General features: G+C 47.4%; 199 protein-coding genes, 1 tRNA gene and 1 pseudogene (2 of these 201 cut by a window edge). 90 read left to right on the top strand and 111 right to left on the bottom strand.

Annotated elements, in window-relative coordinates:
• From LL912_RS22030 to LL912_RS22020, 3 genes are all read left to right on the top strand, one after another.
• On the top strand, nucleotides 1–1,733 hold the 3' portion of the coding sequence (locus LL912_RS22030; RefSeq protein ID WP_235555774.1) for a SusC/RagA family TonB-linked outer membrane protein. The gene continues 1,417 nt to the left of window position 1, outside the view; the window shows 1,733 of its 3,150 coding nt (coding positions 1,418–3,150); the start codon falls outside the window, past its left edge; it ends in the stop codon at nucleotides 1,731–1,733.
• A 10-nt stretch (nucleotides 1,734–1,743) separates the two neighbouring features.
• Entirely contained in the window at nucleotides 1,744–3,612 is a 1,869-nt protein-coding gene (locus LL912_RS22025; protein ID WP_235555773.1) for a RagB/SusD family nutrient uptake outer membrane protein, read from the top strand.
• A gap of 209 nt (nucleotides 3,613–3,821) precedes the next feature.
• On the top strand, nucleotides 3,822–4,361 hold the full coding sequence (locus LL912_RS22020; RefSeq protein ID WP_235555772.1) for a GNAT family N-acetyltransferase: 540 nt from the start codon (nucleotides 3,822–3,824) through the stop codon (nucleotides 4,359–4,361).
• Nucleotides 4,362–4,424: 63 nt separating this feature from the next.
• On the opposite strand, the gene LL912_RS22015 is transcribed toward LL912_RS22020, so the two are convergent.
• The gene (locus tag LL912_RS22015) at nucleotides 4,425–5,120 is read right to left on the bottom strand and encodes a basic secretory family protein (protein ID WP_235555771.1); all 696 of its coding nucleotides are present in this window, start codon (nucleotides 5,118–5,120) and stop codon (nucleotides 4,425–4,427) included.
• A gap of 281 nt (nucleotides 5,121–5,401) precedes the next feature.
• On the opposite strand from LL912_RS22015, the gene LL912_RS22010 reads away from it, so the two are divergent.
• From LL912_RS22010 to LL912_RS21980, 7 genes are all read left to right on the top strand, one after another.
• Nucleotides 5,402–6,727, top strand: coding sequence for a DUF4271 domain-containing protein (locus LL912_RS22010; protein ID WP_235555770.1), 1,326 nt, complete (start codon nucleotides 5,402–5,404; stop codon nucleotides 6,725–6,727).
• 37 nt (nucleotides 6,728–6,764) lie between these two features.
• A complete protein-coding gene (locus tag LL912_RS22005; protein ID WP_235555769.1) occupies nucleotides 6,765–7,541 on the top strand; it encodes a uroporphyrinogen-III synthase in 777 nt (258 codons plus the stop codon).
• 100 nt (nucleotides 7,542–7,641) lie between these two features.
• Nucleotides 7,642–8,460: an outer membrane protein assembly factor BamD gene (locus LL912_RS22000; RefSeq protein ID WP_235555768.1), complete on the top strand. Its 819-nt coding sequence runs from the start codon at nucleotides 7,642–7,644 to the stop codon at nucleotides 8,458–8,460.
• Nucleotides 8,435–8,776, top strand: coding sequence for a DNA-directed RNA polymerase subunit omega (locus LL912_RS21995; protein WP_090393568.1), 342 nt, complete (start codon nucleotides 8,435–8,437; stop codon nucleotides 8,774–8,776). Before LL912_RS22000 ends, LL912_RS21995 begins: the two co-directional genes overlap by 26 nt.
• A 163-nt stretch (nucleotides 8,777–8,939) precedes the next feature.
• On the top strand, nucleotides 8,940–10,151 hold the full coding sequence (gene coaBC / locus LL912_RS21990; RefSeq protein WP_235555767.1) for a bifunctional phosphopantothenoylcysteine decarboxylase/phosphopantothenate--cysteine ligase CoaBC: 1,212 nt from the start codon (nucleotides 8,940–8,942) through the stop codon (nucleotides 10,149–10,151).
• A complete protein-coding gene (locus LL912_RS21985) occupies nucleotides 10,148–10,564 on the top strand; it encodes a DUF4296 domain-containing protein (RefSeq protein WP_235555766.1) in 417 nt (138 codons plus the stop codon). The genes coaBC and LL912_RS21985 overlap by 4 nt, the downstream gene beginning before the upstream one ends.
• A 27-nt stretch (nucleotides 10,565–10,591) precedes the next feature.
• A complete protein-coding gene (locus LL912_RS21980) occupies nucleotides 10,592–11,413 on the top strand; it encodes an aminotransferase class IV (RefSeq protein WP_235555765.1) in 822 nt (273 codons plus the stop codon).
• Nucleotides 11,414–11,417: 4 nt separating this feature from the next.
• On the opposite strand, the gene LL912_RS21975 is transcribed toward LL912_RS21980, so the two are convergent.
• The gene (locus LL912_RS21975) at nucleotides 11,418–12,227 is read right to left on the bottom strand and encodes a 1,4-dihydroxy-6-naphthoate synthase (RefSeq protein WP_235555764.1); all 810 of its coding nucleotides are present in this window, start codon (nucleotides 12,225–12,227) and stop codon (nucleotides 11,418–11,420) included.
• A 45-nt stretch (nucleotides 12,228–12,272) separates the two neighbouring features.
• Nucleotides 12,273–12,926: a futalosine hydrolase gene (mqnB, locus tag LL912_RS21970; protein WP_235555763.1), complete on the bottom strand. Its 654-nt coding sequence runs from the start codon at nucleotides 12,924–12,926 to the stop codon at nucleotides 12,273–12,275.
• Between the two features lie 203 nt (nucleotides 12,927–13,129).
• On the opposite strand from mqnB, the gene LL912_RS21965 reads away from it, so the two are divergent.
• The 7 genes from LL912_RS21965 to LL912_RS21935 all read left to right on the top strand — a co-directional run bounded on the left by LL912_RS21965 (nucleotide 13,130) and on the right by LL912_RS21935 (nucleotide 18,786).
• A complete protein-coding gene (locus LL912_RS21965; protein WP_235555762.1) occupies nucleotides 13,130–13,537 on the top strand; it encodes a 6-pyruvoyl trahydropterin synthase family protein in 408 nt (135 codons plus the stop codon).
• 24 nt (nucleotides 13,538–13,561) lie between these two features.
• Entirely contained in the window at nucleotides 13,562–13,972 is a 411-nt protein-coding gene (locus LL912_RS21960; protein ID WP_235555761.1) for a 6-pyruvoyl trahydropterin synthase family protein, read from the top strand.
• 13 nt (nucleotides 13,973–13,985) lie between these two features.
• Nucleotides 13,986–14,582: a GTP cyclohydrolase I FolE gene (gene folE / locus LL912_RS21955; RefSeq protein WP_235555760.1), complete on the top strand. Its 597-nt coding sequence runs from the start codon at nucleotides 13,986–13,988 to the stop codon at nucleotides 14,580–14,582.
• Between the two features lie 29 nt (nucleotides 14,583–14,611).
• The gene (gene fabD / locus LL912_RS21950) at nucleotides 14,612–15,502 is read left to right on the top strand and encodes an ACP S-malonyltransferase (protein ID WP_235555759.1); all 891 of its coding nucleotides are present in this window, start codon (nucleotides 14,612–14,614) and stop codon (nucleotides 15,500–15,502) included.
• Between the two features lie 104 nt (nucleotides 15,503–15,606).
• Entirely contained in the window at nucleotides 15,607–16,443 is an 837-nt protein-coding gene (locus tag LL912_RS21945) for a sulfite exporter TauE/SafE family protein (protein ID WP_235555758.1), read from the top strand.
• Between the two features lie 4 nt (nucleotides 16,444–16,447).
• Nucleotides 16,448–16,840 carry a DUF1634 domain-containing protein gene (locus LL912_RS21940; protein ID WP_235555757.1) on the top strand — a complete coding sequence of 131 codons (393 nt, stop codon included), beginning with the start codon at nucleotides 16,448–16,450 and terminating at the stop codon, nucleotides 16,838–16,840.
• A 194-nt stretch (nucleotides 16,841–17,034) separates the two neighbouring features.
• Nucleotides 17,035–18,786 (top strand): ArnT family glycosyltransferase, encoded by a 1,752-nt coding sequence (locus LL912_RS21935; protein WP_235555756.1) that lies wholly within the window; start codon nucleotides 17,035–17,037, stop codon nucleotides 18,784–18,786.
• Nucleotides 18,787–19,243: 457 nt separating this feature from the next.
• Here the strand turns inward: LL912_RS21935 and LL912_RS21930 are convergent, their stop codons facing one another.
• Together LL912_RS21930 and LL912_RS21925 are read right to left on the bottom strand one after the other, a co-directional pair.
• On the bottom strand, nucleotides 19,244–21,196 hold the full coding sequence (locus LL912_RS21930) for an LTA synthase family protein (protein ID WP_235555755.1): 1,953 nt from the start codon (nucleotides 21,194–21,196) through the stop codon (nucleotides 19,244–19,246).
• Between the two features lie 10 nt (nucleotides 21,197–21,206).
• Nucleotides 21,207–22,112, bottom strand: a complete 906-nt coding sequence (locus LL912_RS21925) for a lysylphosphatidylglycerol synthase transmembrane domain-containing protein (RefSeq protein WP_235555754.1) — start codon at nucleotides 22,110–22,112, stop codon at nucleotides 21,207–21,209.
• Nucleotides 22,113–22,276: 164 nt separating this feature from the next.
• On the opposite strand from LL912_RS21925, the gene LL912_RS21920 reads away from it, so the two are divergent.
• Nucleotides 22,277–23,683, top strand: coding sequence for a S8 family peptidase (locus LL912_RS21920; protein WP_235555753.1), 1,407 nt, complete (start codon nucleotides 22,277–22,279; stop codon nucleotides 23,681–23,683).
• Here LL912_RS21920 and LL912_RS21915 read toward each other — a convergent pair.
• Nucleotides 23,663–23,860, bottom strand: coding sequence for a hypothetical protein (locus LL912_RS21915; protein ID WP_235555752.1), 198 nt, complete (start codon nucleotides 23,858–23,860; stop codon nucleotides 23,663–23,665). The two genes, LL912_RS21920 and LL912_RS21915, sit on opposite strands and share 21 nt — an antisense overlap.
• Before the next feature lie 111 nt (nucleotides 23,861–23,971).
• Between LL912_RS21915 and LL912_RS21910 the strand changes: the two genes are divergently transcribed.
• Both LL912_RS21910 and LL912_RS21905 read left to right on the top strand, forming a co-directional pair.
• Nucleotides 23,972–24,913, top strand: a complete 942-nt coding sequence (locus tag LL912_RS21910; protein ID WP_235555751.1) for an NAD(P)H-dependent flavin oxidoreductase — start codon at nucleotides 23,972–23,974, stop codon at nucleotides 24,911–24,913.
• Nucleotides 24,914–24,941: 28 nt separating this feature from the next.
• Nucleotides 24,942–27,734, top strand: coding sequence for a hypothetical protein (locus LL912_RS21905; protein ID WP_235555750.1), 2,793 nt, complete (start codon nucleotides 24,942–24,944; stop codon nucleotides 27,732–27,734).
• Between the two features lie 83 nt (nucleotides 27,735–27,817).
• Here the strand turns inward: LL912_RS21905 and LL912_RS21900 are convergent, their stop codons facing one another.
• The 3 genes from LL912_RS21900 to uvrA form a co-directional block, all read right to left on the bottom strand.
• On the bottom strand, nucleotides 27,818–28,309 hold the full coding sequence (locus tag LL912_RS21900; RefSeq protein WP_235555749.1) for a hypothetical protein: 492 nt from the start codon (nucleotides 28,307–28,309) through the stop codon (nucleotides 27,818–27,820).
• A 120-nt stretch (nucleotides 28,310–28,429) separates the two neighbouring features.
• Nucleotides 28,430–29,392, bottom strand: coding sequence for a hypothetical protein (locus LL912_RS21895; RefSeq protein ID WP_235555748.1), 963 nt, complete (start codon nucleotides 29,390–29,392; stop codon nucleotides 28,430–28,432).
• Nucleotides 29,393–29,716: 324 nt separating this feature from the next.
• Nucleotides 29,717–32,578 carry an excinuclease ABC subunit UvrA gene (gene uvrA / locus LL912_RS21890; protein ID WP_235555747.1) on the bottom strand — a complete coding sequence of 954 codons (2,862 nt, stop codon included), beginning with the start codon at nucleotides 32,576–32,578 and terminating at the stop codon, nucleotides 29,717–29,719.
• A 340-nt stretch (nucleotides 32,579–32,918) separates the two neighbouring features.
• Here uvrA and LL912_RS21885 point away from each other — a divergent pair, with 340 nt between their 5' ends.
• From LL912_RS21885 to LL912_RS21860, 6 genes are all read left to right on the top strand, one after another.
• Nucleotides 32,919–33,518: an RNA polymerase sigma factor gene (locus LL912_RS21885; RefSeq protein ID WP_235555746.1), complete on the top strand. Its 600-nt coding sequence runs from the start codon at nucleotides 32,919–32,921 to the stop codon at nucleotides 33,516–33,518.
• Nucleotides 33,519–33,860: 342 nt separating this feature from the next.
• Nucleotides 33,861–35,285, top strand: a complete 1,425-nt coding sequence (locus LL912_RS21880; RefSeq protein ID WP_235555745.1) for a Gfo/Idh/MocA family protein — start codon at nucleotides 33,861–33,863, stop codon at nucleotides 35,283–35,285.
• Nucleotides 35,286–36,680 (top strand): putative oxidoreductase C-terminal domain-containing protein, encoded by a 1,395-nt coding sequence (locus LL912_RS21875; protein ID WP_235555744.1) that lies wholly within the window; start codon nucleotides 35,286–35,288, stop codon nucleotides 36,678–36,680.
• A 4-nt stretch (nucleotides 36,681–36,684) separates the two neighbouring features.
• Nucleotides 36,685–37,929 carry a DUF6807 domain-containing protein gene (locus LL912_RS21870; RefSeq protein WP_235555743.1) on the top strand — a complete coding sequence of 415 codons (1,245 nt, stop codon included), beginning with the start codon at nucleotides 36,685–36,687 and terminating at the stop codon, nucleotides 37,927–37,929.
• Nucleotides 37,930–37,936: 7 nt separating this feature from the next.
• Nucleotides 37,937–38,779 carry a ThuA domain-containing protein gene (locus tag LL912_RS21865; RefSeq protein ID WP_235555742.1) on the top strand — a complete coding sequence of 281 codons (843 nt, stop codon included), beginning with the start codon at nucleotides 37,937–37,939 and terminating at the stop codon, nucleotides 38,777–38,779.
• Between the two features lie 683 nt (nucleotides 38,780–39,462).
• Nucleotides 39,463–41,856, top strand: coding sequence for a TonB-dependent receptor (locus tag LL912_RS21860; RefSeq protein ID WP_235555741.1), 2,394 nt, complete (start codon nucleotides 39,463–39,465; stop codon nucleotides 41,854–41,856).
• Nucleotides 41,857–41,928: 72 nt separating this feature from the next.
• Here the strand turns inward: LL912_RS21860 and pncA are convergent, their stop codons facing one another.
• On the bottom strand, nucleotides 41,929–42,528 hold the full coding sequence (gene pncA / locus LL912_RS21855) for a bifunctional nicotinamidase/pyrazinamidase (RefSeq protein ID WP_235555740.1): 600 nt from the start codon (nucleotides 42,526–42,528) through the stop codon (nucleotides 41,929–41,931).
• Nucleotides 42,529–43,093: 565 nt separating this feature from the next.
• On the opposite strand from pncA, the gene eno reads away from it, so the two are divergent.
• From eno to LL912_RS21825, 6 genes are all read left to right on the top strand, one after another.
• Entirely contained in the window at nucleotides 43,094–44,386 is a 1,293-nt protein-coding gene (gene eno, locus LL912_RS21850) for a phosphopyruvate hydratase (protein ID WP_235555739.1), read from the top strand.
• A gap of 111 nt (nucleotides 44,387–44,497) precedes the next feature.
• Nucleotides 44,498–44,881 (top strand): FtsB family cell division protein, encoded by a 384-nt coding sequence (locus LL912_RS21845; protein WP_235555738.1) that lies wholly within the window; start codon nucleotides 44,498–44,500, stop codon nucleotides 44,879–44,881.
• A gap of 322 nt (nucleotides 44,882–45,203) precedes the next feature.
• Nucleotides 45,204–46,919, top strand: a complete 1,716-nt coding sequence (locus LL912_RS21840; protein WP_235555737.1) for a tetratricopeptide repeat protein — start codon at nucleotides 45,204–45,206, stop codon at nucleotides 46,917–46,919.
• A gap of 169 nt (nucleotides 46,920–47,088) precedes the next feature.
• On the top strand, nucleotides 47,089–47,613 hold the full coding sequence (locus tag LL912_RS21835; RefSeq protein ID WP_235555736.1) for a hypothetical protein: 525 nt from the start codon (nucleotides 47,089–47,091) through the stop codon (nucleotides 47,611–47,613).
• A gap of 46 nt (nucleotides 47,614–47,659) precedes the next feature.
• A complete protein-coding gene (locus tag LL912_RS21830) occupies nucleotides 47,660–48,181 on the top strand; it encodes a phage tail protein (protein ID WP_235555735.1) in 522 nt (173 codons plus the stop codon).
• Between the two features lie 202 nt (nucleotides 48,182–48,383).
• Nucleotides 48,384–49,190 (top strand): hypothetical protein, encoded by an 807-nt coding sequence (locus tag LL912_RS21825; protein WP_235555734.1) that lies wholly within the window; start codon nucleotides 48,384–48,386, stop codon nucleotides 49,188–49,190.
• Nucleotides 49,191–49,221: 31 nt separating this feature from the next.
• On the opposite strand, the gene LL912_RS21820 is transcribed toward LL912_RS21825, so the two are convergent.
• Nucleotides 49,222–50,046, bottom strand: coding sequence for a phosphatase PAP2 family protein (locus LL912_RS21820; RefSeq protein ID WP_235555733.1), 825 nt, complete (start codon nucleotides 50,044–50,046; stop codon nucleotides 49,222–49,224).
• 220 nt (nucleotides 50,047–50,266) lie between these two features.
• Complete coding sequence (locus tag LL912_RS21815; RefSeq protein WP_235555732.1) at nucleotides 50,267–51,361, bottom strand: adenylate/guanylate cyclase domain-containing protein; 1,095 nt, start codon at nucleotides 51,359–51,361, stop codon at nucleotides 50,267–50,269.
• Nucleotides 51,362–51,743: 382 nt separating this feature from the next.
• Here LL912_RS21815 and LL912_RS21810 point away from each other — a divergent pair, with 382 nt between their 5' ends.
• From LL912_RS21810 to LL912_RS21785, 6 genes are read left to right on the top strand one after another with little or no spacing between them, the layout of a single operon-like run.
• The gene (locus LL912_RS21810; RefSeq protein ID WP_235555731.1) at nucleotides 51,744–52,244 is read left to right on the top strand and encodes a hypothetical protein; all 501 of its coding nucleotides are present in this window, start codon (nucleotides 51,744–51,746) and stop codon (nucleotides 52,242–52,244) included.
• A 40-nt stretch (nucleotides 52,245–52,284) separates the two neighbouring features.
• Nucleotides 52,285–52,803, top strand: a complete 519-nt coding sequence (locus LL912_RS21805) for a phage tail protein (RefSeq protein ID WP_235555730.1) — start codon at nucleotides 52,285–52,287, stop codon at nucleotides 52,801–52,803.
• A gap of 48 nt (nucleotides 52,804–52,851) precedes the next feature.
• Nucleotides 52,852–53,376 carry a phage tail protein gene (locus LL912_RS21800; RefSeq protein WP_235555729.1) on the top strand — a complete coding sequence of 175 codons (525 nt, stop codon included), beginning with the start codon at nucleotides 52,852–52,854 and terminating at the stop codon, nucleotides 53,374–53,376.
• A 59-nt stretch (nucleotides 53,377–53,435) separates the two neighbouring features.
• A complete protein-coding gene (locus LL912_RS21795; RefSeq protein ID WP_235555728.1) occupies nucleotides 53,436–53,957 on the top strand; it encodes a phage tail protein in 522 nt (173 codons plus the stop codon).
• A gap of 15 nt (nucleotides 53,958–53,972) precedes the next feature.
• Nucleotides 53,973–54,548: a leucine-rich repeat domain-containing protein gene (locus tag LL912_RS21790; RefSeq protein WP_235555727.1), complete on the top strand. Its 576-nt coding sequence runs from the start codon at nucleotides 53,973–53,975 to the stop codon at nucleotides 54,546–54,548.
• Nucleotides 54,549–54,605: 57 nt separating this feature from the next.
• Nucleotides 54,606–55,424, top strand: coding sequence for a glycoside hydrolase family protein (locus LL912_RS21785; RefSeq protein WP_235555726.1), 819 nt, complete (start codon nucleotides 54,606–54,608; stop codon nucleotides 55,422–55,424).
• Nucleotides 55,425–55,786: 362 nt separating this feature from the next.
• Here the strand turns inward: LL912_RS21785 and LL912_RS21780 are convergent, their stop codons facing one another.
• On the bottom strand, nucleotides 55,787–58,144 hold the full coding sequence (locus LL912_RS21780) for a 3-hydroxyacyl-CoA dehydrogenase/enoyl-CoA hydratase family protein (RefSeq protein ID WP_235555725.1): 2,358 nt from the start codon (nucleotides 58,142–58,144) through the stop codon (nucleotides 55,787–55,789).
• A gap of 393 nt (nucleotides 58,145–58,537) precedes the next feature.
• Between LL912_RS21780 and LL912_RS21775 the strand changes: the two genes are divergently transcribed.
• Both LL912_RS21775 and LL912_RS21770 read left to right on the top strand, forming a co-directional pair.
• The gene (locus tag LL912_RS21775; RefSeq protein WP_235555724.1) at nucleotides 58,538–59,452 is read left to right on the top strand and encodes an ABC transporter ATP-binding protein; all 915 of its coding nucleotides are present in this window, start codon (nucleotides 58,538–58,540) and stop codon (nucleotides 59,450–59,452) included.
• A gap of 38 nt (nucleotides 59,453–59,490) precedes the next feature.
• Entirely contained in the window at nucleotides 59,491–60,309 is an 819-nt protein-coding gene (locus tag LL912_RS21770) for an ABC transporter permease (RefSeq protein WP_235555723.1), read from the top strand.
• On the opposite strand, the gene LL912_RS21765 is transcribed toward LL912_RS21770, so the two are convergent.
• The 26 genes from LL912_RS21765 to LL912_RS21640 form a co-directional block, all read right to left on the bottom strand.
• Entirely contained in the window at nucleotides 60,298–61,236 is a 939-nt protein-coding gene (locus LL912_RS21765) for a TIGR01777 family oxidoreductase (RefSeq protein WP_235555722.1), read from the bottom strand. The genes LL912_RS21770 and LL912_RS21765 overlap by 12 nt on opposite strands.
• Before the next feature lie 58 nt (nucleotides 61,237–61,294).
• A complete protein-coding gene (locus LL912_RS21760) occupies nucleotides 61,295–62,155 on the bottom strand; it encodes a hypothetical protein (protein ID WP_235555721.1) in 861 nt (286 codons plus the stop codon).
• 131 nt (nucleotides 62,156–62,286) lie between these two features.
• Nucleotides 62,287–63,117: an energy transducer TonB gene (locus LL912_RS21755; RefSeq protein WP_235555720.1), complete on the bottom strand. Its 831-nt coding sequence runs from the start codon at nucleotides 63,115–63,117 to the stop codon at nucleotides 62,287–62,289.
• A 56-nt stretch (nucleotides 63,118–63,173) separates the two neighbouring features.
• Nucleotides 63,174–63,815 carry an ExbD/TolR family protein gene (locus tag LL912_RS21750; RefSeq protein ID WP_235555719.1) on the bottom strand — a complete coding sequence of 214 codons (642 nt, stop codon included), beginning with the start codon at nucleotides 63,813–63,815 and terminating at the stop codon, nucleotides 63,174–63,176.
• A 37-nt stretch (nucleotides 63,816–63,852) separates the two neighbouring features.
• Nucleotides 63,853–64,506 carry an ExbD/TolR family protein gene (locus LL912_RS21745; protein ID WP_235555718.1) on the bottom strand — a complete coding sequence of 218 codons (654 nt, stop codon included), beginning with the start codon at nucleotides 64,504–64,506 and terminating at the stop codon, nucleotides 63,853–63,855.
• A gap of 69 nt (nucleotides 64,507–64,575) precedes the next feature.
• A complete protein-coding gene (locus LL912_RS21740; RefSeq protein WP_235555717.1) occupies nucleotides 64,576–65,430 on the bottom strand; it encodes a MotA/TolQ/ExbB proton channel family protein in 855 nt (284 codons plus the stop codon).
• A 229-nt stretch (nucleotides 65,431–65,659) separates the two neighbouring features.
• Complete coding sequence (locus LL912_RS21735; RefSeq protein WP_235555716.1) at nucleotides 65,660–66,940, bottom strand: ABC transporter permease; 1,281 nt, start codon at nucleotides 66,938–66,940, stop codon at nucleotides 65,660–65,662.
• Between the two features lie 260 nt (nucleotides 66,941–67,200).
• Nucleotides 67,201–68,574 carry an NADH-quinone oxidoreductase subunit N gene (locus LL912_RS21730; protein ID WP_235555715.1) on the bottom strand — a complete coding sequence of 458 codons (1,374 nt, stop codon included), beginning with the start codon at nucleotides 68,572–68,574 and terminating at the stop codon, nucleotides 67,201–67,203.
• Between the two features lie 10 nt (nucleotides 68,575–68,584).
• Nucleotides 68,585–70,069 (bottom strand): complex I subunit 4 family protein, encoded by a 1,485-nt coding sequence (locus LL912_RS21725; RefSeq protein ID WP_235555714.1) that lies wholly within the window; start codon nucleotides 70,067–70,069, stop codon nucleotides 68,585–68,587.
• A gap of 58 nt (nucleotides 70,070–70,127) precedes the next feature.
• Nucleotides 70,128–72,035: an NADH-quinone oxidoreductase subunit L gene (nuoL, locus tag LL912_RS21720; RefSeq protein WP_235555713.1), complete on the bottom strand. Its 1,908-nt coding sequence runs from the start codon at nucleotides 72,033–72,035 to the stop codon at nucleotides 70,128–70,130.
• A gap of 22 nt (nucleotides 72,036–72,057) precedes the next feature.
• On the bottom strand, nucleotides 72,058–72,384 hold the full coding sequence (gene nuoK / locus LL912_RS21715) for an NADH-quinone oxidoreductase subunit NuoK (protein WP_235555712.1): 327 nt from the start codon (nucleotides 72,382–72,384) through the stop codon (nucleotides 72,058–72,060).
• A gap of 68 nt (nucleotides 72,385–72,452) precedes the next feature.
• Nucleotides 72,453–72,953, bottom strand: coding sequence for an NADH-quinone oxidoreductase subunit J family protein (locus tag LL912_RS21710; protein ID WP_235555711.1), 501 nt, complete (start codon nucleotides 72,951–72,953; stop codon nucleotides 72,453–72,455).
• Between the two features lie 19 nt (nucleotides 72,954–72,972).
• Nucleotides 72,973–73,530, bottom strand: coding sequence for an NADH-quinone oxidoreductase subunit NuoI (gene nuoI, locus LL912_RS21705; protein WP_235555710.1), 558 nt, complete (start codon nucleotides 73,528–73,530; stop codon nucleotides 72,973–72,975).
• A 147-nt stretch (nucleotides 73,531–73,677) separates the two neighbouring features.
• Nucleotides 73,678–74,733, bottom strand: coding sequence for an NADH-quinone oxidoreductase subunit NuoH (gene nuoH / locus LL912_RS21700; RefSeq protein ID WP_235555709.1), 1,056 nt, complete (start codon nucleotides 74,731–74,733; stop codon nucleotides 73,678–73,680).
• Nucleotides 74,734–74,751: 18 nt separating this feature from the next.
• Complete coding sequence (locus tag LL912_RS21695; protein WP_235555708.1) at nucleotides 74,752–75,897, bottom strand: 2Fe-2S iron-sulfur cluster-binding protein; 1,146 nt, start codon at nucleotides 75,895–75,897, stop codon at nucleotides 74,752–74,754.
• A 43-nt stretch (nucleotides 75,898–75,940) separates the two neighbouring features.
• Nucleotides 75,941–76,321, bottom strand: a complete 381-nt coding sequence (locus LL912_RS21690; RefSeq protein WP_235555707.1) for a GxxExxY protein — start codon at nucleotides 76,319–76,321, stop codon at nucleotides 75,941–75,943.
• A 57-nt stretch (nucleotides 76,322–76,378) separates the two neighbouring features.
• Nucleotides 76,379–77,740: an NADH-quinone oxidoreductase subunit NuoF gene (gene nuoF, locus LL912_RS21685; RefSeq protein WP_235555706.1), complete on the bottom strand. Its 1,362-nt coding sequence runs from the start codon at nucleotides 77,738–77,740 to the stop codon at nucleotides 76,379–76,381.
• Between the two features lie 36 nt (nucleotides 77,741–77,776).
• Nucleotides 77,777–78,199 carry a VOC family protein gene (locus tag LL912_RS21680; protein WP_235555705.1) on the bottom strand — a complete coding sequence of 141 codons (423 nt, stop codon included), beginning with the start codon at nucleotides 78,197–78,199 and terminating at the stop codon, nucleotides 77,777–77,779.
• A gap of 7 nt (nucleotides 78,200–78,206) precedes the next feature.
• Nucleotides 78,207–78,704, bottom strand: coding sequence for an NADH-quinone oxidoreductase subunit NuoE family protein (locus tag LL912_RS21675; RefSeq protein ID WP_235555704.1), 498 nt, complete (start codon nucleotides 78,702–78,704; stop codon nucleotides 78,207–78,209).
• 27 nt (nucleotides 78,705–78,731) lie between these two features.
• Nucleotides 78,732–79,952 carry an NADH-quinone oxidoreductase subunit D gene (locus tag LL912_RS21670; protein ID WP_235555703.1) on the bottom strand — a complete coding sequence of 407 codons (1,221 nt, stop codon included), beginning with the start codon at nucleotides 79,950–79,952 and terminating at the stop codon, nucleotides 78,732–78,734.
• Between the two features lie 67 nt (nucleotides 79,953–80,019).
• The gene (locus tag LL912_RS21665) at nucleotides 80,020–80,523 is read right to left on the bottom strand and encodes an NADH-quinone oxidoreductase subunit C (RefSeq protein ID WP_235555702.1); all 504 of its coding nucleotides are present in this window, start codon (nucleotides 80,521–80,523) and stop codon (nucleotides 80,020–80,022) included.
• A 185-nt stretch (nucleotides 80,524–80,708) separates the two neighbouring features.
• On the bottom strand, nucleotides 80,709–81,290 hold the full coding sequence (locus tag LL912_RS21660) for an NADH-quinone oxidoreductase subunit B (protein WP_231004821.1): 582 nt from the start codon (nucleotides 81,288–81,290) through the stop codon (nucleotides 80,709–80,711).
• A 70-nt stretch (nucleotides 81,291–81,360) separates the two neighbouring features.
• Nucleotides 81,361–81,753, bottom strand: coding sequence for an NADH-quinone oxidoreductase subunit A (locus tag LL912_RS21655; RefSeq protein WP_235555701.1), 393 nt, complete (start codon nucleotides 81,751–81,753; stop codon nucleotides 81,361–81,363).
• 117 nt (nucleotides 81,754–81,870) lie between these two features.
• The gene (locus tag LL912_RS21650; protein WP_235555700.1) at nucleotides 81,871–83,631 is read right to left on the bottom strand and encodes a tetratricopeptide repeat protein; all 1,761 of its coding nucleotides are present in this window, start codon (nucleotides 83,629–83,631) and stop codon (nucleotides 81,871–81,873) included.
• Nucleotides 83,632–83,690: 59 nt separating this feature from the next.
• The gene (locus LL912_RS21645; RefSeq protein ID WP_235555699.1) at nucleotides 83,691–84,611 is read right to left on the bottom strand and encodes a PstS family phosphate ABC transporter substrate-binding protein; all 921 of its coding nucleotides are present in this window, start codon (nucleotides 84,609–84,611) and stop codon (nucleotides 83,691–83,693) included.
• A gap of 4 nt (nucleotides 84,612–84,615) precedes the next feature.
• Nucleotides 84,616–84,918 (bottom strand): hypothetical protein, encoded by a 303-nt coding sequence (locus tag LL912_RS21640; RefSeq protein ID WP_235555698.1) that lies wholly within the window; start codon nucleotides 84,916–84,918, stop codon nucleotides 84,616–84,618.
• Between the two features lie 38 nt (nucleotides 84,919–84,956).
• Here LL912_RS21640 and LL912_RS21635 point away from each other — a divergent pair, with 38 nt between their 5' ends.
• The 3 genes from LL912_RS21635 to LL912_RS21625 all read left to right on the top strand — a co-directional run bounded on the left by LL912_RS21635 (nucleotide 84,957) and on the right by LL912_RS21625 (nucleotide 86,688).
• A complete protein-coding gene (locus tag LL912_RS21635; RefSeq protein ID WP_235555697.1) occupies nucleotides 84,957–85,646 on the top strand; it encodes a polysaccharide deacetylase family protein in 690 nt (229 codons plus the stop codon).
• Between the two features lie 142 nt (nucleotides 85,647–85,788).
• On the top strand, nucleotides 85,789–86,553 hold the full coding sequence (locus tag LL912_RS21630) for a TatD family hydrolase (RefSeq protein WP_235555696.1): 765 nt from the start codon (nucleotides 85,789–85,791) through the stop codon (nucleotides 86,551–86,553).
• Between the two features lie 48 nt (nucleotides 86,554–86,601).
• Nucleotides 86,602–86,688 (top strand) — tRNA-Ser (locus LL912_RS21625).
• 224 nt (nucleotides 86,689–86,912) lie between these two features.
• Here LL912_RS21625 and LL912_RS21620 read toward each other — a convergent pair.
• Nucleotides 86,913–87,482 (bottom strand): hypothetical protein, encoded by a 570-nt coding sequence (locus tag LL912_RS21620; protein ID WP_235555695.1) that lies wholly within the window; start codon nucleotides 87,480–87,482, stop codon nucleotides 86,913–86,915.
• 307 nt (nucleotides 87,483–87,789) lie between these two features.
• On the opposite strand from LL912_RS21620, the gene LL912_RS21615 reads away from it, so the two are divergent.
• A complete protein-coding gene (locus LL912_RS21615; RefSeq protein WP_235555694.1) occupies nucleotides 87,790–88,578 on the top strand; it encodes a sulfite exporter TauE/SafE family protein in 789 nt (262 codons plus the stop codon).
• A gap of 443 nt (nucleotides 88,579–89,021) precedes the next feature.
• On the opposite strand, the gene tssD (LL912_RS21610) is transcribed toward LL912_RS21615, so the two are convergent.
• The 6 genes from tssD (LL912_RS21610) to LL912_RS21585 all read right to left on the bottom strand — a co-directional run bounded on the left by tssD (LL912_RS21610) (nucleotide 89,022) and on the right by LL912_RS21585 (nucleotide 95,750).
• A complete protein-coding gene (tssD, locus tag LL912_RS21610; RefSeq protein ID WP_235555693.1) occupies nucleotides 89,022–89,417 on the bottom strand; it encodes a type VI secretion system tube protein TssD in 396 nt (131 codons plus the stop codon).
• A 96-nt stretch (nucleotides 89,418–89,513) separates the two neighbouring features.
• On the bottom strand, nucleotides 89,514–89,903 hold the full coding sequence (tssD, locus tag LL912_RS21605; protein ID WP_235555692.1) for a type VI secretion system tube protein TssD: 390 nt from the start codon (nucleotides 89,901–89,903) through the stop codon (nucleotides 89,514–89,516).
• A gap of 145 nt (nucleotides 89,904–90,048) precedes the next feature.
• The gene (locus tag LL912_RS21600; protein WP_235555691.1) at nucleotides 90,049–91,443 is read right to left on the bottom strand and encodes a DUF5458 family protein; all 1,395 of its coding nucleotides are present in this window, start codon (nucleotides 91,441–91,443) and stop codon (nucleotides 90,049–90,051) included.
• A 31-nt stretch (nucleotides 91,444–91,474) separates the two neighbouring features.
• Complete coding sequence (locus tag LL912_RS21595) at nucleotides 91,475–91,927, bottom strand: hypothetical protein (RefSeq protein ID WP_235555690.1); 453 nt, start codon at nucleotides 91,925–91,927, stop codon at nucleotides 91,475–91,477.
• A 250-nt stretch (nucleotides 91,928–92,177) separates the two neighbouring features.
• A complete protein-coding gene (locus tag LL912_RS21590; protein WP_235555689.1) occupies nucleotides 92,178–94,655 on the bottom strand; it encodes an ATP-dependent Clp protease ATP-binding subunit in 2,478 nt (825 codons plus the stop codon).
• 21 nt (nucleotides 94,656–94,676) lie between these two features.
• Nucleotides 94,677–95,750: a PKD domain-containing protein gene (locus tag LL912_RS21585; RefSeq protein ID WP_235555688.1), complete on the bottom strand. Its 1,074-nt coding sequence runs from the start codon at nucleotides 95,748–95,750 to the stop codon at nucleotides 94,677–94,679.
• Nucleotides 95,751–95,819: 69 nt separating this feature from the next.
• Between LL912_RS21585 and LL912_RS21580 the strand changes: the two genes are divergently transcribed.
• The gene (locus LL912_RS21580; RefSeq protein ID WP_235555687.1) at nucleotides 95,820–96,467 is read left to right on the top strand and encodes a C40 family peptidase; all 648 of its coding nucleotides are present in this window, start codon (nucleotides 95,820–95,822) and stop codon (nucleotides 96,465–96,467) included.
• Between the two features lie 19 nt (nucleotides 96,468–96,486).
• On the opposite strand, the gene tssO is transcribed toward LL912_RS21580, so the two are convergent.
• From tssO to LL912_RS21540, 8 genes are all read right to left on the bottom strand, one after another.
• Nucleotides 96,487–96,999: a type VI secretion system TssO gene (tssO, locus tag LL912_RS21575; protein WP_235555686.1), complete on the bottom strand. Its 513-nt coding sequence runs from the start codon at nucleotides 96,997–96,999 to the stop codon at nucleotides 96,487–96,489.
• Nucleotides 97,000–97,039: 40 nt separating this feature from the next.
• Nucleotides 97,040–98,215, bottom strand: a complete 1,176-nt coding sequence (locus tag LL912_RS21570; protein ID WP_235555685.1) for a hypothetical protein — start codon at nucleotides 98,213–98,215, stop codon at nucleotides 97,040–97,042.
• A gap of 14 nt (nucleotides 98,216–98,229) precedes the next feature.
• Nucleotides 98,230–99,099, bottom strand: coding sequence for a TssN family type VI secretion system protein (locus tag LL912_RS21565; protein WP_235555684.1), 870 nt, complete (start codon nucleotides 99,097–99,099; stop codon nucleotides 98,230–98,232).
• Nucleotides 99,100–99,135: 36 nt separating this feature from the next.
• The gene (locus LL912_RS21560) at nucleotides 99,136–100,095 is read right to left on the bottom strand and encodes a hypothetical protein (protein ID WP_235555683.1); all 960 of its coding nucleotides are present in this window, start codon (nucleotides 100,093–100,095) and stop codon (nucleotides 99,136–99,138) included.
• Between the two features lies 1 nt (nucleotide 100,096).
• Complete coding sequence (locus tag LL912_RS21555) at nucleotides 100,097–101,971, bottom strand: hypothetical protein (protein WP_235555682.1); 1,875 nt, start codon at nucleotides 101,969–101,971, stop codon at nucleotides 100,097–100,099.
• A 9-nt stretch (nucleotides 101,972–101,980) separates the two neighbouring features.
• Nucleotides 101,981–102,367 carry a GPW/gp25 family protein gene (locus tag LL912_RS21550; RefSeq protein WP_235555681.1) on the bottom strand — a complete coding sequence of 129 codons (387 nt, stop codon included), beginning with the start codon at nucleotides 102,365–102,367 and terminating at the stop codon, nucleotides 101,981–101,983.
• 264 nt (nucleotides 102,368–102,631) lie between these two features.
• On the bottom strand, nucleotides 102,632–103,459 hold the full coding sequence (locus LL912_RS26125) for a J domain-containing protein (protein ID WP_319941337.1): 828 nt from the start codon (nucleotides 103,457–103,459) through the stop codon (nucleotides 102,632–102,634).
• Between the two features lies 1 nt (nucleotide 103,460).
• The gene (locus LL912_RS21540) at nucleotides 103,461–103,865 is read right to left on the bottom strand and encodes a hypothetical protein (RefSeq protein ID WP_235555680.1); all 405 of its coding nucleotides are present in this window, start codon (nucleotides 103,863–103,865) and stop codon (nucleotides 103,461–103,463) included.
• Between the two features lie 149 nt (nucleotides 103,866–104,014).
• On the opposite strand from LL912_RS21540, the gene LL912_RS21535 reads away from it, so the two are divergent.
• Nucleotides 104,015–104,764, top strand: coding sequence for an XRE family transcriptional regulator (locus LL912_RS21535; protein ID WP_235555679.1), 750 nt, complete (start codon nucleotides 104,015–104,017; stop codon nucleotides 104,762–104,764).
• Nucleotides 104,765–104,988: 224 nt separating this feature from the next.
• On the opposite strand, the pseudogene arfB reads toward LL912_RS21535, so the two are convergent.
• A pseudogene (gene arfB / locus LL912_RS21530) lies at nucleotides 104,989–105,393 on the bottom strand (alternative ribosome rescue aminoacyl-tRNA hydrolase ArfB); the annotation flags it as partial.
• A gap of 214 nt (nucleotides 105,394–105,607) precedes the next feature.
• Between arfB and dtd the strand changes: the two are divergent.
• From dtd to LL912_RS21515, 3 genes are read left to right on the top strand one after another with little or no spacing between them, the layout of a single operon-like run.
• Nucleotides 105,608–106,060, top strand: coding sequence for a D-aminoacyl-tRNA deacylase (dtd, locus tag LL912_RS21525; protein WP_235555677.1), 453 nt, complete (start codon nucleotides 105,608–105,610; stop codon nucleotides 106,058–106,060).
• Between the two features lie 14 nt (nucleotides 106,061–106,074).
• Nucleotides 106,075–106,410: a nucleotide pyrophosphohydrolase gene (locus LL912_RS21520; protein ID WP_235555676.1), complete on the top strand. Its 336-nt coding sequence runs from the start codon at nucleotides 106,075–106,077 to the stop codon at nucleotides 106,408–106,410.
• A gap of 3 nt (nucleotides 106,411–106,413) precedes the next feature.
• Nucleotides 106,414–107,448, top strand: coding sequence for a YihY/virulence factor BrkB family protein (locus LL912_RS21515; protein WP_235555675.1), 1,035 nt, complete (start codon nucleotides 106,414–106,416; stop codon nucleotides 107,446–107,448).
• A gap of 72 nt (nucleotides 107,449–107,520) precedes the next feature.
• Here the strand turns inward: LL912_RS21515 and LL912_RS21510 are convergent, their stop codons facing one another.
• The 4 genes from LL912_RS21510 to LL912_RS21495 form a co-directional block, all read right to left on the bottom strand.
• The gene (locus tag LL912_RS21510; protein WP_235555674.1) at nucleotides 107,521–108,204 is read right to left on the bottom strand and encodes a hypothetical protein; all 684 of its coding nucleotides are present in this window, start codon (nucleotides 108,202–108,204) and stop codon (nucleotides 107,521–107,523) included.
• A 30-nt stretch (nucleotides 108,205–108,234) separates the two neighbouring features.
• A complete protein-coding gene (locus LL912_RS21505; protein WP_235555673.1) occupies nucleotides 108,235–109,653 on the bottom strand; it encodes an FAD-binding oxidoreductase in 1,419 nt (472 codons plus the stop codon).
• 254 nt (nucleotides 109,654–109,907) lie between these two features.
• Nucleotides 109,908–112,037 (bottom strand): ATP-dependent DNA helicase RecG, encoded by a 2,130-nt coding sequence (gene recG / locus LL912_RS21500; protein ID WP_255785807.1) that lies wholly within the window; start codon nucleotides 112,035–112,037, stop codon nucleotides 109,908–109,910.
• Nucleotides 112,038–112,098: 61 nt separating this feature from the next.
• Nucleotides 112,099–113,607 carry a lipopolysaccharide biosynthesis protein gene (locus LL912_RS21495; RefSeq protein ID WP_406603618.1) on the bottom strand — a complete coding sequence of 503 codons (1,509 nt, stop codon included), beginning with the start codon at nucleotides 113,605–113,607 and terminating at the stop codon, nucleotides 112,099–112,101.
• 126 nt (nucleotides 113,608–113,733) lie between these two features.
• Here LL912_RS21495 and LL912_RS21490 point away from each other — a divergent pair, with 126 nt between their 5' ends.
• On the top strand, nucleotides 113,734–114,339 hold the full coding sequence (locus LL912_RS21490) for a hypothetical protein (RefSeq protein ID WP_235555671.1): 606 nt from the start codon (nucleotides 113,734–113,736) through the stop codon (nucleotides 114,337–114,339).
• A 13-nt stretch (nucleotides 114,340–114,352) separates the two neighbouring features.
• On the opposite strand, the gene LL912_RS21485 is transcribed toward LL912_RS21490, so the two are convergent.
• Entirely contained in the window at nucleotides 114,353–115,516 is a 1,164-nt protein-coding gene (locus tag LL912_RS21485) for a type 1 periplasmic-binding domain-containing protein (protein ID WP_235555670.1), read from the bottom strand.
• An 81-nt stretch (nucleotides 115,517–115,597) separates the two neighbouring features.
• Nucleotides 115,598–117,133, bottom strand: a complete 1,536-nt coding sequence (gene guaA, locus LL912_RS21480) for a glutamine-hydrolyzing GMP synthase (protein ID WP_235555669.1) — start codon at nucleotides 117,131–117,133, stop codon at nucleotides 115,598–115,600.
• A gap of 175 nt (nucleotides 117,134–117,308) precedes the next feature.
• Here guaA and LL912_RS21475 point away from each other — a divergent pair, with 175 nt between their 5' ends.
• A complete protein-coding gene (locus LL912_RS21475) occupies nucleotides 117,309–118,031 on the top strand; it encodes a head GIN domain-containing protein (RefSeq protein ID WP_235555668.1) in 723 nt (240 codons plus the stop codon).
• Nucleotides 118,032–118,371: 340 nt separating this feature from the next.
• Here the strand turns inward: LL912_RS21475 and LL912_RS21470 are convergent, their stop codons facing one another.
• Nucleotides 118,372–118,926 carry a hypothetical protein gene (locus LL912_RS21470; protein WP_235555667.1) on the bottom strand — a complete coding sequence of 185 codons (555 nt, stop codon included), beginning with the start codon at nucleotides 118,924–118,926 and terminating at the stop codon, nucleotides 118,372–118,374.
• Nucleotides 118,927–119,062: 136 nt separating this feature from the next.
• Nucleotides 119,063–120,559 carry an IMP dehydrogenase gene (guaB, locus tag LL912_RS21465; protein ID WP_235555666.1) on the bottom strand — a complete coding sequence of 499 codons (1,497 nt, stop codon included), beginning with the start codon at nucleotides 120,557–120,559 and terminating at the stop codon, nucleotides 119,063–119,065.
• Nucleotides 120,560–120,843: 284 nt separating this feature from the next.
• Between guaB and zwf the strand changes: the two genes are divergently transcribed.
• The 3 genes from zwf (at nucleotide 120,844) to LL912_RS21450 (ending at nucleotide 127,421) form a co-directional block, all read left to right on the top strand.
• Nucleotides 120,844–122,370, top strand: a complete 1,527-nt coding sequence (zwf, locus tag LL912_RS21460) for a glucose-6-phosphate dehydrogenase (protein WP_235555665.1) — start codon at nucleotides 120,844–120,846, stop codon at nucleotides 122,368–122,370.
• 177 nt (nucleotides 122,371–122,547) lie between these two features.
• The gene (locus tag LL912_RS21455) at nucleotides 122,548–125,040 is read left to right on the top strand and encodes a DUF5686 and carboxypeptidase regulatory-like domain-containing protein (protein WP_235555664.1); all 2,493 of its coding nucleotides are present in this window, start codon (nucleotides 122,548–122,550) and stop codon (nucleotides 125,038–125,040) included.
• A gap of 104 nt (nucleotides 125,041–125,144) precedes the next feature.
• Nucleotides 125,145–127,421 (top strand): S41 family peptidase, encoded by a 2,277-nt coding sequence (locus tag LL912_RS21450; protein ID WP_235555663.1) that lies wholly within the window; start codon nucleotides 125,145–125,147, stop codon nucleotides 127,419–127,421.
• Nucleotides 127,422–127,436: 15 nt separating this feature from the next.
• On the opposite strand, the gene dprA is transcribed toward LL912_RS21450, so the two are convergent.
• Together dprA and LL912_RS21440 are read right to left on the bottom strand one after the other, a co-directional pair.
• Entirely contained in the window at nucleotides 127,437–128,534 is a 1,098-nt protein-coding gene (dprA, locus tag LL912_RS21445) for a DNA-processing protein DprA (protein WP_235555662.1), read from the bottom strand.
• Between the two features lie 262 nt (nucleotides 128,535–128,796).
• Entirely contained in the window at nucleotides 128,797–129,237 is a 441-nt protein-coding gene (locus tag LL912_RS21440; protein WP_235555661.1) for a GNAT family N-acetyltransferase, read from the bottom strand.
• Between the two features lie 91 nt (nucleotides 129,238–129,328).
• On the opposite strand from LL912_RS21440, the gene LL912_RS21435 reads away from it, so the two are divergent.
• Nucleotides 129,329–130,744, top strand: coding sequence for an aminotransferase-like domain-containing protein (locus LL912_RS21435; protein ID WP_235555660.1), 1,416 nt, complete (start codon nucleotides 129,329–129,331; stop codon nucleotides 130,742–130,744).
• On the opposite strand, the gene LL912_RS21430 is transcribed toward LL912_RS21435, so the two are convergent.
• The 5 genes from LL912_RS21430 to LL912_RS21410 form a co-directional block, all read right to left on the bottom strand.
• On the bottom strand, nucleotides 130,739–132,025 hold the full coding sequence (locus LL912_RS21430; protein ID WP_235555659.1) for an MFS transporter: 1,287 nt from the start codon (nucleotides 132,023–132,025) through the stop codon (nucleotides 130,739–130,741). The genes LL912_RS21435 and LL912_RS21430 overlap by 6 nt on opposite strands.
• A gap of 166 nt (nucleotides 132,026–132,191) precedes the next feature.
• The gene (locus LL912_RS21425; RefSeq protein ID WP_235555658.1) at nucleotides 132,192–132,800 is read right to left on the bottom strand and encodes an ankyrin repeat domain-containing protein; all 609 of its coding nucleotides are present in this window, start codon (nucleotides 132,798–132,800) and stop codon (nucleotides 132,192–132,194) included.
• Nucleotides 132,801–132,888: 88 nt separating this feature from the next.
• Nucleotides 132,889–134,217, bottom strand: a complete 1,329-nt coding sequence (locus LL912_RS21420) for an amidohydrolase (RefSeq protein WP_235555657.1) — start codon at nucleotides 134,215–134,217, stop codon at nucleotides 132,889–132,891.
• A gap of 76 nt (nucleotides 134,218–134,293) precedes the next feature.
• Nucleotides 134,294–135,142 (bottom strand): helix-turn-helix domain-containing protein, encoded by an 849-nt coding sequence (locus LL912_RS21415; RefSeq protein WP_235555656.1) that lies wholly within the window; start codon nucleotides 135,140–135,142, stop codon nucleotides 134,294–134,296.
• Nucleotides 135,143–135,341: 199 nt separating this feature from the next.
• Nucleotides 135,342–136,238 (bottom strand): LysR family transcriptional regulator, encoded by an 897-nt coding sequence (locus LL912_RS21410; RefSeq protein ID WP_235555655.1) that lies wholly within the window; start codon nucleotides 136,236–136,238, stop codon nucleotides 135,342–135,344.
• Nucleotides 136,239–136,322: 84 nt separating this feature from the next.
• On the opposite strand from LL912_RS21410, the gene LL912_RS21405 reads away from it, so the two are divergent.
• Together LL912_RS21405 and LL912_RS21400 are read left to right on the top strand one after the other, a co-directional pair.
• A complete protein-coding gene (locus tag LL912_RS21405; RefSeq protein ID WP_235555654.1) occupies nucleotides 136,323–137,039 on the top strand; it encodes a class I SAM-dependent methyltransferase in 717 nt (238 codons plus the stop codon).
• Nucleotides 137,040–137,168: 129 nt separating this feature from the next.
• The gene (locus tag LL912_RS21400; protein WP_235555653.1) at nucleotides 137,169–138,542 is read left to right on the top strand and encodes an aldehyde dehydrogenase; all 1,374 of its coding nucleotides are present in this window, start codon (nucleotides 137,169–137,171) and stop codon (nucleotides 138,540–138,542) included.
• Nucleotides 138,543–138,762: 220 nt separating this feature from the next.
• Here the strand turns inward: LL912_RS21400 and LL912_RS21395 are convergent, their stop codons facing one another.
• The 5 genes from LL912_RS21395 to ade all read right to left on the bottom strand — a co-directional run bounded on the left by LL912_RS21395 (nucleotide 138,763) and on the right by ade (nucleotide 143,929).
• Nucleotides 138,763–139,098 carry a YegP family protein gene (locus LL912_RS21395; RefSeq protein WP_235555652.1) on the bottom strand — a complete coding sequence of 112 codons (336 nt, stop codon included), beginning with the start codon at nucleotides 139,096–139,098 and terminating at the stop codon, nucleotides 138,763–138,765.
• A gap of 257 nt (nucleotides 139,099–139,355) precedes the next feature.
• Nucleotides 139,356–140,090: a LytR/AlgR family response regulator transcription factor gene (locus tag LL912_RS21390; protein WP_235555651.1), complete on the bottom strand. Its 735-nt coding sequence runs from the start codon at nucleotides 140,088–140,090 to the stop codon at nucleotides 139,356–139,358.
• Nucleotides 140,087–141,133 carry a sensor histidine kinase gene (locus LL912_RS21385; protein WP_235555650.1) on the bottom strand — a complete coding sequence of 349 codons (1,047 nt, stop codon included), beginning with the start codon at nucleotides 141,131–141,133 and terminating at the stop codon, nucleotides 140,087–140,089. The genes LL912_RS21390 and LL912_RS21385 overlap by 4 nt, the downstream gene beginning before the upstream one ends.
• Before the next feature lie 169 nt (nucleotides 141,134–141,302).
• The gene (locus LL912_RS21380; protein ID WP_235555649.1) at nucleotides 141,303–142,124 is read right to left on the bottom strand and encodes a LiaF transmembrane domain-containing protein; all 822 of its coding nucleotides are present in this window, start codon (nucleotides 142,122–142,124) and stop codon (nucleotides 141,303–141,305) included.
• 149 nt (nucleotides 142,125–142,273) lie between these two features.
• Entirely contained in the window at nucleotides 142,274–143,929 is a 1,656-nt protein-coding gene (gene ade / locus LL912_RS21375; RefSeq protein WP_235555648.1) for an adenine deaminase, read from the bottom strand.
• A gap of 107 nt (nucleotides 143,930–144,036) precedes the next feature.
• Here ade and LL912_RS21370 point away from each other — a divergent pair, with 107 nt between their 5' ends.
• Entirely contained in the window at nucleotides 144,037–147,438 is a 3,402-nt protein-coding gene (locus LL912_RS21370; RefSeq protein WP_235555647.1) for a glycosyltransferase, read from the top strand.
• Nucleotides 147,439–147,459: 21 nt separating this feature from the next.
• Here LL912_RS21370 and LL912_RS21365 read toward each other — a convergent pair whose 3' ends face one another.
• Complete coding sequence (locus tag LL912_RS21365; protein ID WP_235555646.1) at nucleotides 147,460–148,458, bottom strand: HEPN domain-containing protein; 999 nt, start codon at nucleotides 148,456–148,458, stop codon at nucleotides 147,460–147,462.
• Between the two features lie 143 nt (nucleotides 148,459–148,601).
• A complete protein-coding gene (locus tag LL912_RS21360) occupies nucleotides 148,602–149,267 on the bottom strand; it encodes a hypothetical protein (protein ID WP_235555645.1) in 666 nt (221 codons plus the stop codon).
• A gap of 62 nt (nucleotides 149,268–149,329) precedes the next feature.
• Between LL912_RS21360 and LL912_RS21355 the strand changes: the two genes are divergently transcribed.
• On the top strand, nucleotides 149,330–149,743 hold the full coding sequence (locus LL912_RS21355; RefSeq protein ID WP_235555644.1) for a hypothetical protein: 414 nt from the start codon (nucleotides 149,330–149,332) through the stop codon (nucleotides 149,741–149,743).
• A gap of 31 nt (nucleotides 149,744–149,774) precedes the next feature.
• On the opposite strand, the gene LL912_RS21350 is transcribed toward LL912_RS21355, so the two are convergent.
• A complete protein-coding gene (locus LL912_RS21350; protein WP_235555643.1) occupies nucleotides 149,775–150,356 on the bottom strand; it encodes a tetratricopeptide repeat protein in 582 nt (193 codons plus the stop codon).
• 229 nt (nucleotides 150,357–150,585) lie between these two features.
• Between LL912_RS21350 and LL912_RS21345 the strand changes: the two genes are divergently transcribed.
• Complete coding sequence (locus LL912_RS21345; protein ID WP_235555642.1) at nucleotides 150,586–150,858, top strand: DUF4242 domain-containing protein; 273 nt, start codon at nucleotides 150,586–150,588, stop codon at nucleotides 150,856–150,858.
• A 39-nt stretch (nucleotides 150,859–150,897) separates the two neighbouring features.
• On the opposite strand, the gene trmD is transcribed toward LL912_RS21345, so the two are convergent.
• The 3 genes from trmD to LL912_RS21330 form a co-directional block, all read right to left on the bottom strand.
• Nucleotides 150,898–151,575: a tRNA (guanosine(37)-N1)-methyltransferase TrmD gene (trmD, locus tag LL912_RS21340; RefSeq protein ID WP_235555641.1), complete on the bottom strand. Its 678-nt coding sequence runs from the start codon at nucleotides 151,573–151,575 to the stop codon at nucleotides 150,898–150,900.
• An 82-nt stretch (nucleotides 151,576–151,657) separates the two neighbouring features.
• A complete protein-coding gene (locus tag LL912_RS21335) occupies nucleotides 151,658–152,047 on the bottom strand; it encodes an RNA-binding S4 domain-containing protein (RefSeq protein WP_235555640.1) in 390 nt (129 codons plus the stop codon).
• Nucleotides 152,048–152,289: 242 nt separating this feature from the next.
• Nucleotides 152,290–153,654, bottom strand: a complete 1,365-nt coding sequence (locus tag LL912_RS21330; RefSeq protein WP_235555639.1) for a dipeptidase — start codon at nucleotides 153,652–153,654, stop codon at nucleotides 152,290–152,292.
• 219 nt (nucleotides 153,655–153,873) lie between these two features.
• On the opposite strand from LL912_RS21330, the gene LL912_RS21325 reads away from it, so the two are divergent.
• Nucleotides 153,874–154,314 (top strand): hypothetical protein, encoded by a 441-nt coding sequence (locus LL912_RS21325; protein ID WP_235555638.1) that lies wholly within the window; start codon nucleotides 153,874–153,876, stop codon nucleotides 154,312–154,314.
• Nucleotides 154,315–154,319: 5 nt separating this feature from the next.
• Here the strand turns inward: LL912_RS21325 and LL912_RS21320 are convergent, their stop codons facing one another.
• The 7 genes from LL912_RS21320 to LL912_RS21290 all read right to left on the bottom strand — a co-directional run bounded on the left by LL912_RS21320 (nucleotide 154,320) and on the right by LL912_RS21290 (nucleotide 164,138).
• Nucleotides 154,320–155,432, bottom strand: a complete 1,113-nt coding sequence (locus LL912_RS21320) for an efflux RND transporter periplasmic adaptor subunit (RefSeq protein ID WP_235555637.1) — start codon at nucleotides 155,430–155,432, stop codon at nucleotides 154,320–154,322.
• 30 nt (nucleotides 155,433–155,462) lie between these two features.
• Nucleotides 155,463–158,741, bottom strand: coding sequence for an efflux RND transporter permease subunit (locus tag LL912_RS21315; protein WP_235555636.1), 3,279 nt, complete (start codon nucleotides 158,739–158,741; stop codon nucleotides 155,463–155,465).
• A 38-nt stretch (nucleotides 158,742–158,779) separates the two neighbouring features.
• Nucleotides 158,780–160,165, bottom strand: coding sequence for a TolC family protein (locus LL912_RS21310; RefSeq protein WP_235555635.1), 1,386 nt, complete (start codon nucleotides 160,163–160,165; stop codon nucleotides 158,780–158,782).
• Nucleotides 160,166–160,267: 102 nt separating this feature from the next.
• Complete coding sequence (locus LL912_RS21305) at nucleotides 160,268–161,596, bottom strand: sensor histidine kinase (RefSeq protein ID WP_235555634.1); 1,329 nt, start codon at nucleotides 161,594–161,596, stop codon at nucleotides 160,268–160,270.
• A gap of 3 nt (nucleotides 161,597–161,599) precedes the next feature.
• Nucleotides 161,600–162,274 (bottom strand): response regulator transcription factor, encoded by a 675-nt coding sequence (locus LL912_RS21300; RefSeq protein WP_235555633.1) that lies wholly within the window; start codon nucleotides 162,272–162,274, stop codon nucleotides 161,600–161,602.
• Nucleotides 162,275–162,462: 188 nt separating this feature from the next.
• Complete coding sequence (locus LL912_RS21295) at nucleotides 162,463–163,305, bottom strand: sugar phosphate isomerase/epimerase family protein (RefSeq protein ID WP_235555632.1); 843 nt, start codon at nucleotides 163,303–163,305, stop codon at nucleotides 162,463–162,465.
• 560 nt (nucleotides 163,306–163,865) lie between these two features.
• Entirely contained in the window at nucleotides 163,866–164,138 is a 273-nt protein-coding gene (locus tag LL912_RS21290) for a hypothetical protein (RefSeq protein ID WP_235555631.1), read from the bottom strand.
• A 101-nt stretch (nucleotides 164,139–164,239) separates the two neighbouring features.
• Here LL912_RS21290 and LL912_RS21285 point away from each other — a divergent pair, with 101 nt between their 5' ends.
• The 8 genes from LL912_RS21285 (at nucleotide 164,240) to LL912_RS21250 (ending at nucleotide 173,557) form a co-directional block, all read left to right on the top strand.
• A complete protein-coding gene (locus LL912_RS21285) occupies nucleotides 164,240–164,815 on the top strand; it encodes a plasmid pRiA4b ORF-3 family protein (RefSeq protein WP_235555630.1) in 576 nt (191 codons plus the stop codon).
• 119 nt (nucleotides 164,816–164,934) lie between these two features.
• Entirely contained in the window at nucleotides 164,935–165,846 is a 912-nt protein-coding gene (gene miaA / locus LL912_RS21280) for a tRNA (adenosine(37)-N6)-dimethylallyltransferase MiaA (protein ID WP_235555629.1), read from the top strand.
• Nucleotides 165,847–165,994: 148 nt separating this feature from the next.
• Nucleotides 165,995–166,456, top strand: a complete 462-nt coding sequence (locus LL912_RS21275; protein WP_235555628.1) for a GbsR/MarR family transcriptional regulator — start codon at nucleotides 165,995–165,997, stop codon at nucleotides 166,454–166,456.
• A 16-nt stretch (nucleotides 166,457–166,472) separates the two neighbouring features.
• Nucleotides 166,473–167,669 carry an efflux RND transporter periplasmic adaptor subunit gene (locus LL912_RS21270; RefSeq protein ID WP_235555627.1) on the top strand — a complete coding sequence of 399 codons (1,197 nt, stop codon included), beginning with the start codon at nucleotides 166,473–166,475 and terminating at the stop codon, nucleotides 167,667–167,669.
• A 3-nt stretch (nucleotides 167,670–167,672) separates the two neighbouring features.
• Nucleotides 167,673–170,822 carry an efflux RND transporter permease subunit gene (locus LL912_RS21265; protein ID WP_235555626.1) on the top strand — a complete coding sequence of 1,050 codons (3,150 nt, stop codon included), beginning with the start codon at nucleotides 167,673–167,675 and terminating at the stop codon, nucleotides 170,820–170,822.
• 97 nt (nucleotides 170,823–170,919) lie between these two features.
• On the top strand, nucleotides 170,920–172,344 hold the full coding sequence (locus tag LL912_RS21260) for an efflux transporter outer membrane subunit (protein ID WP_235555625.1): 1,425 nt from the start codon (nucleotides 170,920–170,922) through the stop codon (nucleotides 172,342–172,344).
• A gap of 338 nt (nucleotides 172,345–172,682) precedes the next feature.
• Nucleotides 172,683–173,108 carry a hypothetical protein gene (locus LL912_RS21255; protein ID WP_235555624.1) on the top strand — a complete coding sequence of 142 codons (426 nt, stop codon included), beginning with the start codon at nucleotides 172,683–172,685 and terminating at the stop codon, nucleotides 173,106–173,108.
• On the top strand, nucleotides 173,105–173,557 hold the full coding sequence (locus LL912_RS21250; RefSeq protein WP_235555623.1) for a hypothetical protein: 453 nt from the start codon (nucleotides 173,105–173,107) through the stop codon (nucleotides 173,555–173,557). Before LL912_RS21255 ends, LL912_RS21250 begins: the two co-directional genes overlap by 4 nt.
• Here the strand turns inward: LL912_RS21250 and LL912_RS21245 are convergent.
• Nucleotides 173,554–174,381: an RDD family protein gene (locus LL912_RS21245; protein WP_235555622.1), complete on the bottom strand. Its 828-nt coding sequence runs from the start codon at nucleotides 174,379–174,381 to the stop codon at nucleotides 173,554–173,556. The two genes, LL912_RS21250 and LL912_RS21245, sit on opposite strands and share 4 nt — an antisense overlap.
• A gap of 114 nt (nucleotides 174,382–174,495) precedes the next feature.
• On the opposite strand from LL912_RS21245, the gene LL912_RS21240 reads away from it, so the two are divergent.
• From LL912_RS21240 to LL912_RS21220, 5 genes are all read left to right on the top strand, one after another.
• Nucleotides 174,496–175,473 (top strand): stage II sporulation protein M, encoded by a 978-nt coding sequence (locus LL912_RS21240; protein WP_235555621.1) that lies wholly within the window; start codon nucleotides 174,496–174,498, stop codon nucleotides 175,471–175,473.
• Between the two features lie 61 nt (nucleotides 175,474–175,534).
• A complete protein-coding gene (locus tag LL912_RS21235) occupies nucleotides 175,535–176,257 on the top strand; it encodes a hypothetical protein (protein WP_235555620.1) in 723 nt (240 codons plus the stop codon).
• Between the two features lie 14 nt (nucleotides 176,258–176,271).
• Complete coding sequence (locus LL912_RS21230; RefSeq protein WP_235555619.1) at nucleotides 176,272–177,492, top strand: DUF4350 domain-containing protein; 1,221 nt, start codon at nucleotides 176,272–176,274, stop codon at nucleotides 177,490–177,492.
• A gap of 10 nt (nucleotides 177,493–177,502) precedes the next feature.
• The gene (locus LL912_RS21225; RefSeq protein WP_235555618.1) at nucleotides 177,503–178,480 is read left to right on the top strand and encodes an AAA family ATPase; all 978 of its coding nucleotides are present in this window, start codon (nucleotides 177,503–177,505) and stop codon (nucleotides 178,478–178,480) included.
• A gap of 104 nt (nucleotides 178,481–178,584) precedes the next feature.
• Complete coding sequence (locus LL912_RS21220; RefSeq protein WP_235555617.1) at nucleotides 178,585–179,907, top strand: DUF58 domain-containing protein; 1,323 nt, start codon at nucleotides 178,585–178,587, stop codon at nucleotides 179,905–179,907.
• A gap of 175 nt (nucleotides 179,908–180,082) precedes the next feature.
• Here the strand turns inward: LL912_RS21220 and LL912_RS21215 are convergent, their stop codons facing one another.
• The 3 genes from LL912_RS21215 to LL912_RS21205 form a co-directional block, all read right to left on the bottom strand.
• Nucleotides 180,083–180,427, bottom strand: coding sequence for a nuclear transport factor 2 family protein (locus tag LL912_RS21215; RefSeq protein WP_235555616.1), 345 nt, complete (start codon nucleotides 180,425–180,427; stop codon nucleotides 180,083–180,085).
• Nucleotides 180,428–180,516: 89 nt separating this feature from the next.
• Nucleotides 180,517–181,380 carry a phosphatidate cytidylyltransferase gene (locus LL912_RS21210; RefSeq protein WP_235555615.1) on the bottom strand — a complete coding sequence of 288 codons (864 nt, stop codon included), beginning with the start codon at nucleotides 181,378–181,380 and terminating at the stop codon, nucleotides 180,517–180,519.
• On the bottom strand, nucleotides 181,370–182,284 hold the full coding sequence (locus tag LL912_RS21205; RefSeq protein ID WP_235555614.1) for a CPBP family intramembrane glutamic endopeptidase: 915 nt from the start codon (nucleotides 182,282–182,284) through the stop codon (nucleotides 181,370–181,372). The genes LL912_RS21210 and LL912_RS21205 overlap by 11 nt, the downstream gene beginning before the upstream one ends.
• 115 nt (nucleotides 182,285–182,399) lie before the next feature.
• Between LL912_RS21205 and dusB the strand changes: the two genes are divergently transcribed.
• The 4 genes from dusB (at nucleotide 182,400) to LL912_RS21190 (ending at nucleotide 186,072) form a co-directional block, all read left to right on the top strand.
• Nucleotides 182,400–183,440 carry a tRNA dihydrouridine synthase DusB gene (gene dusB, locus LL912_RS21200; protein ID WP_235555613.1) on the top strand — a complete coding sequence of 347 codons (1,041 nt, stop codon included), beginning with the start codon at nucleotides 182,400–182,402 and terminating at the stop codon, nucleotides 183,438–183,440.
• A gap of 148 nt (nucleotides 183,441–183,588) precedes the next feature.
• A complete protein-coding gene (locus LL912_RS26010) occupies nucleotides 183,589–183,912 on the top strand; it encodes a Uma2 family endonuclease (protein WP_255785802.1) in 324 nt (107 codons plus the stop codon).
• A gap of 11 nt (nucleotides 183,913–183,923) precedes the next feature.
• Nucleotides 183,924–184,223, top strand: coding sequence for a Uma2 family endonuclease (locus LL912_RS26005; protein WP_319941349.1), 300 nt, complete (start codon nucleotides 183,924–183,926; stop codon nucleotides 184,221–184,223).
• 61 nt (nucleotides 184,224–184,284) lie between these two features.
• On the top strand, nucleotides 184,285–186,072 hold the full coding sequence (locus LL912_RS21190; RefSeq protein WP_235555612.1) for a MutS-related protein: 1,788 nt from the start codon (nucleotides 184,285–184,287) through the stop codon (nucleotides 186,070–186,072).
• Here LL912_RS21190 and LL912_RS21185 read toward each other — a convergent pair.
• The gene (locus tag LL912_RS21185) at nucleotides 186,066–187,889 is read right to left on the bottom strand and encodes a hypothetical protein (RefSeq protein WP_235555611.1); all 1,824 of its coding nucleotides are present in this window, start codon (nucleotides 187,887–187,889) and stop codon (nucleotides 186,066–186,068) included. The genes LL912_RS21190 and LL912_RS21185 overlap by 7 nt on opposite strands.
• A 193-nt stretch (nucleotides 187,890–188,082) precedes the next feature.
• Here LL912_RS21185 and LL912_RS21180 point away from each other — a divergent pair, with 193 nt between their 5' ends.
• The 6 genes from LL912_RS21180 (at nucleotide 188,083) to LL912_RS21155 (ending at nucleotide 193,904) form a co-directional block, all read left to right on the top strand.
• Nucleotides 188,083–188,706 (top strand): DUF2975 domain-containing protein, encoded by a 624-nt coding sequence (locus tag LL912_RS21180; RefSeq protein ID WP_235555610.1) that lies wholly within the window; start codon nucleotides 188,083–188,085, stop codon nucleotides 188,704–188,706.
• Nucleotides 188,707–188,793: 87 nt separating this feature from the next.
• Nucleotides 188,794–189,537 (top strand): CPBP family intramembrane glutamic endopeptidase, encoded by a 744-nt coding sequence (locus LL912_RS21175; protein WP_235555609.1) that lies wholly within the window; start codon nucleotides 188,794–188,796, stop codon nucleotides 189,535–189,537.
• A 7-nt stretch (nucleotides 189,538–189,544) separates the two neighbouring features.
• Nucleotides 189,545–190,084: a hypothetical protein gene (locus tag LL912_RS21170; RefSeq protein WP_235555608.1), complete on the top strand. Its 540-nt coding sequence runs from the start codon at nucleotides 189,545–189,547 to the stop codon at nucleotides 190,082–190,084.
• 2 nt (nucleotides 190,085–190,086) lie between these two features.
• On the top strand, nucleotides 190,087–190,299 hold the full coding sequence (locus LL912_RS21165) for a helix-turn-helix domain-containing protein (protein ID WP_235555607.1): 213 nt from the start codon (nucleotides 190,087–190,089) through the stop codon (nucleotides 190,297–190,299).
• An 83-nt stretch (nucleotides 190,300–190,382) separates the two neighbouring features.
• Nucleotides 190,383–193,115 carry a TonB-dependent receptor gene (locus LL912_RS21160; protein WP_235555606.1) on the top strand — a complete coding sequence of 911 codons (2,733 nt, stop codon included), beginning with the start codon at nucleotides 190,383–190,385 and terminating at the stop codon, nucleotides 193,113–193,115.
• A 6-nt stretch (nucleotides 193,116–193,121) separates the two neighbouring features.
• Nucleotides 193,122–193,904, top strand: coding sequence for a GLPGLI family protein (locus tag LL912_RS21155; RefSeq protein ID WP_235555605.1), 783 nt, complete (start codon nucleotides 193,122–193,124; stop codon nucleotides 193,902–193,904).
• 425 nt (nucleotides 193,905–194,329) lie between these two features.
• Here LL912_RS21155 and purD read toward each other — a convergent pair whose 3' ends face one another.
• On the bottom strand, nucleotides 194,330–195,604 hold the full coding sequence (purD, locus tag LL912_RS21150; protein WP_235555604.1) for a phosphoribosylamine--glycine ligase: 1,275 nt from the start codon (nucleotides 195,602–195,604) through the stop codon (nucleotides 194,330–194,332).
• 108 nt (nucleotides 195,605–195,712) lie between these two features.
• Between purD and LL912_RS21145 the strand changes: the two genes are divergently transcribed.
• From LL912_RS21145 to LL912_RS21130, 4 genes are all read left to right on the top strand, one after another.
• On the top strand, nucleotides 195,713–197,434 hold the full coding sequence (locus LL912_RS21145; protein WP_235555603.1) for a peptide MFS transporter: 1,722 nt from the start codon (nucleotides 195,713–195,715) through the stop codon (nucleotides 197,432–197,434).
• Nucleotides 197,435–197,545: 111 nt separating this feature from the next.
• Nucleotides 197,546–199,189: a peptide MFS transporter gene (locus tag LL912_RS21140; RefSeq protein WP_235555602.1), complete on the top strand. Its 1,644-nt coding sequence runs from the start codon at nucleotides 197,546–197,548 to the stop codon at nucleotides 199,187–199,189.
• A 60-nt stretch (nucleotides 199,190–199,249) separates the two neighbouring features.
• Nucleotides 199,250–201,295 carry an OPT family oligopeptide transporter gene (locus LL912_RS21135; protein WP_235555601.1) on the top strand — a complete coding sequence of 682 codons (2,046 nt, stop codon included), beginning with the start codon at nucleotides 199,250–199,252 and terminating at the stop codon, nucleotides 201,293–201,295.
• Nucleotides 201,296–201,478: 183 nt separating this feature from the next.
• On the top strand, nucleotides 201,479–202,102 hold the full coding sequence (locus tag LL912_RS21130; RefSeq protein WP_235555600.1) for a GyrI-like domain-containing protein: 624 nt from the start codon (nucleotides 201,479–201,481) through the stop codon (nucleotides 202,100–202,102).
• Nucleotides 202,103–202,108: 6 nt separating this feature from the next.
• Here LL912_RS21130 and LL912_RS21125 read toward each other — a convergent pair whose 3' ends face one another.
• Together LL912_RS21125 and LL912_RS21120 are read right to left on the bottom strand one after the other, a co-directional pair.
• Nucleotides 202,109–202,936 (bottom strand): alpha/beta hydrolase, encoded by an 828-nt coding sequence (locus tag LL912_RS21125; protein ID WP_235555599.1) that lies wholly within the window; start codon nucleotides 202,934–202,936, stop codon nucleotides 202,109–202,111.
• 52 nt (nucleotides 202,937–202,988) lie between these two features.
• Complete coding sequence (locus tag LL912_RS21120; protein WP_235555598.1) at nucleotides 202,989–203,903, bottom strand: hydroxypyruvate isomerase family protein; 915 nt, start codon at nucleotides 203,901–203,903, stop codon at nucleotides 202,989–202,991.
• A gap of 130 nt (nucleotides 203,904–204,033) precedes the next feature.
• On the opposite strand from LL912_RS21120, the gene LL912_RS21115 reads away from it, so the two are divergent.
• Both LL912_RS21115 and LL912_RS21110 read left to right on the top strand, forming a co-directional pair.
• Nucleotides 204,034–204,984 carry a formylglycine-generating enzyme family protein gene (locus LL912_RS21115; RefSeq protein WP_235555597.1) on the top strand — a complete coding sequence of 317 codons (951 nt, stop codon included), beginning with the start codon at nucleotides 204,034–204,036 and terminating at the stop codon, nucleotides 204,982–204,984.
• Nucleotides 204,985–205,008: 24 nt separating this feature from the next.
• The gene (locus LL912_RS21110; protein WP_235555596.1) at nucleotides 205,009–206,319 is read left to right on the top strand and encodes a Gfo/Idh/MocA family protein; all 1,311 of its coding nucleotides are present in this window, start codon (nucleotides 205,009–205,011) and stop codon (nucleotides 206,317–206,319) included.
• A gap of 74 nt (nucleotides 206,320–206,393) precedes the next feature.
• Here LL912_RS21110 and LL912_RS21105 read toward each other — a convergent pair whose 3' ends face one another.
• The 15 genes from LL912_RS21105 to LL912_RS21035 form a co-directional block, all read right to left on the bottom strand.
• Complete coding sequence (locus LL912_RS21105) at nucleotides 206,394–208,772, bottom strand: alpha-L-rhamnosidase-related protein (protein WP_235555595.1); 2,379 nt, start codon at nucleotides 208,770–208,772, stop codon at nucleotides 206,394–206,396.
• 18 nt (nucleotides 208,773–208,790) lie between these two features.
• Nucleotides 208,791–210,854, bottom strand: a complete 2,064-nt coding sequence (locus tag LL912_RS21100; protein ID WP_235555594.1) for a sialate O-acetylesterase — start codon at nucleotides 210,852–210,854, stop codon at nucleotides 208,791–208,793.
• A gap of 9 nt (nucleotides 210,855–210,863) precedes the next feature.
• Nucleotides 210,864–211,886 carry a hypothetical protein gene (locus LL912_RS21095; RefSeq protein WP_235555593.1) on the bottom strand — a complete coding sequence of 341 codons (1,023 nt, stop codon included), beginning with the start codon at nucleotides 211,884–211,886 and terminating at the stop codon, nucleotides 210,864–210,866.
• A 366-nt stretch (nucleotides 211,887–212,252) separates the two neighbouring features.
• On the bottom strand, nucleotides 212,253–213,281 hold the full coding sequence (locus tag LL912_RS21090; protein WP_235555592.1) for a hypothetical protein: 1,029 nt from the start codon (nucleotides 213,279–213,281) through the stop codon (nucleotides 212,253–212,255).
• 35 nt (nucleotides 213,282–213,316) lie between these two features.
• Entirely contained in the window at nucleotides 213,317–214,306 is a 990-nt protein-coding gene (locus LL912_RS21085) for a hypothetical protein (protein WP_235555591.1), read from the bottom strand.
• A 179-nt stretch (nucleotides 214,307–214,485) separates the two neighbouring features.
• A complete protein-coding gene (locus LL912_RS21080) occupies nucleotides 214,486–215,451 on the bottom strand; it encodes an IPT/TIG domain-containing protein (protein WP_235555590.1) in 966 nt (321 codons plus the stop codon).
• 81 nt (nucleotides 215,452–215,532) lie between these two features.
• Nucleotides 215,533–217,293, bottom strand: a complete 1,761-nt coding sequence (locus LL912_RS21075) for a RagB/SusD family nutrient uptake outer membrane protein (protein ID WP_235555589.1) — start codon at nucleotides 217,291–217,293, stop codon at nucleotides 215,533–215,535.
• Nucleotides 217,294–217,315: 22 nt separating this feature from the next.
• Nucleotides 217,316–220,681, bottom strand: a complete 3,366-nt coding sequence (locus tag LL912_RS21070; RefSeq protein ID WP_235555588.1) for a TonB-dependent receptor — start codon at nucleotides 220,679–220,681, stop codon at nucleotides 217,316–217,318.
• 221 nt (nucleotides 220,682–220,902) lie between these two features.
• On the bottom strand, nucleotides 220,903–222,063 hold the full coding sequence (locus tag LL912_RS21065) for a FecR family protein (RefSeq protein WP_235555587.1): 1,161 nt from the start codon (nucleotides 222,061–222,063) through the stop codon (nucleotides 220,903–220,905).
• 67 nt (nucleotides 222,064–222,130) lie between these two features.
• Nucleotides 222,131–222,706 carry an RNA polymerase sigma factor gene (locus LL912_RS21060; RefSeq protein ID WP_235555586.1) on the bottom strand — a complete coding sequence of 192 codons (576 nt, stop codon included), beginning with the start codon at nucleotides 222,704–222,706 and terminating at the stop codon, nucleotides 222,131–222,133.
• A 235-nt stretch (nucleotides 222,707–222,941) separates the two neighbouring features.
• Nucleotides 222,942–223,922, bottom strand: a complete 981-nt coding sequence (locus LL912_RS21055) for a hypothetical protein (protein ID WP_235555585.1) — start codon at nucleotides 223,920–223,922, stop codon at nucleotides 222,942–222,944.
• Nucleotides 223,923–223,963: 41 nt separating this feature from the next.
• Entirely contained in the window at nucleotides 223,964–225,847 is a 1,884-nt protein-coding gene (locus LL912_RS21050) for a family 20 glycosylhydrolase (RefSeq protein ID WP_235555584.1), read from the bottom strand.
• A 36-nt stretch (nucleotides 225,848–225,883) separates the two neighbouring features.
• Nucleotides 225,884–226,813: a DUF1735 domain-containing protein gene (locus tag LL912_RS21045; RefSeq protein ID WP_235555583.1), complete on the bottom strand. Its 930-nt coding sequence runs from the start codon at nucleotides 226,811–226,813 to the stop codon at nucleotides 225,884–225,886.
• Nucleotides 226,814–226,832: 19 nt separating this feature from the next.
• Nucleotides 226,833–228,671: a RagB/SusD family nutrient uptake outer membrane protein gene (locus LL912_RS21040; protein ID WP_235555582.1), complete on the bottom strand. Its 1,839-nt coding sequence runs from the start codon at nucleotides 228,669–228,671 to the stop codon at nucleotides 226,833–226,835.
• 8 nt (nucleotides 228,672–228,679) lie between these two features.
• Nucleotides 228,680–230,686: the 3' portion of a TonB-dependent receptor gene (locus LL912_RS21035; protein ID WP_235555581.1), read on the bottom strand. 1,344 nt of this gene lie beyond the right edge of the window; 2,007 of the gene's 3,351 nt are visible here — the last part of the coding sequence; the start codon falls outside the window, past its right edge — the gene reads right to left on this strand; its stop codon occupies nucleotides 228,680–228,682.

The following is a 230,686-nucleotide window of genomic DNA, read 5'->3' as shown; positions in this document are numbered from 1 at the left end:
GCATCTATGGCATTGTGACTCTCCCCTTTGGTTTTGAATTCCAATCCAACTATACACCTTCCTTTTCCTGGGATGAATATTACAATCATGAATCCTCATTAAGCCAGCAATGGAATGCAAAGGGAGGGGAAAGTGAACGTCGCTTTGAAAAAACCTTCAACTGGCAGATCGATAATGTACTGCGATGGAAGCGACGTTTTGATATCCATAATTTTGAGGTAACGTTACTGCAAAATGCGGAAAAGGGCCAATACTGGATGACCAAGGCAACGGCATCCGGTTACAGCCCCAGCGATATTCTTGGCTATCACCGCATACAGGCAGGAACCGTGCCACTCAATGAAAGCAATGATACTTATAGAACCGGAGACGCCTTGATGGCCCGCCTGTTCTATTCGTTAAAAGACCGGTATATGCTGACGGCTTCGGTACGCAGAGACGGTTATTCTGCATTTAGTGTACAAAACCCAAGGGCAACCTTCCCGGCCCTGGCCCTTGCCTGGGATCTTTCCGAGGAAAATTTCATGAAAAAGACTTCCTCCTGGCTGGACTTTGCCAAACTGCGGCTTTCATGGGGAAAGAACGGCAACCGGGACATCGGGCAGTATGACGCCCTTTCGGATATGACCTCCGGACTCCATCCGTATATTGATCAGAAAGGAAACGTATATGTAGGATCCCAGCTTTATGTAAATCGCATGCCCAGCGTAAACCTGCGGTGGGAAAGTAAAGCTTCCTACAACTTCGGTCTCGACTTCTCAATGTTTAAGAGCAGGTTGAGCGGAACCTTTGATGTTTATACCGCTACAACAAATGACCTGCTGGTAGATCGTGCCCTGCCAGAGATCATCGGCTTCAACAGCGTGGCGGCAAACCTGGGCCAGCTGAACAATAAGGGCTTTGAAGTAAGCCTGAATGGCATCATCGTCCGGAAGAAAGACTTCGACTGGAACAGTGGCTTTATCTTTATGCTGAACCGCAGGAAGATCGTGCATTTGTATGGAGATATGATCGATGTCAAGGATGCCAATGGAAATGTGATCGGCCAAAAAGAGGCTGATGATATAAAGAACCGTTGGTTCATTGGCCAGGATCCGGATCGGTACTGGGCTTATGAACGTGTAGGTGTATGGCAAACCGATGAGTTGGCCGCTGCTAAAAAATACGGAAACCAGCCGGGGGATTTTAAATACAAGGACCAGAATGGCGACAGTGTAATGACGGATGCAGACCGGATCTTTCAGGGATATAAAAGTCCGCGGTTCAGATGGACCTGGAGAAACGATTTCAACTATAAACGCTTTAGCCTTTCTGTTTTTATCTATTCCAGCTGGGGCCAGAAAGAACAGTTTAACCGGGCAGCCAACAGCAATAGTTTTCCCGACAGAGCCACCGATTATGTGCAGCCAAGATGGACTCCCGAAAATCCGATCAATGATTACGCCCGCATCGGCTCCAAGAATATTGGAACCAACTATGTGGAGCGATCTTTCATAAGGCTCGATAATCTCTCCTTATCCTATGCCGTTCCCCAAACTTGGTTGAACGTTATAAAGGCGCAAAGCTTACGCATTTCTGCTGCAGTAAGAAATGTAGCATTCTGGGCCCCCCACTGGAAGTTTGGCGATCCAGAGTCTGGCGGATATAGAACCCGGAACAGCGATGGAAATGAATACACGCCGGGTCAGCCCACGCCCCGTACTTATAATTTAAGCCTTAATCTGACACTTTAAATTTTAGACCATGAATCGAATCATCATATATAAAGGCATATTGCCCATTTCGCTAATGGCAATTTCGCTGATGGCCTGTAAAAAAGACTGGTTGAAGCCGAAACCCCTCTCTTTTTATGAGCCGGGTGTGGCCCTCTCTGACGCAAGGGGTTTGTACTCCACATTAACGGCATGTGAACGGAATATGCGGCATGAATATTTTGGAGATGCAGCGCCCATCCTTACGGAGATCATCCAATCTGAGGTAGCTGTAGAGGGCACTACCGATAAGGCCGGACCGCAGATGGACATGGATATTGCATTAATGCCCGACGCCGACTTAAACAACACGAACACAACAAAAGTTGGATGGTACTGGTATGAAGGGTATAAAGGTGTTAAATATGCCAACACGGTTGTATCCTGGATCGATAAAGCTACGTTTAAGGATGACAACGAAAAAAATGCCATCCTGGGCGCCGCATATTTTCAACGCGCCTACCGCTATTTTAAGCTGGTGCACCAGTTTGGCGATGTTCCCTTTATCGATCACGAAATCATTGAGCCCAAATATGACTTTTATTCATCCGACAGATGGAGCATACTGGAACGCATAAAAAAGGATCTGGAATTTGCTTATCAATGGGTTCCGGACAATGTAGACCGCGGGCGCACTTCAAAATCGGCCTGTGGTGTGCTCCTGATGAAAGTATGCATGGCACTTACGGATTTTGACCGTGCCATAGAAGTGGGTAAGGAAATTGTAGCCGCCCACCCGTTGATGAAAGAGCGGTTTACCTCCAATAAAAAAAACGAAAATGGCAACCTGATGACGGATCTTCACAGCGTAGAAGCCAAACTGGACATGACCAATACAGAAGGTCTGATGTATGTGGTTTCTTATCCCGAAGTAGACGGTTCAGACCGTATTCAAACAATGCGCAATGCCGTTCCATACTGGAACAGCGGCAATATAAAAACACCCGATGGAAAAACAGGAACCATCTCCCCTTCTCCTGCAGATACGCCGGACAGCCTTGACCTGAACGAGCTGTACGGAAGGGGAATTGGGCGTTTGCGCCCCACCTGGTACTATACCAATGAAATATGGCGCGCCGACAAAGAAGCCAATGATACAAGAGGCATTTATAATCACAACAGCTGGAAGCGGATGGAAGACCTCCGATACAACGAGCCCAAGCTTAAAAGCAGTAATAATCCCTGGTACGGTAAGAATTTCGTAAAACCTGCTGCCATGAGCGTTGAAGATACGATCCGTCTGTGGTTCCCCTGGCCGCATTACAAGGTATTTGTTCCCGACCCACTCCAAACGACCTGGGCCGGTGGCGAAACCCCCTGGTATATTTACCGCTCCGCAGAAGTGTATTTGATGCTGGCAGAATGTTATTACTGGAAAAATGATCCGGGGTCCGCTGCCACAGCAATGAATGCAGTGCGTACCCGGGCTGGCGCTACCCCTTTAACAGCCGCCGATATCAATATCGGTGAGATCCTGGACGAACGAGCCCGCGAACTTTATTATGAAGAGAACCGGCATATCGAGCTGGTGCGGATCGCCTACACGTATGCAAAAACCGGAAAGCCCTGCGAAATATTTGGCGGACATGTTTACAAACTGGAGAATATCAGCGGTCCCGGCGGTGTTAATTCCAATGTAAAGCAAATGGGCATTAATTTCTGGTACGACCGCGTGGTATCCAGGAGTAATTTCTATAACAAGGGGGTAAAGCACAAATGGGCAGAGTACAAAGTAAGCGTACACCATATATTGTGGCCCGTACCCGCCAATGTTATTAATACCAACTTAAAGGGGATCATTAACCAAAATATCGGCTATCCCGGTGCGGAAAGGAATGTAAAACCATTACCGGTCGAATAAATGTTCTCATCTATACAATAATGGAGCATTAATTACAGGCACATTTACTTTGGGTATCAAAGGCCGTTCGTTTCAGAACGGCCTTTGTCTTTAACCCGATCATGCACCATTACCGGACGATCCATTCAAAAAGGGTTGCGCATAAGCGCATCTCTGAAATACCAAAGTCAGGTCATTTTATTTATCTTCACCTTTAAAACATCCGCATCATGAACGCTCTGTCTTCAATTGCCCCGTTTTCCCTGCAGCCTGAGCTGGAAGATGAGCGCATACGCCTTGTTCCGCTAAAAGCGGAAGATTTCGAAAAGTTATTTGTTGTGGCATCCGATCCCGCCATCTGGCAGATGCATCCCAATAAGAACCGGTATCAGCGGGAGGTGTTCAGCACCTTCTTTGAGGGCGCTTTACAAAGCGGAGGTGCTTTTCTTTGCCTGGCCATGCCCTCGGGGGAACTGGCAGGAAGCACACGCTTCTACAATTATGATCCGCAGGAGCACAGCATCTTCATCGGTTATACCTTTTACGCAACCAGGTTCTGGGGCACCGGTCTTAATACACACGCAAAGCAACTCATGCTCCACTATATTTTCCGGTTTGTAAACACCGTTTATTTCCACATAGGCGCCGAAAACTACCGCTCACAAACCGCCATCGAAAAGCTGGGAGCAGTTAAATTAAAAGAAGAATGGGTGGCTTATCACGGAGAACCAGACCGGCTTAATTTTGTTTACAGGATCCACAAGCAGTAAAAAGTATTTGCTGCAGCAAGTCTGTAGCCGGCAACGGATGTCCCGGACGATTATTTCAGCGGCTTACAAAACAGGATCTTTTGAATACGCCTTCCATAAATCATCCAGGGTGTTACCGGTTATCTCTTTCCAGCTGTCTGCCGTATACGTGTGATTGCGTAGGGCCTTGTCCAGTGCTTTTACAGTACCGCTTTTTACCCGGGCGTCGATCCAGGCCAGGAACCGCGCCGTTACCCTGTATCCATCCGAATATTTCTGACGCTCCGAATACGCTGGAAGCTTCCAGCCGGCACCATTATTATCAACACCATATTTGAACCGTACATAATCAGCAATCCCTTCGGTGATCCACCAGGGGCCAACACTATTGCCGTAATCCTGCACAATATGCATGACTTCGTGGGTCACCACATCAACATCGCCGGGATGTTTCGCAAACCAAACGGGGTCATAGACCACTTTTCCACCACCGGTGGCAGCCACACCATGATAGGCGGTATCTACCTTAAAATAGACTTCCTTTGCCGCACCGCTGTTAAAATCCTTCACCAATATCGGATACACCGTAAAAAAAGCGTCTACCATCTTTTTTTTAACAGCTTCATTAAAATTGGTTTCATTCGATGTAAAATACAATACAAACCCTCCTTTTTCAAAGCGGCTGCTTCCATAATTAAAGGCTGAATCGCCAGGGCTGATAGCCGATGCATTAGAATGGCTTCCGATAAAAATTCCCGCTAATAATAACCAGTATTTCATAAACGATCTTTAATACGCCTGCCCATCACTGGAAACCGATATAAAACCGACCGGGCAGACCGGCATTGAACCAGAAAAATATTAAAATTCCGTTAATTGAGCAAATCCATATGCTTTTGGCTTACGCGTCGCTTTAAAAGACCGAACGGCACCGCATTACAGCACCAACGCCGACATTCATCTTTTTCCATAATATTGAGGGCAGCTTGTTATTTTTGCGTTTCAAAGAAGCCTTTATTTTGATCCGCATATTCATCATATTTTTTCTGACTGTTTTTTGTTTGAGCCATCTGGCAGCTCAAAAAAAAGACAGTATAAAAGAACCGCCACAGGCAACAAAGCCCGCGGCGAAGCCGGGCGCCCGCAAAACAACTACCAGCCGGACGACGCCTAAAAAACCAGCCGTTACAAAACCTGTACAGCCGGCGGCACAGCCCGTAGTTACAGGAAAAAAAACAGCAACAGGCCGTCCGACGCAAAAAAATTCCGTTAATCAAACCAAAATAACGCAACCTGCCCCGCTTTCCGCGAACCGTAAAACCACCGTTCGAAAAGATACCAGCAGCAAAAAAAATACTACGGCAAAAGCGCCGGTTCAAACGGTTGTCAAAAAAGATACCGCAACGGCAAAAAAAACAGTACACCGCCTTCAAACGGGTGTGCAGCGCGATTCTGTACGAAAGGTAGCGGTTGCTGTGCCGGCAAAAAAAGATACCGCGAAGACGGCTACCGCCTTACCTCTTCCGCCTCCGGCAGCTATCGATTCAACCCGGCAGAAAGCAGCCCTTGCAGATAGTCTTAAAAAAGAAGCGCAATTTGCCGCCAAGGACCGGATGTTTCGTCTTACCCGCCAAATCCTTGACGGGCACCCGTATTACGCCTACTCCAAAGCACCGGTAATCAGTCCTTACAGCAAACGGGTTAAACAACCGGGAGAAGAAATTTATTTTTACACCCTGGCCGGGATTATGCTGCTATTTGCCGGGTTTAAGACCGCATTTTCCAAATATTTTGACGATCTGACCACCTTATTTTTCCGGCGTACACTAAAACAGCGCCAGCTGCAACAACAACTTAGTCAGAACACGCTCCCTTCTTTTCTTTTTAACATTTTGTTTGTATTCGTTGCGGGATACTACCTGGCACTGATGGCAACCCAACTTACTGCAGGTAAAATACCCTATCCTTTTTGGCAGTTGTTTGCCTTTGCGGTGGTTGTTGTATCGGTCGCATATCTTGCTAAATTTTTCCTGCTGAAACTATTTGGCTGGCTATTTAAGTTGCAGCATCTTACTGACGCCTACATCTTCCTCATATTCCTGGTGAGCAAGATCCTGGTATTGTTCCTGCTTCCTGTAATCGTTATCACATCCCTGGGAGGTACAGGAATCAAAACCATTATCTGGACGCTTAGCTGGCTGATCATTGGTGCACTTTTCCTCTACCGTTTTACAGTCGCACTGCAATTGGTACAGAAAAGCAATAAGGTCAGTCTCTTTCATTTCTTCATCTATATTATTGCGTTTGAGCTGTTACCGGCCTTTGTAATCTATAAGTTTATTTTACATTTTTTAACGGGGAATAGCGTACCTTTGCACCCAATTTAGGTGAATTTTAATGTCAAGTAACGTAGCAACAAAACCCATGGCGAAGCCTGAAGCTGGAAAAGTGCAGCATATACTCATCAGCCAGCCAAGACCAAAGAGCGAAAAATCCCCCTATTTCGACCTTGAAAAAAAACATGGTGTTACCCTGGATTTTGAGACACTGATCATGCTGGAGCCCATTTCAGGGAAAGATTTCAGACGTCAAAAGATCAGCATCCCTACCTATTCGGGAGTTATCTTTACCAGCCGCAATGCCATTGATCACTTTTTCAGAACCTGTGAGGAAATGAAGATCAATGTATCGCAGGACACTAAATATTTCTGTATTACAGAGGCGGTAGCGCTCTACCTGCAAAAATTCATCCTCTACCGTAAAAGAAAGGTATTTTATGGCACGGACGGCAGTAACAAAAGCCTGCTGGATGTGATCAATAAACATAAAGAAAATCTCAACTTTTTGTATGTATGCTCTGAAAATCAGCAGGATAATGAAATTATCAGCTGGCTTAAGCAGCACGATTGTTCTTTTGACCTGGCTTTTATGTACCGCACCAAGAGCAATGATGTAAAAAAATCGCTGGGGAACAAGAAATTTGATGTACTCTGTTTCTTTACTCCCAGTGGTGTGAAGAGTTGGTTTGACAATTTTCCAGACTTCCGGCAAAACAATACCGTGATTGGTACTTTTGGCGACAACACCCGGGAAGCAGCCATCAAGGCGGGTTTAAAACCGCAAATTGTGGCTCCTTTACCCAAAACACCCAGCATGATCACAGCCCTGGATCAGTTTTTAGCCGGGTCTAATGGCAAATAAGCCAACAAACTTCTCTTTATCAAAAACTTAACGACTCATTTTTTGGGTAGCTAAGGTTTTTATGAATATTTGCATGGTTATAGTTAACTTTGCAAACTTTATGAGGTTTTTCGTCATCATTTCCGCCTTGTTTTTAATGTCGTCCTGCGGGCCGGGCATGAATAAGATTTTAAAAAGCAAGGATGCTGCCTATAAATTGAAAATGGCAGATGCGTTTTACGCCAAAAAGAAGTATAATAAGGCGCAATTGATCTATGAGGACATTCTGCCTTATTATAAAACAACGCCTCAATTCCAGGATATTTACTATAAATACGCATATACAGCTTATTACCAGCGGGATTATGCCATGGCTGAAAACTACTTTAAAACATTCATGGAAAGTTTTCCCAACAGCCCCAAATTTGAGGAAATGGAATATATGCGGGCTTATAACTTTTATAAGCAATCGCCCAAACCCGAGCTGGATCAAAGTAATACCTTTAAGGCCATTGGCGCCATGCAGACCTTTATCAATACCCATCCCAGTTCTGTACGGCTGCCCGAGGCCAACCGGATTCTGGATGAGCTGAGAAGCAAGCTCGAGATCAAGGACTATAAAAGCGCAAAGCTATACTATGATATGGGCTTTTACCGGGCCGCGGGTGTAAGCTTTGCCGCTCTGCTGGAGAATTTTCCAGAGTCCCAGCTTGCGGATGAGTATAAGATGATGTCGGTAAAATCCTATTATCTTTTTGCCGAAAACAGCATCATTGATAAGAAACCTGAACGTTTCAGAGAAGTGATGGGTGAATGCAAGGAGTTTATCGATCGTTTTCCGGAAAGTAAATATAAAGCCGATATTGAAAAATATATGGCGATGTCACAATCTCAAATTCAAAAATTTAGTAATAATGAGCAAATTAAGAAGGCATCTTAGTGTTGGTACTCCCAGTAGCGTAGAAACCAAAAGCCTGCAGGAGATAAAAAATAAAACCGGCAATATTTATGAATCTATTGCCATTGTTAGCAAAAGAGCCAACCAGATCAATATTTCTATAAAGGAAGAACTGCACAACAAACTGGATGAATTTGCCAGCCATACTGATACGCTGGAAGAGATTCATGAAAATAAAGAGCAGATCGAGATCTCAAAGGCATATGAAAGAATGCCGAACCCTGCCCTGCTGGCTACACAGGAGTTTCTTGATGATAAAATTTATTACCGCAAGGCTGAAGACGAATTGTTCAGCTAGGCCTGCATGTTTTTAATACCAGCCACAGCTGACGAGAAGTCGGTTGTGGCTTTTTTTTGCCCGCTGTACCGGCATCTGCCAACCTGCTCAACCTTTGAATGCAAAAATCACTCTTATCATTTTATTACATCTGTATTCCAAGCCGATGACTTATTTTTGATACATGTTAGAAGGGAAGAAAATAGCCATCGGGGTCAGCGGCAGCATTGCTGCATACAAGATCGTTCACCTGGTGCGCCTGCTGGTAAAACAAAAGGCTGTTGTAAAAGTGATGATGACGCCCGCCGCCCGCGATTTCGTATCTCCGCTTACGCTTTCTACCCTTTCAAAAAACGAGGTACTCATCGACATAGCATCCGGCAATACCTGGGCCAACCATGTGGAGCTGGGGCGATGGGCCGACCTTTTGCTGATAGCACCGCTGAGTTGCAATACGCTGGCAAAAATGGCACAGGGACACTGCGACAACCTGTTGCTTTCCGTATACCTGTCGGCCACCTGCCCGGTAATGGTATCTCCTGCAATGGACGAGGATATGTGGCATCACCCTGCAACTCAGAAAAACATCGAACAGTTGAAAGCGTTCGGACATATTGTGCTCACTCCTGGCTACGGCGAATTGGCCAGTGGACTGATCGGAGACGGGCGCATGGAAGAGCCGGAAACCATCCTCCGGCAAATAGAAGCTTTTTTTGAAAATATGCCCGGCAAAGACCTGAAAGGCAAAAAAGTGCTGGTAACAGCAGGGCCTACACAGGAGGCACTCGATCCGGTGCGCTTTATCGGCAATCACTCTTCAGGAAAAATGGGCTATGCCCTGGCAAAGGAATGCCGGCAGCGTGGTGCCCATGTGGTACTGGTACTGGGCCCGGCCCCTGCTGTTATGCAGCAGGATCTTTCGGGAATTACCCTTATTAAAGTGGTGTCTGCAGAAGAAATGTACCGGGCCTGCATGGATCATTTTCCTTCGGCCGATATAGCCCTGATGGCTGCAGCAGTTGCGGATTACCGGCCTGCAACGGTAAGTGATACCAAGATAAAAAAACAGGAAAATGACCTGGAGCTCACCCTGGTAAAAACCCGGGATATCCTGGCCGCTCTGGGCGCTGTAAAAAACAGTCGCCAGGTACTCCTGGGCTTTGCCCTCGAAACGAATAACGAGGAAGTGCATGCGCTTGAAAAGCTGCATAAAAAAAATGCGGACTATATCGTGCTGAATTCGCTAAACGACGGCGCCGCCTTTGGCGCAGATACGAATAAAATAACCATCTATTCAAAAACAGGTGAAAAAACCGGCTTTGCATCCAAGTCAAAACAGGCCGTGGCAAAGGATATCATCGATACGATTCTAAAAACGGGCACAACAACGATATGAACAAATTATTACCCTTACTGCTCTGGTGCTTGATGTTTGCCGCCTGCGGATTGGGACGGCCAAAAGACGTTTTACCGCAGGATAAAATGCAGGCTGTATTATGGGATATTGCCCAGGGCGGCGAATTTGTAAACGGTTATGTATATTACCGCCACCCGGATCTGAACCGCGCCGTGGTAAATCAGCAGGTGTTGAAACAAATCTTCTCTTTGCATAAGATTACCAAAAAAGAGTTTGAGAAAAGTCTCGAATATTACCAACGTAAGCCCGATGTATTTGTGGCGATGCTAGACTCAATCAATGCGCAGCAAAAACGGGCCAAACAGGCAGAAACACTTCCTGCCACTGATACCGCCCGCACCCAATCTCCGGCATCGGAACCAGGCTCGCGAAGCGCTTCCACTCCCAGATAATATACAATCCATACTCCGGTTTTTTATATGATGACGCGTTATATATGTTTTAACGGTGTTTTTGCAGATGCAGCGTTCCCAGCAATTGATGCGGCCAATAAAAGCTACCGTTACGGAGACGGCTTCTTTGAAACGCTTCGGGTACATCATGGGCAGATACCGCTCTGGGACCTTCACCGGGACAGAATCCTGCGGAGTATGTCGCTATTGGGATACGCCTTTGCAGAAGGTATTACAATCGAAGGGCTTTATGCCCAGCTGTTGGAACTCTGTGTACGCAATCAATGCGCTGCGCAGGCCCGGGTGCGCCTGTCATTCTCAAACGGGAACGGTGGGCTTTTTGATCAATCCTGTGTATACTACCTGGCAGAGGCACATCCGTTTACGACACCGGATGCTGATGAAGGAATATCGCTTGGGGTTTATGACGAACTACAGAAGGACGCCCATCGCTTTTCGGCATTAAAACTTTCCAGCGGCTTTATTTACAGTCGCGCTGCACAATTTTGTAAACGGCAGGGCTGGGATGATTGTGTAATTCAAAATAAAGCAGGCTCCATCATCGAAACCGTCATCTCCAATCTGTTCTGGATCAAAAACGGGTCGATATTTACGCCACCTGTTGCCGATGGCTGCGTAGAGGGGGTATTCCGGTCGTACCTGTTGGCGGCAGAACCGCAGATCACTGAGCGCTCCTGTACACGTGAGCTGCTGGAAGAGGCCGACGAGCTATTTCTCACCAATGCGCTCCGGGGTATCCGGAAAGTACGTGCGTTTAATGGTAAGACATATACCAGCGATCAAACGGTGGCCTTACTTTCCCGGCATCAGCAGCTGCGTTTAGAATAAGTGTTCAGGCGTTTGTATGCAGCCGGCTATAAACTTCCGATAAGGTATCTACCGCAGCCCGGCCCTCGCTGCCCAGATCTAAACTATAGTCATTTACATACAGGTCGATATGCTTACGCATTACCTCCTCGCTCATCGCCTGTGCATGTTCTTTTACATAAGCAGATACTTCCGGATACCGGTCAAATGCATATTGGAGGCTTTTTCGGATCAGCGTATCCACCTGATTGAAAACGGCATCGCCCAGAGACTTCTTTATCACAATCCCTCCCAGGGGAATGGGTACATTCATCGCCTGCTCCCAGTATTCACCCAGGTCGGTTACTTTTACCAGGCCTTTGTCCTGATAGGTAAACCGGTTCTCGTGAATGATCACACCCAGCTCGGCCCGGCCCTCTACCACCGCATCTTCTATTTCGTGAAATACGCCAAATGATTTATGAGGTGCGTTTGGATAAGCAAAACTAAAAAGCAAATGCGCCGTTGTATTTACACCAGGCAACACCACCGTGGCATTATTGATGGCAGCCTCCGAAAAAGGCTGTCGGCGTCCGCTTATCAGCAGGGGCCCCACTCCCTTTCCCAAAGCGCTCCCGGAGTTTAATAAGGCATACTGATCTTTTGTTTTAAAATAAGCGGGAAAGCTAAGCTTGGTCACATCCAGCTTTTCCTCAAGTGCCCAGCGGTTCAGTGTCTCCACATCTTCCAGCACGGCGTCAAATTCAATACCTTTGGTGTCAATCTTCCCGTTTACCAGTGCATCAAAAATAAACGTGTCATTCGGACAGGGCGAAAACCCCAGTTTGAGTTTCATATATATTTCTTATTCATTCTTAAAACAGGAAGTTGCAAAAAAGGTTCAGGGCAGCGTAGTAAACAGTTTTAAAAGCCGTTCGGTATGTTCCGCCAAATTTGAAACAGACGCTTTCAACGCCCATTTTGCCTTATCCCGCTCCCCTACATAATTAGACACGGCCCTTACCTGGAGAAAAGGCACCTGCTCCATAATTGCTACATAATGCAATGCTGCGCCCTCCATCGATTCTATCTCTGCCCCCAGTTGGTCTTTAAAATACCGGACGGTATCTGCTGCAGTTGTAATTTCATTGATCGTAACGCCGCTTACAGGCGCCAATCCAGTAAGCTCCATCAACCGGCGGTGCGGGTTTTGAAGCCTTCCCCCGGTAAATGGAGGCGCATCTTCACTGGCCAGTTGCAGGTCAAAAACCGATTTACGGCAGCCGGCTTCCACCACGCCCAGGTCTCCAAAACACTCGTTTTGAACCACCACAACGGTTCCCGGAGCATGACTGTTCACAAAGCTGCCGCTAATGCCGGCCTGTAACACAAGTGCATAGCGCTCCCGGGCCAATTGCCGCGTGAGCCAATATGCGGTACTTGCGCTGCCAATACCTGCGATGAGTACGTCAATGTTCCGCTGTTCTTTTAGAAAAGAATTTAACGGCTTTATTTCCAGTTCGGTGGCGGCCACCAATAATATTTTTTCCTGCATATTCCGTTTCACTATAGCGTCAGTGCCCGGTTTTAACCGTTCTGACAACTGAATCTTGGTAAAAATGTTCTGCCCGCGAAGTTCGGCATTTTTATAATTGGGGGAAATGTTACCTTTGCAGTCTGTTTTTTTGAAGGTGGCATCTTTTTTACCGGATAACCAGCTTCAAAAGCCGGAGGAAACCGGCTTACTTATTTTTGATTATGGTATATCTCACAAGAATTGAACACTTTAATGCCGCTCATAAGCTTTTTAATCCCGCCTGGACAGAAGCGCAGAATGAGCAGGTTTTTGGCAAATGTGCGAATAAGAACTGGCACGGGCATAACTACGAATTATACATTACCGTAAAAGGCGAGCCTGATCCGGACACCGGCTTTGTATATGACGTAAAAAAATTGAGCGAGATCATTAAAGATCATATTATTGAAAAACTGGATCACCGCAATCTGAATGAGGATGTTGATTTTATGAAAGGGAAATTATGCAGTACAGAAAATCTGGCTATTGCAATCTGGAATGAACTGACCCCTCATTTGCCGCAGGGCGTACTCCTCCACTGCATAAAACTGTATGAGACCCCCAGGATTTATGTGGAGTATTTTGGTTAAGTTTGTACACACCATTCGTCCAGTATGAAAGTATCCGTATTCAGGAAGGAGCATTTTAACGCGGCGCACCGGCTCTTTAATCCGGCCTGGGATGATGCTACCAATGAACGCGTTTTCGGGAAGTGTTCGCTACCGCATTACCACGGTCATAACTACGAGCTGGAAATAAAGGTAACCGGAGAAGTGGATCCTCAAACCGGCTTTGTGATCGATCTGAAGGTGTTGAGCGAGCTGGTAGCAAAAAATGTGATTGAGAAGTTTGACCACCGGAATCTGAACCTGGACACTGATGAATTTAAGCATACAAACCCTACTGCAGAGAACATTGCAATTGTAATTTACAATATCCTGCGGCCCCATATCCAAAGCGATCATGACCTGATGATCCGCCTGTATGAAACGCCGAGGAATTTTGTAGAGTACCCATCATCTTAAATTGCCGGCAACTATGGCTTATAAAAAAGAAGATATATATGATGAATCTGTAACCGATGCACTCGTTCATCATTACAAACAAGCGATCACGCAACTTGGGGAGGACCCGGAGCGGGAAGGCCTCTTAAAAACGCCTGAGCGTGTAGCCAAGGCTATGCAGGTTTTAACACAGGGCTACCATTTGGATGCGCATGAGATCATCAATTCTGCGAAATTTCATGAAGATGTAAGCGAAATGATCATTGTAAAGGATATTGAACTGTACAGCCTTTGTGAACACCACATGCTTCCTTTCTTTGGAAGAGCACATGTAGCCTACATCCCCAATGGCTGGATCACCGGCCTGAGCAAAATAGCGCGGGTCGTAGATGTATATTCGCGCCGCCTGCAGGTACAGGAACGCCTTACGGTACAGATCATGAACGCTATTAAGGAAACATTAAATCCGCTGGGGGTGGCGGTAGTAATTGAAGCAAAGCACCTTTGCATGATGATGCGGGGCGTTCAAAAGCAGAATTCGGAAACCACCACTTCTGCATTTGACGGCGAGTTTCAGAAGAACTCTACGCGGAGCGAATTTTTAAAGCTCATCAGTGCACGATTAAGTTAAAGAAAACGAACCAAAATAAATAAGTGAATATGAAACAGGCAGTGGTTTTTCCCGGACAGGGATCGCAATTTACCGGGATGGGAAAAGAGCATTATGAAAACAATGCGTTCGCGAAGAAATTGTTTGAACAAGGCAATGAAATCTTAGGGTTCCGTCTTTCCGACATCATGTTTACAGGAACTGCAGAAGAACTGAAGGAAACAAAAGTGACGCAACCGGCGGTGTTTTTACATTCCATTGTAGCCTATAAGGTAATGGAGAACAACCGGCCCGATATGGTTGCGGGACACTCCCTCGGTGAATTTTCGGCATTGGTAGCCAACAATGTGCTGGCATTCGAAGATGCGCTGCAACTGGTAGCCGTACGGGCCAACGCCATGCAGCATGCCTGCGAGCTGCAGCCTTCCACGATGGCTGCTGTATTGAACCTGCCAGATGAAAAAGTTGAGGAGATCTGTAAAGCGATCCAGGACGAAACCGGGGAAATCGTTGTGGCTGCAAACTACAACTGCCCGGGCCAGCTGGTGATTAGCGGAACGATTAAAGGTATTGAAATAGCAGTTGAACGCATGAAGGCAGCCGGAGCCAAGCGGGCCTTGGTGTTGCCTGTGGGCGGCGCTTTTCACTCTCCCCTGATGGAGCCGGCACGGAAAGAGCTGCAGGAAGCTATAGAAAAAACAGCTTTTCATCAGCCGGTTTGCCCTATCTACCAGAACGTAGTCGCCAAACCGGTAATGGATAAAGAAGAAATCAAAGAAAACCTGATTGCCCAGCTTACCGGTGCAGTGCGGTGGACACAGAGTATACAGTCGATGATCGCCAACGGCGCTACCCGGTTTACGGAAGCCGGACCTGGTAAAGTATTACAGGGCCTGATCCAGAAGATCAATAAAGAAGTTGAGGTAAATGGGGTTAGTTAACCCCATTTTTTTTTGCCGGCAGCCATCCGCCGTTTATCAATCGGGTACAGGTCCTTAACGATTTCTTCCTACCTTCGAAATATTCGCTCACCGATTTTTTACAAATGACCATACTCGCATTTACATGCATCATGTTGCTGGGCGCCTTTGTGGCCGGATTGATCGGCTCCTTATCCGGTCTGGGAGGCGGTATTATCATCATTCCGTTGCTTACGATCGGCCTGGGGGTCGACATTCATTATGCCGTTGGTGCCGCGCTGGTTTCTGTGATCGCCACATCTTCCGGATCGGCCGCCGCCTATGTACGGGAAGGCATTACCAATATGCGGCTGGGCATCTTCCTTGAAATTGCCACCACCACCGGCGCTGTTTGCGGAGCCCTCATTTCTACTATTGCACCCGGTTCATTCATCGCTGTACTGTTCGGACTCACTCTGATCTTTTCCTCAATCAACTCCCTGCGAAAAAAGGAAGAACAGGTTTTAACACAAAGCAGTCCGCTTGCCCGGAAACTAAGACTGGATGGCAGTTATCCTGACGCCGGTGGCCGGCAGATCCGGTATGGCACCAGGAATGTATTGGGAGGCTTTGGAATGATGGGGATTGCAGGCATGATGTCGGGCCTGTTGGGTATCGGATCCGGCGCTTTCAAGGTAATTGCAATGGATAACATCATGCGCATCCCGTTTAAGGTATCTACCACCACCAGCAATTTTATGATGGGCGTAACGGCCATTGCCAGCACAGTGATCTATTTACAAAAAGGATATGTGCAGCCGGGTATTTGCATGCCCACGATGATCGGAGTGCTCTTCGGCTCCATCTCCGGGTCCAGGATCCTGATCCGGTCTAACCCCAAAAAGCTCCGGTTGTTTTTTGCTGTGATCATCCTGGTATTGGCCCTTAATATGATTTATCACGGCATCGCCGGAAAAATTTAAACCCATGATGCAGAGAAACCGTTTCTCCGATAAAACATTGCAGACCATTGTAGGCAACCTGCTCCGTTACGGCGTATGGCTGGCCCTGAGCGTTGGTGCAGTCGGTGGCATCATCTACCTGTTGCGACATGGCCATGAGCCCGCTCAATACAGCAGCTTCATCGAAAACGACAGGCATATCGGGCAACTGATCAAGGAAATCATCACCGGCATTAAAGTGGGCAGCGGCAGGGCCATTATATTTTCAGGAATCATCCTGCTTTTTCTGACACCTGCAGCACGCCTGGTATTGTCATTTTTCTCGTTCATGATTGAAAAAGATTACCTATATGTGACGATCACCCTAATTGTTATGATGATCATCGGCATCAGTATTTCGCTGGGATATGGTCATTAAAAGAAGCCGCAAAGCCTAAAGGACACAAAGCATACAGAAAGACAAGGCAACAAGCATTTTTCTTCCTGTCTTTCATCCCATGCTTCATGGTATTTAGAACCACACCATTTTGTTACCCCGCACAACAACATAACATAACCATAAGAAGTGCTTCAGTCTTATTTAGTATTTTCGCAAAAACAGACATCCCTATTATGCCTGCACATACAGACATAGCTTCTTCCCTTTCTTCCGGCAGCGCGGAATTCACCCAAACAAGAACCAGCGAAAGCCGGTTGCTCGCGGGTTTTATGATCCTGTGGTTTATTATCAACAGCCTGCAGGCTGCTTTCCTGGGTATCGACGGAGATGAGGCCTATTACTGGATGTTATCACAACACCTGCAATGGGGTTACTTCGACCACCCGCCGATGGTTACGCTTTTTATACGGCTGGGAGAATCCCTGGGACATGGCCCGTTCTTTACCCGCCTTGGAACCATTCTATTATCCACCTTTTCTATTCCGCTTATTTACAGAGGGCTTCCGAACTACCTGCAAAAGGTCCGGTGGTTTATCCTGCTTTATGCAGCTACCCTGGTATTGAATGTATATGCATTTATCACTACGCCCGATGCCGCGCTTTTCTTTTTCGCTGCTCTGTTCTTTTTGAAATACAAACATTTTCTGAATCATAACAATTTCCGTAACAGCCTCTGGCTGGCCCTCGCCATCACCGGAATGTTTTACAGTAAATACCACGGCATTCTCCTCGTTGGATTTGTAGTACTATCGAATTTAAAATTATTGGGCAATAAATATTTCTGGCTGATTGTGCTACTGGTATCCCTGTTCTTCCTGCCACATCTTTATTGGCAATATATGAACGACTGGCCCACCGTGCGTTTCCATCTGATTGAACGCATCGCCAAAAAGTACCGGATCAACTATACCACCGATTATTTGTTGGGGCAGATCCTGATCTGGGGTCCGCTGATCTCCCTGTTGTTCTATGCTTCTATTTTCAAACTGAAGATCCGGGGCGCATTGATGCGTGCCCATCTTTTTATGTTTGCAGGTACACTTGGCTTCTTCCTTTTCTCTTCCTTCAAAAACACGGTAGAGCCGCACTGGACGATGATCGCCGGCATCTCGTATATAGCATTGTTCTTATCATTGGTAGATAACAGGAGTGAAAAATTCAGGCGGCTGTTTTTAAAAATCGCCTGGTGCAATATCGGGCTCATCTTACTGGCCCGGATTCTGTTCCTGATCCCCAACGGACCTGCCAACCACATCAAACATTTCCGGTCCTTTTCTTATGCCCGGTTATGGGCGGATACTGTTTATCAAAAAGCAAACGGCAGGCCTGTCGTATTTTCCAATTCCTATGCGTTGCCTTCGCTGTATAAATTTTATCATCCGGATGTGCAAACAACCGGCTATAATGACAAGGGCTACCGCAAAACCAATTTCAACATTACGGATGACCAGTTCTTAAATGGCAGGGACGTATATTATTACACACAGAGCCCGGATCTGCAACCGGGAGCCGGCATTGAGGTTTCAACAGCTTATAATACAGGCAGATTATTGCCGCTGCTGAAATATCATAGTCTGAACGGGCTGCGCATCTCCGTACCGAATCCCACCAAAGAAATGAAAGCCGGGAGTCTGCAACAGATACCCCTAACCATTACCAATAAAAGCAGCCAGGCCCAGGAGCTGGAACCAAAGCTGCGAGTGGACTATGCTTTCCTGATCGAGAAATACAATTTCATCAATTCAGATTCCAGCTTTGCACTGCCACCGCGTACCCTTCAGCCGGGAGAAAGCCTGCAGTTAAGCATCCTTGTTAAGGCCCCGCAGCAGGGCGGCAAATACCGGTTGCTGTTTTCATTTGTAAATGATTATATCACGGGAAATTTTGCCAGCAATTTTTACGAGATCAAGGTTAATGGAGAATAATTTAAGAATTGGAAATATGAGGCTGTGCGAATGACGATCCGTTCCTGCTCCGTGAATTTCCTTTCGATCGATATTCTATAGACGTTGGACGATAGATCTTTGACATCTTATATCAGATATAAAAACGGATCCAACTCACCACAGCGGGCACGTGTGGAACGTTAAACTTAAACAGCTTTTAGCATTCAGCCTTGGGCATCGGTTATCAGGTTTTCAGTCTTCAGTTGACACAACTAGGATTGGAGATAGGGTATCAGGTATGGACCCGGAGCCCAACTTTAACCGTTGAAGTTGAACGTTAAACTTGAAACAGCATTTAGCGTTCAGCTTTTTCGTCTTCAGCTATCAGTTCCCTCCAGTCTGCATGTTCTCCCAGGCAAGGGCAATAGTGTATAGTGATAGATCATCAAGCATAAAAACGGAACCCAACCTGAAACTTTGAACCTGAAACAAAAACCTACCCCCCCGGCGCAATCAGCTGGTTCCGGATCAGCCGGTTATTGTATTGCTGTATAAATGCTTTAACCCGCTGCTCCATGGCCGCCGCCCGCTTTACAGAATCCTGCAACAGATCGGTCTTCATCAGCCGGTCCGTTTTAAAATCATACAGACCGGTCGGTTTTTTCCCATCAAAAAATAATAATTGATTGCCTTCGATCCATCGGTATCCGCCGGAATATTGAAAGGCAAAACCCGGCCCCTGCCGCTGCAATACATTTTCACCGAACGCCAGGTACGGCTTCTTATAGTGCAGGTATCCCAGTACAGTCGGCATAATATCCAACTGCTGGATCACCCCCGAATCAATGCCACGGAAACTGCTGTCGCCCGGCGCATATAAAAGAATGGGAATGGCAATATCGCCCCAGGCATTCTGATATTCGGCGTGATACGAAACCGTAGCATGGTCTGCTGCGATTACGAAAAGCGTGTTTTTAAACCAGGGCTGCTGTTGCGCTTTGCCAAAAAACTTCCGCAACGCCAGGTCGGTATAACTGATACATTCCATAACCGGCAAGGGACCTTTTTTAAATTGGCCTTCATATTGTTTGGGCACTTTAAACGGATGGTGTGAGGATACCGAAAAAATCCCGGAGAAGAACGGCTGCGGGAAACCGGCCAGCTTTTGCGCAAAAAACTGGAAAAACGGCTCATCCCAGATGCCCCAGATACCATCAAAATCTGCGTCATTGTTATACTCCGTTTTGCCAAAATAATGCTCGATGCCGATCATCTTCGTATAGGATAAGAAGCCCATCGATCCGTTGGGTGCGCCATGGAAAAAAGAAGTGTGATACCCTTCCTGCGCCAGCAGTTTGGGTAAGCTTCTGGTACTGTCCGAAACATAGGGCGTTAATACAAAGGGATCGAGCCCGCTGGGAATACTGGAAAAGATCGAGGGGATCGCATCAATCGACTTACGGCCATTGGCAAAAGAATTCCAGTAGATCTTGCTTACCGAAGCCAGTGAATCCAGGAAGGGTGTAAACCCGGTATAAGTGCCCTTATCAAGATCCTTATTATAAAATCCTACCGACTCTTTACCAAAGCTTTCAAGAATGATGATGACCACATTCTTCTTTGCAAAAGGAACCGTATCTGCTGACGGGGCGTGCAGCGGCGAATAGAGCTGCGCCACCTCTTTATCTGAAAAATAATGTACTTCGCGCAATGGTTTTACCCCCATGGTTCGGATAAATACAAATGGTGTATTTAATACCAGGTATACCTCATGCGAGCGCTTTACATAGGCGCCGGCATCGCCCACCGTAATGGGGCGCGTACTGTGCCGAAACCCGCCACGGATGCCGCCGATGGCCAGTACCACACTCAACACAAAGATCAATGCGGCTTTTGTAAAATAGACCGCTTTCCGTACCGGGCCCTGTTGTTCCCTGATTGCAACCCGGCGGTAGAGGAACACCATTAAGCCGATCAGCCCGATATAGATCAGTACTACGTACCAGTAGTCGATCAAAAAATTAAACGCAAGCCCTGATTTATTCTGCTCGTGTGAAAATTCGCTAAAAACGCTGGTTGTGGTTCGCCTTAACGTAAAACGGTAATAGATAAAATCGATACAGTTCAGCAATAATGCGATCCCGTTTGTAATATAAAATACCCATTGCAACACCCGCTGAAACCGTTTATGGGTGCGCAAACCATATGGCAATGGCAATGTCATTAAGAAAATCAGCAGGCCATTAAAGTAAAGCATGGCGGCTACATCAAACCGCAAACCGCCGGTAAGAATCATGATCCAATCCTGTAACCCGATCCCCGGGAACAAGGACGTATTCAGCAAATAAAACAGGAAGCGACAGATAAAAAACAACACCAATACCAGCAGGAGGCGGTATAAAAATGCGCCATAGTAACTCAACTCCCAGGTTCTTTTCCTCCTGTTCATATAATCCAGATTAATGTGAATGCTCATTTGCCTCGTTCGTAACCACCGGTGGGGATGATTTTTTCCGTTCCCGTCCAAACAAAATAAAAATCGCCGATAGCGCCATTGCCATCGTGATGAGGTAAAAACTTAAGCTTACGGATACAGCCAGGTCTTTGTCGAGTCCAAAAGTACCTGCCCCCCATACAATGGCTACTTCCCGGGCCCCCAATCCGCCGATACTAAACGGGAATAAAGAGGCCAGCGACGATAAAAGAAAAATAGCAAAATAAGGCCAGTAGCTGGTTTTACAACCCAATGCCGCCAGGATGAAGGCCACGGTTGCCAGCTGGAGCGACTGGGTACAGATACCCAGCAGGTGCGTGGTGATAAAGTGCCGGCTGATGCGGCTAAAATACCGGCGCAGTACCCAATAATAAATCAGGGAACCTAGTCCGAAAGCCACCAGGATCCAGAGACTATACTGCCTTACTTCCGGCATGGCCAGGCTAAAACAGGAAACCAGGAACCCCAGCCCCCATAACCCCGCCAGCCGGTCGAAAAACACGGCAGAAAAAACCTCCTTGTGCGTCGTGTCATACCGCTGTTTTAATACGATGATCTTATATCCGTCTCCTCCCAAACCGCTGGGAAGAAACAGGTTGTAGAACATCCCCAGCAGGAATAAACGCAGGTTGGATGCCGCAGAAATGGGCAACCCGATATTCCTGAAAAAATAAAGAAGGCGGAAGGAGGTTATAACCTGGCAGGTAATAAAGGCTGCCACAGCGGGAATCAGCCACCGGCTATCCGCCTCTTTCCACAGTCGCTGTACCGCAGTCAGATCCACCTTGGTATACACCAGCCACAAGGCCAGAACAGTAAAGATTACTTTTAGTACCGGTTTTAAAATATTCCAGACCTTTTTTTTATCCATATTTCGAGTGCAAACTTCGGCTAAAATGTTAAATCACCTGCTGATTTTTTTCCCGGAGATCGCTAAAAATGGCGACGCTCTCTTTAAAATAAATCAAGATATATAATGTAAATTCGATATGGGTCTTTTAATCAACCAATTTTCTAAACGCAAAATAATCTCCCATGAAACCGATCTTTTCATTTGTTGCTGTTTTAGCAACGCTGGGCATCCTCTTCTGCGGCTGCCAGAAAAATAGCGCGCTCAACCCTGAGGTGCCGTTATCAGCACAAAGCCAGGGCGATCTGCAGAAATTAGCCTTAAGCACAGGTTCTGACTACGAGCCCAACGAAGTACTGGTAAAATTTAAAGAAAACATCCTTCCCGAAAAAAAGACAGCAATCCTGAATAAGATCAACGGGCATTTAAAAGAAAAAATCATTACCAAACTGATGGCAAGACTGGGCGACCAGGAGGGGCTTTCGCTCCTGGAAGCTACGGCGGGAACGATGGCTACGATTGAAAAATTAAAGGCGATGCCCGAGGTGGAATATGCAGAGCCCAATTATATCTATCAGCATTTTGCAACATCCAACGATCCTTACTTTTTAAACGGGTCACTGTGGGGAATGTACGGTTCCACCACTACGCCCGCCAATAATTATGGCAGCCAGGCAGCAGCCGCATGGGCCTCCGGCAATACCGGGTCCGCCACGGTATACGTCGGCATCATCGACGAAGGATATATGTACATGCACGAAGACCTTCAGGCGAATGCTGGCGTAAACCCAGGTGAAATTCCCGGCAATGGCGTGGATGACGATCACAACGGGTATGTTGATGACGTGTATGGCTGGGACTTTGTAAGCAATAATAATTCCGTATTTGACGGTACCAGCGATGATCATGGCACGCATGTGGCAGGAACGATTGGAGCTGTGGGCGGCAACGGCAAAGGTGTTGCCGGAATGTGCTGGAACGTTAAACTACTCAGCGGCAAGTTCCTGGGCACCAATGGCGGCACCACGGCCAATGCTATAAAAGCGATCGATTACTTTACCAACTTAAAATTGAGCCAGGGCCTTAATATAGTAGCTACCAATAATTCCTGGGGCGGCGGCGGTTTTTCACAGGCCTTACAGGACGCTATCGAACGTGCCAATAATGCGGGCATTCTGTTTGTAGCAGCCGCCGGAAATTCAACTAATAATAACGACGCCAATCCCAGCTACCCCGCGAGTTATCCCAATGCCAATATCATTGCGGTTGCCGCTATAACCAACTCCGGAGCATTGGCTAGTTTTTCTAACTATGGCAGTACAACCGTAGACTTAGGCGCTCCCGGGGCCTCCATTTACTCAACCGTGCCCGTAAATCTCAAAAGGAACAAAATCGGATCGGGTTATGCTTCATACAGCGGCACCTCCATGGCTACCCCGCATGTTACTGGAGCTGTTGCGCTGTACGCTTCCACCCATCCCGGCGCCACAGCTGCAGCTGTCAAAAATGCGATTCTTACTACTACCACGCCAACCGCTTCCCTGGCCGGCAAATGCGCCACCGGAGGGCGACTAAATGTCAGTTCCTTCTAGGCGCAGTAAGGGGGCAATATTATCTTTTAAAAAAATACCGGCTGATGCAGCATCCTGATTTTTTGCTGCCAGCCGATTCTTTCTATTGCTGTAAAATCTGCGGCCAGCCATTTTCATACGATGGCGAAGTTTCATGTACTTTTTATCAGTGGCATACCCACTAAAGGTTTCGCTCATTTTTATAAATCCGTCGAAAGCGAAAGAATATCTTCGTATCTTCATCAGCATGAAGCAGTAAGCCCCGGGCTTTTGCTTTACGATCAGGCCTTAACTCGTAAATGACCACCGTTGTTTCAGAACCGCATCACAGAACTATTCCACATTACCTATCCCATTATCCAGGCCGGCATGGTATGGACCAGTGGCTGGCGACTGGCCAGCGCGGTGAGTAATGCCGGAGGCCTTGGATTGATCGGTGCCGGTTCCATGTACCCGGATGTATTAAAAGTGCATATACAAAAATGCAGAGCCGCTGCCAAGCATCCATTTGGCGTTAACCTGCCTTTACTGTATCCCGACCTTGAAGCACATATCCGGATCATTATCGAAGAAGCGGTTCCGGTTGTTTTTACCAGCGCCGGTAATCCCAAAACCTGGACGGGCATTTTAAAAGAAGCAGGCATCACGGTCGTACATGTGGTCAGCAGCAGCAAATTTGCGCTAAAGGCACAGGACGCGGGTTGCGATGCAGTAGTAGCTGAAGGTTTTGAAGCAGGGGGGCATAACGGCCGGGAGGAAACCACTTCCATGGTACTGGTGCCGCTGGTAGCGGATGCTGTAGAAATACCGGTGATTGCAGCAGGCGGCATTGCAACGGGTAAACAGATGTTGGCTGCCTTTGCGCTCGGTGCCGAAGGCGTGCAGGTAGGAAGCCGGTTTGCAGCCAGTGAAGAAGCATCCTGCCATGCCGATTTTAAAAAAATGATCGTCAGTTCCAACGAAGGCGATACCGCGCTCTCGCTAAAGCAGCTCACCCCCGTGCGATTATTAAAAAACGATTTTTACCAGCAGGTAAAAGCGCTGGAACTTGCAGGCGCTACACCGGCAGCATTGTTGGAACTATTGGGCCGCGGCCGGGCTAAAAAGGGCATGTTTGAGGGCGACCTTGAAAATGGCGAACTGGAAATCGGACAGGTAGCTGCAGTGATCCGGTCGGTTCAACCGGCAGCCGAAATTGTACAGGAGCTATGGACCGGGTTTCAAAACCGCCTGGCTGAGCTCCATACCTGATGCCACGTTATTCAGACTATTCTTACACATGTATACATTGAACGATTTGAAAAACCAGCACTTCTGCCTGTACTGCAACAGAAAATGGCTGTTGCTTATTTGCCTGATCCTTGGCCTGTCTGTAACCGGCCTCGGCCAGCCGTTTGCATCCCTGAGCAAAAAGATAGCGGCCAATGACTCCGTCAATAACTATATGCCCCGGGAAAAATTATTTGTACACTACGACCGCCCTTTTTACAAGGTAAAGGATACCGTATGGATGAAGGGCTATATACTGGCAGCCAGCGATTATACCATCACGGACAGTACCGGCATCGCGTATATCGAAATTATCAACGCCGCTAATGAAGTCGTTAAAAGAACAGCGGCCCCCTGTTACTGGGGACGCTTTCAAAGCAGCATTCCCCTGAAGGAAGATGATTTTCCACAGGGAAGTTATCGGCTTCGTGCCTATACCAACTGGATGCGTAATTTCGGAGACTCGCTGTTTTATGAAAGCCGCTTCACGGTAATTAACCCCATCGCCGGGGAATGGAATGCGCGTATCCATGAAGCCACATATTCCGGTAACCGTATTTCACTTTCTGCGGCGCTTACCACCAATAGTCTGAGCCCGATTGCCCGCAAAAAAGTATTGGTGCGGGTACGGTCTAAAAACCGGAACCTGCTCCGGTTACAAGCCCAGACGGACGGAGAAGGAAACCTGTATGTCGACACCTTACTTAAAGGAGTATTGGAGAACCGGGACCTGATTGTGGAAATCGCAGACAACGAGGACCTGAAATTACAGATACCGGTTAAAACCACCGGTTCAGCTACGATCGACCTTCAGTTTCTGCCGGAAGGCGGCAGCTTTATTGCCGGTAAGCCCCAGTTACTGGGATTTAAAGCACTGAATGTGTATGGGAAAGGAAAGGATGTAAAAGGGGTGATCCGGAACGAGCAGGGACAACAAATAGCCACCTTTGCCTCTATCCACAAAGGAATGGGCATTGTAGCGTTTACGCCCCAGCCAGGCGGCCATTATACCGCTTTCCCCGAACACGGGCAACCGGTAAAACTTCCGGACCCACAGTCATCGGGCACCTTACTGCAGGTAACCAATAATCCTTTGTCGGACAGTTTCCGGGTGATCATCAGCAGTACGCCGGATCTTTACGGCCGGAAATATTTTTTTGCCGCCACCTCCGGAGGACTTTGCTTTGCCAAAGGTCCGCTTACGCTTTCTGAAGGACCACACCGTCTTTCCATTGCTAAAAGCATGCCGCCATCCGGCATTACCCGTCTGGTACTTTATGATAGCCTGATGCGCCCCGTAAACGAGCGGGCCGTTTTTATCTGGCATAAGGACCCTCTGCAACTTGCACTTACACCCGATAAGTCGCTATACAATACAAAGGACAGCGTGTCGCTGCTCCTTACTGTAAACAACGGGAAGCAACCGGTTCCGGGTAGCTTTTCCCTTGCCGTGATCGACACCAGCCAGGTTCAGATGAACAGACTGTCGGAGAATATCATCAGTTATATGCTGCTGAGTGCTGATCTCAAAGGAACAATAGAAGAGCCCTATTATTATTTTCAGGATCCCCTGCCGGGAGCAGTAGACGCATTAATGCTCACCCAGGGCTGGGTGCGTTATGAATGGCCGTCGCAGAACTTCAGATTTATACGGGAGCACGACTTCAGGATCACGGGGAAGGCCACTAATATTTTTAATAAACCGTTCAGTAATACCAAGATAACCGCTTTTGGTACCATCGGGAAAACAAGCATGTTTGCGATGGACACCGTCACCAACCAAAACGGGGTATTTACCCTGGATCATTTCCCTTATTTTAACAACGACAGCGTAAGTATGGTGATCAAAGGCCTTAACAAAAAAGGCAAGGCCTTTAATATAGGTATCGAAGTTGACGAGCCGGTTTTTCCTGCTTACACGAGTGCACCATTGGCATTTGATCATCAGAATATCTTACTCGACACCGCAACGGTTCAGTTTGTAAACAAGCAGGTGGCTATCCGGAAGCTGATCAAAAAGAACGGGGACTACCTGGATGAGGTGGTGGTAAAAACCAATGCCGGCATTACCGGGTCTAAAAACCTCAATAAAAACGGTGGCGCCGATCAGGTAATCAATGAAAGGATCCTGGATAAAACCCCCAAGATCACCCTGCTGGATGTGCTTTACAAACAGGTAAAGGGGTTCCGGCAGGGCTCCCCCCCAAAAAGCATCCGTCAAATGTATATGGTCAACAGCAACATTGCCCGGTTTATTATCGATGGAATGGATCTGAATTTCTTTTACCAAAACAGCGGTGCCGGCCCCAATGATTACCTGCTTTTTCTCGATTCGTATCTGAAATATTTTTCAGCAGAAGATGTACGGGGTATTGAGGTAATGAACAATCCCCGCTACAATTCATCTTACCGGTCCCACTATTTGAGTACGGCAGAATTGATGAACTCCGGGCCCGCCAGCATTGACTACTCGTTTATTGAAATTACCACCCGCACGGGATCGGGGCCGTTTCTAAAGAAAACACCTGGTATGTACTTGTACAAACCGGTAGTACCCGTTATTGCCCGACAATTTTACAGTCCGCGCTATACTTCACCGGATGAGAAAACCATCCTCCCCGATATGCGTACCACGGTTTACTGGAACCCCGAGATCATTACGGATAAGGATGGGCAGGCAAGGGTTTCATTTTACACCTCGGAAAGCAAGGGAAATTATATAATCCTGGTGCAGGGTACAAATCTGACAGGAGGCATGGGCGTATTGTATCAGCCGTTGAAGATCCGCGAACCAGAAAACTAAATCATTCGCGGAACGCACAGTGTAATTATATAACCGTTCGTTCCGGCAAACAGATTGTTGTTGGCGATACCGCACCGGTATTATTACTCACCGCAGGGCACCTTGTGCAACTGGATGCCTTCATTAAAGTGAATGCTATCGCGGTTGCTAAACAACAGCTTTCCGTCTTTTTCTTCCATAGCACCATGCCCCTCTATTGCTATGCTGTCTTTAAGCAGGAAGGCCACCTGGCGCATGGAGGTTTTTCCTTCCGAAACAAAGGTATAATCGGCTATCAGCGTATCTCCTTTTAATACACCTTCTATCGTTCCCTCGTTTTTATCCTTCTCATGAAAACGATATGTAAGCTTACCCGTTACTACATTGGGGAAGACCTCCGCCTTAAGAAAGAAGGAATCACGACCACTTTGGCCGGCATAACAACCGCCTGCAGGTATCATAATATGGTTTTCCGTTTTACCGGCCGAATCTTCCGCTGCAGCTATAGGTTTGGCCTCCTGCTGCGGATTGTTGCAGGCAAGGCCAAGCATGAACAGCAGGGCCCATTTTCTGGATGAAACATTTATCTTTTTCATACGATTTTTAATACGAAGCGTTATAATCATTGTCACTTACAGGCTAACGACCGGAGTGATATGTAGCTGGTCATTTACGTTCTCAAGCATTCCGTCAGCCCTCCTTCGCGGCCCCCCGCGTTACTGGTTTCCGCCCTGGAACCCGCCGTTGTTTCCACCCTGGCTTCCCCCATTGTTGCCACCCTGAAATCCGCCACCGCTGATATTACCTGTTGTAATTTTATCATTCCAGCCATATGGCACCAGGTCGGCCACACTTGAAGTAAATGTGCGTGAACGATTGTTACGGTCATACACCCGAACCGTTTTGCCCCGGGGGATATAGATAGACGATGCCTGACCCGAAAGGAAGCCCAGGTCTGAAGGACCGAAATTCCCATCAGGAAGCTCCCGATACATCCCCGAGTATTTTGCATCCTTATAAAGAATCACCCGGTTTCCCTGGGGTGGTTGTCCGCTGTTTCCACCGCTGATATTACCCGTTGTAATTTTATCATTCCAGCCATATGGTACCAGGTCCGCCACGCTTGAAGTAAACGTACGCGAATGATTGTTACGGTCATACACCCGTATCGTTTTGCCCCGGGGGATATAGATAGACGATGCCTGCCCGGATAAAAAGCCCAGATCCGAAGGGCTAAAATTCCCATCGGCAAGTGCTCTTGCCATCCCCGAGTATTTTGCGTCCCTGTAAACAATCACCCGGTTGCCTTGTGGGGGCAGGTTATTGCCGGAATCATTGCCAGGGTTGCCCGGCCCCTGCCCGCGCCATACTTTTACAGATGACACCCTGTTCCTCCAGGAGGCCGGTAAACAGCTTACGGAGCTTGTGAACGTTACCGACCGGCCGCCCAAACGGTCGTTCTCAAACAACTGAATACTCCATCCCTGGGGAATGCGAAAAGATGAGAGCCGGTTATTCCCGATCCCTAATTGCGCCGTCCGGTACGAGCCAGGCCCCAGGTAACTTTTGCGGCCCAGATACAAACATCCCTCAGATAAGATAACAGCATTGTTGTTTTGCGCGATGGCAACAGCAGCAGCTACAACTAAAAGAAATACGGATAGGTATGCCTTTTTCATATAAGAATGATTGGTTTTGTTTTAAAGTACCTGCCAAACAGGCGTAGAGGGCCTCAACAGAATGCCTATTTAAAATTACGAACTTTAAACAGATTTACTAGAAAAGATTGGGCATCATCCGGCTGGTGGTATTATCAAATAGTTTTCTGCTTTGTTGAACCGGTACCAATTGCTGCAACTTCATCCACCGATGGTTGCTTCTGTGTTTACATACCAGCGTAATAAGGAAAGGAAGCCATGGCAACCCGGATTATGCCGGTAAACGTAATTGTTTGCCTGGTAACGATACCGCAACGCCACCGGCATCGCCTGGGCCGGTCCGGTTTACAAATACATTCCTGTATAACTGTTTTTTACCTTCCTGATCCCTGAGGGTACACCTTCATATACCAGTTCCCCGCCGCCATCACCGGCTTCGGGTCCCAGCTCGATCAGCCAGTCGGCACTTTTGATCACGTCAATATTGTGCTCGATCACCAACACGGTATGTCCCTGCTCGATCAATGCATTGAACGAGGCCAGCAGCTTTTTTATATCATGAAAATGCAAGCCGGTGGTGGGCTCATCAAAAATGAAAAGGACCTTGTGATTGTTTTTTCCTTTTCCCAGGAAGGAGGCTAGCTTTACCCGCTGCGCTTCCCCGCCGGAAAGAGTATCAGAGGATTGCCCCAATTTTATATAACCCAGGCCCACATCACTCAGCGGCTGTATGGCCTCCTTTATTTTTTTCTCATCTTTAAAGAATTCCAGGGATGCATCCACACTCAACTCCAGTATATCATGAATGCTTTTATCCTTGTAGGTTACTTCCAGCACTTCTTCCTTAAAGCGCTTGCCGCCGCAGCTTTCGCAAATCAGGTGCACATCCGCCAGGAACTGCATTTCGACTACCTGTTCGCCCTCACCCTTGCAGGTATCGCAACGGCCACCGTCTACGTTAAAAGAAAAATGCTTAGGCTGAAATCCCCGCATTTTACTGAGCGGTTGTTTGGCAAACAGGTCGCGTATTTCATCATAGGCTTTTATATAGGTTACCGGGTTGCTGCGCGATGATTTGCCAATGGGATTCTGGTCTACCATTTCGATCTGCTGCACGCTTTCCACATCACCGGTAATGGCTTTATGAAATCCAATTTTATCGCCGGAAACCACCGGTTCTCCTTTCATCTTTTGCAATGCCGGATACAGGATCTGCTTGACCAATGTGGTCTTTCCGCTACCACTAACTCCGCTTACCACAGCCAGTACATTTAACGGGAAGGTTACAGTTATATCTTTCAGGTTGTGATGCCGGGCCCCTTCTACTTTTATAAAGCGCGTCCATTTACGGGTAGTAGCCGGCGGCTCAATAGAAAAAGTGCCGCTCAGGTATTTACCGGTAAGGCTGTGCGGGTCTTTCAGCAATTCTTTATACGTTCCTGCCGCCACCACTTCACCGCCCAGGTGTGCCGCCAACGGTCCCATATCGATGATATGATCTGCATGCCGCATTACCATATCATCATGTTCCACCACCACCACTGTATTGTTCAGATCACGCAGCTCTTTCAGTACTTTAATAAGATTATCGGTGTCGCGCGAGTGCAGCCCGATTGACGGCTCATCCAGTATATACAACGAGTTGGTAAGATTACTCCCCAGGCTCCGGGTAAGCTGGATCCGCTGGCTCTCGCCCCCGCTCAGTGTATTGGCTACGCGGCTCATGGTTAAATAACCCAGGCCTACTTTCAAAAGTGTATCCAGGCGGTTGGATATTTCCAGCAGGATCCGTTTGGCAATGGCGGCTTTATGCGCCGGTAGCTTCAGCTTGTCGAACCATGCTTTCAGATCCCTGGCCGGCATTTCCCCCAGTTCGCCGATATGCTTGTCGCTTATTTTTACATAGAGCGCTTCCTTGCGCAAGCGGTACCCGTTACAATCGGGGCAGGTGGTACGTCCGCGGTAGCGGCTCAGCAATACCCGGTATTGTACTTTATACAGGTTTTGCTCTACTTCTTTAAAAAAGTCGTTGATGCCATACACAGAACTGTTTCCCTTCCACAACAGTTCGTATTGTTCTTTGGTAAGATCGGCCACCGGCTTGTGAATCGGGAAATCATATTTGGCTGAAGCCCTTATAAACCGGTCTTTCCATTTGCCCAGTTTTTCACCTTTCCAGGGTGCTACGGCACCTTCAAACACACTTAGCCGTTTATCAGGAATCACCAGGTCTGCATCGATGCCCAGTACCAGGCTAAAGCCTTCACAGGTAGGACAAGCGCCCAGCGGGTTATTAAATGAAAACAAATTGGGGTTGGGCTCTTCAAATACGATCCCGTCCAGCTCAAAGCGGTTATTAAAATCATGGAGCTGCGTCTTGCCATCAGGGGCAATGGTCTGTACATAAACAGCACCTTCCCCTTCGTAGAAGGCCGTACCGATGGAATCGCTCAACCGGTGCCGGTCGTCTTCATCCAGTTCTCTTGCAATGATCCGGTCGATCAGTATAAATACCTGTGGAGCGGATTTGGTTTTTATTTCGTTTTTTGATATTCCCAGCAATTGCGAAATAGCCCCATCCTCCTGCTCCAGCAGGTCTTCAATATCCAGCACATCCAGTTCGGCTCCACGTGTGCCTCCACCTGCCGCAACCCGGGTAAATCCTTTTTGCAGCAGGATATTCAGTTCCTCGCGCACATTCCGGTTCGAGTGTAATTTAAACGCCACCAATACAAACACTTTCGTTCCCGTTTCCTGCTTTTCAATAGCAGCGATCACATCGGCTACGTCATCTTTTTTTACCTCCTTGCCAGAAACGGGCGAAATCGTGGTACCGGCCCTTGCAAAAAGCAGCCGGAGATAATCATAGATCTCCGTCATGGTACCTACGGTACTCCGTGGTGTACGGGTGATCACTTTCTGCTCAATGGCAATGGCCGGGCAGAGATTTCGGATATAGTCCACGTCCGGCTTGTTCATCCGGTTCAGGAACTGGCGGGCATAAGCGCTCAGGCTTTCTGCATAACGCCGCTGCCCCTCCGCATAAAGGGTATCGATGGTGAGCGAAGATTTGCCCGATCCCGACACGCCGGTTACCACAATCAATTTATTCCTGGGAAAACCAACCGTTACATTTTTCAGGTTATGTACCCGGGCGCCTTTCACAAAGATTTCATCCTTCTTTTCCACGGTTTTTGCCTTCGCCATTCCAATTACATTTTTAAGAGGGCACAAATTTAGCTTTTAAATACCTGAAAAAGCTGCCCGATTAAAATCAGGCACTGTTATTTTAACAGACCGGATAAAGGCGTCTGACCAGCGCAACAACCTGTTCAATTAATTAATATTCAAATATTTATAAATAATGTTAAAAAATTTTAACATTATTTTGAAGATTTTGGGGGCAAAATCTGGATACAAAGCGCCGGCAATAAACGTTGAAACTCCTATTTTCGCAACACTCGTTTACCCGGGAAAGAGAAAATGCGTGAAAGATGGGGTAAATTCGGAGGTTATTGAACTAAGTTTTAATCTAAAAAAGGTGGAAATGAAAATTTCCGCGTTAATTGAACAACGGATGATAACTTACTTAAAGAAGACTGATAACGAGCTCATAAATCTATTTTCAAAAGGACATACTTCTGCATTGGATTCTCTGTTGAATCGGTACCAGGAGAAATTGTTCAGTACGGTACTGTTTCTGGTAAAGGATAAATATCATGCGGAAGACATCTGCCAGGATGTTTTTATAAAGATCATCGAAACTTTAAAAAACGGCAAGTACAAGGAAGAAGGTAAGTTTTTGCCCTGGGCAATGCGTATTGCCCACAATCTTTGTGTGGATTATTTCAGAAAACTGAAACGGATTCCGTTTGCTAAAAACAGTGTAGATCACGAGGTATTGGATACCATTAATTCCTCGGAGCAAAATGTTGAAGAAAAAATCATCACCGTCCAGAATATCGGTAAGGCCCAGGATATGCTGGAGCAATTACCGGAGGAGCAGCGCGAGGTGATCATCCTGCGCCACTTTGCCAACCTGAGCTTTAAGGAAATAGCAGACATGACCGGATGCAGTATCAACACGGCACTGGGACGGATGCGCTATGGTCTGCTGAACCTCAGGAAAATGATGACGGGTAAATAAAGAGCATGTCATCTTGTAACTCCTGATGGAAAAAGAAATTCAGTAATGAATTTATTTGCCGAATACCATCCGGTTGTTACAAGATGACGACTAATTGAGCCGCTCCGGTAAAGAACCGGGGCGGTTTTTTTTATGCGTTGCCGTACCGGTTCAAAAGAATAGCAGGTTCTTTTTATTTCAAACGTTGTAGTAAAAAATGACGCTTCCATTTCCGCAACCTGTGCCTGAAAGTTACTATTTTAGTTTCCCGTAATAACGATAGGTGCCTGCAGGATTGCTTTACAGAACACGGTTGCTTCAGGCATTACCATCCGCTTCAATACCTGTTTTAATTTTAAGAACATGCCGAATTTAAAAAGCAGAAGAAATTTTATCCGGAGCTCCGCTACCCTTTCAGCGGGAGCCTTCCTGTTACCCCGGGTACCCATGATTGTACCTTCATCTTTTTTTACCAAGGACGCTCCCAGTAACAAGGTCCAGATCGCCCAGATCGGCTGCGGCCGTATTGCGATGACCCATGATCTTGTAGAAACGTTTAAACATGAGTCTGCACGGATCGTAGCCATGGCCGATGTAGACCGTTACCGTCTGGAAGCCGGTAAAAAAAGAGTGGAAGAATGGTACGCCAAAAAAACCGGCAAGGCCAGTTATATTGACATTAAGATGCACGACGACTACCACGAGTTGCTCGTTAATAAAGACATCGACGCAGTCATCATCAGTACTCCCGACCACTGGCATGCACAGCCGGCGATGGAAGCCGCGCTTGCCGGCAAACATATTTACCTGCAAAAGCCCACATCCCTCACCATTGAAGAAGGGCGCTCCATGAGCGACACCGTACGTAAATCGGGGGTGGTTTTCCAGTTGGGGAGCCAGCAGCGGTCGATGCATCCCTGGCCGCAATTTAAAAAAGCCTGCGAGCTGGTACGTAACGGCCGTATTGGCCAACTGCATACGGTGCATGTAGGTTTACCGGCCGACCCTCCGGGAGGCAATACCACAGAGATGCCCATACCGGAAGGATTTAATTATGATATGTGGCTGGGGTCCACGCCCTATATTTATTATACACAAGACCGGGTGCACAATCAAAAAGATATTGAGTCACGGGGCGGCTGGCTGCGGATGGAACAGTTTGGCGCCGGTATGATCACGGGTTGGGGAGTGCATCATATCGACATTGCACACTGGGGAATGGACACCGAATTAACCGGACCCATTGAAGTGGAAGGCAGTGCCCAATTTCCGAAAACCGGCTTGTGGAACGTGCACGGCGACTATGAGGTAAAAGCCAAATATGCCAACGGAATTACCATGCTTATTAACAGCAAGAACCCAAATGGTGTTAAATTTGAAGGCAGTAACGGATGGATCTTTGTATCCCGGGGAAATGTGGGTGTAACCGCCTCCGACCCGGGTGCCGGTTCCGGGGGGCAGAACAAGGCCTTCAATGCCAGCGATCCAAAGATCCTTACTTCGGTTATTGGTCCGAATGAGGTGCACTTGTATGAGAGCAGGGAACAACACCTGAACTGGGTAGATGGCATCATCAATAAAAAACCCACCATCAGTCCGGCAGAAGTTGCCCACCGCTCCTGCAGCGCCTGCCTGGTAGCACATGCGGCCATGAAGCTGGGAACGAAATTATACTGGGATCCCAAAAAAGAGCTGTTCAAAGACAATATCGAAGCCAATAAGTTATTGTCCAGACCGCAACGGTATCCTTATGGAACCAATTATGTATTGAACAAACAAAAAAAATAAATGAAGAAAATTGTATTGCCCGTGGCACTGCTCGCATTGATGGTATCCTGTAAAAACAATGAATCAGGCAGCGCTGCAACAACCGACTCCACCTCCCGCATCACCCTGATTACGCTGGATCCGGGGCATTTTCATGCAGCCCTGGTGCAAAAAGAAATGTATCCCGATGTGGACAGCAACGTATACGTGTACGCTCCCGAAGGGCAGGATGTAGACCTGCACTTAAAAAGGATCGAATCCTATAATACCCGTGCAGAAAATCCAACGCATTGGAAGGAGAACATTTACACCGGAGCAGATTTCTTCCAGAAAATGATCGCGGACAAAAAGGGCAATGTAGTGGTGATGAGCGGCAACAACCAGAAAAAAGCCGAGTATGTGCTCAATACAGTAACTGCCGGACTGAATGTGCTGGCAGATAAACCCATGGCCATTGACAAGACCGGCTTTGAGCTGGTAAAAAATGCATTTGCAAAAGCAGCAGAAAAGAACGTGCTCCTTTATGATATCATGACCGAGCGCTTTGAGATCAACACCCTGCTGCAACGGGAGTTTTCGCAGGTTAAGGAAGTATTTGGCGATCTGGAGAAAGGTACGCCGGAGCACCCGGCTGTTACCAAGGAAAGCGTGCACTACCTTTATAAATTTGTTTCTGGATCCGTGCTGCAACGTCCGTCCTGGTTCCTGGATGTAACCCAGCAGGGGGAAGGCATTGTGGATGTAACCACGCATCTGGTTGACTTGGTGCAATGGGAATGTTTCCCGGAGCAGGTGATCGATTATCAGAAAGATATTGAAATGGTTTCGGCTAAACGATGGACCACACCCATTACCCTTAGCCAGTTTTCGGAAATTACCAAGCAACCATCCTTTCCGGATTATCTCAAAAAAGATGTCAAAAATGATTCCGTGCTGAGCATCTATTGCAACGGAGCCTTCAATTACAAGCTGCGGGGTGTAAATGCAAAAGTTTCCGTAACCTGGGGCTACAAAGCACCCGAAGGCACAGGTGATACTCACTACTCCATCATGCGCGGCACCCGCGCCAACCTGGTCATCCGCCAGGGTGCGGAACAAAAATACAAGCCGGTGTTATACATCGAACCGGTTAAAAAATCCGATGCCGGTTTTGAAAAAGATCTTACTGCGGCATTGGCCGGAATACAGGCCAAATATCCCGGTGTGGAGCTTGCAAAAACAGCAGCGGGATGGCAGGTGGTGGTACCCGAAAAATACAATACCGGGCATGAAGCACATTTCGGTCAGGTGATGCAGCGTTACCTTCAGTTCCTGAAAGAAAAAAAGATGCCTGCCTGGGAAGTGCCCAATATGATTGCCAAGTATTATACCACAACCTCGGCATTGGAACTGGCCAAAAAATCAGCAACAAAATAGTATCATGACAAAAAAGATCCTTTACCTGCTGGCCTTTACTGTATGGGCCGGGGGAAGCCCGCTTCATGCACAACGCATCAGCAGCTGGCAGGTAAAAACATCCGGTAATGAAACCTTTTCCATCCCGGTAAGTGTTGACCTGGATGCGATTACAACCGAAGCCGGCAGCAACCTGCAGCTTTTGGAAACCACCAGTGGTAAAAAAACAGCTGTCCCCTTTCAGGTAGCACCCGGCAATGGACGCCGGCTGTACTGGATGCTGGAACCCGGCAGGCAAAAACTGCGTTCCTTTGAATTGGTAAAAACTACGGAATCCCAATCCGCGGCGGGCAGCCTGCAAACCGACCTGGAAAATGGTGCCGTTACCATCCGTTACGGAAATAAAAACTTCCTGCGGTATCATTCAGAAACCGTGTATCCGCCTAAGGGCATCGACACCGCTTACAAACGCAGCGGCTTCATTCACCCGTTATGGACGCCCAACGGGGAGGAACTGACACGGATCAATGCCCCCGATCATTACCATCACTGGGGGATGTGGAATCCGTGGACGCATGTATTGTTTGAAAAAGATACTGTTGATTTCTGGAACCTGCGGGACCGGAAAGGGACTGTTCGGTTTGCAGGTTTTGGTGCCCTCGTTAACGGACCGGTTTATTCCGGGTACGAGGCCCTGCATCAGCACATCGTGTTTAAAAAGGATGGCACAGAAAAAAATGCCCTCAACGAATTACAAACGGTAAGGATCTACCGGCCGGATGACCGAAATAACAATTACTATATAATGGATGTGACCGTACAGTTAAGTTGTGCCGGCGCCAGCCCGGTAAAACTGCTCGAATACCGGTACGGCGGATTGGGCATTCGTGCCACGGCTGAATGGAACAAGGACAACAGCGTTATTTTTACCTCCGAAGGTAAGGACCGTAAAGCAGCCGACGGCAGTACGGCACGCTGGTGTGTGGCGCAGGGACAACTGCATCAGCAATATGGCGGATTGGAGATGATGAGCCACCCGGCCAATTACAATTACCCTGAACCGCTGCGGGTATGGCCCGAAAATATGAATAACCGGGGCGATGTATTTTTAAACCTCTCGCCTACCAAAAATAAAGACTGGCTGCTGGAGCCCGGCAAAGAATACCTGCTGCGATACCGCTTCCTGGTATTTAATAACCGGCTTCCAAAGGAACAGGCAGAAGAAGCCTGGCAGGCCTTTGCACATCCTCCAAAAATCACATTTAAATAAAATTCTGATGAAAAAATACACAGCGGTACTGGTTTTAGCAGCAGCATTGTTTGGGGTAACCGGCCTCCATGCGCAAAACGCTCCCAACTGGAAAAAGGTGCGGGTATTGGTATATACCAAAAACGGCAAAGGATATGTACATGATAATATTCCGTTTGCAGTAAAGGCCATCCAGCAGTTGGGTACCGTTCAGGGGTTTAAAGTAGACACCAGTTCCCGCCCGGAGGTGATGACGGAATCCAATCTGAAACAGTATACCCTGCTGATTTTTCCCAGCACCAATAATGATGTATTTGATACCGATGCCCAGCGGCTTGCTTTCCGGCGCTATATTGAAGCCGGGGGTGGTTTTGTGGGTTTGCATTCCGTAACAGGTACCGAGCGCAACTGGCGGTGGTTTAAAATGATGCTGGGTGGTACCTTCTCCTGGCACGCTAAATTCCAGCCCTTTACGGTAAGGGTTATAGATACCCGCCATCCTTCTATGAAAGGCGTACCCGCCGTTTGGGAGAAGGGCGATGAGTGCTATTTTGCCAAGGAAATGTACCCCGGCCCGCGGGTGCTGATGGTACACGACCTCCGCACTATTGATACAACCAGCATCCAGCAAAAAGAAATGCTTCAGAAAAACCGCGGCAATTACGGCGACTTTTACCCCACCGCCTGGGAATATGCCTTTGATGGCGGCCATACCTGGGTCACCACCCTGGGGCACGACAAAAAAGACTACAGCGACCCGGTGTACCTGAATCATATCCTGGGAGGAATCCGGTTTATCGCCGGCCAGGTAAAAACCATCGATTTTATGAAAGCCTATGCACAGCACCGGGATGATGAAGTAAGGTTTTAAATGAGGACCGGTCAGATTTCAGCTATCAGATTTTGAGATTCGAGACTTGAGACTTGAGATTTAAGAGTCGGGATTGAGATCTGGTCCCCCTTAAAAAAAGAGCGGCTGGTCATGGCTGCTTCCGTGCCTTTGTTCGGTATCAGCAGTAGCGGGCAATAGCCGAGCGGGGTTTGTTTTGCTTCAGGCTCAAAAATTGCAGGTCAGATCCCGCTCACAGCGATCTTTTTTATCCGTCAGCCCATCCTCAAAATTCGTAATCAGATCGAAAAAACAGAAAATGTGGATTACAAATCTGTATTCAAGTCAATCGTAATCAAACCATCCGATTACAAATTTTCTGATTACAAAATGACTCGCCCCGGTTCGTGTCGTCCTGGTTCGTGTCCCTACAAACCAGCATAGTCCTCACAACGACAGACGGCCCGCCACTTTTTCCCGATTTCGTAAATAATTTGTCTTGGTTCGTGCCCCCACGAACCAGCGTTACCTTCGACAACAACGGACTCCCCATCCAATTTTCCCGTTCTCGTAAATGTCCGTCCCGGTTCGTGTCCCTACAAACCAGCATAGTCCTCACAACGACAGACGCCCCGCCACTTTTTCCCGATTTCGTAAATGAATTTCCGCATTTAGAAAATGAAAGACCGGGAAAGAAGCGTCCTTTGCGGCGAAAATTAGAGTAAATGAGAAGATTTCTGCTGTTTTTAGTGACGTTAATGGCGCTTTTGAACGTGCATGCGCAAACCCATACCGGTAATATCGAGGGAGTGATCACCACCCCTGAGGGCAATCCGGTTCCAAATGTGAATATAACGATCAAGGGAAAGAAAAAACACGCTGTTACCAATGAGAAAGGCTATTTTGAATTTACGGAAATCCCCTATGGAGATTATATACTGATCTATTCATTCGAAGGCGAAACCAGCCAGGAAGTTCCGGTAACCGTTCCCCCGGTAAGCAGCGAAGCTTCTAAATACAATCTTTCTTTAAATGCGAGAGAGTTAAAAGAAGTGATCGTACGCATTGGCGGCAGCATTAACCAGGGTACGGCCCGGATCGGGAAATCCAATATCCCCATCATGGACCTGCCGCAGGCGGTTACCATCATCGGGCAATCGACGATTGAGAACCAGCAGGCACAGCGGCTGAGCGATGTTATAAAAAATGTAAACGGTATGTACCTGGGCACAACCAGGGGCAACACCCAGGAAACATTTTATGCGCGGGGATATAACCTGGGCAGCACCAACACCTTTAAGAACGGGTTCCGGGTAAACAGCGGTGCCATGCCCGAAATGAGCGCTATTGAAAGCGTGGAAGTATTAAAAGGCGGCACCGCGCTGTTATATGGTAATGTGGCTCCCGGTGGTATTGTAAACATGGTTACCAAAAAGCCCCGCTTCAATTTTGGTGGCGAAGTAAATATGCGGGTGGGTAGCTACGACTTGTACAAACCTTCTATCGATATCTATGGTCCGGTCAGCAAGTCCGTGGCCTACCGCCTGAACGGCACTTATGAAAAAGCCAATAGCTATCGCGACGGGGTACATTCCGAGCGTTACTATGTAAACCCCTCTTTACTGTTCAAATTGAGCGAAAAAACCAAACTGCTGGTGCAGGGCGATTACCTGCAGCACGAGTTCATCCCGGATTTCGGGATTGGCACCCTTACAGATAAAGCCAATGTATTTACCGATGGAAAAACAATTGCCCCTGTAGGCCGCAATGCATTTTTTGGTGCGCCCTGGCAATACGCCAAAACCAACCAGGCCACCGCATCGGCAGAGCTCAGCCATACATTCAATGACAACTGGCAGCTGAGCGCCCTGGCCGGTTATCAAAACTACGAAAGAGACTATTTTTCGCTGGAGCGCGTACAGGCCGACGTAAACGGCAAATGGAGAAGACCATTGGGCAAAACCAACAACAAGCAGGACTATTTTACAGGGCAGGTTAATGTGAACGGGCAATTCCAAACCGGCTCCATCGGGCACAAGGTATTGATTGGCATGGATGGCGAAAGGGACATCACCACTAACCTGGCTTCTACCTACACCGCCAGCAGCTTTTATGATACCATCAGCCTTACTGATCCTGCGGCCTATGTAGCCCGCACGGATATGCCCACAGATTGGAAATGGAGAACATCTGTTAAAAATCCCGTGTCCCGCTTTGGAGCATATCTGCAAGACCTGGTAACACTGTCCGATAAGTTCAAATTACTGGCCGGTGTCCGCTGGTCGTTGCAGCAAATAGATGCGCCGGTTACCGACTCCCTCTTAAACGGCAAGACGGCTAAGGGCAGATCACAGGTGGACCGCGCCTTTTCGCCAAGAGTGGGCCTGGTATACCAACCCACCATGCACACTTCGGTGTTTGCCAGCTACTCCAGTTCATTTACCCCCAACTCAGGACAGGATATCGATGGCAAAACCTTAAAACCTTCATTCATCGATCAATACGAATTGGGAGTGAAAAACGACTTCTTTGAAGGATTGCTGAGTGCCAACCTCACCCTCTACCGCATTGTCAACAGCAACCTTTCGCAACCTTCACAGGTCAACCCGCAGGCAAGGGAACTCACCGGACAAACCACCAGCGACGGTATTGAAGTAGATCTGAAAAGCCAGCCGATAAAAGGATGGGATATCCTGGCTGGGTATAGCTACAATAATATGCGCTATACAAGCACTTCGGGTAAATCCGGAAGCTATGTAGAAGGCCAGCGCCTGGTAAACACGCCTGCGCACACCGCCAATGCCACCACCTTTTATACCTTCCCCAAAGGACCGGTTAAAGGTCTGAAACTCGGCGCCGGTGTTTATTATACCGGCGAGCGGAACGCGGGATGGAATAACGATTATAAAGATGACAACGGCTCCATCAGAGACCGGCTGTTTACCGTAAAAGGGTTTGTAACCGCCGACCTGTCTGCGGGCTATACTTACCGGCAATGGTCCTTACTGGCGAAATTGTCCAACATCTCCAACACCTTTAACTATTATGTGCACGAAAACTACAGCGTAAACCCCATTCCTCCGCGGAGCTTTGTGGTAACCGCAGCCTTTAAGTTCTGATGATCTTTTTAAAATAAGCGAGCCCTGCAATGTATGTTGCGGGGCTTTTTTATGAGAAGGAGAATCGAAAGATCAGTTTTTAGCTTTCAGTTCTCCGCCCCATTCAACGAACTGCTGTTTCGTTCTTGCATACGCCACTGCATCGATGGGGAGCGTGGCATGGTCTACGATCACGGATTTCAGCCCCAGCTCCAACGCATCCAGCGCTGTAAAATAGACACAAAAATCAGCCGCCAGTCCGCATACATGCACTTCTTCAACGCCCCTTCCCTTCAGGTAATCGCCGAGGCCGGTCGATTTCAGATGGCCATTGTCAAAAAAACCACTGTAACTGTCAATCTCCGCGTCCATGCCCTTCCGGAAGATCGCCTCAATCTTCCGCTGATCAATATCCCGGTGCAGGTCCGCTCCGGGCTTGCCCTGCACGCAATGGTCTGGCCAAAGCGTTTGCGGGGCGCCCTTCCATTCGGTCACATCGAACGGACTTTTACCTTTGTGCTGCGATGCAAAACTTTTATGATCCGCCGGATGCCAGTCCTGGGTAGCTACCACCAGCTCATAATCCGCCTGCAAGCGGTTGATCACCGGAATGAGGGTATCACCTCCTGCCACCGGCAAGGCGCCGCCCGGTAAAAAATCATATTGCATGTCTACAATGATCAGGCTTTTCATAATGCATTGTTTTAGAAGGAAAGATAGGATATAGATGTGAGAATCGAGAGGCTGGAATTGAGATTTGAGCATTCAGCCTTCAGCATAATCTCCGGTTACCAGCGGACCCAACCTGGAACTTTAAACATTAAACGTGAAACTCCCCTCCGGAAATGTAAAATAACCAATGTAAAATATTAAATGTAAACGTGATGATCCCGTTCCTGCTCCCTCAACCTTCTTCGGCCAATATCCTGTAGACGTTAGACGCTAAATGTTAGACAACAGACATTTAGCAGCTGGTGTCTTACATGAAACACCAAACGGCCCCAACCTGGACCTTGAAAGATCAAACCTGAAACTTTACATTTCACATTTAACGAACCGATTGCTCACAGGAGATTTCTTCTCCATCCAGGATGCTCAACGCTGAATACTCAATTCTGAAATCTGTAATCTGAATTCCAAAACTCTCAACCGTTCGTTACCGAATCTTAATTTTTTATCCATAGTGTTTCCTGTACGCAAACGATTCGTTAACTTGCGGCCACAAATCAAATTTTAAAAAATTTTTCAATTTTTTCCAATGAGTTACATTTCAGAGGTATTTGCCAGACAAATTTTGGACAGCCGCGGTAATCCTACTATCGAGGTGGATGTACTAACAGACGAAGGGGCCCTTGGTCGCGCCGCCGTTCCAAGCGGAGCCAGCACCGGGATCCACGAAGCCGTGGAACTGCGCGACGGCGACAAGAAAAAATACCTGGGAAAGGGAACATTAAAAGCCGTTAAAAACGTAAATAATACCATCGCTCCTGCTTTGTTGGGATACGACGTAGCAGACCAAACCGGCATCGACCAGCTGATGATTGAGCTGGATGGTACGCCCAATAAAGGAAAATTAGGTGCCAACGCATTGCTGGCCGTAAGTATGGCGGCTGCCAAGGCTGCTGCAGAAGAAGCCGGACTGCCCCTGTACCGTTATGTGGGCGGTACCAATGCCAAAACCCTGCCCATCCCTATGATGAACATCCTCAACGGTGGTGCGCATGCTGATAACAAGATCGACTTCCAGGAATTTATGGTAATGCCCATAGGCGCTTCTACCTTCAGCGAAGGATTGCGCTGGGGTGTGGAAATCTTCCATGCCCTAAAATCGGTACTGAAGAAAAAAGGCTTTAGCACCAACGTGGGTGATGAAGGCGGTTTTGCACCCAATATTCAAAGCAACGAAGAAGCCATCGAAACCGTATTGGCGGCTATCGATGCTGCTGGTTATAAAGCCGGTTCACAAATCACCATCGCTATGGATGCCGCCAATAGCGAGCTCTGGGATGCCAAAAAGAAAAAATATGTGTTCCATAAAAGCAGCGGCAAGGCATTAAGCAGCGATGAGCTGGTAAAATTCTGGGAAAGCTGGGTTAAACAATACCCCATTGTAAGCATTGAAGACGGTATGGCTGAAGACGACTGGAAAGGATGGGCAGCCTTAACCCAGGCAGTAGGCGATAAATGCCAGCTGGTGGGCGACGACCTGTTTGTAACCAACGTAACCCGCCTGCAGCAAGGTATTGATAAAAGCATTGCCAATGGCCTGCTGGTAAAAGTAAACCAGATCGGTACCATTACGGAAACCATCAATGCGGTAACCCTGGCGCAGCACAACGGCTATAACACCATCATGAGCCACAGAAGCGGTGAAACCGAGGATACTACCATCGCCGACCTGGCCGTAGCCCTGAATTGCGGACAGATCAAAACCGGTTCTGCAAGCCGTACCGACCGGATCGCCAAATACAACCAGCTGATCCGCATCGAAGAACAATTGGGTGAAAGCGCGGTTTATCCAAAAGGAACCATTAAATTTGGTAAGAAATAATTTTTAGGTCATCGTTAGTGCATATGGCACCGGTCTTGCGTCGCACACTTCAACTGCGTGCATCAATCGACTGATTTCATTAGCACATTTTCAAATCAGCACATTAGTAGCATGGAAACATTTGTTGACTTTGTTCCGGAAAAAGAACCCGCGCAGGAAGCAGCTCCGCAAAAGCCGCGCAAGGCGCTCAGCAAAATTTCACGGTTCCTGACCAATAAATTTTTCCTGGCTACTGTAGGCTTTTTGGCCATCATGCTGTTCCTTGACAAGAACGACCTGTTCTCCATTATGGAACGTCGCAAGGAACTCAATGACCTGGAACTGAGCAAAGAGCATTACAATAAAGAGCTGATTGAGCTGCATAAGATCAAAAATGACCTGGAAACGGATCCGGCCACCATCGAAAAGCTGGCCCGGGAAAAATACCTGATGAAACGGAACAATGAGGACATTTTTCTTACTGAGGATCAAACCAAATTAAAACAGGCTGAATAATTTTACAGATTGTATATAAACACCCGGAGCCAGCGCTTTGGGTGTTTTTTTATGGGGGTACCTGCCAGGGACAGCTTGGACCGGGGCGGCTTGTACTTTTCGAAGGTCAGGGTTGCAAATGCCTCACAAAATTGCTACTGGCCCCATTATCCCTGTGCCTCCCGTCATCCACGTCCAAGCTGCCCCCCAACAATGCCCCTCACTATTTTTGGCTATCTGCTGTCTTTTTCACTTTTGTAACTTTACTACGGGCAATGTGTTTTCCCGCTTACATGTGCACCAACGCTTTGCCATTCTTTCAACAGCTTCCAAAATTACCCGCATGAATCATTTTGCAATTCTGTCGGCCATATGCCTCTTAACCGCCGGCTGCAAGGTATCCCCCAAAAAAGCAGAGCAGGCATCCGTTGTCACAAAAAAAGAAACGGTCGGGTGCGCTCCGGCCACTACTGATCAGGCATGGTATGCGTCAGGCACCAAGGCTCCCCTGTTTAAAGGGTTGGACGGTATCCGGTTTAAAATTTCCACTTCCAGCAAGGAAGCCCAGGATTATTTCAACCAGGGTATGATGTTGGCCTATGGCTTTAATCATGCAGAGGCGGCCCGTTCTTTTTTTGAAGCTACACGGCTCGATTCCAGTTGTGCCATGGCCTACTGGGGCTTTGCCTACGTGCTGGGCCCCAATTACAATGCAGGCATGGAAGATGACAATTATCAGCGGGCCTGGCAGGCGGCTCAAAAAGCACTTTCCCTGGCCGGCAGTTGTACGCCAAAAGAAAAAGCGCTGATCAGGGCCCTGGGCGTCCGGTATACAGCGCAGGCTCCAAAAAGCCGGGGGCATCTCGACAGCGCTTTTGCCGGGGCTATGAAAACCGTATATGATGCATACCCCAATGACCCAGACGTGAGCGCGCTGTATGCAGAATCATTAATGGATCTCCACCCCTGGGATCTGTATGATAAAAAAACAAAGGCGCCCAAACCCTGGACGCCTGAAATTGTAACGATACTTGAAAAGCTGATCCGTCAATACCCCGAACATCCCGGTGCACCGCATTTCTACATCCACGCCGTGGAAGCGTCCAAAACACCGGAAAAGGGATTAGCCAGTGCGCAGCTGCTGATGCAGCTGGTACCCGGCTCCGGGCACTTGCTGCATATGCCCTCGCATATCTATATCTGGACGGGGGATTATCACCTGGGCTCCCTTGCCAACCTCAACGCCATCAGGGCCGACAGCATCTATGTAACCACCTGTCATGCACAGGGTGCCTATCCCCTGGCCTACTACTTGCATAATTACCATTACCTGGCCGCCACAGCCACCTTTGAAGGGAACACAAAGCTGGCATGGATGGCTGCTAAACAGCTGCGGGAGAAAACGGCAACGAATGTAATGACGCAGCCCGGGTGGGGCACGCTTCAACACTATTATACCATCCCTTATTTTGTAGCCGTAAAATTGGCGCTATGGGACAGTATCCTGGCAATAAAGCAGGAGCGAAAAGACCTTGTTTACCCCCGCGCCATACAGCATTATGCGAAAGGTATGTCACTGTTGGCAAAAAAGGAGATTGCCGGAGCACAGAAGGAACTGACCTTACTCAATGAACTGGCTGCCGACACTGTATTAAAAGCAATGACCATCTGGAATATCAATAGCATGAACGACATTGTACAGATCGCAGTGCATATGCTTACAGCAGAAATGCACCTGAATAAAAAGGAATACGATAGCGCTGTTGCGTCTTTCAACATGGCCGTTGCTATTGAAGACAACCTGAATTATAACGAGCCTCCTGACTGGTTTTTTTCTGTGCGGCACCATCTGGGGGCTGCACTGCTACAGGCCGGGAAATACAGCCAGGCGGAAAAAATATACCGCGAGGACCTGGAAACCTGGAAAGAGAACGGATGGGCTCTGGCAGGGTTGCAGCAAGCCCTGGAAAAACAGGGAAAAGAGCAAGAAGCCCGGCATACCGGCGAGCGATTGGTCAGGGCCTGGCAGTATGCAGATGTGAATCTGGCTTCTTATTAAAATCCTGACTTTATCGCCAGATTTAGCGATTCCCACCCGCTTATTTCTTTCTTATTTTTATCTTTTGTAGCCGTTCAACAACTTGTAAATAAGAGCGCACCGGAAAAATGAAAGGAAAACATTCAGTAGTCCGGCTCTCTAAACAGTCAGCATATCAAAACTGAAACGAATGCAAACAGTCCAATCAGGCCGAAGAATCTTTTTAAGCAACCTGGCCTTATTAACAGCAGGCACATTATGGGGCGGAACGGTTTCCCCGCTCTTTTCAGACAACGGGGTTATTGCAGGGCCTGAGTCCACCTGGGAAGCCCTTTGCCGCCGGTATAAAGGAGCTCCGGACAACAGGGTGCTAAGAACGAAAAAAGAATCCCCCTCCTGTCAGGGACATACACACCGGGAAGGGCCGCTCATGCATTTTCCTGAAGAAAACATATGGGCACAACCGGTTTGGATCTACTGGGCAAACAATAAAGGTCCATCAGACCTTATTGTGCATTTTTACCAGCGCGATAATTCGGTGATTACCCTGAACCAGTACGAACTGCAGGCTTTATTAAAACGGGGGAATGAGCCCTCAAAAAATGAGACCGGTTTGTTAGCGCCATTTTTAAAGATAAACGACAATGGCCTGCGCGCGCCGGTTGTTCAAACCACGGTGTATCGCAATAAAATCAAAACAGCATATATATCCTAGTTTTCCTCATCTATCATATTTCCTCACCTCTTCTAAATATTCAATTATGGACCCCTTTTTAAGTATGATCGTATTGTTTGGTTGCAATTTCGCTCCACGCGGATGGGCTTTCTGCCAGGGCCAGCTATTATCCATTGCCCAGAATACAGCGCTGTTTTCCTTGCTGGGAACTACCTATGGCGGCAATGGACAAACCACTTTTGCACTACCCGATCTGCGGGGAAGGGTGCCCATCGGGTTCGGACAGGGGCCCGGGCTTTCTTCATATGCCCTCGGACAACAGGGCGGCGCAGAGACGGTGACATTGCTGTTGAGCCAGATGCCGGCACATACCCATGCCTTTATGGCTACTGCAGAGGCAGGAGACACCTCCGACCCTACCGGTGCATTCCCGGCCAATACAGGAACGCTCGATAAAGAATATAAGCAATCTCCGGTCAATAAGGTGGCTATGAATGCAGCAGCGGTGGAAACCAAGGGCGGCAGCCAGCCGCATACAAATATACAGCCCTACCTGGCGCTGAACTATTGTATTGCACTTGAAGGCATTTTCCCGTCGCGCAATTAATATTAAAAGCGGCATATGATCGGTTTAAGTTGGTGGATCAACCGAAACTGCAGTAACAATACATTTCCAATGACTGTTTTCCGGCAGCCGGCCCCAGCTTATATTGATGTTGAAGAGTTTTAAACAGCTCCAGTTAACACACATTGCAGCCCGACGGAGGCGCAATGTGCTTTATATAAGTTTCCTCTAAAAAGGCCGAAAAATGAAAAAGATTTTTTTATTATTTGTCACGCTGGCCGTTTTTCTGTCAACGGCCGCACAAATCATACAGGTTTCCGGAGGCTGCGTAGACATTCCCGTTGCCCTGGCACAGGTTGGTACGGTTAATGGCAAACCCGCCTATTCGGGAACCGGAACCGTTGCAGGGCAAATCGGTACGGTGATCAATGTATACTGGCTGGGCCCACCGGATAACGTTTGGGTGGTGGATTACGACGGGCAGCCCTATTTCTCCTGTTCAAAAGATACACCACTTCCTCCCGGTACCAGCGCCTTTCCATGGACAGCTGTAACCCCGGCCCCCTGTCCCAGTCCTGCCCCGTTACAAGTAACGGGCGATGTGGCGTTATGGGTGGCCTTTGGTGCTATTTCGGCAGACATCAAAAAGAATGTGCTTTCTGTACACTGGGAGTCGCTTACCGAAGTAGACAATGATCATTTTGAAATAGAAGCATCAAGGGACGGGGTTATGTTTATTCCCATCGCAACTGTAGTATCCAAGGCCGAAAACGGGAACAGCAGTGCCACCATCGGTTATGACTGGAACTCGGGAGGTATGGTTTCGTTGGCAGCTCTAGGCGGCATGGCTCTGGTAGTGTTATTGTGGATGTGTTCAAGACGCAGCCGGGTTGCATTGGCCGGTCTGTGCATCATCCTGCTGTGCACGCCCGGCTGTACTAAAACAAAGGACATTGATGCCAAAGACAAACCCAATTATATCCGCATTGCCCATGTTGGAAAAGATGGTGTTAAGCTCTATTCCAGGATCGTAAAAATTGTGGAAGAATAGCATATCCGGGTGCATTTCAGAAAAACGATGGCTAACGCCATACGAACTCCAGACCCGTGCGTTTCTTTACCCGGTTGTTTTTAAATACGGACCGGGTTACAAAATAACCAAGGCTGGCCCCGATCCAAACATCGCTGGACCAGTGCCGGTTATGATAGATACGGGAAACACCGGTAAGCCCGGCAATGCTGTAGGCTACCCAGGGTATCCACCGGTGCTGTTTGCCATAGGCTTCGGAAACGGCGGTAGCCAGCGTCATCACTGTTAAGGTATGACCGGAAGGAAATGAGGTATGGTATCGGTCGCCGGAGAAAGGCGGATAAAAATCGAGGTTGTGATCGGTATAAGCAGGCCGGTTCCGGCGGATCATCGACTTTGTCAGGAGGTACAGCGAGGTAGAAATGGCATAGGATTTAAAGGTGAGCAGTGCCGTGTTTTTAAGTTCCCGGTTCTTAATAACGGCACCAGCTACATACATGCCCGCCATAATATAAGGCGAATAGCGATTGCCGAAGGGCTCAACAATATTGGCCACGCTGTTAACAAAGGGGTGCTGATTTTGCTGAGCGAACCATTTGATTTCTTTATCCGCCAGCAGCAGCGCGCCCGCTGTTCCCATCACAATACCCAGGTTCCGCAGATCGCGGCCCTGCCAATGCACCGGCCGTGTAACCACATATGTTGCATCTGAAAAAATGCTTTTCAAAAAAGCACCGTTCAGCCGGTATCTGATCAGGCTGTCTTCTTCCACACTATCTTTCAGAAGCGCTGTTGCAGAAGCCGTCTCCCGGATGCCGCTGTCCCGAACCGCTTTTTCTATCGTAATATTACTCGTGTCTTTATTGGGAACGTTCAACGAGGTTTGTGCTCCGCAAAAATGAGACAGCGCTAAAAACAGCCAGCAGTATAGAATGTATATTACAGGATACAGAGGAAATTTGTTTCTTACAAAAATAGGGGAATGTGTTTCAATAGAGCACATCCTCTGGGCGCTTCAGTTTATTTCGGACAGCGGGGCAACGGCGCAATACAATTCAACGCTTTCCGGCGTGCCGAGAACCGTTACCGTCCCGAGATCACTCAAACTCCAGCGAAAAAAGCGGTTCCTTCTCCAGCCTTCCTTTCAACTCCATTTCCCCGATGCTGGTAATTCTATACGCAAACGGCTGGTAAAAATCCTGCATAAACCCTCCCGATAAAATAAAAGATTGCTGCAGTTCATGACATTTACCCCGCAGTCTTGCAGCCGTGTTCAGCGTATCGCCGCTATACACCAGGTCTTTTTTTATAATGCCTACAAAGCCCGATGTAACTTCACCGCTATGGATGCCCGCCTTGAATGTTGGAGCTACGGTGTATTGCCCAGTATAATATTTCTCCCTTCGTTTTAAAATATAGAAGGCCTGCCGGATAAACCGCAGTGCATAGATTTTATGCTCCGGTGACTCTTTCCAGGAAAGCACCACCTCATCCCCCACATACTGGTAAATTTCCCCGCCATTGGCCAGCACCGGGTTGGTGATATCTGAAAAGAAGTCTTTCAGCAGTAAAAAATATTGTTCATGGCCGATCCTTTCAGCAATGGTGGTGGCATTATTAATGTCCAGGAAAATAAAGATCCGTCTTTCTTTCTTCGGCCGGTGATATTCTCCCCGCATCATGCTCCAGAATCCGCCGGGCCCGTACTTGTCGGTTACCTCCAGCAATACCAGCGAAATAAGCGTCAGCAATCCCAGATCTGTCATCAGGATCAGGAACCCCCTCGTAAAAAAAATATCCTCAAAAAACCGTGTAGTAAATCCGGAAAGGCTTCCATGATAACTAAAAACAAAATACCCCGCCAGCATGCAAAAGGCCACCACTACAAACAAGCCAAAAGCCAGCGCCAGCTTCAACAGGAATGCAATCCATAAAGGGTGCCTGCGGAAAGCCGTTTTTAAATAAAAAATCAGCGCCGAAGAAATCACCAGACCAATGAGAGCAAACGCAATGCAAAAAATGAACGGCGACCGGTTACTCAGTAACTGCCTTTCAATTTCAAGGATGTTAAACAGAAAAAGGAATCCAAACAGGATCCAGATCACGGAAAGGATCAGCAGCATTTTCAACCTGAAATATAGGATACGTTTGGAAAGCATAGTCGTTACAGCATCTGAATGCAAAATTAACATCGAAATGATATACCGCAATATATCCCGTCCGGGCCGAACCGGATTTTGTTCAAACCAAACGCCCATATATGGCCCGCCAACGGTCGTTTTACGTCCGGCATCGGCAGTATCAAACAAAAAAATTTAAATACGCGGGCTCATGTTAGATCAAAAAACTCTACCTTCACGCTATAAAACCAACCGTTTAACAGAGATGACCTTTCGACTGCTGCTGCTATACGTTTAGTTTTATTGTGGATATCTATTTTCGTTAATACATGACAGATAGTTGCGTATTCCTGTAGCAGGTCTATAATGAGCAAACAATACGATGCTCGCTGCTCCTGACTGCAGTATTTTAAAAAAGCGGCTTTTGCTGTGTTTAGATTAAAAAGATCATTAAATGCCTTCTAACCGACGCGTTTTTTTAAGTAGCCTGGCTGCGCTTGCGGCCGGTGCAGCACTGGGTCAAAACTGTATTGCCCCACCCCCTGCTCCTGCTTCAGATCTCGAATTGCTTTGGAAAGCCCTGTGCAGAAAGTATCAGGTAGTGCCCCATAACTGCCAGCCGGAACAAAAAAAGAAACTGGCTCCCTGCAAAGGGCACACGTACAAAGAAGCAGCCCCTGTTTTTTTTCCAAACGAGCGGATCATTGCGCAGCCCGTCTGGATTTACTGGGATTGTAATCCTGCTAAGCCTTCTGATGTGGTGATCCATTGCTACCAGGCTGGTAACGCTGTTGCCAGTTTGAACCAGTTTGAATTAAAATTAATGGCGACAGCAGACACGGATACCTCTCCGAAGCTGACACAGTACCTGCAGCGTAATGCCCATGCACAGCGCATTTCCCCGGCCAGGACCCTTGTTTACCAAAGAAACAAAACCACCACCGTTTACGTATAGTTTTTTTTAACCCTTTCGATTATTTTTTAATTATTAGCATATGGAACCCCTTTTAGGTTTTATTGCCATGTTTGGTTTCAATTTTGCGCCCAGGGGATGGGCCTTCTGCCAGGGGCAGACTATGTCCATAGCCCAGAACCAGGCATTGTTTGCATTGTTAGGCACGTATTATGGAGGCAATGGCGTCAACACATTCAATCTGCCCGATTTAAGAGGAAGAGTACCCATTCATAGCGGTATGTCCAACTATGGCCCTTCATATAACCTGGGGCAAATGGGTGGAAGCGAAAGCACACAGTTACGTATAAACCATTTGCCCAGTCACACACACGAAATCAGTGCCGTTTCCGAAACGGGAGACACCGAATTGCCCACCGGTGCATACCTGGCCAATACCGGGCCGCTGAACTACGGGTATAAAGCAAGCGGCACCAAAACACAAATGAATGCGGGAATGATGGGCAGCAGCGGTAATAATGAACCGGTCAGTAATATGCAGCCCTTCCTGGTACTTAATTTCTGTATTGCACTGAACGGCGTTTTTCCATCAAGAAATTAAAACAACTTCGTATTGCCACTCCTTGGTATAACATAAAATCACTTTAACATGAATGAACCTTTTCTTGGTATGATTGGGATGTTCGGTTTTGATTTTGCTCCCCGGAACTGGGCCTCCTGTAACGGGCAAATCATTGCATTAAGATCAAACACAGCGCTTTTTGCACTGCTGGGCACTACCTACGGAGGCGATGGTGTTAATACATTTGCCTTACCGAATTTAGCAGGCAGGGCACCCGTGGGTGCTACCGGGCAGGGACCGGGCTTAAGCAATTATATAATGGGGCAGCAGGCGGGAGTCCCAAACATATCATTGACATTCCAACATCTGCCCGCTCATAATCATACCATTAATGCATTTACCGATGCCGGCAATACCGAAAACCCGGCAGGAGCCAACCCTGCCAATACCGGGAAACTGGATAAGGAATACCGTTCTTCCGGAACCATGGTTAAAATGCAACCGGGGATGGTAGGCGCTGTTGGCAGCAACACTCCCTTTTCTATACAACAGCCCTTCCTGGTTGTTAATTATTGCATTGCACTGACCGGCATTTTCCCGGCAAGATCCTGATCGTGGAAAAGGACAACGAAAATAACTTTTACAACAATGAACATTCAAAATAACAGCAGATGGAACCTTTTCTTGGCATGATAGCACTCTTCGGATTTAACTTTGCTCCCCTGGGGTGGACATACTGTAACGGCCAGCTTTTGCCGATTGCGCAAAATGACGCATTGTTTGCGTTACTGGGAACCACATTTGGCGGTGATGGCATCACTACGTTTGCCCTACCCGACCTAAGGGGGAGGGTACCCATCGGGATGGGAGCGAGCACACCAAACACAAGCAATCGCAACATAGGAGAAAATGGAGGAACTGAAACTGCGACCCTTACAACAGCCAATCTTCCGGCCCATAATCACCCGGTTTTTGCGGTTGCAGAAGCGGGTGATGCATCGGCTCCTGCGGGTGCGTACCTGGCCAACACGGGTACGCCGGATAAAGAATACCGAACAACCGGCACTGCCGTTACAATGCATGCCAACATGGTGCAGCCGGCGGGATTGCAACAGCCTTACGCTGTTATTCAGCCCGTTCTCGGGTTAAACTTCTGTATCAGTACAGAGGGCATCTTTCCTTCACGAGGTTAATAAAACGACATCATCATGAGCAGCTTAAATTGGTGGAACAACCTGGAGCAACAGTGGAAACAGGCATTCGAAGTAACCTTTTTTCGCAGTACGGCTACACCGTCTATTTCGGATCTTGAGCAATTGCAAAATACAACCGTTTTAAGACTTGTAGGACCAAGGGCCCCTTATCCCAATATGGATTTTGAGCTTACGAACCTCTCTGGCATCGCGGCCCTGCAACAGTTGGAAATCCTGGTTGTTACGCACCAGCAAATCAAAGACCTTCAACTGCTGGCATCCCTTAAAAATCTCAAATCTCTGTTTTTATTTAACAACCAGATCGAAAGCCTGGAAGGAATTGAAGGGCTCACGGACCTCGAACAACTATACATACAATTCAATAACATCGCTTCTTTAACGCCGCTGCAACAGTTGACACAGTTAAAAGAGGTATATATCCACCACAATGCGCTTACATCCCTGGATGGCTTAACAGAAACCCATTCCGACAACCTGGCGACCTTCTTTTGTCTGCCGAACAGCGGATTGAAGCAAAAAGAAATCATCCGTGCGGAAAATCATCTGGGTATTCGCTGCAGAAGTGTTTAGCCGGTGTTTCTTAACAAAAACGCGTTTTCACCCATTATATACCCTCAAAACTTTTATATGAAAAAGATAATTTCCTTATTGCTCTTTCTTTTTTGCTGCTGCGGCCTGTACGCACAAAACATACTGGTTACCGGGGGCTGCATGGCCAGCACATATACGCTTACTCCCTCCGGCACCTATAATGGGAAAACCTATTATGAAACAACCGGTACCGTAGCAGGGAATACCGGTGTTGCTATTGCTGTTTTCTGGATGGGGGCGCCCGACAATGTTTGGGTACTGGCTTACGATGGCCAACCCTACTATTCCAGCAACAAGGATACCCCCAAACCGCCTGGCACTACTGCATTTACCTGGACCGCTACCCAACCCGCACCCTGTCCCTCCCCGGGCCCCTTGTCCGTTACAGGCGATGTGGCACTGTGGGTAACATTTGGTGCGGTTTCTGCTCATACCACAAACAGCAGTCTGTATGTAAACTGGCAAACAGTTACCGAAAAGAATAATGATCATTTTGAGATCGAGGCTTCAGCAGACGGAGAACATTTTGTGTCCCTTGCCACGATTCGCTCAAAAGCCGGCAACGGAAACAGCAATGAGCCCATCAGTTATGAATGGAATATCGGTATCAATGCGCTTTCTCAAATGATGCTACCAGTTGCTGCCGCGGCGCTCTTTCTTTTAATGGCATGCTATCGCAGGAAAAATGCATTCCTGCTCCTATCCCTCTTTACGATTATTACAGGCACGGCTGTGGGCTGCAAAAAGAACCACAGCGAAATTACGGGCAACACGCCTTCATTTATCCGTATTGCACAGATAGATACAGACGGCACAAAAACTTATTCTAAAATCGTAAAGGTTGTGCAGGAATAAGCAGGATTCAAAAGGTTCTGTACAATAAAAAAATGCATCCGGCAGTTATGCTTCATTTATCGCCCTGGCCGCTTCCGGGATGGTTTGTTTGAGATCTTTATTGGTACTGATCAGCGGCAGCAGCTTGCACTCCTTTTGCTGCCGGGCGTTTTAAAAATGAATTGTATTCAAAGGCGCTTAAACCAGTTCATGATGCCCCCGGCTTTTCTTGGTTGCCATTTGTACTGCAGCACAAGCGAGCGTGGCAAGAAAGCTGATAGCAGCACTCAGCTGATCCAATTATTAATCGTATTGTTTTCTTAAGCGATTTTTTATAATTGCTGCAGGCACACAGTTTGTACCTGCAGCAATTATATACGGGTTTAATTCCGCACCGGCTTACCGGTCTTGATCACACTCTGCAGCCGCTCCAATGTTTTACGTTCTCCACAGAGGGATAAAAAGTGCTGCCGTTCCAGGTCGAGCAGGTATTGTTCGGATACCAGGGTAGGTTCGCTGAGATCGCCGCCGCACATAACATAGGCCAGTTTTTTGGCTACCAGTGCATCATGGTCGGTTGCATAATTCCCCTTCTGCATCGCATTGATGCCAGCCAGCAAGGCCCCAAGCACGCCACGCCCCTGCACCTTAATATCCATTCTGGGAACCGGTGCTACATATCCGCTATCATACAGTTCGATTACACTCCGCTTTGCTGCTGCAATACGCCGGTCCTGGTTAGCCACCACTTCATCAAGCCCCCTGCGGTAAATGCCCAGTTCAAAAGCTTCAGCCGCCGAAGTGCTTACTTTTGCCGTGGCGATGGTCAGGAACCGGTTCTGAAGCGGAATATTTTCCGGCTCACCGTTCTGCACTTCATCTGCTGCCCGCAGCGCAAATTCCTTGGTACCGCCTCCGCCCGGGATCAGCCCCACACCCAATTCTACCAGTCCGGTATAGGTTTCAGCTGCGGCACATACCTTGTCTGCATGCAGGCTCAGCTCACAGCCACCGCCCAATGCCAGGCCATGAGGTGCCACAATTACCGGCACCGATGCATAACGGGCCCGCATCGTTGTATTCTGGAAAAGCCGCACGGCCATATCCAGTTCGTCATATTCCTGCTCTACTGCCAGCATAAAGATCATTCCTACATTGGCTCCTGCGGAAAAATTAGCACCTTCATTGGCAATCACCAGGCCTTTAAAATCTTTCTCTGCCTTTTCTATCGATGTTTGAATGCCGCTGAGCACATCACCGCCGATAGTGCCCATCTTAGTGTTCCATTGCAGGGCCAGCACTTCATCGCCGATATCATACAACCGGCAGCTATTATTCTTCCATACGAGCTGATCACGATAATTGCTTAAAATAATAAAGGCATCGCTTCCGGGCAGGAATTTATAGGTCTTCGTTCCGGGATCATACGCCTTCCGTTTCCCGTTCTCTACGATATAAAATGTCTGGTGGCCTGCTGCCAGCATTTCCTCTACCCAGACCGCTACTGAAACACCGGCCGCTTTCATCGCGGCTACCGATCCGGCCACACCTACCGCATCCCAGCTTTCAAACGGACCGATCTCCCAGCCAAATCCGGCCTTCATGGCATCATCAATCCGGTACAGTTCATCGCTGATCTCCGGTATCCGGTGGCTCACATAGGCAAACAGCAGTTGGTGAAATTTCCGGTAAAACTCGCCCGCCTTGTCCTGCCCACCTATGAGCATTTTCAGTTTCGCAGGCAGCGCTTCAACCAGCTTCGCCGCCTCCAGGCTGGCAAACTTTGGCTTTACACGAGGCCCGTATTCAAAGGTTTTCAGATCCAGCGTAAGGATTTCCGAAGCGCCTTTATCGTTTTTGATCTTCTTAAAAAATCCCTGCCCGGTTTTATCACCCAGCCACTTATTCGCAACCATTTTTTCCAGCCATGCCGGGATCACGAATAACTGTTTGGCCTCATCCTCCGGACAATTTTCAAATACACCGTTGGCTACTTTTACCAGGGTATCAATACCCACTACATCCGCCGTGCGGAAGGTAGCCGACTTGGGACGACCGATTACCGGCCCGGTAAGGGCCTCTATTTCATCAATGCCCAGCCCCAGCTGATCCATCAGGGAAAAGATGGCCATAATGCTGAATACACCTACCCGGTTGGCAATAAATGCCGGTGTGTCTTTACAAAGCACCGTTGTTTTACCCAGGATGCGATCCCCGAATTCCATCAGGAAACCGGTCACTTCCGGATCGGTGTCAGGGGTTGGAATGATTTCCAGCAACCGGAGATAGCGCGGAGGATTAAAGAAATGCGTACCGCAGAAATGCTTCTTAAAATCATCACTGCGCCCCTGGGTCATCAGGTGAATCGGAATCCCCGAGGTGTTGGAGGTAATAAGCGTTCCCGGTTTCCGGTATTGCTCTACCCTTTCAAACAATTGTTGTTTAATATCCAGACGTTCAATCACCACCTCAATCACCCAGTCGCACCCGGCGATCTTATTCAGATCGTCCTCAAAATTCCCGGTGGCAATTTTTTGCACTACATCCTTTGTATATACCGGTGATGGGCTGCTTTTAACAGCTGCTGCCAACGCGTCCTTTACGATCTTGTTTTTATCTGCTCCTTCAGCGGCCATATCCAGCAATAATACCGGTATACCCACTCCTGCAAAATGACAGGCAATGCGTGATCCCATGACCCCGCTTCCAAGAACGGCAACACTCTTTATGATCCTTTTCATATACATATGTTTAACATTGAACCGGGTCTGCAACAGCCGTCCGCATCCTTTAATCAGTAAAACAGGTGCTTTGCTGCTATCGTCACCCGGTAACTCTTTTCATTGATTCCGGTACAAACAACAATTAGTTAGATAAACAACTATCTACTGTGAAGTTAAGGAGAAAAACAGCAACATTCAAAAAACAACAGCGGGAAGAAGGACTTGTTTACCCGCCTCAACACCCACCGCTCTTTTGTTTTTAGCATCGTGATCCCCGCCAATTCCGGGTTCCGGCGGCATTGCCGGAAGATGGCACTGTGTGTTTACCTGGCCAGGATGTGACTTTGCCGATTTTATTTCTTGTGCAGGATCAATTAGTGATACATTTGAACCTGTTAAACGCAATGAGGTATGCATGTATTATCTACCGACAACCTTTCAAAAAACTACGGTGCCGTACAGGCATTAAACCAGGTAAATATCGAAGTGCCCAGGGGAGCCGTATATGGCATCCTGGGGCCCAACGGCAGCGGTAAAACCACCTTGCTGGGTATTGTGATGAACGTACTGGAAGCCAGCTCCGGCCGTTATTTATGGAACGGGCAACCCGGCAATGAAAACCAGCGGAAACGCATCGGCACCCTGTTGGAGACGCCCAATTTTTATCCCTACCTGAGCGCAGAGCGGAACCTGGAAGTGGCCGCCTCCATCAAGGGTTATAGCACCGCCGATATCCCCCGGGTGTTGAAAATTGTAAACCTGTTTGAGCGCCGCCAGTCGGCCTTCAGTACCTATTCCCTTGGGATGAAGCAGCGTCTGGCCATTGCATCGGCCCTGCTGGGAGACCCGGATGTGCTGGTGCTGGATGAGCCTACCAATGGGCTGGATCCGGCCGGAATTGCAGAGATCCGGCAACTGATCCAGCAACTGCATACATCCGGCAAAACCATTATTATGGCCAGTCATATATTGGATGAGGTAGAAAAAGTATGTACGCATGTAACCATTATCCAAAAAGGAAATGTAAAAGCAAGCGGTACTGTTCATGAAGTATTGCATACCGGTGGGCCTGCGCCTGAAATGATTATTGAGATCGCCACGGAAGACCTGCTGCTGCTGCAGGAGGCCATGGCCGGGTTAGAACAGGTTAAAGAAGTGATTGTAAAACCGGCGCTGCTCCAGCTTACCGGCACGTCTGATATGACCCCGCAACTGGTGAACCGGTATTGCTTCGAAAAAGGCATTACATTAAGCCATCTGGCATTAAAAAAGAAAAGCCTGGAAACCCGCTTCCTGGAAATCACCGGTTCCAGCAGCGACCAGTAAAAAAACGGGCATCCTCATCACTCATATAACTCCTCCATATGCTACAACTTTTTAAAACTGAATGGCTGAAAATAAAAAACTACCGCACATTCTGGATCCTGTTTGGCTCCTTTTTTATCTTTCTTCCATCGATGTTCCTGTTGACGGCGCATCAATTCATGCGCCAGTTTGAGCAGATCGCAGGTAAAAGTATTGAAGCCGCGATGTTGAAACGGATGTTCAGTTCCCCCTTTGTATTTCCCAATACCTGGCATGGCGCTGCATGGTTTGGCGGTATGTTCTTTGTCATTATCGGCATGCTTTTTATCCTGCTGATCACCAATGAAGTACAATACAGAACCCACCGGCAGAATATTATTGATGGCTGGAGCCGGATGGATTACATTAAAGCTAAAATAACCATACTGCTCTTTTTTGTAGCAACCACTACCGTTATGGTGTTTCTGTGCGGATTGATTTGCGGATTGATGTTTACACCAGATCTATCTTCAGTATCGATTTTTGAAAATGTGCACTATGTAGGCTATTATGCCTTGATGGCAACCCTGTATCTGTTGGTGGCCTTCCTGGTCGCCATACTCGTCAAACGCACCGGGCTGGCAATTGTTCTCTATTTCGGCTATGTATTTGTTATAGACAACCTGTTGTGGCTGGCGCTTACATTCCGGAAAGGGCAGGCTGGTTATTTTCTTCCATTAGAGAGCACTGATTCATTGGTGCCGAATCCTTTTAAACCTTCTGTAATAGAACTTCGTTCCGTTTCAGATCTCAGCCTGCTGATCACCGCTGCAATCTACGGTGTTATAATCATCTATAGCATCATCAGGTACTATAAACGTGCCGACCTAAAAACCTGACCCGGTCATCAGTGCCGGGGCTGCAGCCTGTATATGCGGGTAGCGGAACTCAAATCCATAAGCAAGCAGCCGCTGTGCGCTCACGGTGCAGCTTTTAAGCGCTTCGGCTCCCCGTTCACCCAGTGTCCATTTCATTGCAATAGCGGGTATATGAACGGTTATAAAGGCAGTTCCATAACGTGCAGCAGCCAACGCCTGCACCAGTTGGTCGTTAGAAACGGGATATGGTGCTACTGCATTCAACGGGCCTTTATATGCTTCCTGCGTAATAGCCGCTTGATACAGGTTGACCAGATCATCCAGATGGATCCAGCTGATCACCTGCCGGCCGCTACCGGGTATGACTGCAAGTCGCCAGTTAAGCGCCCGCTTTAAGGCAGATAACACGCCACCGCCTGGCCCCAGTACAATCCCCGTTCTCAGGTATACTACGCGAATGCCGGCGCCGATCAGGCTCCGGGTACTTTCCTCCCATTCCCTGCAGCAAGTACCCAGGAAATCCCCTGCAGCCTGTTGCGTTTCTGTAAAAGGTACCGGGTTCGGAACTTCCGGGTCTGCTCCATACCACCCGATAGCCGCAGCGCTAATCAACACCTTTAACCGGCCCGGGCCGCTCCGAAGCGTGTCAGAAAGCAGTTTTCCGCTCAGCACACGACTGTCAACGATTTCTTTTTTACGCTTTGCGGACCAGGGGCGGTCCATAACACCGGCACCTGCCAGATGGATGATGGCATCAGCTTCCAGTACTGCCTCCCGGTCTATTTGCCTTGCAGGTACATTCCAGTAACAGTAAGACAATGCGCCTTCCATACGGCCATGCAATTCTTTTTTGCGCGTAAACAATATTACCTGGTATCCGCTTTCCATAAGGCTGCCTGCAAGAGCCTTTCCAATCATTCCGGTTCCCCCGGTTATAATTACTTTCATTGCTTGTTAATAAAAATAAACCCGCCGTTACAGCGGGTTTTGACAGATTGTCGTTTCGTTATTTCTTCCTGGAGCCGCCTAATGGCTTTTTGGGCAAAGGAATATTCATTCCCTTACCAGGCATAGGATCATTGGGGCCATGCAAGGGATCTTGTGGCTTTTCCTTAAATGCATCCGGAACAGGATCCGTTCGTTTTGCTTCCGGTTCCCATGATCCGGAGCCCTCATCCTCTGGCAGGAGCTCATCAATCACTTCCTTGTTAATATCTGCTACCTCGCTCAACTCGGATGGTTCCATAAGTGGTGCTGCAATGATCGGCTCTTCCAGCTCTGGTAAGCTTATCGGCTCCTTGTTTACAGGTCTGGTGGTTTTTCTTGCTTTTTCAGAACTGCTCTTTTTAGCTACAGGTTTTGTTACATGCTTTTTAACAGGGGCTTTTTTTGCAGCTGCTTTGGTCTTCGGAGCCGTGGTTGTTGTTTTGTTTTTAGGCGGCGCTTTTTTCGTGGCCGTTGAGGATTTTGTCAACGCTTTTTTTGCAGGAGCCTTTTTACCGGCAACCTTTGTTGCTGCTTTGCCGCCTGCTTTTGAAGCAGCTGTTCCCCCGGATACGGTGCCCCAGGATGCAGCTGCCACTGGAGCGGGTGCTGAACGGGCCGCCTTTTTAGCAGCTTTTTTCTTTTCTTTTTTTATCGCCTTTTTTAGTTCCTTGCTTTTTTGTTTCAGTTTGCTGACTACTTCTTTCTTTGCCTTTTTATCGGCCTTTTTAGAAGACTTCTCCTTTTTCTTTTTTGAATCCGGATTTTTTGCAGTTAACTTTTTTAGCTCCATTTTTCCTGGGGTAGCACGGGCTTTCGCTTTCTTTTTGGAGTCCTTACCGGAGGATGCTCCTTTTTTTGCCGTTTTTTTTTCCTTTGCCATCCTGTTTGTTTTAAATAATGAACAATAAAGAAACCAGAGAAAAAATAATAAACCTTAACCTCAACAATTATACCATTAAAAAATCCCCATTTTTACAAATGAGGATTTTAAATTCAATATGATTTGGGATCTTATCCTTCTGTTACCTGGAAGGTGATCGGCTGTTTCCGGTAAGCCTTTACTTCCCGTCCGTTCTGGATAGCGGGTTTCCATTTACCGGATTTTTTGATTACACGTACAGCTTCGGCACCCATTCCAAATCCGGGATCCTTGATAACCTTAACGTCGCTCACGTTACCCTGCACATCCACAACAAACTGAACAATTACCTGGTAGTTACCGGGTGATGCTCCGTTCTCCACGGGCACTTCCCCTCTCAGGTTGGTAGTCAGGTAGCGCGACCAGTCGCCCGGGTATTGCGCATCTTTTTCCACCTTGGTAAAGATCTCAGGTTCCTTTTCAACAGGTTTTGTTTCCACAATCCCTTTACCACCATCCACACCGGCAGGTGGTACCACAATACCCAGATCTTTAACACCCTCCTGGTTAATGGTACCAATCTTGGTATCCTTTAACTCCTCCTGAACGGGTGGCGGCTCTTTTACTTCCTCATCCTTTACAATTTTGGGAGGAGTAAATGCCTTGGTTTCAATTTTGGGAGGTGGCTCCTGTTTTGGAGGCGGCGGTGGCGGCGGCGGTGGCGGCTCATCCTTTTTTTCCTCTTGTTTAATTTCCTGAATGGTTACTTCCTCCATCTTCACTTTTTCCTGGACCGGGGATTTCATCTGGCTTTTCAGCACCACCAGACCAGCAATAACCACGGCGGCTATAACTGTTATACCCAGCGCTTTCCAGACGCGTTTGTTGTAGGTGCGGCGGAGCTCATATGCCCCGTATTCCTTGTTCCGCCCTTCAAACACGATATCCAGAAGATCAGAGGATAAAATTTTATTGGCTTCCATTATCTAATTACGTTTTAAATATGATGCATGTTTCTAAAAATTCCATACGGAATTTTCTATTTAGCCGGTGGAGTTGTCGCCGGGGCAGCAGTTCCACCACCTCCGCCAGACAAACGAACAGCGTCCAATTCTGTATCGAAGGGTTTTACCAATGCATAGCGGGAAACTTTATTGATCGTCATCTCATCCAGTATGTCTACTACGTTTTTATAGGTAGCGTCATCCGTGGGTTTAATCACTACGAAAAAGTCCTTCTGCTTACAATCGTCGATCGATTTCCCTTTTGACCGGGCCTCATTTTCGCAGGCAGGATCGGTAACATACCGGGAAATCACTTCTCTTTTTTTACGGATGATTTCATTCCGGATGTCTTTATACGTTGCGCTTTTAAAATTTGCCCCGGTGGGATCCAGGTCGCCTTCGTAGTAGAAGACTTTGTTATCCTTGGCCAGGATCACCGACAGAGAGCCTGATTGTTTGATCTTGGTTTCCTCATCCTTCTTATCTGTATCCTTCGGCATGTTCAGGTCCATTGTGGTAGGATTGCTCATTGTAGCCGTAAAAATAAAGAAGGTAATCAGCAGGAAGCCCAGATCCACCATCGGGGTCATATCCACCCGGGTGCTTTGCTTTTTGGCCTTCTTGACCCCGGGGCCTTTCTTATGCCCGTCATCACCGCCAGTATCTAAACTTGCCATAATTTTTTCTTTTTACTGGTTATGTAAGTAATTGAATTTATTTTCCTTTTAGCCGCTCCTGGTACAACTCGGTACCAGCAGGTGCATCCTGCGGCATAGTTACCAGGTTGTATTTCTGCTCATCGTTACGCTTCATCGCATCGATAATTGCACCAAAAGTTGGATACTTCGAAGAGTTATCCCCTTTTACAAGGTACTTCAGCTGTTCTCCGGCGAAAACATATTTAGCAGCTCCGATCCAGTTCACCAGCTCGCTGGTTGCAGAATCCTTTACAGGAATCCCGTCCTGGGCCACTTTTGCCCGCTGGGCCGGAGGAAGTGCCAGGAACCCTTTTATTTTGTTGAAAGGCATCCCGATCATTTCTCCATCCTGGTATTGGCTCAGATCCGCATCGGAGAGGGTTACCCCTGCTCTTTTGGCCGCTTCCTTAATGATCTCTTTCCCTTTTTGAATATCGGATTTGGACATGATCGAAAAATAAACCTTGTTATCCTTATCAATACTCATCATAACAGCATTGTTATCGGGCATTACCTGGGATGCAACAGAATTCGGCGTTTCGATGGGCACCGGCTCTGACGGCTTGAATTTTGTAGCCATGATAAAGAAGGACAGGATCAGGAACGCCACATCCACGAAAGGCGTCATATCTGTATCCGTCGACTTCTTCTGTATTTTTGCTTTTGCCATTATTGACTCAATTTTGATATAAGACGAAAAATCTGCTTTATTCCATAAAAATCTTTACTCCGGTGTACCTTATTTGTACAGGGAAGCAAAGGATTGAGTCAGGGTAAAACCAGATTCGTCAATACCATAGGTAATGCTGTCAATACGGGTTGTAAGCATGTTATAGATAATCAACGCCAGGGCTGAGGTACCAATACCCAATGCCGTGTTATACAGGGCCTCAGAGATACCGATCGCCAGTTCTGCTGCGTTACCGCCGCCGCCTTCACCCAGGTTAGAGAAGGATTTGATCATCCCCATTACTGTACCCAATAACGCGATCAGCGTACCGGTAGATACGATGGTTGAAAGGAACACCAGGTTTTTCTGTAACATGGGAAGTTCCAGAGCAGTAGCTTCTTCCACTTCTTTTTGAATGGCTGCAATTTTTTGCTCGGTTTCCAGACCAGATTCGCTGATCATTTCTTTGTAACGACGCAGACCTGCTTTCATTACATTACCCACAGAACCTTTTTGCTTGTCGCACTCAGCAATGGCAGCATCTACATTTTTATTCGCCAGGTGATACTGAACTTTGCGGATAAAATTGCTGATATTTCCTTTACCCAGGGCTTTTGCGATGGTCAGGAACCTTTCAATTGCAAACACAATTACCATTAACAACATACCGATCAGCAGCGGTACGATGATACCACCCTCATAAATACGGTGAAATGCACCTTTGGGGCCTTTGTGGTTAGGCCAGAAGCCTCCTGCTTTGTCAGGCTGGTCAAACCCAGTATCTGCGCCAATCACAAAGCGCCAGATGCAATACCCGGCAACAATACACAAAATGGGCGCCACCCACGAAATCAAATTACTGCTTTTTTTAGGTTGAACAGAAGTAGTAGCCGTTACGGGCTTCGCTTGATTTGTCTCAGCCATGATCTTAGTTTTTTTAGTTTTTTAAATATTGAACAAGTTTGTTTGAGTGTACAATTCTAACAAAAAAAATCTAACAACAAAATTTTTCGTCATTATTTTTTTTTAACTGTTTGAAGTTAAACTTTTTTTACAAAAACGCAAAAAAATCAAAAAAGTATTGATGGAAATTTATTTAACCCCGTCATTCATTTTACGACATTCAAAAAAATAGCCTCTGTATTGTGTTTTCTTATTCATAGCGCAATGCCTCTATCGGGTTCAATCTGCCCGCTTTTACCGCCGGGTAAATCCCTGCTGCCAACCCCACAATTGTACAAATGACAATTCCGTATGCCACCCAATCCCAGGGTACCACAAAACCGGTTTGCAATACCAATGAAAACAGGTTTCCAACGATGATACCCAGCAGAATACCTAACAGGGCTCCCAGTACGCTGATGATGATCGCCTCCAGCAGGAACTGGGTCTTTACCGACTGTTTCTTTCCCCCGATGGCCTTTATCAGCCCAACTTCCTTGGTTCGTTCGGAAACAGAAACCAGCATAATATTCATCAGCCCGATCGCCGCCCCCAGGAGTGTAATTACACCGATTACGATGGCCGCCCACCGGATGTACCGCAACACGTTCATGGCTGTTTGCACGGCACTGTCGCTTCGGTCCATGGCAAAATTACTGGCCTCTGTAATGCCGTTTTTTCTTATAGGCCGAAAAAGGCTTTCAGCTTCGCCCATAGCGGCATCCAGCTGCCTCAGATCATTCACTTTTACGGCAATTACATAAGAAGCACCGGAATTGCCAAAGTTGCGGGCCCAGTTCGGGTACCCCGTCACCACCATATTGTCCCTGCTGAACCCAAAAGTAGAGCCCTTTCCTTCAAGGATTCCCAATACCCGGTATGGAATATTATTGATGCGTACTGTGGTGTTTACGCCCTTATCGATCGCTTCACCGAAAAAGTTCTTGGCCACGTCAAACCCCAGCACACAAAGATTTTGCCCGCCTCTAACCTCACCGGCGGTAAAATTGCGGCCGTATAAAACCTTGTACGCATTCAGGTTCAGGTAATTTTCATCCCCAGCCATCAGCACGACATTCGGACTGGTTTTTTTTTCATTAAACGACAGGATATTGCTTCGCCCCCCAAACACCGAGATGCCGGAAACTGCTCCTGGGAAATGGTAGTGGTTAGTGAAATATTCAGCCTGTTCGCGGGTAATGACTTTATTGAGATTGGATTGTTTTTCTTTTTTTCCTTTTTTTGAAACGGCAAGATCATCGCCTCTGCCCCCACCGAAATTCATGTTGCGCTCTTTAAAACGAATGGTAAACCCATTGGCTCCCATAGAGGAAAAACTCTCGGAAAATTTTTGATTCATGGCCTTAATGGCGGTAATAATGCCCACCAGTGCCATGATGCCAAACGCAATAATGGTTACTGTAAGGCCGGTACGTAGCCGGTTACTTTTAACAGTCCGGAATGCCAGCAGCAAGGTGTCGATAAATTTCACCCCGCTAAGTTACAGGGAATAGAGGAAGTTCAACGTTTCACGTTCAAGGTTCCAGGTTGGATTCTCTGGTGATCGGAGATGCTACTGAAACCGGAAGACCGAAAACTGCCCATTCCAAGTTTATGGTTAAGTATGCCAAGGACTAAAGCCGAGCGCTAAACGCCTATCTCAGGGTTAATTCGATTTAACATTCAATGCAAAAGGACAAATCTTCCCCCCGCCATGTAATCGACCGGTATCTGATAGCAGACAGCTCAAATTTAAAAATACAGCCAGCCAAAGATCACATTGGGAAACAGCCCGGTAAAGATGATCAGTACACAAATACCCACCAGCACATATTTCTCAAAAGTGCTGATCCCGGAAAAATGATTCGGTCCCTGCTTAAAGTACATGGCCTGTATTACCCTGAAATAATAATAAGCGCTAACCGCAGCCATCAATACGCCAAAGATCACCAGCCACAAATAATCGCCCGACTGGATCACGGCTTTCAGCATATAGAACTTGGCCAGGAACCCCGCCGACAGTGGTATACCGGCTAACGACAGCATAAAAATAGTAACACATAAGGCTACCAGCGGCTGATGTGTGGCAAGGCCGTTAAACCCGTCAAACGAATAATCGGTCATCTTGGCGATTATCCCAAAAATACCAATGGTTGCCAGACTGTACGCAATAGCATAAAGCAGCAGGCCTTCATGAGCGGTTTCATTAAGCGCCACCAGGGCAAACAGCATAAAGCCGGCCTGAGCAATACTGGAGTAAGCCAGCATGCGTTTTACGCTCTGCTGGAACACAGCGGTAATATTTCCCACGAACAGCGTTAGTGCCGCCAGAATGGCCAGCCAAAACTTCCACTGGAGGGTCACTTTATCAAATGCACTGTAAAACAGGTGCAGGAATCCTGCAAAAATACCCACCTTAACAATGGTCGCCATAAAGGAAGTGAACACATTCGGCGCTCCGTCATACACATCCGGCGTCCAGAAATGAAAAGGCGCCACAGATACTTTAAAGCACATCGAAAAGAGCAGCAGCAGCATACCTGTAGTAAGCAGGTTGGATTTCATTAGCCCTGCGATATTCATTTTCCCGATCTCAAAGGTTCCGGTAGCACCATAAATGAATGCAATCCCAAGCAGCATGATTCCCGTTGAAAAAGCGCCCATCAACAGGTATTTCAAAGCAGCCTCATTGCTTTTCAGATCTTTTTTTGCCGAACCCGTAAGAATGTACAATGGAATGGAAATGATCTCGATGCCCAGGAAGAGCATCAGCAGGTTGGTAAAAGAGGTAACCAGGAAAATACCAGTAAGGATAAAAAAGATCAGCGCAAAATATTCGGCGTAATGATTGCCCACCTGTTGCATATCCTTCGAGGAAATGAGAAAATAAACCAGGGTACAGGCAATGGCGATCGTATTAAAAAATAATGCGTAGCTGCTAAAAGAAAGAAACCTGGTCGTATCCAAATGAAAAAGCCGGAGACCTTTCGATTCCAGGATATTGGCAACCAGCAACAACACGATGCCCAAAATAGCCAGCACGCGCACCGGGGCCTTTGTCCTGAACAAAAAGCTGGCGAACATCATCACAACACCTAATAAGCCTGATAGTAATACTGCGTTCATATCGTTTCTCTTAATGCTTCTGCTTCATCAACATCGGAAGCACGTCTGAATTTTTTAAAATGGATTGACTGGTCTGATCTACTGCGTTTAAAAAAGGCTGCGGGTAGATGCCCACAATTAATATGGCACCGATAATAATAGCAAGGATGGCCTTTTCCTGGAATGAAATATCAGTCGCTTTTTCGGTGAGCGCGTTGGTTTCACCAAAGAATACCTTACGCCCCATCCGAAGGGTGTAAACCGCCCCTAAAATAACGCCTACACCTGCCGTGGCCATAATCAGCACCCCGTTCTGCGAAACTTTTGATCCCAGGATGCCTTTGAACATCAGGAACTCACCAATAAAGGCATTGGTCAGCGGCAGGGCAATATTGGCAAAGGCAATGATCACAAAGAAAAAGGTAAGTGCCGGGGCTTTTTGCGCAATACCCCCCAGGGCTGATATTTTAACGGTACCGAATTTGCGTTCAATAATCGCTACCACCATCCACATTCCCAGAATATTGATCCCATGGGAAAACATCTGGATCATGGTGCCCTGCAGGGCGCTTTTATCTTCTGCAAAAACCGCTACACACATCAGTCCGATATGTGCAATGGATGAATATGCAACCAGCCTTTTCATATCGTCCTGCCGCATGGCGATCAGCGATGCATAAATGATTCCTGTAACCGCCAGCAGGGAAATGGTATCCCCGTTCAGATAGGAGGCTATCGGAAATACCGGCAACAGCCAGCGCAACAATCCCAACACCCCCATCTTAACCATTAAGGCACTCAGTACCATCGTGGCAGCCGTGGGGGATTGCTGATAGGTATCGGGCTGCCAGGTATGGAAGGGGAATATGGGCATTTTTACGGCAAATGCTACAAAAAACAGCCAAAATAGCCAGGTCTGCTCTTTAGCAGAAAGGCCGGATTTATAAAACGCTTCGATATCAAAAGAATGACCCGGTGTATGGGCATACACATACAGTATTCCCACCAGCATTAACAAAGAACCGATAAACGTATATATAAAGAACTTAAAGGTAACAGCGATGCGCTTTTCTCCTCCCCATTGGGAACAAATAAAATAAACCGGAATCAGGGCCAGCTCCCAGAAGAAATAAAACAACAGGGCATCCATCGCCAGGAATACCCCCATAAGGCCCGCCTGTGCCAACAGCATCAGCCCAAAAAAGTTATTGACTTTTTTATAAGCAGTGGTCCAGGTAGAAAGAAAAATAACGGGATAGCAGAGTGCCGTTAGCATACACAGCATAATTCCCATACCGTCGCCTCTTAGGGAAAAACTGCTGTTCAGCAATCCCATCCATGCTGCCCTGAACGTCCAGTTGCCGGGCGCAGCAAATACCGCCACACCAAGTATGGCAATGATAAAGGTACTAATGGCTGCCAGTAACGACCAGGTTCGCACCTGCTCCTCCTTTTTTATTAAAAAAGTAGCCAACCCACTCACTAAAGGCACCAGTATCAACAACAATGCGATCATATATCAAATTTCAAATTCCAAATTCTAAATTTCAGGGATCCCGGCTCCGGATCTCAGGTTATTTTCTCAAAAAGAACTGTACAATAAAAATCAGTACCATGCCCAGAACCATCATTAAAATATAGGAGCCGGTTTGACCGCTTTGGAGCCAGCGCAACTGGCGGCTGCCATACCGCACCAACCGCCCTACTCCATTTACCGCTCCGTCCACAATGCGCTTATCCACTACATTACCCAGGAATAAGCCCAGGTTATTAAGCGGTTTTACAATTACAGCATTGTACAGTTCATCTACATACCATTTGTTTTCCAGTACTTTTCCAAAACCGGAAGCGGGCTCCAGATCGGGCTTTTTGGAGAACCGGATCCAGGCGATGATTACGGTAACAATAATCAGTACGGAAGATAGTCCGGCCAGTCCCCACTCGGTGCTATGATCCGCTTCATGAGCAGGCAGCAGGGCGTAGGAATCTTTAAAGATCGGATGCAGGAAGTCTGACAGCGTATGCGCTCCATGAGCCATAAATTCCGGCACGCCCACATATCCCCCAACAACCGAAAGAATGGCCAGGATCACCAGTGGGATGGTAATCGCCGCGGGGCTCTCGTGCAGGTGGTGTTCCTGCTCATGTGTACCGCGGAAGCTTCCTTTAAAGGTAGTTGCATATAACCGGAACATATAAAATGCAGTTAACAATGCGCCCAGCAAACCTAGCGCATATAATACAGGAGATTTGGCAAAAGCTCCGGCCAGGATCTCATCTTTTGAAAAGAAGCCGGAGAAACCGGGGATACCTGCAATAGCCAGGCAACCCAGTAAAAAAGTAAGATTGGTTATTTTCATGTACTTCGACAGACCGCCCATTTTACGCATATCCTGTTCACCGCCCATGGCATGGATCACACTGCCGCTGCCGAGGAACAACAGTGCTTTAAAGAAAGCATGCGTCATTACATGGAACACGGCTGCCACATATGCGCCACTTCCCAATGCCAGGAACATGTAACCCAGCTGGCTTACTGTGGAATAGGCCAGCACTTTTTTGATATCATTCTGTTTCAGGGCAATGGTGGCGGCCAGCAGCGCGGTGGCAATACCGATGATGGCAATAATATTTAAAGTGGCCGGGGCCATTGAAAACAGCAGGTTCGCCCTTGCGATCATATAGATGCCCGCAGTAACCATCGTTGCGGCATGGATCAGCGCCGATACCGGGGTTGGACCCGCCATCGCATCAGGTAACCAGGTATACAAAGGAATCTGGGCACTTTTACCCGTAGCGCCCACAAATAACAATAACGTAATAGCACCAATTTCCTTGCCGGATAGTTTCTCAAGCGACGCCTTGGTAAAGATCTCGCTAAAAGTGGTGGTACCCAGTTTATTGATGAGCATAAACAATGCGATCAAAAAGGCCAGATCACCCACCCGGTTCATGATAAAGGCCTTGTTGGCCGCTTTGCTGTATTCCTTTTTCTTAAACCAGAAGCCAATCAGCAGGTAGGAGCAAAGCCCCACACCTTCCCAGCCAATGAACATGATGACGAAGTTGGCGCCCATTACCAGCAGCAGCATTGAAAAAACGAAAAGGTTCAGATAGGCAAAATACCGCCCGAAATGCTCTGGCCTTTCATCGTGCATATAAGAAGTGGAATATACGTGGATCAGGAAGCCGATACCAGTAATGATCAGCAGCCAGATGGCTGATAACTGATCGATCTGGAAGGCAAAGGGAATCTTCAGGTTTCCTACATTGATGAAGGGAAAATATTCGGCGGTATGCACATTGCCTCCACGTACCTGGAAAAATACCCAGAGGCTGAGTACAAAAGAGGCCAGGATCACACCGCTGCCGATGAACCCAACCGCTCCTTTTGATAAACTTTTTCTTCCCAGTCCGTTTATGATACAGCCCAGTAATGGTAACAGCGGGATCCAATAAACGATATCTAACACATTATTCATAATAAAAAGAATGCCGGCGCAATTAATGTTTCAGCCTGTTTAAGAAATTAATATTGATCGAATGCACATTCCGGTACATCATTACAATGATTGCCAGTCCCACACTTACTTCGGCCGCGGCCACCACCATGATAAAAAATACAAACAGCTGTCCATCGGACCCCGCGGTAGCAGCTGCCCCCTTAGCGATGTGGTGCATTTTGGAAAAAGCCACCAGCAACAGGTTCACAGAATTCAGCATCAATTCGATGCACATAAACACAATAATGGCGTTCCTGCGCGTTAACACTCCTACCACTCCAATGGCAAACAAACAAAGAGCAAGAGTAATGTAATAATTTATTGGCATTTGAGATTTGAGTTTTGAGTTTTCAGATTCGAGACTTCAGATTCCGGATTTGAGATTAGAATTTCCCCTTATTCTTTCTTACCGATCACTACAGAACCGATCATAGCGCTCAGAAACAGCACGCTGCTGATCTCAAAAGGGATCACAAAGGTGGTAAACAGTTCCCGCCCCAGGCTTTTTACCAGCCCGATATCACCGGTGCCCATTTCCACCAGGTTCTTCTTCACTTCCGTATTTTTTAAAGCTGCAATCAGCACCAGGAACAGGCAGCTGCCGGCAATGGCACCTACGATCTGCAGCCATTTGTTTTTAAGCGTTTCGGTGGCCCGACTCAGGTTCATCAGCATGATCACAAACAGAAACAGGACCATAATGGCCCCGGCGTAGACAATGATATTTACAATGGCCAGAAACTGCGCATTCATTAATATATAGTGCCCCGAGATGGCAAAAAATGTAACAATCAATCCCAATACACTGTAAACAGGATTTTTGCTGGTCACAATCATCAGCGCGCTGCCTATGGCAATCACCGTTAGTATCCAGAATAGTAGTTGCGTAATATTCATTTCGTTTCTTAATTAACCCTTAAACTCCTTCTTTTTCCCTGCTGATGGTTCCCAGCGCCTTTTGATAGCCTTCCGGGTCTGTAACCGGATTGGGGATCAGCAGATCTTCTTTTTTATAAATAAATCCTTTACGCTGGTAGTTGGCCGGAGTAAATGTCTGCGACAGGTAGATGGCATCTTTAGGACAAGCTTCCTCGCAATACCCGCAGAAGATGCAGCGCAGCATATTGATCTCATATTTTGCGGCATATTTCTCCTCGCGATACAGGTGCTCTTCGCCCTCCTGGCGTTCTGCGGCCTCCATGGTAATGGCTTCAGCCGGACAGGCTACGGCACAAAGTCCGCAGGCCGTGCACCGTTCACGGCCTTCCTCATCCCGGTTCAGGATCTGCAGCCCGCGAAATACCTTACTAAAAGGCCTGGTTTCCTCGGGGTATTTTATAGTGGCCTTCTTTTTAAAGAAATGCTTTAATGTAATGGCCATTCCTTTAAAAATATTGATCAGGTATAAACGCTCTACCCAGTTCATCGGCCTGCGATCAACCGGCTTGCTTCTGTTTGTTAATTGTACATTCATGTTTCTTTATACAGCGCTTTACTTTTTTATTTTTTGTTTGTCAACACCGGTGCAAGGTTCAACATTCTTGCGTCGCACTCTTGTACGCCAGTACAGCTATCATCATTCCTACATTTTCAATTCTCCACATTCCCACATTTTCAAATTCTATTTCTTCAGCCACAGAATCACTACCGCCGTGATGATCATATTGGCCAGCGCCAGTGGTATCAGGCGTTTCCATCCCAGATGCATCAGTTGGTCGAAGCGGAAACGCGGGATGGTCCAGCGGATCCACATAAATACAAATACAAAGAACAGGGCCTTGGCCATCAGGGTAAGAAAGGTAAGCAGTGCTACCCAGTTTTCCCCGATGCGCTGGGCCAGGTTGGCTTCATTTACAAACGGGATATCATAACCGCCGAAATACAGGGTGGCCATGATCACGCCGCTGATGAACATATTAATGTATTCTGCAAACAGGTAGAAACCCAGTTTCATGCTGGAATACTCCTGGTGATACCCGAAGTTCAGTTCATTCTCTGCTTCCGGAAGGTCAAAAGGCGTACGGTTTGTTTCTGCCAGCGCACAGATAAAAAAGATAATAAAACCAATGGGCTGGTAAACGATATTCCATACAGAATTATATTGTTCACCCACAATGACGCTCATCTGTAAGGACCCTGTAAGCATCAGTACCGCGATCAGTGACAAACCCATTGCCAACTCGTAGGACACCATTTGCGAAGCACCCCGGATGGCCGCCAGCAAAGAGAACTTATTGTTGGATGCCCAGCCCCCCAGCATAATACCATATACGCCTAAACTTACCACTCCAAATACATACAGGATACCGATGTTTACATCGGCCACCTGTAAGGGAACGGCCCGGTTACCGATGGTCATGGAGCTACCCCAGGGAATCACGGCGCTGGTCAGTAAGGCCGTAACCATAGCCAGCAAGGGCCCCAGGATGAACAAGAATTTTGAGGAAGCCAGCGGTATAATCTCCTCTTTAAAAAAGAGCTTACCGCCATCGGCCAGTGGCTGCAGCAATCCCAGGGGGCCTGCCCTGTTGGGACCAATCCGGTCCTGTATAAAGGCCGCCACCTTCCGCTCTCCGTAGGTAGCATACATGGCCACTACCATCGACAAGGTAACAATGGCTGCGATCAGCACCAGTTTCTCAATAATAAAAATCCAATCAATAGCCAGTAAGTACATGTTTAAAAGTATAGCTTGTTAATCTTTCTTTTCTTCGATCATTGTTTTCCCGTTAAAGACCGCACCTGTTGCCGGCCCGGGGATCTTGCTCAGATCTACAGTCGGGTCGTTTACATCGCTCACGCTGTGAATGTCCATTAACAGTTTTGGCGCACGCCCTCCCATCACCTCACTGATCGTTTCTTTTGGCCGGTCCAGCACTTCATAGTGGTTGGTACCAATCACGGAATGCCGGGCCACTTTCGTGGGGCCTTCAATTACCCAGTCTTTAATATCTTTCTTTTCAAAACGGCATTCGTTACAGATCCAGCCGGTTTTGCCGTCATCTGCCGGCAAGATTTCACCCCATTGATCCTTGCGCGCCGTTACCCGCAGTACCTCGTTGCCCCGCTCCCATAGCGTTACCTTGCCGCAGCAATTCGGACAATCGCGGTGTGCGTCCACCGGCTTGGTAAACCATACCCGGTTCTTAAAACGGAAGGTCCTGTCGGTTAATGCGCCCACGGGACATACATCGATCACGTTCCCGATAAATTCATTGTCCAGTGATTTTTCAATATAAGTAGCAATCTCCGCATGATCGCCCCGGTCCAGCACCCCGTGCTGCCGTTTATTGGTCAGCTGGTCTGCCGTAAATACACAGCGGTAGCAAAGAATGCAGCGTGTCATATGCAGCTGGATGTATTTACCCAGGTTGTGTTTTTTAAACGTGCGGCGCTTAAATTCATAGCGGGTACCAGCCTTGCCGTGCTCATAGCTCAGGTCCTGCAGATGGCATTCACCTGCCTGGTCGCAAACCGGGCAATCCAACGGGTGATTGATCAGCAGGAACTCCACCACGCTGTTGCGCGCATTGATCACCCGCTCGCTGGTAATGCTTTTTACCTCCATGCCATCCATAACAGTCGTACGGCAACTGGCCACCAGCTTGGGCATGGGACGCGGATCTTTTTCCGAACCCTTGCTTACCTCTACCAGGCAGGTGCGGCATTTACCACCGCTTCCTTTCAGGGGCGTGTAAAAGCACATGGCCGGGGGGGTAACATCTCCTCCTATTAATCTTGCAGCCTGCAAAATGGTAGTACCGGGTGGCACTTCCAGAGTAACATTGTCGATCGTTACCTTAAAATTTGCAGGTGGTTCTTGTTTTATTTCGTCTGCCATATTTATTCCTCGCAGCGAACGCAGCGGAGCAGCGACGCAGCTTTTATAGTTTATTTGCAACTCTTTTTATCCCATCTTTCAACAGGCTTACATTAAAATTGACCATCACGCCAAGTCTGAGGTCGGTCAGTTTCAAATATGTAAGGACCTGCTTGTAATGTATATTAGCAAAGGCCCCAATACTCTTCAATTCAAACAACACTTTCTCCTCCACGATCAGATCTGCACGGAACCCGATCTCCATTCGCACCGCTTCATGAACCACCGGTATGCCTATTTGCCTCTTAAACGAGATACCTGCTTTTTCCAATTCATAGCACAATATCTCTTCATACACAATTTCAAATAGTCCCGGTCCGTATAACCGGTGGACTTTAAAACAAAGATCTAATACCCTGGTTGCTATTTCATTTTCGGTTAACATCTGATTACTTCCGACACACTGCGCCGCCGCATCACCGCGTACGCCGCGAGAAACCGCTTACACCGCCGCGGGCTCCGGTACGGGCAACGGATCTGCATAATGCGCCAATCCGAAGTTCCGGGTCTGCGCCTCTGCAGCATTGGTGATATGCCATTCAAACTCATCCCGGAAATGACGGATCGCCGCGGCAACGGGCCATGCGGCCGCATCACCCAACGGGCAGATCGTATTTCCTTCGATCTTGCTTTGAATGTCCCACAACAGGTCTATGTCACTCATTTTTCCCTGTCCCTGATCCAGGCGCAGCAACAATTTTTCCATCCAGCCGGTTCCTTCCCGGCAGGGAGAACATTGTCCGCAGCTTTCATGACGATAGAAACGGGCCAGGGTGTAGGTATGTTTTACTACGCACTGGTCTTCATCCAGTACAATAAAACCACCGCTTCCCATCATGGTACCGGTGGCAAATCCGCCGTCGGAAAGGCTTTCATAGTTCATGATCCGCTGCTCGCCCTTTGCCGTTTTCAACAAAAGATTCGCCGGCAGAATAGGAACCGATGATCCTCCCGGGATGCAGGCCTTCAGGCGCTTCCCGTTTTTGATTCCCCCGCACCATTCGTCACTATAAATAAATTCCTCAACGGAAATCGTCATGTCGATTTCATAGACCCCCGGCTTATTAATATTGCCGCAGGCGGAGATCAGTTTGGTTCCGGTGGAACGGCCAACTCCGATCTTTGCGTATTCCTCACCCCCCATGTTAATAATGGGCACTACTGCCGCCAGGGTTTCTACATTGTTTACTACTGTAGGACGGTCCCAGGCACCTTTTACGGCAGGGAACGGAGGCTTGATCCGCGGATTACCCCGTTTGCCTTCCAGGGATTCGATCAGCGCGGTCTCTTCGCCGCAGATATAGGCACCAGCTCCGCGCTGCACATAGATCTCGCAATCGAAGCCGGAGTTTAAAATATTTTTTCCAAGGAACCCATTTGCCCGGGCTTCCTCAATCGCCTGCTCCAGGATATCGGGGATCCAGGCATATTCTCCCCGGATATAGATATAGGTCACATTCGATCCCAGCGCATAGCTCGAAACGATCAATCCTTCAATCAACAGATGCGGAAGAAACTCCATCAGGTAACGGTCCTTAAAGGTACCCGGCTCACTTTCATCAGCATTGCATACCAGGTGGCGGGGCACGCCTTCCGGTTTGGCAATAAAGCTCCATTTCATTCCTGTAGGAAACCCTGCACCACCACGGCCTCTTAAACCGCTTTTCTTTACCTCCTCCACTACTTCATCCGGCGCCATTTTCAGTGCCTTTTCCACACTGCGGTATCCACCGTTTTTACGGTAGGCATCATAATAGCGGATGCCTTCGATATGCGCGTTCTCTAAAAGTAATTTTATTCCCATTGCTCCTTTTTCCTGTTCAAATAATTTGTTTGCCGCTTAATCTTTCGGCTTGTCGTAGTTAAACATCCAGCTGATGCCAAACCGGTCGGTGATCATCCCGAATTTCGCCCCCCAAAAGGTATCCTGCAAAGGCATGGTAATCGTTCCGCCGGCAGCCATAGCATTAAATGTGTTAACAATGGTTTCTTCATCCGTAAAGTTCAGTGCCAGGCTCATGTTGGAGCCGGCGGTAACCGAAACTCCCGGAGGACAATCGCTCACCATAAAGTTCAGTTCTCCGGCATTGAATAAGGCATGCATAATTTTATCCTGATGCGACTCCGGGCTTGGATAATCAGCTTGTGTATCACCAAAGGTTTGCCGGTGCACCACCTGTCCGCCCAGTGCCTGCGTATAAAAATCCAGCGCCGCTGCTGCATCACCGTTAAAATTCAGATATGGAGTTATTGCCTGCATCATTTGTTATTTATTGATTTACCAATGCCTGACTTCTACACTCGGCGATGATCGCATCCACTTTTTCTTTGGTCAGGTGCTCCTTGTAAAATTTTCCCACCTGCATCATCGGCGCGTAGCCACAGGCACCCAGACATTCTGCGGTTTTTAATGTAAACAAACCATCGGCCGTGGTTTCACCGGGTTTGATGCTTAGCTTCTCACCGATATAGGCAATGATATCATCACTTCCCTGGATCATGCAAGGACCCGTCTGGCATACCTCAAAAACGTATTTACCAACTGGTTTCAGGTTGTACATCGTATAAAAGGTTGCCACTTCGTATACTTCGATCGGTTCTATATTCAAAAGAGTGGCCACATAATCCATGGTTTCGGTACTCAGCCAGCCAAACACTTCCTGTGCCAGGTGCAGCACCGGCAGCAACGCGCTTTTTTGCTTGCCCTCCGGGTACCGGGCTATGATCTGGTTCACTTTATCCAATTGTTCCTGAGAAAACTGTATCATTCTTTTGCTCTATTATTAATTTCCGTTTTAGGCATCCATCTCTCCCGCGATTAGGTTCATGGATGACATGACCACAATGGCATCGCTCAGCATGGCTCCCTTTACCATTTCCGCATAGGCCTGGTAATAAATAAAACAGGGTCTTCTGAAATGCAGGCGGTAAGGAGAGCGCCCGCCATCGCTGATAAAATAAAAGCCCAGTTCGCCATTGGCACCTTCTACGGCATTGTATACTTCACCAGCCGGCATATTGATCTCGCCCATAATGATCTTAAAATGCCAGATCAGGGCTTCCATTTTTGTATATACATCTTTTTTGGGAGGCAGGTAGTATTCAGGAACATCCGCATGGTAAACGGTAGCTTCCTCCCCCTTCAGATCGTTCAGCTTTCGCAGTGCCTGTTCGATAATGCGCAGACTTTGCCACATTTCCCCGTTGCGTACCAGGAACCGGTCATAGGAATCGCCGGTTGAACCAACGGGCACTTCAAAGTCGAACTCCTCATAACGGCTGTACGGCGACACCACACGTACATCGTAATCTACACCCGCAGCCCGCAGATTAGGACCGGTAAACCCGTAGTTCAATGCCCGTTCAGCACTGATGGGGCCTGCGCCGATGGCCCGTTCCATAAAGATCCGGTTACGGGTAAACAGATCTTCAAATTCTTTTAGCACGGCGGGATATTCCCTTAAAAACCGCTCGATTTTTTCGAAAGCTGTATTGGTAAAATCGCGTTCAAAACCGCCGATGCGGCCGATATTGGTGGTGAGACGGGAACCGCAGATCTCTTCGTAGATCTCATAAACCAGTTCCCGGTATTGCATTACATATAAAAAACCGGTATAGGCCCCGCTATCTACCCCCATAATGGAGTTGCAGATGAGGTGGTCTGTGATCCGCGCCAGTTCCATGATGATCACGCGGAGATAATCGACCCGTTTGGGTACCTGTACCTTTAATAATTTTTCGCAGGTGAGGTGCCAGCCCATATTATTGATGGGAGCAGAGCAATAATTTAAGCGATCGGTAAGCGGCGTGATCTGATATAAAGAGCGGCGCTCGGCAATTTTTTCGAACGCCCTGTGAATATAGCCTACCGTAGAATCAGCGGCAACGATCTTTTCACCATCCAGCTCGATAATGTTCTGAAAAACCCCGTGGGTGGCCGGGTGCGTGGGCCCCAGATTTAATGTAGTTGTTTGCTTCTCAATACTACCACTCGGTAATAATACATTGTCGCTCATAATCTATATTCGATATAACCGTTCAAAGTTGCAGGTTCCGGCCGTCAACTTCGAGCTTTAAACTTTTTTACCTTCCAAACATCTCGTCGTCCTTATCGATACGGCTTTGGTCTTCCAGCGGATATTCTTTCCGCATGGGAAAATAGTCCATTTCCTCCACATTCAGGATCCGCTTCAGGTTAGGGTGCCCGATGAAATTGACCCCATAAAAATCGTAGGTTTCCCGTTCCATCCAGTTGGCACCTGCAAAAATTCCGGTGGCGGTATATACTTCCGGCTTGGCAATACTGGTAAATACTTTATAACGGATCCGTACGTTTTCCCGCATATTATGCAGGTGGTATACCACGGCGATCTCCTGTCCTTTATTATCCGGATAATGTACGCCGCAGAGATCGGTCAGAAATCCAAACTGCAGGCTTTCTTCTTCTACCAGGAAGTTCAGCACTTTCAGGTTGATCTCCTTGTCAGACCGGAAGGTCAGCAGGCTATATGGCTCTTCAAACCCCGTAACCTGGTCGCCAAATTTCTCAATCAGCTTCTCTTTTATGTACTCGTTGCTTAACGCCATGTTAATATGAAAATATAAAATATGAGAATGTGAAAACGCGTGTCATCGAACTTTCAAATTATCAATATTAATTATAACCTCTTCTCCCATTTAAACTACCCCAAAAACCACCTCTAAACTAATTCCCTCAACAGAACAATCAATTATTCATGCACACATTCAACTCCCCCATTTTCACATTGGAACTATTGTATGCCATAACTTTCCAATAATGCTTTATACTGCTCACTGTTCCTTCTTCTGAGGCTTTCTTTGCCTACCAAATCCTGGATGCGCATTAACCCGTCCAGGATCGCTTCCGGCCTGGGAGGGCATCCGGGTACATATACATCCACCGGCACTACCTGGTCAATTCCCTGCAATACGCTATAGGTATCGAAAATGCCGCCACTGCTGGCACAGGCGCCTACCGCAATCACCCAGCGGGGTTCTGCCATTTGAAGGTATACCTGTTTTACCACCGGGCCCATTTTTTTGGCGATGGTGCCCATTACCATCAGCAGGTCGCACTGGCGGGGTGAAAAACCCACCCGCTCACTGCCAAAACGGGCAATATCGTAGGTAGCCCCCATGGTGGCCATAAATTCTATCCCGCAACAGGAAGTGGCAAAAGGCAGGGGCCATAAGGAATTCTTACGGGCCAGCCCGATGACATTATCCAGCGTGGTTGCAAAAAAACCCTGTCCCTGGTGGCCTTCCGGCATATCGACCATGCTGATATCTGCCTCCAGTGGTTTTTTCTTAATATTATATGATACTGGTCTCATTTGAGTTTTGAGATTTGAGATTTGGGATTCGAAACCGGGGTTCAAACCACAAATCAGGAATTAGAAATATTTAATCCTCCCACTTCAGGGCCCCGCGGCGGATGATATAAATAAAGCCACAGAGGAAAAATGCCACAAACATCAGCACTGCGTAGAAACCACTCCAACCCAATTCTTTAAAATTCACCGCATAGGGGTAAAAAAAGATTACTTCCACATCAAACAACACAAAAAGAATGGCCGTAAGAAAATATTTGATCGCTATGGGCTGACGTGCCTCCCCGTGCGATTCGATACCACTGGCAAAGTTTTGCAGCTTATCGGAAGTGCGCCTTTTGGGTCCCAGCAGGTGAGTAACGCCCATCAGGGTAACAATCATTCCCGCCGCAAATAACAGTTGTAAACCAATGGGCAGGTAGGAGCCCGATGTGTCTAAATTCGTCTGTATAGCTAAATTTACCATCTCAATTATGCAATAAGCAAAAATAAGGTAACCATTTAACAAATCCTTTTTTTGAATGCTAAAAAGCAAACAGCCCCGAAAAATTCCGGAGCTGTTTTTATCTTATAAAATTCTGGACTACTTCTGCCCGCCAGTGCTGTCCTTTCGGGGTGTTGTACTTGTGGTGTCTTTAGCTCCTGCAGCGTTTCCTCCTGTCTGACTTTTTGAGGAACTGGCCGGTTTGCTATTCATTTTGTTCACCTGGTCAATTAAGCCCTGTACCTGCTGTTTCACATTATCGTTCGGTGCATTTTCCAGTGCAACGTTCAAATATTTCAACCCGTTTTCCTTATCGCCCTTTTCATTCACAAAATAAGGGAACAGCACGGCAGCCGCACTAAAAGCGTTGGCTTTTGCATCCCTTGCCGTATCCTTTTGTGAAAAAGCTACCAGTTTTTCTGCATCAGGAATCAGGATGTTCTTTGCGTTGGTAGAATCGAAAACGCGGCTATTATTAAATGTCCACAGATATCCATAGTTCACATCGGGGAATTTAGTCCGCATAGCATCAAACACCTTCCAGGATTTTTCGTATTCCTTACCCTGATAGTAAGCCCGGTAACCCGCATCAAAAAAGTCGTTAATTGTGGGATTGGGTTTGATCTCCAGGATTTTGCTCAGCAGGTCACCCTGTAAAGCATATTGTTTCTTATCTGCGAAAAATTTCGCACCTTCCTGCAACATTTTAATCCTTCCGGCAATGGTTGTATCTGCTTTCAAGCCATCTTCATACGCTTTCATTACTTCATTTTCCTTGCCTGGTGTAGCAGCATACACGGTAGCTTTCAGGTTGAAATCCAGCGGATCCATATCTTCTTTATCGGCATTCGCGAAATATTTTTCCATATAAGGCAGCGCCGATTTTGCATCGCCTTTATCTACATAGCTCCATGCCAGTAATTTGTACAGCTTGGGCTTGGCCAGGTCACCCATCTTTTGCAGGATGCCGGTACCGGATGCGATGGCCTGGTCATATTTTTTTTCCAGATAGAATGTTTGCGCTTTATAATAGTCATTCCAGGGGCTGGGATCAGAATTGGCAATGATCTTATCTGCTACGGTATTGGCTCCGGCGTAATCCCCGGTACCGATTTTGTATTCGTACAACGCATCATAGGCAGGTACATAGGCGGGGTTTGCCGCAATCGCCTTATCTATATTCTGCAGGTAAAGATCATAATTCCGCTGCGATTTAAAGATCAATCCGTTTCTCAGGTACGCTTTTGCAAAGCTGGGTTCTGCGCTTACCGCGTCACTGTAGGCTGTAAAGGCCGCTGTACCATCGCCCGGTTTTGCTTTACGGTAAGCATCGCCCAGGTTGGTAAGAATATCAGCCTTTAACCAGCTGTCTTTTGACTTTTCGGTTTCAGCCTTTGCTTCTTCCAGTTTCTGAACCGCGTAATTGATATCGCCGATCTTGTCGATATTATTATACTCTTTTGTAATGGCAGCCCCTACCGCATTCAGAATTTCGGGGTCATTTCCTTTACGGCCCTTGCTGGCGGTTAAAGCGGCTTCAAAACTTTGTTTAGCTTCGTTTGCTTTGCCATCCATCAGTTGCAGCTGGCCTTTTGCCACCAGCAGCCAGGCATCATTCGGTTTTGCTGCCAGTGCTTTGTCTAGGGCTTGCTGAGCACCGGCTTTATCCTGATTATCGATATCTGCACGAACCAGCCAGTAGGTAGCTTCCGGTTTATCGCCTTGTTTTTCAAAAATTGATTTTGCTCCCAGCACTTTTCCCGAGTACAATGCTTTTACACCATCCTGTATGGATTGAGCATTTACTGCTACCCCCAGGATTACTGTAAGTGCTAAAAGCCCGATTTTTTTGTTGATCATTTTTCTAATTTTATTTTACCAGTAAATAATAGAATTGTAAATATACCCTTTTTTAAATTTTATTCTTTTGTTTGTGCCGGCCGAACGATGAAGTTTCGCCGCCCCGGCATTAAATACGCTCTTTTAAAAATCAACTGCCCGATTTCACCTGCGATAAACTCTGCAAACCCTGTGCCTAACCCCCGGTGCCCTTCCTTTACAATATAAACCAGGTCCCTCGTCATCGGATACCGTTTCGTGTAGATATTGGCCTGCACCGGTAAGACATATTTTCCCGGCTTGTCGCTGCTTTCCACCTGCACAATTTTAACCTTTTTTAAAAAACTTAACTGTTGTGCGTCGTCCTGGTTCCCGATCCAGCTCACCCCGATAAATCCAATGGCGTTGGGATTATTCGCCACAAACTGAATCACCGAGTCACTGGTACTGGCTCCCATCGCTTTGGAGGTTATCTTTTGACCTTGTAATACGCTGTCTAACAGGAACCGCACCGTGCTCGTGGCAGATAGTCCGTCAAAAACCGGTGTCAGCGGTTTGATATAATTCCCCGTCAGCACCGACCGGATCTCTCCCATCGTCATTAAAGTGTCGCTGGAAGACGGATTTACAATCACAGCAACCGCGTCACGGGCTACCGGCAATTGTTTTACCACCACATGCAGCGAATCTACAACCGACCGTATCTGCTCCTCCGATAATTTTACGGTAGCGATCACCATCCGGATGCTGTCGTTGAACAAATCGGCCATACATTCGGCTTCGGGCTTGTATTGTACATGGATCTTTGCGCTGTCATTATTGGATTCATATACCTGTATCAACGCATCCACGATGGGCCGGAATGATTCATCGGCACTGATCGTGATCGCGCCCTTTTTAGGAGTATCCGTAAATGCACGAGCCTGGTTGTCGCCGGATGCGCAGGAATACAATAGGATCCATAACACACTGCCCAATAATACAAGGCGCAATATTTTCATTTCTCTATTTAAAATAATTTTTTTTGTACCCCCGGTAAATACGCCATCCACCGTAGATAACAAACAACGCTCCCAGCAGGATATCTATTGTGTCTGGCGGAAATCGTTTGTTCAATGCCAGATCAAACTGATGCCGCAGGAGCAAAAACACTCCTACAAAAATGATGACTCCCCCCATTGCATAATCCAATACCGATCGCATCCCGGCAACCCGTTTGTTCCGTTGCCTTTCGTAATCTTCCTTTGATTTTACAGTCATATCGTTGATGAGGAGCGGCAATTTATTGATTTTTCTAATTAGATACAAAATTTTAAAATTCCATAATACGCAGACCAGCCGGGGGGGTGAAGTATCTGTTAAAATCGCCGGTGTTTGAATTAAATGCTATTTTTATTGATCGTATGTATTTTGTAAAAACTCCCCGGTTGTTGAAAATGGTCTACGCCCGCTATCTGTGGAACCTGCCGGCATCTGAAAAAAAGATTTTTTTAACATTCGACGACGGCCCACATCCGGTAGCCACTCCATTTGTGCTGGAGCAACTGCGATTCTGGAATGCAAAAGCTACTTTTTTTTGCGTAGGAAAGAATGTAGCCGCCGAAAAAACGCTTTACCAAACCCTTCAAACTGAAGGACACCGTGTTGGAAATCATACGCATAACCATCTAAATGGCTGGAAAACAGACACTCATACTTATTTAGAGAATATACAACTGGCCGCGGGCTTTATCGACTCGGAGCTCTTCAGACCCCCATATGGACGTATCAAAAAAAACCAGGGGCGACTATTGCAGAACGGTGCTTTAGGACGAAGGTTCCGGGTGATTATGTGGGACGTTTTAAGCGGCGATTTTGACCGCAGCCTGACACCGGAAAAATGCCTGGATCATGTTGTGAAACATACCCGTAACGGATCGATCGTGGTTTTTCACGACAGCGAAAAAGCTTTTAAAAATCTTGCTTTCGCCCTGCCCCGGATGCTTGAATTTTTTTCCAAAAAGGGGTTCACATTTGAAGCGTTGCCAGCAAACTGATGGTAAAAACAGGGCCCGGGTGAATACCCAAGCCCGATTTTTAATCCGTACCCTATGAAAACTTAGAGGTGAAGGTAGATTGTTTTCAACACTTTGTCAAAAAAATATTGGTTAATATTGCCATTTTAACAACCCCTGAATCATGCTGATAGATACGCATGCCCATATTTACAGTAAAGAATTTGATTCCTGCCGGTCCGAAATGATCCAGCGTGCCTTTGATGCCACCGTTTCGGCGATCCTGATGCCGGCCATCGACAGCGAAACCCACGCTTCTATGTTGGCGGTGGAAGCGGCATATCCCGGAAAATGCCTGAGTATGATTGGGTTGCACCCGGTTTCTGTAAAAGAACACTTTAAAGAAGAACTTCAAAAAATCGAACTCCTGTTAAAAGAACGGTCCTTTATCGCCATTGGCGAAACGGGGCTCGACTTTTATTGGGACCTGAGCTTTAAACGGCAACAGGAAGCCGCACTGGAACAGCAGATCGAATGGGCACTGGAATACAGGCTTCCCCTGGTCATTCATAGCAGGGAATCTACAGATGCCTGCCTGGAAATCATCAAAAAACATACACCAAGAGGGCTGCGGGGGGTGTTTCATTGTTTTGGAGGCAGCCTGAGCCAGGCCAGAGCGATCATTGATGAAGGCTTTTACCTGGGAATCGGTGGGGTGCTGACCTTTAAAAAAGCCGGGCTGGACCAGGTTTTAAAGGAGTTACCGCTAGACCATATTGTTTTAGAAACTGATGCTCCCTACCTGGCCCCGGTGCCATACCGAGGAAAACGGAATGAACCGGCTTTTCTGCCGCTGATTGCGCAAAAGCTGGCCGAAGTAACCGGAAAAGGCGTTGAAGAAATTGCGCAGATCACTACCGCCAATGCAAAAAAATTATTCGCTTTATAGCAACGGATCCCGTATTTTTGCAGCCCTTCCGATGGATACCGGGAATTTGGAGACGTGTCCGAGTGGTTGAAGGAGCACGCCTGGAAAGTGTGTATACGGGAAACTGTATCGCGAGTTCGAATCTCGCCGTCTCCGCAAATCGCATTGAATAATCAATGCGATTTTTTTTATTGCGGTTGCTCCTGGCCGGGCAGTCAGGACACTGTCCGAGGGGTGGGTCAAGGTTTGTGTGGACCTGGCAACGATTCAAAATACGTTAATCCGGAATTCTACTGCAGCCACAGTTTTTTTGAGTATTGGGAATTTCGCCCCTGCAATGGCAGATATCTACTTAGCGCTTCCAATACCCGAAGTTTGTTTTAATGTATTTGACGGAGGTTATCTCCCAACAACTCGCCTAGTTTTAATTTTTCAATTTGGCTTAGGGATGTCGTATTAATATATTCGAAATTCCCAACCGTGCTACTCATACCAAATAAAATTACATAGTCGCCGGAAATCACAAAACTATCAAATCCCCTCCAGACAATTCTTCTACACGAGATTTTGTTTTCATAAAGATAATATTCATTGTTAACTGTGACTTTATAAATTCCATCTAATTTATTTAACTGTGACTGTAATCTCTTTTGCATTTTTTTTCTCTTCCTTAGCTGAATAAAGAGAATATATAGCGCCACCAAAATCATAGCGCAGCCTAACCCAATCCAGAAACTAAAATTGTAATTATTGACAACTTGTGCGTCATTTTGCAGCGATTTTAGGTCGTAGCCGCTTCTAAGTCCCATGGTTAAAAACATGATACCTAAAAGTCCAAAACCTATTATAAATCTAATAATACTTCTGAAGCTTCTGCTCCAGGCAATATTGTTTACGTATAACAAGTTTTCTTTGTCATTAGTACCCGAAACAATAATATCCAAATCCATTCAGAAAAAGTTATAAAAGCAAAAGTAAATAATTGCTAAAATGAATCCGCCGATCTCTTTTTGTATACCATTCAATTCACCATTGCTTCAAATCCTCATTCTATGTCTGCCCTGGCCCTTATTCCGTAAGTTATTCAGACCAATTTTATCAAAACCTGAGCCCCACAAGTTCCGCTCTGCTACGCTTGGAAAACAATGGGTACCCATTTATAATAACATCCTTGGAAGAGAAATCAACCTACCTCACCGGTAGGCTGCTTTTCCAAACCGCCGATTCTTCCGATATTGAGGAAATTATCTGAAGCTGTTGGAAGTAATCGGTTATATCTGTTCCTTGTTGATCGGTGTGTCGCTAGGGCTTATTGGCAGCGGCGGCTCTATTTTAGCCATCCCCATACTGGTCTATTTTTTCGCGCTTACGCCGGAGCATGCTACTACGCATTCCTTGTTTATCGTGGGCATTACGTCGGCTATAGCCGTTCGGAAACATTACCGGTTTGGAAATCTTAAGATCCGGGAAGCCCTTTACTTTGTCGTTCCTTCCATTATCAGCCTCCTGGTTTCCCGAAAATATCTCTTACCCGCAGTTCCGGAAGTAATTTTTGACCGTGGCTTTATTGTTACCAAACACCTGGTAATGATGGTGCTGTTTGCCCTGCTCATGATGGGCGCCTCGTTTTCCATGATCCGGAAACCCATCCCTCCAACGGCTCCGGGCCATATTTCGGTGAGCCGCCTGGTATTGCTGGGGTTGCTGATCGGTGTCGTAACCGGTTTTCTGGGCGCCGGCGGTGGCTTCCTGATTGTGCCCGTTCTGGTTTTTTATGCGGGTATGCGCCTGCGACATGCTATTGCCACCTCGCTCCTCATCATCACCGTTAACTCGCTCAGCGGGTTTATCGGCGACCTGGTAAACCATGTGGTGTTTGACAAGCAGATTTTGGTAACGGTGTCGGCCACGGCAATAGCTGGTATGTTTGGGGGATTGTATTTGTCAAACCGGATCGATACCCATAAACTGAAACCGATCTTCGGGTGGTTCGTCTTCCTGATGGGCCTTTTTATACTTGCCAAAGAGCTGTTCTTTAGCCGGTAAAGATCGCTTCTCCGGAAGCTGTTTTATTTAATGAAACCGGTTCTTCAGCCCTAAAGATCCCGCGGTTATATATGCATTTCCAAATCAACGCTGTGCCTGTAGAGGCCAACCGGAACAGTAGCAATGGTTCTAATCATCCTTCAGGGGCTGATCTTCTTGAGGCTGTCTTGGCATTATTTTATCCCTACGGGATTTTCTGCGCTGGCATCACACCCGGAGGATATAAAAAAAGTACCGCCTGAAAACCATTCATCCGGTACTTTATAAAAGGGATTAAATTCGTTACATTTCATCAGGCCGGCATCTTATTGGTGGGATTGATTATTTACTTCTTCCCCTCGGATCTTTTTGCGCATGTATTACCAGATCCACATCCTGAGGATATAAAAAAGCCTGCTGAAATTTATTCAGTCTGGTACTTTTATAAAGGGGTTCATACCTGGTTACACTTCGTCCGGCCAGTTATTTTTGTATGTAGAATCGTTTAGTTTGATTTCCTTGGCACTTAGCTGCATGGAAATCTGCATGGGGTATTCTCCATTGTGATTGTATTCTTCCTGGTAGTCGATACAATGCGCATCGCTGAACTTTAGTGTTTTCAGTTTGCTCATGCTATCCCGCCTGTAGAATACAACTTCCCCGCTTTTTGTTTGTGTGGAGCTGATCATCCAGTCGAACAGGTTGGTATTGCCGTTACTTTCAATGGTAATATCAATAACCCCGCCCATTGGAATAGAGGTAGGCCGGTTGGTGCGGTCGGTTTCCTGCGAGAACCGGAAACGGCAATTAAGCACCGTAAGCTCCTCGCCATCGGCTGTAAATTTTGCTAGAAATGACATAGATAACAGTTTAAATAACCCGATCCGTTAGCCAGACCGGGTTATGATTCGATTAGAGATAAAAGCTGATCCAGCTTGAGGCATCCAGGGCCGGTATTAAACCGCCCATTGGTTTACATGAGAAGCATTACCCATTGAAATTTCTTTCGCAGAAATGGTAAATGTTTCTGTAATGGGATTATCACTGGTAGAATTAAAGTTCTCCCGATACTGCACAAGATAGCCTTCCTTGAAGTTGAGCTCTTTCATGGTGGCATCTGAGTCTCTTTTAGTGAACACGATCTTACCATCTTTTCTTTCGAAATTGTTGCACATCCATTCGAAGAAGTTGGTTTCACCGGTTGATTCAACGGTGAGGGTGATTTTTCCACCACGGGTGATCGAAGACGGACGACCCGTTGCGTCGGTTTCTTGGTTCAGCGCATAGTTCATGTCGAGGATGTTGACCTTTTTGCCAGCAACCTCTAATTGTGCTTTAAATGACATAACTGTACATTTTAGGTTAAAAAATAAAAAGTATAAAAACTATAAATAAAAAAAACGTGCTCAGGGCATACAATAACGCGCCGCCGCTGCATTGCTGGTTGCATGCCGGTACTGTTCCTTATGTTAGCGCCTCAAAATCGCAGATTTACTTTCCCTCCTGTTCGTATTTCGACATCCATTCTACACCATCCGGGTCATCTCCCTTCTGGCCCTCCAGCTTTATAAGGAACGTCTTAGCCGGAAAATAGGGTTTTAAGTGTATATCTAAATGGATCCGGTCTTTTTGAACCGGGTCCTGTTCAAATCGTTTAATGGTAAAGTTCTCAATGAGCTTGCTGGGACCTGTAATTCCATCCAGGAATTTTACAATTTGGGAATTGAGCTCCTTACGGGTATTGGCATTGAAGTTTTCGAATGCCCGCCTGTTCAGGAAGTCCATCATAACCTTTGCCACATAATCAAAGACCCGAACCACGGAATACGTTTGCAAACCGATATTGTCACCGTTGAAAAGTGTTTTGGCAGAAAAAGCCATTACTTTTCCATATTCTTTGGCCATGGGAACCAGACCCAGTTTTTCCAGTGAAGCGATCTCGCTCTTTTTCAGATCAAATTTTACACCGTCCACTTCGTTCATACTTCCGTATTTCTTACCGGCTGTTACCTGCGACATTAATGTGTAATAGATCTTTCCTGCCAGGGAACTGGATGGAGGTACATACAGGTGATCCTCTTCTCCCACGACATCCACCTTGCCCCGGCCAACCAGCCAGTTACAGGCCATGATCACATTTGAGCGGTAGGGATCGCCACCAGTAAGGTTGGCGGCTTCAAACAATTCCATCACATCATCTGGCGTATCGAGGTTCTCAAAATCCGTTACCAGCATCACTTTATTTTCATGCGCGATCTTGGCCCATTTTTCCACCACTTTGTTTGATCCCAGGTAACCCGGCAATACCAGGATGCCATAGTTATTCCGAAGATCCAGCCGGTCGTAGTTGTTTACCAACTCAGCCTGAACATAATCGATAAAACGGGTATTATCCAGATCTTTCAACTGATCCAGCTCCGCGTTCATAATGGATACATTCTTTACTTTCTGGCTTTCGGTATTTTTATAAAACAAAGCCACGGAGCGGTACGAACGTTCCAGGTCCTGGGTACGGTCCAAGGCCTTACGGAGATTTGCTTTTAATGTATTTTCAGCAGATGCCGCCTTTTGCTCACAGTCGTTCACCATCTCGCTGAGGTCGTCTGTCTTGCCCAATACGTCGACCCACCATTCCAGTGTTTTTTTCAGTTCTGCACGATCCGCTTTTTTCGAGGATTCTTCAAGGAAGATCTTTTTCCGCGCTTTGCGTTCGGGATTCAGGTTTTGCACGTTATCGATCGCAGATTCCAGCAGGTCAAATCCTCCCAGCCGAGCCAGAGCCTGCAGGTATGAATCAAGCGATCCGAGCTCCCGGGCCTCCGGTTGTTTATATTCTTTCTGTACGCCTTGTTCTTCCGGGGTCAGGTTATTTTGAGCAGTTGCCATATATTATTCAAAAAATAAGTCAAGAAAATCTTTATTTAGAGCCATCCAGTTCCTGGATCAAGACCTGCAATGCTGCCAGCAGGTTTTGTTTGGTATCCCGGTCGGCCAACGCCTGTTTCAACAATTTATTTGTTTTTAACTGCTTTACAATTTTCTGGTATTGCTGACGTTTCATATCCAGTTCGCTTAAATAAGCGCTCTGGCTGGTAACACCACTGGCTCCAAAATCGCTCAGCCCTTTAAAATGCAGGTCCTCCTTTTTAGTAGCGCCTTCTTCGGTCTCAAAGTCCATTGAAACTGTTGGTGCAAAATGATTAAAGACCGCATCAATATTGGTAAGCCCCTGTACAATTTCAGGTTTAACGGGCGGAAGATCGGTCAGCTTTTCAGCTAATAAAACACGGTTCTGGGGAATATCTGCAAAAGCTTCAAACGCATCTGTTTTTACTTCCGTACCACCAATACCATAAGGTTCTAAAGGCATAGCTATTAATTTTACAGGTCTAAAAAATTGATTCTTTTCCGTCAAGCACCTTTCAAAATATCTTAAGTCGGTTTTGAGACCCCATTCGACGTATTTCTATTTTTCAAGGTCAGCTTCTTCCAAAAATAAAAATAAATTTCAAAACAAATCTAAAAAATATATACAATCCTATAATAAATAATTATTAAATATACCCTGAAATAGCGATATCTCTGGATATCGCATTTAAGGATTCAACGACCTCCGGCATTCATTCCGGCACATTTTCCCAAACCAGCTCTTCCTGCTCCAGCCTTAACCGGGCTTTCCCCCCTGGTTGCAGCTCCCCTGAAATGATTTTCTTCGACAGCGGTCTCCGGATCTGCGACCGGATAACACCATGCAGCGGGCGGGCTCCATATTCGGGCGTAAAACCCATAAGCGCCAGCTTCTTTTTGGCCTCGGAAGTAATTTCAATGCCCACCTGTTGCTTTTCGAGTGCGGCGTATAATGATTTCAGATGAATGTCCAGGATCCGTTCTACCATCTGTTCTTTCATCGGAGCAAAGGGTACAATTTCGGTAAGACGGCCCAGGAATTCCGGGCGGAAATGATTGCTCATAATATTGAGCAAACTTACCGGATCCGGCGGGGCCTGGGTATTGTTAAATGACTCCACCACGTGCTTACTGCCAATATTGGAGGTAAAGATCACCAGGGAATTGGAGAAGTCGCCCTCCTTACCCAGTTTGTCATGAATCTTTCCTTCATCCATCAGTTGCAGGAAGATATCGAACACCGATTGGTGGGCTTTTTCGATCTCGTCAAATAATACCACCGAATAGGGTTGCTGCCGGATTTTGTTTACCAGCAGGCCGCCCTCTTCATAACCTACGTATCCCGGAGGGGCACCGTATAACAAGGCCGCGGAATGTTCCTCTTTAAACTCCGACATATCGAAGCGGATGATGTTGGTTTCGTCCTGGAACAGGAAGTCGGCCAGCGATTTTGCCAGTTCCGTTTTTCCGGTACCGGTCGGCCCTAAAAAGAAAAAACATCCGATGGGTTGCCCGGGTTTGCCCAGACCTGAGCGGGATTCTAAAATAGATTCGCTGATGATCTTAACTGCATGATCCTGTCCTACCACCCGCTGCTGCAGGATCTCCTCGATATTTAGCAGCCGTTCCTTTTCCTGAGCCTGTATCTTACCCAGCGGGATACCGGTTTTATCCGCAACAATGGAAATTACATCATTTTTATCCAGCTCTGTACGGTCTTGCTCTACCAGGGGTTTCAAGGTTTCATAAACGGCATCCAGGTATTTTATTACTTCTTCCCGGGTTTTCATTTGCATCGGATCTTCCGATGTAGGCACCGCGCTCCAGATCACCGGGCTCATCCCGCTTTTTAACTGCTGGTAATGCCATTGATACTCGGTTATTTCCGTTGGCGTTTCGCCATTATTTTTCAGGGCTTCATATTCGGTTTTACGGCTTTCCAGCAGGCTGGCTCCCGTATCTTTTACCAGGCGCAGCGCCGCCATGGAGCGGTCCGCAAGATCGATTGCCGCATCCGGAAGGCGCCGGTCCTTGATATACCGTTTTGCCAGTCGGATGGATTCATGCAGGGTTTCATCCGGTGCTGCGATCTTGTGGTGGGATTCGTAAAGCGGCATTACCGTTTTCATCATCCGGAAAGCCGCTATCGGACCGGGTTCTTCAACCGTAAGGGTTTCAAACCGGCGCGCGAAAGCTTCATCCCGTTCAAAATGCTTCCGGTATTCATCAATAGTGGTGGCCCCGATGATCGTAATGGCGCCCTTGGCGAGCTCGGGTTTCAGCAGGTTGGCAGCACCGGCAAAAGGCCCGTTCTTGTCGAGCAATACATGAATTTCATCAATAAAAAGGATGCCTTTTTCAAATTGTTTGATTTCATTGAGCACGGACTTCAGCCGCTCCTCCGTTTCTCCTTTGTAGGAAGCGCCTGCGGCCATGGCTCCGTTATTCAGCTCAAACACCCGGGCATTCTTCAGGAATGCAGGTACCTGTCCTTCCCGGATGGCAATGGCAAACCCATCCACCAATGCGGTTTTACCCACACCCGGCTCGCCAATCAGCAATACATTGGGTTTGGTACGCCGGCTCAGGATTTCGGCCATCATCCGGATTTCCTGTTCCCTGCCGATAATGGGATCCAGCTTCCCTTCTGCAGCCATCAGCGTTTTGTCGATCGCATATTTTTGCAGGGCTTGTTTGCCGGCACCCGTATTCTCTGCGGCCGCGCCCTGTGTTGCATTTTTTACCTCGTTAAGCAGCCGGGCTCCTTCATCGGATACAGACGCCAGAGCAATCAGCTGCTGCCGTTGCGCCGGGAATGTTTTTAACTGGTCGAAGGAAAAAGCTACCCCAGGAGTGCTGATAGAAGCTAATACATGAACCGGCTCTATTTCTTCAGCGCCCGTTTGTAAGCGGATATGATCGGCGTCGTCCAGCACAGCAGCAACATCATCCGCTGCCGGAATCTCATCTTTAAGTGCTGTGGATCTGGGAAGCGCCTCAATGCGCACATCGGCCCAGTCTGCCAGGTAATACACATCCATATCTGCCTGTACCAGTACCGGATCCAGCTCTACGTCCTTATGCAGTAAGGCTTTCAGCAAATGTGCGGACGAGTAGCTGCCATGCATGTTTTCTTTGGCAATCGCTTTGGCTATATGTATTGCTTTTTCGAGCGTTTTTGAGAATTGCATTTTGGTCTGTTAATTTGATGGTTAAAGATCTCTCCAGGACATCCCCAGCATTCCCGTTTTCACTTTTCCGATTATATCAATTTTGTTTACACAATTGTTCTGCTTGCTTTTATACAATGTGGTTGTTAATGACAGTTTATCGCCTTTTTTTACAGCCGCTACTTTTTCGAAAAACTGCTGAAAGGTAGTTGCTTTTCCGTTCAGAATAACGGTTGTGTTCAGATTCCCATCACAAAAATATTTACTAAAGGTGGAAATTGGCCGTTTTCCGCCAGCAGAATTCCGGAGCATCTGGTTAAAATCGGCCGCCGCCACGTCCGGGTACGTTACGGTTGGCTCCGGCGCCTGGGGTTGCTGCTGCTGTTGCTGGGGTGCCGGATTCAGCTGGTCGGGCAGGGGCGCCGTATGCGGGTCGTCATTTACACGGGGGCGAATGACCGGCCCGGGCGCACCGGCCGTTGCCCTGGGCAATTCTGCAGCAGCTTTGGGATTTACAAATATTTTTCGCACCAGCGGCGTTTTTATATTTCCGTTAATTACTACAGAAATGGTTTTCCAGCCGGGTGTTTTATAGGTATAATACTGGTTTCTCAGGGTTCCATCTACATTGGCTGTTTCGCCAAACCTCCACTCCCAAACGGTAGCCCTGGCAGATGTATCGGTAAAGAGCACCGGAACATCCACCGTGGCCGTTGCGGGCATCACCACTTTTGCAACCAGCGTGGAATCAATGATTTCGGGGGCCTCATAAACCGTAATGGTTTTGTATTCCGAGCATTTGCCATCCGCTATCAGCATAATGGTGTAATTACCCGGGGCATCAAAGGAATGCATGGCCGATGCCACTTCGGTAACACTCTGCTGGTTATCGCCAAAATCCCAGTGCAGCCGTTTAAAATTGCGCACATCCGTTTCAAACCGGACGATGGTACCTACCCGCAGGCTGGAGCCCACGGTTTTGATCGAAAAATCCGAGCAGGGTTTATAATTTTTAAACCGCACCACAAATGCCAGAGAGGCCAGGATGCATACCGCCAGGAGTGTGATGATCACATTATCATCCAAACGAAAAACCATAAATTGTTTTTTCTGCATAAAGATGGTTTTGCGATTTTCAATAGTTTTTTTATAAATGGTTTTTAGTTTAAAACTTAATTTTGCTACATGTTACCAGGAAAAATATTCAGCGCCTTGATCATCACTTTAAGCCTTCCGGCCTGCACGCTTTTTAAAAAACCGGCCACCCCGGATTACAGCACTTCCCTGTATATCAACAACACTACTCATAAAGACAGCGCAAGCGCCGCGGTTTCCGTCAGCATGCCCAATAAACGAACCCTGTCCCGGTCCGACTCGCTGCTAAAAACCAAGTATGCGCAGTATTTACAGGTGCCCGCCGACAGTATCAACAACCTCAAGCTTTACCGGTTTATTGATGAATGGCTCAATACTCCTTATCAGTGGGGCGGTACCAGCAAAAGAGGTATCGACTGCTCGGCACTGATGCAACGCCTGTTGGCTGAAGTATACGATATCTATATTCCCCGCACTTCCTATCAGCAATACTTTACGGATAATGTAGAGCGTTTTGCGCGTTGGGAGTCGCTGGCAGAAGGAGATCTCATCTTTTTTAAGACCATTCCCGGCAACCCGATCACCCATGTTGGATTGTACCTGGGCAATGGCCGCTTTGTAAACTCTGCATCCCGTGGTGTTACCATTGAAAGCCTTCGCAAACCCTACTGGGCCGCACGCTATGTGGCTTCCGGCCGGCTGATCGTAAATAAGTCAAAGCGGGTAGCAAAAAATTAAGTCAAAGAGCAGACCGCGCTTAACGAGGCGTGGTCAATAAATTATTCATCTGGGTCCGGCATTCGGTAAGATCCCTGCTAAGCTGGGCATTGTCTGCTTTCAGCTTTTCTACTTCTGTGGGCATATCTCCAATATCCGTGATCTTGTTAGTTGCCTCCAGGTAACGTTGAAATACATCGATCACATTGGTATTTAACCGGGAGTACATACTACTGTCTTTATACTGCAGGTTGTTCAGCGTCCGGATCTTTTCCATGATCAGCGAGTTCAGATACGCCTTTTGCGACCCGGGTCTGCGGAGTGAATCGATCAGCACTTTGGTCTCGTCCATGGTTTGTACAAAGCGATCCTGGGCAGCCTCCTGTAATTTAAAATTATTCAACTGCTGACGCATGACCCGGTTGTCTTTTGTAGGCACCAGCGTATCAAAGTAAAAGGCCAGTAATACCAACCCCACCGCCAGTATAAATAACAATAAGAACTTCCAGAATGCCTGTTGGCGCTCTTTTGCGTTGATAACGATCTGCGACATGTTTCTTCTGTTTTAAAATGCTGGTAAAGGATAAAATGGATCAGTCTGCCAGAAAAAAACCACGTTTTCTGGCCTGCACTTCTTCTTCGGGAACAATCAGTTTTTCTTTTACAAAAATTCCGGTTTCTTTTTTCTTGCCGATATAATCCAGTCCGGCAAGATTGGTAAACAGTTGCAGGATGAGGGCACAGAACTTTATATTTTTATCGATACCCTCGCGGATATTGAGGTGATCGTACCGGTAATTCGTAATACTGGTGATCTCATCCTCCAGCGCACCCTGGTTTACATTACACCACTCCGTAAAATAGTTGATCATTTCTTCTTTTGCCGATCCTACATAAATGTCGATAGCATTCTTAATGGTACGCGCCAATCCCGAAACAGCCGACACCAGGTGTACGGGTGAACCATATAATGCATCATGCCGGTATCCTCCATAAATCTGGGAAATATAAAATAACACCTGTTCACTCAATTTGCGTACCGGTTCAATGAGCTCATTCTGCTGATTCTTTTGAAGGATCTTCTGCAGGATCTGCAGTGCATTCAGTTCCATCCGGCCGAAGAATTGTTCTGTTTCTGCATGATGCTGGATCAGGCTCTCATGGCTGTTTACAGCCGTACAGGGAGGAAGATAATCCTCCTCCAGGGAAACGGATTGATCCCGGATGATCACTTTCCCCACGGGCAGCTGAAATGCGCCCAGCGTATTGAGAGAAGTATCAGCCACCGGCAACAGAGACACCGTAAAGGCCGGCTCTGTAAACGGCAACCGGATGGGCTGTTCCTCGGGATTGGCGGCGCCTGAAGGCAGCGGGTTATAAGGATCCAGTGAAAGGATCACATAAAAAGCATCGGACTTGCCCTGTAGTTCACTGAAAGGAACGCTCAGGCCGGGGATCCGGGCGCTGAGCTGACTGGTGCTGTCTGCAGAATCGGTGTTCAACCGGATCAGGTACCCACCCCTCGTAATGGCGGTACAGGACAGGATGCGCACATTTACGTGCTGCATATTGTCCACGCTTACCCATATCCGGGGAGGTTCGGCGGCTGCGCTGATTGGCAACAGGCCATAGTTGTGATCATTAAGGAATACCGTATTACTCATCGCCTGCTGAAATACGGTGGCATTGTGTTGGGCAATAAAATGATTTTTATTGATCTTCATTCCATTTACCCAGTTAACGGGTTTATATTCTTGCATGCGGTTCATATGTTCATGTTTTATCAGGAAACCCTGGAACAAATAATAATATCGTTCTCTTTTATTTTATTGATAAAAATGGTTCGCTCCGGATCAATATACTTTGTAAATAAGGTGTACCATTTAGGCTTTTTGAAAAAGATCCAGCCGGAGGGTGCCCCTTTATCATTGATATAAGCGATACTGGCACTTGGGTGCCGTTCATTATAGTCGTTGATAAAATAATAAAAAAGCTCGCCAAACTCCATATCAACAGGTGCTTTGGCTCTGAAATTGGTAAAATGTTTATCAGTACCCTTTTTGTGAAATTCGAAACTGATCACCAACAGGTTCCGGAGCTTTTTTTCATCCACCTCCGCTATTTCTATATGGGCGGGATAATGCCATTGTTTAAGGATCTTAAAAGGAATGGCAACGGCCTGTTTATAGGTATAGTAAACGATCAGCGGGATAAAAAAGATCACGGCAGCAGTGGCCATGGTCAGGTCCATATAATCTTTGCGGAACAGCCGGTACGTCATCATAAAACAAAGCCCCCCAATAAACAGAATGGCCAGTGTGAGGAAGACTTCGGCCCACCGGGTTTTTTCATTTACCCATTTCAACCGGGTATTGAGGGTATACACATGCAGGATGCCCAGCCATAAAAAAAAGAACTGGAAAAAAAGGAATTGCTGGGTATTGCTTTCCAGGAACCGGAACCAGGATAACAAACCGATGACCGCAAACCCTGCAGCATACAGTAAAATATAGTACACGGTAGGTTTTGTAAACGGCTTAAAGCTGCCCCTGATTTTTGAAACAATCAGCCCCATGATCACCGACATGCTGATAAAGCTGATCCCCAAGTAGGGCAGCGCCGATTTTAATGATGGTGAAAACCAGTTTTCCATTGCTTTCTCTCTGTTGTTCCTAAATTTATAAACCGTTTATAAAATGGAAGAATATCCCAGGATCACTTCTGCCTCCTCGTCAAAGGACATCCCTTCCGTTTTTTGTGTTACAAGAATTTCAATTTCGATATCCGCTTCCACCGGAGCAAAATAATCATTAAAGGTCTTTATCAGCAGGTCCTTTTCTTCGTTGTTAATAAAATCGCTGACTTTGCCGTTCTCCAGTGGACCGATCTTATACAGCAGCACGGGGTAATCTTCCATAAATTCTGATCCGCAAACCATATAATCACCCAGCGGTTGCGCTCCCAACCCCGCCCCATTGCCCAAACCCTCATTTTCTGCCACGCGGATCATCTGCGGTTCCTTGCGAAGGATCTGCACCGGTTCATGCAGCAGCGCTTTTAAACAGGATTCCATAATGGGGAGGTTGCCGCTGATCTGGTGTGCATAGGGCAGCAACAGCAAAAATGAAGCCGCTTCGTGTATTTTAAAAGAGGCCGGCAATCCCCAAAAATCCAGGAAGTACTTGGTAAGGATCTGGCTTTTTAAAATATCCAGCAAACTCACTTCTTCTTTCTCCAGCATCCGCTGCTGGTAAAAAAATTCATTTTCAAAAGGCTGAAAAAACTTGCGGATCTCCTGTTCTTTTGTAAGATTCTTTTTATACCGGTCAATCATTTCAGCCACTCCTGCCTGCAGCCGGAATTCATTGGTTTCGGGTTGATGAAATAATGCTTCCGGAAGCATATCGTAAAAACCGGGGCGGGATAAGCCAATCTCCAGGAAGGTCCGGTACCAATCGTCCTCGATCACATTCGTGCGATAGATGTCTTTCACAAATTCCCGGTAAAAATAGCCGTTGTTATGGATGACATATCCCTGTTCCGGAAAGCCGTTTTCCAGCGCATGGTTCAGCAACACTTCGGCTTTTACATCCGCATCACGCTGCTGTAACCATTCTGACAGGTACCGTATGCTATCTGCTTTGTTCATATTAGATACCAGATGTTTCTTTAATAAATACCCGGTACGGGATAAATGCCATTGAACGCTCGGCCAGTTGCAGGGCCAGCTCTTTTTCCCACTGAGCTATTTCTCCCTTCTCCTGGGCTTCAATAAAGGCTTTCCGCTGTACGGTAATGGTTACATCAATGGTTTTCATAAAGCCTTTTGTAGTTTCAGCAGAGATCATAAATCCCTTGTCTACCGTTACACCGTCTACCGCCGCTCCCAGGAAATGGCGGCAGTACAAGGCGATATCGTTCCGGCTCATGATGCGGTCTTTAGACAGAAGGGCATATTTGTATGCCACCACAGCATCCGACTGGCTCAACCGGTTCTTGCCATTTTGCGTGTTGGTAAGTAAAAAGACAGAAGCATGGTTTACCGATCCGGTTTTATACGGGTGCAGCCGGGTGCCGGGCCGCAGGCCATTCGCCAGGTACCCGTTGGTGCTCCAATACTGGATGTATAAAAACTTAGAGCTGGTTTGCCGGGGATTGCGCACCATCAGGTAGGGCGTATAGGCCGACTGGTTAGAGCTTGTGTTTCCCACCAGCTGTTCGATTTTTGCGATGGATTGCTGCAGGCTTTTTACTTCCTGGGAAATCAGGTCCTTACCCAGTTTGGAGAAAGCAGCACTTTCATCCCGCAGCAGTTGTACCAGGTTTTCTACCACCACTGTAGCATCGCGTTCATCAAAACGGCCGGCACCACCATTACGCAATAAAATATTAAGCTGCTGATGGGCCTCTTCCGAATTTTGCCGGGTGTGCAGCAAACGCCCGGCTTCATCGGTAATCTCTGCCAGGTCGTAAAACTGATCGGTATCCGTCAGCAGGGGAATCACATTGATCATTTCCTGAATCCGGTATGTGATCTCATGTAATTTGCGGTTAACCACGGGAAAACAGTTTGCAAATACGCTTACATCTTCCAGCATGGAACTGGTGATATTTTCAGGGAAGGTGATCCGGATCCAGCATAAGGGCTCATGAATAGCCTGAAGTGTCTGGCTAAACACCGCCTTTAGCTCCCCGGGTAACTCCTTTTGGGCTGCAGCATATTGTTGGGTGGCCGGATCCTTAATACTTACAAAAGCCTCCTCATATAATTCGTTTACCAGTTTGATATACCGGGAAGTGGCACTCGCTTCCTGCTGGATCAGCTGCGCCGCATACCAATCAGGATTCCTGTTGGCTTGCACATTATATCCTTTTTGTGTATGTAGCTGGTGTTCACCAATCTGCCAGTAAGCAACTTTCAGTTGATTAAAGAACACCGCTTTGTTCACCTCACTGCGATACTGGAAGTAAAATTGGGTATGGTTCAGATCGAGTTCCTTATGATCCAGAGCGATCCAGAGCGTAGAGGGCGGCAACCATTGCTGCGCTTCCGCCAGCCCCATCAGTTCCTTGGTAACCCCTCCGGGGTAGCGGTACATTTTGTTTCCCGTGGCAGCATACCGTACGCGCGATTTGTTGATCACAAATGCGTCGGTAGGCGTAAAGTAGATATCCGTGCTTTTGGGCGCTTCGCCGCTATGTTGCCGTATATGCTGGGTAGTATAGAATTGTTCTTTTACCGATAAGGTAGCAACATCTTCCAGGCTGTTTGCATTTAAAACAGCGGAGGCCAGCCGCGGACCGGTTAAAACATCCGGCGCCAGCAGCTGTACAATGCGATCCATGACCCGGTTCCGGGAATGATAGATCTCGTTCGAAAGCCGCTCCAGTTCCGCCGCATTTACTGACAGCAACAAACCCACCAGCGGGTCAAAATTGGAGGCTTCTTCGGTTTCGGGGTATCCCCAGATCTTTGCTGCGTTTTGCAACATCCTGTTTCGGATATGTTCCCTGCTTTCATTCATTGTGTATGTTTAGTTATATGCCAGCGGACTGATAAAAAAGCCGTCCCGGTAAGTAATAGGTTCGTTGGTGGCCGATATCACGGCGGTAATGGTAAATTCGAGCTTTCTTTTCATTCCAGGATCGGAGTGACTGGTGCGTTCTTCCTGCTGCACCCGCATTTCGATCTTCACTTTTTCGATCCTTTTTTCAAAACGGGCGATCGTTTTGCCAAGTGAAAGCAATATTTTTTCTTTCTGTTTGTTCCGGTAAGACACATTATCAAAATCCTCGTCCCACAGCTCGTTTCCAAACTGCGCGTCGCTTTGCAGTTCGCCGAATGCGGTGGTCAGCATCAGGTGTAAATGATGCGCAATGGATTCTTTTAGAGAGCATTTTTTTACATCTTTTTTGCTCACTATTTTTTCCAGCTCCAATGGAAGTTTATAATACGGATGCAGCATGCCCGACATCAAAATGGTTCGTAAATAACGTTGTGATTTAGATCATGCGATTTGCCAGGCTCAAAAGATATTTTCTTGATAGGTAAACACGCGGCAGAGCTTCCTCTCCTCAGGCAAATATGATTTTTTTTTCCAGATTTTCCCAGTTTTGCCCGGAGTTTTTAGAAAAATTACCGGTTTTTTGGTAATCCTTCTTCAACGGCTCAAAATATATAAGAACTAATCGCCATACGGCTGAAGGTCTTGCTCTTTTATCCAACCCTTAAGTTTGTATTCAGGATTTGCAATACTTTGAAAAACAGCATAATAAAAGTTCCTGTACCGTTTTGAAACCTGAATCTTGTTGCCCCTGGTCAAATATTCATCGGTTCGCACCAGGTTTTGGGGGTCCTTATAGAAGTAAGCCCGGTCAGCGGCTACGATAAACTTCCCGGAGATATCGGCTACAGTGCCTTCCGGAACGGCAGCCACTTTTTCAGTTGCGGGCATTTGAGTGAGCCATATTACTGATGCAGCAATGATGGCTATACAAAGAATAATGAGCGGCAGCCGGTAACTTTGCTTTTTCCCCGGGGCAGCCGCCAATTGCTGGTATGCTTTTTCTGCTTTTAGATACTGCTGCTTCGCTGTAATATAACCAGGCAACTCGGCCCGGATGAGTTCCAGCGTCGCTATATGTGGATCTTCCTCCCGGGGCTGCGCTTCTGTTTCCGGTGCTGCTTTTGGAACCGGAGCTTCCGGCGCCGTATCTTCCTGTTCACGGGCAGTGGCCGGTTCCTGCCGGACAGCGGTTCCCTGGAAATTCGTTTTCGCAGCATGCCGGTGTTCATCGTAAACCTGGTTGTATTCTTCACGCAACTGCGGATCACTTAGTACTTCAAATGCCTCGATGATCTTTTTTGACCAGTCTTCGAAATAAACATCCCCTACATTTTTATCGGGATGAAATTTAAGAATCAGTTTCCGGTAGGCGGTTTTTATCTGCTCATCTGTAGCAGAGCGCGGCACGCCCAATGTTTCATAATAATTTTTTAATGTTCCTGCCATATCAGTTGTCTTTCCAGCTTCGCACTTTTTTATCGAGCAGCAGCACTTCCGTAAAGCGGGTTGGTTCGGCTGTATTTTTTTCCTGCGGATAAACCCAGGTCTCCTCTCCTTCCTGTGTTCTTATTTCAGACGGATTGCCCCAGGCCATTAATAAAAATTCGGCCGGCATTCCAATGGTTACCTCTCCTTCCCTGATTTCACGGGTATACTTTGGGTCTATCTTATGCTCTATAATTTCAAATAAACGGGTTTCCAGCTTTTCATATGCCGCCCGGGTTGCCGCCAGCTCGGCACCCGCCGCTTCCACCTGTTGTTTTTGATGTACCGTCTTATCATTCCGGCTTAGCAGCAGGAAAACAAGCAGCCCGGTAGCAATGGCAATGATGATGATCGGCAAAAGGAACATAAGGTATTTGATGATAACAGATTAACATGTGTGTACACTCAAAGATAACGGCAACGCCGGAAAAAAAAGTAATTTCGGAACCGGTTCCGGGAAAAAAAACTTTTCCACATTGTCAAAATATTTAGTATTTTGCACTAAAATTATTAGTTATGTCAGTTGCCAACAAAAATCTGAAATACCTGAGAAAGCTCAGAGGGTTAACACAGGATGAGTTTGCCAGCAAATTACATATCAAACGTTCCCTGCTGGGAGCTTATGAGGAAGGGCGGGCCGAGCCGAGACTGGAAGTACTGGAAACCGTTTGTGACCTGTTTAAGCTAACACTTGACGAAATTTTGAGAAAGGATCTGAGTGAAAATACTGATAATTACCTGGCCAAAAGACGCGCGCTGAAACTCTCCGACACTGCGGCCAAGATCCCTTTTGTTCCTGTAAAGGCGGCTGCGGGTTACCTGAATGGCTATGCCGATCATGAATTTATTGATGAACTGAACACGTTTACGCTTCCCATGGTTACCGGTGGCAATTACCGGGCTTTTGAAATTTCAGGAGATTCGATGCTGCCAACGCCCAGCGGGTCGATCATCGTGGGTGAAAAGGTAGAAGCCATGGATCATGTAAAAAACAATACTGCCTGTATTGTGGTATCCAAGAACGACGGCATCGTTTATAAACGCATTCAAAAGAACGGTAAAACCAAAAATAAAATAATGCTGCTGAGTGATAACCCCACGTTTCAGCCTTATTCGATCAGTTCGGAGGATGTCGTGGAGATGTGGGAAGCCCAGTTTATCATTTCGAAAACGAATACGATGCAGAGCTGGAACGTGGGTCAGCTGGTAAACATTGTGGCCGATCTTCAGCAGGAGGTGGCGGGCATGAAAAAGAAGATCAATTGAAGCCTTGACGTACGGAATCGCGCCACTGAAGCACTGGAACACTGAAACTTTTATGCTTCCTGCGGGAATGCGACCGCAACCCACACCCACGAAATAAGCTTCAGCGCCTCTGAGGCACTGAAGCGCTGAGTATTTGATACCCTTTTAAAGAAATGCAGCATTCAAACGGATGTTCCTGGCCTGCATCTTCTGTTTTTTTTGCTACAAGCAGGAACCGGAACCCGCTACCAGTCATCGCGTCGTATGCTGCGGCGACCAGATTTGATTTCGCCCTTTCTCTTCTTTTTATCGATCCGCCGCGCCACAGCCGCTTTTGAGATCTTTGTGGCGATCCTTGCCTTCTTTTTATGAAGTGCAGCAGCGATCAGCAGGTTAATCTTTTGAATGGCATCGGCCTTATTCTCCAGTTGGGTACGGTACTGCTGTGATTTTACCTGCAAGTATCCTTCCGACTGAATGCGATTGCTTAGTTTTTCCATCAGCACGGCCTTTTGAGCATCAGAAAGCAAGGCTGAGCTTTTTATCTGAAACGAGGCGATCACCGCCGTTTCTACTTTGTTTACATTTTGCCCGCCCTTGCCGCCACTACGGGTTGTTTGAAACAACAGTTCTTTTGAAACATCAATTTCCGAATTCATATTGCGCATAAAACTACTTCATAATTCTGAACCTACCCGATCCTGCTTTAATTACCCGGCACCGACCGTTGCCATGCAGCCCGCAGTGTATTGCCAGGAAGATCAACGGCACAGCAACCGGTTACCCTGCTTAAAATTTATATCCCTTTTTGCAAATTGCCCGGGATTCCTCTTTGTATCGCTATTTTTGAAGAAGAAAGCAAATATGAAAATCGTAATTCAACGTGTATCCGAAGCCCGTGTTGTGATTGATGGCACTATTTTTTCAGCCATTGAAAAAGGAATATTGATTTTCTTGGGCATTGAAGATGCAGATACAGAAGAAGATATTCGCTGGCTAAGTCAGAAAATAACCCAGCTGCGGATCTTTAATGATGAAAACGGTGTTATGAACCGAAGCGTAAAAGAGGTAAACGGCGCATTACTGCTGGTAAGTCAGTTCACTTTGCACGCTTCAACAAAAAAGGGGAACCGGCCGTCTTATATCAAAGCCAGTAAACCGGATGTGGCCATTCCTCTTTATAAAAAAATGATCCGGCAGTTGGAACAGGACATGGAGCAGGAAATAAAAACCGGTGTTTTTGGGGCCGACATGAAAGTGCAGTTGATAAATGACGGTCCGGTTACCATTATCATCGACTCAAAAAATAAAGAATAAATCATAAAGTGTATATGACAATAAATGAAGCCCAGCGCATTGTAGACCACTGGATCAAAACAGTAGGCGTTCGTTATTTTAGTGAGCTCACCAATATGGCCATTCTTACTGAGGAAATGGGCGAACTTTCCCGGCACATGGCCCGCATTTACGGCGACCAATCCTACCGGAAGCCGGAAGATGAAGAAAATGCCCGCGAGTTGATGGCCGATGAAATGGCCGATGTATTGTGGGTACTGATCTGCCTGGCCAACCAGACGGGAACTGACCTGACAAAGGCCCTGGAAAAAAATTTTGAAAAAAAGAATATCAGAGATGCCGACAGACATTTGAACAACAAAAAATTGTAATGAATGGCATTAAAACGGACATGGACGATCCTCAAACAAACCCTTGAAGAGACCTTTACCAACCGCATTTTTAAACTCAGCGCGGCCCTGGCCTATTATACTATTTTTTCGCTTCCGGGATTGCTGATCGTGATCATCTGGATCGGCGATAGCTTTTTTGCAGATGCCCTGTTAAACCACAGTGCCCATGCCGATGTTAAAAACAGTCTGCATAAGCAGATCGAAGGTTTTATCGGTACTGCTTACGCCGACCAGATCTGGCAAACCATTGACAACGCAGCACGTTTTCCCAATAAAACTTTTGCAAAGGTGATCGGTATCCTTACGCTCGTTTTTGGAGCCACGGGCGTTTTTGCTGAGATCCAGGACTCCATCAATATGATCTGGCGGTTGAAGGCCCGTCCTAAAAAAGGAAAAGGCTGGTTAAAGTTACTGCTGGATCGCTTAATGTCCTTTTCAGTTGTGGTTACGCTGGGCTTCCTGCTGCTGGTGTCTTTAATGATTAACGGACTGATGGAACTGCTCACCAACCAGCTTACACGAATCATTCCGGATTCGCAACGGGTGATCGCTTATGTCTCCAACCTGGCCATTACCTTTTTGATCACCTCCATTTTGTTCGGTATGATCTTTAAAGTGCTGCCAGACGCAAAAATAAAATGGCGCGCGGTAAGAGCCGGTGCCTTTGCTACCACCCTGCTTTTTATGGGAGGTAAATTCCTGATCAGCTATTACCTGGGACACAACAAAATGTCATCTGCTTATGGCGCTGCCGGTTCTGTAATTATTATTTTACTCTGGGTGTATTACTCGGCTATTATTCTTTATGTGGGGGCCGTTTTTACCCGGGTATATGCCATTCATAACGGCATGAATATTTATCCCAGTCAGTATGCAGTTTGGGTAGAGCATGTAGAAGTGGAGAACAAGGATTCCATTCAGAATCTGCACCAGGATCCGGTGGTGGCAAAATCGGCCGAAGAGCACCGGCTGGAAAATATTTATAACGGTGAAGATGCACACCGGAAAGAAGAATAGTTGCAGCTATAGAAATGGTGGCAATAACGGGCGCAGATCTCCCTTAAGAATCAAACCGTGGCATTCCGCATATCAATACCGTCCGTATCTTCCCTGGAACAGGCCTACATTTACACCAGCACGTATTACCGGAATAATCACCGGTTTTTTATTTCCATAGTCATCATACCGTTTATCTACATAAGGACTGTTCCAGTTTTTTAATACGTCCGCCAGCACCGAAATATAAAAGAAGGTGGTGCCTCCTTTTATACGGCCTGTAGAATAGCCGCCGCCCAATAACAAGGAAGGGGCATTGGCATTGATTTTATAAGAAGGTACGGAGCTGTTCCTTGAAGAGGTATAGCGTTCATTGGTAAAGTTTTGCTCAAACTGTGCCTGGAGGAATAAGAAGCTGATCGGATAGGCCCTCAAGAACGCCCCTGGTCCCCAAACATGCTGCCGCAGCTTGTCATTGCCGCCCCATATATCCCTTGCCCCGTTGTACACATAGTTCAGCACAATACCGCCATCAAAATAATCGTTGAATTTATAGCCGATTACCGGGCTGGCGCCTAGCACACTGCCCCCCGAATAAAAAGAGGCCGTTACGCCTCCGCCAGTAAACAGGTTTTCTTTTTTAAATCCTTTTTCCTCAAAAGGTTGTTCTTTGTTGGCGTTTCTTACCTCAACCGGGTCGTCCTGCTGCGCATGCGATGCAATGGTGAGCAACAGTGCCGTTCCCAGCATACAGGCCATACAGATCATTCTTTTCATATTCAACGGTTTTATGTGCTATCGCCTTGTTTATATCGATGCTTCGGCATCAAATATCTTCCCGGCGTTTAAAATATTATTGGGATCAAAAGCCTTCTTAATGTCGCGCATAACCTGAAGCTGGCGTTGTTCAAATACAATGTCCATATAGGTTTTCTGGATCAGCCCGATGCCATGTTCACCGCTGATGGTACCTCCCAAACTTTTTACCAATTTAAACAATTCCCGCAGTATGGCATTCATTTCCGGATCGTTCAGGCTGTTTTTATTACCTTCCTTTTTGATACGTACGTGCAGATTGCCGTCACCGGCATGTCCGTAACAAACTGCATGAAAGTCGTATTTCCGGCCCAGTTCCTTTACACCTTTGATCAGTTTGGGCAGTTCCGCACGGGGAACCACAGTATCTTCTTCAATGGTATATCCCGAAGATTTTACCGCCTCTGCGGTTCTTCTGCGCAGTTTCCATAACTCTTCTTTTTGCTGGGCATCATCTGCAAAGAAAAGCTCCCCGGCCTCATATTGTTCCAGCAATAGTGCGATCTGTTCCATTTCCTGCATCAGTACATCCAGGTTATTGCCATCCACTTCTACCACCAGGTGGGCTGCTATATCATCGTTTACCGGCACCACATAGCTGTCTACCATCTGGCTTACGATCTTTAATGCATCGATCTCTACCAGTTCCAGCGCACTGGGGTTAAAGCCTGCCCTGAAAATAGCACTTACCGCCTCACTTGCTTTTTCGAGAGAGGCAAAAGGAGCCAGCATCAGCAGGTCATATTTTGGAAGGGGTATAAGCTTCAATACAATTTTCGTAACCAGGGCCAGCGTACCTTCACTGCCTACCAGCAGCTGCGTAAGGTTATAGCCGGTAGCATTCTTCAATACATTGGCGCCCGTCCAGATGATTTCCCCGGTAGGTAACACAGCCTCCAGGTTCAGTACGTAATCCTTTACCACACCGTATTTTACCGCTTTGGGGCCTCCGCTGTTCTCCGCAATATTGCCCCCGATAAAACAGGTACCACGACTGCTGGGATCTGGCGGGTAAAACAATCCTTTTTCTTTTACGGCATTTTGCAGCACTTCGGTGATCACGCCGGGCTCTGTGGTTACCTGCAGGTTCCGCTCATCAATATCCAGGATCCGGTTCAAACGTTCGGTAGAAAGCACTACGCCGCCCAGATGTGCCAGGGCGCCGCCACTCAAACCCGTACCTCCGCCCCGCGGGGTAACAGGGATCAGATCCCGGTTACAGATCTTAAATAATGCGGATACTTCTTCTGTACTTCCGGGCTTTACCACCACTTCAGGTACAAAATGAAGCGTTTCCGTTTCGTCGTGCGAATAAAACTCCAGTGATTCTGCGTCTATGATTACATGAGTGGCACCCACAATCTGCTTAAAAGCCTCAATATGTTCCGCCGTGATCTTTTTGTCTGCCATTAGTCTTTTTTACGAACAGTCTATAAATTTAGGAGGCGTAAAATTCGGGGAAATTTGGGAAAGGAAAAAATGATATAAAAATCAGAATTGAGATCTGAGAAATGAGATATTAAAGACTGAAAACCCGATTCCGTATACCAACAATCCGATAACAGACGTTTGTAATTCGTTCCTCAAATCAGCCATGTGATCTTCAAATTCCATTTCAATGGTGGCGGTCTCGATTCTCAATCTCTCAAAACTGATGCCTAGCTCTAAGAAATCTTACTCCACACCGTTTTTCCCTTCTGCGAACGCAGAAAGTCTTTCAGCACCTCGTGTTCGGGCTGAGAGAGGTCCGGATCTTCTTTTAAGATCTGCTCGCATTCCTGCTTTGCCGCTTCCACCATCGCCCGGTCGTTTACAATATCTACCAGTTTAAAGCTTAAAGCACCGCTTTGCCGGGTACCCTCTATTTCGCCCGGCCCCCGCAGTTCCAGGTCCTTTTCAGCAATCACAAAACCATTATTGGTAGACGTCATGATCTTCATCCGTTCGCGGGCTTCATTGCCCAGTTTTTTACCGGTAAGCAGGATGCAATAGCTTTTTTCCGCGCCTCTCCCCACCCGGCCCCGCAACTGGTGCAGCTGCGATAATCCGAACTTTTCGGAGCTTTCAATTAACATCACCGATGCGTTGGGCACGTTAACGCCCACCTCTATTACCGTGGTAGCGACCATAATCTGGGTATCATGCGTCACAAACCGCCGCATATTTTCTTCCTTCTGATGGGCCGGCATTTTTCCATGCACCATGCTGATCCAGTACTGCGGCTCGGGGAAATAGGTCTTTATTTCTTCATAGCCCTGCATCAGGTTCTCGTAGTCCAGCTTCTCGCTTTCTTCAATCAGCGGAAAGATCACATATACCTGCCTCCCCAGGGCAATCTCTGCCTTCAGAAAATCCATCACCATACTGCGGTCGTTCTCATACCGGTGCACTGTTTGTATTGGTTTCCGTCCCGGCGGCAATTCGTCGATGACGCTGTAATCCAGGTCGCCGTAGGCGGTCATGGCCAGCGTACGAGGAATGGGTGTGGCCGTCATTACCAGCACATGCGGAGGGATGGGTGCCTTATCCCAGAGTCTTGCCCGCTGTGCCACGCCAAAGCGGTGCTGCTCATCAACAATCACCAGACCCAGGTTGAAAAATTTAACCGGATCTTCAATCACGGCATGGGTTCCAACCAGGATCTGGATCTCCCCCGCCGCAAGCCGCTCCAATAACAACCGGCGCTCTTTTCCCTTAGTGGTACCAGTCAAAATGGCCACTTCCACCGGCAATGGTTCCAGCAGTTCTTTAATGCCCTGGAAGTGTTGCCGCGCCAGGATCTCTGTGGGTGCCATCAATACCGCCTGAAACCCGTTATCAGCCGCCAGCAGCATATTGAGCAAGGCTACAATGGTTTTACCACTTCCCACATCGCCCTGTAGCAGCCGGTTCATTTGTTTGCCCCTGCCGGTATCGATGCGAATTTCTTTTAGGACCCGTTTCTGGGCATTGGTTAATTCAAAGGGCAGGCACTCCTTGTAAAAACGATTAAAGAGTTCACCGACTTTTTCAAATACCACCCCCCGGGAGAACCGGTGCCGCTCCCATCGCAGTAAATTCATCCGCAGTTGCGCAAAAAAGATCTCTTCAAACTTTAAACGGCGCACCGCCGCCTCGTACAGTGCGGCAGTTTGGGGAAAGTGAATATTGCGAAAGGCATCAAAACGGGGCATCAGCCGCAGGCTTTCCCGCATTTTCAACGGAAGGTTCTCCGGCAGATCGCGTTCGGTAAGATGTGCTACCAGCGCCGCCGTCAATTTCCCGATCTGTCGCCCCCCCAGGTTTTTTGCTTTCAGTTTTTCGGTAGACGGGTATACGGGCTCCAGGAAATCTTTTCCTTTCAGCCTTTCGGGGTCCCAGGGTTCCATTTCCGGATGTACAATCTGGGGCTTCCCCATAAAAAAGGAAACCTTTCCATATACCAGGTAGGGCTGCCCGGGCTGGATCACTTTTTGAATAAGGCTGATACTTTGAAACCACACCAGCTCCAGCGTGCCGGTTTTATCCCGGATCTGGGCGGTAAGCCGGCGCGCACGCCGCTCTCCGATCAATTCAAACGGCGACAACAATCCGGCCACCTGCGCATATTCCTCTCCCGGAACAAGCGCGGCAACAGGCGTTACCCGGGTTTTATCTACATGCCGAAAAGGGTAATGCAGCAACAGGTCGCCAAAGGTAAAAACCCCCAGCTCCTTTTGCAGCAGCTCGGCCCGTTGCGGCCCCACCCCTTTTAAATAGCCTATGGGGCTGGACAATATGTTGTTATACCCGGAAATAAAAACAGCTTTTGACAAAAATAAGCCGGAATTAAACATAAGCAAACTGCAAGACCGGTTCGTTAAAGGTCAAAGAATTCTACCGGATAAATTTCCCGATGACCGGTAATGCTTTCAATTCCTTTTTTTCCACGCGACCGATAAAATACAGAAACACACCCATAAAAAAAGTTGCGGAAATCGTTTTTAACCAGAAGTTACTGATCAGAGAGCCTACCTTACTATTGATCCAAAACAACAGAACCGTTATAAAAATATATGCCACGAGTTTCTTCCAGGCATAGGGTATCCGGTAATATTTCTGGCCCAGCAAATAAGCCAATACCACCATTGACCCATAACAGATCATGGTTACCGTTGCACCAGCATACATTTCAAACCTGGGTATAAACAGATAGTTCCCAATTAAAGTTATTACCGCGCCTAAAATTGTAATGATAATGCCCCAATACATTTTATCGGTTAATTTGTACCAAGCTGAAAGATTATAGTAAATTCCTAAAAAAACATTAGCCATTAACAATATTGGTACAATGCCGAGGCCAGACCGGTACTCTTTGCCAATCAGGTGCTGCCAGATATGAAGATACAACCCGGTAAACAGATATGCAATGCAAAGTGTAATAACAAACCATTTCATAACACGGGCGTAAGTTTGCCGGGCATTGACTGCATTTTTTTGCCGGAAAAAAAAGGGCTCTGCAGCCATACGAAACGCCTGTATAAACATGGTTATAAAAATGGATATTTTGTAATTGGCGGAATAGATACCTACGATGCGCATATTTTCATCCATTGAATGGGGCAGGAAACTTTTCAACATCTGCCGGTCCATTACCTCATTCACCATTCCGGCAAGACCAATAACAATCATGGGTAAGCTATACTGCAATACCTTTTTCAAAAGTGTTGTATCAATACTGAACCGGAATTGCCTCCATTCAGGAAATAAAAACAGAAATACAAAAAAAGCCTGCGCCAAATTTGCCAGGACCAATAAGGTAACTCTATTTTGATGCAGCAACCACTTAACCAAATAATTCTCTGATCCCGAGAAATGCTTGGGAATATAGTACACAAACAGTACGACCAGGGCTATATTTATTAATACTCCAAATACTTTTATGAAAGCGTACCGGCGTGGCCGGTTCTCCTGCCTTAACTTGGCAAACGGAATGGTGGAGAGGGTGTCAAACCCCATAATAATCACCGTAATTACAATGATCCGGGGAAGTGTTCCGATTTCTAAAAATTCGGCAATGGGATGATTGAAATAGAAAAGAACTGCACTTAATACGATTGTAGTGATGACGTGTGAACCAAAAGTTGAATTGAAAAGTTGCCGTTGAGAAACACCTGCATCGCTGCTAAACCGAAAATAACCGGTTTCCAATCCATAGGTATATATAATATTTGCGACACCAATCCAGGCGTACAATAAGCTAAAGTCTCCGAACTCCTTCACTCCTTTTGAATCTACCATCAGGTAGGTTAAAATGGGCGTCAGAAGAAATCCGATTAATCTGGTTAACACATTGCTTAAGCCGTACCAAATAGTTTGTCCTGCCAGTTGTTTAATGCCGCTCAATGGATCATTGTATTATTTAACAAATGTACTGTTCTTCCGCTAAATGGTATTACCGGGTAAAATTTGGGGTTGGAATAACATCTTTTTACCTTCGCAATACATCATTCTATAAAAATACAAATTAACATGAAAAAGTTTTCGTTGATTTTGGCTTTGTTTACACTGGGCGGCACTGTTTCTTTTGCACAAAAGGCCTACGAAGGAAAAGTCCGGTATAAAAAGATCGATCAGCCGGCACTCGCCGTTGAATACGATTACCCGGTGGCGGTGGTGGAAAACGCGCTCAAAGCTAAAATGGCGGATCTCCGTTTAAGCTATACCGCTAACAAGGGGTTCATTTCCTATAACAACAGCGCCATCCCCTCCATTACGCGGTCGGTGCTGGACTACACCTTTAAAACCATGCCCTCCGGCAAAAGCGGAAAAGAGAAAACAACCCTGTATATGATCATGGAGGGAGGCAATAATGTGGTCGGTGACGCCGTGGTGCTTGCTGCCAACGGAAAGGCCTTCCTGGAAAGCCTGGCACCGGATGTAAAACGGAGCAATACCATCTTCCAGATAAAGAAACAAGAAGACCTCCTGGTTTCAGAAGAGCAAAAACTACAATCCCTGAAAGAAAGTTACAAGGAACTTGAAGAAAAAATGCAAAAAAACCTCGAAGAACAACAAAAACAATCCAAGGTCATTGCCTCTCAAAAAAGCATACTGGATGATCTTAAAAACAACTGATCCCTCCCCGGTATCAGCGAACCCTTTTAAAGCTGCCATTGGAATATTCCAGGAAGTACAGCTTTTTGTTTTCGTAATAGTCCAGTTTATTGATCTTGCTCACCGGCTGAATATCATAATCGTAAAATACCCGGACATCCTTGCTCGCCAGCATCGCCTCAAGGTTTTTGCCATATTGGTTTAACAGGCGGCCAAACCGGTAGGTAAGATCATAACCCCGAAACACAAGGTCCGAAGGCCTTGCATACATCTTCGAGTTATAATAGCTGATGATATTACGGCTGGTTACATCCAGCCTCGAGCTGTAAAACGGGGTACTGTACACCAGGTCCAACCCTTTATACTTTGAGAAGTTCAGGTTGTCCCAGGTGGGCATTCCCATTATGGTGATCCGGGGATAGGTTTTACTCAGTCTTGACAGCTGGGCGAGCAGTTTTTCCGAGAAGCTATTATCCAGCGATCCGATCACAAACAACGAGGGGCGGTCTGTAAAAAGATTAGCCGTGATCTGGGACTGTGACAGCGAGTCCTTGACATCTGTAAATTTGATGTGCATGGCAGTAGTCCGGTCCAGTTTGTTGAGGGTTTCAAAAACAGACCGCAGGTAGTTTTCAGAAGCCCCTTTACGGGTAAGATAAATAATCTGCTGACCGGGATAATTCTTTTTGAGGTAAGCATAGATCTGCTCTCCCTGTGTGGGCAGGGTAGGGTTCATCACCACGAAATAAGGATTGTCCCGTACATTTCCGTCATTAGGTACCACCGCATTTACCAGTGCGATCTTTTTTGAAGCTGCCAGTTTTGATAACCGGTCCAGCTCGCTGATGGCGCAGTTGGCAATGATCAGCTCCACACCGTCGGATGCGGCCTTATTCACCTGGCTTTCCAGCGGCATTTTTGCCGACCGGGAGTCATAAACGTAAATATCCAGCGGAACATTCAGCCGGTCAAGGGAGTCGATGGCCATCGACGCTCCATGATAAAACTCCAAGCCGGGTATGGATGTTTTGGGAAACGATTTACCGCTGTAATTGTACGATCCGTCTGCACTAAAGGCGTCATCCAGGTATAAAGGGGTAAAAATGGCCATTTTATGCCGTTGAGAGCCCGCTACCTGTGCCGTTACTGCCATAACATGGCCAACGGCAAGGAGTACAAATAATGATAATTTCTTCATAGTCACAAGAATATTTGATCACCGGTTACCGGCATGTTGCAAAAAGACCGACCCGGGAAACCGGTATATCCTTAGCAAATATTATTCCCATTCTATGGTAGCCGGCGGTTTGCTGCTGATATCATAAACCACGCGGTTGATTCCCCTTACATTGTTGCAGATTTCGTTGGAAACATTGGCCAGGAAATCATAAGGAAGATGCGCCCAGTCCGCCGTCATACCATCTACACTGGTTACTGCCCGCAAAGCTACAGTATACTCATACGTACGCTCATCTCCCATTACACCTACACTCTTTACCGGTAATAAGATTGTTCCGGCCTGCCAAACCGTTGCATACAAACCACTTTCTTTTAGTGCATTGATGTAGATGGCATCCGCTTCCTGCAATAATTTGACTTTTTCTTCGGTTACCTCACCCAATATACGAATTGCCAGACCAGGTCCCGGGAACGGGTGCCGGTCGATCAGTTCAGCGGGTATTCCCAGCTCACGGCCTACTTTTCTTACTTCGTCTTTAAAAAGAAAGCGCAGGGGCTCCACCAGGGAGAGGTGCATTTTTTCCGGAAGTCCGCCTACATTGTGATGCGATTTAATCGTTACCGAAGGACCATGTACCGAAACACTTTCGATCACATCGGGGTAAATAGTTCCCTGACCCAGGAAACTGATATCCGTTAATTGATTGGCTTCTTCCTGAAACACGTCAATAAAGAGACGGCCAATAATCTTCCGCTTGGTCTCAGGATCGGGGTTGTCTTTTAATTCTTTATAAAAAGTGGCCTTGGCATCAACGCCTTTAATATTCAGCCCCAGTTGTTTATAGGTTTCCAGCACCTGCTCAAACTCGCCTTTTCGCAGTACCCCGTTGTCTACAAAAATACCATACAACCGGCTTCCGATCGCTTTATGAATCAGCGTAGCCGCAACAGTACTGTCTACCCCACCACTCAATGCCATGATCACTTTACGATCGCCGATCTTTTCACGCAGCTCATTTACCGTATCGGTAATAAAGTGCGCCGGTGTCCAGTCCTGGCTGCAGCCGCAGATATCCGTAAGAAAATTCTTTAATATTTTTTTTCCTTCAATGCTGTGGTATACCTCGGGATGAAACTGCAACCCATAAAGCGGTTGCGCTGCTCCGGAATATTTAAATGCCGCTACCGGTATGCTTTCTGTAGTGGCCAGCACTTTAAAATCTGCAGGAAGTTCCAGAATGCTGTCACCATGGCTCATCCATACCTGGCTCCGGGCCTCTACGGCTTTCATTAATGGATCTCCCGCCTGGCCGATCTGCATCTGTGCCCTTCCATACTCCCGTTTACTGCTTTTCTCTACTCTTCCGCCAAAGAGCTTGGTAGAAAGTTGTGCTCCATAACAAATGCCCAAAACCGGCACCTGTCCCAGGAGACTTTTTACGCTGATAACCGGCGCATTTTCATCATTTACCGAAAAGGGCGATCCGGAAAGGATAATTCCTTTTAAATTGCCTTCGAATTCAAATGACTTGGAATAAGGAATGATTTCGCAATAAACATTGGCTTCCCTTACGCTGCGTGCAATGAGCTGGGTATACTGGGAGCCAAAATCAAGTATTAAGATTTTTTCGGTCATGATGCGCGAAGGTAATAAAATTGCAAATCACATAGGTGCAGAATCCGGAGAACCTTTGGTTAAATTGCCGGGTTTGTATATGAATCATTTATTTTTATAATAAAGAACAGGGCAGGTTCGCACATTTTAGCCGGTTCCGGGAACATTAACGATTATAAACTTTAAAAAACAGAAGATGAAAAAGTTATTTTTTTTTGCATTGGTTGCGGTTTTACTCGCAGGTTCCTGTAATATCATCGATCAGCAACGGATTAAAGGAAATGGGAAAATTGTAAGCAAAACTTACGATCTGAAAGACTTTAGCAGCATTGATATAGGCAATGCCTCTTTGATATTCCTGAAACAGGACTCTGTGTTCAGTGTCAAGATCGAAACAGATGAAAACCTTTTTCAATATATCACCGCAGGTGTTCAGGAAGGAGAGCTGGATATTGACGAAAAAAACGAAGTGAACCTGAGGCCCAGTAACGATATCAAAATTTATATCTCCATGCCCGTAGTGAAAAAAGCAGCAATATCCGGTGCGTCCACCTTAAAGGGCGATAATAAAATCACACAGGAAGAGCCATTTATCCTGGATATCAGCGGTGCCTCGAATGCGACCCTCCAGGTAAAGGCACCCACCGTGCAGATGGATGTCAGCGGGGCGTCCACCCTGAATCTTGCCGGGGAAACCCGCGATATCAAAGGAGAAGCCAGCGGAGCCAGTACCATTCACGCTTTTGACCTGAAGGCCGAAACCACCAATATTGAAGCCAGCGGCGCCAGTACCGCCAATGTATTCGCCAGCGTACAACTGACGGCTGACGCCAGCGGCGCTTCCAGCATTAAGTACAAGGGCAATCCTAAAGTAAGCTCTTCTGCAAACGGGGCCGGAAGCGTGAATAAGGCAGATTAAGCACTCAGCTTTCAGTATTTAGTCATTAGATCCATTAACATTCAGATGATCTTGTTTGCCTGGGAATGCAGCACTGGTGTCAAGCGAAATTGAATCTTATTCAAGCGTAAAATATCCGTTTAGCATTCAGCTCTCAGCATTGATCTCTTGTTCTGTATAACAGACCTCTATAGAACATCTGCATTGAATAATGATCTTCTTGTCCTTAACGCAAGCATCTGATAACTGATAGCCACTGAAAAATAAGCATTTAGCGCTACTGATGTGCCTTGAAATCTGTCTATTGATCCTTGTTCTTTGATTTTTGTCTTTGGGTTTTTAGTGCCTAACATTTAAACAATCACTCCTTATCCAACCGTTCCCAGGCCTCCATCAGTCTTTTTTTAATCTCCGGCGACAGTTGTTCAAAGTTGCTGGAATACCGGCTCTTATTGTATCCGTCCGCGGCGAACGCGCTAACCGTATAAAATGCGGTGCCCTTTGAAAACAGCAGGTGCACCGATTGCTGCTTCAGATCTGCATCGGTCAGACTGTAAATAAAATACGCATCCACACAGCCATCCCCGTCCCCGTCGAAAAAGCCTTTGCGGGCATCCCAGTTCATGATAACGCCGGCATGCACCAACATGGTATCCCCTTTTACAGCCCAGCCGCTTTTACCCCTGGTGTAGCGCTGCAGATACATCGTATCCGGCCGGGCTCCTTTTGCCGCTTTTGAGAAAATAAATACATTTTCTTCCCGCCCATCAACGCCGGCTTCATTCACGTTCAGCAACCGGGCTCCCCGGAATTTAAAATGGCTGTATGCTTCCGCTGCGCGTGTAATCACACGTACCTGTGCGTTGGTAACCGCGGAACCTGTGAGCAGCATTAATAGCAGTATTATGTATTTCATAGTATATGTGGTTGGTTTTGATTTTTGCTTTTTGATCTTGGATCTTTATTTTCTTTGAGATCCGGAACCTGGAACTTATTAAAATGGGTCATGATCCATTTACCATGCACCACGACCCATTCACTATAAACAATAATTACTTCCGGCTATAGTTCGGAGCCTCTTTAGTAACATCCACATCATGCGGATGGCTTTCGTTCATTCCGGCATTAGTGATCTTTACAAATTGCGCGTTCTGAAGATCTTTAATGCTCTTTGCCCCGCAATAACCCATTCCGGCGCGAAGTCCGCCGGTGTATTGATAGATCACTTCTTTCAGCGTGCCTTTATAAGCCACCCGGCCTTCAATACCTTCCGGAACAAATTTTTTCACATCATCTTCCGGATCCTGGAAATAGCGGTCACTGCTGCCTTTGGCCATGGCGCCCAGCGAGCCCATACCACGGTATGCCTTAAATTTACGTCCTTCAAAAATGATGGTCTCACCCGGGCTTTCTTCGGTACCGGCAAAAATGCTGCCCATCATGGCGCAATCTGCACCTGCAGCCAGCGCCTTTACCAGGTCGCCGGTATACCGGATACCACCGTCTGCAATGATCGGTATGCCTTTCCGTTTCAGTCCTGAAGCAGCTTCCATAATGGCTGTCAGTTGCGGCATTCCCGCTCCGGCAACGATGCGTGTGGTACAGATCGATCCCGGTCCGATACCTACTTTTACCGCATCCGCCCCTGCTTCCGCCATTGCCAGGGCGCCCGCTGCTGTACCTACATTACCCGCGATAATATTAAGTTTTTTAAAATTCTTTTTAACTGTCTTTAAGGCCGTCAGCACGCCTTTCGTATGTCCGTGTGCACTATCCAGTACAACCACGTCCACTCCCACCTGCTGCAACGCATCGATCCGCTCGGCCACATCCCCGGTAATGCCTACGCCTGCACCTACCAGCAACCGTCCGAATCCGTCTTTAATGGCGTTGGGAAAGGAGGTTACCTGCAGGATATCGCGGTACGTGATCAGGCCGATCAATTTGCCCTGCCGGTCTACCACCGGTAATTTCTCTACCTTGTGCTGGCGCAGGATCGTTTTTGCTTTTTTCAGATCGGTACCCTCGGGAGCAGTGATGAGGTTTGTACTGGTCATCACCTCGCTTACTTTGCGATTGGGATTATCTTCAAAACGAAGATCCCGGTTGGTAAGGATCCCTTTGAGTTTTTTATTTGTATCGATTACAGGAATACCTCCTATCTTATTTTCCGCCATCAGCTTCAGCGCGTCTCCGATGGTGGCATCTTCCAGCAGGGTAATGGGGTCCAGGATCAGGCCGCTTTCACTCCGTTTTACCTTGCGCACCTGTTCGGCCTGTTTTTCAATACTCATATTCTTGTGCAGGATGCCCAGTCCGCCTTCGCGCGCAATCGCAGTAGCGAGTGCCGCTTCCGTAACCGTATCCATGGCTGCGGATAAGATGGGAATATTTAGCGTAATGTCTTTTGTAAGTTTGGTACGGATATCTACCTCGCGCGGCAGCACCTGGCTGAATGCCGGAACCAGTAATACGTCATCAAATGTTAAGCCTTCAAAGGCGATCTTGGGGTTATTTGCAGTAGCTGCAGAAGATTTTCTTGTTGCCATGTGCAAAGGTAAGGGAAAAAGGAAATACGAATCACGGTTTTACAATTTGGTCACATGGATCTTGCAATTCCATGACGCTGGAAGCCACTTCCCGCAAGGGTTTCAGGTCTGCAATTATTTTTAATCCAGACTGTTCGGATTCCTGTCCATATGTTAAAGCGGTTGACACATGCAATCGTTTGCGTAAGTACATCAGTATGAAAACCAACGGAACACACAAACAATACTCCGGTTTTTCTTTTTAGTCCTACTTTTGCAAACAAATTTTAATGCAGCACTGAATCATGTTTAAAAACAATCTTACAAAAAAGCCCGGGCCTACGATCCTCTTTATATTTGGCGGAAGCGGAGATTTGAATCAGCGTAAACTGACCCCTGCCCTGTATAATCTTTGGCTGGATGGCCTGATGCCGGAGCAATTTTCCATCATCGGTACCGGGCGTACGGATTATTCCAACGAGAAATTCAGAAATCACCTGCTGGAAGGCATCAATGAGTTTTCACGCCGGAAAAGCGATGGCAACGGGAGCTGGGAAAAATTTTCGCAGCAGGTATCGTACCTGCGAATGGATGTAGACAAACCCGCGGACTATACAGCCATGGGAAAGATTATCAGTGACTACGAAGCGGAATGGGGCGTGGAAGTACATGTGCTCTTCTACCTGGCGGTAGCGCCGCAGCTGGTGCCTGAAATTACCACCAATTTAAACAAGCTGGAAAAAGCAAAGGATAAGAACAAAGCACGCATCGTTATTGAAAAACCTTTCGGACATGATCTGAAGAGCGCCGAAGAACTCAACCGCCTGCTGACGGAGATGTTTGATGAAAGCCAGATTTACCGTATCGATCACTATCTTGGAAAAGAAACCGTACAGAACATCCTGGCGCTGCGCTTTGCCAATGCCTTGTTTGAACCCATCTGGAACCGGAACTATATCGACCATGTGCAAATCACCGCAGCGGAAACCGTGGGGGTGGAAGACCGCGGCGGCTATTATGAACGTTCAGGCGCCCTGCGCGATATGGTACAAAACCATATCCTGCAATTGTTGTGTATGGTGGCCATGGAGGCCCCGGTTTCTTTTGAAGCAGATGAAATCCGTAATAAAAAATCGGATGTGCTGAATGCCATCCGGAAGATCAAAAAGGAAGAAGTACAGCAATATGCGGTGCGCGGACAGTATTCCCAGGGATGGGTACAAGGTGAACAGATGAAGGCCTACCGGGACGAAAAGGGTGTTGCGCCCGACTCTTCCGTGGAAACCTTTGCAGCAGTAAAATTTTATATCGACAACTGGCGCTGGCAGGATGTACCGTTTTATGTACGTACCGGGAAATTCCTGAAAGAGAAAACGACACTCATTACGATACAGTTCAAAGAAGCGCCCAAATATGCATTTCCGCCGGAGGCTTCCGAAACCTGGCGTTCCAACCGGCTTACCATCAGCATACAGCCCGAGATGGACATCCGGCTGCGGTTCCAGGCCAAACGCCCGGGTCAGACGATGTCGCTGAACCCCGTAAACATGGTGTTTAGCTACAGCGACAGCTATGATGCTCCCCAGCCGGAGGCTTATGAAACCCTCTTGCTGGATGCAATGATGGGTAATCCCACCCAATTTATGCGTGGCGACCAGGTAGAAGTTGCCTGGGAAGTGATTGAGCCGATCCTGGAAACCTGGGAAAACCGCCCACCCGTTGATTTTCCCAACTACGCACCCGGCACCTGGGGGCCGGAAGATGCGGAAGCATTGATCGCGCGCGAGGGCAGGAACTGGATCACCCTTCCTCCAAAAAGAAAAGAAGGATAATATCCTTAAAAATAACATAAGCAGGCCCCGGATCATTTCCGGGGCCTGTTGTTTCCAATACTTCTGAAAGCCCATCCGTTCCTACGGCATTTAACTTTTCCTTTTCAAAGATTCGTGGGAGGTTTGCATCCATACCGGATGATGTAACATTTAAACCAACAGATACGAATCACAACAATGAAAACATTGATACTGACTGCCATTACTTTTTTTTTCCTGCACACGTCTGTGTTGGCCCAGGTAAAAGGATCGGTTACCGATGAACATGGAGCCGCACTACCCTATGCCACTGTTACGGTGAAAGGCACCACTCGCGGAACCACAGCCAACAGTAAAGGATTCTATTCCCTGACACTTGCCTCAGGCAGCTATACCCTTGTATTTGAATATGTGGGATACATCCCGTTTGAAAAGCAAATAACCATTACCGATAAGGAGCAGGTGCTAAATGTGATGCTTTATACCAACGACCACCTGATGGGCGAAGTGGTCGTTAAAAGTAAAGGAGAAGACCCGGCGTACCGCATCATCCGGCAGGCTATTAAAAAGAAATCCTATTACGAACACCAAACCGATTCTTTGTCCGTAAATATTTATCTCAAAGGGATCATCCGTACTCGTAATATTCCTAAAAAGGTATTTGGGCAAAAGATAGAGCGGGATGCCGACGACGGATTGGACGCCACAGGAAAAGGGGTGTTGCTGTTATCGGAATCGAACATCCGGCTGGATGCGGTAAAACCCCGCCAATCGAAAATCACCGTGCTTTCCAGCTACGAGCGGGGCAACAATATGGGATTGAATTTTTCAAAGGTTACCTCCTTTTATACCAACAATGTAGCCGTGTTTGATCTCAGCAACAGTTCTCGCGGTTATATTTCACCCATTGCGGATGGTGCTTTGAACTTTTACCGGTATAAACTTTTGAACACCTATACCCGCGACGGGATCACCGTTAAAACCATCCGCGTCATTCCTAAAAGAAAAAACGAGCCGCTGTTCTCCGGAACCATTGACATTGCAGATGCTACCTGGCATATTTACAGCCTGGATCTCATGCTCACCAAAGAGTACCAGCTGGAGCTGATCGACACCCTTCACATCAAACAGCTGCACAGCCCGGTAGCACCCGGCGTATGGAAAACCCGGAACCAGATCCTTTCCTTTTCCTTTAACCAGTTTGGATTTAGCGGAGTGGGCAGCTTTGTAAACGTATACAGCAATTATAACCTACATCCGCAATACGCCGCCAATTACTTCAACAATATAGTAATGAAATACGATACGGGCTATTATAAAAAAGATTCCAATTTCTGGAAACAGCAGCGCCCTGTAACGCTTGAAGATGATGAAAAAAAATATTATGCATTCCGCGATAGTCTCAACGCCCTGAACCGGAACCGCCCAAAGGCCTACTACGATTCCCTGAGACGGCATCAGAAGATTACCGTAGGGAATATACTGTGGAACAACCAGCAATACCGGTGGTACTCAAAGAACCATACGCTTACTTATAAACTTAAAGGCCTGGTAAAAGGGCTGGAGTACAATACGGTAGAAGGAATGGCATTAAAGACAGACCAGACCTTTATTTACGTCCCGGTAAAAAGCAGATACCAGTACGACCTGCACTGGAACCTGCGGTATGGCTTCGAGAATCACCATTTTAATACCTACGGAACCTTTACGATTAAACCTAAAGAGCTGCCCTACCGAAACCGGTACTTAAGCTTCTCCGGCGGAAAGCGGGTATCGCAGTTCAACACTGATGAACCCATCAATGCTTTGACAAATACCTTCTATACTTTGTTTTTCAGAAGCAATTTTATGAAGTTGTATGAAAACTGGTTTGGAAGCGTCCGTTACAATAACCGGTTTGAAAACGGATTGGGCATTTATGCGGAACTCTTGTATGAAGACCGTATACCTTTGCAAAACAGCTCCGGCTTTTCATTCTTCAACCGGCACAAAAATTTTACGCCCAATCATCCGGAGGCATTACAGCAAATCCCCTTTAACCCGCACCAGGTGTTGATCGGAAGCCTTACGCTTCGATACCAGCCCGGACAGAAATATGTTCAATATCCCAACTATAAGGCATCCATCGGATCGGATAAGCCGGCATTTGCCCTTAATTATACCGCCGGCATTCCGCAATTGCTGGGCAGCGACGTCAATTATCATAAATGGTCGCTGGAAATGACGCACGATAAAAACTTCCGGCTGGCAGGCCTGTTCAAATACAGGATCGGAGCCGGCGGATTCCTGAGTGCCAACGCGTATTCCATCCCCGACATGAAACATTTCAACGGCAATCAGACGTTTTACAATATCAAATACCTGAACAGTTTCCAGCTGGCGCCCTATTATGCATACAGTAATACAGCGCGCTTTTATGCGGAAGAGAATATAGAGCATCACTTTAATGGTTTGCTGACCAATAAAATTCCACTATTCAACAAGCTTAAATGGAACCTGGTAGCCGGAAGCAACGCGTTTTATGTGAACAAAAATCAATATTACGCAGAGGCATTTGCCGGAATAGAGAACATCTTCAAATTATTCAGGGTAGATGTGATCGCCGGCTATCAGCCTTTATTAAAGACAACCTATGGGGTACGGGTGGGGCTGGGCGGTCTTTTAGGCAGTGCGTTCCGGTTTGAGAAATAGTTGCCGCTATCTGGAAAACATTACAAAAGGGTTAACACAAAAGTCAGCTACCCCGTTTTAAATTTATGGGTACATATGAAATTTGCTTACCCAAAATAACTACTATGCGATTCCTCCTGTTGCTTTGCTTGCTGTTACAGTTTGTATCTGCTGGTCATACACAACCGCCTGCGCGCCAAATTCGGAACATAGAAGCATTTACCAGGCTCTTTGGTTATATCCGTCATTTTCATCCTTCTGATGAAGCGGCGTCCATTAACTGGAATCAGTTTGCAGTTTATGGCGCCCTCCAGGTTCTAAAAGCTTCTTCAGACGAAGAACTCGTTAAAATCCTCAGCAATTTATTTATGCCCATCGCCCCTTCCATCCAGCTGGGGCCTGAGCCGCAATTCAGTCCCGCAAGCATTACGCCCCCTAAGCCGCGGGAATATAAAAACATATTTTGGTTTCATACGGGCGTGGGAATCAATGATCGCCGGCCTTATTCCAGCAAGAGAATCAACCGTCCCATAGAAGCTGCTACCGGGTCATCAGAAAGGTCTGGGCTGTTTACACAGGTTATCGACATCACCGGCTTAAGGGGGAAGCAGATCCGAATAGAGGGAAAAATGAAAGCGAACGTTACAGATGGCAGTGGTTATTTACGGATCAAAATATACAAGGCCGGAGCAGCCGGGCTTTCCTATAATATCGATAGTGAGCCTGCCAAAAAAAATGAATGGGCTGTGTACAGGTTATCCGGAATGGTTGACAAGAACGCCCGGCAAATGATACTTGGCGGAATGCTGGAAGGAACGGGGTCTGTGTGGTTCGATGATATAAAGATTTTTGCCTATGACCAGGTTCTAAAGCAATGGGAACCGGTACCCGTCAATAATGGAGATTTTGAAACATGGAGCAATGCGCTTCCGGCCAATTGGAATATAGCCCCGGCAAAAAGATATAAGTATACAATGGCTACCGTCGGAAACAACAAAGTGCTTTCCGTGGCGAGTGAAAATGCAGGAATGGAACGCAACCGTCCTGTGGTAAACATAAATGCTGTAAACTATAAACACATTCCAGCGCCCGGCACCACGCTTCGAAAATCCATTGCAAAAAATATAGATGTTATCTTCCCTATAGCGCTCTATGGTACTGCCGACCATACCTTTCCAGTTGCAGATAGCGCAAAGCTCAATGCGCTTAAAAAGGAAATAACGGCGTTTTATCAGCAGCACAAAACGGCTGGAAACCTTGCTGTACGGTTGGGTGCCATTGCTATTGCATGGAATGTTTTTAAACATTTTTTCCCTTACTGGGAAGATGCGTCCAAAAGTGCTGATGAGTTCCTGAATGAAGCGATCAAAAAGTCGTTTGCTGATACAACTCCGCTTGAATTTAAACAAACCTTGTTAAAGCTTACGGAGCCTTTAAATGATGGTCACATGCGGGTTGGTTTATGGGGAGATACCACTCATGCATACAGCGTACCCCTGCTGTTGGCTTGGGTGGAAGGGCAGGTGGTTGTAGACCAGGTTTTAGACTCCAGCATCAGCGGGATCAAACGGGGGGCAGTTATCACAGCCCTAAACGGGAAAGATGTGATGGATATTTATAAAGATAGGATGAGCTATATTTCCGGGTCCCCGCAATGGAAATCATACGCTGCCGTTAGCACGCTATTAGACGGCTCCCGATACACCACAGTGGAAATAAGCTACAGACAGGACGGAGCTCTTCATCGTCAAAAATGGGAACGTAGTTTTGGCGATGCGCAATATTATAATAGTCTGAACCGGTTGAAAAAACCAAGTGGCAAAATTGAAGACGATCTATTTTATCTTGATATGAGTACCGTGTTGCAGGATTCGATCGATAAATGGATGCCGGAGCTTGCCAAAGCCCGGGGCATTATTTGCGACTTCCGGGGTCATCCGGAAAGTAACAACGACTTTATCGATCATCTTCTAAAAGAGGAAGAAGATACAAAATGGCTGTTCACTCCGCAGACGGCATATCCGGACCAGGAAAATATTGAGTTCAAAGGCTCCGGATGGAATATGAAGCCCAAGAAACCCCAGGTTACCGGAAAAGTAGTTTTTATAACGGATAGCCGCGCTATCAGCCTGTCAGAAAGCTACCTGGGTTTTATCAAAGATTTCAAACTTGCCACCATCATTGGCCAACCCTCCGCCGGTGCTAATGGCGACGTTAATACCGTCAATTTGCCGGGGGGGTATACCATTATTTGGACGGGGATGGTGGCCAAGAATCATGATGGCAGTAAACATCATTTAACCGGTATCGTTCCGGATCTACCGATGGAACGGACCATCAAAGGGATCCGGGAAGGCAGGGACGAATTCTTTGACAAAGCCCTCAAGCTTGTATCAGAATAAAACCGCCGGCCTTCCTTACAGCAACTGGTACATTTTTCCGGGCAATGCCTGGATCACCTGCTGCATTTCCAGGTTGAGCACGGCCACGGCCACCCTGCTGCTGCTAAGCCCGGAGCGCAGGTGCAGTTCATCAATATCGGCCTGCTGCCGCTCCTGCAACAGCGTAACAATAGCCTGTTCCTCGGCAGACAGTTCGATAAACAATTCCCTTGTTTGTTTCTTCACCGTTTTTTTTACCGGTGCCCAACCCATGGTTTCCAGGAGTTGCTTTCCATCTGTAAGCAATTGTGCCCGGTTGGTTTTAATAAGATGGTTACAGCCGCTGCTTTTTTTATCCGATATTTTTCCGGGGAATGCAAATACATCTTTATAATACCCGTTGGCCAGGTCGGCTGTAATCATGCTGCCCCCTTTGATCTCGGTTTCCACCACTACTGTAGTATCGCTCATCCCCGCCACGATCCGGTTCCGACTGGGAAAATGATGCCGGTCCGGCTTAGTACCGGTCACAAACTCCGTCAGCAGGCCTCCCTGGCCCGTCATTTCCCTTGCCATGGCCAAATGATCCGCAGGGTAAATTTTGTCCAGTCCGTGCGCCAGCACCCCTACGGTTTGCAGGCCCGCTTTTAAAGACGACCTATGTACCAGTGAATCGATCCCATAGGCCAGGCCGCTCACCACCAGCACCCCGCTATCCTGCAGGTCGTGGATCAGCTGTTCACAAACCTGCCTGCCGTACTCCGTATGCAACCTTGAGCCTACCACTGCAACGATCTTCGACTGGTTCAGGTCGGCATTACCCTTATAATACAGGAGCACCGGTGCATCATAACAATTGAGCAGGCGTTGCGGGTAATCGGCATCGGTAAGAAAAAGCGGCCGGACACCATGCTTTTCTATAAAAACCAGTTCCCGCTCCGCCTGCGAAAAACCGTTAAACTTCAGAATACTGTCGGCTCGTAATTTGCCCAGGCCTTCGATACTTTCCAGCACCGATCTTCGCTCTGTAAAGATCGCTTCCGGTGATAAGTGCTGTAGCAGCATGCGTGCAATTACAGGACCGATATTCGGAACAAGGGTAAGAGCAATACGGTACATCAACGGGTGCTCCATGAGGTTATCTTTGTATTAAAGATACAAAATTTTTGTTTTTGTTCCATGCCACAGAGGCATTGCCAAGACCTTAATGCCGCTGATGCGCAGATTTTATCTTTCCTATCCGGCCAAAGAAAGGTCAGCAAATTGAGGCAGCCGCGGGCAAACCCAAATCGCATAAAGCTTTTATTTCCTTTAATTGCCACAATATGCTGATTTTATCCTGTTCAGCGGAACCTGCAATCTTTTGGTCTCTATAGGCGCATACCCCTAATCCGGGCTAACGGCGATGCCCTGTTTCCAAGTGCGCTTTTGGCCGGTATACTTCCATCAGCGTGGCGGTATTGGCCGGCTGCTCAAACCCGTATTGCCGGTAAAGACCATGCGCGTCGCTGGTGTTGAGCATTAGCCGTCGCAACCCGCTTGTCCAGGACTGTTCCATCAATGTGCTTAGCATGGCTTTCGAAAGGCCTCTCCCCCGGTATGGTGTTAATACAAAAAAATCGGCCAGCCAGCCAAATGTGGTATAATCCGTAATAAGCCGGCCAAAAGCCACCTGCCTGTCATCTATAAAGACGCCGATACAAAATGAATGCTTTACCGCATTGGCCACGATATCATAGCTGATACCCCTGGCCCAGTAGGATTCCTCTGTTAAAAACCGATGGATCAGTACAATATCCATTTGGTCACTTCCGATACGAATGTCGAATGCATGCATTTGAATGTTTTTTTACAAAAGAAGAAAAAATATCAAAATAGATACAGATACAATTTTTTAAACTTAAATGGACACAGTTTAAATTTGCCAGGTGAAAAAAGCATTTATTTACCTGGAAATAACCCGGAAGCTGGCCTTCCAAATCCGTAGCGGCGTGTTCAAAACCGGCGACCGCCTGCCATCTGTCAGAACCTTAAGCAGTGAACAGGGTGTCAGCATTAACACCGCAAAGAGGATATACCTGGAACTGGAAAAACAATCCCTGATAGAATCCCGTCCCCAATCCGGCTACTTTGTCACCAACCGTATCCGGCGTCCCTTGCCGGTTCCGGAAGCCAGCCGGCCGCTGCCGGTTAAAAGCAGCGAAGCACCTAACGAAATCATCGGCAAGGTGTATGGGAACATGGGGAAAAAAGAGCTCATATTATTCTCCGTAGGTGCCCCTTCTGAAGCACTGCTTCCTTTATCCCGGCTTAACAGGGAAATGACACGGGCTATACGTCAACTGCAGGGCAACGGTACTGCTTATGAATCGATACAGGGAAACCTGAAACTTAGAAATGCCCTTGCGAGAAGATCCTTTTTCTGGGGCGGAGACCTTACTGCGGATGATATTGTAACCACTGCAGGCGGCATGAATGCACTTTCGTTTTGCATGATGGCTGTTAGCAAACCAGGAGATACCATCGCCGTGGAAAGCCCTGTATATCCTGGCATTCTACAATTAGCACGCAGCCTGAATTTAAAAGTGCTGGAGCTGCCTACGCATCCGCTTACCGGCATCGAAATCGATGCTTTAAAAAAGGTAGTTCACAAGATCCGGCTCTGCCTGCTGGTTACCAATTTCAATACGCCGCTGGGCAGCCTGATGCCGGAGGCGCATAAAAAAGAAGTGGTACAATTATTAGCCAACCATCATATACCACTCATTGAAGATGATATTTATGGCGAACTGTATTTTGGCAAAAGCCGGCCAAAATGCTGTAAGGCTTTCGATCAGCATGGATTGGTATTATGGTGCGGCTCTGTATCAAAGACCCTGGCACCGGGCTACCGCGTGGGATGGGTAGCGCCCGGAAGATACAAGGAGGCCATACTCAACCTGAAATACGTTCATTCGATTTCGCCTACCGCTATTACCCAGGAAACAACGGCCCGGTTCTTTGAGAATGATCGCTATGATAACCACCTGCATCAACTACGCAATCGCCTGCAATGGAATCTTAACCGCTTTACCGATACCATTGCCGCCTGCTTTCCGGCCGGCACCTGCGTCAGCAGCCCGCAGGGCGGGCTCGCACTATGGGTGGAACTCAGCAACCGGATCGATACCGCCGAATTATATGAACGGGCCATCCGTCAAAAAATAAGTATTGCACCCGGAAGAATGTTTACACTACAGGACCAATATCATCATTGTATGCGTCTTTGTATCGGCCTGCCATGGACGGATGAGCTCGACCGGAAACTGAAACAACTGGGGAAAATAGCGGCTTCTATGTTATAACGCAGAACGGGACGATCCGCCGCCTGCAACCGTACGCCGGCCATAGACCAGGTGCGCCGCCAGCGCCAGTAGGGTAAAGGCAATGCCGATGGCCACTATGCCATTCCATTGTCCATACTTCCAGGCCTGTGCCGCCAGGTAGGTACCCAAAGCGCCCCCTATAAAATAACTGAACATATAAACCGTATTCAGCCGGTTATTGGCACCCAGGTTTAAGGCAAAAAAGGAAGACTGGTTCAGGATATGCATCGATTGCAATCCAAGGTCCAGCAGGATCACACCCATGATCAGTCCCATATAGGTATACCCGCCAATATAAAAAATGCACCAGCTCACGATCAGTAGCACAATCGCCCACAAAATAATCCGGAACGGCGTTACCAACCGGGCTACCCGCCCCACCAATGCGGCGGCCAGGGCACCTACAGCACCAATAATACCAAAAGACCCTGCCACCGCAGCTCCGGCATGAAATGGTGCATCCTCAAGATGAAACACCAGCGTAGTCCAGAACGCACTAAACGCCGCAAATCCCATTGCTCCGCGAAATGCGGCCAAACGCAGCACCGGCTGTGTGCGGGTAAGGTGTAGAAGGGAGCGCATTAACGATCCATAGCTTCCTTTAAACGAGGGATGTACTTCCGGCAGCTTTAATGCAATCAGCCCGGCCAGTAATACCATCGCCCCCGTAGCCATATAATACATCATTTTCCAGCCCCAGAGATCACCCACTACCCCACTCACAACCCTCGATAATAAGATACCCAGCAACAAGCCGCTCATCACCATGCCGATCGCCGCACTTTGCTTTTCCCTTGCCGCCAGCTCGGCAGCCATGGGCACAAATAATTGGGGAAGTACCGATGTAAAACCCACCATTAAGCTGGCCAGGAGCAGCCACCCCACTGTAGGTGCAATGGTCATACCGATGAGCGAAAGGATGATCAATCCAAAATCAATAAGGATCAACCGCCGGCGACGAAGCATATCGCCCAACGGCACAATCAGCAATAATCCCAGGGCAAAGCCTACCTGCGTGAGCATGGCAATATTGCTGATGCGACCTTCACTCACCCCAAAATCCCGGGCCATCAGCCCCAGCAAGGGCTGGTTATAATAATTGTTTCCTACCACTACACCGGTGGCGATGGTCATCAGCCAGAGCGTTCCGCGGCTCAATGGTGGCCGGGCCGGCGTTTGTTCGGGGCGATGTGCGCGGTGTAATTGCCCCCTGGTTGTTTCTACAGGTTCGTTCAGCATTTTAATATTTGTAGTACACATAAATAATCCGGTTATGCTCCGTTAGTGGATCTGCGTTGCTTTGCCCGGCTAATCTGTTTGCAGGAACGGATCCAATATTACCGGGTAAACCTTAATTGGAAAAGCCCCTGGGAGGCTCTTCCGTTATTGAACAGTATAAAACACATTTACAGGAATGATCGTTGGTTCATCTTTTCCCGGCGGCAGTCTTTTCCAGGATGCCGGCAATTTTTGTATACCCCCTGGAGCGGGCATGCTGTAAGGCCGTAACACCATCCTGATCGGGAATATTTACATTACACCCCGCATCTGCCAGCAACTGCACCACGGTTACATATTTTTTTGACCCGTTGCCCAGTACCACGGCCTCCATCAGTGCCGTCCATCCCAGCCGGTTCACATGATCCATGGGAAACCCCTTTGTATTCGCCAGGAGTTTAACCACTTCGATATGCCCCCGTTCGCAGGCCGGGATCAGCGCCGTTCCGTTATACCGGTTAAACACGTCAAAGCGGGCGCCATGTTCCAGGAATAGTTTTACTAGCTCCGTAAATCCCGCCGCTCCGGCGTACAAAAAAGGACTGTCCTTAATCTGGTCCTGCTGGTTCACATTTGCGCCATGCGTCACCAATAGCGTTGCCATTTCCAGGTTATTGGCATGGGTGGCAATCAGCAACAGGGACCGCTTGTCCTGATCAACCGTATTTACGTCCGCCCCCTTTTTCAATGCAGCTTCCACTACCGACAGCTGATTTTTTTTTACCGCTGCTACAATGCCCGTGTCTTTTGTATTCATATCCGCACTGTTTGTTTTTGCCTGGCAGGCATTGAGAATGCATATCGAGCATACTAAAAGTAAATAATGCATAACGCGATTCATGGTTTTAAAATACGACGGTTCCGCGGTGAATGAGGGAGCGCACCGGCGAAATACGGGATACGGCTTCTGCCGAACAGCTGGCATCGATCAATACCAAATCGGCTTTATCACCCACCCGGGGCCACTGCCGGTTCCCTTTATCATCCAGCGGCAGTACATTGTGGGTGGCCAGTTTTAATATGCGCGACAGGTCAAATTCTGTACGATACCCATAGAGCTGGGTCGCAAGATTGGCCTTCTGTAATACACTGCCCGAGCCAAACGTATTCCAATGATCGATGATACAGTCGTTTCCTGCACGTACATCCACACCGTATTTATATAACGTAGGAATGGGCATGATCATGCCTCCAAATGGAATGGTAGACATCACGCCTACCCCGGCGTTCCCCATCTTCTCTGCCATTTCTTCCTGCTTCTTCCGGTCGAGATAGGCCAGCGCAAAGCAATGACTAACGAAGGTCTTCCCTTTCAATACCGGGTTTTCATTTACCTTGTTCACCAGGTACTCAATGGTTTTTACACCTGATTCGCCCCCTTCGTGTAAATGAATATCGATGCCTTTTTTGTAATCCAGCGCCAGCTGTACCACAAAGTCCATGCTCTTCTCAATGCTGCCATCAATAGTGGTGGGATCCAGTCCCCCGATATAATCCACGCCCATTTGTGCGGCATCCTTCATCAGGGGGGCGGAATCCGTATAAAAAATACCATGTTGCGGAAAAGCCACCAGCTCCGCCTCAAAAGAGTTCTTTTTATTTTCCAGGGCTTGCTGCAGATGCTTTAACGAATCCAGCTTTGAAGTGGGTTCGATGTTGACGTGGCTGCGGGCCACATTGCTGCCCTTCGATTGCAGCAGCTCGATCAGTTTTTCTGCTTTATAGGTAGAATTTTTCAGCAACTCCGGGATGATCTGCTGTTCCAGCGCGATCATTTCTTTTACACCGCCCTGCCTTTTGCCGGTAGCCTTCCATTTTTCGCCATAGTAGGTTTTATCCAGGTGGATATGCATTTCCCTGAAGGCCGGCAATAACAATAAGCCTTTTGCATCCACGGCCTTCGCCGCAGGATTATTGGGCAATACCGATTTTATTTTCCCATCACTGATCTCAATAGTAAACAACGCTGTTTTTGTGCCGGTCACTTCTTCTCCTTCATATTCAAACCCCGTTTCCAACCGCACATTTTTTAATGTAAGCGTTTTCCCTGTGGCAACAGCAGTTTGGCTGCCGGCGGCAACGGCTTCACCGGTTGCCAGCAAACCACTGCCGGCGGCAAAAAGAATGGAAGAGTTCTTAATAAAATCCTTCCTAGAAATGGATCGGGGTACCATAAATACTTTATTTTTTACAAAATTAGCCCACGCCTTTTCCTTCCCGATGGAGGATTTATGCTATAACTTGTAAAATTTATAACTGCTGCCGGAACTCCCTTGGAGCAAACCCGGTTTTGCTTTTAAAAAAATTTGAGAAATAGGCAAGATCGCTGAACCCCAGTTCATAGGCTATTTCCTTTACCGATTTTTCGGAAACCTGCATCAGGCGCTTTGCTTCCAGTATCACCCGGTTCTGGATCAGGAAAGTGGCCGGCACATGAAAATACCGTTTGCAAAGAATGTTTAAATAGTTGGCGGTTATATGCAGCTGGCCGGCATAAAAGCTCACCGATTTCTGTTCTTTAAAATACACGTCCACCAGGGATTGGTATTTTAACAAAACAGGCCGGGTACGATACACTTCAAAATCCTCAAACTTGTGTTCTGCTTCCCGGCTGGCCAGTTGCGCAATCAGGCGGGTGCGAAGGGTAACGATCTCCGACTGAACCGGTACCTGCTCCAGTTCTTCTTTTATTGATCGGAACTCGTACATCAGTTTTTTAAACACCGGTTCCGGAAGATCCAGCACCGGGTGATGCTGGTAAAGAAAAAATGAAAAGCGTAACGCGTCAGAAAACGTTTCAAAAACCGGCCGGCTGATCATCAGCTGGAACCCCGAGGTATTTTTCCCCAGCCGCCAGCTATGTACCTGGTCCGGGAACAACAGATGCAACTGGCGGGGCCTTACCCGGTAATCGATAAAGTCGATGGAATGAATGCCGCTTCCTTTTTCAAACAAAAGAAAAAAGAAGAAATCATGCTTATGCGGTTTTTCAATCACCCGCGCTCCGTGTAGCTCCTGATACACCAGGTCGTCCTCGGATTGTTGTTGTTCCCTAAATTCCCGGATCCCAAAAACCGGGAACGGCTCTTTTATGCTCACAGATGAAAGTTACAACTTTTCCAAGAACAGGCTCCAGCGGGCCATTGTTCACCCCCGCATTCGCTGGTTGTTTATTAAAAATCCCGAAGGATGAACGGATTGTAACATCTGGAGTAAACGGAAGTCCTGAACGGGCGATACCGGCCGGTAAGTTCTTTGCATACGTATAAAGGGGCGCAGCTTTTCATCTGCTGGCCCGCTATGTATGTTTCCCCAGGCTGTTGCTAAAATGCTGATACGCTTTCTCCAATAATGCCACAAATACCGGTAAGGCAGGCTGGCGGTTCTCCGGATCAAAAACCAGCATGGTTTCCGTGCGTACCGGCAACTGGCGCAACGGCACAAAATCCAGGTCCGTAAAACGGAATAATTTCCGGACCGATTGCGGAACAATGGCCAGGCCCATACCTCCGGCCACCAACTCCAGAATTGAGGGCATATTATTACATTCATGGATCACTTGCGGCTCAAACCCCAGCTGGTGGCAGCAATACAGGAACTGCTGGTGGTAATCCGGTGCATAATCCTTATTGAAGGAAACAAAAGACTGCGTGGCCAGCTCCCGCAACGGGATCTTTTTTCCCTTTGGCTTTGCCAGGCAAAAATATTCGGTCAGCAACAGTCGTTGCTCTAATTGCGGGGCCAGCACTGGCGCGCGGGCAATACCCAAATCAAGTGTTCCGCTTTCCAATGCCGCCCGTTGCCGTTGTGTAGCTGCTTCATACAGGTTTACCCGCAAAAAGGGATACTGCACTTTTATCGTTTTCAGCACCTGGGCAAGAATGCTCCTGGGCGCGGAACTGATGTATCCCAGCCGGAAAGTGCCGGCCAGGGAATCATGAATCTGCCTTGCCTTTAATTTTGCCTTCTCCAGCTGTTGCAGCAGTGCGGTGCTTTCAGACAGGAAATACCGGCCGGCTTCGGTTAGCGCCACCCGTTTGTTATTCCGCTCAAACAAGAGCAAGCCGAGTTCTGCTTCAAGCTCCCGGATCTGGCGGCTCAGTGGTGGTTGGGAGATAAACAATTTTGCCGCAGCCCTTCCAAAATGTAATTCTTTTGCAAGCATGTGGAAGTACACTAAATGCCGGATTTCCATGATACCTTTTAAGTATTGATCAATGATAAAAATAGTATTTTTAAAGTATCATTGCTGTTTTTAGTTTTGAATGAAAACCATTGTATGGAACAGAAATCAACATTAAAAGAAATTGAAGAGCGCTTCGACCAGGATGTGGCCCGTTTTTCAAATCTCGAAACCGGACAGCAAACAACCTTGGATGCCAGCTTTAATATGGAGCTGATCACGGACGGCATTGTTGCCACTACCTCTCATTTGAAAAAGCTACTCGACATCGGATGCGGGGCCGGCAACTACCCGGTAAAGCTCTTGTCAAAAACAACCTCCAACCCCGACGTAACGCTCGTGGACCTGAGCAAGCCCATGCTGGATAAAGCCAGAGAACGGGTGCAGCCATTGACAACCGGCAGGGTAACTACTATAAAAGAAGATTTCAGAACGGCGGCATTGGAGGAAACGGCCTATGATGTGATCATTGCCACGGCTACGCTGCATCATTTACGGGAGGACGCCGACTGGGAAGCAGCCTTTGCAAAATTTTACCGGCTTCTGAAGCCGGGAGGCAGCATCTGGATCTTTGACCTGGTAACCGAAGATCATCCCTCGCTCCGGCACCTGCTTTTTACACAGCAGTACGGCAATTACCTCACTGGTTTGAAGGATGAAGCGTACCGGGATCATGTATTTGCATATATTGAAAAAGAAGACTCCCCCAGGAGCGTACTTTATCAAACCAATCTCTTACAGCAATCTGGTTTTAAAACAGTGGCCTTGCTTCACAAGCATCTTTGCTTTGCTTCCTTTGCCGCTTTTAAATAAGCCGGCAAGTACATTTGACAATCTTAAAAATCTTGTCGAAATTTGTCAGGCTGAGAAGCGCATCCGGTTTTTGCAGGTGTCCGCGAACATATCCGGACATGGCATCCGGAAATCATAAACAACGAACCAATGACAGGCCTGATCAACGAGTTGAATAGCATGCGCGGTTTTTTCCATACGGGAGCTACGCGTCCGATCGCATTCCGGAAAAAACAACTGCAACAATTAAAAGAAAGCATCCTGCGCCATGAAGAAGCACTGAGTGACGCATTGTTTCAGGATCTGCATAAAAGCAAGGAAGAGGTTTGGATCACTGAAACCGGTATGGTCATCTCGGAAATCGATGCCGGCATCCGTTCGCTTGACGAGTGGATGGCCCCCCAACCCGTTGCCACCAACCTGGCTAACATACCGGGTAAAAGCAGCATCCTTTACGAACCGTTGGGGCTGGTGCTGATCATCGCTCCCTGGAATTATCCTTTTCAGTTATTATTCATGCCCCTGATCGGCGCCATAGCCGCAGGTAACTGTGTGGTGTTAAAACCCAGCGAACTGGCAGCAGCCACGGAAAAAGTAATGGGACAGATCATCAGTGAAGCGTTTCCCGCCAACTACGTGCTCTATGTTCCGGGAGAAGGCGTTACGCTTATTCCCCGGCTGATGGATGATTTCCGGTATGACCACGTTTTTTACACCGGAAGCACCATGGTAGGAAAGATCATTTATCAAAAGGCAGCAGCCCAACTCACACCGGTAACATTGGAGCTCGGGGGAAAAAGCCCCTGTGTGGTTACCGCCAATGCAACATTGAAAACGGCGGCCAAACGGATCATCAATATCAAATTCTCCAATGCCGGCCAGATGTGCATTACCCCGGATTACCTGCTGGTGCACAATACGGTTAAAGCCACATTAATCCAGCTTCTGAAAGCAACGATCCTGAAATTCTACGGACAACATCCCATCAGCAGCTATGATTACGGCCGCATCATTAACAACAAACATTTTCACCGGCTGAAGCAGTTAATGAGTGAACAAACCATCCTCCATGGCGGCGAACATAACGAAGAACAATTATTCATTGCGCCCACGCTGATCGATGCACCTTCCATGGGCGCACCAATAATGAAAGAAGAAATTTTCGGACCGTTGCTGCCCGTTATCGGTTATGAAACCGAAGAAGAAGCGCTGGCGCTTATCCGGCAGAATGAAAACCCGCTGGCCTTCTATATATTTACCAACGATAAAAAAGAGGCCGACCGGTGGCTGCAGCAGGTTCCCTTTGGCGGCGGGTGTGTAAATACGGCAGCGATGCATTACCTGAACAAAAACCTGCCCTTCGGAGGCCGGGGCAACAGTGGCATCGGTCGCTATCATGGCCGGTTTTCCTTCGAAACCTTCAGCCATGCAAAAAGCATTTTAAAAGCCCGTAACTGGCCCGATATTCCGTTAGCATATCCTTCGCTGAAAGGAAAACTAAAGACCTTAAAACGGGTAATATAGGCGCATGCAATACGCTTCAGCATCAAGCATGAACCGCTAAAAGTCCGTTTATGAACATATAAAAAGGTTATATCAAAAATCTTCAGGATAACGCTGCCTTCACAACCGCAGCTACACTAAATAATTTTTGATACAACCTCCGTCAACCCAACGGGCCATTTAAAGAATTTTAACCCATCACCGGCGAGGTACCAGCAACAAGGCTCATGTACTCCGGGCGCTAACCGTTTGTTTCATCGGCAATATCGGCATCTGGTGCATTCTTTTTTACCGACTCGATTCCGTTTTCGCGGGCAGCTTCTGACTCATAGAGCTCGCTTTTCCCAATCACCTGACCATTGCCGGCTTTCAGATTAAAAAAGGGTTTGCCGTTAGACGATGTTTTGCGGTCATAGCTCGCGTCATCGGAAGCATTTTTTTTAACCGACGCTATGCCGTTATCACAAGCAGCCTTCGTGGTATAGCCTTCACTGGTAAGGATCACCTGGCCATTGCCCGCTTTCAGGTTAAACTGGAATTCCCCGTTTGCCCTCTTGGTAATTACAAACTTTCCCATAGTTGATTTTCTTTAAAGGTAACAATAGATTTAAATTGGCGTACTAAAGTTAAGAAAAGGCAATTAATAAACAGCTATTTCAGGTACCTACTTTTACCGGGAATATAGGGATCGCAGGTAAAAAATAACAAGGCCGAAAAGCACCTGGGAAGATTAACCCCGCGCCAAAAAAGTTCGCATAAAGAATGCTGTTTCCACCGCAACTGCATCCAAGCAGTACTGTTAGCAGGCGAGAGCCGCAACACCAAATACGGGGGTTACAGTCCCAACACCGCCTTTAGCTTTCCATATCCATTCCGGCTCACATTGATCTTTGTGCCATTTTTGAGAATGGCCACATGACCGTCTTTTTCATACGGATCAATGCGCGTAATTTCCTGGATGTTTACAATATAGGAACGGTGGCTCCGCACAAACAGGTCGGGTGGCAAAAAGGCTTCAAAGAATGACATGGTTTTATTTTTAAGGAAATAACCATCCTTTGTAAAGATCTTTACAAAGTCATCGGCGGCCTCCAGGTACAAGACCTCCTGTACCGGAATAATCTTGATTTTGCTTCCGTTTTTCACCACGATCCGGTTATTCGAATTGGGAAGCTGCACATCATTCAGCAATTCCTGCGTATTGGTGGCGCTCCCCTTGTGCTGAGCCAGAAATTTATTCACCGCTTTATCAAAACGCTCCTGGTCAAAAGGTTTTAACAGGTAATCCACTGCATGTGCCTCAAATGCCTTAATCGCGTACTCATCAAATGCGGTGGCAAAAATCACGGCCGGGGGTTCTTCAATCAGCTCTAGCATTTCAAAACCACTGATCTTGGGCATTTGGATATCCAAAAAAATCAAGTCCGGCTTATGCTCTTGTATAGCTTTCATTCCTTCAAACCCGTCGCCGCATTCAGCCACCAGCTCCAGCTGGGGATATTTCTGCAGGTATTCTTTTACCATACTTCTTGCCAAAAATTCGTCGTCGATGATGATTACTTTGCTCATGCCTGTTGCGGTATTTTTACGATTGTATAATATATATTTTCTTTTGTTTTTGTAGACAGCAGGTCATTCCTTCCATACAGCAGGTATAACCTTCTTTTAATAGAGCTCAATCCAAAACCGGTACCCGTTTTAGGCAGCGATGTTTCCGGATCAAAAGGATTGCTGACCATAATGCACAATTCCGACAGCTCCCTGGTACTTTCAATAGTGATCAGCGTTTCGCCGATTGTATCATAGAGCCCGAACTTGATCGCATTTTCCACAATGGGCTGGAGCAGCAATGTAGGCAACTGCAATTCTTTTGTATTCTCATCGATGGAAATGGACGTCATCAGCCGGTTTCCAAAACGGACTTTTTCGATCTCCAAATATAAGTTCAAATAACTGATCTCTTCGGTAAGGGAGATCATTTGAGATTCTTCTTTTTTCAGCGTGCCTCTTAAGAAATCAGATAGCTGTTGTACCATCCGGCGTGCCTGCTGGGGATTTAACCCGATCAGGGCGTTGATGGAATTAAGGCTGTTGAACAAAAAATGGGGTTGCAATTGCTGACGTAGTTTAAACAGCTCTGCTTCCCGCGACAGCCGGTCTGCATCCAAGCGCCGCTGTTCTACTTTTTGCCGCTCTACCCAATTGTACCATAAAATGGCAGCAATGGTCAGAATTGTAAGCACCAGGAAAGCAAAGCCCGCGCGGATGATCAGCGAATTCTTAAGAAAGGCCGCGTACGCTTCCGAGTCGCCCAGAAATATTTTCAAAAAGGTATTGGAAACAAAAAGCCACAAACCCGTTAGCACCAGGCAGGCAGCAATAACGCTGGTATACTGGTAGGTGGAGGGCAAATAGTACTTGGTTACGTTCAACATCAGCAATCCCGCTACCAATAGCAGTAAATTGCTCAACAGGCTATCCGTAAGAACAATGTACAGCGGGAAAAACGGAAAAGAGCTACGCAAAAAAAACACCTGGGCGTTTACCAGAACCACCCAGGCGATGATCACCGGTGTAAGAAATCTTTTTGCTGTTAATGGAGAGGTGGACACAGAATTTGTTTGGATTTGAGACTTGAGACTTGGAGTTTGAGATTTGGGGTTTGAGATTTGAGATTGCGACCTGGCCGATACCAGTCAGGAAAAACATCCGTATTCAACCAAAGACACCACCTATTCTTTATTGACTATTCATCATTAACGATTTACTATTCACTTCCCGCTAAAAACTCTTAATATCAATTCCCCCTAAAATTACGGTACCTTTTAATACCAACGTCTTTGTAGTATCCACATTCCCCATCGACACCCGTTTGTCTTTCACTTCTCCCAGTATGGCTACGGCTTCCGAAACTACATTCCAGTGAGAAGGGATCAGCAAGGTTGCGCCTCCCAATATCGCAGTCACCTCCAACACCGCGGTTCCGCTGATATCTGCCTGCAGCAGGTCAATTTCACTACCGCCGAATACGTTCACCATATCGCCCCCACGGAAATTCTTGGAGAGCACTTTTTTCTTGGTGCCTCCGAAAATGGAAGTAGCATCAATGATGTCTTCATTGCTGACGCTGCCCCGATAGGTCTTTTTTCCCGTCGGGTCGCCGGTATTAGGATCCTGGGTAACGAATTCATATGTTTTCCTGGGACGGAGGATGAAAAACAGACCTGCGCCAATCAACGCTATGGGGAAGATAAACTTTCGCAACGCATTGAACAGGAAGAATTCATTTACAAGGAACAGAGAACCTACCAGAATCAGAATAAGCCAGCCCGGCCCCTGAAAGTTTTTCCGGAAACCGATAAAGATCCCCAGTACGATCAGAAACATCTGCCAGGAAAGCATAAAATCCGGGAACACAAAGCCCATTCTCTTCAGCAGGTACACCACACCAATCAGCACCAAAAACAAGCCTACCCAAATATGCCCTTGTGCATTCCGCTCCTTAAAATAAGGCGGCTGAGACCCGGAAGTCTTGGGATCCGGCTGGTCGGTTTTTTCTGATTTGTTATAGAATTCGGTATTATACGGATTATTTTCACTCATTGTTCAATATTTTTTGTAAAAATACCCCCCTAAGATAGGCCTTACAACAGATTTTTCGCATGTGAACGCCAGATATCGGTAAATGGGCGGATTGGTACGGCGAATGACAAACACTTTTTTCTAAAAATCCGGCTGAAACGGTGAAGCCATCACTTTCCCGTGTTAATCAATTCAAATTTTCTGCCGTCAAACAGCCCTTTATCGCTTAGTTTCAGAGCAGGAATGACCAGTAAGGCCATAAACGAAAGGGTCATAAAAGGAGCCGAAAGCGTTGAACCCATTGCTTTTACCATCTGGTCAATGGCTGTATAAGCCATAGCAACCGTGTACCCGTCTTCATTGCTCATTAAACCCGCTACGGGCAATGGTACCATCAGCTCCCGGTCTTCATCAACCGCAGCAACACCGCCTTTTGCAGTGATTACAAGATTTACCGCCCTGCACAAACTTTCATCATCCGCCCCCACAGCAATAATATTATGACTGTCGTGCGCTACGGAAGAGGCCATGGCACCCCGTTTCAATCCGAAGTTCCGGATAAAAGCCATCGCCGGTGCAGTGTCCCGGTACCGGTTTACTACCGTAATTTTTAACAGGTCCTGACCGGGATCGCTTACAAACGCCCCGTGTTCCTGCGGAGGTGCTAAAAGCAGCGCATTGGTGATCAACTGCCCGTCAAGGGCTTCGATAACCGGTACATTGGGCTGATCGGCAACAGGTATCCGGAAATCAGAAATTGCTTTTGGCCGGCACTCAAAATGATTGATAATCCCGGCTGGGAAACTCTGGATCAACGTCTTGCCTCCGGATGCCACCAGGCGACCGTTAATATAGGTTTCCAGCACCCTGAAATGCTGCAGATCTTCTACCAGGATCAGGTCAGCCGGATCGCCTTTTTTTAGCTGTCCAACGTCCAGCTTGTAATGCGCAACCGGGTTTACGCAGGCCGCCTTTAATACATCAAATACATTCACTCCTTTTGCCACCGCGCGGGCGCAGAGCCGGTCAATATGCCCTGCTTCCAGGCTGTCGGGGTGTTTATCGTCGCTGCAGAACATGATTTCCCCGGGATATTCGTTTAACAGGCCGATCAACGCGTCGAAATTTTTGGCAGCGCTACCCTCCCGGATCAGGATCTTCATACCGGCCTTTAACTTATCCAGGGCCTCTTCTTTTGTAAAGCATTCGTGATCCGTGCCCGGCAGCCCCGCCGTATTATCTGCGATGGCCTCTGCATATCGCAGCGCATCGATCCCTCTTAAGCCCGGGGCATGTCCGTCAACGGGTTTCCCGGCCCTGTGCGCCGCGTTTATTTTTTCCATCACCTCCAGGTCATGTGCCAGCACGCCTGGAAAGTTCATCATCTCGCTCAGATAGCGGATCTCCGGATATTGCAACAGCTCGGTTACCTCCTCCACCCCAAGTCTTGCACCGGCCGTTTCAAAACCGGTAGCAGGTACACAGCTCGGTGCGCCAAAATTAAACTTGAATGGTACCGTATTTCCATTTTCGATCATGTACCGTACGCCCTCCATTCCGCAAACGTTAGCGATCTCATGCGGATCACTTACGGTGGCTACGGTTCCATGTACTACCGCAAGACGCGCAAATTCTGAAGGAACCAGCATGCTGCTCTCGATATGTACGTGGCTGTCTATAAACCCCGGCAGTATATAGGGATGGCCGGCCACTGGTTCCGTTCCGATGACCTGTATCTTCCGGATCTGTGCCTCATCAAATTCTACCAAAGCAAAATTGACGGTCCGCCCCATAATATCCACCAGATTTCCTTTTACCTGTTTCATTACATGTATCAATTTAAGTAAATGTAAAAAATTGTTCCAGAATAAAGTAACTGGTTGCTTGAAGGGGAAGATTTAGCCTGTAATTTTGTATCAAATCATTTATTTATATGTCCGGAGATCCTCAAATTTTTCAGACGGAAAGCAGGGCTCGATGGAACACCTTTAAGTGGACTAGCCGGCTTTTGGTGTTCCTGGCCATTGCAATGATTCCGCTGGCCATCTTCTCCATCAGCCGGGTAGATAATTTATTGCTCCCCGGACTTTCAAAAGTAGATACCAACCGCACGATTCACCTCACCATTCCCCGGAGCCTGAGTGAAAAAGATAAAAAAAAATACAAAGGCATGCAGGCTTTTATCAGCGCCCGTGCACAAAACAATGCCTATATTGCCCAGGAAAAGAAACGGCCCAAAAGTACCGGGATCCGCGCTGCTTTCTTTGTAGACTGGGATCCGCAGTCCCTCTCTTCTTTAAAATCAAACGTCGACAAACTTGATATGGTGTTACCGGAGTGGTTCCTGCTGGATCCGGATGCAGATACCCTCCGCCCCAACATCGATAATGATGCGTTACAGACGATGCGAAAGGCCAAAGTGTCAATCATCCCTATGTTAAGTAATGTTCAAAATGGGGATTTTGATGGAAAACTGCTGCACCGGATACTGAGCAATCCGCAAAAAAGAGCCCGGCTGTTGAGGGATATTCTCGGTACCATTGAAAAATATAAATTAAACGGAATCAACCTCGACTTTGAGGAACTCCAGGAGGGCACCTTACCCTATCTGCGTCAGTTTCAGGAGACCTTGTACCAGGAGCTGCATAACCGTGGGCTCCTCATAACACAGGACATCCTGCCCAATGACGATAATTATAATATCGCCGAAATCGCCCGGCTGAACGATTATATTTTCCTGATGGCCTACGACCAGTTTTATGACACCAGCATTCCTGGCCCTGTGAGCGAACAACGCTGGATTGAGAAAGTACTGGATGATGCCGCCAAAAACGTGCCATCCAAAAAGATCGTTTTGTGCATGGCCACTTATGGATACGACTGGCCGGAGAACCGGGCCGCGCAAAACCTGACCTACGCACAGGCCATATCCGCGGCCAAGGAACACAATGCCACCATTGAGTTCGACAACAACACATACAACTGTCATTTTAGCTATACCGACTACAGCAACGTAAAACACCAGGTCTGGTTCAATGATGCAGCCAGCAACTTTAACACCATGCGCTTTGCAGACGATTATGGGGTAGCAGGCGTAGCCATCTGGAGGTTGGGTGCAGAAGACCAGCGGCTTTGGACCTTTTACAAACGGAACCTGACTACCGAAGCAATGCGATTGCAAACCAGGCTATTCCAACGCCTTGAAAATATACCGGTATCTTTTGAAAAACCCGATTATATAGGAGATGGAGAAGTGCTCGATGTAATCTCTGAACCCCAGAACGGCCGCATGAAAATAACCGCAGACACGTTAAACGATTATCTGATACAAGAAGAAAAATACCTCGAGTTACCTACAAAATACGTGATCCGGAGATTTGGCCAGGTGGTCCCCGGAAAACAGGTGCTTCTAACCTTTGATGACGGTCCTGACCCTGAATACACTCCTCAGATTCTCAAAATATTAAAACAGGAGAACGTGCCTGCCGCATTCTTTGTAGTTGGCATCAACATTCAAAACCATTTACCGGTATTTGAACAGGTTTATAAAGAAGGATTCGAGATCGGCAACCACACATTTACCCATCCCAATATTGCCAGCGTGGGCATCCGGAGAGCACAAACCGAGATTGACGCCACACGTCTTTTAATAGAGGCTGTTACCGGGCGCAGTACCATTCTCTTCCGGCCACCGTTTAATGCAGACGCGGAGCCCACCCTACAGGTAGAATTGCAACCGGTAGCCTTAAGTAAAAAGCTCAAATACTATGCAGTTGGAGAAAGCATCGACCCCGAAGACTGGGACCTCGACAGCGCGCATGTAAACTCAGACAGTATCTACAACCGTATTGTCCGGCAATATGAGGCCATGCCTTATAAAGACCGGGGCATTATTTTATTACATGATGCCGGTGGCAACCGGCAGGGAACAGTAGACGCTCTACCCAGGATTATTAAATATTTCAAAGACCGCAACATTCAATTCATTACTGTAGCGCAACTGCTCAATCTAACAAGAGATCAGGTAATGCCCCCCGTAAAAAATGATATGCTGCAGGCCGATAGCTTTGCTACCAAGCTTGTTTTCTGGATATCGCAATTTCTGACAACAGCATTCTGGCTGGCGATTTTTCTCGGCCTGGGTCGTGTTATTTTTATGGGCATCCTGGCTGTACTCAACTACAGGCGCCAGAAAAAAGAAACACTTCCTCCATTAGGAGCCTTTAAAGAAAAAGTAGGCATTATTGTGCCTGCATACAACGAGGAAGTTAACTGCGTAAGAACCGTCGATAGCCTTTTAAAACAAGACTATCCCAACCTGGAGGTCATTTTTGTAGATGACGGTTCAAAGGACAACACATTTAGAAATATCAGTGAAGCCTTTGCCGGCCACCCAAAAGTAAGAGTGCTCACGAAACCCAATGGAGGCAAGGCATCCGCGCTCAACTATGGCATCGCGCAGGCATCCGCCGATTACCTGGTTTGTATTGATGCCGACACCCAGCTACGGAAAGATGCCATCAGCCAGCTCATGCGCTATTTTGTCAACGAAACCATCGGTGCCGTTGCAGGCAATGTAAAAGTTGGCAATATCAATAATGTACTTACCCGCTGGCAATCGATCGAGTATATAACCGCTCAGAATTTCGATCGGCGGGCGTTTGATTATATCAACGGGATCACCGTAGTTCCAGGCGCCATTGGTGCTTTCCGTAAAAAAGCGATCGTGGAAGCCGGCGGTTTTACAACCGACTCGCTGGCCGAAGACTGCGACCTCACCATTCGCATCCTGCGGAAGGGATATGTCATCCGCAACTGTAATGATGCAGTGGCCATCACCGAAGCACCCGAAACCATCCGGCAGTTTCTAAAGCAACGCTTCCGCTGGAGTTATGGAGTAATGCAAAGCTTCTGGAAAAACAAGGATGCTTGCTTCAGGGCGCGTTATAAGGGACTGGGCATGGTATCGCTTCCTAATATTTTATTATTCCAGATCATACTTCCCATTATTGCCCCCATTGCAGACCTGTTGTTTTTCTTTTCCATTTATTACAACTGGCCCAATGCACAGCATACCAGCTGGGTGGATCTCAACAGGATCCTGCTTTATTATGGCATCTTCCTTATTGTAGATGTATTGGTGGCCTTTTTCGCATTCAGCATTGAAAAAGAGAAAAATTACTGGCAGCTCTTATGGCTCATTCCCCAGCGTTTTGTATACCGGCAGATTATGTACATTGTACTGTTCCGATCGCTCCGTCGCGCGATCAAGGGAGAAAGTCAGGGATGGGGAAACCTGAAGCGGACCGGCCATGTTGTGTTGAAGGAACCCTAGCCGGCGCTCATCTGCGCATTGTCAGCGTGTTGCGTCAATCAGCGAAACATACCGGTTGATATGCCGGGCTGCAATCTCGTCTGTGCAGGCGAGAATGGATGCTACTTTTTCTTTCAATATTTCAAGAAAAGGATCCGCTATGGTAAATTCGTTCTGATAGCGGGCTGCCGTATAAGAAGTTTCCAACAATGTTAACATTTCAAATTCGGCTGCCGTTTTAAAAAATGAGGCAAACCGGCGATGAATGCGGCTGCAATGGTATAACAATTCGCGGATGGAATGCTGGCGCAGGTAAACACCGGAGAATGCCGCGGCAAATCCGCGCAATGACAGCTCAGCGGCCTGGTGCAACATAAAACAGGCCAGTCCTTTGGCGCCCTCCTCCTCAAACAGCAAAGCATGCTCAAAAATCCGACGCCCCCTTGCCAAACCGGTTTCAAGTGTTTGCCGCGATTTTTCCAACCATTGGTGAACAATCCGGCTATCTATTGGCTCCAATACGACACCACCCCTCGCGTACACCAGCCGCTCATCATTGCAGCTCAATACACAAAAAAGATTCCCCTGTTTTCGTTGTTGCAGAAACTGGCTACGCTGACACAGCGTAAACCGGATATTCCAGCTTCCCAAAGATGCAGTATGAATATATGCATGCAGGTCTTTAAAATTACGTGCCTCCTGCGGCTGCAAAACAATAAACAGGTCCAGGCTGCGCCGTTCTGTATGATGCTCCATCTCGAAAATGAATTCTGGCGCGCATAGACCCGTGATCCATGCAATAACCTGTTCTTTCGAAGGCTCGGAAGGCGCCGGCACTTCCACAGGGCTAGCGGACCGCTTCATATCAAATAGCTGCTCCACATCGGGAATCAATTCATACAGATAATGGGCAAAACCACGTTCGGCCTCCTTTACAATCAGTTGTTTTAACAGGTTGCATTTCGTTGCATCATCCCATGGAGGTAAACAGGCTGCACTATTATGCAACAGCCCGGCGTCGGGTATTGATTCGTTTTTCATTTATCAGAATTTTAAAGATTCGGAAATTTTATAGCAAAGAGATTGGCACACAGGCATTTGCTACTAAGCCGGACAAGCTTCCAAAGGTCGTCAGGAGGCAGCAAGTCATTTGACAGTACTGCCGGCTTCTGAACCGCGGTTATTTATTCCGGAGTCTTGTCCTGTTTCCTTTCCTCGACGCCAAAAAGCGTGGGATACTGCCTGATCATATGGTAAGGCCCCCGCAGCATACACAATAGTGATTCATAATCAAAAAGCACATTCTTAGGATCGATCTTAAAATATGCTCCATATCCCAATACGCAATCTAAAACAGACCAAAGGTAAATGCGGGCTTTACGTTCGGAATAGGTATTTGTAAAACCCAATATCTGCTGGTAGGCCGTGCCGGCTTCCGGGAGGTATCGGTAAATCACGTGACGGTCGGCTATAAACAGCCGTTTCTTTTTCATCTTCATCCATTCCGTAACAACATAGTGGGAGGCATCCATCAACAAATGAAAATGCATAGCAAACCGCAATAAAAAGTTCCGGTCCATGTCATCGCTGAACGCACTGTATTCGGCACAAATAGTGCAATGTACCCATTCGTTCCATTGAGCCTGCAGGTCTTCGAGCGCTGTGCTATCCAGCACCCGCATCAGACAGTGGAAGGGATTGGATTTCACAAGATGCATAAAATGATAGCCGGGTTGGAAGTCGCTTTCATTGAAATAGGCCTGGCGTTCCTGATGTTTTTCTTCACCCGATCCAAAACGGGGTTCTTCTTCAGAAGCGATCGAGAGAATCTCGTTATTTTTGTAATTCATGGTTGTGTGTTTTATTGTTAGCACCTCAAAGATACAAACCTATTTGTAATAAACAAACAAAAATGAACAAATTTTCAACCTTTTTTGAACGACTTGAACAATTCAGTGCTGCCGAGGGATTTAAATCGATCAATGATTTTGCGATTAACGGTCTGAAGTATAAATCATCGCAAAAGCTAAACCGCCTCCGCGATGGCAAAAACAAGCCTTCACTGGAGATCATCGAAGACATTAAAAACCGGTTTGCAAATGCAGACCTGAATTGGCTGATCGCTAATAAAGGAGAAAAATACCTGACTGGTGCAGATCTGGTCTTGCATGAACCCCAGGAAACCAAGCCCTGCAAGGAATGTGCACTGCGGGAAAAGATTATAGCCAGCCAGGAGCAAGCCATAAAAGCCTTGCAAGGTCAGGCCGATGCGTTACAATTAAGTATGGAAATCATGAGCCGGAAGGCGATCCGTAAAAATCTTTAACTGTTTGCAGCATATCGTACTGCCACCATGATCAATTGATATCTTTTCCCTCTTTCAACTTTGCGATCTGCTCCAGCAGATTGTTCCGGATGTTGATTTCCCGGGCCTTGGTTAATGCCTGTTGGGCGTATTTAAGCGCGGTTTTATAGTCTGATAAAGCCGAATATGCCCTGGCCATTCCCATCAGCGTTGTAAACTCATTTGAATAATTTTTATAATTATTTTTGAAAACCGTCACCGCTTCCTGCAGTTTTTTCTGCCCCATCAGGGTGCGCCCGTATAGATGCACTTCATTCATATCTGCATGTACAAGCGCCGCTTTCATGACAGCAGCGGCCTCACTGTTGCGTCCCGCTTTTTCCAGCAGCTGCACCTTAGTATTAAGGGCTGCAAATATTTTTTCACCGCCAAAACTTCTCCCGGTTGCCAAATCGGCCCAAAGCAGTGCCTGGTCTAAGTTTACATTACGTTGAAGGCACCAGAGCGCCGCCTGGTTCCAGGCCTGCCAGCTAAAGCCTTTGTCCGTTCTCAATTCCTGGCGGAATACCGCCAGCTGATCATTGACATAATCCGTTTCCACCCTGAACGGGATCGCCAGTTTTTCCCATTGCAAGGTTATGGTAGCTCCGGTTTCTGTTTCATCCGAAGCAGTTCTTTTTTCATTATTTTATCGTTTACACAAAGTTAATCCACCTGGGTAAGCAATACAATAGTGGGCGGCAACCTGTGTTTAAGCATTCAATACGACAACCGTTCACCTGTTTCGGCGATGGTCTGTCCTTTACGTTTTTAGTAAATTTATGGGTCGATAAAAAGTATAATACGGCTAAAATTTTTATTATATGCCTAAGTTTGTCATCGAACGGGAAATTCCCGGCGCAGGAAGTCTTACCCCCGATCAGCTAAAAAATGTTTCTCAAACGTCCTGTAATGTATTGCGGGAAATGGGACCAGAGATTCAGTGGATACAAAGCTATGTAACGGGCAACAAAATTTATTGCGTGTACATTGCTCCAAACGAAGAGCAGATCAGGGAGCATGCGGAAAAAGGAGGCTTTCCGGCCAACGCCATCAATAAGATCGCCACGGTTATTGATCCAACCACGGCGGAATAAATGGCGGAAAATGAGTGTACGCCTGAGGGGAGGATCTGCTCAATCGGTCAGCAGGTCCGGCCGGCGGTCTTTTGTGCGTTGCAATGCCTGCTCATAGCGCCATTCTTCAATTTTAGCATGGTTACCACTCATCAGCACATCCGGAACCTTCATACCTTCGAAATCAACCGGACGGGTGTATACGGGAGGAGCCAGCAGGTTATCCTGGAAAGAGTCCGTTAGAGCAGAAGTTTCATCATTCAGCACACCCGGCAGCAGGCGGCCGATCGCGTCCACGAGAACGGCTGCCGCCAGTTCCCCACCGCTTAGTACATAATCGCCGATAGAGATTTCAAGCGTTACATATTTTTGCCGGATGCGTTCATCAATGCCCTTGTAATGACCACAGATGATCAGTAGGTTGTCTTTTAGGGAAAGCGCATTGGTCATACGCTGATTCAGTGTTTTTCCATCCGGTGTTACATAAATAATTTCATCAAATTTCCGGCTGGCCGAAAGCTCGGTAATGGCATTTACCAGGGGTTCACACATCATTACCATGCCCGCACCGCCTCCGTACTGGTAGTCATCCACCTGCCCATATTCATTCACCGCCCATTTACGCAGCTGATGTACCGCAAGAGTAAGCAAACCCTTATCCTGTGCACGTTTCATAATACTGTGCTCAAAAGGGCTGGTCAGTAATTCAGGAAGAACAGAAATGATATCGATATGCATGATACTATTTGAGATTTCAGGATTCAGATTTCAGATTCGAGACTCGGGTTTCAGATTTGGGACTTAGCATTACTTTCTTTGCCTATTCTTCACCATCCATAAAATCATCCAGGTCTCTCCGTTCCTTTTTGGTAGGACGCCCGATTTTACTCAACCGCTTACCACTGAAAAATGAAGCCGCCTGGACCTTTGCTTTTTCCAGCTCTTCCGGTGGCGTAAGATCTGTATAATGTTTTATGGCCTCTTCATACTTCAGACGAGTATGCAGCAATCCTGTAACCTTAATCACCCATCTGCGGCCCTCCGTACGCACGTCGTACACATCGCCCAGGTGCACATTCTTCCCCGGTTTGGCCGATTCCTCCTGGTACTTTACTTTGCCATTATTGCAGGCATCGGTAGCCAGCCGTCTTGTTTTAAAAAGCCGGATAGACCAAAGGTATTTATCTAAACGCAGTTTTTCTTTTTCCATTTTTTAAAGTCACGAATCTTTTTTTACGGGTAAAGACCTATGAGATTTTAAAAACCCCACAGGTCTAATAGCCAATGCCTGCACTAAAGCACAAGAGTGCGACGCAACCAGGCCTCATAGTAGTGCAGCAGCAGGGGTCATAAAAAATGTATGCCCTTGTTATTGCCCACTGGTTATAAAATACAAGGCAGCTAACGCTTTGCCACCAATCAGCAATAAGAAATTTCAAATCTCAAATCATCTTACTCCCCGAAATATTTATGAAAATAAGGAATGGTCTCAATGCCTTTATAATAGTTCTCGATATTGTATTTTTCGTTGGGACTGTGCAGGCCATCATTATCCAGACCAAAGCCCATAAAAATAATCTTAATGCCCAGTTCTTTCTCCAGTACCGAACAAATAGGAATACTTCCGCCGCCTTTTACGGGGATGGGCGTTTTGCCAAATGTTGTTTCCAGTGCTTTTGAAGCCGACTGGTAGCCCTTACTGTCGATAGGTGTGCCATAAGGCTCTCCCCCGTGATGTTCAAAAGCGTTCACATCTACACAGGAAGGGGCGATCTTACGAAAATGCTCCAGCAACAGCCTGGTGATCTTTTCGCTGGATTGATTGGGTACCAGCCTGGCAGAGATCTTGGCTGTTGCTTTTGCGGGCAACACCGTTTTGGCGCCTTCCCCTGTATAACCACCCCAGATCCCATTCAGTTCCAGGGTTGGACGGATACCGGTACGCTCATAGGTGGTGAATCCCTTCTCACCATACAGCTCTTTAATACCGATCTCATCTTTATACTCCTGCTCGTTAAACGGTGCTTTATTAATCAGCTCCCGCTCTTCTGCCGGAACTTCCAACACATCGTCATAAAAACCCGGAATGGTAATATGATTGTTTGCATCATGACAGCTGGCGATCATTTTCGACAGGATCACGATGGGGTTGGCCACGGCACCGCCATAGGTACCGCTGTGCAGGTCTCGGGCAGCCGCTGTTACTTCTACTTCAATATAGCTCAACCCGCGTACGCCCGTATCCAGCGAAGGATTTTCCATGCTCAGCAGCGAGCTGTCGCTGATCAGGATCACGTCGGCCTTCAGCAGGTCTTTATGCGCCGCCACAAATGCACCCAGGTTGGGCGAGCCCACTTCCTCTTCCCCTTCGATGATAAATTTAATATTGGTGGCCATGGTATCGGTCCTCGCCATGGTTTCCAGCGCTTTTACATGCATGTAGAACTGGCCTTTATCATCGGCACTGCCCCGGGCAAAAACTTTACCATCTTTGATTGTAGGTTCAAAAGGAGGCGTATTCCAAAGTTCCAGCGGCTCTACGGGCTGTACATCGTAGTGACCATATACCAATACGGTAGGTTTTGAGGGGTCGATGATCTTCTCTCCATATACCGCCGGGTGACCGCCGGTTTCCATTACCTCCGCTTTATCGCAGCCCGATGCCAGCAATGCGGCCTTTACTGCATCTGCGCATCGCTTCATATCCTCCTTATTCTCGCTCTTGGCACTGATGGAAGGAATGCGTAAAAGATCCATCATCTCATTGAGAAAACGCTCTTTATGTTCCTCCTGGTATTTTTTCCATACTTCAGACATAGTATAATTTTTTTATTCCCGCGAAGGTACGGAATTGAGCGATTTGGCCTGAAGCGGCCGCTAAGGCAGCGAAAAATATCATTAAACCGCTTACGGCCACTTCAGTGCTTCATTCAGGAGCAGCCGCTCCATCGACAGAGCCTGGTACTTATCCCCGCGCCAACTTATTCTGTTTTGAAAACGCATAAATATGCTTAACTTTAAAGAAACAGGCAAGCAATGAAAAAAGAGATCCTCGACGCTATTCTGAAAGCGCTTGAAAACGAAACATCAGGTGTTGAACAGGAAATCGATACTCAGGAAAGCAATGCGGACATTGATACGGAAGCCACAGCCGACCTTGATGCGATTTCCCAGCGGGACCAGGCTACCGATATCTACAATCTTTTGCAACAGCCCAGGGAAACTGCAGCGAATACGATTGCGACTGTTAAAAGGTATCGCGAACTTTCACGCAATGATGCCGGGCCCGGAGCCCTGGTGGAAACGACAGAATATTTTTTCCTGGTCGGTGTGGCGCTTCCGCCGCTGGAAATTAATGGGAAAAAGGTTGCAGGAATTACTACAGCTGCCCCTGCTTATGCCAATCTTGAAGGGAAGAAAAAAGGCGACGAAATACACCTGGGTGAATGCGATTACCTGATCCTGTCCGTACAGTAATACAGTTATTGCAGTACTATCTTACCCGCTACCGGGGCTCCATTACGTACTTCTTCCGTAACGGTATTGACCAATGTGTCCTTGGCATGCAGTTCTCCATATACCGCAACCTTGCCGGCGGTCTGCACGCCGGTCTGCACCGGAACCCAGACCGTTCTTCCATTAGTCACCCGGATCACATAAAGACCCTGGCTCGAATTCAGCAAGGCACTGCCGGGGATGACAAAAGAAGCCTGATGATCCGCCTGCAATGGGATCTGTACTTCCGGTATCATTCCGGGCAATAATTTCTTATCCGGATTCAGTACATCCATTTCCACATGCTGTGCCCGCAGCCGGTTGTCCAATGCGCCGGATACCCGGGACGTTTTAGCGGTAAACTGCTGCCCCGGCAACGATTTTACAGTAAACCGCACCGCCCCATTCTGATCCAGTACACCGGCATTACTTTCCGGCAGGTTCACCACAAGTCGCAGTTTTTTCTGCTCCTGCAGGGTAAACATCGGCACAGCCCCCGCGCCCGGCCCTACATAGGCACCAGCACTTACGTTACGCGCGGTTATGACACCGGAAAAAGGTGCCCGTATTTCCAGGTAATTGCGATTGTCGTGCACCTCCTTCAGCGCCGCTTTTGCTGCCTGGTACTGGGCATAGTCGGATTGTTGGCGCGCCCGGGCCACATCCAGGTCATTCTGGGAAATGGTACCCGGCGTTTTGCTGGTTTCAAGCAACCGGTCGTACGTAGCCTTGCTGGCCAGATAAACCGCCTCCTGCGATTGTACGCGCGATTGGGCGCCTTCGCTCTGGGCATTCAGTTCCGGAGCTTCCATTACGGCCAGCAGCTGCCCCGCCCGTACTTCACTCCCCACGTCGGCATACAACCTCTTTACAAAACTGCTCACTTTTGCAAACAGGTCCACATGCTGAAAAGCCACCAGCTCCCCCGGTATGGATAAGGTATCCAAAAGAGCTCCTTCGGTAAGCAGGAACGCGTGTACAGCGGGTTCTTTTTCCGGAGCCTTTTCTTCACCCGCACTGGTTGAGGAGCAACGTTGCAACCCTGCCGCCGCAGTAAGAATTACAACACCTGTGAGGAATCTCTTTATTGTCTTTATCATAATCCGTGTAATTAACATAAACAATCCGATTTAATGATGGTGTAAATTTGGTAGGTAATGCACACTTTCTGCGTCTTCCGGGTCCAGGGACACGCTCGTTGTTTTCGCCTTACCTTGTCCCCAGGCAAAGGCCAGTGGCAGGATAAATAAAGCGGCAACGGTGGAAGCAATCAATCCTCCGATCACCGCACGCCCCAGCGGTGAAGACTGGTCTCCGGCTTCGCCCAGCCCGGATGCCATGGGAATCATCCCCACCACCATGGCCAGCGCCGTCATCAGGATGGGACGTAAGCGTAATGCAGCCGCCTCTCTGGCCGATTTTACCGCGTCTCCATTGTGTTTACGGATCTGTTCCGCATTCGTAATCAAAAGTACGGCATTGGAAATCGATACCCCTACAGACATGATCATTCCCATATACGACTGCAGGTTTAGCGTAGAGCCGCAAAGCATCAGCAGCGCCATCGATCCGAACAACACAGCCGGAACAGTAGCAAGCACGATCAGCGAAACTTTGAACGACTGGAAATTTGCAGCCAGCATCAGGAAGATCACCACAATGGCAACGATCAGTCCGCCCTGTAAACTATCTAATGTATCCGTAAGCGTTTCACTAAGCCCGATCAGATTTACATTCAGTCCGCGGGGAAGTTTACCCAGTCCGTCTATAGCCTGTTGTACGTCCCTGGCTGCTGCGCCCAGGTCCTTATCGTTGAGGTTGGCGGTTACAGTCAGCATAGGCACTGAGCCGAGGTTATCCGCCTCTCCATACGTCACGTCCGGCTCAATGGTAGCCACATCGCCCAGCAGCGGACGGGCGCTGTTGGCGCTCAGCGGTATTTCACGGATAGCGTTCTGACTGGTCATTTCATTCTCCGGGATCTGTACCTGAACACTGTATGGAAGATTCGATTTGGGATCCACCCACATGTTTTTTTCCGTTAAACGGGAGGATGAAGTAGATGCGATCAGCGACCGGGAAATAGCATTTACATCCGTACCCAGCTGTGCTGCCCGCAGGCGGTCGATATTGATATTCAGTGAAGGATAGCGGATCGATTGTCCCAATTGTACATCGCGCAGGTAGGGAATTTTCTTCAGCCGTTCGATCATCATGAGGGCATATTTTTCATTCATTTTTTTATCCCTCCCGGAAAACCGTATTTCTACCGGCGTAGGCGATCCCTGGCTCAGGATCTTATCGGTTAGCTCAATGGGCTCAAATGACAACTTCATTTCAGGAGCGATCTCGCGGGCACGCTTGCGGATCTTGTCTTTCAATGCATCCAGGTTTACGCTGTAATCTTCTTTCAGAGCCACCTGCAACACCGCTTCATGAGGGCCGGCCATCCAAAGGAAAATAGGTGCCGTGGAAAACAATTGCGGATGCACGCCCACAAACGAAGACGTAATGGATACATTTTTCTTTCCTACAATTTCATTTACCGCATTGATCAGGTCCAGTGTTTTCAGCTCCGTCCGTTCAATACGCGTGCCATCCGGCTCACGCAGGCGCACCTGGAACTGCTTGCCATTTACCTTGGGCAATACGTCGCGACCAATCTGTTTCAGCAATAAAACTGCCATCAGTCCAACGACCAGGATATAAAAAGATACGATCCATTTCCGATGGGGCATCATCCGGTCGATAAACCGCATATACCGCATCCTAAACTTTTCAAACCGGCTGATTTTCCCATCCCGGTTACTGTCCGCGCTTTCCAGGAGTATTTCTTTTTGCGACCAGGTGTCTTCTTCGGTACCGGCAATAGCAGCGCCTTCAAACACCTCCTGTTCACTCAGCTCCTTTCCATCCCTGCCTTTTTGATGTTTAATCTTCATGATCCAGTTTGCCATCACCGGCACAAAGGTTTGGGCCAGGAAGTAAGACGCAATCATGCTGAAGCCGATGGCCAGCGCCAGGGGCAGGAACAGCGAACCGGGAATACCGCCCATGGTAAAGGCCGGCGCAAATACGGCCAGGATACAAAACAGGATCAGCAGCTTGGGGAATGCGATCTCCTTACAGGCATCCCAGATGGCAAGGGCCTTGGGTTTGCCCATATCCAGGTGCTGGTGAATGTTTTCAATGGTTACCGTACTTTCATCCACGAGGATCCCGATGGCCAGGGCCAGCCCGCTCAGTGTCATAATATTGATGGTTTGCCCAAACAGGCTCAGGAAAAGCACGCCGGTAATAATTGAAGTGGGTATGGTGAGGATCACAATCAGTGCGCCTCGCAGGTCGCCCAGGAAAAGCATTACCATCAAACCGGTCAATATCGCGCCGATCACCCCTTCACTCAGCAAACTCTTTACAGAATTCATCACATAGGTAGACTGGTCGAACTCATAACTTAGTTTTACATCCTCCGGCAGCTGGGATTGAATTTTCGGCAGGGCTTTTTTCAGGTTTTGTACCACTTCCCATGTAGAAGCATCTGCCGCCTTGGCGATATCCACGTAAACGGAACGTTTACCATTGATCAGTGCATAGCTGGTGCTTACATCTGCACCGTCTTCTACCGTAGCCACATCCCTTAAATACAGGTTAGCGGCTCCTGTACCCGTAAACAACGGGATATTTTCAAAGTCCTTTATTTCCTTCAACGTGGTGTTGGCCGGTGTTACATAATTTTTATCATGAATGCGCACATTGCCTGCGGGTGCAGAAAGGTTGTTGATCCGGAGTGCCGCCACCAGTTGATCGGCGGTCATATTATGTGCCCGCAGTAGTTCCGGGTTAGCCTTTATTACTACCGTACGCACATTCCCTCCAAAGGGTGTTGAGCCCACCAGGCCGGGAATGGAAGTGAAGGAAGAACGTACGTATACATTGGCCAGATCGAGCAGCTCATTATTACTGCGTTTGTCGCTGCTCAATACGAGCTGGCCCACAGGCAGTGTGGATACATCAAAGCGGATGATAAACGGAGGGTTGGATCCCTGTGGGAAGATGGCCTGAATCCGGTTGGAGAAAGCGCTTACCTCCGCCGCAGCCTGGGCCATGTTAGTGCCCGGGTAAAAATTGATCTTGATGAGCGTAAGACTTTGGATATTCTTTGTCTCGATGCTCTTTACCCCGTTTACATATAACAGGATATTGATATACTGCTTTCCGAAATAGGCTTCCATTTGCTGCGCAGTATATCCGCCAAACGGGTGCGACAAATAGATCACCGGCAGATCCAGCTTGGGAAAAATATCTACCTTAATAGTATTTACAGCCTTTATTCCGAAAAAGAAAAGCGCTGCCACCATCACCAGGATAGTGATGGGCTTTCTTAATGCAAAACGTATCAGATTCATAATGATCCCTGCTTTTTATAACCCCTGCCGGTTTTATTTTATAACTGTTCTTCAAATAATTCAAAATCTCCTGCCGCCGCAGCTTTTAGCAAAAGCGCCTGCCATACATTATTATTGGCAATATCCCGGTCGGTTTCGGCCCTAACCAGTGTATAACCCGCCTGTATCACATCTACCATATTGGTAAGCCCGTTTTTATATAATACCGATTTTTGATGATAGGCATCCCCCGCCGCTTTTACCTGCACCGGCGCCTCTTTGTAATTGGCAAGCGCGTTGTTCATTTTATTATCTGCGATACGCAGTTGCGTTTTTAACTGCAGGGTCGCCGCATTGTATGCTTCCTGCAGGCCCCGGCTGATCATCCGCTGTGCGCTGAACTGCTTGGACAATCGCACCGGCTGCATGATGTTCCAGGTAACGCCAACCCCTATCAGGTAATTGGAACGATTGGGGTTAATCCCTTTCCAATAATCCGATGAAAAGTGGGTTTGATCCGTTACATAATCATTTCCAAATCCAGAGGCCCTGGATTGCCATACGCCCACCAGTGAAAATGCCGGATAATACAGCGTTTTAATATAATGCGATTGCTGATCGCTGACAGCAATCTGACTTTTATAGTATTCCAGCAACGGATGCCCTGATTCGGGATAGAGCGCACCGCTATAACTGCCAGGGATTCGTGAAACAAATGCCGTGTCGATATCAAAGCCTGCATCCTCTGAACCGATCAGTTGTGTCAGGATATTTTTTTGCTCCTGCTCTTTGTCACGCGCATTGGTAAGCTGGATCTGCGCACTGGAATATTCCGCGTTAGCCAGTGACGAATCCACACCAGCGATCAGCCCGTTTTTTACACGCACAATCACAAAGCGGCGGATGGAATCAGCCCGGCTCAGATTTTTTTCATACGACCGGGTAATCTGATGGCTGGCTACCAGGTTGAGATAAGCCGCAGCCACTTTTATTTTGTGTTCAAACATTTCCTGGGCAAGGTCCTTTACATCGCGCTGCCATACCTGCTGTGCCACTTTTACCTTCTCCCTGTATTTTCCAAATGCAAAAAACTCCCAGTTTACATTGGTAAGATACAGGGCCCCAAAAGCGGCGTTCCAGTTTTGTGCAGCAAGCGCCGGGCCGGAAGAGGCAGCAGCCAACCCGCCGAAGCCATAAAGCGGGCCATTGGTTCCGTTAATGGTACCATAATCCTGCTGAATGCTCAGGTTCACATTGGGCAATTGCTCTTTCCGGGCGGCTGCAACCAATTGCTCCGATGCTTTTGCATACGCCGTTTTTGCTTTAATAGAAGGATAGTTTTCCGTGGCAATCCGGATCGCATCTTTCAGGGAAAGCTGCGATTGAGCTTTTGCGGTTGCGGAAAGGAGTACTGTAAGCAGTACTAAAAGAAATCTTCTGTGCATTGTTTTGCGCTATTTGAAAGAAACAATGCGCAAATCAACTGGATCTTTCTGAAGCAATTTTGAAGCTGGGATTAAAATATGCATCCGTTAAAAAAAATCCTTTCAGGCCTCTGCAAAAACCACCCGCTGAAAGCTGGAATTGGAAGGGATGACGTCGATTTCCGATAAATAGTTTTCATTAAAATATACACAGAAAATATGCCGTCCTTCTACATAAGCATAGGAGACCCGGAAATTGCAGACTTCACAGATCTGCTTTACAATGGCCAGCCCCAGCCCCACCCCTTCATTCTTTTGACTTCCTTTTTTAAACCGCCGAAACAGGTCCTTATGCGGAATGGTTACGGGCGCGCCCGTATTGCTGATCCTGAAATAATCGGTGGTAAGCTCTACATGGATTGATCCGTTTTCCTCATTATAACGGATGGCGTTACGCATCAGATTCGCCACCAAAATATCGGCCAGGGTAGGATGTATCTGTATAAACACCTGGCTGTCGGTGTTACGGGTAACCGTGATATTTTTCAGATCGGCCCAGTAACTGTAGGTTTCAATCACATTTTTTGCAATCCTGCAAAACCGTATTTTCTCTCGGGTGTTGAATTCATGATTCTCCATACGGGCCAGCAATACCAACGATTTTGTAATATTGGAAAGTTTGTTGATCTCCGTCTGCATATGTTCAATCAGATCCGCCTGCTGACTGTTCAGCGAAGTTTGCGTCAACAGCTCGGTTTTTGTACGCAGTACGGCCAGCGGTGTCTGCAATTCATGCGATGCATTTTCGCTGAACTCCCGGGCCGTGGCATACTCCTCCATTGCCTTATTGGTCATGGTTTCGATAAAACAATTGAGCTCGTTAAACTCCTTGGTAGACGAGCGCTCCAGCTGCAGTTTTTGCTTCTGACGTATATTAAAGCTCCGGATAGCTTCCATGGTATTTTTAAACGGCTTGAACAATATCCGGGAAAGCACCCGCGCAGATATCAAAACAGCGATACCAAGCAGCAACATTTTCCAGAGCAGGGTAATAAACATACTGCTGAAGAACTCGCTGGGATTGATGAAATAATTGTGCGAGGTAACCTTGTAAATTACCCCATTCACTTCCTGGTAGCTGGTTACAAAAAGCGCCAGCTCTTTTTGGCTCATCCCTTCTACTTTATCCACGCGCCGGACCACCTGCGGGTTTTCCCGGGGAACCGGACCTTTAACAGCTGCAATTTCAATTTCCCGGTCCCTGATAAAATCGTTTACCGGTAGCCCTTCTTTTAACAGATTGTAGATACGTTCATTGACCGACAACAGGCGTTTCTCCTCAAACTCGATCATTTTTCGTTTGATGCCCGCGCGGGAAATGATCATTGTAACAGGAGTGATTACCAGAATAATACAAAGAAACCAGAGGGATATTTTATTGATCAGTTTCATGTGTCAGAGTTTAAAACGGTACCCCAGGCCATACACGGTCTCAATATAGTCATTCCCGTTTGCCGCGGCAATCTTTTTGCGCAGGTTCTTGATATGCTGATAAATAAAGTCAAAGTTCGCCAGGTTGTCGGTATAATCGCCCCAGAGATGGGTGGCGATGGCCTGCCGGGAAAGCACCCGGTCCTTATTTACAATAAAATACAACAGCAGATCAAACTCTTTTGGCGTAATATCCAGCAATAGGGAATGCACCCTTGCTTCAATGGTATTGGTATTGAGCTCTATTTCATTAGCCGTAACAATATGACTGCCCTGAAGGCTGTTTCGTCGGTACATGGCGCGCAACCTAGCGTGCAGTTCCGGCAGGTGAAAGGGCTTGGTAATATAGTCATCTGCCCCGCCTTCCAGTCCGTTAATCTTATCATCCAGTGCATCGCGTGCAGATATGATCAACACATTGCTGACGATCTTTTCAGCTTTTATAAAACGGAGTACCTCCAGCCCGTCGCCGTCCGGAAGCATCATATCCAGTAAAATAAAGTCGTAAGTGAAGACGGATAATTTTTCCCTTGCCTCATCTACTCCAAACGCGCATTCGCAAATAAAGTGTTCCGTTTCCAGGTAATCCCGGATGCTGGCAGACAACGCAATATTATCCTCGACGATTAAAATTTTCATCCTCCGCAAAAGTACGCAGGAGTTTTGAAGAAATTCTGAAGGGCTTGGGGCTGATCGCTATCAGCTGTTAGCCACTAGCGATCAGCCTGGCCAAAATTCATTCGGCTGTCAGCAATCAGCCTTTAGTGCTCAGTGTCAACTGAAGACCGAGCACGGAATGCTAATGGCTGACAGCCAAAAACTGACTGCTACTTCTTCGTAGCCACGATCATCGCCCTGAAATATCCTACGGATTCAGCGATGCCCATAAACGGATTATCCATATTCCGCTCGTGTTCCAGGCTTACCACACCGGTATAGCCCACCTGGCGCAGCATTTTTACAAAAGCGGGAAAATTGATAATGCCCCTTCCCACTTCTACAGAATACCCCTGCTTTGTAGGCCCGGTAACGTCTTTCAGGTGTATATCAAACACCCGGGTATGGTATTTTTTCAGATCCGCAACCGCGTCCTTTCCATTGCGGGTATCATGACCGATATCCAGACACATCCCCACACGCGGATCCAGGTTTTTTACATTTTTCCAAACATCGTCCGCATCCGGGTACAAGGGCATATCCGGCCCGTGCAGGTGGATGGCGTATTTCATATCATATTCCTTTACCTTTTTATTTACATAAGGCAACAATTCATAATTGGGCACGCCTACGATTAGTTTCACGCCCACTCTTTTGGCATATTCAAATGCCCGGTCTACCTCTGCTTCCGTTTTCATATAAATAGGCCCTACCCCATAACCGGTAACTCCTTTGTCTTTCAGCTTTTGATGAAAAGCCGCTATTTGTTCATCTGTACTGTTGAAAGGCAGGTGAAAATCTTTAATACAGAGATAGTGTACATCTGCCCGCTGCAGGGTTTGCAATGCTGTATCCAGACCAAATTTTGCAAAGGTATAGCCGGCCATCCCCAGCTTAAAAGATTCTTTAGTATCTGCTGCCGGCTGTGGATCCGGCCGTTTAGCTGTTCCCTGGGCATTTGCACCAACCGTTATACCAGCTACCAACAAAAAAAGCAACGCAAATCGTTTCATATTTCTAATCAAGTTTATATTTAAGATCCTGTACACAATGCCCTAAAAATATTAAATGTTTCTGTGCCGGGGCCGGATCTGTTTCATTTTTTAAGACAACGTTTTCGAAAGCCGGCAAATCTGCGCTTTACTTCCCGTTCATTTTTCTTAAAAAAAATTAAAAACGCGGGCGTTGCACAACGATTCCGGCATACTGCCCGGGGCCTTTTAGGAAATAAAAGGCTGTATATTACCAGTGATTTGTTGATTTGGAGTGGGGGCATAACCGCGCTTCATCGGGTGCAACGGCACATTCAAGGCACTCCGGCACCTGTTCGGCGAAGCATGACCGGGGTCAAGTCCGGACCGGGGAGGTTTGGCCCGGTTCTTGAAAATGTTATCATACAAACTATACACGATGACCAACCTATTGACCATATTCGGAGCATTTTTGTTCCTGTACAGCATCGGGATATTTGCAGCAATCCGGTTTAAAAAGTAACGCATCGTTGCCGGTAGCGGTGCCCGTAACGGCCTTGCTCCTGCAGCCCAGGCTTTTAAACCTATAACCGCATCCTGCCTTAATACATCCGGCACCCATTCCATGCTTTTAAAAACCGGAATCCCTTGTCTCCCATTGACCGGTAGCGCGCAACAAACGAACGCTTTATATATTGCGTTCCATCATCATGATCAAAGCAGGGCCCCTGCTCGGATTGCGGAGGAACAAATATTTTAGCGGTTGTTCCTGATCTGCGGCTATTACTATCGCCCGAAGCATTAATTCTATACAGATCTGCATGCTGTAGGTAACCGATGGCCCCGCTCCACAAGAGCGTTGGCCCTATCTGCACCCGTACCTGTTTTGAAAAGCTGTTGAATCATCAGGCGCTTTTGCCCGGTGGTGAGCGATAAGTTCTACCCAGGATTACGAGATTCTTTGTACCTTCGAATTATGGCTATTTTAAAATTCAGGGTATATTTTGAAGAGGATGACAGTATCTACAGAGATATTGCGGTGCTGCATACCCAAACTTTTTTTGACCTGCACGGAACGATTCTCAAGGCATTCGATTTTGACAATAAGCACCAGGCTACTTTTTTCAGGAGCAATGATCAGTGGCAAAAGGGCCGCGAAATTACCCTGGAAGTATATCCCGATAGAAATTATAAGGTAGCACCGCTATTGATGCGCACAACAACCATCGGTTCCGAAATAAAAAACACGAACCAGCGCTTTACCTATAGTTACGATTTCCAGAAGCACTGGGATTTTCTCATCGAACTGATCAACGTTTCAAAAGATGGCAGTGCTGCGGTCGATTACCCGAAAATTACCCGTACTGAAGGAATCAGTCCCAAGCAATACGGCACGAAAGGCCTGTTGGGCGAGAAATTTGCCGATATTGAAGAGAAATATGATCTTACCCGGTCTGCCGAAGGTTTTGGAGAAAAGGGCGAAGACGGAGAAGATGTAGGTATTGATGAAGGTGAAGGCGTAGAAGATTATAACGATGGCCTGGAGGATTAGCAGATGACTGGTACGACCAGGACGAGGTAAACTATAACTGATGCCCCGGAAGTCTAGTACTGGCAAACCCTACACTCTTTTACTATTACCCACGCCTATTCACTATTGCCTGTTCGCAAATGCCGCTTCATAAAAATGTTCTCGTTGTAATTGCTGGTCCCACTGCTGTTGGTAAAACCGCCGTGGCCATCGAGGTTGCCCGGCAGCTCAATACGGTGATTCTTTCTGCCGACAGCCGTCAGTGTTTTAAAGAGTTATCCATAGGTGTGGCCCGCCCTTCGGAAGCAGAATTACAGGCTGTTCCTCATTATTTTATTGCATCACACAGCGTTCACGAAGAAATGAGCGCAGCCATTTATGAAACCTATGCACTGCAATTGCTGGACACTCTGTTCCGTCAACACCCGGTTGTTGTAGTTACCGGCGGCACGGGCCTCTATATAAAGGCCCTGCTGGAAGGATTGGATCCCGTACCAGCCGTTGCAGCCGACCTCCGGAGCGAAATCATCAGCAGCTATGAAACCCTTGGGCTGGGCTGGCTGCAACAGCAACTGCAAAAAAAAGATCCGCTGTTTGCGTCAAAAGGTGAAATGCAGAATCCGCAGCGGATGATGCGCGCACTGGAAGTAGTGGAGGCCACCGGCCGGTCGATTCTTGAATTCCAGTCTCAAACCAAACAACGCCGTCCTTTTGAAACGATCTGTATAGGGCTCGAACTCCCAAGGCCCCTGCTTTATGAACGGATTAACCAACGGGTACTTAACATGATGGAGGCAGGGCTGGAGGCAGAAGTCCGCGGCCTTTTACCCCTGCGCCGACTGAATGCCCTGCAAACCGTAGGTTACCAGGAACTATTTCAATATTTTGACGGAACACTGAGCCGCGAACAGGCCATTGCCCTCCTGCAACAAAACACCCGGCGTTATGCCAAACGACAGCTGACCTGGTTTAAAAAACAACCGGAGTTTCATTGGGTGGAAGACACCGCTTACCAAACTATTTTACCGTTTATAAAATCCATGCTGGAATAGCTGGAGAAATAACATCTCATAATCAAACTTTTAGACGCGTCTGTTGTTAATACACCTTCGCAGGAAAAAGCGATTTAAGGAACTTTCAACACCTGTTTGTTCGTATTTTACCGAACTAACTATAAATTTGCAGTTCGTTTTATAAATTATGGTAGCAACAAAAAAAGAACTTTATCAGGATATGGTCACCTTCTACGGGAACCTTTATGGGCTTCCGCCGCTGAATGCCAAGATCTATGTATATATGATGATCGACCTGAAAACAGACGGCTATACGTTTGATGAACTGCTTGAAAAATTTAACGTTAGCAAGAGCTCGTTATCCAACAGCCTGCAAATGCTGGTACAGAACAAATATGTGGAGTATATTACCCCCATTGATTCGCGGAAGCGGTATTACCGCATCAATCCCAAATTCATGGGCATCCGCTTTGGTAATATCCTCGAAAAGCTGGTGCGCGAAAAAGAGCTTATGCAGCGGATGGTACAATGCAATAAGCAGGTAAAACATCCCAACGAGCAGGTCATCAAAGGGATCAACCAGTACATAACTATTTTAGATAAACATATCAGAACCGTAGAAAGCACCGTAAAAAGTTTACACCAATAACCCGAAATCAGGATTTATGAATACAAAGACCCGTTTTGCAGCAAGCAGCCTCGTTATCCTTCTCCTGGCTGCCTGTGGAGGAAAAAAACAAGCACCCAATCCTAATGCCGCAAGGCCATACCCTGTAATTACCGTACCGGTAAAAACCGTTACCGGCTACAGTGCATACCCGGCAAGCATCCAGGGGCGCAACAACAATGATGTGCGCGCAAAAATATCCGGATATATTAAAGAAGTACTCGTAGACGAGGGACAGGCCGTTCGCAAAGGGCAGGTACTGTTCCGTCTGGAGACCAATACCCTTTCGCAAACCGCAGATGCAGCCAAAAGCGGCGTGAATGCAGCAGAAGCCAGCATCAGCACGGCAGAGGCCAATGTTAATGCTGCGCAGGTAGAAGTTAATAAACTAACACCGCTGGTGGAAAAAAACATCATTAGCAATGTGCAACTCGAAACGGCAAAAGCGAACCTGCGTTCTGCTCAAAGTCAGCTGGTGCAGGCGAGGGCCAACCGTGGCCAGGCGCAGGCCAATTATCGCAGCGCGGCGGCCAATGTGGAATATTCCATCATCCGCAGCCCTATCGACGGTATTGTGGGTAAACTGCCGTTACGGGTAGGTAGCCTGGTAGGACCTACAGATCCTACGCCCCTTACCACGGTTTCCGACGTGAGCGAGATCTATGCCTACTTTTCAATGAACGAAAAAGAATACCTGAGCTTCCTGGAACAAACACCGGGGCTAACAGTTGCGCAAAAGCTCAATAACATTCCCCCTGTTTCACTGGAACTTGCCAATGGATCTGAATATGGCCAAAAAGGAAAGGTAAAAGCCGTTACCGGCCAGATTGATCCGAATACCGGAACCATTCTCTTCCGCGTATCCTTCCCCAACCAGGGAAGATTACTGGCAAACGGAAACAGCGGCACCATCAAAATCCCTAAAACCTATACTGATGTTTTGGCCGTTCCGGAGGCCGCCACTTTTGAGCAACAGGGAATTATTTATGTATATAAAGTAGGTAAAGACACCGTAAACTCAGTGGTTGTAGGCGTTCTGGACCGTATTAACAACATGGCCCTGCTGGGTGGAGGTGTTAACAAGGGTGATACCATTATCGCAGCCGGCGTGGGCGGATTGCGGAACGGTGCCGCTATAATACCCCGTCCTGCTGATTTTGACAGTATTACTAACGCCATTAAACCTGTTTTTTAACACATGATTAAAACATTTATCAACCGACCGATCCTGTCTACGGTGATCTCCGTAATACTTGTATTACTGGGGATACTGGGAGTCATTTCCCTGCCCGTAACACAGTATCCAGATATTGCCCCGCCCACGGTAAACGTGCGGGCAACCTATACCGGCGCCAATGCCGAAACCGTACAAAAAAGTGTAATCATTCCTATTGAAGAACAGGTGAACGGCGTGGAGGGGATGGATTATATTACTTCCACCGCGGGTAATGACGGTAGTGCCACCATCAACGTATTCTTTAAACAGGGTATTGACCCGGACATTGCTGCGGTAAACGTACAGAACCGTGTGGCGCGCGCCACGCCTCTGCTGCCAGCCGAGGTAACAAGGGCTGGGGTGGTAACTCAAAAGCAGCAGACCAGCGCCCTGATGTTCCTTACCTTTTATACCACTAATAAGGAGCTCAATGATGTATTCCTGCAAAACTACCTCGATATTAACGTGATTCCCGGTATCAAACGGATCTACGGAGTGGGCGATGCCACCGTATTCGGTGGAAAGTCGTACTCGATGCGTATCTGGCTGGATCCGCAAAAGCTGGCCGCATATGGCATCCAGCCCAGTGATGTAACCGCCGCCATCAATAGCCAGAGCCTGGAAGCCGCAGCAGGATCTGTGGGGCAGAACAGCGGAAGCGCCTTTGAATATGTGATCAAGTACAAAGGCAAATTCAACGAAAAAGAACAATACGATAACATCATCATCAAATCGCTTGGGCAAGGTGCGTTTTTACGGCTGAAAGATGTAGCCACCGTAAAACTGGATGCCCTGTCTTATGCTGGTGTAGGCGAAAGCTCCGGAAACCCCGGTATCAGTATGGGCATCTTCCAGACACCCGGGTCTAATGCCCAGCAAATCATCGTGGATATAAAAAAATATCTGAAAGAGACCGAAAAAACACTACCACAGGGAATCGGCTATGTGATCAATTATGATACCAACGAGTTTCTGGAAGCCTCTATCGAAAAGGTCATTCACACCCTGGTGGAAGCCTTTATCCTGGTATTTATTGTCGTGTACATCTTCCTGCAGGATTTCCGCTCTACGCTCATCCCGGCTATTGCCGTTCCGGTATCCATTATAGGTACCTTTTTCTTCCTGAACCTGATGGGCTTTTCATTAAACCTGCTGACCCTGTTTGCATTGGTGCTGGCCATCGGTATCGTTGTGGACGATGCCATCGTAGTGGTAGAGGCCGTCCACGCCAAAATGGATCACGGGGAACGGGATCCCAAAAAAGCTACCATGGATGCCATGCACGAAATCACGGGCGCCATCATCTCCATTACTCTTGTAATGGCTGCGGTGTTTATTCCTGTAACCTTTATCAGTGGTCCTACCGGTGTATTCTATAAACAGTTCGGTATTACACTGATCATAGCCATTCTTATCTCCGCAGTAAACGCGCTTTCCCTCAGTCCTGCACTCTGTGCGCTACTCCTGCGGCCGCATCCGGAAGATCATGAACATAAAAAGAAAAATTTCCTCCAGCGCTTTTTTGCCAGTTTCAATGCGGCTTTTACGGCAATGACCACACGTTACGGAAAAGCGTTCATTTTTCTTATCCGTCATAAATGGGTTACGCTGATTATCCTGGTGGCTTCAATGGGTCTGATTCTTTTCATCAGCAAAAAGACGCCAACCGGCTTTGTACCTGCGGAAGACCGGGGTATTATATTCGGCAACGTGGAGCTGCCGCCCAGTGCTACCATGGACCGTACTTACCAGGCTATGAAAGAGCTTACCGCCAAAGCCGCAAAAATACCCGGAGTACAGGGCGTTACTTTCAGCACCGGGCGAAGCCTGATCTCCGGTTCGGGAAGCAACTACGGGCTTGCCTTTATCAAACTGGCGCCGTTTAAAGACCGGAATTCCGCAAAGGGACAAAGTGTGGATGATATCACCAAACAATTATTTGGTGTAGGCGCTACCATACCGGACTCCAGGATGATCTTCTTTAGTCCACCCAGCGTACCGGGTTTTGGTAACAGCGCCGGTTTTCAGCTTTCCCTACTCAACAAAGGCGGACAGTCGATCAGTGAACTGGATGGAACCGCTCAGCGCTTTATCGGCGAGTTGATGAAGCGCCCGGAAATCCAGTTTGCACAAACATCATTCAACACCAAGTATCCGCAATATGAAATGGTGATCAATGTACCAAAAGCCAGCGAGGCTGGTGTATCGGTAAGCAGTCTGTTATCTACCATGCAGGGTTATATCGGTGGCATCTACGCCGCAGATTTTACAAAATACGGTAAGCAGTACCGCGTAATGGTGCAGGCCCTGCCCGAAGCAAGGATGGACATCAACAGCCTGAATTCCTTTTTTATCAAAACAGGAAGTGGTCAAATGGCACCAGTATCACAGTTTGTAACACTGGAACGCGTTTACGGTCCACAGTCCGTTACCCGTTTCAACCTGTTCTCTTCTGCCGATCTTACGGGGGCTACCAACCCCGGTTACAGTACGGGAGATGCCATCAAAGCGGTACAGGAAGTAGCCCAGACCACGCTTTCCACCAGTTATGGAATCGACTATTCCGGTTTAACAAGAGAAGAAATCAATGCCGGTTCGCAAACGCTGATCATCTTTGCATTGAGTCTTGTATTTGTATACTTTATTCTCAGCGCCCAGTATGAAAGCTATATCATCCCGCTTTCGGTAATTATTTCCCTGCCCATGGGGGTAATGGGCGCCTACCTGGGGCAGTGGTTATTCGGGCTTGAAAACAATATCTATTTCCAGATCGCGTTGATCATGCTGGTGGGGCTGCTCGCCAAAAATGCAATCCTGATCGTGGAATTTGGGGTGCAGCGCCGGCACAGAGGAGAGAGCATTCCCATGGCCGCCATCAACGCAGCGAAGGCAAGGTTGCGCCCCATTCTCATGACCTCCTTTGCATTTATCGCCGGTATGATGCCCCTGGTATATGCAACCGGTATCGGTGCCATTGGTAACCGCTCCATTGCCACCGGTGCGGCCTCCGGCCTGTTGATTGGTACCATCCTTGGGTTATTAGTCATACCGGTGCTGTTTGTGATCTTCCAGTGGCTGCAGGAAAGGATCCGCCCGGTTAAGATCAATAAGGCTGAAAAATTATCAGAATAATCAATCAAAGCAATACCATCTGTTTTACGCCGGTCTGAAGCAACCGTTTATGAAGCAGGAGTACCGCAACGTAAAAGAACAGGAAAAAAACAGAGATATGAAATCAAACAATATGATCCGGGTATTTAACCCCCTGCCGGCATTGCTGCTGGTGATGGTCCTGCTACAGGCATGTTTTGTGGCAAAACCGTACCAGCGGCCCAAAGATCTGGTTGACGACCGTTATTACCGTACCGACCAGCTCCCTGCAGACACTACTACCATTGCAGACCTTTCCTGGAAGGAACTGTTTACGGATGAAAAACTGGTGGGTTATATCAACAAAGCACTTGAAGAAAACCTGGACATCCGGACCGCTATCCAGCAGATTGCCACTGCCGAAGCTTATATGAAACAAGGCAGAGCCGGCTTTTTTCCAACCTTATCCGCAGGACCATCCGTAACCTACCAGACCAATTCGCTGAATACACAGCTGGGGCAGCTGGCAGGCGGACACCGGCTGCACCTATTCCAGTACGGCATCAGTGGCAACCTATCCTGGGAAGCGGATATCTGGGGAAAGATCAAAAGCAATAAAGAAGCGGCTGTTGCCAATTTTCTGAAATCACAGGCCGCGCACCAGGCCGTAAAATCAGACCTGATCGCAGCCATTGCAGATACGTATTACCAGCTGATGTCATTGGATGAACAGAAAAAGATCACGGAGGAAACCATCCGTTACCGCGAGCAAAACCTGGAAACAACGAAGGCACTTAAAAATTCGGGCAGCCTCACCCAGGTAGCTGTAAAGCAAAGCGAAGCCCTGTTGTTGAATTCGAGAGGCATCCTGGTGAACCTGAACAACAGCATCAAGCTGATGGAAAACTACTTCTGTATGCTCCTGAGTATTCCTCCGCAATCCATCGAACGGAACACACTGGATCAGCAACAGATCAACACTTCCCTGGCCATTGGCGTGCCTGTACAGTTGCTCACAAACCGGCCGGATGTAAAAGCGGCCGAGTTTGGTTATATGAATGCCTATCACATGACCAACGCAGCAAAGGCAGCATTTTATCCTTCGCTAACCCTTAGCGCCAGCGGCGGACTGCAAAGCGTAGATTTTGACCGGCTCTTCAGCGTCAGCTCTCTTTTTGCAACCGCAACGGGATCCCTGCTGCAGCCTGTGTTGAATAAACGCCAGATCCGTACACAATATGAGGTATCGCAGGCCAACCAGCAAATGGCATACAACAGTTATAAGAAAACCATCCTGAATGCAGCAAAGGAGGTATCCGATGCCTTATTCAGTTATGATGCGCAGCAAAAACTCATCGATTTTAAAAGACAGGAATTTCAGCAATATGACTCTGCTACGCAGTATTCGCAGGAGCTTGTAAACAACGGTATGGGTAATTATCTGGATGTGATCACCGCCATGACCAACAAATTGCAGGCGGAACTGAATTACGTGGATGCCAAATATGGCAAACTGAATGCCGTGATTCAGTTATATAAAGCACTGGGGGGCGGCTGGCGGTAAACCGGCCGGAGCCTGCCAGGCGGTATCAAAACGATGTATCGATTTTGATACCGCTTTTTTTATTTCAGCGCTGAAAGAAGCATAACAGCAAACCGGTGTCAAAATTGTTTTTATTTCCGGTGGGCGAGAATACTGACCGCAGCGGCAGCAATGGTTTGTGTTTTTGCAAATCATCAAAGGGTACACCTTTTTTTTAATATAACGGATGCCTGTTTATTATAAAACGCTTGCTCTGACCGAACGCGTAAGGACAGGAATCAGAAAAATCTCAGGTCTACCAGCATTGTGCCGCCTTTCTAAAAAAAACATGGCCTATATTTACATTTTAAAAAATAACAATGACCGAACAGGACCCAGATTCCATTTTTGACACCGGCGCCGATCCGGAATTGGACCATCAGTTGCTGGCAATCAGCCGGTGGGCACGCCTGATCACCGTGATCGGCTTTAGCATGGGGGCATTTGTAGTAGCCGTCATGCTGGTAAACGGTGCCATGATTTTAAAAACCTTTGAAAGTATTCTGCCGGTAAAAGCGGAAGGGACTTATGGTGCCCTGATCTTTGTTTTTTTTATCTTCTTCTTTTTAACAGCAACGGTACTGTATTTTCTATATAAGGCAGCCAGTTGTTTAAAAGCAGGCGTGCTACAAAAAAACACCACGCTGCTTGCGGAAGGGTTTTCAAATTTTCACCGATTTTTTATCGCTATGGCCATCCTTTCAGGGATCAGCCTCCTTGCGAATATTTCAACACTGTTTCAATGAACTATCCGGAACACGACAAAAGCGCATCATTTATACCGCTTGATGTTTACACAAAGAGCAAGATTAATAGTACTGCAAAGGTTGCCGGTGCTGCTGCCATTCTTTCCATTGCCGGTACGATCATCAGTCTGCTTGCATATATTACAAAGCCGTCGGTAAGAACGGGGCTGACAAAAGAGGGATTCGATGACGCAACAATACAGGTTGCCGCGAAGAGTTCCGTACTCCTGGTTATATTTTCGGTACTGATTAGCGCCGTATTATTTTACACGCTTTATAGTTTCTCCAAACTTGTTCGGAAAGGGCTGGCCACTGATGATTGCCGCACGCTTAACAGGGGACTGTTTCACCTGGCCAGTTATTTTAAAATCATTGGTATTCTTTTACTATGTGCCCTGGGGTTCCTGTTTTTATCATCCCTTATGCTGGGGCTGGGAGCTGCCACTTAAACAAGTTGCCGAGTAGAAAGATAATTGTAATCCTCCAGCAGTTTATCTAAAAACTGATACGGCTCCATATCCGTTTCAATTTTCAGGTACTGTTGCACGCGGTCGGCGGCGCTCCTCAGGGATTCGTACCGGTGGGTCTTATGCGCGTTATCCAACAGGTTTTTGATAACGTTCAGATCCCGGTCGGAGATATGCATTACCTGCGGGAAAACCGGCACATAATCATCACGTACTTCCCGGAAGATCGTTGCAGAAAGATCCTCCTGCCGGTTCGTGCGGATCAGGATGGTATGTGCCAGCAGGTCGCCGATGCGCTGCGACCGTTTTGAAGAGGCCACCAGCACAATATCCGTAACCAGGAATCCCAGCGCCAGCAGCAGTATAAAAAAAGTCTGCAGGCTTGTACCACCTCCTTCCAAACGCAGCAGCAGGAACAGGATCATCACCATCCAAAGATCGGAAACCCGCAGCAGCCACCGGATCAGGAACTGGCTGACACTCGCCTTTCCTCCCTTATCGTTTACGACCCGCAGCCTCATTATTTTTTTACCCACACTTTGACCGTTGGTAGTTATTTCCATAATGATATGGTATAAAAAAACGGGAGCGACGGTCAGCAACTGAAGCGCCCACAAATTATACTGGGCATCCTCATTCCAATAAGATGCCGGGCCGGTCAGTTTTTCCACCAGCCAGGAGGCCGCAATCAGGTAACAGATTTCCACGGCCATATCAATCAGCAGGGATGCCAGCCGCCTTCCAAAGCTGGGCACTTCAAAAGCCACATCAATATTAAAAGAAGTAGGAATGCTGATTACCGGCATGGAGCAAGTGTTTTACCAGGCAAAATACGTTTTTAATTGCTATATCCGTACGATTATTTACCGGCAGGATTGATCTTCTTAAATAAAAATTGTATTTTGGCAAAAATCTTTTGCTTGAGAGAAGCACTGTTTATTAAAAAAAATAAAGACCGCTGGCTGAAAAACCAACAGGAACCTCCGGAGGCGCCCGATGAGCAGGCCCGATCGTTTACCCAACTGGTTGACGACCTGGCTTATGCAAAAACTTTTTATCCCACCAGCAAAACCACACAGTATCTGAATAAACAGGCATCAGATATGTATCTAAGCATTTACCAGAACCATAAGGAAGATTCCAGCCGGATCACTTATTTCTGGAAATACGAATTACCGCTGGTCATCTATAAACAACGGAGGGCTGTTTTATTTGCCTTTATACTCTTCATTGTCTTTTTCCTGCTGGCGTTTTTTATTGCAGCAAAAGACCAGGAACTGGCCAATAATTTTTTTGGCGACAACTATGTACAAAAGACCCTGGATAATATCGCAGATGGCAATCCCTTTGGTATTTATGAAACCGGTAACCCGGTGTTAAGCTGGCTCGGTATTATGATCAACAATATCCGGGTAGCCTTCTTCTTTTTTGTTTCCGGTGTTTTTTGCGGCATTCCTACCCTTTACAAACTGGCTGAAACCGGCGCCATGATGGGCATTTTCGACCAGTTATTCGCCTCAAGGGGATTGGGCATCCAGTTCTGGATGGTGGTATTCGTGCATGGCACCCTGGAGATCACCGCTATTATCCTGGCAGGCGCGGCCGGCCTGGTTTTAGGGAAAAGTTTTTTGTTTCCCGGCACTAAAAAACGCATGGAGGCGTTTGCAGAAGGGGCAAAGGATGGTGTCAAAATCATGATCGGCATTTTGCCGGCGTTTGTCATTGCTGCACTTTTTGAAGGATTGTTCACAAGGCTCTATAATAATGCTTCCTGGTTTACCACGTTGCTAACGGCGGCCTCTGTCCTTTTTGTAATCTGGTATTTTATCATCTATCCGGTGCTGCTGTTCCGCCGGGGCAGCAGCATGATAAAGGAGGGCTCTGCAAAACATGCATAATCGCCTCCGAATCATATTCCGTTTGGCCTGTCTCGGCCTGCTGTTAACTGGCATGCCCTGTATGGCCCAGGATGAAAAAGAAACGGCAGTAACCGTTTTGGATTCGTCTGCAGATAATGATACTGTTGCGGAGGAGGCGGTCATTGAAAGTACCGCCTCCTTCAACCCGGTGGAAGGGTTTGAGAACGAACAGGACACCATCCGTCCGATGCCCGGCCAGTTCACTGTTAAACTGCGGGAAGACCCTGCCTTCGACTATGTAAAAACCGGCCTGAAGCCGGGCAAAGACAAACCGGAAGAAGCCCGCGACAACTCCGGCCGCCTCAGCGGTTTAGCCGCTTTTTTTAAAGCAGTTCCCTATATTGCCATTGCTGTTTTTATTGTACTGCTGCTATGGTACCTGGCAGCGCATAATTTTATCTTATTCCGCAAAAAAAGCACTCCACTTAATACCCCGGCGATAAAGGAAGCACCACAGGATATTTTCTCTATTGATTATGCCGCTTCCATTCATCAGGCCTTGCAACAAAAGAATTACCGGCTGGCCATCCGCCTGCAATACCTGGAGCTTTTGAAAAAACTATCCGACCGTCAGCTGATTCATTTTTTACCCGACAAAACAAATTTTGAATACCTGCTTCAAATGCGCGCCAGTAATTACTACGACGACTTCTTTACCGCCACGCGTCATTATGAATACAGCTGGTATGGCTTGTTTGAGGTTACTGAAAATATGTATCAGAAAATAAATACCACCTTCCAGCAACTCAAACAAAAACTATAATCCTTATTGATCGCTTGAAAAAATATGCTCCATATTTCTTGCTGCTCCTGCTGACCGGCGTCATCTTCTTGCTGTTTGTACGAACCGGCAAAAAAAACGCGAAACCGGTCAGTACATTTGTTTCCTTAAAAAAAGAAGACAAGAACCCCTATGGCACTTATGTGGCATACGAGGGAATGAAACATTTTTTTCCCACCGCGGATCTTCGTTCCAATACTAAAAATTTCCTGGAAGACACCCTGTTGAACCAGGAATCCCCGGGACGGCTTTTTATCAGCATCGGTCCCCAGTTTACAATTTCCTCCTATGAACTGGATGCCCTGGTGCGTTTTATTGAAGAAGGAAACACGGTCTTCATCAGCTGTTTCCGCCCGGGTGAGGAACTGGAACAGCTGATCGACGGCAGGGCCAGCGTCGGGGCCATACAATCCTACCCTTTTGCCGATTACGGACCAGACACCATGCATGTAGAACTGGATGCCGCCCCCTTTCCAAAAAGTTACACGACCCGTTATCCCGGCGTGGCATTGGAGGGATATTTTGTCAGAACGGACAAAAGCACCACCCGTATCCTCGGACGCGGCCAGGAAGGCCGGGCGAATTTCATCGAACTGAGAAAAGGAAAAGGCCGGTTGTTCCTGCACCTTTCACCCTTAACTTTTAGCAACTATTTTTTATTGTATCAAAACAATATCGAATATTTCAGCCAGGTATTTTCGATGATCCCCGGCGATACCCATACCATTATCTGGGATGAATATTACCGCAAGCGGAGATATGCCAACAACAAAAAAAATGGCTGGTTTGCCTCTATTATGAAGCAGCAATCATTCCGAAGCGGCATCCTGCTGGCTTTATTCCTCCTGCTCGTTTTCACCTTGCTTGAGATGCGGCGGCGGCAACGTTTTATTCCCCGGATTGCGCCTCCAAAAAACGATACACTGGATTTTGTAAAAACAATGGGATTGCTTTATTATGACAAAAAAGACAACGTGAACCTGGCTCAAAAAATGAGCGCCTATTTCCTGGAGCATCTGCGGAATAAATATCATATCTTTTCAAAGGAACTGAATGAAGCCTTTGTCCGGGAAGTCAGTGATAAAAGCGGTGCCGACCCATCTCTGGTAACGACCATTGTCAACCAGATCAAAAAGGTCAACCAGGAAGGAGTCATTCCGGATGCCGACCTGGTCCTGTTACAGGCAAACATTGAAAAATTTTATAAGAGCGTTTAAAAACAACAGAATGGAAGAACCGATTTTTGAAAACCGTGTCAATCTTAACGATCTCAATCAGGCTGTCATGAAAATCACTGATGAAATCAAAAAGATCATTATCGGCCAGGACGAAATGGTCCGGCTGATCATTACCGCATTACTGGCCGATGGGCATGTGCTGATACAGGGCGTGCCCGGCGTTGCCAAAACCCTTACTGCCAAACTGGTAGCACGTTCTGTGAATGCCGTTTTTTCCCGTATCCAGTTCACGCCAGACCTGATGCCCTCCGATGTGATCGGCACACCGGTATTTAACCCGGCAGACGCCCGCTTTGAGTTTAAGAAAGGGCCGGTATTTGGACATATTGTGCTGGTTGACGAAATTAACCGTGCTCCCGCCAAAACACAGGCAGCATTGCTGGAAGTAATGGAAGAACGGCAGGTTTCCGTTGACGGAAAAACCTATACTATGGAGGCTCCTTTTATGGTTATTGCCACGCAAAACCCTATTGAGCAAGAGGGGACCTATCGCCTTCCCGAAGCCCAGCTGGATCGCTTCCTTTTTAAAATTGAAGTGCCATATCCAACCGAAGAAGAAGAACTTCAGATCCTCAGCCGGTTTCATCAACTGGGCAACCATAACCCGCTGGACAGTATACGACAGGCGTTAACAGGAGCACAGATCAACGAGCTGCGGCAGCAGGTAAAATCGATCCTTATCGAGGAAAAATTGCTAGGCTTTATCGCAAAGCTGGTGCACCACACCCGGAACAATAAGGCCATCTATCTGGGCGCCTCACCCCGGGCCTCCCTGTCGATCATGAATGCATCCAAGGCGATGGCCGCAATCAGTGGCCGTGACTTTGTTACACCAGATGACGTACTGGCGGTGGCTGCACCCGTTTTGAGACACCGCATTGTGCTGTCGCCTGAAAAAGAAATGGAGGGTATTACAGAAAACGAGATCATTAAGCAAATGATCAACGGGCTGGAAATACCGAGGTAAATCGCAATCCTAAATTCTAAATATCAAATTCCAAATACCAATTCCCGTGTCCCGAATCTCTGGTCTCAAAACTCAATTCTGAATCTCAAATCTCAGATCACTCCTTGCAATCCTTTTATCTCAATAAAATCGTTTATTATATCGGCGGTGCACTGGCACTGTGCTTTATCACCAGCTATTTTATACCACAGCTGTACACCATTGCTTCCTTGTTATTGCTGTGCCTCTGCGTAACCGTTCTCGTAGATACCCTGCTGGTTTACCGGAAACGAAACGGCATTATTGCCACACGCACCACACCAGACCGTTTGAGCATCGGCGATGCGAACCAAATCAGCCTGCATCTTTTCAACAATTATCCTTATCCCGTTTCGCTTTCTATTATCGACGAGTTGCCGGCCCAGTTCCAGGAGCGGAACTGGATACGGTATGTATCCTTAGCAGGCAACCAGGGAACGGATATACACTATGAAGTAAAACCGCTCACCCGCGGCACTTACACCTTTCACGATATCCATGTATTCGTTACAGCTCCGTTACGGCTGGTTACCCGCAGGTTTACCATCCCGGCACAAAAAACCACCAAGGTATATCCTTCGTTTGTACAAATGCGCCGGTTCCAACTGCTGGCCATCAGCAACCGGCTGCAGGAAGCCGGTGTAAAACGGTCACCACGGCTGGGGCACAGCATGGAGTTTGAGCATATTAAAGAATACGTACGCGGCGATGATTACCGCACCATCAACTGGAAGGCCACCGGACGTAAGGGCAACATCATGGTGAATAATTACACGGATGAAAGAAGCCAGCAGGTTTATTGCATCATCAATAAGGGGCGTGTAATGAAGATGCCCTTTGAGGGAATGACCTTAATGGATTATGCCATCAATGCCTCGCTGGTGCTCTCCAATATCTCGATCGTAAAACAGGACAAGGCGGGTCTGATCACTTTTGCAGAAAACCTGGATAGCTTTATTGCTGCCGACAAACGTCCGGGGCAGATCAGCCGGCTCCTCGAAACCCTGTATCAACAGGAGACCCGCTTCCTGGAAGCCGATTATGAAAAACTATACACGGTAATCCGGAACAGGATCAATAGTCGCAGCCTGCTGGTGCTCTTTACGAATTTTGAATCGATCGAGAGCCTCCAGCGGGAACTGCCGGCATTGAAGAAAATGGCCCATTATCACCTGCTGCTGGTAGTTATTTTTGAAAACACCGCCATCAAAGGACTCATTGAATCTTCCGCAACAAATCTTGAAGAAGTTTATATCAAGACTATTGCCGAAAAATTTGCCTTTGAAAAGCGGCAGATGATCAAGGAACTGCAGCAGAACGGCATTCTGGGCATTCTTACGACGCCTCAGCAACTCACAGTAAATACCATCAACAAATACCTGGAGCTGAAGAACCGGGCAAGGATCTAAGCTTTGGGATTAAATTCTAAAATCTAAATTCCAAATATCAGAAGACTAAAATCCAGCTCCGGGTTATGGGTTTGAAAATCAGGATGCGCTTGTTCAGCGTTTTTATCCGGGAGGCTCTTAAAGACACACCGTCGGCTTTCTGCCAACAGGCAACAATGTTGCAACCAGCACATACTTATTTTTGCCCGGAATCCAGCAACGGCCTCGGATCAAATACCACCTTAAATGACCGGATCTTCCCTGCTTCTGTATGATACCAGCCGGAGGCCAGGATTTTTTTACCATTCATGTCAATATTGTACCAGAGGCATACGTCTTCGCCGCCCCCGAAAGATTGCAATACTTCATATTTCAGCTTCATTTGCGACATTTCCTTTACGTAAAGATCTGCGCCCTCTCGCTTCCCCAGCACGCCTTCAAATACAAAATCATCATGCAATACATTTCTTGCTCCTGAAAAATTTTCGTTGTTGAGATCCCCGATGAATTGGGATACCACCGTTGTTGCGTTGTGATTCATATTATGTTATTTTAATAGAATTACAAAGCTAAAGTGGAAAAAGAAAAAATGGTGTGATCATTATCACAAAAACCGCTCCGTTCTGTTCTTTATTTGAGAAGTAACAGGAACAACCATACGAAAGGAATGGTTACCAGCAGGGAATCGAACCGGTCCATAAAACCGCCATGTCCGGGCATAATATGGCCGCTGTCCTTTACACCCGCCATCCGCTTCAGCTTTGATTCCAGCAGATCACCCGCGGTACCTGCAACCGCGGCTATCAGCGAAACACCCAGCAGTACCTGCCATTGAAACCAGTATTGCAGGATCAGTGTAATGGCGGCTACACAAAGCAGCATCCCACCAACGGTTCCTTCCACGGTTTTCTTGGGAGAAATCTTTGAAAGGGGCGTTTTCCCGATCATCGAACCAACCAGGTAGGCACAGGTGTCGTTGATCCATATGGCCACGATCAGCAAAACGGGTATAAAGAAACCCGACATTGCATGCCGGGCAGGCTCCTTCATAATATGAATTTCGGTCGAATACCGCAGCAACAGCAACAGGGTCCAGCTCAGCGAAATATAAACAAAACCCAACGCCGCTGCGCCCAGGGCCTTTATATGAATGCGCTGCCGGAACATCCCTGACACCAGCAATATCAGTCCGGCCAGCAGAAACGGCAATGAAAAGCTCGAGGCAAGGGTATAACCAAACCACTGTAGCGTTCCGCAGCAAAGCAGCAGCAAATGATACCCCGTTAAACAGAAGCCAAGTTTCAAATAGGGATGAAAAGAAACGCTGAAGATCTTTTCGATCAGCTGCAGGTATTCCCACCAGCAGCCGAAATGGATCAGGCTGATTAATATTAAAAAGCTCCATTCGTTATAAAGCAATCCGGCCATCATCACCGCTACAAAAATTAGAGCAGTAAAAGCCCTTGTCCAGAATGTATTCCAGTTAAATGCCATCGGCCGGTTTTTTTTGTTTTATTTTTTTATTCATCCACATAAAAAGAACGGCCACCACCGGCACAGCCATCAATCCCAGGTAACTGCCGCTTTTATCGCTCATCGCCTCAGCAAGGGACTTCCCGGATTGCACCTGGAGGTACATGGCTATCACCGCCAGGGCATTGTTGATAAAATGGGCCAGAATACTCAGCCAGATATTGCCGGATAACTGGTAAATCAATCCCAGGATCACACCCAGTGCGAGGCGGGAAAGAAACCCATAACCCGACATGTGCACGATGCTGAAGATCAGGCTTACCACAATCACCGCCATCCAACGATTTCCGTTACCCCGGTACATAAAATTCTGCAATCCGCCCCGGAAAAACGCTTCTTCGCAAACGGCAGGTACCAGTGCCAGCACCAGGATCGAAAGCAGCAGGTCGGGTATGCTTTTAAAGCTTACAAGACCCGCAGCCTGCGCGGCATAAACCTGTTCCCATTGGTCAAACTGTGCCTTAACAGATACCGGCAGCGGCAGCTGGTAACTTAAATGTCCCAGCCCTGCGCTTACGCCCAAACCACAAAGAATGAGCACGATACTAAGCACTACCAGGTCGCCCTCCGGCTTTTGGCTAAACCCAACCAGTTTCAACGGCTTATGGCTTAAAAAAGAAGCAGTTACCAGTGTAGGCGCCAAAAAGCCAAACAGCGCCTGAAGGGTTTGAAGCAGTTGCATCTCCCTCAGATAAGCGGGATTTCCGACAGCCGCTGCCAGTTCAGCAAGTCCCTTTCCCGTCATCAGATTCCAGGCAATACCTCCGATAGCTCCAGCCAGGAACATGCCTCCCACACCAAAAGCAATCAACATAAAAAATCCCGCCGTATAGGAGATATCCTTCTTATCAAGATCAGTCATCATAGTATCAAAAAAATAAATCGTACCTTTGCGGGCTCAAAAATAGTTGATTTCTGCAAGTTGAGCGTAGACCACTGAACGCTAAATGCTGATAGCTGTTAAACTGATAACACAAGAAATGGTAAACATAGGAAACATATCGCTGCCGGATTTCCCGCTTTTACTCGCTCCCATGGAGGATGTCAGCGATCCGCCTTTTCGCGCTGTATGCAAGGATAACGGTGCCGACCTGATGTATACCGAGTTCATCAGCAGCGAGGGTCTGATCCGCGACGCGATCAAAAGCCGCCGGAAACTGGATATTTTTGATTATGAACGACCGATCGGCATCCAGATCTTTGGAGGCGATGAAGACAGTCTGTCTCTGGCTGCAAAAATCGTAGATGTTACCCAACCAGACCTGCTGGACATCAATTTTGGCTGCCCTGTAAAAAAAGTGGCGCTGAAAGGAGCCGGAGCGGGTGTACTGAAAGATATCGATCTGATGGTTCGTCTTACCGAAGCCGTGGTAAAATCCACTTCCCTGCCGGTAACCGTAAAAACCAGGCTTGGCTGGGACGACAGCATGCTGAACATTGAGGAAGTGGCAGAACGCCTGCAGGATGTGGGCATTAAAGCACTGGCCATTCATGGCCGCACCCGCTGCCAGATGTACAAAGGTGAGGCCGACTGGACATTGATCGGTAAAGTAAAAAACAATCCCCGGATCCATATTCCCATTTTTGGGAACGGCGATATCGATAGTCCGCAAAAAGCACTGGAGTATCGGAACCGCTACGGCGTGGATGGCATTATGATCGGGCGCGCCGCCATTGGTTATCCCTGGATCTTCCGGGAAATAAAGCATTATGTTCAAACAGGCGCTGTGCTGGCGCCCCCTACTGTGGAAGAACGGGTAAACGTGGTGCGCAAACACCTGCAAAAAAGTGTAGAATGGAAGGGCCCGATCGTTGGTATCAATGAAATGCGCCGCCATTATGCCAACTACCTGAAAGGCTTGCCCAATATAAAAGAATACCGGAGCAAACTGGTGCGCCTCGCAGAAGAATCCGCCATTCGGGAAGTGCTGGATGAAATCATTGAAAAATATTCTGGTCTTGAAATGCAAGCCACACCCATTGAGCTGATCAACTACCACGAAAAATGCCCGGTGAATTAATGTGTTTAGCGGCTGTAGTTTATAATCATAACCCGTTATCCGAAGCATTCGTGAATTGTTAATGATGACCAGAGAAGCAAATCAGACCGCCTGATTCGGCAACCATTTTTTAAAAAGAGCACCTTTACAGGGATCATAATATTATTGAATGGATCCGGAAGATAATAAAGTAGAAGAGCCCCCTGTGCCTTATGGCGTCATTACCTCCATGGATCAGCTGGATATATCGAGGCGCTATTCTTATGCCGATTATTTCCGGTGGGAATTCCAGGAACGGGTGGAACTTTTAAGAGGCCGGATCCATAAAATGAGCCCGGCACCGGGTATGAAGCACCAATCCACATCCTTAAAACTGACACTTAAAATCGGGAACTACTTTGAAGAAAAACCCTGCAACGTTTTTGCAGCGCTCTTTGATGTGCGCCTACCCGACTCTAAAAAGCAAAAAGGGATGAGCTCGTTTTTACAGTAGTACAGCCGAATATCTGCGTTATCTGCGATGCTGAAAAAATAGACGACCGGGGCTGTATCGGTGCCCCGGACCTGGTAATTGAGATCCTCTCACCAGGGAACACTCAAAAAGAGATGGGCATCAAATTTGACCTCTATGAGGAAAGCGGTGTAAAAGAATACTGGCTCGTAGAACCGCAGGATAAAGTGGTCCTTGTGTATCTGTTAAAAGACGGAAAGTTCCAGGGTATCAAGCCCTTTATTGAAACCGATGAAATCAGTTCCGCTGTGTTCCCGGAGTTGAAATTTAACGTGCGCGATATATTTGAATAAAGTACACCAGTCCGGCCATTTTTGTGCATCATTGACGCTTCTTCTTTACTTTTACGGTTCTATGGATACTACAAGTTACAAAGTTAGAGCAGAACAGTTTTCTAAACAGGCGAGCCAACTGAAGCAAAAGTCGGGATGGCTCAGTTTCTTCCGGCTCCTGCTCTTTGCCGTTTTCATCTACCTGCTTTATCAATCTACCCAAACGGGCAGTACCTTAACCATTCTATCCGCTGTCATTTTATTTATTGCCTTTCTGGTGGTTGTAAAATGGTATGACCGGCTGCAGCAAAAGACCACTTATTATAAGGCGCTGGTCAAATACAATACAGATGAGATCGCCTTCCTGGATACCAACCAGTCTCCATATATCAATGGGAAAGCTTATCAGGATCCACATCACCCCTACTCCTACGACCTGGATTTATTTGGTGAAGGCGGGCTTTATGCACACCTGAACCGCTGCAGCACTTCTTTTGGCAGGGAAGCGCTGGCAAACCTGCTGCTAAACCCTGATACAGCAACCATTCTCCAGCGGCAGGAAGCGATTAAAGAACTGGCCGCTCTGGACGATTTCCGTCAACAGCTTTACGCCAGCGGCAGCCTGCAGGAAAACCGCGAAAAAGAACTGAGCCAGCTCATGACCTGGGTACGTGCAGCCAAAACCGGCATCAGCAAACCGCTGTATGCCTTTCTGATGCTTTTCCCGCTGATTACTATTGGCAGTTTATTGTATTACCTGTTTATTTCAGACAGCAACGAAGTATTCCGGATCATCTACAGCTCCTTTGTATTAAACCTCTTCATCGCTTTTGCATTCGGAAAAAAAATTGCAGCCCAGCTAACGGTTTCCTCATCCGTAAATAAAATACTGGCGGCCTATAAAGACCAGCTACGGCGGATTGAAACCCAGGCATTCAACACGCCGCTCCTGCAAGCTTATCAGCGACAGTTAAAACAAGATGCTCCTTCTGCTTCCCGGCAGTTGCACCAGCTGGCTTCTTTGTTCGAATACCTGGAATCCATCGTGAACCTGGTCGTGAGTATCCTGCTGAATGGATTATTCCTGTTTCATGTACACATTCTGTACCGGCTGGGGGTATGGAAAAAAAAGCACGGGGATCATATTGCCGGGTGGCTCGAGGTGATCGGCCAGTTTGAAGCATTGGGCAGTTTGGGCAATTTTTCTTTTAACAATCCCGGCAACTGCTTTCCTGAAATAAACGGCGCCCCTGCGCTGACGGCCACAAACCTGGGACATCCCCTGATCCGCGCTGAAAAAAGGATCTGCAATGATGCGGACTTTCAGCAGCAAAAATTCATTATCCTTACCGGCTCCAACATGAGCGGCAAAAGTACGTTTTTACGCACCGTGGGTATGAACCTGGTACTGGCACGCAGTGGTGCGCCGGTAACGGCAACCCGGTTTGTGTTTTATCCGTTTGATGTATATGTAAGCATGCGTATTACGGATTCATTGCAGGAAAGCGAATCCTTTTTCTATGCAGAATTAAAGCGCCTACAAACCATTGTAGAACACCTCAAAGAAGGGAATACCACATTTGTGATCCTTGATGAGATCCTGCGCGGCACCAACAGCAACGATAAGCGGAACGGCACCATTGGCCTGATCCGGAAAATGGCAGGCTTTGATACGTTTGGCATTATAGCTACGCATGATGTGGTGGTGGCCGATCTCATCAAGGATTATCCCAATTATATCGCCAACAAAGCCTTTGAATCGGAGATCATCAATGATGAGCTGGTCTTTGATTATAAATTGAAAGACGGCGTTTGTACCAAGCTCAGCGCCTCCTACCTGATGAAAAAACTGGGTGTCATCGATCAGTAATAGAGGGCTTGCTTTCGTTTGGGTAAAGGCAATTCTGTTGCCCCCGGTATAAAAGTATCCATCCGCGGCAACGGCCGTTGGATATGCATCCGCTCTGTCCAGCTGCTTTCCTTTGCAGCACCTTTTTCGCGGCAATCTTCTGTTGTACACGTTACGACTACATCCCCGGTGGATAAATTATAATCCAGCTGCGTCATTGAATCGCAGGGGGCTCCAAAATTTATGGTAGCACCTACGAGGTACCAGCTCCCGTTCTGGAACCGGTAGCGGTGCGTATAATGCCATTTCTGGCGGCTGCCTCCAAAATGATGCACCACAATACATTTTCTTGCGATCGCAATACCGCTATAAGGATCACCCATCATACCACCGTTCTGGTCGCCCAGTAAGGGTGCCAGGGTTTGGTACCAAAGCATCCACCGGTCGCCGGTCTTCCGGAAAACAGCCAGGCAGGAGGCGGCACCCATATCTGCCGGCATGGGCGTTTTATATACTACCACCGCTTCATCGCCCGCTATTCCATCCAGATCCCCAAAAACGCTGTCGCGAACCGTCCAATACGCCGGTGTAAAAGCTGCAAGTGTAACGGCGCTGGTAATTTTAATGGTTTCGTCATAGTTGCCCGATGCTACAGCTACATCAAAAGCCTCCTGCTCTTGTTGTTTTTTGGCGGCAATAACCGGGATCTGCGTTAATACGGCCGGCAGTTGTGAAGGATAAGGAGGAAGCCCCGGTACCTTCGGTAATTGCCCGTCCTGGTAATACACAATCTCCCGCGCTTCCAATGCTACCAGCTGTTTTGCACCATATACACCCTGACTACAGGGTTGATAGTACTTCCGTTTTTCAATCCAGTTGTTTTTGTCATCATATTTATATTCGTAGCTTTCGATACCCAACAAATTGCCGGTATATTCTCTCGACTGCTCAAAAACCAGGTCCCCCTGGGCATTGTACCTGCGCAGGGTCCGCAATGATTTTTCGGTACCCTTCATATGATATTGCTGTTCCACGCGTTCGGCATACCCGTAGAAATAGGAATATTCCGTTTTGTTTTCCAATACGCCTTCCGGCTGATACCAGATTTCCGATGTTATAAAACCATGGTCATCATAAGTAAACTGCACCTGCCGGTCGTTAAAAATATAGCCCTTTGTTGCTACCGGCTTATAGCGCCCGTTGATCAGCCGGAAATGCTGAATCTTTGACTGGTATAAAGGACGGTTTTTTATCAGCGCCGATCCGGAAAAGCGATACTCTGCAACGGGGTCTGCGGTTGTATCACTATTATAACCGGTTATCTGCACGATGCTGGTGTTCCCGGAATCTCGGTAGTGATAGGTTGTATAATCATCCACCAGAAGATTTCCCTTGCTGTTGCCGCAACGGACCATGCCTTCAAGCAACCCCTTTTTGTTATACAGCAGCCAGTGTTGCCAGGTTACCATTCCAGGGCGTTCAATCAGCAACAATTGTTGATGGTGCACATCATAGTAATAACGTTCCGTATGTTTCCTATTCCCGTTATAATATTCATAATACAATTTTCTTCCATCCGGGAGGTATTCCGTATATGCCATTGGCTCCATCCGTATGCCTCCGATATTTCTTGTATGTTTTCCCTGGTTTTTTTTATCCGGCATCTGGTAATAACGAACGGAATAAATCTGTTTTGTTTTAAAATTCCCTGTATCGGCAAGAGATGCCGCTATTTCAAAGTTATCCAGATTTTGATTGATGAGTTCAGGATCTTGTGCAGCCGCCTTAAGAAAAAAACCGGAAAGCAGCAACGACAAAAAATAAATCACATATTTCATAAGCCCTACAGAATCAATGATAAAGACCCACTAAAATTACAACATTTAACGCGTGTAACATTCAAGAGAATGCAGGAGCCGGATTTCCGACAGGATTTCAGATAATCGATTTTCAAAATAAATTTATCGATTTACAATAAATTTATTTTGAAATTTGATAAAAATAATCCAGCTTTGTGCAAAAATCAAACATATGAAGTCGCAGCCTGCTATCGGAATGTTAAAAGTGCTTGCTTATATCGGTTTTTATCTGCTGATCTTTTTCACGGCTTTATTTCTGGTGAAATCGATGTTGAATGTAGCCGGCATAAAGCCGGATTTCCGGTCCGGTAATTTTCGTGAGCTTAGCTTAAATGTCCGGTCCTTTGGATCTGCGACATCACCGGTGATTACAAACGCCGGAGCCACGGCCAAATATGAGCAGGTAAACAGCCGGTATGTGGTCAGCGTTCATCCCAATACACCGGCAGGCTATTATACCGTATTTATAAAAACAGTGTATATGGCTTTGGGCATATGGGTTCTGTGGCTTTTTATACGGGTACTAAAAAGCATCAACAAAGGCGAATCGCCCTTTCACCTAAAGATCATCCGTTACCTCCGCCTGATGGCCCTGGCTTTTATTTTAAATGATGTTATTAAGGCGCTCGACTACCTGGTTGAGGGCCGGATATTGCGGCAGCTGTTCCCGGCCATGCATTTTCAGTTAGAAACAGAAATTGGAAATGGTTTAATCACGGGTTTAATCATCTGGGTCATTGCCTTTGTATATGCAAGCGGAGTAAAACTGCAAACTGACCAGGCGCTCACTATTTAAATTACCGGAATGCAAACAAAACGTTCATCCACTATTTTATTGAGGTCCCTGCTTTTTTACGTCTGTACAACCTTACTCTTTGTTGCAATGTCGGCAATTGTACCAATGACTGGCATCCGCCCGGTATCTACGGCAACAATCGGAGCGGCGGCTGCGCTTACGTTTATAATACTTATTTTCTTTTGCCACAGGGATAAGATAACATTAAAACAGACGGGCGTCTATTTCCATAAGCAGAGCCTTCCCCGTTTTTTAAAGGGATTTATTGCGGGCATCCTGATGGTCCTTATCTGGGTATTGCTCGTTGTATGGATAACGCCCGTCCGATTATCGCGAAGTGCAGCTCCCGGTACCGGTGCCGTTTTTTCTGCGCTGCTGCTTTATCTGCTTGTAGCCACAAGAGAAGAACTGGTATTCCGCTCCTACTTTTTAACACGTTTGGCTACGGCTTATGGTCGTTTGGCCGCATTGATGATCGTGACCGCCGTTTTCATTCTTGAACACCGTTTGGCGGGCATGAGCTGGCACATGGCGGTAATAGGTTCAGGAATGGGTGGGCTTTTATTCGGGCTGGCCGCCATAAAAACAAAGGGGATTGCCCTTCCCCTGGGTCTTCATAGTGCCTGGAATTTTGGTCGCTGGATGTTTGGACTGACCGGCAGTACCGGTATCTGGCATTATACGTATACACAAGGGAGTGAAGCCCGGGGAACAACCACTGCGCTGACGATGCATGCCATTATTTTCCTGGCGGCCATCATCGTCCTCTTTATTTCCGGGAAAACCGCCAACCGGCCCTTTTCACGCACAGTTGCTAAGATTTTTAAATGATTTACAAATGAAAACAAAACAAATCATCCAACTTTTAAATGTGCTCGCCTGGATCATATTTATTGCCCTATGTGTTGAAGCCGGCGCCATCATGGTCAGCAGCGTCCTGTGGCTGATACTACCCGGCTACGCCCACCATTTATACAAATGGGAAGATCTATCGCCTTTATTTGAATATGATAAAGGACATTTTACAGCCATCATCATTGTGATAAGCATTGTAACCCTATTAAAGACCCTGCTTTTTTATATGGTTATTAAATTGATGCGCAATAAAAACCTTAAGTTCGCCCGGCCGTTCAGTACAGAAGTGAACCGGTTTATTTTATATGGGGCCGTTATTGCGTTCTTCATTGGCCTGTTTTCAAAATACGGTTTTAAATATGCACAATGGCTATTTTCAAAAGGGGTACACATGCCGGATGCGGCCGATTTAAAATTAGACGGGCCGGATGTATGGATACTAATGGGCGTTATTCTTTTTGTAATTGCCCAGGGTTTTAAAAGAGGTGTAGAGCTCCAACAGGAAAATGATTTAACCGTATAACCATGCCCATCATCATTAATTTAGACGTCATGATGGCCCGCCGGAAAATGTCGCTCAACGAGCTGAGCGAAAAAGTGGGCATTACGCTTTCCAATCTTTCTATCCTGAAAAACGGCAAAGCCCGGGCTATCCGCATTGAAACGCTGGAAGCAATCTGCAGGGCACTGGATTGCCAGCCCGGCGATATTATTGAATACCGGAAAGAAAATGCATAAAAAAATATAAATCTTTTCAACCATTGTAACTTTTTTTGGTTTTAAACGACTAACAGCTGACGCTTACATAAAATTGACCTTCAATGACAAAAAAATACCCGGGATTTATACTGTTTTCCCTGATCCTTTGTATCCAGAGCTATGCCCAAAAAACATCGGTTACCGGCATTGTAATGGACAGCAGTGCCAATGTGCGGCTGGCCAATGCCTCAGTGGTGCTCCTGCAGGATAAAGATTCGTTTATTGTAGCCGATACCCGCGCCGATAAAGACGGAAAATTTGCATTTCATAACCTTAGTGATACAGCGCGGTATGTATTATTTTTCAGTTACCCGAAATATGCCGACTACTCGCACCGGATCTTTATGGGGGATGCAAAAAACAACCTGTTCAACATGAACAAGGTGAACATGATCCTTAAAGAAAAACTGCTGCAGGAAGTGATCGTAAAATCGCAGGTCAGCGCGATAAAGATAAAAGGAGACACCACCGAGTATACGGCAGATAGCTTTAAAGTACAGGCCAACGCCACGGTGGAGGAGCTGCTCCGGCAACTGCCCGGCTTGCAGGTAGATCAGTATGGTAATATCACCGCCCAGGGGCAAAAAGTAAAAAAAGTGCTGGTGGATGGCGAGGAGTTTTTTGGAGATGACCCTACCCTGGTTACCCGAAATCTCAGGGCGGATATGATCGACAAGGTACAGGTATACGATAAAAAGTCCGATGCAGCCGCATTTACGGGCATTGAAGATGGGGTAAAGGATAAAACCATCAATCTGAAAATCAAAGAAGATAAGAATCATGGCGTATTTGGCAAGGCCGAAGCCGGCGGCGGTACGGATCAGCATTATAATGCCCAGGGAATGCTAAACGCCTTTAAAGGCAAACGGAAAATGGCCGTTTACGGAACCACCAGCAATATCGGCCGCACCGGTTTGGGTTCCGCCGATAAAGAAAAGATCGGGAGCGATGAGGATGGAAATGGTACATATTCCGGAAAGGGATTGCCCAGGGCCACCTCTGCGGGATTACATTATGATAAAAAATGGGGGGAGGATAAGAACAGCATTAACAGCAATTATAAATTCAATATGACCAATGTGGAGGGCAATGATCAAACCATATCCCAAAATAACCTTCCCACCGGCTTAATTCTCAGCAACGCCAACAATCATTTTGAAAACAGCAGTAACAGCCATAAGGCGAATGCCAAATATATTCACAAGTTTGATACCACTTCCACCGTTACCATCTATACCGATGGCTCTATCAACAACAGCAAAAATAAAAGCAATGGAATGACCCGGAACCTGAGGGGCGACAGCAGCCTGCTTTACAATAACCAAAGCTCCAGTTCCAATGACTACGATTATAATGCCTATAATCTGAACCTATCCTGGGAGAAAAAATTAAAGAAATACGGCCGGACACTTTCGTTTTACCTGAACAATAACTTTTCTAATGATGCATCACGGGGTGAAAGCCGCTCTCTAAGCGACTTTTACAATAGGCAGGGCGAACTCGATAGTACCAGGGAGCTTCATTTGCAACGGAAGATGAACGACGACTGGCGCACCCTTAGCTTCAACGCCAACTATACCGAACCGCTTACATCAAAATTATCGCTGCTGGTCAATTATAAGCTCAACAACGAAGAATTGCACGATGACAAGCGCTCCTTTGATCTTGTTAAGGATCCTTCAGGAGCCACAATGGATAAAAAGTTCAGTACCCTCATGAACAGCACCATTTGGGGTAACCAGGCCGGCGCCGCGTTGAACTATGCTTCCAAAAAATTTATTGCCAAAATCGGTAACAATGTCAAACTGGTACGCATGAATATCGAAGACCGCTACCGTCCGCTCACGTTTGACAAACAGTTCTGGAACTGGAATCCTCAGGCCAGTGTGAATTATAAATTCAGTAACTATAAAAGTTTAAATGTAAGCTACAACGGTAACAGCACCAATCCTGAGCGAACCCAGCTGCTTCCGCTGGCCTTCAACAATGGCCAGTTATCCACCTACCTGCCCAACCTGGATCTGAAGAACAGTTTTTCCAATAACCTGAGCGCCTACTATAATACGGTGAGGGTAGTGTCGCAGACTTACGCCGGCGGTTATGCCAATTACAGCAGGGTTTCGAATCCCATCGTCAACAGCGTTTTGGTAGATACCTCCGGCGCCTACACGTACCAGTTTGTAAACATGCAGGGCTATACCAACCAGAACTACAATGCCAGCCTTTATTACTCCAAAAAAATACAGGCCTGGGAGCTGCAGGCCGGAGCCTATGGCAGCATCAGCGGTGGAAATACCTTCAGCATGATCAACCGTGCGGTAAACAAACTCAATTATACCACCTATACCCTGGGCCTGGAATTTTTCAAAACCAAGATGAAGGAATACAGTCTTTACCTTACCGCCAGCGGGGGTTATACCTTAAACAGCTCCTCGCTCCAACCCGGAAGCAATAACAATTACTTCTTTTATAATCTTAACCCGTCGGCAGATATTTACTTCCTTAAAAAATTCCAGCTGCATACGGATCTGGGCTATTTGTGGCAGCAGAAAAGCAAGGCCTTTAGCGATAATTTCACCCGCACCATCTGGAACGCCTGGGTGGGCCGCAATTTCCTGAAGAACGACCAGCTGACCATTAAAATATCCTGTAATGATATCCTCAACGAGAACAATGGTTATGCGCGTACCGCCAATAACACGTTCTTTTCCGAAAACCGGTACACCACTATCCGGCGTTTCTTTATGGTGGGTGCCACCTGGAGCTTTACAAAATTTAATAACCTTAAGCAATAACTTTTCATGAAACGCATTTATCTGGCTTTAATACTGATAATAGGGGCGCTGGGCCCGGTGCAGGCGCAATATGCGGCCTTTGTAAACAGTGGCCGAATCACCTTTGAACGGAAAGTGAATACTTTTGCTGCTATGCAGATCTTCCTGAAGGAAACCAAACAGGTACCGGAAGATCAGCTGGGCACTTTTATGCAGAAATACCGCAGTACCGCCCCGCAGTTCTGGACCGATAGCTTTGAACTGTATTTTGACAACAAACATAGCCTTTACCAGCCGCAGAACCCCGACATCGAGTTTTCGAAAAACTTTGCCATTCCTGTAGCCTATAAAAACAAAGTATACAGCAACTTTGAAACAAAAGAAGCACAAACCATTAAACAGGCTTTTGAAAAATCCTTTTTTATAACGGACTCTCTGAAAAACATAAAGTGGAAACTTACCGATGAAACCCGGGAGATAGCCGGGTACCAGTGCCACCGGGCCAATGCGTTGTTCTTTGACTCTATTTACGTGGTTGCTTTTTATACCGACGAGATCCTTACAAAAGGGGGACCCGAATCGTTTAATGGTCTCCCGGGTATGATCCTGGGCATTGCCATTCCCCACCAGCATATTACCATTTTTGCCAAAACCGTTACTGGTGTGGACACGGCGCCCGACAAATGGAAGCTGCCGGTGCAGGGGAAAAACACCCTTGTAAACAATAAAGAATTTAACGCAACTACGGCCAAAATGCTGAAACAATTTGGGCTTACCTCGCCCTGGGTGCAATTCTTTATGGACCTGTAGTTACTATTTTCAAAAAACGCAATAAAACCCGGGAGGTCTGAAAAGGATGTGCATCCGGCCAGGAGGCATTCCACCCATCGCGGTTTTATGAATCGGTTAAAGGCGCTTCCCGGCGAAGACCGCAAAAACCTGTAATCGTTTTTTAAACCCTTTGTCAACTTTTTTTCAGGACACGTCAGTCAACTTTTTTAGGACGAGTCACAATTTTGTAACACCATTTTTTGTAGCAAAAAAAAGCTACAAAGTTTCACGCTACAAAATTGCCTTCGATTTGGTCGCCTTATGGTTATCCGTAAACAGATCCTGATCCGCCTCGGCTTACAGAACGGTACCGCCATATAAAACAAAAGATGGCTGCCCGTTGAGACTGCCATCTTTTAAATTCTTGAATGGATACCTTGCCCCGCGTGCCGGACCGTTACGAATTATGAAAATTCATACCCAATATCTCTTCGATAATACATATCATCGAAGTGTATCTGCTCCAGGATTGCCTTTGAGCGGCCAACGGCTTCCGTAACCGAGTGGCCAAATGCCGTGGCACAAAGCACTCTTCCTCCACTGGTCACCACCTGTCCATCCAGCTCCTTTGTACCCGCCTGAAACAGGATGGCATCGCTCAATGGCTGACCCAGTCCGGTTATTTTAAATCCCTTCTCATAATCGCCCGGATAACCCCCGCTTACAGCCATTACGGTTACCGCGGTACGTGGATCTTCCTCGATCGTAATTTCAGAAAGCCGGTGCTCAGCAGCCGCTTTACATACAGTGGCAATATCGTTTTTCAGCCGGGGCATCACTACTTCTGTTTCCGGGTCGCCCATACGGCAATTGTATTCGATCACAAACGGATCATCGCCCACTTTGATCAGGCCGATAAACACAAACCCTGTATAATCGATCTGTTCTTTTGCTAACCCATCCACTGTAGGTATAATAATACGGTCCGTTACTTTTTGCATAAACGCAGCATCGGCAAACGGCACCGGGCTAACCGCCCCCATGCCCCCGGTATTCAACCCGGAATCCTTCTCCCCGATACGTTTATAATCCTTGGCCTGCGGCAGCACCACATATTCCTTTCCGTCGGTAACCAGGAACACACTCATTTCAATCCCTGATAAAAATTCCTCTACCACTACTTTACGGCTGGCTTCACCGAATTTTGCCTCCTGGATCATGGCTTCAAACTCCGCCACCGCCTGCTCATTGGTCTGACAGATTACCACTCCTTTTCCGGCGGCCAATCCATCGGCCTTTAACACCACCGGCAATGCATGGGTTTCCAGATACCGGATCCCTTCTTCATAATTCGCTTCGGTAAATTCTTTGTAACCAGCTGTCGGAATCTGGTGACGTTCCATAAAGGCTTTTGCAAAGGCCTTGCTTCCTTCCAGCTGCGCGCCAAACTGCGAGGGGCCAATCAACGATATGGCTTTCAGCGCTTCATCTGCCAGGAAAAAATCCCGGATCCCTTTTACCAGGGGCTCTTCCGGTCCTACCACCACCATTTCAATGCCGGTTTCCCGGCAAAATGCACCGATGCCTTCAAAATCATTCACACCCAGGTTTACGTTGGTTCCAAGCGCCGCCGTTCCCGGGTTTCCCGGGGCGATAAACAGTTCATGATTCCCGCGCGTCTTCATATTCCAGGCTAAAGCATGCTCCCGCCCCCCGCTTCCTAAGACCAGTATTTTCATTTTTTTGCTTTTGATCAATATTAAGGGCGGAAAGATAGCCATAAAATGAAAAAAAAAGGTGATTCCGGATTTTTCTGTACTTTGGCCGGTAATTTTTAAATAGAATATATGACCCAGGTACCCGCCAAAGCGAAACATCACCGCTCGCTGTTTGTGTTATTTATTACCGAAATGTGGGAGCGTTTCGGATACTATTTGATGGTTGGAATTTTATTTCTTTACCTCACAGATAACAAAACGGGGGGAAAAGGATTTGACAATAAAACGGGTGCCGACATTGTGGGCACCTTTATTGCATTGGTATATTTAACTCCCTTTATCGGAGGCCTGCTAGCCGACCGGTATCTAGGGTACATCAAATCTATTTTTTTAGGCGGCACCCTGCTGGCAGCCGGTTACATCGGGCTGGCCATTCCCGGGGATACGGCCATGTTCGTTTCACTGGGACTGATCTGTATCGGCAACGGCTTTTTTAAACCCAATATTTCCACCATCCTTGGTAATATTTATAATAGAGAAGAATTAAAGCCTTTAAAAGACAACGCGTACAATATTTTTTATATGGGCGTAAACATCGGCGCCCTTTTCTGCAATTTTGCAGCAGCTTATCTGCGCAATACCTATGGCTGGGGTTATGCTTTTGCAGCCGCAGGTGTAGGATTGATCCTGGGCCTCATCTGGCTGGCCACACAATTGAAGCATGTTAAAGAAGGGGATATCAAAAAGCCCCTGCAAAAAGAAGACATGCCTATGTCGAAGATCATGCTTTACGTGTTTTTACCCGCAATCATAGCTGCCGTTATTGGTTGGATCATTCCCGGAAACCTGTTTGGGTCTGATACCAACGATGCTTTTATGTTTGCCTGTGTGCCCGTGATCATCTTTTATGTAAACATCTGGCGTAAAGCACAGGGGTCCGACAAACGGTCGATTGGGGCCTTGTTGTTCATTTTTGCCATTTCCATTATTTTCTGGACCATCTATAACCAGAATTCAACGGGTCTTACCATTTGGGCACAAACCTATACCGACCGTAAAGTAAGCGGTACCACCGAACAGATTGCAGGCAAACTGGGTTTCCTTGAAAAAGTAACGGATAGCCTGCGACAAACTGATAAAGTAGACGGCCATTTGATTCCGGTAACCGACACCAGTTCGGTGATCCAGGCCGTAAAAGGCAAGGATCTTCTGCTGGCGAACGGTAACCTGGTAGACTCTGCCACAAGGATCGTACAGGTACAGGGGCCCGATCCTTATTATAATAATGTGCCCCCATCCGAATGGCCGCAGGGAAAGGTGGAGCGGTTGGCCAATACGGAACTGTTTCAATCGATCAATCCGTTTTTCATTGTGGTGCTGACCCCCATATTGGTGGGACTGCTGGTGTGGTTGCGGAAACGGCGCAGTGAGCCCACCACCTCGGCGAAATTTGGCCTGGCCCTGTTCATTTCCGGCCTTTCGGCCCTGGCGATGGTATTTGCAGTAATGTCTGTTCCCTCGGTTTACACGAATAAAACAGCAGCTTACTGGCTGTTTATCACCTATTTTGTATTTACGATCAGCGAGATCTTATTGAGCCCGATCGGTTTGTCGTTTGTATCCAAGCTCTCCCCTCCCCGGCTTACAGCGCTCATGATGGGCGGCTGGTTCCTTTCCACATCGCTGGGCGGAAAAGTGGCCGGTGTAATGGCCAGCCAGTGGGATCATTTTGCTGATAAGAAGATTTTCTTCCTGATCATTGCGGTTGCCGCCTTTATCGGAGGTTTCTGGATCTTTGCCCGGATCAAATCATTAAATGCGATTGTAAAAGAGCGGACGGGTTCTGCCTGATCGCGCCATTGGGCAAATAATCGTCTTAAAAGACACGTAGTTCCATACTGCGTGTTTTTTTTATTTTATAAACGATCATTTGTTATCTTTCGCCCCTGAAACCAATTGGTCATGTGGAAAAGACATCCCAAGGCGCTGCCTTTTTTATTTTTTAGTGAGATGTGGGAGCGTTTTGGCTTCTATCTGTTACTGGGTATTTTTACGTTTTACCTGAAAGATGCCGCCGGTGGCTTTGGCATGGACGAAAAAGAGTCGGCCTCCCTTTATGGTACATTTATCGCGCTCATCTATTTTACACCTTTCCTGGGAGGACTGCTGGCCGACCGTAAAATGGGATACTGCAATTCCATTATCATTGGCGGATTGCTGATGGGTATGGGTTATTGCCTCATGAGTGTGCGCTCCGTACCCATGCTGTACCTGGCCATGACCCTCATCATTATTGGCAACGGGTTCTTTAAACCCAATATTTCTACCCTGCTGGGCAATGTATATTCTACGCCTCAATATCAGGATAAAAAGGATGAAGGATACAACATCTTTTATATGGGCATAAATATCGGCGCCTTTATCTGTAATTTTTTCGGCGCGGCCCTTTATACCACCATCGGCTGGGGTGCTGCTTTTATCGCTGCCGGTGTGGGCATGTTCCTCGGAGTGATCATTTTTGTGGTTGGCATGCGGCATTACAAAGCATTTGATACCCGTAAGCCGCTGAAAGAAGGCGATATGTCCATGGCCCGGATATTCAGCCTGGTAGTACTGCCCGCCCTGGTTTTTGGAGCGGCCGGTTACCTGGTAAAAGGCCCCGACGGCGCTATTTTTGATAGCAGCAGTACGGATGCTTTTATTTTTGCCTGCTTCCCGGTTGCAGTATTCTTTATAGCGCTCCTGTTTCGTAGTCCGAAAGAGGAACGGCGCCCCATGGCGGCGCTGCTGTCGATCTTTGCCGTGGTCATCTTATTCTGGGCCATTTTCAAACAGAACGGTTCCGCGCTCAATACCTGGGCCAGCCGGTATACCGAGCGGCATGTGCAAGGTACACAGGGCAAGGTCCTCAGCGCGTTGAAATTAACCGAAACCATTACCTATAAAAAGGATTCTGTTACCTTGCTCGACAATCAGTTCCGCAAAATAAAAGAAAACGGCAAAGAGGTAAAAAGGCTGGATTATCCTTCGTATTTTAAAAATATGAACCTGGCGGAAACCCCGCTGAAGGACGGCGACCAGGTGAAGGCCTGGGCACCTTCGCTTTCGCAATCGATCAACCCGTTCTGGGTCATCGTACTCACCCCCTTACTGGTGGCCTTTTTTACCTGGCTCCGAAGGAAAGGAAAAGAGCCCTCCACGCCTTCAAAAATTGCGCTCGGCCTGCTGGTGTCGGCCTTTTCGGTACTGGTGATGCTATTTGCAGTAAAAGCAGGAAATAACGGCGCAGAAAAGGTAAGCATCTGGTGGCTGGTAGCCAGTTACGGAGTTATTACCATCGGAGAACTTTTTTTAAGCCCGATGGGACTATCGCTGGTATCCAAATTAAGCCCCGTGCGTATTACCTCCCTGATGATGGGCGGATGGTTCCTGGCCATCTCCATTGGCAACAAACTGAGTGGTATCCTTTCCAGCAAATGGGATGAATATACCAATAAAGAAAGCTACTTTTGGCTGAATTTCATATTGCTTTTTAGTGCCGCCTTATTCCTTTTTGCGATCTTAAGATGGTTAAACAAAGTAATGAAGGAAAAAGGCGTCGCATAAAGCAGACTGACAGGAGCTGGAAAAGGACAACAAAGCAACCATCATCATTTAAGTATATCTATGCAGGAAACAAAATCTTCATTTAAGCCCTTTGTGCCCGACGAGGCGCGCATGGCCGAGTTTACATTAAAATCGGTGCTTACCGGCGCTGCCTTCGGGATCATATTTGGTGCGGCCACCGTGTACCTGGCCTTAAAAGCCGGATTAACCGTATCCGCATCCATTCCTATTGCAGTGATTGCCATTACCCTGGGCCGGAAATTTTTAAAGACCACCATCCTTGAAAACAATATCATTCAAACCACAGGCTCAGCAGGCGAAAGCATTGCTGCCGGTGTGGTATTTACCCTCCCGGGGTTTTTATTCTTAAGCAATGGCAGCGGCGAACATTTTTTTAACTACATGACCATTCTTACCCTGGCCATTATCGGCGGTATATTGGGCACCCTGATGATGATCCCGCTCCGGAAGTCGTTGATCGTAAATGAACATAAAACCCTGCCCTACCCGGAAGGCACGGCCTGTGCTGATGTATTAAAAGCCGGGGAAAAGGGCGGTGATTTTGCCAAGACCGCGTTCTGGGGGCTTGGCTTTGCGTTTGTGTATGCCATATTACAAAAGATTATTCATGTGATTGCCGAAACGCCTGCTTTTGTAACCAAGCAAACCAACCGGTTTTTCCCATCTGCAAAGGTCAGTGGTGAAATTACCCCAGAATACCTGGGCGTTGGATATATCATCGGGCCCAGGATTGCCGGCGTACTGGTAGCCGGTGGCGTACTGGCCTGGCTGGTGCTGATCCCCTTGTTATCATCTGTAGTTGCGCCGGAGCTGATCGCCACCCAACTGGTAAAACTCGGATATCTTACGGATATCGGAACAGCTGGCGGCAAGGGCGGCTGGGATCCCGTAGCTAAAACATTTGAAGATTTTTCATCTGCTGTTTATTACGCATATATCCGCCAGATCGGCGCCGGGGCCGTAGCAGCCGGTGGTTTCATCACGCTGATCAAAACCATTCCGACCATTATTTCCTCTTTCAAAGGAAGCCTGGGCTCTATAAAAGGAGCTTCTGCTGCTGAAACTTCAGTTAAACGGACGGAACGCGACCTGAGCATGAAGGTAGTGGCCCTGGGCAGCCTGGGCCTGGTAATCCTGATTGCCCTGTTGCCCCAGATCCCCGGACATACCATTCTGCAAAAATTATTGATCGGTATCCTGGTAGTGATCTTTGGAGCTTTTTTTGTAACCGTTTCTTCCCGTATCGTAGGCCTCATTGGTTCTTCCAATAACCCAATCAGTGGTATGACCATTGCTACATTGATGGGCACCTGCCTTATCTTTATTGCTGTTGGCTGGAGCGGAAAGGCTTATGAGCCCATGGCCCTGGTGGTTGGGGGACTGATCTGTATCGCTGCCGCCAATGCCGGCGCTACGTCGCAGGACCTGAAGACCGGTTATATTGTAGGCGCCACGCCTAAATACCAGCAGCTGGCGCTATTTGTGGGCGTAATCGTTTCGTCGATTGTGATTGGCCTCACCGTGAACTTCCTGGATAAACCTACGGCAGATATGGTAGCGAAAGGGGTAACAACACACGCTATCGGTTCGGAGTATTACCCGGCACCGCAGGGTACCCTGATGGCTACCCTGGCAAGAGGCATCCTCTCCTTTAACCTCGACTGGCAGTTTGTGCTCGTTGGTGTATTTATTGCGATTGTGCTGGAACTTTGCGGTGTTAAATCGCTAAGCTTTGCCGTAGGCGCCTATCTGCCACTGTCTACCACATTACCTATTTTTATTGGCGGATTGATCCGTGGAGCAGTAGATAAAAAAGCCGGGAAAGCTGCAAATCCCGAAGAGGAAGAATTGGGGCGTGGTAATCTTTTTGCCACCGGGCTGGTGGCCGGCGGGGCCGTTGCGGGGGTGGTAATAGCCATTCTTTCCGGGTTCGACGGTCCGGCTGCCGCATTAAAAGCAGTGAACGCGGAACACGGACTCAGCACGGCGCTGGGAGAAGGCGGTTATTACGTATTGGGCACACTGGCCTTTGCCACCATGGCCTTTGTACTTTACCGGGTAGGGCTGTCCAAGAACAAAGAGTAAACGGATTTCTTTTCGTGTAGCAACGCAAGATTGCAACAAACCGACAATTGATCCGTTTTTATAGTACCATACCAAGAGTCACCCTCATTTTAAATGGGGGTGATTTTTTTTATAGCCTTTATTTCTGCTGACATATAGCTGTCATAACGGGATATGTTCTTTGTACTATTAAAATATTCTATCATGGAGAAACTGGATCTTACAAAGCAATACCGGCATTATTACACCGCAAAGCCAGAGCCTGCACTGGTAACCATTGAAGCGGCTCAATTCCTGTCCATCACCGGCAAAGGCGATCCTTCCGGTGGATCTTTTAAAAAACATATTGAAGCCTTGTATAGCACTGCATACACGCTTAAGTTCGCCTGCAAGGTCCTCAATAAGGATTTCGTCGTTTCAAAACTGGAGGGACTCTGGTGGTTTGATGAAAGCCGGTTCAGCGTGCAAACAGCTGCTGAAGCCTCACTGAAAGTACCCCGGAGCGAATGGGAATACCGTCTGCTGATACGGCTGCCTGATTTCATCACCAAAAAAGACGTGCAGCAAAGCCAGGAAACGGTGCTCTTGAAAAAACAGCTCATCGATGTTCAATTCCTAGAGTTGTTCAGCATGGAAGAAGGTCTTTGCGTGCAGTTGCTGCACCAGGGACCCTTTGCCACCGAACCGGAATCACTGGAAAAAATCAGTGTATTTATGCACGAGCACAATCTTTCCCGGAACGGTGTACATCATGAGATCTATTTGTCTGACTTTAATAAAACTGCTCCGGAAAAACTGAAAACGATCTTAAGAGAACCGGTAAAATAGCCTGGTTTATTGATCCGGCATTTTCATTTTATCAAAAAAATCCCTGAAGAAGAGTAACTGGTATTTGATGGCGTTTTTCCAATAGGCCCAGTCATGCCCACCGGGGTAGGAAATATAGTTGTGGGGAATTTTCAACCGCACCATTTTTTCATGAAGCGCATTGTTCGTTTCGTAAAAAAAATCGTCTACCCCGCAATCAAAAATGATGGCCACTGAATCACGGGGATATTTTTCAATGGCATCCGCCACAGTGATCTCTTTCCAGTCGAAACCGGCGGCATCCGGATCGCCGATCCACGATTTAATCCCCCATTTTTCCGAAAACGGCTTTATATCTACTCCGCCACTCATGCTGCCGCAGGCTCCGAAGGTGGCAGCATGCCGCAGGCCCAGAAACAAGCCGCCATGGCCGCCCATGCTTAACCCTGTAATGGCCCTGGCCAGGCGGCTTTTCTGCGTCTTGTAATGTGCGTCGATATAACCGGGCACTTCTGTACCGATATAGGTTTCGTACTGTACCAACGGGTTCATCCTGCTGTTAAAGTACCAGCTGTCCTTACTGCCATCCGGACAAACAATCAACAGCTGGTAACGATCCGCATGTACTTTCAGTTCCGGTACCCGGATGATCCAGTTTGCATACCAGCCATCATAGCCATGCAGCAGGTAAACCACCGGAAAGCTTTTTCCTTCCGGATAATTTTGAGGGCGTATGACTACACATTTGGAGCTTTTCTTCATGGCACTGCTGTAAATACTTACAGTATCAACAGTGGCAGCATTTAGGAAACCGGCACTCCAAAGAAATAGCAGCAGGATAACAGCCTTTCTCATGCTTTAATTGATTTTTTGAGAAGGTGTGTTTTTACAAAGGATGTAATCAATCCTACATAAAAGCATCCGATTCCCGGTATGCCGCTATCAGCCGGTCTTCCCCTGCTTTTCCGGGTTGTGAATTGCCATGCTCCATCCCTAAAACACCTTTATACCCCTTTTCATACAGCCATTTGAACACATTTTTATAATTAATCTCTCCGGTTGTAGGCTCTTTTCTTCCGGGATTGTCACCGATCTGGATATAAGCGATTTCGCTCCAGGTCAGTTCCATATTTTTAATCAGATTGCCCTCATTTTTCTGCATATGGTAGATATCGTACAGGATCTTGCAGGAGGGACTGTTTACGCCCCGGCAGATTTCATAGGTTTGGGCAGAGGTACGAAGAAATAGATCGGGTGTATCGCTGAGCGGTTCCAGTACCATTACAATGCCATGCGGTTCGAAGATTTCCGCGCCTCTCCTCAAGGCGTCGATCACATTGCCGGTTTGTACTTCAAGAGGAAGGTTACGCTGAAAATCGCCGGGCACCACAGTTACCCATTTGGCGTTACACCGCTTCGCCACTTCTACTGACTTCCTGCAACCGTCCAGAAAGATATCCAGATGCTCTTTCTTATTAGCTGCCAGGGTATTGGCGCCATTACCACCTTTGGGCACAACAAAAACCCCCATCCGCATATTCAGCTTGGCCAGGGTTTCCCCAATTTTTGACTGCATCTCCGGGGTTCTTCCGGTCATGCCGTTGTCTTCTATAGAACGGAACCCCTTGTCATACATATACTTTATCTGGTCGATAAAGTCCTTACCCGCGCTGTTACCAAACATACCGTCATGGGGGGCATAGTCCAGATGAAAGGTCTTATCCGCTTTTACATCTTTCGCTGATCCTGCCCATAAGCTGGTTCCCAATCCGAGGGCGCTCATCGTTAATACATTGTTTTTTACGAAATTTCTTCGGTTCATGTGGCAAATTTTTTCGAACTAAAAATAGGAAACTTTAGTAGTTATAAAAAAGATTTGGGGATCATTTTCATTTTATAATATTTTCGGGGCATTTAATTGTCAAATTGAAAATTTACCTAACTTCGGAACGATGAAAAAATTGATTGCAGCAACATTGCTTTGCTCAGCAGGGGTTAGTGCACTTACAGCCCAGGAAAAAAAAGACGCCGGATTTCAAAAATATGAACAGACCATTCCCGGTTCATCTGTAAAATTTACCATGGTTCCCATTCCCGCAGGATCCTTTAAGATGGGTAGCAGCACCGGAGATGCTGATGAAAAACCGCCGGTAACCGTAAAGCTGGATGCTTTTTATATGGGTGCCCATGAGGTAACTTTTGATGAATACGCCCTTTTCCAAAATGATGAAAGCCTTGGGCAAAATGTAGATGCAGATGCCGTTACAAGGCCTACTCCCCCGTATATTGACCTTACCTTAGGCATGGGGAAGGAAGGTGGATTTCCGGCCAACAGTATGCAGCAGCGCGCCGCCGTCATGTATTGCAAATGGCTTTATACAAAAACAGGCGTCTTTTACCGCCTGCCTACTGAAGCGGAATGGGAATATGCCGCCCGTGCCGGTTCTGCAGTGTCTTATTTTTTTGGTACCGATCCCAAACAACTGGATGAATATGCCTGGTACGCGAAAAACAGTGAGGATACATACCATAAGGTTGGTTTGAAAAAACCCAACCCTTGGGGACTCTACGACATTTATGGAAACGTGGCTGAATGGGTGCTGGACCAATATCAGGCGGACTATTATAAAACCCTGGGTAAAGAAGCCACCAACCCCACACGATTGCCACAAACTCGGAATCCACGCATTGTGAGAGGCGGTAATTATAAGGATGATGCGGCTGCGCTGCGCAGCGCCAACCGGACCGAATCGGACCCTATCTGGAACCGCCGCGACCCGCAAATACCCAAAAGCAAATGGTGGAATGCAGATGCACCATTTGTGGGATTCCGACTGGTACGGCCGGTTAAACAGCCCAGTGCTGAAGAAATCGAAAAATTTTTCTCCACCTATATCTTATAATTTCTGGCGATTAAATACCATATCATGAATCAAAAAACAACAAGAAGAGATTTTGTAAAAAACAGCTCCCTCCTTGCCGGAGGTTTGCTGGCGGCTCCTGCAATGGGCAACATAAACTTTTTTTCCGGCGCAAAGGGCGAGATCAAAATAGCCCTGATCGGTTGCGGCGGCCGTGGTACCGGAGCCGTAACCCAAGCCCTTTCTACCAAACAGAATGTAAAACTGGTGGCCATGGCAGACGCTTTTAAAGATCGCCTGGATGGATGTTATAAAACCATTACCTCCGAAGACATGGCCGCGCTGAAAGGTAAGATTGATGTTCCCGAAAGCAATAAGTTCACGGGCTTTGATGCCTATAAAAAAGCCATAGCGCTTGCAGATGTTGTAATTCTTACCACTCCTCCCGGGTTCCGTCCCATTCATTTTGAAGAAGCTGTAAAACAAAGCAAGCATATCTTTACTGAAAAACCAATGGCCACGGATCCGGCGGGAATAAAGAAAGTACTGGATGCGGCGGAGATCGCGAAACAGAAAAAACTGAACGTGGTAGTAGGATTGCAACGCCGTTACCAGGATTCTTACAGAGCATTGTTTGAGCGGAAAGACATGATCGGGGATATTCTTTCCGGGCAAGTTTGGTGGAATAACTCCGGTGTTTGGGTAAAGCAACGGGAACCCCAACAAACCGAAATGGAGTATCAGATGCGCAACTGGTATTACTTCAACTGGCTTTGCGGCGATCATATTACCGAACAGCATATCCATAATATCGATGTGATGAACTGGTTTAAGAATGCTTATCCGGTTAAGGCCCAGGGCATGGGAGGCCGCCAGGTACGCACGGGCAAACAATATGGAGAGATCTACGATCACCATTATGTGGAGTTTCATTATGCTGACGGGTCCATCCTCAACAGCCAGTGTCGGCATATCCCGGGAACCATGAGCAAGGTTGATGAATTGCTGGTAGGCACCAAGGGCTCCATTTTTTGCGATCAGGCTGTGATCAAAGACCGTTCGGGAAAAGTGCTATATGCATTCGATAAAAAGAATGAGCGGAATCCTTATCAAACCGAGCATGATGAACTCTTTGACGCCATTGCGAAGGGACAGTATAAATTTGACAATGCCGAATATGGAGCTAAAAGCACCCTGACATCGATCATCGGACGCATGGCTACGTATAGCGGACAGGTGATTGAATGGGATAAAGCGTTGAACTCCGGCATTGACATCATGCCCAAAGAATACAGCTTTAATGCCACACCACCCGTGGTTCCAGACGCAGATGGCTTCTACCCGATCGCAATGCCAGGGAAGACAAAATATTTTTAGTATAAGGAATGTTTATATAAAAGCCGGACGAAAAAACGTCCGGTTTTTTATTTCCGGGCAACACCGTAATGCTTTCAATTCAGGTCATTTGTACCCGGAACCAGATTCTTTGAAACGCCTTTATATTCAAACACGCCATACAAACCAGGCGGAAGCGTAATGCTGCCCGCTAACCGGCCATTCCGTTGTTCAAAGAAAACGCTGATTTCCCCATGCGCATGCGGCATAGCGGCTTTTACCCATTTTAATGTTCCCAAGTGGGGCGCTATTTTTACTTTTTGAAACCCTGGTGCGCCCGGTGCGATCCCACAAACCGTTGCCAGCAGGTCATAATTGGGGCTTGCGCTCCATGCATGGCAATCGGAACGGGAGGGTTCCGGCTGCTCCGCAAACGTGGTCAGCCCGCTCTTTAGCATGGTTTTCCAGATATCGAGGCTGCTGACATAGCGATCTGCCAGTCCTGCTTTTTTCATCGCCCGGAACAGGTAAAAGCGGTAATAGACCGTAGCCTGGGTCAATGAACGATCGGAATTCAGCTTTTCAAATAGATGCTGCTGCTGGTCCTTACTGATAGCGTCTGAAAGAATGGCCATAATCGACGCATGCTGACTGAAACTGCTATGGGCCGGGTCGTCGGCCATCAGCCCCCGCTGCCGGTCAAAGCACTGTTTCATGGCCGCTTCACCAATCGATTGTTTCAGCTTTTTATATTTTGAGGCCAGCCCTGTTTCATTAAAATGTTCCAGGAGTGCCGCCGCATCTGCAAGGGCATAAGCGAGCTGCAGGCTAAGGATGGACGAGCCTCCCCTGATGGCCGCGGGGGGTGTGCCGCCCAATGGTGCCCGGTCATTCCACGGCCATTCAACCGGCCAGTCTACAAAATTCCAGTGCGGTAAAGGCCCCAGCAAACCGGTCTGTGGATCTATTTTATACTCAAACCAATTCAGTATGCTTTTTACTACCGGGAGGTATGATGCCACAAATGCTGTATCGTTCCGGTGCATCCAGTAATCATGCAACATATTGATCCAGTAAAGCGAGAAGGGCGGGATCACCTGGTTGTACCGCGCCGGGTAACGGCTCAGCAAAATTCCCTCAGGCGTTACAGAGGAAGCGATGTCGGAGATCGCTTTCCGCACCAATCGGTCATCACCACTTACATATAATGAAATCAGTCCCTGTATGCGCGTATCGCCTGTATACTGAAGTTGCTCGTAATACGGACAATCATAATAAGTTTCCCCAGCGCAAAGCCTTGCCGTACGCCAGCCCGTCTTCCATATTTCCTCCAGCACCGGATCATTACAGGAAAAACGCCCCTTCTCTTTAAACGGATAACCTGTAAATTCCCGGTCAAAGGAATGAAGGATCAACTCCTGTGTTGTTGTTTCAATATCCAGTTGAATATACCGGAACGTACGGAACCAAAGCGGGCTGTAGACCCGTTTGTTTCCACCTTCCGGATAAAAGACATCTACAAACCCACGGATGTGCTTACCGTCTGTTTCATTCCGGTTGCCCTTACTCCGATCATCCAGGTACATCGCTTCCGAATAAGTGACGACGATTTTAGATTGTGATCCTTTGCTTACCGTTAATGCCGGGTATGCATTGGTAAGATACGTCTGGTCCAGCAGTATGGAAACTTTTGAATGGGCCGGGATCTTCAAATCCTGCCGATCCGAAATAAAATTGCCTTTTAAATCCATTCCTGTACTCCGGCGTATTTTCATTGGGACCTCCATCCATGCTGCCATCAACGGTATGGGCCGGGGCGTTAACGCCCGCAGGTACTGGGTTCCGGTTCCTGCCGGTTGCCCCCGTTCCTGTACCCGGGCATTTTTCCATTGTACATCATCAAAATCAGCACCATTCCAATTCCATGGGTAGGTTTCGCCCTGAATGATATCTCCCGGGCCTACATCCTGCAGGTATACCAGGGAAGGCCTAAAGGAACGGTCGGCATATACCTTCCACGTATGATCGGTATTCACTACAGCCTCCTGTTCCGATTCTCCCTGTACAATAAAACCGGTATACAGGGAAATTTGCGCACCTGGCGACCATTCGCCGTAATTCCATACCGTTGCCGCAATCAGGTTGCTTCCCTTTTTCAGGAACGGCGCAATGTTGACCGTTTCATAATGCCAGTTGTACAAACTGCCTCTTGCCGGTCCCCTGCAAACACGGGTGCCGTTTACAAAAAACTCGTAGCGGGGATCCGCCGAAAGGTTGATCACAAAAATTTCTGGCACAGTATGGATGCTAAATGTTTTTCTGAAACGATGGATGCCGTAGTCATATTTTGAACCCGCTTCCTGCGGAACAGTGATCCAGTGCGCATCCCATTGGTGTTGCTGCCATTGTTCAGAGGCTTTATATGCCGCGCTATTTTGCCCTTGCAACCCGCCGCTGCAAACAAGGAAAAGAATCAAAATCGTCCATCTGTTCATCTCTCTTGCGTTTTACATTTATAAAGTATCATCGGTTAACAGTTTCCAGTTGTCTGTGCGGAAAGGCGATGCCGGCAGACCGGCGCTGTTCACCAGATTGGCATCCGATGAATAGTTGACCCACCCATACCGTACGGCTACAGGGTCCGGTACTTTATCCGAAGATACCGTTACCATTTTTCCATCACCGGAAATAATCGCCACTGCCGGATAAAAAACCTGGTCTTCCCCCGCGATGGCAAACCCCGTTAACGGCTTGCCATCACCGGTTGTTAACCCTGCAGCCGTTTCCCTGAACCGGATAGCGGCGCTGCCGTTTTTAAACAACGCCTGTTCCGGCAACGGGCCGCGGCTGACGATCTTCGTGAAGCCGTAAGCATCGTGCAGTGCCAGGTTGGCCAGCCGTAACCCGATCTCGTTTTTCCGGTAAGGATGAATATCCAACGAATCGCCAAGATGAAAAGCCACTGCCATCCCCGTATGCTTTTTTTTATCCAACACCCGTCTTTGTATATCGCGTAGCTGCGGCCATGCCGATTCAATTTCAGAGCCGGATTGTTTGCCATCATAGCCTGCAAGCTGCACATAAAAAAAATACAGCGCGGGGTTGTTCCACTTTTTTCTCCACGTATCGATGAGCATGGGAAACAGGTGCTCATATTGCCGCGCTTTTTGCGTGTTGGACTCGCCCTGATACCAAAGCACCCCTTTAATGGAATAAGGCACCAACGGAGCGATCATGCCATTGTACAAGTTACCCGGCGTATGACTTTGTCCGGCCACATCCCAGCTCCATGGAAAGCGGGTTTCTACGGGCAGTCCTTTTTCAAGCCGGAGCAGAGATGCATTATATCGCTTCAGGATGGGGGCTGTAACCGGATCCTTTGCCAACGTTTCCCTGGGAAACCAGCTTTCAACCGCTGTTCCGCCCCAATAAGCGCAGATGATCCCAACCGGCACCCGTAGTGTTTTCCTCAGGTTGATGCCAAAGCTGCTGACCACCGCCGACCATCCCATAACGCTGGCGGAATCTGCGGGGATCCACTCTCCGCCGGATGAAAAGACCGGATCTCCTGATGGCCATTGCGGTTGTTTAAACACCCGTAATTTCACATCCTTATTTTCTGCCGTGATGGTTTTTGATACATCGCTTTGCCAGGTACGCATTTCCATATTCGATTGTCCCGAAGCCATCCAAACCTCCCCCACCGCGATATTCCGGATCCGGATCCGGTCTTTTTTAGAGCGTATTTCCATATCAAGGCTGTCCGTTACCGGCAATGCCGGAATCCGGATCTCCCATTTACCTTCCTTATCGGAGCGGGTCTTTAGCCGCTTTCCTGCAATGTGTAGTTCTACTTCACTTTGGGAGGCCGCCTTTCCCCAAACGAGGTTTACACGAGAGTGTTGCAGTACCATGCCATCGGAAAAAAGGGATGGCACTACAAGGCCCCGGCCCTTTTGTTCCGGGTTCTGAAGTACAAACTGGAAGTTTGAAAAAACAATTGCGGGTGTAGCCGCATACAAGCCAACCTGCCCCACACCAAATGCAGGCATATCATTGGACACGCCCTGTTTCAGCAGGATCTTCCCGGTTTTCTTTTCCCGGATGATGATTTTCCAGGGCCGCCAGTCTTCCAGGTCTACCGCCGGTGCTTTTACAATAGAAACCGAATATACCTGATCTTTAGTCAGCTTTTCGTGTAAGACAGCTTCCTGCCACATTCTGAAATATCCATACTTCCGGTGCAACAGCTGAAGAACGCAACGCGTTGTATCCGGAGCGATCCGCAATAACTGATAGTCATCCGGAGCCTCAATATTCAGCATGATACCAAGCGCGCCTTTAACAGAGCGGTCTTCAAAGCGGAAATCCACCGACAGCGACTCCCAGGCCATTTCTTTCGCAGAGCCCGTATGGAGCAACGTAAATACCCCGTCCTTACCTGCTACCGGGTTTACCTGACTCCCGGATATATTCCACGCACCGGATAATTGTTTCCACTCGGTTTGTGCTTCTAATGAACCATTGCACCCCAAAAAACAGAGCGCTAACGCGCCTGCCAGAACAGCCATCTTCATACTCAATTTTTAATCGTTTTTATTCACTACCTTAAGACTCAACCCTTGTATTTCCAGAGCTACGTCAAAAGTTCCCGGGCACTCCCAGCCAAAATTCATTCCCGCAACCACCAGGTCTGACAGATCTGAGTGCAGAAAAGTGCCTTTTGCTCTCATTGATGCTATTGCCTGTAATACCGAGGGCAACAGATCTACCCGGGTCCTATGCCATTGGTGGTCATGAAAGGTTGTCTTTGCGCCCCAAACAGCCGTTTGCGGTATATTATACATATACATATGCGTATCGTTATCAAATCCGATCTCTTCTTTCGGATTCATTTTCGGATAACGGTAATCAAAGGACTGTATGCCCAGCCATATGGCATAATTATAGTCTTTGGACCAGGGGTTCCTGTTCTTCAATATAAAGTACATAGGCGTTTGCGCCGTATGTATGGCGGGATCATATTCCCGGTCCGTCATTTTTCGCTCACATTTTACGACCTTTAGGGCCGCAGAAAAATAAAGATGTTGCATGCTTCCGATGTCCGGCAGATCCGGAAAATCCTGCTGGATTAAAAAACCGGTAAACGCACCGCCTGCTTCCCTGGGTTTTGTATATTCCTTACTGGTTGTAACACCGATATGCAAGGTTCCATCCGGATGGTGCATGATGCGTTTTGCTGCATTCCGATATTCCACACTATTATCTGCATTCTTTCTGGGCCTTGCCCCTTCCAGGGAATATTTACTCGCCCATTGGCAGAATTCCCATACCGGTTTTTGATCTTTTTTCTCAAAATAGTAATATCCCTTGCTTGCCTTATCAAAGCTGCCTGCAGCCATTACTTCCTCCGGTGTTAAGGGAGACAGCGAAAAGCCCTGCCGGAACCGGGCATCCCTGATCAGTTCTTTTCCCGGAGCCGGTTTACTCCGTTCACCGGCAATGGCCAATACCGCGCCCGTATGACTACCGGCGACCTGCTTGCCCGATCCGGTAAGGAATGGATATAAAGCGATACATATCACTAAAAAATATCCTGGTCCTGGCATTCTATATATGTTTCCTGTTTACAGTGAAAAATCATTATTGCCCGAGTATAAATGTTTGCAATCTTGCAATCATTATACCTGTTTTGCTCACCGCTTGCATCTTTTATCAATCGAATGCAATAACCGGAAGCGGTGGGCTTCCATAAAAGCAGCGCCAGTCCTTTTGATGTTTCTTAAACATGCCATCGGTATCCTGCACTTCTACAGATGCGTTAACAACCTCCTGTTATTATACGCTGATCCCCGTTTTTCCAAGGGTCTGCCTCCGCCTTTTACAGTATCGGTAATAACCTGATACCCGGGGCGGGAAAATATACGGCTCAGTAATCATCTGGTCGTTTTTATGCAAACAGTATACCCCCGTTATCAGAAGGCAACAAGATCCAGGTTTTTTGTTTGCATGGTTCCTATATTTAAACCGGTACATTCAAATCCCATCGTAAACAGGGACAGTTTGTAGTCGTTATAGTTTTGTGATTCCAGAAGATATCCCCGGTTCCAGGCTTCGGTCAACGCCTGCTTTATATAGGGCAACAGGTTTCCGTGAATGTTCTTCCATTGACCTTGTATAAGTCCGGTGCCGGTAAATGGAGCAATGCCAACGTCGTAAATAAGCCGCCCGCTGAAAATATCTTCGTTAATGGCCAGGCCGGGTAAAGCATACCGGTCATCAAACAACATCACCAAAAAATACATGGATTTACCATAACCCGGGTTTCCTGCGCGTAAGTTCTGTATGAGAAAGCTGCAGCTATACTGCAAGGCATGAATGGAGGGATCATAACCCGTTTTTTGATTGCGTGCATGGTATTGCAACAGGGCATCTATATTGAAAACCATGCTATCCAAACCTCCCAGGAAAGGGGTTGCTGTCCCCAGCCAGCCATCAGGATCAGCAATCCGCTGATCGGCTAAGAGGTGCGGGAAGGGCTGGGAAGCCGTACGGTAACTATTCCCAAATTCGTTCTGCCCGTTGATTGCAAAAACAAGATTTCTATCCGTTGAGGATGCAGGACCAATGGTAACGGCTTTATCTGCATTGGCAAAACGGTAAGACCCGGAGCCAAGCGCCACCGGTGCTGCACCATAGATACTCGAACTGCTGTACCACTGCGCCAGGTTCCATTTGGGTGCTGTAACCCCGTCCGGGTATTGCAGCGTGCCTTGCAGTGCACCAGAGCCCGGGTGCAGTACGTTAAACCCCTGCTGAAATGCCTTGTCCGTAAGCAATCCGATACCGGATGCCGTTGCCTGACCAATTTTACCTTTAGGCGCAGTCAGCATTGCCTGTGCCCCACCATTTACCGCATCAAAGGAACCCTCCCGAGTGCATGCACCGATCAGCAGCATAAGGGCAAAAAACGGAAGTAGCTTTTTTTTGTTTTTCTGTTTCATACCTGTTTTTTTATCTGATCATTTTCCGCATGCGATTATTTACCGGCGCTACCTTCTTTTAGCGGCAGGTACTTCAGGTCAAACCCCCTGAATTCAAATCCGGCATCAAAAGTGCCCGGTACTTCCCAGCCAATATTCATCCCTCCGATACGGATATCATCCAGGGTGGCTCCTTTAAGATACCCCCGCTCCTTTGCAAGGTTCACCGCTTTTACCATCAGCGGCTTCAGATCCTTTTCCACCTTTACCCAGTTAGCGTCGTGAAAACTGCCTTGCATATAATCCGTGGTACCCAGGCTGTATATAAACATTCCGGTAGCATCCCCTTTTCCGATATCCTGTGCGGCATACACCTGCAGCTGCCGGTGCCGGTAGTCGTAAAAAGGCACGCCAAACCACACCAGTTCTCCATAGCTGGATGATTGAGGGTTAAGATTCTGCAGCGTTATAAACAGCTGAAACTGGGCCGTATGTAAGCCCGCATCAAAACTACCCTGGGGCATGGCCAGCCTGCAATTCACTAAACGGCCTTCAAAATTCAATATGAGCTTATCTACATGCTTCAGGTAGGGCTTTACCGAAAAAGCCTGCTCCAATAATAAATGCGGCCAGGCTTCCCCGCTTTTGCGCGGATGCTCATATTCTGCGGAAGCTTTAACATCCATACGGATCTTTGTCGTATTACCCTCGCGCATAAATGAAAGCAGCTTCCCGTTATTTTCATAAAGCTTCTCTCCGTTTTTTTCCACCATGCCGTTCTGTTGTAACAAATATTTACTGGCCCATTCCGCCAGCTCCCAGGCCGGTTTATTACCCTTCTGCCCGAAAGGGTATAAAGACATCCCGGCAGAAGGCGCGCCGCTCACATCACCCTTTAAATAAAGGCCGGTTTCAAAATTAGCATCCGTAAACAAAGAGACCGGCACTCCGGTACTGCCTCCTGTACCGGAATCATTCACTGTTGTTGTTTTCCTGCCGCAGGCTGCCCAAATCATACAGCCCACTATCAAAAAAATAGATTTCATCTTACATTTTTTTATTGAACCCTGTTCCACTTTTATACATGGCCTTTAAAGAATTTTATCTCCGCAGCCAAAGCACCAGGCAGATCCTCAAAACCGCCCGGCCCGAATGTTTCCCTTGTATTCATCCGCAGGGCACCCATTTATAAAAGTCAACATCGTTCACGGTTATATGTATACAATTACTGCAGTTCAAGTGAAAAATCATCAAAATAGATATTCACCGGGTTGGCCAGCCCGAAATAATAAAAACCGGGTACGCCTCCAAGGTAAGGATTGGCATCCTCTACCGTACGCTCCAGCATTACACCGTTTGTATCCGGATCCGAGATCCTGATGGTAATTTTTCCGGCAGTGGAAGAAGAAATGGTTACCTGGTAGGGCTTATTATCGGTAAATCCTTCAAAATGATCATTGATCATGATAGCCGCCCAGTCGCCCGGCCCGTTACTGCCGGTCTTCAGCAACTGAACCAGTGTCCCGGCAGTTCTTAAAAGATAAAACCGTTTATTATCTGCCTGTGCATTAAAAATCACACCTCCAAATGAGCCACCTCCAGAGACGGTAACCGACGCAGAAAATTTAAAAAAATGATCGTTGCCGGCTTTCATATCCACTTCAGGCGACCGATAGAGCATGTAGGTTTCCAGGCCGCCTGCATGTGTGGCCAGCCGGTTATTTTCCAGACCCAGCTTGCCGGCTACGATTTCCCAATTTGCACCGATAGGGTTGGGCACAACAGTCCTATCTACCGGGTCTACATTCGCCCGGTTAAAATCGTCGCTAATTTTTTTGATCTGAACCAGGTTGAGATTCCTTCTGTTGGAAATCTTTCCATTGCTTCTAACCGTTATGGCGGCTGATTTTACAGTAAGGTCCGGCACCACTACCGTAATTGCCGTATCGCTCACCGATTGTGCAGCAACAACCGTTTGATTAAACCGTACAATATTTTTTTCTGGATCCGGAGAAAAATTCAGCCCTTTAATGGTGAGCTGGTCCCCCGGTCCCGCATTTTCGGGTTCAAATTTTAGTATCCGCGGAATGGGCGCATTATTCTCCGGCAATTTGTTATTATCCTTTTTACAGGATCCGGCCATACCGGACAGGAGAACCAGCACTCCTGCTATCATATAATTTTTAGACATAAGATTTGTTTAAAAAGTGATTCATAAACCATGACATGATCCTATTGCTAAATGGCGCGGCATTACTGCCTGCATCGCGTTTTACCATCCGGGGTTTTGCTCCCACAGCGGCATCAGTGTTAATTCACTTGTTGGGATCGGGATGATCATATAATTATCTGTAAAGCTTTTTCTTCTGCCGGCAATGATCCGTTTCCCGGCAAACTGACCTTCCCCGGTCTTTGTCCATTCAATACCCGTTGTCAGCTTATCGGTTTGACCCAGGATCTTCCAGCGCCGCACGTCCCAGATCCTTTGTTCCTCAAAAGCCATTTCCACCCGGCGTTCCCTGCGGATGCGTTCCCGCATTTCGTCCTTGCTTAATCCGCCCGGCAGCTGGGGCATTTTCGCCCGGGCCCTTACGGTGTTTATGGCATCATAAACCTCACTTACCGGCCCCATAGCTTCATTTGCAGCTTCGGCATAGTTCAGGTAGATCTCACCCAGGCGGTATTTTTTAAACAATGCGGTACCTGTGTTGGGATCAAGTTGCTTGGGATTGCGGAATTTACGCAGGTAGTATCCGTTATGTGTGCGTTGCTGAAGATTGGAAATCCCATCAGCTCCGCCTACATAGGATTGAATACGATAGGGTTTCCCATTTACGTCTCCATAGTAGGCATCGTTATACCATACCGTTGCATAAAACCGGGGGTCGCGGTTTACATACGGACGCTTTTCATCGTAGCCAGACGCTGCATTGATCACCGGCTGCAGGTGATCTTCGTCCTGGTAACGCAGGATGGGGATCTGGCCGTTAGACATTTCATAAGCATCCACCAGTTCCTGTGACGGGCTACAACCAGCCTTGTCGCCGCCCAATGTAGGAATGGCATGCATCCGGAACATCAGGTGGCTGAATTCAGGCGTACCTCTGAAGGGTTTTATCTCGTAGATTGTTTCTTTATCGCCGGGGTTAGGACTCAGGTCTGAACGCCCGTAAAAATACACTTCGTAATCCGGGTACAACTGATATCCTGCATCTGTAAGTGCTTCCAGCGATTGTTTGATTGCATTCGCCGCCAGGGTCCACCGGCTTGCATCAGCTTCCGGATTCCACAACGAGCTGGCGCTGAACAGGAGCGCCTGCGAACGCACCGCATGCGCTACGGCCTTGGTAAACCGGCCTCTTTCCGGTTCAGTTGTAATACGCCAGGGAAAATTTGTTTCTGCAATAGCTTCATCGCAGTTTCGTTTGATAAAATCAACACATTCCTTAAATGATTGCCGCGGCAATGTTTCAAATTTAAAATCACTGGTAAAGGGTTTATCCACTACCGGCATGCCTCCATACATCTTAATTAATTCCAGGTAAAAAAAGGCACGCAGCGTTTTAACTTCCGCAATCAGCCGGGCTTTGGTTGTGGGATTTGTAAATACCGTTTTATCAATGTTTCCTAAAAAGACATTCGCCTGACGGATGCCCTTCCATGCATTCCGGTAATAAAAACCGTTTGTGGTGGGATCATACGAGCCGGTGGATGCCGGAATATCCATAGGGTTCCAGTTGGGGCGCAGCTCACCATTATACCAGCGGGACGGAGCACGCCCCATATCCAGCGGAAAGTCGTTATCATGAGCTTCATCAGAATATCCGGCCAGCATAGTCCAGTAATTATAAGCCGTGCCATAATGCTGCATGTTGGCATAAATTGTATTCACATATTCCGCGGCCATCATTTCATCGGTAAAAACCTGCTCAATGGTGATGCGGCCATCCGGCATCAGGTCCAGCGGATCTTTCCGGCAAGCGGCCATCATCAGGATTGCCCCCAGTAATATATTCAGTGCTGTTTGTTTCATTTCGTTTTGTGTAAAAGGATGATCAAAATGTAATATTCACTCCGGTGTTAAATATGCGGTACACCGGATAACTGAGCGAGTTATCCACTTCCGGATCAAAATCTTTTGTCCGCATTTTATCCCAGGTTATCAGATTAAAGCCGTTTGCATAAATACGGACCTCTCTGCTTCCTATTTTACGGATCCATCTCTCCGGCAGCCGGTACCCGACTTCGGCATTCTTCAACCGGACAAAGCTCCGGTTCTCAATAAAGAATTCGTTATAATCCCGCTCGCTGGAGCTGCCACCGGTTGACAAGCGGGGATACAGGATCTTTTCGCCATTTGCCGCCCGCTCCGGCGTCCATGCATACAGGTGCCGTTCCCGGAAGTCTGAAAGCGCCATGGTTCCATAACCCGAAAGCGGCTGAGATACATTCAGGTTGCCCTGGAATAAAAAGGAAAGATCAAAATTTTTGTAGGTGATGCTGAAAGCCGCTCCCAATGTATATTCCGGAATCGCAGAATACCCAATCGGAACCATATCCCGCTCATCAATGATTTTGTCGCCATTGGTATCTGCATATTTAAAATCACCGGGCCTTACTGTATATCCTACATAGTTCAGGCCCTCCCTTGCGATTTCATCATAGCTGTTATAATATCCGTCCTGCAATTGATATCCGAATACCTGCCCCAAGCGGAAGCCGGTTTGCCGGTACCGGAATGCATAGTCACCCGGCAATTGCAGCTCGTCTGAAAACAGCACTTTGTTCCGGGCAAAGTTGAAGTTCAACTTTGATAAAAAAGACCAGTCCTTATTTATGCTTTTTTTATAGTTCACCTCGATCTCATATCCTTTGTTTTCCACAATTCCCATATTCACCGGAGCCATGCGTCCGGGCTCTATTCCATAGATCATCGGGATGGTTTGCCGGCTGATCAGGATATTATCCCTTCGTTCATTAAACAGATCCACCATCAGGTTGAGGTCGTTATTCAAAAAGCCCAGCTCCAGTCCCAGGTTGGCTTTCTTTGCAACCTCCCACTGGATATTGGGATTGCCCAGGTAGTTTTCGGCGATCAGGCCTCCGCGCCCCAGTGAGGAACTGAAACCGCCGCCGCTCACCCGTTGAATATCATCCAGGTATAAAAAGCGCCTGCCACCCAAACGATCACTGCCCACTTTTCCGTAGGACGCTCTCAATTTTAACATGGAGATAAGGTCGCTGGACTGCAGGAATGATTCATTTGACACTACCCAGCCCCCCGAAATCGTGGGAAAGAAACCATACCGCCGGCCTTTGGCAAACTGCTCTGAGCCGTTGTACCCTGCATTGAATTCCAGGAGGTATTTGCTGTCGTATGCATAGGAAGCACGGGCAGAGATGCCCCGGAGGTTATAGGGAATACGGTCATTGGGCAGCACCCGGGTTTCCTGCTGTGCCAGCAACAACCCTGTGAAAGCGTGTTTTTGTTTAAAGACCCGGTTATAATCTACGGCAAACTGAAAATTAAAGAACGATTGAAAGTTCGATCCGCTGTTAATGTTTAACGGAGTGTTTTCTGCATCCAGTAACACCCTTGTATACTGTACGCTGTCCATACCTTCATGGTTCGGTGTATTGGGATCGATGATCTGTATCCAGCGCTGATAATTTTTTCCCGCTGTTAATCCATAAATCGTGCGGGTATCAAAAGAGGCCATAAACCGGGCCGAAAGTCCTTTTGTAATAAAACTAAAATCCTGCTTTAGCCCCCAGGAAGCCGTGATATTATTACGGGTTTCCTGGCGATAACCGCTCCGGTTGATCATGGCCCAGGGCGATTCATTATAGTTTCCCGGCCCGATGAGCACTTCACCAGACGGTGTTAACGGGCCCGGCAGCACGACCGGGAAGAACGCATAGGTCCGGCGGAAGATCTCATTCGTATTGGCATTGGGTCCGTTCACTTTTTCAAAATAGCCCGCGGCATTCAGGAAAGTACTGAGGGTACCCGCCTTGTTTAATTTGGCATCGATATTGGAACGGAAATTATACCGCTTCAAAAAACTGGACGGGTCGTAGTCCTTAACACGGGGATCAATTTTCCATTGCCCACCCTGATCGAGAAAACCTACATTTACAAAATACTGCACATATTCGCTTCCGCCGGACAGGTTGAGGTTGTATCTTTTTTGTGCTACATAATCGTTGAACAAGATCTTTTGCCAGTTATTATTGGGGTAGGCCTCGGGATACTCCTGGTACAGGAAGCGGTCGAGTGCATATTCCGAATACGGCGGCTGGTTCACCGGATCGTTCGGATCAACGCCCGGATTATCATTGGCCCAGGCTTCATTTTTCAATCGTGCCCAATCATAAGAATTGAGCATGGTAGGCGATCTTGTGAATCCCTGCAAGCCGTATTCATACGTTAATCCAATCGACGGTTTGCTGGTAACACCTCGTTTGGTGGTAACCAATATCACCCCATTTGCACCACGCACACCAAACAGTGCTGTAGAAGAAGCATCTTTCAAAATCGTAACATTCTCCACCTCATTGGGATCGATATACGTCATTTCCCGTTCCACGCCGTCCACCAAAATAATCGGTGAAGTGCCGTTTAATGTACCAATCCCTCTTAAAAACAATGCGGTGGCATCCCTGCCTGGCTCACCACTCCGCTGCAATGCTGTTAAGCCTGGCAAACGGCCCGCCAGTGTAACCGCCAGGTTTGCAGCAGGACTTTGCTTGATTTCTTTTGTTGAAATAGATGCAATCGCGCCGGTTACCGAGATCTTTTTTTGCTTGCCATAAGCCACCACCACTACATCGTCCATGGCTGCCTGCTGCGGATTTAACACGATTTCAATAGTTTTCTGATCACCTGCAACGATCTCCCTGTCTTCATAACCCACATGAGAAATGACCAGTACCGTTCCGGCGTCGGGTACTTCAATTGTAAACACCCCGTTGGCATCAGAAACCACACCCGTTTGCGTTCCCTTGATCGTTACACTGGCATTTTCGAGGGGCTCCCCGCGGGTGTTCACCACTTTTCCTGTAATCACTTTTCCCGCTGGTGTTGTTATGCGAACCGGCTCCGGCCGATGCGGCACCACAGGTTCTTTATTCCGCTTGACCACAATGGTATTTTTTATAATTTTATAACTCAACGGCAATCCTTTAAAACTTTCATTCAGCGTTTCTGTTACAGAGGCCCTGTTTACGCTGATGCGGTTTACCGTGATATCCTTTAGCTGAAGATTGTCATACAAAAAATGATACCGGCTTTGCTTTTCTATAATCTGCAGCAACCGCACTACCGGAATGTTTTTTTCGTTGATTGTTAATTGCTGACCATAGCCATTTGCGCTTACCTGCAGCACGGCAGCAATCAGAAAAAAAGCCGTTAATTTCATAGCAAGGACAATAGAGGAACTACACGGCGATGCCGGATGTTTCCTTTTTAATTTAGAAATCATACTTTTGCAATTGTTAGATAATATGTAAGGGGTTTAAAATTTCAATGTCATTTTACAGCTCCTTCTGACCGGGGAGATGGGTCCAATCACTTCCCGGTTTTTGCTTCGCCTTTACCTGTACATTTTTAATTGTTAAAAAAATCAGCTTGGTTCTTTTGCTAACGCTGAATGATGATGGTATTTCCTTTTATGATGCATTTCATATCATCATAGAAGCTCAACATCTCCATCAGTTCTGAAAGGGTAACGGAACGGGGTATCGTACCCGTAAATTGCTTGGCGGGTATTGCACCATTATACTGCACATCTACATTATACCATCGTTCCACTTGTTTCATTACAGTTTCAATGCCATCATTTTTAAAGTAGAACAGCCCGTTTTTCCAGGCCAGCTCCGCATCCACATCTACCTGCTGCACTACTTTAAACAATGAACCGCCCGCCTGTAACTGCTCCCCGGGTTTCAAAACCACGGTTTTGCCGGCGTTTGCAATCTTCACCGATCCCTCGGCCAGCGTAGTTTTCATAATTCCTTCATCGGAATATGCCTTTATATTAAAATGGGTGCCCAGCACCTGAACGGTGGTTGCACCCGCAGTAACCACAAACGGCTGTGTAGGCTTATGCGCTACTTCAAAATAAACTTCACCGGTAATGGAAACATTCCGCTGGTTTTGTTCAAACCGCGTAGGAAACCGGATGGAAGATGCCGCATTCAGCCATACACGGGAGCCATCGGGCAGCGCTACCTGGTATTGCCCACCCCGTGGAGTGGTCACCGTATTGTAACGAACAGCTTCTGCTGAAGACGCGTTGCCCGCAACGGAATAGATCAGCAGCCCGTCTGCGCTTTTGCTTACCTGCATGGCGCCTTGCCGCACCAGTGAATCCTTTTTCATTTCATCCAGCACAATCGTCGAGCCGTCATCCAGGGTTAAAATGGCTTTGTTTCCTCCTGGCAAAACATCCGTTATTGCAGGTTCCTGCCGGGCAATACCTGGCCTGGATTGTTTACGAACCACGAACAATAAGGTCACACCTGCCACCAACAGGAAAGAAGCGGCAACGGCCAGCCGGCGCCAACCCCGGAATACCGGCCGGCGGGGTATTTCGTACACATCCATGCGGCGGTGAATGCGCTTCAGTAGCAGCTGCTGCAGCGATTCCAGCTCCCCGCTGTTCAATTCCTGTTCTATTCCCGGTTGTTTTTCAAAAACATTATAGTATTCCTCCAGGAACAGTTGTTCCTCTTCGGAAGCTTTGCCGGCAAGTACTTTTTTGGCGAGTTGTTGCAGATATCTTCTTTCTGTTTCAGACATTCATACGGCTTTATACCTATATTGTCTGCATAAAAAGAAAATCTCCCAAAAGATTTGAAAATTTATTTTACCCGGCGGCCTGTAAAACAGAAAGTACGCCCACTGTAGCAAGGTAATGCGCCAGGTGAAGGCGCAGATCGCGAAAAGCCAGCAGCAGCTGGTTCTGTACTGTTTTTTGAGAAATGTTCAGGTATTCGCTGATCTGCTTTGTTGAAGCTCCTTCGTAAAAACGAAGCCGGAAGATTTCCCTTCTTTTTTCAGGAAGGCTTTCCATCCAGAGTTGTACAAGATTGCTGATCTCTTTTTGATTAAAATGACTGTCTGCCTGCGAAGTCCCTGCTATATCTTCAAAGGGCTGTACAAAATAGTTCACCGCCTTTCCCTGAGACAACAGGGTGTATATCTTATTTCTTACGGCTGTGTTCAGATATGCTGCCAGGTTATCAATATTCCGGATGTCACGCTTATTCCAAAGATCGGCGAAGATATCCTGAAGGAGATCACAGCAGGCTTCCCGGTCGCGCAAACGCTTATATGCTTTGTTGAACAAAGACAACCAGTGCCGGTTGTACAACTGATCGAAAGCAGTCCGGTCATGCTGTTTTACCAGCGAGAAAAGCTGTTCATCACTGAGCATTGTCATGGAAAAGATATTCTGGATCCAGACAAATATAGAAAAAACCTTAAAGAAAACGAAAGGTCAAATCCCGGACACATTCATTACCCATAACAGATCGGTATCATACGTTTTACACGGTTCCTGCCGCAAGAAGCTTAAAGCTGATAAATTCTGGCCGTCTTTATTGCCGGCGTGCGGTATTTTCTGATAACGAGCCCCTCCGTTTTTTACGGACAGGTACATCTTAAAGAGCCTGCCGTTACCTGCGCACCCGTTTTAATACATCAAACCCTTTAAATTCAAATCCCACATCCAGTGTGCCGGGAACTTCCCATCCCAGGTTCATAGAAGATAAGCCGAGATCTTCAAATGCCGATCCGTTCAGGTAGCCCCGTTGCTTTGCCAGTTCCACGGCATTTTTCATCATCGGTAAAATATCTTTTTCAACCGTGATCCATTGGCCCGAATGAAAGGATCCGTTCATAAAATCCATACTTCCCATGCTGTAAATAAACTTTCCCGAAGCATCGCTTTTGCCCAGGTCCTGTGCCGCAAACCGCTGGATGGTTTTATAGCGGTAATCATAGAACGGGATGCCGAACCAAAAAAAGTCGCCATGACCGGGAGAGGCAGGATTCAGATTCTCCACCGTAATGAAAAGCTGGAACTGGGCGGTATGCAGCCCCCGGTCGAATTCATTTTGTGGCATCCGCAATACGGCTTTTGTCAGCCGGCCCGAAAATTTAAGCACCAGTCCCTCAAGGTCTTTTAGAAAAGGTTTGCCGCTAAATGTTTGTCCCAATAACAGATGCGGCCATTCCACTCCTTCTCGGCGCGGGGCATTGTATTCTTCTGAGGCGGCTACCTCCATGGTAATGTGCCGGGAGCCGGCACATTTTTCAAAAATGATTTTTTTCCCTCTGGCGGCATAGACCGCTTTTTTGCCTGTCGTGTTTTTTTTAAAAGCACGAAGGGGATAGCGGCTGCCCCATTCGGCGAGTCCCCATTGTACCTGTCTTGCATGGCGTCCATAAGGAAAAATAAATACATCCCGCCGGACGGTGCTGGTATTGGTTCCCTCCAGCACCAATCCCTTACTAAACGCTGCATCGTCCAAAAGCGACGACGTGTCGCAGATCGCCTGATACTTTCCGGACGGTTTTTGGGTTATGGCTGCCGTCGAACAAAAAAGGATTACCATTCCCCATATCCCTGCGTAAAACAAATTACCGTACATCATTCTATAAATTCATAAAAGCAAAGAGTATATTGTTCCCGTCCCTACCGCAGGTTGGGATGAGACAGTTCGCTCAACATAAAAACGATCTGATGGCCCAGGGGTTTTCCAGCCCGGTAAGCCATAACCCTTATCTGGCTGGCCTCCCGTGGTACATTCAGCGGCATGCCGTTATATCGGGAACAATAGGCATCGGCATTGGTTCCGTCAAATGTATAGTAAAGCTGTACTCCAGGCAATTCACTATCCAGCTTTACCTGGTATTTTCCGCTGCTGTCTTTTACGCCGGTGATAACTGGATTATAAAAGCTTTCTGCATAATTGATCCCTTTTCTCTGAAAGTAGGCAAGCCGGTTGATTACCCGGTCTGTAAATCCCGGCCAGTTCCGCTGCTCCGGGGGCGACCAGAATACTTCCGCCAGGGCCAGGGCTCTTGGCCAGGTCATATATTCGGCATGCCGCTCGGAAGGTACACTCTCCGTCCAGAGGTTTCCCTGTCCGCCCAGGATATAGTCCACATTGGCGCCTTCCGGTGCGGGGTCAAATTCATAACAATGTTTTAACCGCACAATACCGGGGATCACATTCACCGGCTCCGAGGAAAATACGCCCTGGAAAAAATCCAGGTAGGTATCCCAGGCCGGAGTCATCACCACCGGAACTTTTTTCTGCGACATGCGTATGCCGTCTTCCCGCGTCGTCCAGCTATACATGGTCGTTTCTTTATCGCGTTCATCAAAATAATGTCCGTACCAGCAGGCCATCTTTTTTCCTTTTGTCCGGACAATCGCTGCTACCTTTTGTCCGAAATAGGCCTGGTAGGCTTCACCGGTTGTGATCTTTTCCCGCTTCATGAGCGTCTGACACGCCGGGTGCTTTTCCCAGAACCGGTAACTGACTTCATCGCCTCCGGTATGGATATAATCACCCGGAAATAATTCAGCCACCTGCGTAAAGATCTTATCCAGCACAAGGTATACAGAGTCATTGGCAGGACAGAGTACATTATGTTCCTGACCGGAACCAGCACCATTGCTTACCGGGTACTGCTGTTGCGAACAGGAAAGACCCGGGTAGGCAGCTATCAGTGCCTGGCAGTGGCCGGGTACGTCAATTTCCGGAATAATGGTTATAAAACGGTCTGCCGCATAGCGTACGATTTCGCGGATCTCTTCCTGGGTATAATACCCGCCATAGGTAGCCGCCTCCCCCGATTGCGGAGCCAGGGCCGCCCAGGTTCCTGTACGGGGTACCCGCCAGGCACCTACTTCGGTTAGTTTGGGCAATCCTTTTATCTCGATCCGCCATCCGTTGTCATCGGTGAGGTGCCAGTGAAAAACATTCAGTTTATACCGGGCCATTTCATTGATATACTTCTTTACAAATGCCTTGGAAAAGAAATGACGGCTTACATCCAGCATCAGTCCCCGCCAGCCAAAACGTGGCTGATCCTGTATTTTCAAACAGCGCAGGGGCATTGCAGTACCGGGTTTGGGCCTGCCTTTACTATCGATCAACTGCAGCAGCGATTGTACCCCGTTGAATACGCCGTGTGCGGTATTGGCTTTTATCCTGATACCTTCCGGCTGTATATAGAGCATATACCCTTCCGTGCCCAGCGACGGATCCGGGTTCTTGTTCAGCAGCAGCCCGATTCCGCCCGCTGCTGTTGCTGCCCGCAGTTTTTGAACCGGTAATTGATATCCTGTCCGTTCCTGTATATCAACGCGCAACTGATCTGCGATCCGGTGGGTCTCCGGTTGCAGGGATACCACTTTTGTGAGTGTATTCAATTTAAAAGACCCGGGCAACCATTCCTTTGTTGCAGGATCGGGTATGATGGCAGCCTTTTCCTGTGCTCCTGCCGGCAAACAGATGCCCGCAGCCAGTATCCAGGATAACAGCCGTTTCAGGTTTAGTCCAAACATATTTTCGTTGAATCGAATGTTTAACTGAAAATAAAATTATTTACCACCGGTATACAAGACCCGGAAGATCTGTATGTTCTTCTTTGGATCAATACCATTTGTTGAAACAGATTTGATCAGCAACGGCATCCAGTATTCGCCATAAGCCGGCAGTCCGTTGCTGTTTACCAGTTTATCTTTCAGGATCCTGCAGTCCAGCTGCCGGATGCTTCCATGCGGAGGAATGGTCCACTGACCAGTGTTGAAGAGGACGGCCGCCGCGGGCATAGGCACCAGATTGGTTCCGTTGGTGCGGTTATACTCCCGTACATATTCTTCGTCTGCGATCAGTTCAAAGGCAACATTACCGGCACCCGGATAATTGGCTTGCACTTTTGTGTAAAACCAGAACTCATTTGCCGACTCAGCCGTTATACTGATCGGGTTTTGCATAACGCCTGCTGATTCAAAAGCAATATAAGGCTCCTTCAGATCAATGACCAGCACCTCTTCCAGTACCGCGTCCTTTGCAGCCTGTACGGTTCCGCCACTAATGGACACTTTACAGGGCAGTACGTATTTTTTTGCTGCTCCCCCCGCCTGTTTTAATGCTGTTACATCAATAATAAAATCGAAGGACTTTTTATAGTCTTCTGCTTTGAACTCCAGAACACTGCTGGCAATTTTATAAAACCGTTCATCCAGCAGCTCATATTGTGCTTCAGAATTTTCTTTGTATTTATCGGTCAGCGTGGGATCGATCGTAAGCCTTACAGTTGCAGGCTGCTGCCCCGTACCACTTTTAATGACCTGCAATCCAATAGAATCCTTTCCCCAATTATATACCGGCATGGTATGCAAACCCGGTGTTACCAGGTAGATCCGGTCCTCTACCATTCCATCCAGTCGTTTTTCTTGGCATGCGCATAAAAACAGTGTTATCATAAAGAAAGCCAAGGACGTCGTATTTGAAAATCGTTGCATCATAAGAAAAAAGTTTAAATGATTACCACCCGTAGTTTTGAGTGATATTGGGCATTTCACTAAGCTGATCCTGGTAGATCGGGAATAAATAATGTTGCGGACGGAACACCATTCTTCCTGGGAAGATCTCGGTTGTACGCGCCCAGGAATCTTCATAATTAGTAGCCTGCAGGTTCCGGGTATAATATGGTCCGTTAAATTCCTTCTCTGCGATCATCCAGGTGCGGATATCATAGTACCGGTGTCCTTCAAAGGCCAGTTCCACCATGCGCTCTTTGCGCAATAATTCCCTTAGCAAAGTCTGGTTACCCAATACTTCGGGATAGGCTTCTTCCAGTTTATTCAGCCCGCTGCGCTCCCGCACCATGTTAATATAAAGCAAGGCTTCGGCTTCATTTCTTGAAGGCTTCTCATTGCAGGCTTCGGCATAATCCAGGTAAACTTCCGCCAGGCGGTAAAAGGGCCAGGAGAACTGCCCCCATTGTCCCTGGTCGATATCATTGGAAGGATCGCTCATCCGGCGCCAGAGATAGCCTGCTTTTACACAGTCGCCGGATTGGGTATAGGGAGAGGTTCCGCCCGCATGAAAGGTTACCAGTTTTTGACCATGATACGTATTGATCCACCAGAACCCGTTTGCCAGAACCGATGCATAAAAACGGGCATCCCTTCCTACGGTGCTCTTATGTGCTTTTATTGGCGCAAAATTGTCCAGCGGATGAATGAAGTTGTTGACAAACCCGTCTTCCGAATACCCGGATTGCGGATCAATAACCGGATTACCATTTGCCTGGTACCCGGTAACCGGATACCGGCCACTGGCTGCCATGGGATAGGTATCCACCAGTTTCAATGAGGGGGCATAGCCTCCGAAACCCTGCTTTACGATCTGCGGCGGGGCGCAGCGCGAAACGAACTGGAACGGAGCCGGATCCCACCTGCCCCAGATGATCTCCTTATTCCAGAAGTTAAAGTAGATCCCCATATAGGATTTAATGGCTTTGCGGAAGGGGTCCGTTTCCAGGTTGTCTTTGTACAGCTCATACCGGTTCAGATCTATAACCGCTTTGGCAGCCTGTGCTGCCAGCTCCCATTTATTGGGGTCCGGGGTTTGCGGAAAAAGGAATTTTCCGTCCTTGTTTTTCATTCCCGCATACAGGTTATTACCGTTGAAAAGCGGGCGCGCCATATACAACAGCAACTCGGCTTTGGCCGTTAACGCTACGCCTTTTGTAACCCGTCCGTACCAGGCCTGCTCTGTAATTACCTCAGGAAGCACCGCAACGGCCTTATCATATTCCGATACAAGGAATGCCACATTTTCGTCCAGTGGGTGCCGGTCCACGTCTTTCCCTTTAATGGTAATATCACTCTCTTTATCGCCCCAGATATAAACCGGGCCGTATTTCCGGATCATTAAGAAATAATAATACGCCCTCAGGAACCGGGATTCTGCCTTCATCACATCCCGCTGTGCGGCGGTCAGCTCCACACATTTATCAACATTGTTTATAAAGATAGTGGCCTGTTTAATAGCTTTATAGTAGAAGGTCCAGGTCTGGTACATCCCTGTAGCCGGGGTTTGCGATCCGCTGTTCATATTGAGCCAGGGCACACCGGACAACCAGGAATACAATCCTTCATCGCTTCTGCCCGGGAGGTCGCCGTCTATATCAAATATCAGGTTCTCCTGCGGCAGGTAGCTGTACACATTGGCCAGAAAAGATTCTGTTGTCTGGCGTTTACTAAAAGTTTCATCCATCGTTAACTGGTTCTGTAACTCTACATCCAGGTAGCGTTCGCAAGCCGTTGCCATACAGAGAAGCGAGAACAGGAACCAAAAAAATCTATTCTTTTTCATATGCATCATTAAAATATAATGTTTAATCCCAGATTAACAACACGCATCTGAGGATAGGCCCTTCCTGTATTGGTATCCAGTTCAGGGTCCCATAATTTGAATTTACTGAAGGTAAGCAGGTTCACACCCTGTGCATAAAGGCGGATCGTTGATATCCCTGCCTTCCGGTACAGATCTTTTGGGAGGCTGTATCCCAGCTCTGCGTTTTTTAAACGCAAAAAGCGCATATCCCGCAGGTAAAAAGTTGAGGCCTGGGCATTATTCTCATTAAACGCCAGGGAAAGCCTTGCGTATTCAGCGTTGGGGTCCGGATTCCGCAAACTCCAGCGTTTATCTGCTACATCGGAAAGGATCTGGCCTTCTACCAGGATGTTCTGACTGGGTCCTACAATGGCAGGACCGCCGATCACCCGGTTTACGTAGCCCACTCCATGGAAAAATACCGATAGATCAAAGCCCTTCCATCCCACGCTTGTGCCAAATCCATAGCTGATCTCCGGCAGGCCGGCATAACCGATCCCTATATAGTCATAGGAATTAATGATCCCATCCCCGTTGATATCTTTATACTTGATATCCCCCGGCTTTACCTGCCCGTACATCTGCTGCGGGCTGTTTGCAATTTCTGCTTCTGATTCAAAAAGTCCCAAAGCCACCAGTCCCATAATCTGTCCAAAACGTTTTCCCACACCCGACTGGTATCCCCATATAGGATCCGGCTGATCGTTGTACAGGATCCGGTTCCGGTTATAGGTAAAATTCCCGCGGGCCTGGATGGCAAACTCGCCTATCATATGTGCATATTCAAGCGACCCGTCGATGCCCTTGTTTTCCATCCGGCCCAGGTTTACATACTGTTTGATATTGTTACCTACGATGGTTGGTACCATTCCCTGTAAAATATAAATACCCTCCCGTTTCTCATTGAAATAGTCGGCCTGTATCTTTAACCGGTTAAACAGTTCCAGCTCCACACCCACATTCTTTTTAATGGCCGTTTCCCAGGACACATCCGGGTTGCCCGGATAACCGGTAGAGATGCCCCCTCTTCCTCCCTGGCCGGTGCTACCAAAAATGTAGCCCGTAGAGCCCTGCATTTCCGTGTTATAGGCAAACCGGCGGTTGCCACCGATCTGGTCGTTCCCGATTTCTCCGTAGGATCCCTTAAACTTCAGCAGACTGATAACAGGTAACAATTCCTGAAAAAAGGCCTCATTGCTTACGAGGTATCCTGCCGCAACAGAGGGGAAAAATCCAAACCGTTTTCCCGGTGCAAAATTCTCGGAACCGTTATACCCAAAATTACCTTCTGCAAAATATTTGTCTTTAAAGGAATAGGTAAGCCGGGAGGCCACACCAATGTTCCGGTAAGGGAAGGCCGCAATATAATCTCCGGGAAAATTGTTAGTGAATTCCCGCATATTGAACAGGAACAATCCACCGATGCGATGTTGCTCCGCAAACAGGCGGTCGTACATCAGGGATGACTCCAGGTTGATAGCACGGCTTCCGCGGTTGGAGCGGGCTAGGGATAAATAATCGCTGCCGTCCGTATTTTTATGAAGGATCAGCTTTCCATCTGCATCCCTACCGGTAGCGTAAAAGGTAGCCGGCGATTTTCTTTTATCAAGGGTGGACTCGTTCACTGCATCCCAGGAGAATTTGAAGTTGGCCTTTAGCCCCCTGGTGATGATGCCGGAAAAATCCTGCGTCAGACCAATCAGTGATTGTGAGGTGTTCCAGAAATCCTGGGTAAAGCCGGTACTGTTCAACGAATAATAAGGATTGAACCCAACGAGCGGCATGGCATGCGATCCATCGGAATACTGCAGCGGTGTGGAGATTGGCGGTGTGGAGATCAGCATGGTGTACATATTAGCCATATCCACGCCCAGACGGTTCCGGCGCTCATACTGATTGGAAAGGTTCAGGTTCAAAACCGTGGATGGAGTTACGTTTATATCCAGGTTGGAACGGAAATTGAACCGGTTGTAATTATACTGGGGATTATAATT

It is taken from the genome of Niabella agricola (assembly GCF_021538615.1).
GTDB lineage: Bacteria > Bacteroidota > Bacteroidia > Chitinophagales > Chitinophagaceae > Niabella > Niabella agricola.
Note: the sequence above shows the minus strand (reverse complement) of the source record. Positions and strands in the feature narration are given on the sequence as shown.

Coding starts and splice junctions, on each gene's coding strand:
- LL912_RS21570 (WP_235555685.1), bottom strand. CDS start 98,215: ATGAACCGCATGCAAGAATATAAACCCGTTAACTGGGTAAATGGAATG.
- LL912_RS21815 (WP_235555732.1), bottom strand. CDS start 51,361: ATGTTAATTTTGCATTCAGATGCTGTAACGACTATGCTTTCCAAACGT.
- mqnB (WP_235555763.1), bottom strand. CDS start 12,926: ATGCAGGAAAAAATATTATTGGTGGCCGCCACCGAACTGGAAATAAAG.
- LL912_RS26010 (WP_255785802.1), top strand. CDS start 183,589: ATGGATCCGGAAGATAATAAAGTAGAAGAGCCCCCTGTGCCTTATGGC.
- LL912_RS21795 (WP_235555728.1), top strand. CDS start 53,436: ATGGAACCTTTTCTTGGCATGATAGCACTCTTCGGATTTAACTTTGCT.
- LL912_RS21710 (WP_235555711.1), bottom strand. CDS start 72,953: ATGAATATTACGCAACTACTATTCTGGATACTAACGGTGATTGCCATA.
- LL912_RS21245 (WP_235555622.1), bottom strand. CDS start 174,381: ATGCCGGTAATCAGCATTCCTACTTCTTTTAATATTGATGTGGCTTTT.
- LL912_RS21925 (WP_235555754.1), bottom strand. CDS start 22,112: ATGGATAAAAAAAAGGTCTGGAATATTTTAAAACCGGTACTAAAAGTA.
- LL912_RS21040 (WP_235555582.1), bottom strand. CDS start 228,671: ATGAAAAAGAATAGATTTTTTTGGTTCCTGTTCTCGCTTCTCTGTATG.
- LL912_RS21170 (WP_235555608.1), top strand. CDS start 189,545: ATGAAAACAAAACAAATCATCCAACTTTTAAATGTGCTCGCCTGGATC.
- LL912_RS21260 (WP_235555625.1), top strand. CDS start 170,920: ATGAAATCAAACAATATGATCCGGGTATTTAACCCCCTGCCGGCATTG.
- LL912_RS21660 (WP_231004821.1), bottom strand. CDS start 81,290: ATGAGACCAGTATCATATAATATTAAGAAAAAACCACTGGAGGCAGAT.
- LL912_RS21185 (WP_235555611.1), bottom strand. CDS start 187,889: ATGAAATATGTGATTTATTTTTTGTCGTTGCTGCTTTCCGGTTTTTTT.
- LL912_RS21485 (WP_235555670.1), bottom strand. CDS start 115,516: ATGAAGAAATTATCATTATTTGTACTCCTTGCCGTTGGCCATGTTATG.
- LL912_RS21670 (WP_235555703.1), bottom strand. CDS start 79,952: ATGAGCGACAATGTATTATTACCGAGTGGTAGTATTGAGAAGCAAACA.
- LL912_RS21775 (WP_235555724.1), top strand. CDS start 58,538: ATGCATGTATTATCTACCGACAACCTTTCAAAAAACTACGGTGCCGTA.
- LL912_RS21655 (WP_235555701.1), bottom strand. CDS start 81,753: ATGGTAAATTTAGCTATACAGACGAATTTAGACACATCGGGCTCCTAC.
- LL912_RS21505 (WP_235555673.1), bottom strand. CDS start 109,653: ATGGCAGACAAAAAGATCACGGCGGAACATATTGAGGCTTTTAAGCAG.
- LL912_RS21915 (WP_235555752.1), bottom strand. CDS start 23,860: ATGAGCGAAACCTTTAGTGGGTATGCCACTGATAAAAAGTACATGAAA.
- LL912_RS21630 (WP_235555696.1), top strand. CDS start 85,789: ATGCTGATAGATACGCATGCCCATATTTACAGTAAAGAATTTGATTCC.
- LL912_RS21140 (WP_235555602.1), top strand. CDS start 197,546: ATGTGGAAAAGACATCCCAAGGCGCTGCCTTTTTTATTTTTTAGTGAG.
- nuoF (WP_235555706.1), bottom strand. CDS start 77,740: ATGGGAATAAAATTACTTTTAGAGAACGCGCATATCGAAGGCATCCGC.
- LL912_RS21590 (WP_235555689.1), bottom strand. CDS start 94,655: ATGCAATTCTCAAAAACGCTCGAAAAAGCAATACATATAGCCAAAGCG.
- LL912_RS21535 (WP_235555679.1), top strand. CDS start 104,015: ATGTCAGTTGCCAACAAAAATCTGAAATACCTGAGAAAGCTCAGAGGG.
- LL912_RS22005 (WP_235555769.1), top strand. CDS start 6,765: ATGGCGAAGCCTGAAGCTGGAAAAGTGCAGCATATACTCATCAGCCAG.
- LL912_RS21430 (WP_235555659.1), bottom strand. CDS start 132,025: ATGTGTACTACAAATATTAAAATGCTGAACGAACCTGTAGAAACAACC.
- LL912_RS21125 (WP_235555599.1), bottom strand. CDS start 202,936: ATGAGAAAGGCTGTTATCCTGCTGCTATTTCTTTGGAGTGCCGGTTTC.
- zwf (WP_235555665.1), top strand. CDS start 120,844: ATGTTTAAAAACAATCTTACAAAAAAGCCCGGGCCTACGATCCTCTTT.
- LL912_RS22020 (WP_235555772.1), top strand. CDS start 3,822: ATGAACGCTCTGTCTTCAATTGCCCCGTTTTCCCTGCAGCCTGAGCTG.
- LL912_RS22025 (WP_235555773.1), top strand. CDS start 1,744: ATGAATCGAATCATCATATATAAAGGCATATTGCCCATTTCGCTAATG.
- fabD (WP_235555759.1), top strand. CDS start 14,612: ATGAAACAGGCAGTGGTTTTTCCCGGACAGGGATCGCAATTTACCGGG.
- LL912_RS21335 (WP_235555640.1), bottom strand. CDS start 152,047: ATGGAAAAAGAAAAACTGCGTTTAGATAAATACCTTTGGTCTATCCGG.
- LL912_RS21420 (WP_235555657.1), bottom strand. CDS start 134,217: ATGGTACCCCGATCCATTTCTAGGAAGGATTTTATTAAGAACTCTTCC.
- LL912_RS21160 (WP_235555606.1), top strand. CDS start 190,383: ATGACAAAAAAATACCCGGGATTTATACTGTTTTCCCTGATCCTTTGT.
- LL912_RS21060 (WP_235555586.1), bottom strand. CDS start 222,706: ATGACAATGCTCAGTGATGAACAGCTTTTCTCGCTGGTAAAACAGCAT.
- tssO (WP_235555686.1), bottom strand. CDS start 96,999: ATGTCGCAGATCGTTATCAACGCAAAAGAGCGCCAACAGGCATTCTGG.
- LL912_RS21895 (WP_235555748.1), bottom strand. CDS start 29,392: ATGAAAAAGGCATACCTATCCGTATTTCTTTTAGTTGTAGCTGCTGCT.
- LL912_RS21840 (WP_235555737.1), top strand. CDS start 45,204: ATGAATCATTTTGCAATTCTGTCGGCCATATGCCTCTTAACCGCCGGC.
- LL912_RS21370 (WP_235555647.1), top strand. CDS start 144,037: ATGTCCGGAGATCCTCAAATTTTTCAGACGGAAAGCAGGGCTCGATGG.
- LL912_RS21800 (WP_235555729.1), top strand. CDS start 52,852: ATGAATGAACCTTTTCTTGGTATGATTGGGATGTTCGGTTTTGATTTT.
- LL912_RS21920 (WP_235555753.1), top strand. CDS start 22,277: ATGAAACCGATCTTTTCATTTGTTGCTGTTTTAGCAACGCTGGGCATC.
- LL912_RS21875 (WP_235555744.1), top strand. CDS start 35,286: ATGAAGAAAATTGTATTGCCCGTGGCACTGCTCGCATTGATGGTATCC.
- LL912_RS21730 (WP_235555715.1), bottom strand. CDS start 68,574: ATGAACGCAGTATTACTATCAGGCTTATTAGGTGTTGTGATGATGTTC.
- nuoK (WP_235555712.1), bottom strand. CDS start 72,384: ATGCCAATAAATTATTACATTACTCTTGCTCTTTGTTTGTTTGCCATT.
- LL912_RS21235 (WP_235555620.1), top strand. CDS start 175,535: ATGGCCCAGGATGAAAAAGAAACGGCAGTAACCGTTTTGGATTCGTCT.
- folE (WP_235555760.1), top strand. CDS start 13,986: ATGGCTTATAAAAAAGAAGATATATATGATGAATCTGTAACCGATGCA.
- LL912_RS21560 (WP_235555683.1), bottom strand. CDS start 100,095: ATGAACAAAGCAGATAGCATACGGTACCTGTCAGAATGGTTACAGCAG.
- LL912_RS21145 (WP_235555603.1), top strand. CDS start 195,713: ATGACCCAGGTACCCGCCAAAGCGAAACATCACCGCTCGCTGTTTGTG.
- LL912_RS21490 (WP_235555671.1), top strand. CDS start 113,734: ATGAAAAAGTTTTCGTTGATTTTGGCTTTGTTTACACTGGGCGGCACT.
- LL912_RS21345 (WP_235555642.1), top strand. CDS start 150,586: ATGCCTAAGTTTGTCATCGAACGGGAAATTCCCGGCGCAGGAAGTCTT.
- LL912_RS21175 (WP_235555609.1), top strand. CDS start 188,794: ATGTCGGCAATTGTACCAATGACTGGCATCCGCCCGGTATCTACGGCA.
- LL912_RS21050 (WP_235555584.1), bottom strand. CDS start 225,847: ATGTTTGGACTAAACCTGAAACGGCTGTTATCCTGGATACTGGCTGCG.
- LL912_RS21410 (WP_235555655.1), bottom strand. CDS start 136,238: ATGGAAATCCGGCATTTAGTGTACTTCCACATGCTTGCAAAAGAATTA.
- LL912_RS21675 (WP_235555704.1), bottom strand. CDS start 78,704: ATGATACAGTTTTCTCAGGAACAATTGGATAAAGTGAACCAGATCATA.
- LL912_RS21650 (WP_235555700.1), bottom strand. CDS start 83,631: ATGATCAACAAAAAAATCGGGCTTTTAGCACTTACAGTAATCCTGGGG.
- tssD (WP_235555692.1), bottom strand. CDS start 89,903: ATGTCATTTAAAGCACAATTAGAGGTTGCTGGCAAAAAGGTCAACATC.
- LL912_RS21315 (WP_235555636.1), bottom strand. CDS start 158,741: ATGAATCTGATACGTTTTGCATTAAGAAAGCCCATCACTATCCTGGTG.
- LL912_RS21285 (WP_235555630.1), top strand. CDS start 164,240: ATGGCTATTTTAAAATTCAGGGTATATTTTGAAGAGGATGACAGTATC.
- LL912_RS21330 (WP_235555639.1), bottom strand. CDS start 153,654: ATGTCTGAAGTATGGAAAAAATACCAGGAGGAACATAAAGAGCGTTTT.
- LL912_RS21105 (WP_235555595.1), bottom strand. CDS start 208,772: ATGAACAGATGGACGATTTTGATTCTTTTCCTTGTTTGCAGCGGCGGG.
- LL912_RS21985 (WP_235555766.1), top strand. CDS start 10,148: ATGAACAAATTATTACCCTTACTGCTCTGGTGCTTGATGTTTGCCGCC.
- LL912_RS21440 (WP_235555661.1), bottom strand. CDS start 129,237: ATGCATGCATTCGACATTCGTATCGGAAGTGACCAAATGGATATTGTA.
- LL912_RS21180 (WP_235555610.1), top strand. CDS start 188,083: ATGAAGTCGCAGCCTGCTATCGGAATGTTAAAAGTGCTTGCTTATATC.
- LL912_RS21740 (WP_235555717.1), bottom strand. CDS start 65,430: ATGGCTGAGACAAATCAAGCGAAGCCCGTAACGGCTACTACTTCTGTT.
- nuoH (WP_235555709.1), bottom strand. CDS start 74,733: ATGTACTTACTGGCTATTGATTGGATTTTTATTATTGAGAAACTGGTG.
- tssD (WP_235555693.1), bottom strand. CDS start 89,417: ATGTCATTTCTAGCAAAATTTACAGCCGATGGCGAGGAGCTTACGGTG.
- LL912_RS21110 (WP_235555596.1), top strand. CDS start 205,009: ATGAATCAAAAAACAACAAGAAGAGATTTTGTAAAAAACAGCTCCCTC.
- ade (WP_235555648.1), bottom strand. CDS start 143,929: ATGAAACAGGTAAAAGGAAATCTGGTGGATATTATGGGGCGGACCGTC.
- LL912_RS21380 (WP_235555649.1), bottom strand. CDS start 142,124: ATGAGTGAAAATAATCCGTATAATACCGAATTCTATAACAAATCAGAA.
- LL912_RS21055 (WP_235555585.1), bottom strand. CDS start 223,922: ATGATGTACGGTAATTTGTTTTACGCAGGGATATGGGGAATGGTAATC.
- LL912_RS21065 (WP_235555587.1), bottom strand. CDS start 222,063: ATGTCTGAAACAGAAAGAAGATATCTGCAACAACTCGCCAAAAAAGTA.
- LL912_RS21965 (WP_235555762.1), top strand. CDS start 13,130: ATGGTATATCTCACAAGAATTGAACACTTTAATGCCGCTCATAAGCTT.
- LL912_RS21825 (WP_235555734.1), top strand. CDS start 48,384: ATGAAAAAGATTTTTTTATTATTTGTCACGCTGGCCGTTTTTCTGTCA.
- LL912_RS21580 (WP_235555687.1), top strand. CDS start 95,820: ATGTTACCAGGAAAAATATTCAGCGCCTTGATCATCACTTTAAGCCTT.
- guaB (WP_235555666.1), bottom strand. CDS start 120,559: ATGGCAACAAGAAAATCTTCTGCAGCTACTGCAAATAACCCCAAGATC.
- LL912_RS21515 (WP_235555675.1), top strand. CDS start 106,414: ATGGCATTAAAACGGACATGGACGATCCTCAAACAAACCCTTGAAGAG.
- LL912_RS21770 (WP_235555723.1), top strand. CDS start 59,491: ATGCTACAACTTTTTAAAACTGAATGGCTGAAAATAAAAAACTACCGC.
- LL912_RS21250 (WP_235555623.1), top strand. CDS start 173,105: ATGAACTATCCGGAACACGACAAAAGCGCATCATTTATACCGCTTGAT.
- LL912_RS21930 (WP_235555755.1), bottom strand. CDS start 21,196: ATGAACAGGAGGAAAAGAACCTGGGAGTTGAGTTACTATGGCGCATTT.
- LL912_RS21115 (WP_235555597.1), top strand. CDS start 204,034: ATGAAAAAATTGATTGCAGCAACATTGCTTTGCTCAGCAGGGGTTAGT.
- LL912_RS21305 (WP_235555634.1), bottom strand. CDS start 161,596: ATGAAACTGATCAATAAAATATCCCTCTGGTTTCTTTGTATTATTCTG.
- LL912_RS21755 (WP_235555720.1), bottom strand. CDS start 63,117: ATGGAAGCCAATAAAATTTTATCCTCTGATCTTCTGGATATCGTGTTT.
- LL912_RS21945 (WP_235555758.1), top strand. CDS start 15,607: ATGACCATACTCGCATTTACATGCATCATGTTGCTGGGCGCCTTTGTG.
- LL912_RS21780 (WP_235555725.1), bottom strand. CDS start 58,144: ATGAAAAGGATCATAAAGAGTGTTGCCGTTCTTGGAAGCGGGGTCATG.
- miaA (WP_235555629.1), top strand. CDS start 164,935: ATGCCGCTTCATAAAAATGTTCTCGTTGTAATTGCTGGTCCCACTGCT.
- eno (WP_235555739.1), top strand. CDS start 43,094: ATGAGTTACATTTCAGAGGTATTTGCCAGACAAATTTTGGACAGCCGC.
- dtd (WP_235555677.1), top strand. CDS start 105,608: ATGAAAATCGTAATTCAACGTGTATCCGAAGCCCGTGTTGTGATTGAT.
- LL912_RS21075 (WP_235555589.1), bottom strand. CDS start 217,293: ATGAAACAAACAGCACTGAATATATTACTGGGGGCAATCCTGATGATG.
- LL912_RS26125 (WP_319941337.1), bottom strand. CDS start 103,459: ATGGCAGGAACATTAAAAAATTATTATGAAACATTGGGCGTGCCGCGC.
- dusB (WP_235555613.1), top strand. CDS start 182,400: ATGGTAAACATAGGAAACATATCGCTGCCGGATTTCCCGCTTTTACTC.
- LL912_RS21450 (WP_235555663.1), top strand. CDS start 125,145: ATGCGATTCCTCCTGTTGCTTTGCTTGCTGTTACAGTTTGTATCTGCT.
- trmD (WP_235555641.1), bottom strand. CDS start 151,575: ATGCATATCGATATCATTTCTGTTCTTCCTGAATTACTGACCAGCCCT.
- LL912_RS21880 (WP_235555745.1), top strand. CDS start 33,861: ATGCCGAATTTAAAAAGCAGAAGAAATTTTATCCGGAGCTCCGCTACC.
- LL912_RS21135 (WP_235555601.1), top strand. CDS start 199,250: ATGCAGGAAACAAAATCTTCATTTAAGCCCTTTGTGCCCGACGAGGCG.
- LL912_RS21310 (WP_235555635.1), bottom strand. CDS start 160,165: ATGCACAGAAGATTTCTTTTAGTACTGCTTACAGTACTCCTTTCCGCA.
- LL912_RS21215 (WP_235555616.1), bottom strand. CDS start 180,427: ATGAATCACAACGCAACAACGGTGGTATCCCAATTCATCGGGGATCTC.
- LL912_RS21120 (WP_235555598.1), bottom strand. CDS start 203,903: ATGAACCGAAGAAATTTCGTAAAAAACAATGTATTAACGATGAGCGCC.
- LL912_RS21360 (WP_235555645.1), bottom strand. CDS start 149,267: ATGAATTACAAAAATAACGAGATTCTCTCGATCGCTTCTGAAGAAGAA.
- LL912_RS22000 (WP_235555768.1), top strand. CDS start 7,642: ATGAGGTTTTTCGTCATCATTTCCGCCTTGTTTTTAATGTCGTCCTGC.
- nuoI (WP_235555710.1), bottom strand. CDS start 73,530: ATGAATGTACAATTAACAAACAGAAGCAAGCCGGTTGATCGCAGGCCG.
- LL912_RS21300 (WP_235555633.1), bottom strand. CDS start 162,274: ATGAAAATTTTAATCGTCGAGGATAATATTGCGTTGTCTGCCAGCATC.
- LL912_RS21190 (WP_235555612.1), top strand. CDS start 184,285: ATGGATACTACAAGTTACAAAGTTAGAGCAGAACAGTTTTCTAAACAG.
- LL912_RS22015 (WP_235555771.1), bottom strand. CDS start 5,120: ATGAAATACTGGTTATTATTAGCGGGAATTTTTATCGGAAGCCATTCT.
- LL912_RS21645 (WP_235555699.1), bottom strand. CDS start 84,611: ATGAAAATATTGCGCCTTGTATTATTGGGCAGTGTGTTATGGATCCTA.
- LL912_RS21940 (WP_235555757.1), top strand. CDS start 16,448: ATGATGCAGAGAAACCGTTTCTCCGATAAAACATTGCAGACCATTGTA.
- LL912_RS21695 (WP_235555708.1), bottom strand. CDS start 75,897: ATGGCAGACGAAATAAAACAAGAACCACCTGCAAATTTTAAGGTAACG.
- LL912_RS21455 (WP_235555664.1), top strand. CDS start 122,548: ATGAAAACATTGATACTGACTGCCATTACTTTTTTTTTCCTGCACACG.
- LL912_RS21905 (WP_235555750.1), top strand. CDS start 24,942: ATGTATACATTGAACGATTTGAAAAACCAGCACTTCTGCCTGTACTGC.
- LL912_RS21155 (WP_235555605.1), top strand. CDS start 193,122: ATGAAACGCATTTATCTGGCTTTAATACTGATAATAGGGGCGCTGGGC.
- LL912_RS21935 (WP_235555756.1), top strand. CDS start 17,035: ATGCCTGCACATACAGACATAGCTTCTTCCCTTTCTTCCGGCAGCGCG.
- LL912_RS21790 (WP_235555727.1), top strand. CDS start 53,973: ATGAGCAGCTTAAATTGGTGGAACAACCTGGAGCAACAGTGGAAACAG.
- LL912_RS21080 (WP_235555590.1), bottom strand. CDS start 215,451: ATGTCTAAAAATTATATGATAGCAGGAGTGCTGGTTCTCCTGTCCGGT.
- LL912_RS21225 (WP_235555618.1), top strand. CDS start 177,503: ATGGAAGAACCGATTTTTGAAAACCGTGTCAATCTTAACGATCTCAAT.
- LL912_RS21760 (WP_235555721.1), bottom strand. CDS start 62,155: ATGGCAAAGGAAAAAAAAACGGCAAAAAAAGGAGCATCCTCCGGTAAG.
- LL912_RS21270 (WP_235555627.1), top strand. CDS start 166,473: ATGAATACAAAGACCCGTTTTGCAGCAAGCAGCCTCGTTATCCTTCTC.
- LL912_RS21765 (WP_235555722.1), bottom strand. CDS start 61,236: ATGAAAGTAATTATAACCGGGGGAACCGGAATGATTGGAAAGGCTCTT.
- LL912_RS21425 (WP_235555658.1), bottom strand. CDS start 132,800: ATGAATACAAAAGACACGGGCATTGTAGCAGCGGTAAAAAAAAATCAG.
- dprA (WP_235555662.1), bottom strand. CDS start 128,534: ATGGAGCACCCGTTGATGTACCGTATTGCTCTTACCCTTGTTCCGAAT.
- pncA (WP_235555740.1), bottom strand. CDS start 42,528: ATGAAAAGCCTGATCATTGTAGACATGCAATATGATTTTTTACCGGGC.
- LL912_RS21205 (WP_235555614.1), bottom strand. CDS start 182,284: ATGATGACTGATCTTGATAAGAAGGATATCTCCTATACGGCGGGATTT.
- LL912_RS21860 (WP_235555741.1), top strand. CDS start 39,463: ATGAGAAGATTTCTGCTGTTTTTAGTGACGTTAATGGCGCTTTTGAAC.
- nuoL (WP_235555713.1), bottom strand. CDS start 72,035: ATGAATAATGTGTTAGATATCGTTTATTGGATCCCGCTGTTACCATTA.
- guaA (WP_235555669.1), bottom strand. CDS start 117,133: ATGACCGAAAAAATCTTAATACTTGATTTTGGCTCCCAGTATACCCAG.
- LL912_RS21295 (WP_235555632.1), bottom strand. CDS start 163,305: ATGAAACGATTTGCGTTGCTTTTTTTGTTGGTAGCTGGTATAACGGTT.
- LL912_RS21395 (WP_235555652.1), bottom strand. CDS start 139,098: ATGGGAAAGTTTGTAATTACCAAGAGGGCAAACGGGGAATTCCAGTTT.
- LL912_RS21045 (WP_235555583.1), bottom strand. CDS start 226,813: ATGATGCAACGATTTTCAAATACGACGTCCTTGGCTTTCTTTATGATA.
- LL912_RS21565 (WP_235555684.1), bottom strand. CDS start 99,099: ATGGAAAACTGGTTTTCACCATCATTAAAATCGGCGCTGCCCTACTTG.
- LL912_RS21265 (WP_235555626.1), top strand. CDS start 167,673: ATGATTAAAACATTTATCAACCGACCGATCCTGTCTACGGTGATCTCC.
- LL912_RS21995 (WP_090393568.1), top strand. CDS start 8,435: ATGAGCAAATTAAGAAGGCATCTTAGTGTTGGTACTCCCAGTAGCGTA.
- LL912_RS21885 (WP_235555746.1), top strand. CDS start 32,919: ATGAAAATTTCCGCGTTAATTGAACAACGGATGATAACTTACTTAAAG.
- LL912_RS21275 (WP_235555628.1), top strand. CDS start 165,995: ATGGTAGCAACAAAAAAAGAACTTTATCAGGATATGGTCACCTTCTAC.
- LL912_RS21130 (WP_235555600.1), top strand. CDS start 201,479: ATGGAGAAACTGGATCTTACAAAGCAATACCGGCATTATTACACCGCA.
- LL912_RS21805 (WP_235555730.1), top strand. CDS start 52,285: ATGGAACCCCTTTTAGGTTTTATTGCCATGTTTGGTTTCAATTTTGCG.
- LL912_RS21255 (WP_235555624.1), top strand. CDS start 172,683: ATGACCGAACAGGACCCAGATTCCATTTTTGACACCGGCGCCGATCCG.
- LL912_RS21845 (WP_235555738.1), top strand. CDS start 44,498: ATGGAAACATTTGTTGACTTTGTTCCGGAAAAAGAACCCGCGCAGGAA.
- LL912_RS21620 (WP_235555695.1), bottom strand. CDS start 87,482: ATGGATTTGGATATTATTGTTTCGGGTACTAATGACAAAGAAAACTTG.
- LL912_RS21355 (WP_235555644.1), top strand. CDS start 149,330: ATGAACAAATTTTCAACCTTTTTTGAACGACTTGAACAATTCAGTGCT.
- LL912_RS21470 (WP_235555667.1), bottom strand. CDS start 118,926: ATGAAATACATAATACTGCTATTAATGCTGCTCACAGGTTCCGCGGTT.
- purD (WP_235555604.1), bottom strand. CDS start 195,604: ATGAAAATACTGGTCTTAGGAAGCGGGGGGCGGGAGCATGCTTTAGCC.
- coaBC (WP_235555767.1), top strand. CDS start 8,940: ATGTTAGAAGGGAAGAAAATAGCCATCGGGGTCAGCGGCAGCATTGCT.
- LL912_RS21400 (WP_235555653.1), top strand. CDS start 137,169: ATGACAGGCCTGATCAACGAGTTGAATAGCATGCGCGGTTTTTTCCAT.
- LL912_RS21865 (WP_235555742.1), top strand. CDS start 37,937: ATGAAAAAATACACAGCGGTACTGGTTTTAGCAGCAGCATTGTTTGGG.
- LL912_RS21390 (WP_235555651.1), bottom strand. CDS start 140,090: ATGAGCAAAGTAATCATCATCGACGACGAATTTTTGGCAAGAAGTATG.
- LL912_RS21325 (WP_235555638.1), top strand. CDS start 153,874: ATGAAAAAAGAGATCCTCGACGCTATTCTGAAAGCGCTTGAAAACGAA.
- LL912_RS21870 (WP_235555743.1), top strand. CDS start 36,685: ATGACAAAAAAGATCCTTTACCTGCTGGCCTTTACTGTATGGGCCGGG.
- LL912_RS21665 (WP_235555702.1), bottom strand. CDS start 80,523: ATGGCGTTAAGCAACGAGTACATAAAAGAGAAGCTGATTGAGAAATTT.
- LL912_RS21555 (WP_235555682.1), bottom strand. CDS start 101,971: ATGAATGAAAGCAGGGAACATATCCGAAACAGGATGTTGCAAAACGCA.
- LL912_RS21095 (WP_235555593.1), bottom strand. CDS start 211,886: ATGCCAGGACCAGGATATTTTTTAGTGATATGTATCGCTTTATATCCA.
- LL912_RS21975 (WP_235555764.1), bottom strand. CDS start 12,227: ATGAAACTCAAACTGGGGTTTTCGCCCTGTCCGAATGACACGTTTATT.
- LL912_RS21405 (WP_235555654.1), top strand. CDS start 136,323: ATGGAACAGAAATCAACATTAAAAGAAATTGAAGAGCGCTTCGACCAG.
- LL912_RS21900 (WP_235555749.1), bottom strand. CDS start 28,309: ATGAAAAAGATAAATGTTTCATCCAGAAAATGGGCCCTGCTGTTCATG.
- LL912_RS21210 (WP_235555615.1), bottom strand. CDS start 181,380: ATGGCATTTAACTGGAATACATTCTGGACAAGGGCTTTTACTGCTCTA.
- LL912_RS21690 (WP_235555707.1), bottom strand. CDS start 76,321: ATGTTAACCGAAAATGAAATAGCAACCAGGGTATTAGATCTTTGTTTT.
- LL912_RS21785 (WP_235555726.1), top strand. CDS start 54,606: ATGAAAAAGATAATTTCCTTATTGCTCTTTCTTTTTTGCTGCTGCGGC.
- LL912_RS21475 (WP_235555668.1), top strand. CDS start 117,309: ATGAAAAAGTTATTTTTTTTTGCATTGGTTGCGGTTTTACTCGCAGGT.
- LL912_RS21830 (WP_235555735.1), top strand. CDS start 47,660: ATGGACCCCTTTTTAAGTATGATCGTATTGTTTGGTTGCAATTTCGCT.
- LL912_RS21510 (WP_235555674.1), bottom strand. CDS start 108,204: ATGAAAAGAATGATCTGTATGGCCTGTATGCTGGGAACGGCACTGTTG.
- LL912_RS21835 (WP_235555736.1), top strand. CDS start 47,089: ATGCAAACAGTCCAATCAGGCCGAAGAATCTTTTTAAGCAACCTGGCC.
- uvrA (WP_235555747.1), bottom strand. CDS start 32,578: ATGGCGAAGGCAAAAACCGTGGAAAAGAAGGATGAAATCTTTGTGAAA.
- LL912_RS21520 (WP_235555676.1), top strand. CDS start 106,075: ATGACAATAAATGAAGCCCAGCGCATTGTAGACCACTGGATCAAAACA.
- LL912_RS21725 (WP_235555714.1), bottom strand. CDS start 70,069: ATGATCGCATTGTTGTTGATACTGGTGCCTTTAGTGAGTGGGTTGGCT.
- LL912_RS21585 (WP_235555688.1), bottom strand. CDS start 95,750: ATGCAGAAAAAACAATTTATGGTTTTTCGTTTGGATGATAATGTGATC.
- LL912_RS21750 (WP_235555719.1), bottom strand. CDS start 63,815: ATGGCAAGTTTAGATACTGGCGGTGATGACGGGCATAAGAAAGGCCCC.
- LL912_RS21540 (WP_235555680.1), bottom strand. CDS start 103,865: ATGTTCCTTTTGCCGATCATCATCATTGCCATTGCTACCGGGCTGCTT.
- LL912_RS21810 (WP_235555731.1), top strand. CDS start 51,744: ATGCCTTCTAACCGACGCGTTTTTTTAAGTAGCCTGGCTGCGCTTGCG.
- LL912_RS21745 (WP_235555718.1), bottom strand. CDS start 64,506: ATGGCAAAAGCAAAAATACAGAAGAAGTCGACGGATACAGATATGACG.
- LL912_RS21090 (WP_235555592.1), bottom strand. CDS start 213,281: ATGAAACAGAAAAACAAAAAAAAGCTACTTCCGTTTTTTGCCCTTATG.
- LL912_RS21365 (WP_235555646.1), bottom strand. CDS start 148,458: ATGAAAAACGAATCAATACCCGACGCCGGGCTGTTGCATAATAGTGCA.
- LL912_RS21980 (WP_235555765.1), top strand. CDS start 10,592: ATGATGACGCGTTATATATGTTTTAACGGTGTTTTTGCAGATGCAGCG.
- LL912_RS21680 (WP_235555705.1), bottom strand. CDS start 78,199: ATGATGCAGGCAATAACTCCATATCTGAATTTTAACGGTGATGCAGCA.
- LL912_RS21320 (WP_235555637.1), bottom strand. CDS start 155,432: ATGATAAAGACAATAAAGAGATTCCTCACAGGTGTTGTAATTCTTACT.
- LL912_RS21085 (WP_235555591.1), bottom strand. CDS start 214,306: ATGAAATCTATTTTTTTGATAGTGGGCTGTATGATTTGGGCAGCCTGC.
- LL912_RS21960 (WP_235555761.1), top strand. CDS start 13,562: ATGAAAGTATCCGTATTCAGGAAGGAGCATTTTAACGCGGCGCACCGG.
- LL912_RS21070 (WP_235555588.1), bottom strand. CDS start 220,681: ATGAAATTAACGGCTTTTTTTCTGATTGCTGCCGTGCTGCAGGTAAGC.
- LL912_RS21165 (WP_235555607.1), top strand. CDS start 190,087: ATGCCCATCATCATTAATTTAGACGTCATGATGGCCCGCCGGAAAATG.
- LL912_RS21100 (WP_235555594.1), bottom strand. CDS start 210,854: ATGAAGATGGCTGTTCTGGCAGGCGCGTTAGCGCTCTGTTTTTTGGGG.
- LL912_RS21595 (WP_235555690.1), bottom strand. CDS start 91,927: ATGCCTTTAGAACCTTATGGTATTGGTGGTACGGAAGTAAAAACAGAT.
- LL912_RS21600 (WP_235555691.1), bottom strand. CDS start 91,443: ATGGCAACTGCTCAAAATAACCTGACCCCGGAAGAACAAGGCGTACAG.